Here is a 226,805-nt window from a genome sequence, read left to right as displayed (position 1 = left end):
CTGGTCAACAACACCGGACAGCAGGGCACCTTCGTGCTGCCGCTGGGCAACCCAGCCGCAGGACCGGGCGCACAATACGACGACTTCAACTTCGGTGCGGCGGCATGGACGCTGAGCGCGCATGAAGGCCGCCCCGGCCACGAGCTGCAGTTCACCGCCATGGTCGAACGTGGCGTGTCGCTGGCACGCACGATGTTCGCGTTCAATTCGGTGAACGTGGAAGGCTGGGCGCTGTATGCCGAGGCCGAGATGGTGCCGTACGAGCCGCTGGACGGTCAGATGATCGCCCTGCAGTTCCGCCTGCTGCGTGCCGCGCGCGCGATGCTGGACCCGATGCTCAACCTCGGCCTGACCGACCGCGCCAACGGCGAGCGTGTACTGATCGAGCAGGTTGGCCTGTCCAAGGCGATGGCCACCCAGGAACTGGACCGCTACATGGTGCGGATGCCGGGCCAGGCCGGCAGCTACTTCTACGGCTACACCCGCATCCTGGAGCTGCGCATGCAGACGGAGCTGGCACTGGGCGCGAAGTTTGACCGCCTGGCGTTCAACAACTTCCTGCTCGACCAGGGCCTGCTGCCGCCGGACCAGCTGGCCGATGCGGTGAACAAGGTGTTCGTGCCGAAGTACAAGCGCTGAGCATTACGGGTAATGCCGGCCGCTGGCCGGCACTACCCGCGGTGACGCTGCCGCGTCACCGCTGCGGGGTGATCACCTGTGTCGGCAATCGCGCCGGCGGTGCCGGATTCGGCACCCAGATCGCGACGCCGGCGGCGCGCTTCTGCGTCGTCGGAATACCGATGCCGACGCCGCCACCGACGTGCGAACCGAACGTGCCGGCGCCCACCGACATGCCCACCGGCGAGCCGCTGCTGCCCACGCCCATCAACACCACGCCATTGGCGCCGAGCGCGGCGGCCTCACGCTTCAGGCGTGCCACGGCGGCATCGGTCTGGCCCTGGGTGCCGAAGCCGACGGCGGACGCCGATTCCAGCTGGGCGATTTCCTGGGAACCGGCCGGCGGAGTCGAATAGATCTGCACCAGCGCCGGATCGATCGGTGCGCGGGCGTGGCCCAGCATCACCTTGGAGGTGCTGGCACAGCCAGCGGCGACCAGCAGGATGGCCGCCAACGCGGCCCAACGGATGTTCATGGCACGACCCCTGTAGGACTGGTTGCGATCATCGGCGGGCCACTCTGAATCGGCGCCAACACCCGGGCCAGGGCACGCACGGCAGCACGCTAGCACGGTGCGGGTGACAGCTCCGCCAATGGCAGTAGGCGGCGGCAGCGGGAACGTCTATGGTTGGAGCAGGAACCAACTGCGGGAGAGCGGCATGGGTGTGATCAGTCTGTTGTGGGGCGTACTGGCGCTGTTGTGGATGATCCTGGCGCTGATTCCACTGCTCGGCTGGGGCAACTGGTTCCTGATCCCGTTCGCTGCGGTGGGCGCGGTCATCGCCGCGCTGGGCATCCTGTTCACCCACCCGAGCAAGCGTGGCCGGGCCTGGGCCGGCCTGGTCCTGAACGGCATCGTGGTGGTGGTCGGCATCCTCCGCCTCGGCCTGGGTGGCGGCGTGATCTGAGCCTGCGCCCGGGTGCGACAGGGCGTCGCAGGCGCACGGCCGATGGCCGGGCAGGGGCGTACAATGAATGGCTGCGCGAGCCCCCCGCGTGCCTGTGAATCCGCGCCCGGCGCGGCTGCCCCATGATCATCCGACCCCGTCCCCACGGCTGGCAACTGCTGTACATCCTGCGCGGTTCGATCGTCAAAGCGATCGCGCCCAAGGTGCTGGCCATCCTGATCCTGTCCATCGCCGTGGCCGCGGTGGTCGAGCTGGCGCCGCCCACCGGCATCGAACGCGTGTCGGTCACGCCGTTCACCCTGCTTGGCCTGGTGCTGTCGATCTTCCTCAGTTTCCGCAACAGCGCCTGCTACGAGCGCTGGTGGGAAGGCCGCAAGCTGTGGGGCCAGCTGGTCTACGAATCGCGCTCGCTGGCCCGCCAGGTGAACCTGCTGCTGGTCGATGACACCGGCCGCCGTCGCCGCATCGCCTACCTCACCACCGCCTTCGCCCATGCCCTGGCCGGTCGCCTGCGCGGGCGCATCGTGGCGCTGATGGCCCTGCCGTGGCTGGACAAGCGCCAGCGCGAACAGCTGGGCCAGCGCGAGAACGTGCCCGACGCGCTGCTCTCGATGATCGCGGCCGAGCTGGCCCAGGCGCTGCGCAGCGGTGAGCTCGATCCGATCCTCTACACCCAGCTGGAAGAGCGCCTGCACGCGATGTCGTCGATCCAGGCTGGCTGCGAGCGCATCCTCACCACCCCGCTGCCGTTCGCCTACACCCTGCTGCTGCACCGTTGCGCGTGGATGTTCTGCGTGCTGCTGCCGTTCGGCCTGGCCAGTTCGCTGGGCTGGGGCACGCCGGTGCTGTCGGCGGTGCTGGCCTATGCCTTCTTCGGCCTGGACCAGCTGGGCGAAGAAATGGAAGACCCGTTCGGCCTGGAGCCGAACGACCTGCCGCTGGACGCGCTGGTGCGCACCATCGAGATCGACCAGCTCGACGCGCTCGGCGAACGCCCATTGCCCGAACCCCTGCTGCCGCAGGGTTACCTGTTGCAATAGCCACTCCTCGGAGCCTGCCATGTCCCACCCGCTTTACCGCCCGCGCCGCATGCGCCATGACGAGTTCTCACGCCGCCTGATGCGCGAGAACACGCTGACCACCGACGACCTGATCTACCCGGTGTTCGTGCACGAACTGGCCGGCCGCACCGCAGTACCGTCGATGCCGGGCGTGGAGCGGCTGTCGATCGAAGAACTGCTGAAGGTGGCCGAAGAGGCGCTGGAGCTGGGCATTCCGGTGATCGACCTGTTCCCGGTGATCGACCCGTCGCTGAAGTCGCTGGATGCATCGGCGGCGTGGGCCGAGGACGGCCTGGCGCAGCGTGCGATCCGCGCGCTGAAGTCGCGCTTCCCGGAGCTGGGGGTGATGACCGACGTGGCGCTGGACCCGTACACCACCCACGGCCAGGACGGCATCATCGATGACAAGGGCTATGTGCTGAACGACATCACGGTCGAAGCGCTGGTCAAGCAGTCGGTGTCGCACGCCGAGGCCGGTGTGGACATCGTCTCGCCGTCGGACATGATGGACGGCCGCATCGGCGCGATCCGTCGTGCGCTGGATGCCGACAATCACATCAACGTGCGCATCATGGCTTACTCGGCCAAGTACGCCTCGGCGTTCTACGGTCCGTTCCGTGATGCGGTGGGCAGCGCGGCCAGCCTCGGCAAGGCCGACAAGAAGACCTACCAGATGGACCCGGCCAACGGCGACGAGGCCCTGCGCGAGATCGCGCTGGATCTGGAAGAGGGCGCCGACATGGTGATGGTCAAGCCGGGCATGCCGTACCTGGACCTGGTGCGCCGGGTGAAGGAGAAATTCGGCGTGCCGACCTTCGCCTACCAGGTCAGTGGCGAGTACGCGATGATGAAGGCGGCCTTCGCCAACGGCTGGCTGGACGAGCGCGCCTGCGTACTGGAGTCGCTGCTGGGCTTCAAGCGGGCCGGTGCCGACGGCGTGCTGACCTATTTCGCGCCGCAGGTGGCGCGATGGCTGCGCGAGCGCTGACAATAGCGCCACGATAGACGGAGGAATACGCGATGGGACCCGAACTGGGATGGATGCAATGGTTGATCTGGGGCATCGGTACGCTGGTGTTCGGCGCCATCATCGTCGGTGTCTTCATCGCCGCCTGGCGGGCTGGCAAGCGCCCGCCGGAGCAGCTCTCCGCCGCCCGCCACGTGGCCCGTGAGCAGGCCCTGCCGGACAGCGTGCAGGCCGAGCTGGCCGCCTTGAACCAGCGCAAGGACAACGGCCAGCTGAGCGAACTGGAATACGAACAGTTGCGCGCCAAGGTGTTGTCGCGCTGACGGGTGGGTGCCAACCTTGGTTGGCACTTTCCTGCATGCCAACCAAGGTTGGCATCTACCGAGCGGCAGGCACGCACCCCGCAACCGCCGCCACTTTCGGCACCGCCAGCCGGTACACATCCACGCCACCGGCACGTGGCGCCTTCGCCGCGCTGCTGGCGACCATCATCTCGCCCGGCTTGGCGTTGTCGATCACCGGCGCGCCGGTCCAGCCGCCGGCCTGGTTGAATGACAGCCCCAATGGCTGCAGCGCCGCGCCGGTCCACGCACAGCCGCTGCTCCACACCTGCGCGGTCGCGCCGCTGCCACGACTGAACACCACGGCGCCATCCTGGCCCAGCCAGTCGCCGTCGGTCTCGTCGTCTGCACTGTTCAATGTGGTCAGTGCGATGGCCGGGCCACGCAGGCCCTGCGCATCCAACGTCGCGACGAACAGGTCCCAGCCCGTGCTACCGCCCTGCTGCCGAGCAAACAACAGCCGCTGGCCATCCGCGCTCAGGGCCGGCCCGCGCTCTTCCCGGCGCCCGCCATCGCCGGCCAGGGCCTGCGCGCTGCCCAGCCGGCCATCGGCGGCCAGCGCGGCCCGATACAGCGCCAGCTTGCCCTCGCGGCCGGCCGCGAACAGCAGCCAGCGGCCGTCACGGCTGAAGTAGGGATCACGGGCCTCACCGGCCACACCTACCGGCAAGGCCTGCGCCTGCTGCCAGCGGCCGTCGACCACGCGCGCCTCCCACAGGCCCCAGCCAGCTTCGCTGCGGCGGGCGAAGACGATGCGCTGGCCATCGGCGCTGATCGTGGCGCGGCCCTCGTCGGCACGGGTGGAGACCACGCCCATGCCTTCGATGCCGTACTCGTTCAACGCCATCGCCACGGGGGCAGAGAGTAGACTGGCGGCAAGCACCAGCAGGGGCGGGGTGATGCGCATCATCCGGGTCCGTGCACGAAAGAGCATCAGTCTAGCCAGCTTGAGGATTCCATGACCGACCGTTACGCCGTCTTCGGACACCCCGTTGCCCACTCGAAGTCGCCGCAGATCCACGCGACGTTCGGTCGCCAGGAAGGCATCGCGGTGGATTACCGCGCGATCGACCTGGCCCCGGATGCGTTCCTGGCCGGCCTGGAAGCCTTCGCCGCCGACGGCGGTGTCGGCGCCAACGTCACCTCGCCGCACAAGGAAGCCGCATTCTCGGTGTGCACCACCCTGACCGCACGTGCGCGCCGCGCCGGCTCGGTCAACACGCTGCTGCGCAAGGGCGACCGCTGGCATGGCGACACCACCGATGGTATCGGCCTGGTGCGTGACCTCACCGACCGTCATGGCCTGGACCTGCGTGGCCGCCGCATGCTGCTGATCGGTGCCGGTGGCTCCGCGCGCAGCGTCGCCCCGGCCTTCCTCGATGCCGGCATCACCGAGCTGATGGTGGTCAACCGCACGCCGGAACGCGCCGATGAACTGATCGACGCGATGGGCGAACCGGGCCGCGCGATCAGCCGCTACTGGGAAGACCTGCGTGACCTGGGCGACTTCGAACTGATCGTCAATGCCACCTCGGCCGGCCGCGACCGCGACGTCGAGTTCAAGCTGCCGCTGTCGCTGGTCAATTCGATGACCACCGCCGTCGACCTGAACTACGGCGAGGCCGCCATCGCCTTCCTGGCCTGGGCGCGTGCGGCGAACTGCCGCAATACCGTGGATGGCCTGGGCATGCTGGTCGAACAGGCGGCCGAGAGCTTCCTGCAGTGGCATGGCGTGCGCCCGCAGACCGACGAGATCTACCAGTCGCTGCGGCAGGGCTCGGCGGTGCTGGCCGGCGAGGACTGATCGATGGACAGCACAACGTTGATGGTGACCGTGCTGAGCATGGTCGGCGTGCGCCTGCCGGTACTGATCGCGCTGTGCATCGGCCTGGTCTGGGTGGTCGGCGCACCGCGCGATGCCACCCGCACCGGCGCCCTGGTCGGCCTGGTGCTGTTGCTGCTGTCCAGCCTGGGCGGCCTGGCGGCGGGCATCCTGCCGATGTGGCTGGTCAGCAGTGGCAACTTCAGCGCCATCTCGGGCATGGGCACCATCCTCGGCGTGCTGCATTTCGCGCTGGCGATGGTCGAGGCCATCGGCGTGGTGCTGCTGGTGTGGGCACTGGTGCGCCTGCTGCGTAGCCGTACGATCCCGGTGGCCTGACCGGTAGCGCCGGGCCATGCCCGGCGTATCTGGCCCTTGGGCGGTCCGGCTACCGGACCGTGACCGCCGCCAGACGTCGTCGCTGGCCCGTTCAGGGTGCCAGCGGCGGTGAACGTGGCTGGCCATGCGACAATGACCGGCCTGATCCAGCCACGGTACTTCCCGGCGTGACCGAAACCGTCGCCGCTCCGCGCACGCTTGATGACGCCTTGAAGGACGCGATCCGCAAGGCGTACACCACGCTGCAGGCCAATACTCCCGGCTTCTCCACCCGCCGCTCGCAGAGCCAGATGATCGGTGTGGTGTCGCGTGCGCTGTCGAAAAGTGGCGGCGTCGGCGTGGTCGAGGCGCCCACCGGCGTCGGCAAGAGCCTGGGCTACCTCACCGCAGGTGTACCGATCGCGCTGGCCAGCAAGAAAAAGCTGGTGATCAGCACCGGCACCGTGGCGCTGCAGTCGCAGCTGGTCGAGCGCGACATTCCGAATTTCCTCAAGGCCACCGGCCTGGAAGCGACCGTGGCGCTGGCCAAGGGCCGCACCCGCTATCTGTGCACGCGCAATGCTGCCGAGGCACAGGGTGAGGGCGCGCAGGGCGGCATGTTCGAGGACGACGCGCCCTTGTTCGACCGGCCGCTGGCGCCGATCGAGATGGACATCGCCAAGCGCCTGACCGATGCCTTCACCGACGGCAGCTGGGACGGCGACATCGACAACGCACCGGAGACCATCAGCCCCGGCCTGCGCAGCCGCATCACCACGCCGGCCTCGGGCTGCGCCGGGCGCCGCTGTGCCTATTCGGCGCAGTGTGCGGTGCTGCGTTCGCGCAACACCGTGCGTGATGCGCAGATCGTCGTTACCAACCACGCGCTGCTGCTGTCGGCGCTGTCGATCGGCGACAGCGACAACGGCCAGCCGTTGATCGCGCCGCCGTCGGACATGCTGCTGGTGCTGGACGAAGGCCATCACATCGGCAACGTGGCGATCGACCAGGGCGCGGCCAGCCTGGCGCTGGATGAAATGGCCAAGCGCACCGGCCGCCTGCAGATCCTGATCGCCGGTGCCTACCGCGCGGTCGACAAGGACCGCCTCGGCAACCTGCTGCCGAACGAAGCGATCGAAGTGGCCAGCAACGTGGCCAAGCAGTTGCGCGCGTTCCGCGATCATATCGAGCGCGTGTGGATGCCGGCGCCGGCGGACGAAGAGCCGATGTGGCGCGCGGCCAATGGGCGACTGCCCGAGGCCTGGCGCGAGCCGATCGAGGCGCTGGCTGACGATACCCGCAGCCTCTACAACTGGGCGCATGCCGCCACCGCGCAGGTCGCCAAGGGCAAGCCGGACGATGCCGCGCGCGAGCGCCTGCAGCGCAACCTGGGCATGGCGCTGGAAATGATCGAGCAGCAGTACAACCTGTGGCAGGCCTGGCGCCGCGAGGACAAGGACGGCGCGCCGCCGATGGCGCGCTGGGTCACCGCCACCCGCGACGGCGACCTGGTGCTGCACGGCTCGCCGGTGTCGGCCGCGCACGTGCTGCGCAAGCTGCTGTGGGATGAAGTGGATTCAGTGGTGATGACCTCGGCGACGCTGACCGGCGGCGGCGATTTCCAGTCGCTGGCGATCGACAACGGCATCCCCGAAGAGGCCGAGATGGTCTCGCTGTCGTCGCCGTTCGACCTGCCCAACCAGGCCGAACTGATCGTGCCCAGGTTCCCGGTCACCCCGGACGACCGCGAAGGCCATCCGCGCGAAGTGGCACGCTACCTCGACACCGAGCTGGATTGGGCCAAGGGCTCGATGGTGCTGTTCACCTCGCGCTGGAAGATGGAGAAGGTGGCCGGCCTGATGTCGGCCGCGCGCCGCAAGCAGGTGCTGGTGCAGGGCGAGATGTCCAAGACCCGGCTGATCGACGAACACCTGCGCCGTGTCGCGGCGGGCGAGGGCTCGGTGCTGTTCGGCCTGAACTCGTTCGGCGAAGGCCTCGACCTGCCGGGTGAGGCCTGCACCACGGTGGTGATCACCCAGGTGCCGTTCGCGGTGCCGACCGATCCGCAGACCGCCACGCTCAGCGAATGGTTCGAGGGACGCGGGCTCAATGCGTTCAACCTGATCGCCATTCCGCACGCGCTGCGCACGCTGACCCAGTTCGCCGGCCGCCTGATCCGCACCTCCACCGACACCGGCCGCGTGGTCATCCTCGATTCGCGGCTGCTGACCCGCCGCTACGGCAAGCGCATCATCGACGCGCTGCCGCCGTTCAAGCGCGTGATCGGCTGAGGCGCACGGGTAGCGCCGGGCCATGCCTGGCGGATACTAGGCTTCCGGGCAGGATTGGGAGGCAAGCGCGTAGGGTTGGTACATGCAGCGGATCAGTGAATCCACGATCTGCAGTCGCGGTGGCCATGCGGATCGCCGATCATCGCCCTGCTCACGCGCGCTGCCTGCGGGCATCGGGAGTTTCGCGAGCCGCGCACGTGCCCGTTTCAGTGCCGGCAGATCATCATCGAGGAAGGCGATGGTGGCATCGACATAGTGATTCCATCCCTCCGGATCGGCACCGTGGGGCTTGTAAGTCAAGCGCATCAGGGCAATGGCAGGATCGCGCTGTCCTGCATCGGCGCGCATCGTTGCCTCATGCCAGGCCAGCCCGCTATGCCCAGCCGCTTTCGCCTGCTGGCGATAGGCAGCGAACAACCCGGCGATTTCCAGCTGGCAGCCTGCACGCTCGGCCAGCGCATCCCAGCCCTCGCCTGGGCCATGGTTGAACGCCTCTGGCGACATCGCCAGCAGTCCGGCGCGATCGTCGAACCGGCAGTCGTCGGCCAGCGCGGGCGCGGAACTCACGGCGAGCGCCAGGGCCATCAGGTGGCGGAAATACATCGTCACGTCCTTGTGCGGAGCCACACATGGTGAAGGAAAAGGGGACGGAGGGGATTAAGTCGTTTGTGCCACAAACGACTTAATCCCCTCCGTCCCCTTTTTGATCAATCGCCGAGCAGGGCGGTGTTGCGAACGGCCCCCTTGTCGGCGCTGGTGGCGAGGAGGGCGTAGGCTTTCAATGCACTGGTGACCTTGCGTGGGCGCGGCGCGCGCGGCTTCCAACCACGCGCATCGGCGTCGCTGCGGCGCTGGGCCAGCACGGTCTCGTCCAGCAGCAGATCGATGCGGCGGGCAGGGATGTCGATGCGGATGCGGTCGCCATCTTCCACCAGGCCGATGACACCGCCGCTGGCGGCCTCCGGCGAGACGTGGCCGATCGACAGGCCCGAGGTGCCACCGGAGAAGCGGCCGTCGGTCAGCAACGCGCACTGTTTGCCCAGCCCCTTCGACTTCAGGTAGCTGGTCGGGTACAGCATTTCCTGCATGCCGGGACCGCCCTTCGGGCCTTCGTAGCGGATCACCACCACCTCGCCGGGTTGCACTTCGTCGGCGAGGATGCCGGCGACGGCCGCGTCCTGGCTTTCATAGACGCGCGCAGGGCCTTCGAACACGTGGATTGATTCGTCCACGCCTGCGGTTTTCACCACGCAGCCATCGACGGCCAGGTTGCCGCGCAGCACGGCGAGGCCGCCTTCCAGTGAGTACGCGTGCTGCAGCGAGCGGATGCAGCCTTCAGCGCGGTCGATGTCCAGCGTCGGCCAGCGCGTGGCCTGGCTGAAGGCCTCCTGGGTGGGAATGCCGGCCGGGCCGGCCTTGAAGAAGGTGTGCAGGGTGTCGTTGTCACTGCGCACCACGTCCCAGCGTTCCAGCGCGTCGGCCAGGCTGGTGCTGTGTACGGTCGGCACCGTGGTTTCGAGCAGGCCGGCGCGGTCCAGCTCACCCAGGATGCCGAACACGCCGCCGGCGCGATGCACGTCCTCGATGTGGTACTTCGGCGTATTCGGCGCCACCTTGCACAGCTGCGGTACGCGCCGCGACAGCGCGTCGATATGGGTCAGGTCGAAGTCGACCTCCGCTTCCTGCGCGGCGGCCAGCAGGTGCAGGATGGTGTTGGTGGAACCGCCCATGGCGATATCCAGGGTCATTGCATTGGCGAACGCGGCCTGGGTGGCGATGCCGCGCGGCAGCGCGCTCGGGTCTTCGCCGCCATACCAGCGATGGCAGAGTTCGACGATCAGGCGGCCGGCACGGCGGAACAGCGCCTCGCGGTCGGCGTGGGTGGCCAGCGTGGTGCCGTTGCCGGGCAGCGACAGGCCCAGTGCTTCGGTCAGGCAGTTCATCGAGTTGGCGGTGAACATGCCCGAACAGGATCCGCAGGTGGGGCAGGCGCTGCGCTCGAACGCCGCGACCTTCTCGTCGGAGGCGCTGTCATCGGCGGCCACCACCATCGCATCGACCAGGTCCAGCTTGTGCTCGGACAGTTTGGTCTTGCCCGCTTCCATCGGCCCGCCGGACACGAACACCACCGGGATGTTCAGGCGCAGCGCGGCCATCAGCATGCCGGGGGTGATCTTGTCGCAGTTGCTGATGCACACCAGTGCGTCGGCGCAATGCGCGTTGACCATGTACTCCACGGCGTCGGCGATGATCTCGCGGCTGGGCAGCGAATACAGCATGCCGTCGTGGCCCATCGCGATGCCGTCGTCCACGGCGATGGTGTTGAATTCCTTGGCGACGCCGCCGACCTGTTCGATCTCGCGCGCGACCAGCTGGCCGAGGTCCTTCAGGTGCACGTGGCCGGGCACGAACTGGGTGAAGGAGTTGGCGATGGCGATGATCGGCTTGTGGAAGTCGCCGTCCTTCATGCCGGTGGCACGCCACAGGGCGCGGGCGCCGGCCATGTTGCGGCCGGCGGTGGAGGTGCGGGAGCGGTATTCGGGCATGGCTGGCGGAACGGGCGGGCCGTACGACGTGGGGGTCAGCCGATCATGGCCAATTTTTTCGGTTGCTGCTGCAACCACCGGAGGTGGTCCGGCCGGGCTGCGCCCGGCACTCGCCGAAGCAACGTCAAGGTCAAGGGCGGGCGCTCCGTGGGATGGCGGGGTGGGTCCGGTTGCGGGGGACGGCGCAAGTACGTCCCTGTAGCCTCGGTCGCGCCTTGCTCGTGTGCGCTGTCCTGCGCACACGGCAAGACCGGTGTTGAGCGTCCTGCCCAACCCGCCCGAGGCATGCCTCGGGCCCATGGCGCTCACGCCCCCGCAACCGGACCCACCCCGCCTTCGACAGTTTCCTGCGATCTGTCGGGGCCGGCGCTCTGCTCTTGGTAGGTGTCGACCTTGGTCGACACGATGGATCCACGCGATGCGGGGATGATGGGGAACGACGAAAATGAAAGGCCGTTCATCTTTCCCACTTTGCCGATTACGGTTGCTGGCCCGGATTTGGCATCATTGGGGCATTGATCCGTCGACAGGGCATGAGGCCATGAAACGTTCCCGCACCACCGCGCTGCTGCTGATGAGTGCCGCGCCGCTGCTGTTCACCGCCTGCCAGAAGGAGCCGGAGGTGAAGGTGCAGGAAGGCCTGTACACCTCGGTGGAGGCCTGCACCGAGGCCACCGGCGATCCGTCGTCGTGCCGCAATGCCTTTGCTGAAGCGCAGAAGCAGGCCGCCGATGCCGCGCCGAAGTACGCCAGCAAGGAAGCCTGCGAGAAGGACTACAAGCCGGAACAGTGCGTGCAGCAGCACACCTCGGCCGGTACCTCGTTCATCGGCCCGATGATGATGGGCTTCTTCATGTCGCAGATGCTGAGCAACCGCGGTGGCCTGGCCCCGCAGGCGCCGGCGGCGTCGCCGGCCTACCAGGACAAGAGCGCCGGCTGGGCGCGCCCGGCTCCGGGCGGCAGCGGCGGCCTCAACACCGCCAGCGGCATCGGCGCCGGCAAGGCCGGCCTGGCCCCGGTCACCAGCGAGCCGAACCGTGCGGTCACTGCCAGCCGTGGTGGCTTCGGCAACACCAGCGCGCGCCGCAGCACCAGCGGCAGCTACGGCGGCTGATCGACCCATGCAGCGTATCCGGATTGCCGAGCGTGCCCAGTGGCGGGTACGCGCGGACGAAGCGGGTTTCCGCTTCCACACCCTCGACGGCCAGCCGTACTGGGATGAAAGCGCGTACTACGCGTTCACCCTGCGCCAGATCGAGCAGGACATCGAAGACCCCAGCGCCGAGCTGCACCAGATGGCGCTGGATCTGGTCGGGGATGTCATCGGCAGCGAGCGCCTGATGGACCAGCTGGCGATTCCGTCGCACTACCGTGACTGGATCGCCGACAGCTGGCGCCAGCGCCAGCCGCACCTCTATGGCCGCCTGGACCTGGCCTACGACGGCACCGGCCCGGCCAAGCTGTACGAACTGAACTACGACACGCCGACCTCGCTGTTCGAGGCCAGCTTCTTCCAGTGGCAGTGGCTGGAAGACCAGCGTAATGCCGGTCGCCTGCCGCAGCATGCCGACCAGTTCAACGCGATCCACGAGGCGCTGGTCGAGCGTTTCGGCGAACTGGCCACGCAGCTGCCGCCGCCGCTGTACTTCAGCGCGGTGGGCAGTTCCGAAGAAGACCGTGGCACGGTTGACTACCTGCGCGACTGCGCCTCGCAGGCCGGCCTGCATGGCCAGGCCATCGCCATCGAGGACATCGGTCTGTCCGAGGACGGCCGCTTCACCGCGTTGGATGATTCGGTGATCGGCACGCTGTTCAAGCTGTACCCGCTGGAAGACCTGATGGCCGAGGAATTCGGCCGCGCGCTGCCCGGTTCGGGCGTGCAGCTGCTGGAACCGGCCTGGAAGGCGGTGCTGAGCAACAAGGGCATCCTGCCGCTGCTGTGGCAGCGCAACGTGGGCCATCCGAACCTGCTGGAAGCGCATTTCGACGACGGCAGCACGCTGGCGTCGGGCTGGGTGCGCAAGCCGCTGTTCTCGCGCGAAGGTGCCAACATCGAGATGCACCTGGCCGATGGCAGCACCCAGCGCAGCGACGGTCCCTACGACGGCCCGGCAATCATCCAGCGCGCGCATCCGCTGACCCGCTTCGAAGGCGGCTACCCGCTTATCGGCAGCTGGGTGGTGGGTGACCACGCCTGCGGCATCGGTATCCGCGAGGACGACAGCGCGATCACCCGCGACAGTGCGCGCTTCGTGCCGCACGCAATCGTGGATGAGGCGCCGACGCGGATCTACGTCTGATGGCGGTGCGGCGCAATCGCGACCTGCGGCCTGCGCCACTGCCGGGTCGGCATCTGGATGACGGCCACGCCCTGTGGCGCTATTCGGACCGGATCGCGGTGCGCTGCCATCGCTGCGATACGCCCGGCTGGGTGGTGGGGATGTCGGAGTCGCGACGTTTCCGCTGCCTGGGCTGCAGCGCATCTCTCGACAGTGGATGCAGCTGTGGTTGCTGTGTTGCGGGCGACTGGGTCGGACCGGTGCGCTACAGCGGCTATCGTCCCTGCGGATACTGTGGGCACAAATGGGTCCGCGTCGAGCTGCACCGCGCGCGTGCAACGTCGCCATTGCGGACGCTGGCGGCGGACTGCAGTCAGTGCGGACGCAGCAGCGAGGTGGAGGTCACGCTGTCGCGGTGGCGTGGCAATGAGGCGATCGACCCGCACTTCGGCTTGCCGCTGCGGTTGATCGAAAAGACCGCGGCGGGCGTGCTGTGGGCCTACAACGAGGCCCATCTGCAGTCACTGCACGATTACGCTGCCGCGCCTCTGCGCGAGCGCGCGGGCGTCACCAATGGCTCGATGTTTTCGCGCCTGCCGCAGTGGATGAAGCTGGCCCGCAACCGGGTGCTGCTGCAGCGTGCGGTGGAGCGGTTGCAGCGTCGGTTGTTGCAGGGGTAGTGCCGGCCGCTGGCCGGCAGCCGGTGTTGGTATATGCCGGCCTTGGTCGGCGCTGTGGGGTTCGTGCCAACCAAGGTTGGCACCCACCAGAGCGATCACTGGTATCAGAGCAGCCCTTCGCGCTTCACTGCCAGGTAGCGCTCCACCAGCGCGCCGGGCAGTGCATCGGCGGTCACGTCCAGCACCATCACCTTCTCGCTGCGCAGTGCCTCGTGCGCCTTCGCGCGCTGCTGCAGGTACAGCGCCGCAGCGCCGGCCTGGGCGGCGTCTTCCAGCGACTGCACCTCGTCATCGAGGACAGCATCCAGTTCGCGCTCACGCAGGCTGGCCACGCACACCAGGTGGCGTTTCTGCAGCAGGCGCACCGCCGCCAGCAGATCCTCGATGTCTTCGTCGCGCACGTTGCTGACCAGCATCACCAGTGCGCGCCGGCGCTGGCGCAGCGACACCTCGGTGGCGGCGGCCAGGTAATCGGTGGCCACCGCACGCGGCTGCAGGTCGTAGCTGGCACGCAGCAGGTGCTCGACCGTGCCCATGCCACGCTGCGGCGCCACCCAGCGGCGCTCGCCACCGGCAGCGAACAGGCCGGCGGCATCGCCCTGGCGCAATGCCAGGTACGCCACCACCAGCGAGGCGTTCAAGGCGTGGTCGAAATGCGAGAGACCGCCTTCGCTGGCCAGCATGCGCCGGCCACTGTCGAGCATCAGCAGCAGCTGCTGGTTCTTCTCGTCCTGGTATTCGCGCGAGATCAGCTTGCGCGCACGTGCGGTGGCCTTCCAGTCGAGCTGGCGCAGGCTGTCGCCGATACGGTACTCGCGCATCTGGTGGAAGTCGGTACCTTCACCACGGCGGCGCTTCACGTGCGCACCGACCAGCCGCGAGGCCTGGTCGGCACTGAACAACGCGAAGCGGGTGAGCGGCACGAAGTTCGGATAGACACGCACGTCCAGCGCGGGGGGCAGCGTGCGTTGCTGCCACCACAGGCGCCACGGCGAGCGCATGCGCAGGTGCACGCCCTCGAAGCGGAAGTGCCCACGCTGCAGCGGCTGCAGGTGATAGTGCAGGGTGGAGGCGCTGCCGGCCTGCAGGCGCACGCGCTGCGGCAGCGATTCCAGCGGCCAGCCGCCGGGCACCAGGTCGAACACCTGCACCGTCATCGACGCGTCTGCCTGCAGCCGCAGCGCGGCCTCGCGGCGCACGCCCAGTGCCAGCGCTTCGGGCAGTTCGCGTTGCACCTGCGGCGACGGACGCCGCGACTGCCGCCACAGGTCCCACAGGGCGGGCAGCGCGATGGCCACGGCCGCCAGCGCCCAGCTCCAGCGCGGGAGCAACCCGCCCAGCACCAAGCCGCCCAGGGCAGCCCAGGCCAGCAGCAGCGCCAGCAGCAGCGGGGCCGGCCTCATCGGCGCGGCGCTTCCACCTTGGCCAACAGCGCGCCCAGTACATCGTCGGCGTCCTGGCCTTCGATCTGCAGTTCCGGGGCCAGCGCGATGCGGTGGCGCAGCGCCGGGCGCGCAATGTCGCGCACGTCGTCCGGCGTGACGAAGTCGCGGCCGGCCAGCACCGCCTGCGCGCGCGAGGCACGCACCAGCGCGATGCTGCCGCGCGGACCGGCACCGACCGCGATGCCCGGCCACTGCCGGGTGGCGGCAACGATGCGTACCGCGTAGTCGATCACTTCGTCATCGACGGTGATCGCCGCGGTGGCGCGCTGCAGCTCCAGCAGCTCACCGGCACCGAGCACGCGCGGCACCTGGCTCAGGTCGAAATCGCTGGCGGCACGACCACTGGTGATCGCGGTCACCATGCGCTTCTCGTCCTCCAGCTGCGGGTAATCGATCAGCACCTTCAGCAGGAAACGGTCCAGCTGTGCTTCCGGCAGCGGGTAGGTGCCTTCCTGCTCCAGCGGGTTCTGCGTGGCCAGCGCCATGAAAGGCGGTGCCAGGGTGAAGGCCTTGCCCTCGATGGTCACTTGGCCTTCCTGCATCACTTCCAGCAGCGCGGACTGGGTCTTGGCCGGGGCGCGGTTGATCTCGTCGGCCAGCAGCAGGTTGGTGAACACCGGGCCGCGGCGGATCTTGAAGCTTTCGCTCTTCGGGTCGTACACCGCGTGGCCGCTGACGTCGCTGGGCATCAGGTCGGGGGTGAACTGCACGCGGCCATAGTCCAGCTCCAAGGCCTGGGCCAGCGCGCGCACCAGCAGCGTCTTGCCCAGCCCGGGCACGCCCTCGATCAGCACGTGGCCACCGGCCAGCAGCGCCACCAGGATCTGGTCCAGCACATCGGCCTGGCCGATGAAGGCGTGTCCGACGGCGGTGCGGATGGCATCGACGCGTTCGATCAGGCGGGCGTTGGCGGCCGCCGGCAGCTCGGGGACTTCGGTCATAGCAGGGATCTCATCTGGAGCAGCAAGCGGATGCGCTCGCGCAGGGCGGAGGAATCGTGTGGCGGAGGGGGAGTGAGCGCGCTGGCGACGCGGGCCTGCGGCCATTTCAGCAGCTCGGCGATGGCCTGATCGCGTGGCGCACCATCCAGTGCGGCGGCAATCGGTGCGCGCAGGCGCAGGCGGTGCAGGAACAGGGCGAGCACGGCCTCGTACAGGCGTATGCCGTGACCGAAGCGCAGCAGCAGTTCGCCACTGGCGCGCACGTGCTCCAGCAGCGAACGGCGTTCCAGCACCGGTGACGGCAGCAGGCTGCCGAAGCGCTGCGAGCGACTCCACAGCCAACCCAGCAGAGCCAGCAGCAGCGGTGCCCACAGCGGCCAGCCCTGGTAGAACATGCGCGACCATAGCGACGGCGGGCGGCTGGCATAGACCAGCCAGACCGCACCCTTGCCGTAGTTCGGATCGAGCAGGTAGCGGGTCAGGTCGCGATGGGCAGGATCGTGCAGGCCGTCGCTGGCCTTGCCCGCGGCAGAGGCCAGGCGCGCTGCCGGTGAGTCCACTTCGCTGCGCATGAATTCCATGTCGGCCAGCACGCTCACCTTGCCCTGGCCATGGCGCAGGCGCGCGAACACCAGGTCGCGATCAGTGCCCCAGCGGCGTTCGGCCTGCGCACTGGCCGCAAACCCCAGGGTGAAGCGGCGGCCACCACAGAATTCGACGTGACCCGGATCGTCGTCGACATGGAAGGCCTGGCAGTCGCTGCGCTGGAACAGGCTGTCCACGCCCAACTGGTCCAGCAGGGGGCCCTGCGTGCTGCTGGCATCGTCCTCGGCCGGTGGCGGCGTACGCACCAGCAAGTGGCCGCCCTGGTCCACCCAGTCCAGCAGCTGTTTCATCGCCGGCACCGGCAGTTCGCTGCTGTCCTGCAGCAGCACCACCGTGTCATGGCGCCCCAGCGTCATCTGCCGCAGTTCCAGACGCGGCCGTGAGTGCACCTCGATGCCATCGGCGCGCAGGGCCTGGCTGAGTACATACAGCGGGTTGTAGGCGGCCTCGCCCTGTGGCGGCAGCCGGATCGTTTCGGTCACCCGCTCGTGCGTGCGCAGGTAGAGGATGGTCAGCGGTACGCCGAACAGCACCAGTGCACCGAGCAGCAGCGACCAGAACAGGCGCGGACTCATGCCTGCCACCCGAACTGCTGGCGCAGGGTATCGGCCAATGCATCGAAATCGGCACGACTGGGCAGGCGGCCACCGTAGGCGGCGTACTGCCACATGCGCACGATGCGTGCGAACAGGTCGCGGTCACTGGCCTCGGGCATGCGCCGCGACGCGCGCAGGCATTGCGCTTCGGTGGCACCGGGTGGAAGCGCGATGCCGCTGCGCTCGCCCACCGTGCGCACGCTGGCGCGGTACAGCAGGGCCAGCGCCTGCCGCGGCCGGCCCTGGTCCCACAGCAGGCCGGCCTGGGTGGCCACGTCCGGCGGCAGAACCACCGGCAGTTCCACCTGTTCCTCCAGCACCTGCGGTGCTGCCTCGGCCTTGCGCCGGCCACTGCCCCGCAGCCACGGCAGCCACAGCCGCGCGGTCAGCAGCAGCACCAGCAGCAGGATGCCGAGCAGGCCCCACAGGCCCCATTCGGCCAGTCGCGCCAGCCAGGCGATGCCGTCCTTGCGCGCTTTGCGTTCACTTTTGCTGTTGGTGTCACGCTGCAGCTGCTTGTCTTCCTTCTTCTCTTCCTCGGCCTGTTCGATCGGCTTCCAGCGGGTGACCTGGCGGGTCGGGCGCTGCAGCGGATCTTCATAGGCGCGGTTCACTGCCTGACGGAAACCGGCGGTGTCCACCGGCGTACCGCCGAAGATCGTTGCCGGGGTGTTGGCCGGGTCGATGGTCGGTGCTTCGTCGCCTTCCTCGGCGTCGATGCCACGGTCGTTGGGCTTGCCCATGGCTCGTTCGGGCTCGGCGCCTGTGTCCTGCGCATGCACCGGTGCGGAGACCAGCGGCAGTGCCAGGCACAGCAGCAGGGCCAGCGTCGATGCCGCCGGCAGCAGCCGCTCGCGCAGGCGGCGCAGGGCGATCTCCACATCCCAGGCTTCCATCTGCGTGCGCCGGTTCAAGTACAGGCCAAAGCCCGCACCGACGAAGAACGGGCCGATCAGCACCGAGGCCAGCCAGCACGCCAGGTTGAAGCCCAGCCGTGCCCATGCGGGTGTGTCCTGGCCGATCATGTCCCATGCGGCGCGCCAGGATTCGGACATCAGCTCCAGTGGCATGAACATGAACACCGCACCGATCGCGCCGGACACCAGCACGGCTTCGAACGCCATGCAGGTCACGGTCAGTACGAGTGCCGCGCCCGCTGCGCCGGCTGCCACCGCACGACGGCGTGGGCCGCGCTGGCCCGGTGTGTTGCCTTCCAGCAGGTTCACCGGCAGGCACAGGCTGCGCAGCACGCTGAAACGACGCCAGCCCAGGTAGCCCCAGAATCCACTGTTGCCCCAGTGACGTTGCGCACGCAGCGCGGCCAGCGTGCCGACCGGCTCACCGAAGATGCCGCGCGACAGCACATACAGCGGTGCGCGTTCGAACAGCGGCTTGCACCACCACATCGCCAGCCAGGCCCAGCCGAAGGCATCCAGCCACCAGCCAAGCGCGTTGAAGATCACGAACAGCGGTGCACTGGCCAGCAGCCAGCTGCCCCACAGCGCACGCGCGTGGCGGCGGGACAGCGCGGTGCCCAGCTCCATCGCTTCCCAGCCACTGCGGGCACGCAGCGCCACGTCCAGGTGGTCAATGCGCATGGCCAGCTCCACGTCCGCCGCGCCACAGCCACAGCAGCACGCCGGCCCACAACACACCGGCCACGCTGAACTTGCCCCATGCAGGTACTTCGGCGATCGATGACCAGAAGGCTTCGATGAAGGCGGCCACCAACAGCATGAAGGCGACGCCGAGGCACAGCCGCGCGCCGATGCGGCCGCCGTCGACCAGTGCATCCAGGCGGCTGCGCCGGCCCGGCGCCAGCAGCTTCATGCCCAGCTGCAGGCCGGCACCGCCAGCGATCACGATCGCAGTCAGCTCGAAGGCGCCGTGGCCGACCACGAAGCGCCAGAACGGGTCGCCATGGCCGATGTGCTGCAGGTGGCCTGCCACCGAACCGATGATTACGCCGTTGAACAGCAGCACCAGCAGCGTGCCCAGCCCGGCCAGCAGTCCGCTGGCGAAGGTGCGCAGGGCAATGCTGATGTTGTTCATGATGTAGTGGCCGAACATCATCCAGTCAGTGCCGCTGTCACGCCCCAGGCGCTCGGCGGCGGGATCGTACATGCGCTCCATCTCGGCGATCTGGCGGTTGTCCATCAGCATGTGGATCAGATCCGGATAGACCTGCACCAGCACGAAGCAGGCCACCGCCGGCAGCGCGAACATCGCCAGCGCTACCCACATGCTGCGCGCCTGGCTGCGCACCAGCAGCGGGAAGTCGGCCACCAGGAACTCCAGGGCACCCCGCCAGCGTGTCGGCGGCGTGCGGTACAGCACGCTGTGGCCCTGCTGCATCAGCTGCTGCAGGCGCTGCACCAGCTGCGGGCTGTAGCCGCGCTCGCGGGCCAGCGCCAGCTGCTGGCACAGCCGCCGGTAGCGCTGCGGGAAGGTCGTGTCGTCCAGTGCCAGGCCGCTGGCCTTGCGGCGCGTGCGGCGTGAGGCGCCGGCACGCAGCAGCAGCCACTGCTCCAGGTCCTGCCATTCCTGCTGGTAGCGGGCGACGAACTGCTCCTGTTTCATCGCCGCCCCAGCAGCCAGTTGGCCATCGCATACAGGCGCAGCACGCCGACCTGGCCGTGGGTGCCGGTCAGTGGTTCGGCAATACCGGCCAGCTCCTGCTGGCGCGCCGCCGACAAGCGGGGCGCGCGCTCGGCGAAGGCCATCAGCGCGGCCTGTTCCTCTGGTCGCAGGGGCTGCGGCGGGGCCAGCACGCTGTCGATGGTCGGTGGCGGTGGCAGGTACTGCGCGGGTGCATGCACCACCACGGTGCCGGCCACCAGGTCGCCCAGGCGGCGGCCATGCGGATCGAACAGGCTGCTGATCAGGCCCAGCGCATAGCCGAAGGGCAGCATGTCCACCGTGCGCAGCAGGTTGCGGGTGATCGCCGCCATCCAGCCCACCGGCGCGCCATCGCGGGACAGCACGCGCAGCCCCAGCGCACGCTTGCCCAGGGTGCGTCCCCACACTGCTTCGCAGACGATCGGGTAGGCCCAGTAGACCAGGAACATCAGCACCAGGTAGAGGCCGGAGCCGAACTTGTCCAGCAGCGCCAGCGGAATCGACACCAGCACCAGTGCCGCGATGCGCACGCCGAGATCGACCAGCCAGGCCATCGCCCGCGGTACCGGGCCGGCGGCAGGCAACTGCAGCGGCACACCCTCCGGCGTCACCACCTCGCGGTAGGTATCGAGCATCGGTGCGGCCATCAGCGCGATGGCCTTCGTTGTGGGCGCCGGAGTCCTCTCCGGCAGGCAGCCACAGGCATGGGGGGTCTCGACAGGTCCTGGTCGGGCCAAGACTTTAGCAGAGCCGCATGGCGGCGTCGGGGGCTCAGCCCCGGTATTCGTCCTTCAGCCGCACGTAGTGGTCAGCCGAGTAATGCAGCGCCTCGATCTCCTTGTCACTCAGCGTGCGTGCCGGCCGGGCCGGGTTGCCGACCCACAGCTCGCCTTCGCCCACCACCTTGCCGGGGCCGATCACCGCACCGGCGCCGACGAAGCCATGGCGCTCCACGCGGGCGCCGTCGAGGATGCAGGCGCCCATGCCGATCAGGCTGTAATCACCGATGGTGCAGGCGTGGATGATGCAGCCGTGGCCGACGGTCACGCCTTCGCCGATCAGGGTCGGGTGGCCGGCCTTGTTGTACGGGCTGTGGTGGCTGACATGGATGATGGTGCCGTCCTGCACGTTGGTGCGCGCACCGATGCGCACGTAATTGACATCGCCGCGGATGACCGTGCCCGGCCACACCGACACGTCGTCGGCCAGCTCCACGTCACCGATGACGGTGCAGGCCGGGTCGATGTACACGCGCTCGCCGAGGACGGGCATCTTGTCGCGGAAGGGGCGCAGCGGGTTCATCGAAGTCTCCGGAAATCAGGGCGTTCGCGACGATGATACCTGCGTGGTGCGTTGTAGAGCCGAGCCCATGCTCGGCTCCCAGCACAGCCGAGCATGGGCTCGGCTCTACAGGGAGCTCAGGGTTCGTAGCTGTAGCCCATGCCGTACACCGAACGGATCGGCTCGCCTTCCATGCCGGCGTCGGCCAGCTTGCGGCGCAGGTTGCGCACATGGCTGTCGACAGTGCGGTCGACCACCACGCGATGGTCCAGGTACAGCCGGTCGAGCAGTTCATCGCGCGCCCAGATCCGGCCTGGCGTGGCCAGCAGCGTGCGCAGCAGGCGGTATTCCACCGGAGTCAGGTCCAGGCCCTTGCCGTTCCAGGTGGCGCGTGCGGCCGGCTCGTCGATGTGCAGGCCGCCGTTGGCGCGCGCACCGGGGTCTGGGCGGTAGCGGCGCAGCACCGCCATTACCCGCGCGACCACTTCGCGCGGACTGAACGGCTTGCAGATGTAGTCGTCGGCACCGATCTCCAGGCCCAGCAGGCGGTCGATCTCTTCCACCCGTGCGGTGACCATGATGACCGGCACATCGCTGTTGGCGCGCAGTTCGCGGCACAGGTCCACGCCGTCGCGCTGCGGCAGCATCAGGTCCAGCAGCACCAGATCGGGCTGGTAGCGCGCGAACGCGTCGATCACCTGGCCACCGTCGTCCACCCACTCGCTGGCCATGCCGGCAGCGGCCAGGTAGTCGCGCAGTACCGAGGCCAGGCGTGGCTCGTCCTCGACGATCAGGATCTTCGCGGACGTGGCGGGCGACGTGCTCATGCAGGCTCCGGCAGGGTGATGACCACGCGCAGCCCGCCCAGTGGCGAGGGCTCGGCGTGGATGACGCCGTGGTGGGCGAGGATGATGTTGTGGCTGATGGCCAGGCCCAGCCCGCTGCCACCACTGGCACGATTGCGCGAACTCTCCACGCGGTAGAAGCGTTCGAACAGCAGCGCGCACTTGTCGGCCGGCACGCCCGGCGCGGTGTCTTCCACGATCAGCCGCACCCCTGCAGGCACGTGCGCTGCCTGCACGAGTACGCGGCCACCGGCCTGGGTGTAGCGCAGTGCATTCTCCAGCAGGTTGGCCAGCACCTGCTGCAGGCGCCGTTCGTCACCGGACACCTGCAACGGCATGGCGGGCAGATTTTCCTCCAGCGCCAGGCCTGCATTGGCGAAGCGCACGCGCATGCCGTTGAGTTCGCTGCGCAGCAGTGCCGCCAGGTCCAGTGGCGCGAAGCGGTACGCCAGGCCGCCAGACTGGGTCATCGACAAGTCGTGCAGGTCGTCGATCAGCTTGCCCAGCTGGCGGATCTCGCCCTGCAGGCCCACCAGGTTGGCGCGGTCCAGCGGACGGATGCCATCTTCGATCGCCTCCAGCTCGGCGCGCACCACCGCCAATGGCGTGCGCAGCTCATGCGAGATGTCGGCGATGAAGGCGCGGCGGTTGCGCTCGGTATCGTCCAGCGCCTGCGCCATCCGGTTGAAGTCGTTGACCAGTGCGTCCAGCTCATCGTCGCTGGTGCGCTCGATGCGGGTAGCGTAGTCACCGGCCGCCAGCCGGTGCGTGGCCGCGGCCAGCTTGGCCAGGCGCTGGCGCAGCGCCCGCGATACCAGCCAGGCCAGCAGTACCGTCACCAGCAGTAGGGCGATGCCGATCACCCACCAGGCGCGCACCTGGGTGTTGTAGAAATTCAGGTCGTTGGTGGCGATGACGGTCTGGAACGGCACCATGCCCAGCCAACCTACGGTCTGCCCGTCGACCTGCACCGCATGCGGCTCGTCATCGCTGGTGGCGTCGGGGTTGCCGGCCACGAAGTGGTGCTGCGCATCGAACAGGCCCAGACGCGACGGCACGCCGGTCTGGTCGGACAGCGGCGGCACCGGTCCTTCGTGCCGATGGGCCAGATCCGGGCGCAGCAACCGCGCCCAGCGGTCGCCATCACCGTGCAGATGTCCCCAGCCACCGTGCTCGCGGTACTCGCGTTGCAGGTGGGGCATCAGCCGCTGCATGCGCAGGTCGCCCTGGTCGTTGAGGTAGTCCAGGAATCCGGTCTGGAAGGCCACGCGGCTGGCAATACCGTTCACTGCCAGCACCAGCAGGCAGGCGGTGAAGATCGCGAGGAAGGTCTTCGCGGTCAGGCCGAATTTGAGTCGAATCTTCGCCATCGCGGAGGCCATTAGCGGCGCATGCGGCGCCGAAAGCAAGCGCCAGCTGAGCCGGTCGCACAATCTCCATATTCTCTGCACAGTTCCACGGCAGCGTGCACGGGTCAACGCAAGGCCCCCACGCCCCCCATGTCACTCCTGCGCCCGCTGTCCCGTTCCCCGCGTCCCCTGCTGCTGCCCCTGCTGCTGGCCCTGGCGGCCTGTTCGGCGGGCAGGACTGAAGCACCGGCCATGCCCGAAGTGGGCGTCATCACGGCCAGCGCGCAGCCGCTGGCACTCCAGCAGACCCTGCCCGGCCGCGCCGTGCCGTTCGAGATCTCCGAGGTGCGGCCGCAGATCGGCGGCCTGATCCGCCAGCGGTTGTTCACCGAAGGCCAGCAGGTCAAGGCGGGGCAGCTGCTGTACCAGGTCGATCCGGCGCCATACCAGGCGGCCTTCGATACCGCCCGCGGGCAGCTGGCGCAGGCCGAGGCCACCGTGTTGTCGGCACAGCCGAAGGCCGAGCGCACCCGCGCGCTGGTGAGCATGGATGCGGCCAGCAAGCAGGATGCCGACGACGCCACCTCGGCGCTGAAGCAGGCGCAGGCCAACGTGATTGCCGCGCGCGCTGCGTTGCAGGCCGCCCGCATCAACCTCGACTACACCCGGGTGACCGCGCCCATCGACGGTCGCATCGGCACCTCCAGCGTGACCGCTGGTGCGCTGGTCGCGGCCGGGCAGGACGCCGCGCTGACCACCATCCAGCGGCTGGACCCGGTGTACCTGGATGTCACCCAGTCCAGCACGCAGATGCTGGCGCTGCGCAAGCAGCTCGATGCCGGCCTGGTGAAGGCCATCGATGGCAAGGCACAGGTGAAGGTGCTGCTGGAGGACGGCAGCACCTATGCGCACGAAGGCACGCTGGAGTTCGTCGGCAGCGCGGTCGATCCGGGTACCGGCAATGTAGTGCTGCGTGCGGTCATCCCGAACCCGGACGGCCTGTTGCTGCCCGGCATGTACCTGAAGGCGGTGCTGCCGATGGCCACCGACGCGCGCGCGCTGCTGGTGCCGCAGAAGGCGGTGACGCGCAACGAACGCGGCGAGCCGCTGCTGCGCCTGCTCGACGCCAGGGATCATGTGGTCGAGCGTCGGGTCAGCACCGGCCAGGTGGTCGGCAACCAGTGGCAGATCACCGATGGTCTTAAGACCGGCGAACGGGTGATCGTCAGCAACGGCAGTGCGGTATCACTGGGCCAGCAGGTGAAGGCGGTGGCGGCCACGACGGCGCAGCTGGCGGCGATGCCGGCGATCGACCCGAACGGCAACACCGACGAAAAGTCGCACTGAGGCCTGCCGCGCATGGTTCGTTTCTTCATCGACCGGCCGATCTTCGCCTGGGTGATCGCCATTGCGGTCAGCCTGCTCGGCCTGCTTGCGATCCTGATCCTGCCGGTGGACCGCTACCCGCAGATCGCCCCGCCCACCATCACCATCCGTGCCACCTACACCGGTGCCTCGTCGCAGACCGTGGAAAATGCGGTCACCCAGGTCATCGAGCAGTCGCAGCAGAGCCTCGATCACCTGATGTACATGACCTCGACCAGTGCCTCCGACGGCTCGGCGCAGGTCAACCTGGTGTTCGCCACCGGCACCAATCCGGACACCGCGCAGGTACAGGTGCAGAACCAGCTGCAGGCGGCCATGGCCACGCTGCCGCAGGCGGTGCAGCAGAACGGCCTGACCATCACCAAGTCCAGTGGTTCGATCTTCGAGGTGCTGTCGTTCACCAGCGAAGACGGCAGCATGGACAACTTCGATGTCGCCAACTTCATGGAAGCGCGCATCGATGACCAGATCAGCCGCGTCAGTGGTGTCGGCAACATCCAGCCGATCGGCCAGGAGTACGCCATGCGCATCTGGCTGGACCCGGAGAAGATGCGCCAGTACGCGCTGATGCCGTCGGACATCGAGACCGCGCTGCAGGCGCAGAACACCGACGTATCGGCCGGTGAACTCGGCGGCCAGCCGGCGCTGAAGGGCCAGCAGCTCGACGCCACGGTGACCGCGCGCAGCCGCCTGCACACGCCCGAACAGTTCGCGCAGGTGGTGCTGAAGGCCGACGCCAACGGCAGCGTGGTGCACCTGGGCGACGTGGCGAAGATCGGCCTGGGGCCGGAGAGCTACGACAGCATCAGCACCTTCAACGGCAAGCCGTCTGCGTCGCTGGGTATCGAACTCAATGCCGGTGCCAACGCCATCGCCGTGTCAAAGGCCATCGATGCACGGCTTCAACAGCTGCAGAAGTATTGGCCGCATGGCTACACCGCCCACGTGGCGTTCACCACCACGCCGTTCGTGACCATCTCGCTGAAGGAAGTGGTGATCACCCTGATCGAGGCGATCATCCTGGTGGTGCTGGTGATGTACCTGTTCCTGCAGAACTGGCGCGCCACCCTGATCCCGACCATCGCAGTGCCGGTGGTGCTGCTGGGCACGTTCGGCGTGCTGGCCGCGTTCGGTTATTCGATCAACACGCTGACCATGTTCGCGCTGGTATTGGCCATCGGCCTGCTGGTGGACGATGCCATCGTGGTGGTGGAGAACGTGGAACGGGTGATGACCTTCGAAGGGCTGGCGCCGAAGCCGGCGACGCTGAAGGCGATGGGCCAGATCACCGGCGCGCTGGTCGGTATCGTGCTGGTGCTGACCGCAGTGTTCCTGCCGATGGCGTTCTTCAGCGGTGTCACCGGCGTGATCTACCGCCAGTTCTCGGTGACGATTGCGGCAGCGATGATCCTGTCGGTGCTGGTGGCGATGACCATCACCCCGGCGCTGTGCGGCAGCATCCTGCACCAGATTCCCAAGGGCGGCCATCCGCACGGCGGCCACGACGGCGAACCGAGCCTGCTGGGCAAGTTCTTCATCTGGTTCAACCACCGTTTCGAGCACACCTCCAACGGCCTGCGTCGTCGGGTGGATGGCTTCCTCGGTCGGCGCACGCTCGGCGTAGTGTTCTACCTGGTGCTGAGCGTGGTCACCGGCCTGCTGCTGTGGCACCTGCCCGGCGCGTTCCTGCCCGACGAGGACCAGGGCATGCTCAACGCGCTGGTGAAGCTGCCGGCCGGCGCCACGCTGGAACAGACCCGTGCTGTGATGGATCGCCTCAGTGCCGCCGCAGTAAAAGACGACAGCGTGCTGTCGATCCAGGCCACCGCCGGCTTCAGCGTGACCGGCAGCGGCCAGAATGTCGGCCAGGCCTTCATCCGCCTGAAGGACTGGGATGACCGCAAGGATGATGCCGATACCATCGCCGCACGGTTGACCAAGGCCATGGCCAGCGTGCCCGATGCGCAGGTGTTCATCACCTCGCCGCCGGCCATCCTCGGCCTGGGTGATGCGGGCGGATTCACCCTGGAACTGCAGGACGAAGGCGGTGCCGGCCATGCCGCCGCCGTGGCTGCACGCAACACATTGCTGAAGGAAGCTGCCAAGGATCCGAAGCTGGTCAACGTGCGCTATGCCAGCCTGGAAGATGCACCGGTGTATGCGGTGAAGGTGGACGACGCCAAGGCGCAGGCGATGGGCGTGAATCCGCAGGACATCAATGACACCTTGAACGCGGCGCTGGGCGGCGACTTCGTCAACAACTTCATCTACAAGGGCCGCATCAAGAAGGTGTTCATCCAGGGCACGGCCGAAGCGCGCATGCAGCCGCAGGACATCGAGCGCTGGAGCGTGCGCAACCAGGCCGGGCAGATGGTGCCGCTGTCATCGCTGGTCAGCGCGCACTGGTCCAGCGCACCGGCCGCGCTGCAGCGCTACAACGGCATCTCGGCGATGGAGATCACCGGCCAGCCGGCGCCAGGCGTCAGCTCCGGCGAGGCGATGGCCGAGATCGCGCGCCTGGCCGATACGCTGCCGGAAGGCTTCAGCCACGCGTGGTCGGACATGGCCTACCAGGAACAGCTGTCGGGCAACCAGGCGCCGATGCTGTACGCCATCTCGCTGCTGTTCGTGTTCCTGTGCCTGGCCGCGCTGTATGAAAGCTGGGCGGTGCCGTTCGCGGTGATGCTGGCGGTGCCGGTGGGCGTGTTCGGCGCGGTGCTGATGATGAACCTGCGCGGCCTCAACAACGACGTGTACTTCCAGGTCGGCCTGTTGACCACGATTGGCCTGGCGGCCAAGAACGGCATCCTGATCGTCGAGTTCGCGCGCATCCTCGAACAGCAGGGCAAGAGCACCCGCGAGGCGATCCTGCAGGCGGTCTACCTGCGGTTGCGGCCGATCGTGATGACCTCGCTGGCCTTCCTGATGGGTGTGCTGCCGCTGGTGTTCGCCACCGGCGCCGGTTCGGCCGCGCGCCGTTCGCTGGGTACCGGCGTGGCCGGCGGCACGGTTGCCTCGATGGTGCTGGGCATGTTCTTCGTGCCGTTGTTCTACCTGCTGGTGCGCCGCCTGTTCCCGGGGCGCGCAGCGACTCACGCCACTGCCCAGGAGGCAAGTCCATGAAGCCGATGCTGCTGCGCGTCCTGGCGGCCGCGACGATGACCGCTGTGCTCGGTGGCTGCGTGAGCATGGCGCCGCGTTACCAGCGCCCCGAGGCGCCGGTGCCGGTGCAGTTCGGCAATGCCGCCACTGGCGAGGCTGATCCTGCGCTGGCGATGCCGGCATGGCGTGAGGTGTTCCTCGAACCGCGCCTGCAGCAGGTGATCGCGCTGGCGCTGCAGAACAACCGCGACCTGCGCGTAGCGGTGCTGCAGGTGGAGAAGGAACGCGCGCAGTACCGCATCCAGCGTGCGGCGCTGCTGCCGCCGGTGGATGCCAGCGGCAGCGTCACCCGTTCGCGGGTCAGCGATGCGAACAGTGAGACCGGTGCCACCCAGGTGACCGAATCCGACGCGCTGCAGGTCGGCATCAGCAGCTGGGAGCTGGACCTGTTCGGGCGCATCCGCAGCCTGAAGAACGAGGCCCTGCAGAACTGGTTGGCCAGTGCCGAGAACCAGCGTGCGGCGCGCACCAGCCTGGTCGCCGAAGTGGCGACGGCGTGGCTGGCGCTGGCGGCCGATGGGCAGTCGCTGGCATTCACGCAACAGACCCTGGACAGCCAGCAGCAGACCCTGCAGCGCACCGAGGCCCGCCATGCGCAGGGGCTGGCCTCGGGGCTGGACCTGTCGCAGGTGCAGACCAGCGTGGAAGCCGCGCGCGGCGCGCTGGCCAAGCTGCAGACGCAGCAGGCGCAGGATCGCGATGCATTGCAGCTGTTGGTGGGGGCGCCGCTGGATCCGGCCCTGCTGCCGACCGCGCAGGCGCTGGAGGGCAGCGTGGCACTGGCGCCGTTGCCGGCCGACCTGCCCTCAAGCGTGCTGCTGCAGCGCCCGGACGTGTTGTCCGCCGAACACGCGCTGCAGGCGGCCAATGCCGATATAGGCGCCGCGCGCGCCGCGTTCTTCCCGACGCTGACATTGACTGCCAACTACGGCCACAGCTCCACCGCGTTGTCGACGCTGTTCTCGGCTGGTACCCGTGGCTGGTCGTTCGCGCCCAGTATCACCGCTCCGATCTTCCATGCCGGCGCACTGAAGGCGTCGCTGGATGCGTCGAAGATCGGCAAGGACATCGGCATCGCGCAGTACGAGAAGGCGATCCAGCAGGCTTTCAGCGAAGTGGCCGATGCGCTGGCCACGCGTGACCATCTGGCCGCGCAGATGGACGCGCAACGCGCGCTGGTTGCTGCCAGCCAGCGCAGCTACATGCTGGCCGATGCGCGTTACCGCACCGGGCTGGACGGCTACCTGCAGTCGCTGGACGCACAGCGCAACCTGTATGCCGCGCAGCAGGACCTGATCGCACTCCAGCAGCAGGAAGCGGGCAACCGGGTGACCTTGTTCAAGGTGCTGGGCGGCGGCGCCGACGCACGGTAACGCGATCTGCTCTGGTAGGTGCCGACCTTGGTCGGCACGAATCATCAGATCGCGACACTCCATGCTTCCGTGCCGACCAAGGTCGGCACCCACCAGGGCAGATTCATGTGCCGACCAAGGTCGGCACCCACCAGAAGCGGACGGTCCCGCGTTACGCCACGCGGCCCCGGCGTGCGCGCTCCAGATGCACCAGCAGCAGCGAGATCGCTGCCGGGGTCATGCCGGGAATGCGCTGTGCCTGGCCGATGGTCTGCGGTCGCACGCGTTCCAGCTTCTGCAGCGCTTCAGCCGACAACCCACGCACGATGGCGTAGTCGAAATCGCCGGCAATCGGCGTTGCTTCATGCCGCTGCTGGCGCTCGATCTCCTCGCGCTGGCGATCCAGGTAACCGGCGTACTTCACCCCGATCTCCACCTGCTCGGCCACCTTGCCATCGGCCACGGCCGGGCCGAGCGAGGGCACCTGCATCAGCTGCGCGTAATCCAGTTCCGGGCGCTTGATCAGGTCCAGCACGTTGGTTTCGCGGCTGACTGCCACGCCGAGCGTTTCCTGTACTTCGCGGCCCAGCGCATTGGCCGGCGTGGCCCACAGCGCGCCCAGGCGGGTGCGCTCGGCGGCCACGGCGGCCTGCTTGGTCTCGAAGGCACGCCAGCGGCGGTCATCCACCAGGCCCATGTCGCGGCCGGCCGGGGTCAGGCGCTGGTCGGCATTGTCTTCGCGCAGCTGCAGGCGGTATTCGGCGCGGCTGGTGAACATGCGGTACGGCTCGTTGGTGCCGTGGGTGATCAGGTCATCCACCAGCACGCCGAGGTAGGCTTCGTCGCGACGCGGGCACCAGCCCTCCAGGCCACGCACCTGGCGAGCGGCATTGAGGCCGGCCAGCAGGCCCTGTGCGGCAGCCTCTTCGTAACCGGTGGTGCCGTTGATCTGTCCGGCGAAGAACAGGCCGTTGACCAGCTTGGTTTCCAGCGAGGCCTTCAGCCCGCGCGGATCGAAGAAGTCGTATTCGATGGCATAACCGGGGCGGGTGATGTGCGCGTTGGCGAAACCGCGGATGCTGCGCACCATCTCCAGCTGCACGTCGAACGGCAGCGAGGTGGAAATACCGTTGGGATAGATCTCGACGATGCCCAGGCCTTCCGGCTCGACGAAGATCTGGTGGCTGGCCTTCTCGGCGAAGCGCACCACCTTGTCTTCGATGGACGGGCAGTAGCGCGGGCCGATGCCCTCGATCTGGCCGCTGTACAGCGGCGAGCGGTGCAGCGCGTCGCGGATGATCTGGTGGGTCTGTTCGGTGGTGTGGGTGATCCAGCAGCTGACCTGCTGCGGATGCTCGTCCACCGAGCCGAGGAAGGACATCACCGGGCGCGGCGTGTCGCCCGGCTGCTCGTCCATCACGCTGTAGTCCAGCGAGCGGCCATCGATGCGCGGCGGCGTGCCGGTCTTCAGGCGGTCGACCTGGAACGGGCGCTCGCGCAGGCGCGCGGCCAGCGTGGTGGCCGGCGGGTCGCCCATGCGGCCGGCGGCATACTGGGTCGGGCCGACATGGATCTTGCCGGCCAGGAAGGTGCCGGCGGTCAGCACCACGGCTTCCGCGTCGAAGCGCAGGCCGGTCTGGGTGATGACCCCGCGCACGGCGTCGCCTTCGATGACCAGGTCATCGACGGCGGCCTGGAACACGGTCAGGTTGGCCTGGCCTTCAACGATGGCGCGGATCGCCATGCGGTACAGGTTGCGGTCGGCCTGGCAGCGGGTGGCGCGCACGGCCGGGCCCTTGGAGGCATTGAGCGTGCGCCACTGGATGCCGGCGCGGTCGGCGGCATGCGCCATCGCACCGCCGAGGGCATCGATTTCCTTGACCAGGTGGCCCTTGCCGATGCCGCCGATGGCCGGGTTGCAGCTCATCGCGCCCACCGTTTCGATGTTGTGGGTCAGCAGCAGGGTGCGCACGCCGGTGCGGGCCGCGGCCAGCGCGGCTTCGGTGCCGGCGTGGCCACCGCCGATGACGATGACGTCGTAACGATGGAAGGACGGGTTCATGGGGGCTGTTCAGCTGGGGGCGGGCGCGGCCGGGGGGCGGCGCCGGGGTGGCGATTTTAGCGCCATTCGGGGCCGGGACGCCGGTGCAGGCCGGTTGGCGGCGAAATCAGCCCTAAAGTTGGCAGGATTTTTGCAGATAACCCAATAGCACCCACCGTGGCTGGCGCCGTAGGCGCCCGTGACCGGAATTGGAACAGGGGCCGGTACAGGCGCACGGTGGGGGAGCAGAGGGCCGGCAGTCGGGGGACTGTCCGGCCCTGTTTTTTTGGGCTGTCGGGAAGGCGCCATCCACGCATGGCGTGGATCTACTGAAGCTGGGGCCTTCGCCGGTCGGCGACCCGACAAAACAGACGGCCCCGCATTGCGGGGCCGTCTGCCTTCAGAGGTGCCGACATCCGACAGGGCCGGAACAGGGGGGATCCAGATGTTCCTGTCGGATATCGACGTAGAGCTTTTTGCGGCGGCCCGTGTCGTTTTTGTCACTTTGTGACGCGGGCCGTCACTGTCCGCGTAGATTGCGGCTTAGACCGTGTGAAATGCAAGACGGTTCAGCGCTCAACTGTGCGCTGCGTCGCACGATCCATGTTGCGCCAGGGGGAACCGTTCATCCTCGGCGCACTCGGTGCCGGTGCCGGACGGGCCTGCGGCGGGGGCGCCGACGGCTGCGCGTTCGACTGCGGCGGACGGCGCATCGAGTCCATGTTCCGCCACGGCGAACCACCGTTGTACGACGGTCGCGACGGCGGCGGACGGTGCTCGCCACCATTGCCCGGGCGCGGCGGCGGGCGATGGTTGTGCGGCGGGCGGTAGATCGGGCGCGAGTAATACGGATTGCCGTAGCCGCCGTAGTAGCCGCCATAGCCACCGTAGTAGGGGCCGTAGTTGTAGGGATAGCCGGCTGGGTAGCGGTACTCCACCGACGGCGCACCGTGGTAGTAGCTGCCGCTGCGGCCGCCGCCGACATAGTCGTAGGTGGTGCAGCCGGTCAGGGCCAGCAGCAGGCCACCGGCAAGCATCAGGCGCATTTTCATGGTGGGTCCCCCCAGAGGACGGGTGTGCAGTCAGCTTCGGGCGCCAGCGTTGAATCGGCCCTTAATTCCGCCGGCCAGGATGAATGGAGGCGTAGGGCTGCATGCTGGCATGACCTGTGTCCCGGTCGCCAGCGCGAAGCCATACGTTAATCTTGCGTCATGAGCGATTCACTGTTGCCCCGCGCCGATGACGTCCTGCTTGCTGCGGCGAGGATCGCCCCGCACGCCAGCGTGACGCCGGTGCTGCGCTCGCGCACGCTCGATGCGCTGGCCGGCGCGCAGCTGGCGTTCAAGGCCGAGCACCTGCAGCGCGGTGGCGCATTCAAGTTCCGTGGTGCCTGCAATGCGGTGTGGTCGCTCGATGCCGATCGCGCCAGTGCCGGTGTGGTGACCCATTCCTCCGGCAACCACGGTGCCGCGCTGGCCCTGGCCGCGCGCACCCGTGGCATTCCCTGCCATGTGGTGGTGCCGGAAGGGGCGGTGGCGGCCAAGCTGGCCAACATCGCCCGCCACGGCGCCACGCTCTGGCGCTGCCCGCCGACCATCGCCGACCGTGAGGCCACCTGCGCCAGGGTGCAGGCCGATACCGGCGCGACCCTGGTCCATCCGTATGCGGACCCGGCGGTGATGGCCGGGCAGGGCACGGCGGCCTTGGAACTGCTGCACAGCGACGGTCCGTTCGATGTGCTGGTGGTGCCGGTGGGCGGCGGTGGCCTGGCCAGCGGTACCGCGCTGGCCCTGCAGCACGCCAGTCCGCACACGCGGCTGGTGCTGGCCGAGCCGGCCGGTGCCGATGACACCGCGCGCTCGCTGGCCGCTGGCGTGCGCCAGGGCGCGTTCACCCCGGACACGGTCTGCGATGGCCTGCGCACCCTGATCGGTGCGCCCAATTTCGAACTGCTGAGTGCCGCCGGTGCCGAGGTGATCGTGGTCGATGACACCGCGACGCTGGCAGCGATGCGCCTGCTGTGGGAGGTGCTCAAGCAGGTGGTCGAGCCGTCCTCGGCCACCGTACTGGCCGCGGTGCTGGCACAGCCGCAGCGTTTTGCCGGCCTGCGCGTGGGTCTGGTGCTGTCCGGCGGCAACGTCGACCTGCCCGCGTTGCGCTGGGGGGCGCCATGAGCCGCGACCGGCATCGGCCTCGCACCGGCCTGCTGGGCTGGCTGTGGCGGCTGTTTGTCCTGCTGGTGATCTGGCTGCTGGGCGTGACTGCCTGGATTGTCTGGGTCGGCGAGCGCGACCAGGCCGCCAAGGCCGATGCCATCATCGTGCTGGGTGCGGCCGCCTATGACGCCAAGCCATCTCCGGTGTTCGAAGAACGTATCCGGCATGGACTGGACCTGTACGAGGCCCAGTACGCGCCGCTGCTGATCTTCACCGGCGGCTATGGCGGCAGTGGCGCGCGCTTTTCCGAATCACAGGTGGCGCGGCGTTATGCGCTCAAGCATGGCGTGCCGGACGACGCGATCCTGATCGAGACCGCGTCGCGCAATACCGTGCAGAACCTGGTGGAAGCCAAGCGCCTGATGGACCAGCGCGACCTGCACCGCGTGATCATCGTCAGCGACCCGTTGCACATGGCGCGCGCGCTGCGCCTGAGCAAGGCACTGGGCATCGATGCGCTGGCCTCGTCCACACCCAGCACGCGCTTCCGCAGCTTCCACACCAGCTGGCGCTTCCTGGTGCAGGAAATCTATTTCTTCCACCGCGACCTGGTGCGCCCGCCGCTGAGTTCGCCGGCCAATACCTGAGGCGGAAGCCTGCATTGGGTGGGTGCCGACCTTGGTCGGCACAATCTGTCAGATCGCGATGCCGCCGGCACTGTGCCGACCAAGGTCGGCGCCTACCAGAGCGGGTTCCGTGCATGAATCGGTAGTCGCCGACCGTGGTTGGCGCATGACCTGCGGTCGCTCGATCAGGTCTGCTTGCGCCGGATCGGAATCGCCGACACCGGCACCGAGGCCACGTCATGCCCGCCTTCGCGGATCGGTGCGCCCGGGTCCGGTGCCCAGGCGTGGGCGTAGATCACTTCCCAGCTGCTTGGCAGCTTGCCGTCGGCGCGCCGCATCGGTTCATACGCCGCTGCCGCCGCCGCGAAACGGCCACGCCCGGTCAGGGTATGGCGGCGGTCTACCCGCGCATTGGTCGCACCCATCGCGCGCAGCTCGCGCATCAGCGACGGCAGGTCGTCGTAGGTCAGGGTGAACAGATCGCGGTCCAGCACCGGGTCGCGGAAGCCGGCCATCATCAGTGCGTCGCCGAACTGCGCGATCTGCGCGAAGCGGCTCACGTGCGGGCGGTCGTCGGCGGCGGCAAACGCCTCATTGAGTTCGATCAGCGTTTCCGGGCCGAAGGTCGAGCACAGCAGCAGGCCACCTGGCTTGAGCACGCGGCGGAACCCGGCGAACACTGCCGGCAGGTCGTCCACCCACTGCAGGCACAGGTTGCTGAAGATCACGTCCACGCTGTTGTCGGCCAGCGGCAGTGCAACGGCATCGCCACACAGGCGCTGGAACGGCTTCCACCAGCCGGCCTGGCGCTTGGCCTGGTCCAGCATCGGCAGCGCCACGTCCAGCGCGATCACCTGCGCCTTCGGCCAGCGCTTCTTCATCAACGCGCTGGCGTGGCCGGTGCCGGCACCGATGTCCAGCACCACCTCGGGCTTGCGCGCCTCCAGGTAGTCCAGCGACTCGATCAGCCGCGACTGCACCTCGCGCTGCAGGGCGGCGGCAGCGTCGTAACTGGTGGCGGCACGCGCGAACGCGCGACGGACATGGCGGGCATCGAAGTGGGACGGCATTGCGAAAGTCTCTTAGAACGTACCGGGGTAGGCGCCGCCGTCGATCAGCAGGTTCTGCCCGGTGAGGTAACCGGCCTGTGCACTGCACAGGAAGGCGCAGGCGGCACCGAATTCGTCCGGCGTGCCGAAGCGGCCGGCGGGAATCTGCTGGCGGCGGCGTTCAGCGACTTCGCCGGCATCGCCGTCCTTGCCCGCGCTGTGGGCGAAGTTGGCGCGCAGGCGGTCGGTATCGAACTGGCCGGGCAGCAGGTTGTTGATGGTGACGTTGTGGGCCACCGTGCGGCGCGAGAGGCCAGCGACGAAGCCGGTCAGGCCGCTGCGCGCGCCGTTGGACAGCGCCAGGATGTCGATCGGGGCTTTCACCGCCGACGAGGTGATGTTGACGATGCGGCCGAAGCCGCGCTCGATCATCGCGTCGACGGTGGCGCGGATCAGCGCGATCGGCGCCAGCATGTTGGCATCCAGCGCGGCAATCCAGTCGTCGCGTTCGAAATTGCGGAAATCACCGGGCGGCGGACCACCGGCGTTGTTGACCAGGATGTCCACCTGCGGGCAGGCGGCCAGCGCCGCCGTACGGCCGGCCTCGGTGGTGACGTCGGCGGCGACGGCGCGTACCTCACCGGCACCGGGCAGTGCACGCAGTTCGTCGGCAGCTATCTGCAGTGCAGCCTCGCCACGCGCCACGATCACCACGTTGACGCCCTCGCGTACCAGCGCACGCGCGCAGCCCAGGCCCAGCCCCTTGCTTGCGCCGCAGACCAGTGCCCAGCGGCCGTTGATACCCAGATCCATGCGTCAATCCTGCGGAATTCGGAGGGGGCTCATTGTCCGCCATCGGCCGGTGACAGGCCGGCAACGAAGTGTTGCAGGGCGGCGGCCACTTCGTCGGCATGGCCGAGGAAGGGCGCATGTCCGCCGTGGGCGATGGTCAGTGCCTGCGCGCCCGGGGCCAGTGCCGCGGCGGCCTGCATCGCCGCCGGTGAGACCAGCCGGTCGCGCTGGCCGGCGATCCACAGGCTGGGTTTGCCCAGCGTGGGCAGTGCGCCGCGCAGATCGGTGCTTTCCAGCAGGCGCAGGCCTTCCAGCAGGGCGCGTTCGGTAGGCGCACCGCGCTCGACCAGCCGCTGCCGCAGCGTGCGCAGCTCCTCGCGGGCGTGTGCCGAGCCCATCACGTCCAGCGCCAGGAAGCGTTCCAGCGTGCCGCCGAAGTCGGTGGCCAGCTCTCGCCCGAACTGCTCGAACACGGCCGGCTCCACTGCGTGCGGCCAATCCTCGCCACGCACGAAGCGCGGCGTGGCGGCGATCATCGCCAGCCCGCGCACCTTCGGCAGCGTGGCCGCCGCGTGCAGTGCGAACAGGCCGCCCAGCGACCAGCCGCACCACACCGCTGGCGGCGTGGCGGCCGCGATGGCGCTGACCACGAACGGCAGGCGCAGTGGCGTGGTGTCCTCGCGGCTGTGCCCATGGCCGGGCAGGTCGACCAGGTGCAGGGTGAACTGGTCGGCCAAGCGCTGCACCAGCGGCACGAACACACCGCCCTGCAGGGCCCAGCCGTGGATCAGTACCAGGTCCGGCCCACGGCCGGTGACGTCAATATGCATGGGCAACGACACGGAACTCAGGCAAAAGCGGGCAGCGGCGGTGGTGCGGCTTCACGCACGGCCAGGGTCACGCGATCGCGCGCGCTGGCGATGGCGTCCACCAGATCGCGCACCTGTTCCGGCGTGTGCAGCGCGGACAGTGTCACGCGCAGGCGTGCCTTGCCTTCCGGTACCGTCGGCGGGCGGATTGCACCGACCAGCCAGCCGGCCTGTTCCAGCGCCGTGGACATCGCCATGGCGCTGTGATCATCGCCGCACAGCAGCGGCTGGATCGGTGTCTCCGAAGCCATCAGGTCCAGGCCATGGCGACGCGCTTCACTGCGGAACAGCGCGATCAGGTCGGTCAGCTTGGTGCGACGCCAGTGGTCGCGGCGCGCCAGGCGCACTGCTTCAAGCGCAGCGGCGGCCATCGCCGGTGGCACGGCGGTGGTGTAGATGTACGGGCGCGCGGTTTCGGCCAGATGCTCGATCAGGTCGTCGCGGCCCAGCACCAGCGCACCGGAACCGCCCAATGCCTTGCCCAGCGTGACCAGCTGCAGCGGCACGTCGTCCACGCCCAGCCCTGCGGCGGCCACGGCACCACGGCCATCACCGACCACGCCGACACCGTGCGCATCATCCACATAGAACAGCGCCTGCTGCAGGCGTGCCACAAGCGACAATGCACGCAGCGGTGCGATGTCGCCATCCATGCTGAAGACACCGTCGGTGGCCAGCATGGCCGCGCCATCGGGCGCGTGCTTGAGCTGGCGCATTGCGCCTTCCGCATCCAGGTGCGGATAGCGGCGCAGACGTGCACCGGCCAACCGGGTCGCATCAAGCAGGCTGGCGTGGTTGAGCTTGTCCTGCACGCACACGTCGTTCTCTTCACTCAGCAGCGCCTGCTGCACCGCCAGATTGGCGGCGAAGCCACTGCCGAACAGCAGCGCACGCGGGTAGCCCAGCCACTCCGCCACCTCGCGTTCCAGCGCCTCATGCAGCGCGTGGTGGCCGCAGACCAGGTGCGAGGCACCGGCGCCAGCACCTTCGCGTGCGGCGGCGTCCTGCAGCGCGTTGACCACGCTGAACTGCTGGCCCAGGCCAAGGTAGTCGTTGCTGCAGAAGCCGGTCAGCCACTGGCCGTCCACTTCCAGGCGCACGCCATCACGACGGCTGACCGTGCGTCGCGGGCGGCGACGGCCTTGGGCATCGCGCAGAGCGCGCTGGGCGTGGAGGCGGGCGGTCAGGTCGGGGCGGGCCATGGTGGCTGATTGCGTCGACGGGGCGGCTAGGGTAGCGCGTTGCCGCGGCGCCTGCTTGCGGCCCGTCTCAGGCCGCGTGAGCGCAGCCGCAGCCGGGCGTATCGGCACTGATATCGGCGTGAACGGTACCGCCGTGGTCGTGGCCTTCGGCATCCACCTGCACCGCCATCGGCTGCAGCCCCAGGCGCGCGAACAGGGCCAGGTCGCGCTCGCTCTCCGGGTTGCCGGTGGTCAGCAGCTTGTCGCCGTAGAAGATCGAGTTGGCACCGGCCACGAAGCACAGCGCCTGCAGTTCGTCACTCATGGCTTCGCGCCCGGCCGACAGCCGCACCATCGAACGCGGCATGGCGATGCGCGCCACCGCGATCATGCGCACGAACTCAAACGGGTCCAGCTCGGCACTGCCATGCAGCGGCGTGCCCGCCACCTGCACCAGCTTGTTGATCGGTACTGAATCGGGATGCGCCGGCAGCGTGGCCAGTGCCAGCAGCAGGCCGACGCGCTGCGCGCGCGTCTCGCCCATGCCGACGATGCCACCGCAACAGGTTTTCAGGCCTGCATCGCGGACGTGCTCCAGCGTATCCAGACGGTCCTGGTACTGGCGCGTGTGGATGATCGAATCGTAGTAGTCCGGCGCGGTGTCGAGGTTGTGGTTGTAGTAGTCCAGGCCGGCGTCCTTCAGCGCACGCGCCTGCTTGCCGCTGAGCATGCCCAGCGTGGCGCAGGTTTCCAGACCCAGCGCCTTCACCCCGGCGATCATCGCCGCCACCTTCGGGATATCGCGATCCTTCGGTGAACGCCATGCGGCGCCCATGCAGAAGCGCGATGCACCGGCGGCCTTGGCCTGGCGTGCCTTGGCCAGCACCGCATCGGTGTCCATCAGCTTCTGCGCGTTCACCCCGGTGCTGTAGCGCTGTGCCTGCGGGCAGTACGCGCAATCCTCCGGGCAGCCGCCGGTCTTCACCGACAGCAGCGTGGACACCTGCACCTGCGATGGGTCGAAGTGCTCGCGATGGACCGCTGCGGCGCGGAACAGCAGCTCGGGGAACGGCAGATCGAACAGCGCCTGCAGTTCGTCGTGTTGCCAGTCGTGGCGGATGGCAGCAGCCATGGCGGGACCTTGGGTACGAGTGGAGCGAGGGCGGCAGTGTGGGTGGCTCGGCGAAGGCTGTCAACCATATGTATTCTAATTTGGTTTACGGTCCGTTCGTGCAGTCGAGCATCGACCGAAGCGCCGCATTTCACCGCATGCTGCAAGGCGTCTAGCCACAGTGCCTGCTGCCCAACGCAAGCGCTGGCGCGCAGACTCTCTCCCATGATTGGTCTTCACCGACTCCGCGGCCGCATCACCGCGCTGGTTCTCAGCGAGGCCTGGCGCCGCCGCGCCGCGCTCTGGGGCGGCGCCGTGGCCGTGGCGCTGGTGGCGATCCTGTTCGCCAAGGCCAGCGACGCGGCGTTCCATCTGTTCCAGCGCATCACGTCGCACTCGCCGTGGTGGGCCCTGCTGCTCACGCCGGGCATCTTCGCGCTGCTGGCCTGGTTGACCGCCGGTGTGCTGAAGCCCACGCGCGGCAGCGGCATTCCGCAGGTCATCGCCGCGTTGGACAAGGCCGATGAGCCGTTCCGGAAGACCAACCTTTCACCCGCGGTTTCGGCCGGCAAGCTGCTGCTGACCTCGCTGTCACTGCTGGGTGGCGCCTCGGTGGGCCGCGAGGGCCCGACTGTGCACGTAGGCGCCAGCTTGATGTACCTGTTCGGCCGCTGGTTCGGTTTCAAGGATCCCCGCGAGCTCTCGCACTTCCTACTGGCCGGTGGTGCGGCGGGTATCGCGGCGGCGTTCAACACGCCGCTGGCCGGCATCGTCTTCGCCATCGAGGAGCTCAGCGGTCGTTTCGAGCATCGCTTCTCAGGCACCCTGCTGACCGCGGTGATCGTCGGTGGCGTGGTGTCGCTGGGCCTGTTGGGCAACTACACCTACTTCGGCCATGTGAGCGCACGCCTGCCGCTCGGCCAGGGCTGGCTGGCAATCCTGCTGTGCGGCGTGGTGGCGGGCCTGCTGGGAGGCCTGTTCGCGCGTGCGGTGCTGGCCAGTGCGGCGGGCCGCCCGCGATGGCTCGGGCAACTGCGGCAGCGGCATCCGGTTCTGTTGGCCGCAGGCTGCGGCCTGGTGGTGGTACTGCTCGCCCTGGTCTTCGGTGAAGGCGCGTTCGGCACCGGCTACGAGCAGGCGCGCAGCCTGGTGCAGGGGCAGGCGGTGGTCGGTCACGAGTTCGGGTTGATGAAGCTGCTGGCCAATCTGGCCTCGTACGTGGCCGGTATTCCTGGTGGCTTGTTCTCACCCGCGCTGGCGGTCGGCGCGGGACTGGGCCACAACCTGGCGGTGCTGATGCCGGGCGTGGACCCGCGCGCGTTCGTGCTGCTGGGCATGTGTGCTTACCTGACCGGCGTCACCCAGGCGCCACTGACCTCGGCGGTGATCTCGCTGGAGCTGACCGACAGTGGTGATCTGCTGCTGCCGATCCTGGCCACGGTGCTGATCGCCCGTGGCGTGTCCGGGCTGGTCTGCCGGGTGCCGATCTACCGTGGGTTGGCGGAGTTGTTGATGGCACCGAAAGCAGAGCCAGCTGATAGGCAACGCTGATTGCCTTGAGCAACAGGATCAATCATCTCGAATCTTCACTCCTGCAGTGAAGCTGATTCCCCGTTGCACCGTCTACCCGATGCCAGGTGCGCCGCTGAAGATGCGTCGCCCCCCGGGGCTGCACCCGGACCTGCATCGAGAGCAACCATGATCAACTGCCGTATCCGCAGCCTGGCGGCTGCTGTCCTGGCCCTGGCCAGTTCCCCCGCGCTGACGCTGGCCGGAACGCCCCTGCTGCCCAGCGAGCGCAGCATCGGCATCATCGAGCCGGTGGCGCGTTTCGAAGGTGCCATGCCCACCAGCGTGGCGGTGTCCGAGACCGGGCGGATCTTCGTCAACTTCCCGCGCTGGGGCGATGAAGTGGCCTTCAGCGTGGCCGAGTGGCGTGATGGCCGCGCCGTGCCCTATCCGGATGCGCGCATCAACCGCAAGGACGGTCCCGATCCGGCGGCCCACTTCATCAGCGTGCAGAGTGTGGTGGCCGATGGCCAGGGCCGGTTGTGGGTGCTGGACACCGCCGCGCCCGGGTTCTCTGCCCCGCAGGCCGGTGGCGCCAAGCTGGTGGCAATCGATCTGGCCACCAATACCGTGGCCAAGACCCTGGTGTTCCCGGCCAACGTCATCGACGCGCGTACCTACGTCAACGACGTGCGCTTCGATTTCCGTGTCGGCCGCGAGGGCGTGGCCTACGTGACCGACTCGTCACTGAGCGGCATTGGCGGCATCATCGTCATCGACCTCGCTACGGGGGCGGCATCCAAGCGTCTGATCGGTCATGTATCCACCTCGGCCGATCCCGCGTTCGTGTCGATCGTGGAGGGCCGGCAGATGCGGTTGCGCAAGGCCGACGGTTCGTCGGCACCGTTCACCGTTGCCGCCGATGGCATCGCGCTTTCGCCGGATGGAAGTACGCTGTTCTACACGCCACTGTCCAGCCGCCATCTGTACAGCGTGCCCACCGCACTGTTGCGCGATCCGAAGGTGAGCGAGGCGGCGCTGGCTGCTGCGGTCGTTGACCTGGGCGAGAAGGGCGCCTCCGATGGCATGGAGATGGACGCCAACGGGCGGCTGTACGCCAGCGACTACGAGCACAACGCCATTCATGCCCGCGATGCGCATCGGCGATGGACGACCGTGGTGCACGATCCGCGCATCCTGTGGCCGGATACCTTGTCGATGGGGCCGGATGGCTACCTGTACTTCACCGCCAACCAGCTGCATCGGCAGGCCGGATTCAATGGCGGCGTTGATCGCCGGCAGACGCCGTACATGATGTATCGCACCCGGGTGGATGCGAAGCCTGCGCCGACGCGGTGAGGTGATCGGGGCAAAAGCTGGGAGATGAAAATGCCTACGGGTCGTTGAGGGCCCCCCCGATGGCAACGCGCTGACGGCGGCGACATGCTGAAGCGCATGTCTGCCTTCTTCGACGTGGGCCGCCACGTGCAGGCCGCACTTCGTGTGCTGCTACCGCTCCGTTGCCTGGTCTGCGGTGACCCGGGCCACGATGGACTCGATCTCTGCGATGCCTGCCTGGCCGGACTGCCCTGGGCCGGCCGGGCCTGCCTGCGCTGCGCGCTGCCGTTGCCGGACACCGCATTGATCGTCTGCGGCACCTGCCGCGAGGAGGTACCGCCACAGGCCGCCACGCATGCGAGCCTGCTGTACCTGCCGCCGGTCGACCAGTTGCTGGTCCGCTACAAGTTCCATCAGGATCTGGCGGCGGGGCGCCTGCTGGCGCAGCTGATGCAGCGCGCGCCGCCGCCGTGGTGGTGTCCGCCGCTGGTGCCGGTGCCGCTTCACAACCGTCGGCTGCGGCAGCGCGGCTACAACCAGGCCGCAGAGCTGTGTCGCCTGCTGCCGATGCCGGTCTGGCAGGGCCTGTACCGGCGTCGCCACACCGCGCCGCAGTCCGAGCGCACGGCCGAACAGCGCAGGGAGAATCTGTTCGATGCGTTTACTGTCCGTGGTCCGGTGCCCTCGCGGCTGACCGTGGTCGATGACGTGATGACCACCGGCAGCACGGTGATGGAGGTCGCCGAGACGCTGCGCCTGGTCGGCGCTGGGGAGGTGCGCGTGTGGGTATGTGCGCGGGCGCCGTGATCGCCCTCTTCATCCACAGGGGCTAGGATGAGGCCGGTTCCGGATCGAAGGAGTGGTCATGAATTCCCCCTTGTCTCCCTTGTTGTCGGCGGTTGGGCGCAGCTGGTGGATCCTGCTGCTGTACGGGCTCGTCGCACTGGGTTTTGGCATCGTTGCCATTGGCTGGCCGCTGTCCGCAGCGATGGCACTGGCGTGGACACTGGGCGTGATGGCCATCGTTGAAGGCGTCATCAGCCTGTTCGCACTGGTCAGCGGCGGCAGTGGTGCCTCGCGTGGCTGGTTGGCGCTGTATGCCATCGCTTCGCTGGGCTTCGGCATCCTTGCGGTGATCAACCCGCTGGCCACCGCCAGCGTGCTGGTGCTGTTCCTGGCCGCGTGGCTGCTGGTGGCCGGCATCTATCGCATCGTGTTCGCGATCCGCGTGCGCAAGCAGATCCAGGGCGAGTGGCTGCTGATCCTCAGTGGCGTGCTGGCGGTGGTGCTGGGCCTGCTGTTTGCCGCAAATCCCTATGCGGGCGTGGCGGTGACCACGCTGTGGATCGGTATCGGCAGCTTGCTGTATGGGCTGCTGCAGGTACTGGTGGCCTTCAAGCTGCGGAAGCTGAAGTGAGGGCTGTGCTTCCCCTGTTGCTGGGCGTGGCGTTGACCCTGACCGGATGCATGCCGGGCGCCACACCCGGTGCCTTGGCAGGCAAGGATCATGCGCCACGCCCCGGCGTGGATGTGCGCCTGAGCGCGGTCGATGCAGCCGGCAAGGGCAGACCGGTGCAGTGGCAGGGCGAAACCCTGGCCCTGCGCGAGCCGCCGATTGCCGGCAGTGCCGACATCGCCGATGTGCGCTACGTACTGGACGAGGCCAAGCAGCCCGGCCTGCAGATCCGCTATCGGCCCGAAGCGCACCAGCGCATCCACGATGGCACGGCAGCACTGGTCGGTCAGCGTGCGGCGCTCAGCGTGGATGGCCGCGTGCTGATGGTGGCGACGGTGCAGGGACCGTTCGGCGAATCAATGATGCTGAGCGGGTTGCCCAGCGTTGCCGAGGCGCAGGCGCTGGCCAAGCACATCACTGGCGAGTGACGGGCGCGCCAACACCCCCCACGCTGCGCGCGGAGGTCGACCGCTACCGGGCGAACCGGGCTTCGATCTCTTCCAGTGACTTGCCCTTGGTCTCCGGCAGCCAGAACGCGGCCACCAGGAAGAACACGAAGGTGCACGCCGCCCAGAACACGAACATGCTGGCGTAGCCGTAGTGGCCCACCGTGGGCAGGAAGATGGCGGCGATGGTGGTGGACACGAACTGGTTGATCAGCAGCGCGATGCTCATGCCATTGGAGCGGATGCGGTTCGGCATCAGCTCCGACAATGCCAGCCACACGCATACGCCTGGGCCGACGGCGAAGAAGGCGACAAACACCAGGATGCAGGCGGCCACGGCCCAGCCGTGTGCCGGTGGCGGCACCGGGCCAATGCGGGCCTGCTCGATGCGCAATGGCGCCTGGCTGGCGCTGGCCGGGTCGGCAAATGGATTCAGGTGGAGTTTGCGGAAGAACGCACCGATCACGCTGTCCGGCTGCACGGTGCCGGTGCGCTCGATGCGCAGTTCGCGATCAATCAGGTTGTCGCTGCGCAGGGCGCGCACATTGGTGAAATCACCATAGGCGTACGACACGGTCAGCTGTATCGATCGGCCCTGGCTGTCGATGCCATTGCTCAGGCGCTGCCACTGCGCGTCATCCAGCACCAGCTGCAGGCCGTCGCCGCTGACCGCCGCCTGCAGTTGCGGCTGCACGTCGGCACGACCGCGCTCGGCCTGGAAGAACAGCGTGGCCGCCGCCAGCAGGGCCACACAGATACCGCCACTGCCCAGCATCAGCAGGAATTTGCGGCCCTTGCGGTCGACCAGCAGCAGCGCGACCACGGTCATCACCGCGTTGAGCAGCTTGATCGCCACGTCTGCACCGTTGGCCACTGAACCGGACAGGCCGGCCTGGTTGAGGATGTTGACCGCGTAGGCCAGCACCGAGTTGATGCCGGTGGCCTGGGTGCATGCCAGCACCACGCAGGCCAGCACGAACGGCACCACGTAGCGGCGGCTGAGCAGCGGGTCGCGCTTGCCGTCGCTGCTGCTCGATTCCGGCGCCTGGATCTGGGCCAGCGTAGGCTCGACGTCTGCGGCGGGAAGGACGCGCTGCAGGCTGCGGCGCGCTTCGTCGATGCGGCCGCGGCGCACCAGCCAGCGTGGCGATTCGGACAGCCAGAAGATGCCGGCGCAGAACAGCAGGCCTGGCGCCAGGCAGGTCCAGAAGATGGTGCGCCAGGCGTGGTCCTTCACCGTGAACAGTTCCTGCGCCTGCTGCGCGACCGGCAGCGAGCGCACGGCCTCGGCGGCGGCATCCACGGCATGGGCGTGGTACAGGCCGATCAGGGCTGCCAGCACCAGGCCAACGGTCAGCAGCAGCTGGAACATGGCCGCGCCGCGCCCGCGTCGTTCGGGGCTGAGCACTTCGGCCAGGTACAGCGGAATCACGACGCCGATCAAACCGCCACTGATGCCCTGCAGCAGGCGACCCAGCAGCAGCGGCGTGTAGCCGGAGGCCAGTGCCATGATCGGAATCGAGGCGGTGAACAGCAGGCCGGCCAGCAGCATCGCGCCGCGGCGGCCGATCAGGTCGGCAATCATGCCGGCGAACAGCGAGGACAACACGCTGCCCAGCAGCACCGCTGCCACCACGAAGCCGAGCTGCTGGCTGCTGAGCTGCCAGGCGTGGCTGGCGGTCGCTTCAAGATAGGGCAGGGCACCGGCGATGATGCCGATGTCGATGCCGTACAACAGGCCACCGAGGCCGCCGATGAAGAGCAGGTAACGTACGGGCCAGCGCGGGGCGGTGCTTGCGGTCATCGGCAGTTCCTGTGGTAGCGCCGGGCCACGCCCGGCGGCGGTTCGTCGCAGAGTGCTTTCTGTAGAGCCGAGCCATGCTCGGCTGCTTTCCGTTCCGATATCGAGGTCCCCCATGCCGCGCTTCGCGCGGTGAGCCGAGCATGGCTCGGCTCTACAGGGAGCCTGCGCGGCGTCCGGGCCGCATGGCGTGCGTCAGTTCAGATCGACCACCCGCCCGCCAATGACCACCTGCTGCAGGCGCAGTTCGGCGTCCAGCACCACCAGGTCGGCGCGGGCGTCGGGCGCGATGCGGCCGCGATCGCCCAGGCCCAGGTAGTCGGCCGGGAAGGTTGAAACGCGATGCGAGGCATCGGCCAGTTCCAATCCCACACGCACAAGGTTGCGCAGCGCCTGGTCCATGGTCAGTGCACTACCCGCCAGAGAACCGGTCGCCAGGCGCACGCAGCCGCCGCACTTGTGCACGCGCTGTTCGCCCAGCGCATACTCGCCATCGGGCATGCCGGTGGCGGCAGTCGCGTCGGTCACCGCGTACAGGCGCGGGATCGCGCGCGCGGCCAGGCGGATCACGCCGGGGTGGATGTGCTGCAGGTCGGGAATGATCTCGGCGTACTGCGCGTGCGCCAGTGCCGCCGCGGCGATGCCAGGCCGGTAGTGGTCGACGCCGGTCATGCCGTTGAACAGGTGAGTGAAGCCGGAGGCACCCGCCTGCAGGGCAGCAACACCCTCTTCGTAAGTGCCGGCGCTGTGGCCGAGCTGCACGCGAATGCCCATTGCCGCCAGCGCGGGAATCAGTGCGGTGTGCTCGCCGATTTCCGGCGCCAGCGTCATCACCCGGATCGGTGCCAGCGCGTGCAGCTGCTGCACCAGCGCCAGCGTCGCCTCGATGGTGCGGTTGGGTTGCGCGCCCAGGCGCTGCGGGCTGATGAACGGCCCTTCCAGATGTACGCCGGCAATGCAGGCGGCGTCGGCATCGGGCGCTGCCATGGTCGCGGCCACGCCGTGCAGCGCGTGCTCGATCTCATCCAGGCCGGCGGTCATGGTGGTCGCCAGCAGCGTGGTGGTACCGAAGCGCAGATGGGTGCGGGCAATGGTGCGGGCCACGTCGCCGCCCTGCATCAGGTCGACGCCGGCCGCACCATGCACGTGCAGGTCGATGAAGCCGGGCAGGATCACCGGCAGCTGCAGGTCGTCAGCGCCGCTGTGGTCGTCCACCTGCAGCTGGCGGATGTGCGAATCGAAGTGGACGTGGCCACGCCGCCAACCCAGCGGCGTGAGGATGCGGCCATGCAGGGTGCGGGTGTCGGTCATGCAGTGGGCTCGGCGATGATCACTTCGATGCCCAGCCGCTGCAGCCCTTCACGGGTTGCGTCGTCGATGCCGGCGTCGGTGATGATGGCGTGGATCTGATCGAGAAGTGCGATGCGGTGCAGGCTGACGCGGCCGAACTTGGAGGCGTCGGTCAGCACCACGATGCGGCGCGCGCGCTCGACCATGCGGTGGTTGAGGCGGGCTTCGGCTTCATCGTGGGTGGTCAGGCCGAACTGCAGGTCCAGGCCGTCCACGCCCAGGAACAGGGTGTCGAAGCTGTAGGAGTTGAGGCTGGCTTCGGCCTGGCTGCCCTGCAGCGACAGCGACTGCTGGCGCAGCAGCCCACCGGTCAGCAGCACGTTGATGCCGGGCGCGTTGGCCAGTTCCCAGGCGATGTTCAGCCCGTTGGTCATCACCGTCACGTCGCGCTGGCTACGCAGGTGGCGGGCCAGGGTCATCGTGGTCGAGCCAGAGTCGATGATGATGTTGTCACCGGGCCGCACCAGGCGCGCGGCACAGGCGCCGATCGATTCCTTCAGCGGCAGGTTCAGTGCGTCCTTTTCGTGGATGTCCTGTTCCTGCGGCGGCGTGCGTACCAGCGTCGCACCGCCGTGGGTACGGTTGGCCAGGCCCTGCGATTCGAAGTGGGTCAGGTCGGCACGGATGGTCACCGCCGACACGCCGAAGCGCTCGACCAGATCGGCCACCTGCACCGAGCCGTGCTCGATCAGCAGCTGCAGGATCTGTTGCCGGCGGGAGCGGGTGTTGCGCATGGCCATTCTCGGTGTCGCGGGGAAAGGTAGAGATTAGCCGTTCGCAGCAACGGCGGCAGCCGCGTCTGCGTGATGCGTGCGGGTTCCGGCCTGGTTGGCGCTGCACGCACGGGCGTACTCGCCCAGGCACAGGCCGACGCGATGCTGCGCCAGCGCGGTAGGCGTATTGGCCAAGGTGCCCTCGCGCACGGCGCGGTACTGCTCCGGCAGGTACTGGCTGAGCAGTACCAGCGGCGGCGCATGCTGTTCCAGGTTGGCGAACAGGGTCTGCACCGCCTTCACCAGCGCCGGCTCGCCCCAGTAGTAGCGGCAGCGGTCGCTGAAGGAATAGCTGCGCAGCAGGCGCAGCGCTGCCTCATCGCCCTGGTAGTAGGACTGCCAGTACTTCGGCTGCGCCACCATCACTTCATCCAGCACCTGCGGCAGGCGCGAGCACTGCGCCGCCGGCAGCAGTTCGGCCTCGATCGCGGCCAGCGCGAACAGCGCTTCGCGGTAGGCGAAGGTCGCCGCCGGGCCGACCTTGAGGATGGCGAAGTGGTCGCGCACCAAGGCGTGCAGGCCACTTTCGCGCTGGTAGTCGGTGGAATGCGCTTCGAACACGATGCGCGGCTGCTGTTCGAGGAAGTCGGCCAGCGTGCTGGCGGCGGCCGGGTCGTACTCGTGCACGCTGCTGTGATCGAAATCCACGCCCGGTTGCACCACCATGGCGATCACGCGCTGCCACGCATCGCGCAGCTGCGGCGTATCGAACGCCTGCTGATGAATCGCCAGTGTCTGCGCGGCAGCGGCGGGCGTGGTCACCTGCAGGCCTTCGGCCAGCGAGGCTTCGCCACCGGGAATCGGCACTTCGGTACCGATCACGTAGACCGGCGGCGGCAGGCCATGATCGGCGGCGGTGCGTTCGGCGATCTCGGCCAGCTCGGCCGAGCGCGCGGCGACGATGGCGTCGGGCAGCGGCACCGGGTCATCGGCGCAGGACATGCTGCAATCGAGGTGGATCTTGTGGAAACCGGCGGCGACGTAGGCTTCGATCAGCACGCGCGCGTGGGTCATCGCTTCGGCGGCCGGGCGCTTCTGCCAGGCATTCGGGCCGAGGTGGTCGCCACCCAGGATCAGCCGCTCGCGAGGGAAACCTTCTTCATCGGCCAGCGTGCCCACGTAATCGCGGTACTGCGGCGGGGTCATGCCGGTGTAGCCGCCGAACTGGTCGACCTGGTTGGAGGTGGCCTCGATCAGCAGCACGGTGCCGTGCGCCAGCGCCACGTGCATGGCCGCCCGCAGCACCTGCTCGTTGCTGCAGCAGACGCTGTACAGGCCGACGTTGGCACCGGCGCGGTGGGAGGCAAGCAGGGTCTGCAACGGGGACATGGTCAAGCTCCGGTCAATCAGGAAAACGAGGGTTGGCAGGCGAGCAGGGCGGCACCACGTGCGCCACCGGCATCACCGAAGCGCGGCGGCACGATCGGCGGAACCTGCACGCCGTTGAACAGATGTGCGGCGATGGCCGCCGGCAGCTGCTGGTACAGCGGCGCGTACTGCGACAGGCCACCGCCGAGCACGATCACGTGCGGGTCCAGCGCCAGCACCAGCGCGGCCAGGCTGTGGCCAAGCAGGTCGCGATGGATGTCCAGCGCCCTGCGCGCACGCACATCACCGGCTTCGGCCAGTGCGATCACTGCGCTGGCGTCGGTGGCGCTGCCACCGAGGTGACGCTCGATCATTGCCAGCCCGCTGCCGGACACGTAGCGCTCCACGCAGCCCTGCAGGCCGCAGGCGCAGTCGATGAGTGGCAGGCCGTGGCGCTGCAGCAGGTGGCCGGGCACGCTCCAGTGGCCCCATTCGCCGGCCAGGCCGTTGAAGCCGGACAGCAGGCGGCCCTGCAGGCAGAAGCCGCCACCGGCACCGGTGCCGAGGATGGCGCCGAACATGCTGGGGTAGCCGTCGGCGGCCCCGCCATGCGCTTCCGACAGGGCGAAGCACTGCAGGTCGTTGCCGAAGTGCAGGGGGCGTTGCAGGCGTGCCTGCAGATCCGCCGCCACGCTGTGGCCGGTCAGTGCAGGCACGTTCGCGCTGAGCTGGCGGCCGCTGCGACGATCACGCACACCGGGCAGGGCGATGCCGATGGCGGCATCACCGCGGCCCAGCGCGGCATCGGCCTCGGCGACCAGTGTCACCACCGCCTGCAGGAAGCCGTCGTAGTCGCCCTGCGGCGTGCTGACCCGGCGGCGCCAGGTGACCTGCGTCGCCGCATCGCACGCCACCAGCTCGATCTTGGTGCCGCCGATGTCGATGCCGTAGCAGGCATGGGCGATCAGCTCAGCCATGGTGGATGGTGACACCCTTGACGACGCGGTTGACGGTGCCGTCCGGGAACGGGTTGTCCGGGGTCAGGCCGAGTGCGGCCGAGCGCTGCAGCGCGAACAGCTGCGCGAAGCCCAGCCATACCGGCGCCAGCCACGGGTCGTCCAGGGCCGGCACGGTGAGGGTGTACTCGTCATCGGCACCGATGTCCGAATGCGGGCCGATCGCCAGTACCTGGCCGGCCACGCCATCGCGGCGCAGTTCTTCCAGCAGGTCCTGTTCGTAGCGGCGCGCCAGCGGCTGCACGCTGCGCAGCACCACCACCAGGGTGTTGCCATCCAGCGTCGACTTCGGGCCATGGCGGAAGCCCAGTGGTGTGTTGGCCAACGCCAGCACGCGGCCGGCGGTCAGCTCCAGCACCTTCAGCGCGGCTTCGCGTGCGAGTGCTTCCAGCGGGCCGCTGCCAAGGTAGATCACCCGGTTGAACGGGCGCTGCGCCAGCGCGGCTACCGGTGCGTCCCACTGCGCCTGGCCTTCGCGGGCGAGACCGGCAATCTGCTTCAGGCGCGCCACGCGCGCATCCCACGGCGAACGATCGAACACGGTCAGTGCGGCCAGCAGCATGCAGGTCAGGCTGCTGGTCATGGCGAAGGCGCGATCGCAGCTGGCCGACGGCATCAGCAGCGTGCAGGTATCGGCACGGCCGGCACCACGACGGGCGAGTTCGCCATCGGCGTTGCAGGTGATGTCGAGGAAGCGTGCCTCATCCACATCGGCGCGCACGCGGTCCACCGCGGCCACGCTTTCCGGACTGGAACCACTGCGGCCAAACGAGACCAGCAGGGTGGGGCGGTCGCGCTGCAGGTACAGCGCCGGATGGGTCAGCAGGCTGGTGGTGTGCACCACGCGCACCTCGGCCGGCCACTGCGCGTTGATCGCGTCGGCCACCATCTCGGCGATGAAGCCGGAGCTGCCGGCGCCGGTGAACAGCACGCGCTGGTTGGGATCGTTGAGGCTGTCGCCGAGGAAGGCCTGCAGGCGGTCGCGGGCACGCGACAGGTCCTGTGCGAGGGCTTCCCACAACGCGGGCTGCTGGGCGATTTCGGTAGCGGTATCGGCTCCGCCAAGGCGCTGCCAGGCGGACACATCGGAAAGCAGGGTGACGTCCATTCGGAGGTTCCAGTTGGGCCAGCGCACCATCAGCGTTTTCTTTCGAAATGTCAAATAGCGAAAGTAAAAAGAAAGAAAATGGGTGGATGACTTTCCAGTCGCGACGTGCATGGAAAAACGAAAGGATCGACGAAATGCCGTATCGCACAATGCTTAACAGGCGACTGCAAGCGCTTACACAAAGTATTGCAATGCACCAACTTTCGTTTCAATGGAATATATCTTCCTTTTTCCTTTCAATTTGTTGACATCTTTCGAATCGCTGCCCTAGAGTCGGCCCAACCGCTTTCGAAACGCCCGGTGAACGGGTTGGGAGTCCGTGTGGAAATCTGCGTTCGTCGCTCGCCGCTGATGCTGGCCCTGTTGCCGGCATTGATGTTGGCGTCCATGCCGGCCCAGGCCGAGCCGGTGGGCAACCTGCGTTCGGTTGCCGCCAGCGCCAGCCGCGACGGCGTGCAGGGCTGGGACCTGCAGACCGACAAGGGCGCGCGCCTCCGCATCGAACTGCCGGCCACCGACATCATCCGCGTGCAGGCCGGCCGCAACGGCACGCTGACCGGCGCCGGCGACAAGGCCGCGCCGATCGTACTGCCGCAGCCCAAGGCCAACGTGCAGGCGAAGCTGGAAGAAGACGCGCAGGAAATCCGCGTGCGGACCGAGTCCCTGGTGCTGCATGTACAGCGGCAGCCGCTGCGCATGCGCCTGGAACGGCTGGACAACGGCCAGCCCACCGCGCTGTGGCAGGAACTGCAGCCGCTGGACCTGGATGCCACGCAGAGCGTGCAGGTGCTGTCCTCGCAGGCCGATGAGGGCTACTTCGGTGGCGGCCAGCAGAACGGCCGCTACCAGTTCAAGGGCCGCGAGCTGGAGGTGTCCTATTCCGGCGGCTGGGAAGAGGGCGACCGCCCCAGCCCTGCACCGATGCTGCTGAGCAGCCGTGGCTGGGGCATGCTGCGCAATACCTGGAGCGATGGCAGCTACGATCTGCGCCAGAGCGACCAGTCCACGCTGCTGCATCGCGAAGACCGCTTCGATGCCTATTACTTCGTCGGCGCCGACCTGCCGAAACTGATCGAGCGCTACACCCAGCTGACTGGCCGCCCGAACATGGTCGCGCGCTGGGCGCTGTCCTACGGCGACGCCGATTGCTACAACGATGGCGACAACAGCAAGAAGCCCGGCACCGTGCCCGAAGGCTGGAGCGACGGCCCGACCGGCACCACCCCCGATGTGATCGACAGCGTGGCCAAGCAGTACCGCGCCCACGACATGCCCGGTGGCTGGATCCTGCCCAACGACGGTTACGGCTGCGGTTACAAGCAGTTGCCGGAAACCGTGAAGGGGCTGGCCGGCTACGGTTTCCACACCGGCCTGTGGACCGAGAACGGCGTCGACAAGATCGCCTGGGAAGTGGGCAAGGCCGGCAGTCGCGTGCAGAAGCTGGACGTGGCCTGGACCGGCAAGGGTTACCAGTTCGCGATGGATGCCAACCGCCAGGCCTTCAACGGCATCCTCGACAATTCCGATTCGCGCCCGTTCCTGTGGACGGTGATGGGCTGGGCCGGCATCCAGCGCTACGCCGTCGCGTGGACCGGCGACCAGAGCAGCAGCTGGGATTACATCCGCTGGCACGTGCCGACCCTGGTCGGGTCGGGCCTGTCCGGCATGGCCTACGCCAGCGGCGACGTCGATGCGATCTTCGGCGGCAGCGCCGAGACTTTCACCCGCGACCTGCAATGGAAGGCGTTCACCCCGGTGCTGATGGGCATGAGCGGCTGGTCGTCGAACGCACGCAAGCATCCGTGGTGGTACGACGAGCCCTACCGCAGCATCAACCGCGATTACCTGAAGTTGAAGATGCGCCTGACCCCGTACATGTACGGCCTGGTGCACGAGGCCGCGCAGACCGGCGCGCCGCCGGTGCGTGGCCTGATGTGGGACAACCCGCGCGATCCGCATGCGCAGGATGAAACCTACAAGTACCAGTTCCTGCTCGGCCGCGATCTGCTGGTGGCGCCGGTGTACCGCAGCCAGGCCGCCAGCCGTGGCTGGCGCCGCGAAATTCACCTGCCGGCCGGCGGCTGGATCGACTACTGGGATGGCCGCCGCGTGCAGGCTGGCGCCGACGGCCGCCAGCTCGACCGCCAGGTGGATCTGGCCACGCTGCCGGTATTCGTGCGTGCCGGTGCGATCCTGCCGATGTACCCGTCGATGCTGTTCGACGGCGAGAAGCCGCTGGATGAAGTGACGTTCGACCTGTATCCGCAGGGCGAGTCGCAGTACACGCTGTACGAAGACGATGGCAACACGCGCCGCTACCAGCAGGGCGAGTCGAGCACGCAGGTGATCCGCGTGCAGGCGCCGGCGCAGGGCAGTGGCCCGGTGCAGGTACAGATCGATCCGGTGCAGGGCCAGTACAACGGCCAGCTGCCGCAGCGCCGCTACGGCCTGCGCGTGCTCAGCCGCCAGGCGCCGCGTGCGGTGCAGGCCGCTGGCCGCGCGCTGCCGGCGCTGGCTGATGCCGCTGCGTTCAACGCTGCTGCTGAAGGATGGTACTTCGATGCCGCCGAACGCCGCGGCACGCTGCATGTGCGCACCGCCACCCAGGACATCCGCCAGCCGCTGCAGCTACAGCTGGACTTCGCGGTGGCTGCGGCGGTCGCCGACGATACCTATCCGGCCGCACCCGTACTCGGCCGCGAACTGCCGGCCGACAGCCTGCTGGTGGTCAACCGCCCGGCCGAAGAGCCTGGCCATGCGCTGGAAAATGCCTTCGACGACGATCCGGCTACCTGGTTCCGCAGTGTGCGCAACCAGGCCGTGCGCACCGGTGCCCACGAATGGGTGGTGGGCTTCGGCGAGCGGAAGATGATCGATGGCATCGACATCGCGCCACGCAACGACAAGAACTGGAAGCACGGCCAGGTACGCGACTACGAGGTCTACCTGGGCGACAGCAATGGCGAGTGGGGCGAGCCGATCGCCCGTGGCCGCCTGCAGCTGAAGGAAGGCGTGCAGCGCATCGACTTCCCGGCCCACGCCGGCCGCCTGCTGCGCTTCCGCGTGCTGAGCGTGCAGAACCCCGAAGGCGACGGTGCCAGCAGCACCGACCCGATGGTCACCGCCGCACAGGGCAGTGCCCGCGCCTTTGATGCGCTCCAGCCGCGCGACGTCGGCCCGATCGCACTGTCCACCTTCCACATTCTCGAACACCAGGAACCGGAGCGACCGGCCCGGCAGCGCTATCTCTCCGAGCTGCCGGTGCCGGCCGCGCTGGCCAGCCAGGTGCGCGCCGACCAGTCGTTCCGTGGCGATGCCGGCATGCGCATGAACGGCCTGCAGTTCCGCCGTGGCCTGGGCGTCGGCGCCAACAGCCGCATCGACCTGCGCCTGCAGGGCGGCTGGCACCTGCTGCGTGCCGACCTCGGCATCGACGACGCCTGCCGCAACGCCGTTGGCCTGCAGTTCCAGGTCTGGGGTGACAACCGCCTGCTGTACGACAGCGGCCTGGTGAAGGCACCCGGCGTGGTCAAGCCGGAGCTGGACATCCGTGGCCTTTCCAGCCTGAGCCTGCGCACGCTGGGTGCGCAGGGCAGCCAACCCGCCCAGGTCTGTGCCAACTGGGCCAACGCCGTGCTGATCGGCCAGGAGGGCGACTCCGCCAGCATCGTCGCCCCATGACCCCCTCGTAACACCGCTCCTCCCCCCGCCCATTCCGACTACGGCCCTCATGGCCGTGGCCCGGGAGCGTTTTGCCCGCCGAACGCCCACGCGCTCACCATTCGCGCCGCACCCCTGCCAGGAGAGAACCCCGATGTTGCCCGCCCGCCACCACCGCCCCCCCTGTCGTTCGATCGCTCCGCTGTCGCTGGCCATTGCCGGCGTGCTGCTGTCGGTCGCCGTTCCTGCCTTCGCCCAGGAGAGCAAGGACAAGGCCACCGACCTGGCCCGCATCGAGGTCACCGGCTCCAACATCCGCCGCACCGACGTGGAAACCGCGTCGCCGGTGCAGGTGATCAGCAAGCAGGACATCCAGAACATGGGTGCGCGCACGCTGCTGCAGGTGCTCGACAACCTGCCGGCCGCACGCCCGGCGCAGCAGGATGCGCGCTCGCTGTTCACCGGTTCCGACGGTGCTTCGCAGGCCAACCTGCGCGGGCTGGGCGCGCAGGGCACGCTGGTGCTGCTGAACGGTCGTCGCCTGTCGTACTACGGTGCACCGGCCGGCTTCCAGACCCAGTTCGTCAACATCGACGCGATTCCGGCTGCGGCCATCGAGCGCATGGAAGTGCTGACCGACGGCGCCTCGGCGGTGTACGGCACCGACGCGGTGGCCGGCGTGATCAACGTGATCACCAAGCGCAACTTCCAGGGTGCCGAGGTCAGCTTCACCAACGACACCTCCTCGCGCATCGACTCCTACGGCGAGCGCCAGGCCAGCATCACCGCCGGCTTCGGTGACCTGGCCGAGAACCGCTTCAACATCTACGGCGCGGTGAACATGTACCGGCGCGACGCGATTCCGTTGAGCGATTTCTACGACAAGCGGCCCGACCAGTACTACGTCAACAATCCGAACTACCTCAACAACCTGCGCCTGGGCGTGGGCAGCAAGCCGGGTGAATTCAATCCGGGCACTTACTTCGCCTTCGATCCGGTGACCGGCCGCCGCGTGCAGGAAGCTGCGCCCGGCTGCAAGAACGTGCTGACCAGTGAAGCGGCCGGCCCGCGTTGCGTCTGGGAAACCTGGATGAACAACGAGATCGATGCCGGCGCCAAGTCCGAGCGCAATACCGCCTACCTCAACGGCACCTTCCTGGTGGGTGACAGCACCGAGATCTTCGCCGAGGCGACCTACACCGACATCGACCTGCGCGCCAACGGCGGCACGCCGCGCACCTACGGCACCACCACCGGCAACCCGACCAGCTGGTTCTCGCGCAACACCGGCAACACCGTCAACCAGTTCCTGTACCCGTTCCTGGGCCCGAACAACGAGTACAACCACGCCAGCCCGCAGATGAAGGCAATGATGGGCGGCGTGGTCGGCCTGAACTACCTGCTGCAGGATGCCGGCCCGAACTACTTCGGCCAGCGCAATACCGACAAGAGCTACCGCGTGCTGGCCGGTGCGCGTGGCAACCGGGGTGACTGGAACTGGGAGACCGCCTTCGCCAGCGCCGGTACCCACTCCACCACGTACCAGACGATCAACGTCAACATCAAGGGCTTCGAGAAGGCGTTCGGCCCGTACTCGGTCGATCCGACCACCGGCCGCGTGATCATCTCTGACCACCCGGCATACAAGTTCGGTGAGATCAGCGAAGCCAACGCTGCGTTGATCCGTGAAGCGTTCCCGACCTTCGACATCCAGTCGTGGACCCGCCTGCACACCCTGGACGGCAAGATCGAAGGCCCGCTGTTCCAGCTGCCCGCCGGTGAAATGCGCGCCGCGTTCGGCTTCAACGCCAGCCGCGAGACCTTCTACACCCCGGGCAACGCCGATGCGGCCAACGGCCTGATCTCCCAGCAGGGCGGCTCCTGGTTCGACGGCAAGCGCAACACCTATGCGCTGTTCGCCGAGACCGTGGCACCGATCACCGACAAGCTGGAACTAGATGCGGCGGTGCGCGTGGACAAGTACCCGAACTTCAGCGCCAACGTCGCGCCGAAGATCGGCTTCAAGTACCAGGCGTTCGACCAGCTGATGCTGCGTGGCACCTACTCCACCGGTTTCCGTGCACCGAGCCTGGCCGAATCCGGTAACGGCGGCGTGTTCGCGCAGCTGGGTGGCTACCGCGACGAGCTGCGCTGCAACGAGACCAACGCCATCGCCAACCTGCTGCTGCGCTCGCAGCGTCCGGGCGATGTCGACCTGGGCAAGAACCTGCTGAACGTCGATTGCAGCCGCACTGTGGCCCGCATGACCCAGCCGAACAAGAACCTGAAGCCGGAGAAGGCGAAGATCGCCACCCTCGGCTTCGTCTACGAGCCGGCGACCTGGCTGTCGGTGTCGGCCGACTACTGGTTCATCTATCGCGACAATGAAATCGTCGCGCCGGACTACCGCCGCATGGAAGACATCATCTCCTCGTCGCGCTCGCCGATCACCGACAGTGACCGCGCCAACCTGGCACAGCTGGCGGCGATGTGTGCCGACCCGGCCAGTGGCGTGAGCTGCCCGTCGGTGCTGCCGGGCTACTCTGCCGGCAACGTGGCCAGCGTGGTGGGCCAGTACAAGAACCGTGGCAAGACCCTGATCGACGGCTTCGACATCGATGCGCGCAGCCGCTTCTCGCTGGGTGACTGGGGCAACCTGAACATCGGCCTGGCTGCCACCATCGCCAACCGCAACCGCTTCTACATGGATGAAGCCAACGGCTGGTACTACGGCGACGTGGTGGGCTACTACAACAACCCGCGCCTGCGTGCCACGCTCAATGCCGACTGGACCTACAAGCAGGTCACCACCAGCATGTTCGTCAACTACGTGGGCGGCACCAAGTGGGCCACCGACCAGGTTGATGAGGTGAGCAACAACAAGGAAACCTGCACCGGCGGCTACCTGGCCCTGCAGAAGAGCAAGTGCGACGGTGCGCCGTCGTGGTGGACCGCCAACATGAGTGTCACCTGGCGCCCGGATGATGCGTGGAACCTGAGCTTCACCGTCAAGAACCTGTTCGATCGCCTGCCGTTCTACGATCCGAACAGCTTCCTGGGTGACTCCAGTGACTACGCAACCATCTTTGGTCGTGGTTACAGTGTGACCATCGGCTACCGGTTCAAGTAATTCCGTTTGCGTGACCTGGCGTGCCGGCTGCGGCCGGCACGCTGCCAAGAGGAGAGATGTTTGCCATGAAGCGTAGGGAATTCATCGCGGCCAGTGCCGCTGTCGCCGCCAGCAGCCTGCTGCCGCAGACCCCGGCATGGGCACGCGGGCGCAAGGTGCGCCTGGCCATGATCGGTACCGGCATGCGTGGCCTGGTGCTGCTGAAGGAACTGGTGCGCCGCGACGACGTCGAGGTGGTCGCCGTCTGCGATATCGAGCCGATCATGCTCGGCCGCGCCGTGGAGATGGTGACCAAGGCCGGCAAGCCGGCCCCGAAGACCTACGGCCAGGATCGCGACACCAATGCCTGGAAGCGCCTGCTGGATCAGAAGGGCATCGATGGCGTGATCATCGCCACGCCGTGGGAATACCACGCGCCGATGGCGATTGCCGCGATGCAGGCCGGCGTGGCCGTGGGCTGTGAAGTGGTGGCCGGCATCACCCTGCAGGACCACTGGGACGTGCTGAAGACGCAGCTGTCCACCGGCACTCCGTACATGCTGCTGGAAAACGTCTGCTACCGCCGCGATGTGATGGCCGCCCTGCAGATGGTCCGGCATGGCCTGTTCGGCGAACTGGTACACCTGCAGGCCGGCTACCAGCACGACCTGCGTGGCGTGAAGTTCAATTCCGGCGACCCGAACCAGCCCTACGACAGCGGCGTGGAATTCGGGCCCAAGGGCTGGAGCGAAGCCCGCTGGCGCACCGAGCATTCGGTGGAGCGCAACGGCGAGCTGTACCCCAGCCACGGCATCGGCCCGTGCGCGATGTACACCGGCATCAACCGTGGCAACCGCTTCACCCACATCAACGCGTTCGCGACCAAGGCACGTGGCCTGCACGAATACACCGTGGCCAAGAGTGGTGGCACCACCCACCCCAGCACCAAGGTGAAGTTCAAGCTCGGCGATATCGTCACCACGACGCTGGCCTGCGAGAACGGCGAGACCATCCTGCTGCAGCACGACACCTCGCTACCGCGCCCGTACTCGATGGGCTTCCGCGTACAGGGCACCAAGGGTCTGTGGATGGACGTGAACCATTCGATCCACATCGAAGGCCGCAGCCCGCCGCACCAGTGGGAAGAGTTCAAGAAGTACCAGGACGAATACGAGCATCCGCTGTGGAAGCAGAATGCCGACACCGCCGCCAGCGCCGGCCACGGTGGCATGGACTGGTTCGTCATCCACGCGTTTGTGGAAGCGCTGAAGGCCAAGGCGCCGATGCCGATCGACATCTACGACGCGGTGACCTGGAGTGCGATCACGCCGCTGAGCGAGCAGTCGATCGCCAATAGTTTCCAGACGCTGGAGTTCCCGGACTTCACTGCCGGCGCGTGGAAGCAGCGCAAGCCGATCTTTGCGTTCGATGGTAAGTACTAATCTGCTTTTTGTAGAGTCAAGCCATGCTCGACTGATCTGAAAGCAACACCGGGCACTGCCCGGCGTTGCTGTTTGTGGCGCCCCCCCCTGCCAAGCGCATGCTAGGCTCGGCTTCGTGCCCGACAGTTGATGTCAATCGACAGAGAGGAGCTGCCTGATGCGCCTGCTGACCTTCACCTGTCCACTTTGCGGCGCAGCAGGGCAGCGGTTTCCACGGCGTTCCGCATGGAAACGCCAAGCGAGGGTGGCTTGCCGTGGGTGTGGCGTGGTGCTGCGCTCGGATCCCCGCTTGGGTCTGCACACGCTCTACCTGCTGTATACGCAGGTCATCGTAATGCTGGCTGCGTTGCCCATGATCTGGGCCTATGCCTCGGGCCGTTGGCTCTGGCTGGCTGCGATCTGGGCCGTGGTGTTCGCGTTGTCCTGGTTCCCCGGCGTGATCAGGCACGCACGAAGCCCGATCGTGCGCGCCTGGCGCGATCCCGATTACAGCTATGCGCGCAGGCCGGGCGCTACCGCTGCGTGCGCCGCTGCAGACCCTGGGCGGGGTAGCGATGTGCCAGGTGCCAGCCCATGATCCGGCCGAACATTCTGCTCCTGACCGCAAGCGTGGCCGCGTGTGCATCGCACCCGGCCGATGCGGTGCAGTGTCCCGAGGCCACGATCACCTACATCGGCAGTGAAACCGTGGATGCCGTGGTCCTTGGCAGGTTCCAGATCGCTACGGAGGGATCGCAGGCACTACGGCTGCCACTGGCCAGCGTGGATCGGCAGGCGCATGCACACGCGGTATCGACCGATATCCGCGACGAACACGGCCTGGCCTGGCGTCCCTTCAGTGTTGTTCTGGAAGAGCTCAAGCCGCCGGCTGCGGACCTGGTGGTTACACGTGGTGAGATTGAAACCTTCCTGTACGACGGCAAGGGCGCCTTCCTGCCCGGTGCCGTGCAGAAAGGGCAGACGCTTTCCATCGTCGTGCGCGATCTTCAAGGTTGCGCACATCGCTCGAAGCCGTTCGCTCCTGAACCGCGTTGACGTGGAAGCGCAAGCGAGAGGCCCGGAGTGACGGGTACGAGCAGGGGAAGATGGCGCGCCCGGAGGGATTCGAACCCCCGACCAATGGCTTCGGAAGCCACTACTCTATCCGGCTGAGCTACGGGCGCGTTGTATACCGCCTCGCCCTCGGAACCTGCCGGGACGGGCATCAAGACACCCGGAAGGGGCCGTGAGGAGGGCATTCTATCTGGTTTCCCCGGATAAATCTCAACCCACCCGTCATCAAGGCCGGCCTGACCCGAATGGGGTTGAGGCCGTCTGCTAAAATTTGACCCCTGACTCAGCAGTTGAACGGAAAGGGCATGGACAAGCACGATAAGATTTTTGTCGCAGGACACCGGGGGCTGGTCGGTGGTGCTGTGGTACGCCGTTTGCAGGCGTTGGGATATGACAACCTCTTGCTGGCAGGGCGCGAGCGCGTCGATCTCAGGGATCGCGCGTCGGTCGAAGCGCTCTTTGAGGCCGAGAAGCCGGCCATCGTCATCTTGGCTGCGGCCAAAGTAGGCGGCATCCATGCAAACGATGCGTACCCTGCCGAATTCTTGTTTGAGAACCTGCAGATCCAGAACAACGTGATCGACGCGGCATACCGCCATGGCGCCAAGAAGCTGACTTTCCTGGGTTCGTCGTGCATCTACCCCAAGTTCGCCGAGCAGCCCATCCGTGAGGACTCGTTGCTGACGGGGGGGCTGGAGCCTACGAACGAATGGTATGCGATTGCAAAGATTGCCGGCATCAAGATGTGCCAGGCGTATCGCAAGCAGTATGGGTTCAATGCAATCAGTCTGATGCCGACCAATCTTTATGGGCCGGGCGACAACTTTGATCTGCAGAACTCGCATGTGCTCCCGGCACTGCTGCGAAAGTTCCATGAAGCTGCCGAACGCAATGACAGCGAGGTTGTCATGTGGGGTACGGGAACACCCCGCCGCGAGTTCCTCCATGTCGACGACATGGCCGCTGCAACGGTCTATCTGACTGAGACCTACGAAGGCTCGGACATCGTCAATGTTGGTGTCGGTGATGACATCAGCATTCGCGAGCTTGCAGAGCTGGTGAAGGACATCACAGGTTTCAAGGGCGAGATCCGCAATGACACCAGCAAGCCGGATGGCACCCCGCGCAAACTGCTGGATGTCTCACGGTTGAATGGACTGGGCTGGAAGGCCTCGATCGAGCTTCGGGAAGGCGTCGAGCAGACGTATCGCTGGTTCCTCGACAATCAAGGCCGCCTGCGCGCCGCTTGAGATCGTAGACGAAAGGGCCAGCGTTCGCTGGCCCTTCTCATTTGCGAGCGTATGCTTGGGTATTGGGGTGGATCGAGGCATCGGACAGAGCCTCATCTGCCGTTACCCAGCGGTACTCTGTGTGCTGCTCCTCCGGCAGAGCCATTCTCGTCGGATCCACGCTGATGGAGTACGCCAACACTACGTAGTGCGTGCCTGCATCCGATGCGCCGGTAAAGTCTTCGGCGTAGAAGTGCTCATACGCTCCAACGAAGGTGGCTTCGCTGATATCCAGCGATTGCCCGAGCTCAGCCTCAGTCAGCCTGCGGAAGGCCTGGTTGAAGTTCTCGCCTTTGCGGATGCGACCACCCGGAGCAAACCAGAATCCGCGTGCAGGGTCATTGGTACGCAACCCCACAAGCATACGTTGCCGCTGATCCATGATCAGAAGATCGATCGACACGAGAGGCGTGTCCCGAACCACGGCCTTGAAGTCAGCTGCATTCAAGTGACGTGGTGGAAGCTCGGTCAAATGGGTCATTTCGACTGCGCCGTCATAAGCTGGCGCGCAGCGTGCCAAATGAAGAGGGTGTTGGTGACGAAGTAGCGCTTCCAGAGCCGACGAGGCTCGCTCGCAAGCCTGTGCAGCCATTCGAGGCCATTGTTCTGCATCCAGAGCGGGGCCCGGGAGATAACACCCGCATGGTAGTCGAATGCCGCCCCGACACCGATCATCACGCCATTGATGCGGCCACGGTGCGCCGCCATCCACTTCTCCTGCTTCGGACAGCCGAGGCTGACCCAGATTGTTCCGGCACCAGAGGCGTTGATGTCGCGCACGATGGCAGCATCCTCGTCCTCGCTGAGGGCGCGGAAGGGCGGTGAGTGGGAACCGGCAATGACCAGGCCAGGGAATCGCTTGGGCAGCTGGTCGCGAAGAATGCCCAAGGTCGTCTCAGCACCGCCATAGAGGTAGATGGATTCGCCACGCTTGGCGGCGGCCTCGCAGTACTTGAGCATCAGGTCGGGGCCATTGATGCGTTCCTGGCCGGAAGCCCCCAGGCGCCTCATCAACCAAGCGACTGGGGCGCCATCGGGTGTGGCCATATCGGCAGAGTTCACGGCTGCTGCGAACTCCCCGTCCTGACGTGCGGTTACGACGGAGTGGGCGTTGCAGATGCAGACCACGCGGCTTTCATGCTCGGACGCCCATGACTCGATGCGCTTCACTGCACAGGTCCAATCGAGGACGTCGATCGGAGAGCCCACGACCATTTTTAACTGTCTAGCGCTAGGATTCATTATTATCAGCCGCGTTCTCATTGATTGCCTGCTGGTATATTTCTTTCAGCATTGATTCGTTATGGTGCGGAGTATAGAGGTTCTCATATCGGGATCTTGCCTCTCTGCCCATGCGGACGAGCTCATCTGGATTGGCTTTTGCCCAAGCAATCTTCTCCGCAAGATCATCACTGTCGCCGGGCTCAAAGAAAATTCCTGTCACGCCCTCAATCACAATGTCGCGAAATGCACCCACACGACTCGCAATAACGGGTAGGCCGCATGCATATGCCTCTATTATGACGAGGCCGAAGGTTTCATGGCATTGGCTAGGGACAATAAGAGCCGCTGCGCGGCGCATCATGTCCTCGACACCCTGTGGAGATAGGGCGCCCACAGTGGTCAGCCCCGAGGATGCACATGAGGGGGCTTCTGGTCCCTCTCCGACAATTGTAAATTCACTCTTATGAGTGGCTTCGCAGGATACAAGCTTCTTGGCCGCAGCTAGAAGTGTATGGATGCCCTTTTCAGGGGAAAGTCTGCCGACAAATAGAAATCCACTTCGTGAACGTTCTGGCGAGAGAGGGATATCGACGAAATGGGGTTTTGTTGTAATTTTGTTCCCAGAGATTCCCGCTGCAACGAAGTGCTCGCGACCTGTTTCACTGGGTATGATGAATCGATCAACGAATCTCGCCCATGTGCCGATGCGCCTGTGCATCGATATCATGCTGCAGAGGACGAAAGTGCCAAGCAGTGATCCTTGAAAAACGCGGTGGCGCAATGCCCACCACGGGCCATTATATATACTTTTGGTTGACAGTTTTCCCGCGTGCTCCAGAGTGGAAGTGGGGCAAATAATCCTGTAGTTGTGCAGCGTCAGTACTACCGGCTTGCGCATTGAACGGCATGCATAGAACACTGACGGGGAAAGTATCGGGAAAAAATTGTGCACATGAACGACATCCGGATTGAACTCGGATATCATCCTTCGCAATTTTCTGTAGGAAGAAATGGAGAATAATGTGCCTATGGCTGTCTTTATCTTTCCCGCAGCGCCAGATATCGAGTCGTTCGCGGCGATGTATATCTCGACTTCATGCCCGGATTTCCTGAGCAGGTTGAGCTCGCGTTCAACGACTACGTCTTCTCCACCACGCTTTCTGTAGGAGTTGTGAAGAACTAGGATCTTCATTTCTGACTTCGTAGTGGTGCTGAATTTAGACAGCTGATGATGCCGTCCGCGAAGTTGGCTGCCATGTTCTCAACCGTGTAATGAAGGGCGCTCTTCTTGCATCCATTCACCAGGTGATTGCGATATTTCGCATCCTGAAGCACGCTTACTGCTTCACGGACGAAGGAATGGATGTCATCATTAGTCATGACTCCATTTTCTCCGTTTGCTAGATAGGAAATCTCAGGGCTGTGAATTCCGCAGTCAGTTGTTATCATCGGAGTCTGGCAGACGAAAGAATCTAATATTCCCAGGCCGACGAGACCGGGATTGAGCAACACCTTAGATTCAGCAAGTATCAAGGCTTTATTCTGGTCATCGACTGGTCCAACATAGCGAACCCAAGGATTGCGCCCGACAAAACTTTCGACTATCTCTTTGTCTGGACCCGCTCCTGCAACAATCAGTCTAAACTCAGGAATTATGTCTTTGATTCTTACGGCAGCTTCAAAGAGGAATTCCAGTCGTTTCTCTTTATAGAGCGATCCGATGTAGGCAGCGGTGGGTGCCTCACATGCCATCTCAGTTGAGATAGCATTGTTAAGCTTTGCATCCAAAGCAGCCGTGTACTCCGTCGCTAGCGCGAGCGAGTCGATGGAATTCTCAACTATACTGATTCGATCAGCAGGGTAGCCGGTGGACAGGATAAGGCCTCGGCTCATCTCTGTGTATCCAAACCACCAATCGGCGCGCAAGGCGGTGCGTCGTTTGAAGATCTCTCGTATGGAATTCTTGCTCCCCTGGAGATTAGCGCCATGCCCCCACAGGCCTACTCTCAGGTTGCTCATCGCATACTGTGCCCATAGATTTGCAATGAGCTTGTTCTCATGAGTGAGAATTACCAGATCAGCGTTCTTTGCCTGGGGCACAAACCACTGGAGGCAAAGTCGATCAGAGAGAAAATACTTGCACGGTACCTTTATTCCCCACGGAAGATCGGCGCCATCATCCTTGCTGGCTTCTCTGCGAGTGGGATTTCCGTAAACGAGAGTTAGCTTGATGTCACGAACAGCTAACGCTCTACGCAGCTCCTCAAAGAAGGGTACGCGATAGTGCGTTAGCCGTCTCTGTACAATAACGACGTGCTTTGCATTGTTGTCCGCGCTGGGCATGCCAAAATTCCTTTTCATGTGTTCCGGCTATATCGGTCGCGCAAAGAAATAATCAACAAATTCCCCGCCGAAATAGAATGGCGAGTTATCCATTCTGAGCGACACGTAGTAGAAACCCACTACGGATAGAATGGAAAGTACGATAAATGCTCTGTTTGCGGCCAGCCACAGGCAGATTAGAGTAACCCCGACCACGCGAATCAATTCGAAATAGAAATACATTCTCAGGAGCGCAAGGGGCTGCTGGGATGCACCAATGACGGTCAGGCTATACATTGCGACAAATGGGATGAAGAAGGATTTTACTAGCTTTCCCACCGACTTCGTGTTGAGAAGCGATGAGGCTCCTATGACGATCGCCGCGTCGAGTACATACGTGAGAAGGCCAATTGCGCCGTCGTTCTTGTCTCCAAATCTGTAAATCTCATCGCTGGTAGAGAAGTAATAGCCAAACCCAAGTAGTGCCAGTGAAGCTGCGCCGATCAAGCTTTTCCGTATAACGGAGTTTCGGATCAGCTTTACCTGGACGATGAATATAAGCACGAATGCGGGAATGATTGCGGAGTTGTGCGTCAGGACAGCCAGCATGGCCAGTGCCAGAGCGGGTCTCCGTCTCATTTTCATTTCCAGACATAGCGATCCAAGCAGGAACGCGATTGCGAGCTCTTGTCGGACGAGATGAGTGGTCAGGGTGAACGTGATGCCAATTGTCGAGGCACATATGATTGCAAGCGCAACATAGACGCCAGACAGTCGCGTGGCGGTTAAGGCGGCTGCAGTGCCGGTAACAAAATATGCAACTGATCCGTAGATGATCGCAGTGACAACAACAGCAAGTACCTCAGGCTGGGCACTGGTTGTAATGGATAAGATCCATGCAAGAACGTGGTAGACCGGCTCGGTTAAGCGAGCCGAGACTCCCATATGTACTTGGCCGAAGTAGTCATAGATTGGAATGTCCTGCAGCAGCTGAAAGTGATACAAGTACCAGGACCAGTCACCGTCGGGTACCTTGTTCGAATTGATCCAGCCGAATAGGAAGGTAAAGAAAGCAGCGCATGCAACTGCGGGTGCGCGGCCAGACTTGATTGTGCTTACCGCGACTGAGAATATCAAAAGAAATAGAACTGGTGCCCAAATGAATATGGAGCCCAGCACCGCAAGCGAAGCTACGATGACGTAACGCCAAATTTCCAAGGATTGGTTATGGGCTCGCATTCTATTGAGCTCCCGTATGTTTGCTAAGATCCATTGATTTTCTGATACTGCTCAATCTACGCGCATAGGTAAAGGTAACAAATATCTCTGCTGCGGCCATTGAATAAAGTGCTGCTGGTGGGCCGGCCAAATTTGACAATGCGAGCCAGGAAAGAGCCATGATAGCGAGGGACAGGCCGTTTCCTGATGCAATGGCGCGGAATTCATGCAAGGCCAGGAGAGTAGTTGAGAATGCTGCGCGTGCACCGATTGCGCAAGTTATCAATCCCCAGCCGGCCAGGTAGGGGAGCGCGCCTCTGTAATCTGATGGGATCCAATGCTCTGGCACCACTAGTGACGCAATGAGTATTGCCACGCCATAAAGAAGTAGCGGAACTACGGAGATGACTACGACCTTGTTTCCGGATTCGATTGCAGACTGCTTGCTCTCTTCTCGCTTCTTGCTGGTTGTGCTCAGCCCAACCTGCGATATTACTGGAATTATCTGGAATATCGGCATGAACAGCAATCGCGCTGCGTTAACGTCCGCGATCGTGCTCATTCCAAGTGGGGCTAGAATGAGGCTGTGGGCCTGGTTTCGGGCAGAGAAGAAGATGTTGCTCAAAATCCCCCATTTCCCGCCGCTCCACGAATCCCTCAGCGTGCGTACCAGTGCCGAGGGGGAAACTTGCGCTGCGTAAGCCAATTTGGTTGGCCTGCAGGCGAGCAGGCTTACGACTGTGGCGGCCGAGTATGTAAAGCCCGCCCACACCACTTTGCTGACTGAGGTTGGCGCGAGGACAATAAGTAGAATTGTCGTGAGCAGCAGAACTGCGCTCGATGCTGTAACTTTTGTGTTTTCTTCAGCAAAGACGAGGTATCGAACTACCAATTCCCTGCAACTCATTGCACACGCCATGCTCGCCGCGATCAGCACTGCAGGGACGTCCAGTTGCCAGTTGATTATGGAAAGGGCGGGTGCGGCAGTTGCACAGATGGCGGCAGCCCCCAGGGTTGCAGCGACAATTATGTAAATCAGAGAGAGGAGTTCAATTTCTCTCTCGGGAGTATTTCGACTCGGTAGGTTTACGACGAACTGGACGGTGAGGCCGGAGGAAATCATTCCGGCAGCTACCAATGCTATGGAAAAGCACAGGCTATAAAGCCCAAAGTTCTCCTTGGTCGCGGCAAGCAAGAGCCAAGCCGAGACAAGCAAGCTTGACAAGCTTGAGCTTGCTTGACCCAGGAGCGCCGCAAACACGGTCCGCGATCTTGAAAGTAGTTGGACTAATTTCTGCTTCATCTGCAGGCGGTCGTGAGCTCGGCGGCTAGGGTGAGGCTTGAGTATCCCCCAATGCTCCTCCATAGCCGCGAGCTATTGCGGAGATAAAGCGGATCGCTATGACGGCGGTGCCTTTAACTCCCCTTGCCGAGAGCAACCGGGAAGCCGTGACTCCGAAGGAGCGCGTGTTGCCTTGCTGCGGTGAGATCGGACTGAACCATCTCCTTGACCATATCCTGCAGAGTGATCTGAGGTGTCCAGCCCAACTCGGCCTTTGCCAAGGAGGGATCCCCCAGCAGTGACTCAACCTCTGCTGGTCTGTAGTAGCGCGGATCTATGCAGACGATTGCATCTCCGACCTTGACGGACGGAGCGGCATCGCCCGTGATGGATCGGACAATCGCTCGTTCATTGACGCCTGTTCCCTCGAAACTAAGTTCGATTCCGAGTTCTTTACATGCCATCACTATGAACTCGCGAACGCTGTACTGCACCCCAGTGGCGATCACGAAGTCTCGAGGTTCGTCCTGCTGAAGCATCATCCACTGCATTCGGACGTAGTCCTTTGCATGACCCCAGTCCCGAAGTGCATCGAGATTGCCCATGTACAAGCAGCTTTCAAGCCCTTGAGCGATATTGGCCAGTCCGCGCGTGATCTTTCTGGTTACGAAAGTCTCGCCCCGGCGCGGGCTCTCATGATTGAACAGGATCCCATTACAAGCGTACATTCCGTAGCTTTCACGGTAATTGACAGTAATCCAATACGCGTAGAGCTTCGCAACGCCGTAAGGGCTGCGCGGATAGAAGGGAGTGGTTTCGCGCTGCGGCGTTTCCTGAACCAGCCCGTACAGCTCAGAGGTAGAGGCTTGGTAGAAGCGCGTTCTGTCCGTCAATTTAAGGAATCGAATCGCTTCCAGGAGACGTAGTGTGCCGATGGCGTCTACGTCAGCCGTATATTCGGGTGCTTCGAAGCTCACCGCGACGTGACTTTGTGCGCCCAGATTATAGACTTCATCTGGCTGTACCTCGGCGAGAATTCTCGTCAGGTTGCTGGTGTCAGTGAGGTCGCCATAGTGGAGGTGGAATCTGGGGTTCGAATCATGAGGATCTTCATAGATGTGATCAACTCGCTGCGTATTGAAGAGGGACGCACGGCGCTTTATGCCATGAACCTCATAACCCTTATCGAGAAGCAGTTCCGCCAGATAAGAGCCATCCTGGCCAGTAACGCCGGTGATCAGTGCGCGTTTCGTCATTTATTTCTTTCCCTGCAGTATGCGGTTTCTTCAGTCGGCCCCAAACAGGTCCCGGCTGTACACCTTGTTGGATACGTCGGCGATCAGTTCGGAGGCTCTGTTCGCAAGAATCAGGTCCGCCTCCACTTTGAAGGCATCAAGATCCTTTACAACTCTGGATCCATAAAACGTTGAATCATCCAGCGTTGGCTCATAGACGATCACTTCAATTCCTTTTGCCTTAATGCGCTTCATTACACCCTGAATCGCGGAAGCTCTGAAGTTATCTGATCCTGATTTCATAACCAGGCGATAAATTCCTACAACCCTGGGTTTTAGAGAAATAACTTCATCGGCAATAAAATCTTTACGCGTGCCATTTGACTCGACAATCGCACGGATTAGGTTCTGGGGAACATTCTGGTAGTTTGCCAGCAGTTGCTTCGTGTCCTTGGGCAAGCAATAACCCCCGTACCCAAAGGAAGGGTTGTTGTAATGACTCCCAATGCGAGGATCGAGGCTGACGCCTGCAATGATCTGTCGAGTGTCCAATTCGTGAGTGGCAGCGTACGTATCCAGCTCATTGAAGTAAGCGACACGCATTGCCAAGTAGGTGTTCGCAAAAAGCTTTATCGCCTCTGCTTCAGTTGAATCAGTGAGCAGAGTGGGTGCGTCTTTGCTTATCGCTCCTTCTTTCAGCAAGTCTGCAAACACCCTCGCTCGATCAGATCGCTCACCCACGATAATCCGACTGGGATGGAGGTTGTCGTAAAGCGCCTTGCCTTCACGGAGGAACTCAGGGGAAAATATTATTCGATCCGTTTCAAAGCGTGTGCGAAGCTCTTTGGTGCATCCAACCGGAATGGTGGACTTGATCACCATGACGGCTTCAGGATTGATCCGCAGTACGTCTGCAATGACCGATTCCACCGAGCTTATGTCGAAGCAATGACTCTGCGTGTCGTAGTCGGTGGGGGTGGCGATCACAACATAATCGGCATTCGTGTATGCCTCTTGCTTGTCAATAGTTGCAGTAAGGCTTAGGGTTCCCCTTGCCAAATACTCGCCAATCTCCCTGTCTTCCAGTGGAGTGCGTCCACTATTGATGAGCGCTACGCGTGCCGCGTCAATGTCAAGTGCGAGAACCTGATGATTCTGTGCCATTAGAACGGCATTGGAGAGGCCCACATAGCCAGTTCCGACAACAGCGATCTTCATTGCAAGTCCTTTTGTACCAGTTCAAACACAGTGGGTGGTGCAAGCGAGTCAGGCATATCTACATTGTCAAATCATTCCGAAGCCCGCAGTAGACTGCCTCCCAGGGCGGTATCGTCACTGGGTGAGAATGTAGTCATCTAGCTGATCCGGCTCAGACTGCAACCCGCAGCTCATTCGCATCGCCAGCTACATAGCATAGCAATTCTGCCGCTGCTCGAAGAGAGATCGGATCTTGGTAGCTTGTGGTGCCAATCTCCGCTTTGGCTAATCCGGAGCCTGCAATCGCGGCCATCAGTTCGATTGGCGTTCAGAAATTGGTATGCTGAGAGGCTTGGTCGGGCGAGGGCGCTAGCGCGTTTGAACTTCGTGAGGCCGCCAGACCATCGTTCTCGAACGGAAGTGGAAGCTATGAGGAGTCAAATGGAGTCCCGGGTAAGCAAGGATGACGAGATTGATCTGCGGGAAGTACTAGGTGCGGTGCTTGACCGTAAATGGTTCATCTTCGCAACCACGGCTATCTTCATGGCTGCTGGGCTGCTGTATGCCTTGCTCGCTCGACCGATCTACCAAGCGCAGTCATTGGTTCAGGTTGAGTCAAAAGTGCCAAGCATCCCGGGTCTCGCTGATCTTGCCTCGTTGGGCGGCAGTGGCAGTACCGCTGCTACCACCGAAGTTGCGCTCCTGACTTCGCGTTCGGTGATTGGCGCTGCAGTTGATCAACTCAACCTGGAAATCCAGATTGAGCCGCGCCGTTTTCCCTTGCTAGGCAACTTCTTTGTGCGCCGTTACAAGCCACAGGAAGAGGGGGATGTATGCCCGCCGATGTTCGGCCTTGCCCGGTATGGCTGCGGCGGAGATGTGCTCGGTATCCATCGGTTGGACGTCCCTGCGTCTCTGATCGACTCTACCCTGATTCTAAAAGTTGGAAGCATGGGTAAGGACTTCACGCTTCTTGACGAAGACGGTGAGATGCTGCTTCGTGGTCAGGTCGGTGTACCTGCAGAGGGCCGTGGAGTGAGGTTGGAGGTGGATGAACTGCGTGCGAATCCTGGCATGCAGTTTGAAGTGACCCGGTTGCGCCGCCTTGACGTCCTAGCGTCCCTGCAAAAAGAGCTGAAGGCTACCGAACAGGGCAAGGAGTCCGGCATCCTGAGACTTGTCTATCAGGACACCGACCCATCTCGGGCTGAGTCGTTCGTGCAGCGTGTTGCTGACGCATATGTCCGTCAGAACGTCGACCGGAGCTCCGCCGAAGCCGCGTCGCAGCTCCAGTTCGTCAAGGACCAGCTACCGACGATCCGCCGCCAGGTGGAGCAGGCGCAGGCGGCGATGAGCGCGTACCAGTCGCAGTCTCGGTCGGTGGACATCACCATGCAGACCAAGGGTCTGCTGGAACAGGAAGTAGCCGTCGAAGCCAGCATCCAGCAGCTGCGCTTGAAGCAGGCCGAAATGGATCGGAGCTTCACGCGCGAGCACCCGGCCTACCGCGCGCTTATGCGTCAGATCGGCGATCTGGAAAGCCGCAAGGGCGGTTTCCAGAAGCAGGTCGGTGATCTCCCGGAAACCCAGCAGGAACTGCTTCGCCTCACCCGCGACCTTCAGGTCAGCAACGAGCTGTATACGGCGCTGTTGAATCAGGCACAGCAGCTCGACGTGGCCCGCGCGGGAGCGGTCGGCAATGTGCGTATCGTCGATCCGGCCATCGTTGACATCGCCAACCCGGTTGCACCCCGCAAGGCCTTGATCGTCGCCATCGCCACACTCCTTGGTGCCTTCCTTTCGATTGCCTTCGTCTTCCTCCAGCGCATGCTCAACCCGGGCATCGAAGACCCGGCAGACATCGAAGCCCTTGGCCTGCCGGTCTACGCCGCCATCCCGCTCAGCGTGTCCAACACGCTGCCCAAGCTGCGCAAGGGCAAGCACGGCACGCGCGTGGTGGCCGACGGTCGCCAGCACCTGCTGGCGGTATCCGCGCCAGCCGACCCGACTGTGGAGGCACTGCGCAGCCTGCGTACCAGCCTGCACTTCGCGATGCTGGAAGCGAAGAACAACATCCTGACCATCTCGGGCCCGCGCCCGCGCCCGGGCGTGGGCAAGACCTTCGTGTCCACCAACCTGGCCGCGGTCATCGCGCAGGCGGGCCAGCGCGTTTTGGTCATCGACGCCGACATGCGCAAGGGCACTTTGCACAAGATCCTGGGTGTTTCGCACCAGAAGGGCCTGTCGGACGTGTTGGGCGGCAAGCTCAGCGTCGATGACGTGATCCATCCGGTGTCCGGCCTGGACAACATGCACTACATGGTGCGTGGCGACATCCCGCCGAACCCGGCCGAATTGCTGATGCACCCGCGTTTCGCGCAGCTGCTGCAGGACATGTCCGGCAAGTACGACTTGGTGATCGTCGATACGCCGCCGATTCTGGCCGTGACCGACCCGGCGCTGGTCGCCACCCATGCCGGTTCGAGCCTGCTGGTCACCCGTTTCGGCGTAAACCAAGCCAAGGAAATCGAGCTGACCCTGCAGCGCTTCGAGCAGAACGGCGTGCAGATCAAGGGCGCGATCTTCAACGCAGTCGAGAAACGTGCCACCGGCTATTACAGCTACGGCTATTACGAGTACAAGTCCGACGAGAAGGCCTGACCACTTCGCATGGCAGGATATCGGGGCCCGGTGCGCGCAGGCGCATCGGGCCCTGTCGTTTCTGAGTCTCGCCCCCGGCGCAGGAGTATCCTATCGCCATGGCTGATACCCCCCTCACTTCGCCGCAGTCGCCGGCGACGCCGCGTTGGCGGCATTACTGGAGTCTGATGCGCGCCGATCGCCCGATCGGCACGCTGCTGCTGCTGTGGCCCACGTGGTGGGCGTTGTGGCTGGCCGCAGGTGGTCTGCCGCCGCTGTGGACGCTGTTCGTGTTCACCGCCGGAGTGTGGCTGACCCGCTCGGCCGGTTGCGTCATCAACGACTACGCCGACCGCTGGCTCGACCCGCACGTGGAGCGCACCAAGGCGCGCCCGTTGGCCACCGGTGCGATCAGTGGCCGCGCCGCGCTGGCGTTGTTCGCGGTGCTGATGCTGGTGGCGTTCGGCCTGGTACTGACCCTGAACGGGCTGACCATCGGCCTGAGCTTCATCGGCGTGTTCCTGGCCGCCAGCTACCCCTACCTGAAGCGCTACACCCATCTGCCGCAGGTCTACCTGGGCATGTCCTTCGGCTGGGGCATCCCGATGGCCTTCGCCGCCGTGCAGGGCGAGGTGCCGATGCTGGGCTGGCTGCTGTATGCCGGCAACATCCTGTGGTCCACCGCCTACGATACCTGGTACGCCATGGTCGACCGCGAGGACGACCTGAAGATGGGCTCGCACTCCACTGCAATCCTGTTCGGCGACCTGGACCTAGTCATCCAGGGCGTGCTGTACGCGCTGTTCCTGGCCACCATGGCGCTGGTTGGCGTGCGTGGCGGGCTGGGTGGCTACTACCTGGCCGGCGTGGCTGCGGCCACGGTGCTGGTGGTCTACGAATTCTGGATCTGCCGCAACCGCGAGCGCGGCCCGTGCTTCAAGGCGTTCCTGCACAACAACTGGGTGGGTGCCGCGCTGTTTGCCGGCATCGCCGTGGATCTGGCGCTGCGCTGAGACGCGCAGCCGAGCGTGGGCTCGGCTCTACAGGTGGCAACCCCGAAACCGGATATCCGTAGCGCCCGAGCCCATGCTCGGGCGGCGGTGCGTAGCGCCGGGTATCCCGTCGCCTACGACCAATAGGTGGCAGACAGCCCGCACCCCACCGCCCAGAATCGGGCCATCGAACCTGGGAGGGTAGGCGATGGCCTCGACGGCAGCAGTACAGGACGGCTGGATGGCGCGCGCGGCGCTGCGCTCGGCCGCCTGGGCGGAAAAGTGGTTCCCCGATGCGTACGTGTTCGCGGTGCTGGGCGTGGTCATCGTCGCGCTGGCGGCGATGGGCTTCGGCTCGACCCCGCAGGCCACCGCCAGCGCCTTCGGCGACGGCTTCTGGAGCCTGATTCCCTTCACCATGCAGATGGCCTTCGTGGTCATCGGTGGCTATGCCGTGGCGACTGCGCCGGTGGTCGCGCGCTTCATCGACTTCCTGGCCCGGGTGCCGCGCACCGGTCGTGGCGCGGTGGTGTACGTGGGCCTGGTCAGCATGCTGGCCTCGCTGCTCAGCTGGGGCTTCTCGCTGGTATTCGGCGGCCTGCTGGTGCGTGCGCTGGCACGCCGCACCGAGCTGCGCATGGACTACCGCGCGGCCGGTGCTTCGGCCTATCTGGGGCTGGGCGCGGTGTGGGCGATGGGGCTGAGTTCGTCGGCTGCACAGCTGCAGGCCAACCCGGCCAGCATGCCGCCGGGGCTGGTCGAGATCACCGGCGTACTGCCGTTCACCGAAACCATCTTCCTGTGGCAGTCGATCGCGCTGACCTCAGTGCTGATTCTGGTTTCGCTGCTGATCGCCTGGCTGACCGCACCGGCCGCCGGCAGCGCTCGCACCGCCGAAGACTTCCCCGGTGCCGCGCAGGCCGAGCCGGAGCCGCTGCAACGACGCACGCGCCCGGGCGAGTGGCTGGAATACAGCCCGCTGCTGACCGTGCTGCTCTCGTTGCTGGCGTTCGGTTGGCTGTTCAACGAATTCGCCAACAAGCCGGTGGTCACCGCCATCGCCAACCTCAACACCTACAACTTCCTGTTCATTTCGCTGGGCCTGCTGCTGCACTGGCGCCCGCGCAGCTTCCTCAACGCGGTGGCCAAGGCGGTACCGAGTACCACCGGCGTACTGATCCAGTTCCCGCTGTACGGTGGCATCGCGATGATCCTCACCCACGCTGTCGGTGGCGATGGGCAGACGTTGGCGCACCGGCTGTCGAGCCTGTTCGTGCACGTGGCCAGCACCGATACCTTCGCGCTGGTGATGGGCGTCTATTCGGCCGTGCTGGGCTTCTTCGTGCCCTCCGGTGGTGGCAAGTGGATCATCGAGGCGCCGTACGTGATGCAGGCCGCCAACGAACTGAAGGCGCACCTGGGCTGGGCGGTGCAGGTCTACAACGCGGCCGAAGCGCTGCCGAACCTGATCAATCCGTTCTGGATGCTGCCGCTGCTGGGCGTGCTGGGGCTGAAGGCACGCGACATCGTCGGCTTCACCTTCATCCAGCTGCTGGTGCACATTCCGCTGGTGCTGGGCCTGTTGTGGCTGCTGGGGATGACCCTGGCGTACGTGCCGCCGGTGATGCCCTGAATGCAGCGTTGGCTTCCCTGCGTGAGCCGGGAAGCCAGCCTCGTTCAGCGCGTGTTTCCGGCTGCGAGCGCCATGAATGCGTGCAACGCCGATGTCGGCATGAGCACATGCCGAACCCGCATGAATCCTTCAGCCGCTTGTGCCACAAGGGCTTCTGCGCGTTCATTCACAGGCGTACACACAGATGTAGCCGCCCACCCACGCGTGATTAACCATTCGCTGCAGACGATGGCCACGTCCACCGCATTCCGCGTGTGGCTTTGGAGATCGGACATGGCACAGCAGAACCAGAACCCGAACCAGAAGCAGCAGGGCCAGCAGAACCAGCAGGATCAGCAGCAGGGTCGTGGCCGCGACCAGCAGCAACAGCAGCAGGAACAGCAGAAGCGCAACCAGAACCAGCAGCAGGGCGGCCACGACGAAGAAGAATGATCGCGTTGCGCGTGCAACGTGACCGGCGAAGCCCCGCCCCGTGCGGGGCTTTGCTTATTCCAGCACGCCGATACGCTGCAGCACCGGCGCCGCCGACATGTCGTTCGGATTGGTGCCCGGCTGATCCTGCGGCACGTCCATGCCCATGCCGCGGTAAAGATCGACCCAGTGCTGGGCGATCTGCCCGGTCTGCGGGTTGCGGAAATTCATCGGCTGCAATGCGAACACGTGGTGCGCACGGAACGCACGCTCGATGAAGTCCGAACAGTAATAGCTGTCCTCGTTCAACACATACGACGTGTTGTAGGGCTTGCCCAGCATCGTGCGCGCGGTGGCGACCGCATCCTTGATGGCCGCCTGCTGCGGCGCGCGCAGGCGATAGACCACGATCTGCCGCTGCTTGGCGCGCGCCTCCTGGCGGAATTCGATCAGTGACTGCCGGCGCGACCCCTTCTCGTCGGCGTGCAGCACATCCCAGCCTTTCGGCGCCGAGGCGACCAGGGCGACGTGATCGAAGCTGGGTGCGCCCTGCGTGCCGGTAGCATCGTCGATGGCCGCGCTCAGGCCGCTGCGGCCGGCGGTGACGAACAGCAGGTCGCCTTCGTGGACATCGACGGCCAACGCCACGGCCGGCCACAGGGCGGGCAGCAGCAGGCCGATCAGGAGCAGGAGGCGATGCATGAGGACTCTCGGACAGGCGGAATGCCGGAATTGTAGGGTGCGCGGTAGCATGGAGCGACCGGACCGGATTCAGGATGAGCCCATGCGTCGATACCCTTCTCCTGCACTGCTGGTGCTTGCCTGCGGCGCGGTGCTGGTTGCCTGCACGCCAGCGCCGCAGCCACCACAGACAGCGGCCGAAGCCGTGACTGCCGCAGCGGCGCCGGCGACCAGCGCCACCGAGCCCACACCTGTGGCTGCAGCCAGTGAATGCCCCTACCCGGAATTCGATACGTTCCTGAAGCATTTCGGCAACGAGATCACGCTGCAGGAAAAGGCCACGGCCGATCCGCTGCTGGACAGCTACATCGATGCGGAGGCCGAGCCGGAACCGCGCAAGGTGGAAAGCCGGTTGGCGCTGGCCGATGTCGAGTGGCCGGTGATGCCCGATCCTGCCGCGTTGGCCGGGCAGGGCCGCGAAATGCAGGTCAGCCCCCTGGCCGATGGGCAACGGCAGGTGCAGATCCGTACGCCGGACAGCAGCGACCAGCAGACCTATACCTTCGCGCAGACGCCTTGCTGGACGCTGGTCAAGCGTGAAGACGAGTCGATCTGAGGCCTTATCCGGCACAGGCGCGGCGGGCCAGTGGCTGCTAGGCTCGATCCCTGGTCCAGGCAGGGAGACGCCGATGCAGGCTTTCAGGAAGCGCACCACCACCGCCGCCGTCGTCGCCGTATTGGCGATAGCTCCCTTCAGCGGCGCCCAGGCACAGTCGGTGCATGCCGATGACCGCGCCTACTTCGCCAATACCACCGCCGAACAGGCCGCGCGTGTCACCTTGGGCAAGCGCGTCGAGGCCCTGCAGCAGGCGTCCGCCCTTGCACCGGCGGAACGCTTCCAGCAGGCCGAGGTACTGGAAGCGCAGTGCCTGCGTCATCTCGGCTACCTGCACCTGCAGTCCGCCCGCAACGCACGCGATCTTCGCCCGGCACAGGCGATGGAGCAGGCAGCGGGGCTGTGCAGCCGTATCGCTCGCAGTGGTCGCGCCGCACTGCGCGAGGCACCCGCAGATGCAGCGTGGGCAGCACCGTATGGCTTCCTGCGCGCACGCGCGCTGAAGGAAGCTGCCACCCCGGCCAACGCCGCGCTGGATGAGGCCGTGGAGGCACTGGCCGATCCGGCGCTGGACAGCTTCGCGCGCCTGCGCGGGCAGATCCTGCGCAGCGCCGAGTACCCGCAGATCGAGCACGGCGGCCGGCACTGGGACACGGGGCGCGACAAGCAGGCGCTGGCCCAGCAGCCCGACCGTGCCCTGCGCGAGGCAGGCTGGAAGGGTTACTGGCAGGGGCTGCACTCGCGCCGTGAGCCGATGGCTTCGGTGCTGCTGGGGCTAGTGCAGGTGAATGACGCGGCCGCACGCCTGCAGGGCGATGGCTCGGCGCCGGCACACGGCTACCAGCGCATGGGTCTGGATACCGCCGTAGTGAATGCAACGCTGGTGGCGATCGAGCAGCACGCGGGGGACCGCCGCGCCTACCAGGACATGCTGCTACGCCACGCTGCGCGATCGGGCATCGACGCGCCGCAGATCTGGGATACCACCGTGCCCGATGCCGGCTACACGCCACCAGTGCTGACGCTGGCGCAGCTGCGCGACAACGCCGCCGATGCCATGCAGCATCTGGGGCCAGCGTACGTCGCCGAACTGCGCGCGCTGCTCGATCCAGCCAACCAGCGCATGGACCTGGCCACCGAACGCGGTGACCGCAGCCAGGACGCGTTCTCGGTGAGCGCTCCCGGTGTGCCGGCAATGCTGTTCGTTGGCGTGCGCCGTGGCGATCTGGAAAGCGATGTCGAAATCGCGCATGAAGCGGGTCATGCCGTGCATGGCGAGTGGATGCAGCGCGGTCATGCGTCGCCGCTGCAGCGCAATGGCAGCCAGTGGCTGACCGAGGCGTTCGCGATCTACAACGAGCTGCGCTTCCGCGACCAGCTGTACCAGCAGGCACAGGACCCGCGTGCCAAGGCCTATTACCTGAAATCGCTGCTGGACGACATGGTGCTGCAGCTGTTCACCTCCTCCGAGGAAGCGCAGCTCGAGCAGTCGATCTACCAGGGCGTTGCCGCCGGTACGCTGGGCACCGCCGATGATCTGGACGCGCTGACCGGGCAGGTGCTGGCGCGCTTCGGCCAGCAACCGGAGCGCTACCCGCAGCTGCGCAACACCTGGATCGGCAAGCGCCTGATGTATGAAGACCCGAACTATCTGGTGAACTACCTGTATGCGGGGCTGCTGGCCGTGCAGCTGTATGTGCAGGACCAGCGCGACCCCGACGGGTTCCGTGAGCGTTATCTTGCCGTGCTTGGCGAAGGCTTCGACCGCGCGCCGGACGAGCAGGTGGCGCAGCTGCTGGGGCACGCGCCAGACTGGGCGGCCCTGGTGGATGCCGATCTGCAGGTGTTCAACCAGGCGGTGGCACAGCTGCAGGCGCTGCATGCGCGGATCGAGGCAGGGCAGGGTACGTGAGCATGCTGCGGGCAGGACAGCGGACTGCAGCCATGAGGTGGCTGTTGTTGCTGCTGTGCCTGCTGCCGATGGCGGCGCTGGCGGCAATCCCGGTCCCGGCGCTGGACGATCCCGTGGTGGACACTGCCAACGCGCTGTCCGCTGAAACCCGCGCCACCCTGCGCAGGCAGGCGCTGCAGCTGCAGGTGCAGAAAGGTGCGCAGCTGCAGGTACTGGTGGTACCCAGCGTGGGCAACGAGGGCATCGAGGCCTACGCACAGCGGGTGTTCGATCAGTGGCAGCTGGGTCGCGCCGGTGTCGACGACGGTGTGCTGTTGCTGGTGGCGGTGCAGGACCGCCGCGTACGCATCCAGACCGGCTATGGCCTGGAAGGTGCGCTACCGGACGCGTACGCCGCTCGCATCATCGACAACGCGATCGTGCCGCGCTTCCGTGAGGGTGATTTCGACCAGGGCGTGCTTGATGGCACGACGATCATGGTGGCGCTGATCGAAGGCGAGGACCTGCCTGCATGGGAAGCGCCGTCGGCCAGCAATGTGCTGCCTGCGGACTGGCGCCGCGCAGACTCGGTGGTGGCGTTGACCCTGCTGGCCGGCTTCCTGGCCGGGCTGTGGCGCTCGCCGCCGCCCCTCCCGCCAGCGAAGACCGAGGACGATTTCAGCGGCAGCCGTCGGGAGCGGCGGCGCAAGGCACTGGCCGCCAATGCGTCGGCACCGAGGCCGAGCTGGCCGACCTTGCCGGCCTGGGGGCGTCCGATGCTGCTGACAGCGGTGGTTGCCGCAGGGGTGCTGTCCGTGGCGTTGCTGTTGCCACGCCACCTGCTGGCGGGCCTGTGCTTTGTGATGGTGCTGGGCGTGCCGGTGGCGGCCCTTCTCGGCTGGTGCTGGCGTCGCAGCCAGGGGGTGCGCATCGTCCTGTGCGGCATGCTGGCACTCAGCGCGGTCTTGCTGGTGCAGGCGCTGCTTCGTGGCCAGCTGCCACCGAGCCTGGCCCGGCACCTGCTGCTGCAGGCGGCCGCGGGCGTTGTCACCCTGATGGTGTTCCTGCTGGTGCAGGCCTGTCGCACACGCTGGAAGAAGAATCGCAGCAGCTTCGTCGTGCGCATGACGGTGCTGGTGCTGTTGACCCTCGGTTATGCCGCGGGCGCGTTGCTGGCGATCCATCGTGCCGAAGGTGACGATCCACGGCTGCTGGCGATGATTGTGTCAGGTGTGTGTGGCGTGCTGCTGTACTTCGTAGGGTTGTTCACCATGTTGCCGGGCGAGCGCGCACGTGGCCGGGTTTCGTCACGCCGCGAACGCAGCGCGTCCAGTTCGTCATCCGGCAGTTCGTCGTCGAGCAGCTCCAGCAGCTGGTCCGGAGGCGGTGGCCGCAGCGGCGGAGGCGGCGCGTCCGGCAGCTGGTAGCTCAGATCGCCTGTACCCGCCAGCCGAGTGCAGCGTCCTCCACAACGCCCGGGCCGGCCACGTCGCCGACCTGCAGCAGCAGGCCCTGTGCATTGGGCAGGTCCTTCTGCTCGGGGAACCAGCGTCGGTCCGCAGCGACCACGATCAGCAGGCCCTCGTCGTCGCCCATCGGCGCGAACTGCGGCGAAGGCGGGCTGATCGGTTGCAGGCCGAACCGCAGGCTGGACTGTTCGCGCACAGCGTCGACATCGTGGCTGGGCAGGCCGACCTCGCTCAGGCAGGTCAGCTCGCTGCCGTGGAAGGCGCCCTGATGCGCACTGGCCGGCAAGCGGCGGCGGCCGATCAGTTCCAGGATCAAGCCATCGGGGCCGGTGAAGTACACCGACTGCGACTGCCAGCTGCTCTCCAGCGCGAAGTAGTCCAGTCCCGCCGGATTGCGCTGCAGTGGCGTGCGTTCGCGCAACCAGGTCATCGCCTCGCCGAAGCGGTTGTCCGGCACGTTGAACGCCAGGTGCACGCCACCGAGCGGACGTCCTTCAGCGGGCTGCAGTTCAATCGTGCTCCAGCCGATGTGCACATGGGTACCGACCACGCGCTGCTGCAGCACATCGTGGAAGTAGCTGGCCACGGCACCCACGTCAGATACCGGCAGAGTGAGGTGCAGCAGGCGCATGATCGGTTCTCCGTGGACGCGTCCACTGTAGCGCCAGGCCATGCCCGGCGGCCACTAGCGCAGTGAATGGTCAAAGAACCGTATCGCTGCATCCACTGCCTGCGCGTGGGTCTGTGCCTTTGGCACCGACGTAGTGCACAGGTCCTGCAGCCGCTGCTGCCCGGTCGCGGTACACGCGGCCAGGAAATCATAGTGGCCCACATCGGCCAAGCGCTGCAGTTCCGCGCCCGGAATCAGGGCCCCGGCGGCCGCGCCATTGGTCTGTGGCGGCGCAACCGTGTCAGCCTCACCCAGCACGATCGACACGGGCAGCCGCAACGAGGACAGCTGCTCGGGCGCGAAGGCCTGGATGATCGCCGGAGCCAGCAGGAATGCCGCCCGCACGCCGGGAATCGCGCGCGCGTCGTTGGCCTGGGAGATCCATGGCGCCAGTGCTGGAGAGGCCGCAGCGGCAACGCGCGCTTCCATTGAGTGCGTTGCGGCCTCCTGTTGAGGCCGGCAGACGCCGTCATCCGGATGTGCGGTGCAGAAGGCCAGCAGTCGCTGCAGGTCCGGTCGTGCACCGGCTGCCAGCAGCGCCGTGTAGCCACCGGCCGAGAACCCGGCAACACCCAGGCGTTCAGGATCGACGTGCGGGCCCAGCACTGGATCGGCCCGCACGGCCGCCAGGGCGGCGCGCAGGTCATCCGCACGCAACCAGCTCAGGATGCTGCCGGGCAGGGTCATCGTGTCAATGCCGTTGTTGCCTGGATGATCGACCGCGATCACCAGATACCCGGCCCGCGCCAGCGCGGTGCCCAGCCAGCCCATCATGCGCGCACTGCCGCCGTTGCCATGCGAGAGCAGCAGCGTTGGCAGGCGATCACCTGCGACGGGAGCCTCCATCGCGGCACGTCCGACGTCGAACAGCGGCGCGTCGGGCGGGCCGATGGTCAGGGCGGTTTCCCGGCTGCCGGCCAGCGCTGGGTACCAGACCGTGTAGCGCAGCGCGTCGTGGTGCTGCGCATCGCGTACAGCCGCGCTGGCCACCGTAGTGGCGCCGTGGCGCTCGCCGGCTGCCTGCGTCTCGCTGGCATCGGCCACGACAGTGAAGACCATAAGGATCATTCCCAGCACAGCAACCGTCATGCGCATCTTCAGTTCCTTGTCAGTTGGGACGTTCGTCGACTGGCAGCCAGATCTCCACGCCGCCGTTGCCGGTGTGCTCATCGAATCGGGCGTCGTAGCATTCCAGATCCGGTGCATCGGCAAGGCTGAGGTTGGACGCAGGAAGATAATGATCCAGCAGCCAGAACCAGGTCGAGCGGATGGCCGAGATATGCCCACCATGCCAGGCCACCAGGTAGCGCCGCGCGGGTACACCCACGCGCTGCCAGTGCGCAGGCACATTGCGCAGCGAACTGACCGGCAGCGCGGCGACGTAGTCGAAGCCACCGTCGTCATCACTGTTGCAGCACACACCGAAACTGATCGGGGCCGGCGCCGGCCATTCGCGATTGAGCTGTGCCCACTGCCCGGGAATCGCACCGCCGCTGTCGCGCGTGTGGCGCATGCCGATCCCGGCCAGCTGGAACGCCGGGGTGTCGAGCAGGCGTGGTGCCTCACCGCAGGCCGCCGGTGCATCGTCCACGCGGATCGCCTGCACCAGTGCCAGTCCATCGGTGCCTTGCTCGCGCACCCGCTCGGGCGTCTGCCCGAACTGTTCACAGAAGGCGCGGGTGAACGCGGCATGGGTGGTATAGCCGGCCCCCAGCGCGACCTGCAGGATGTCGCCCGCACCGTTGGCCAATCGTTGCGCGGCAGCGGTCAGGCGCCGTCCCCGCAGGTAGCGCACCACCGAGGTACCGGTGCGGGCCTGGAACAGGCGTGAAAGATGGAAGGGTGACAGTCCCGCCGCAGCGGCGATATCGGCCAGTGCCAATGGCCGGTCCGCATGGGTTTCGATGTACCACAACGCCTTGCCCGCCGCGCTCATCTGCCTTTCCCCGAATCCAATGCCGGCACAGTAGCGGATCGGCAGGCGCGGCGCTTAGCAGTTCTTGCGCCTGTGCGCCATCAAGCTGTCGTACTGACGTCATGCCTCCTTCACACATCGGGCCGAGACTGCGCGCCTTGTCCAAGCCTGTTGTGTCCGCACAGGTGCTGGCCCTGTCGCGTCCTCCCGGAGTCCTGCTGTGCATCGTTCGAAGCTTTCGCGCTCCATCCTCCTTGCCCTTTCCATGGCCAGCGCAGGAGGCGCGATCGCAGCGGAGGCCGATGCGATCGACGCCGCAGGCGGTAGCCGTGCCGCGCCCACCCAGCTCGACGCGATGCTGGTCACCGGCACCCGCGCGTCCAACCGCACCCAGTTCGAAACGCTGGCGCCGGTGGACGTGTTCACCAAGGAAGACATCAGGTCCGTTGAATCCACCGACCTGAAGGACGTGCTGGCGCAGCTGGTGCCGTCGTTCGTGGTGCAGCGCCTGCCGATGGCCGACGGGCAGGTGTTCGTGCGTCCGGCCACCCTGCGTGGCCTGTCGCCGGACCAGACCCTGGTGCTGGTCAACGGTCGTCGCTTCCACCGCAGCGCGCTGCTCGGCAACCGTGGCGCGCAGGCCGCCGACCTGGCGCAGATTCCGACCAGTGCAATCAAGCGCATCGAGGTACTGCGTGATGGTGCGTCTGCGCAGTACGGCTCGGACGCCATCGCCGGTGTCATCAACATCATCCTCGAAGATGGTCCGGGCACCGAGATCACCGCCGGCTATTCGCAGTACGCGCAGGGCGACGGTGCCTCGCGCGACTTCAGTGCGCGCACCGGCTGGTCGCTGGGCGACTATGGCAGCCTGGTGCTGTTCGCCGAATCGTCCAACTCCGACGCCACCTCGCGCACCCGCCAGCGCCCCGATGCCATCGCCTTCCAGGCGGCCCATCCGGAGCTGGAGGTACCCAACCCAGTGCAGCGCTGGGGCCAACCGGAACTGGAGAGCCGCCGCGTCGGCTTCAACGTCAAGGCCAACGCCAGCGATACGCTGGAGATCTACGCCTTCGGCCTGTACAGCCACAGCGACGGTGTCAGCGATTTCAACTGGCGCAATCCCGATACCACCACCGGCGCTTATCGCACCACCGCGATCTTCCCCGGCTGGAACCTGCGTTCGATCTACCCGGTGGGTTTCAGCCCGCAGTACGGCAACGTCCAGAACGATCTGCAGCTGGTCGGCGGCCTGCGCGGTGAGATCACGCCCAAGCTGCGCTGGGATGTCAGCGCCTCGTACGGCCGCAATGCCATCGACTACAGCCTGAAGAACTCGATCAATGCTTCGCTGGGTCCGGCCAGCCCGACCGCGTTCGACCTCGGCCGCCTGACCCAGACCGAGAAGAACGCCAACGCCGACTTCAACTACGAGTGGGACGTGGGCGCGCTGTCCAAGCCGATCAACGTCGCCTTCGGTGGCGAGTTCCGCCAAGAGACCTACCAGGTGCGCGCTGGTGATCCGGCCTCGTACGCGGTGGGCCCGGGCGCGGCCGCAGGCCTGGAGGCCAACTCCAATGGCGCACCGGGCTTCTCGGCCAGCCAGGCCGGGCAGTGGAGCCAGCGTAGCAAGGCGGCCTATGTGGATATGGAAGTGCCTCTGGGCGAGCGTTGGAGCATCGGTGCGGCCAGCCGCTACGAGGATTTCTCCAGCTTCGGCAGCACGCTGGACGGCAAGCTCTCGGCGCGCTTCGCGATCACCCCGGACGTGGCCCTGCGCGGCACCGTGTCCACCGGCTTCCGTGCGCCGACACCCGCGCAGCTCAACACCACCAGCACCACCCAGGGGCTGGATACGCGCACGCTGCAGATCTTCACCAGTGGCCGCTTGTCGCCGAACGATCCGCTGGCGCAGCTGCTCGGTGCCAGGCCGCTGAAGCCGGAGGAATCGCGTACCGCGTCGCTGGGCCTGACCTGGCGCACCGACCTGGGCCTGTCCGGTTCGGTGGACGTCTACCAGATCAAGCTCACCGACCGCTTCAGCCAGTCGGCCAGCTTCGCCATTCCGGCCGGTACTCCCAACCCGCTGGGCTATACCTCGGTGAACTACTTCACCAACGACTTCGATACCACCACCACCGGCGTGGACGTGGTCGGCAATTACCTGCGCGATCTTGGCGCAGGCCGCATGACGTTGACCCTGGCCTACAACTACAACCGCACCCGCGTGGACAACGGCAGCACCTCGGTGGCCACCAACGAGACCCAGCGCGTGCTGTTCGAAGACCGCCTGCCCGAGCACAAGGGCAGCCTGACCGGCAGCTGGGATGTCGGCGCCTGGTCGCTGATGGCGCGCATGCGCTACTACGGTGCCTGGACTGATTCCAGCGGCAATGCGGTGGGCGACATCTACCAGCGCTTCGGTGCGATGAGTTTCCTCGACCTGGCCGTGGGCTATCGCATCAACGAGCATCACAGTCTGCGCGTGGGTGCGGACAACGTGTTCGACCGCTACCCGGATGAGGCCACCTTCCAGGCCAGCCGTGGCCTGGTCTACTCGCGTAATGCACCATATGACACCGACGGTGCCAACCTGTACGCACAGTACCGGTTGAGCTTCTGATGGACCCGGCCCGCCGCTCCCTGTTGCGTGCCGGCACCCTGCTGCCGGCCGCAGCCGCCCTGTCTTCACTGCCGGCCAAGGCGTCCGCGCGTTACGCTGCGCCCATGCAGATTCCCGCAACGACCGCGGCGCCGGACGTGCTGGCCCGCGATGAAGGCTACTGGGCCGCCGTGGCCAGCCACTTCGACATCACCGATGAAGTGAACCACCTGGAGAACGGCTACTGGGGCGCGATGGGCCGCGAGACGCTGGCCAGCTACCAGCGCCATACCGCTGAAGTGAACCGTGGCAACGCTTGGTACGGCCGTCGTGAGTTCCCGGCGCAGTACATGGCGGTGCAGCGGCAGGTAGCCGAACTGCTGGGCGTGGGTGCGGATGAGATCGCACTGACTCGGGGGGCCACGGAGGCGATGCTGGCGTTGATTGGCGGCTACAACCGCCTGCAGCCCGGCGACCAGGTGCTGTATGCCGACATCGACTACGACAGCATGATCGGCGCGATGCGCTGGCTGCAGCAGCGTCGCGGCGTGCAAGTCGAGCGTATCGCGCTGCCGGCGGTGCCGGACCACGCGCAGATCCTGCAGGCCTACGAGGCCGCATTCGCGCGGTTGCCGCGCCTGAAGCTGGTGCTGCTGACCCAGGTCAGCCATCGCCATGGGCTGGTGCTGCCGGTGGCGGAGATCGCCGAGCGTGCGCGCGCACGCGGTATCGATGTGATCGTCGATGCTGCGCATGGGTTTGGCCAGATCGACTACGCGGTGCCACAGCTGAAGGCCGATTTCGTTGGAATCAACCTGCACAAATGGATCGGTGCGCCGGTCAGCGTCGGCGCGATGTATGTGCGCAGGGGCCGCGTTGCGGACCTCGACCCGTACATGGGCGAGACCGACGACGGCCGCGTGGGCAGCCGCGTACACACCGGCACGGTCAACTTCGCCGCCTACCTGGCACTGCCGGAAGCGATCGCGCTGCACCAGCGCATCGGCGTGGCCAACAAGCAGGCGCGCCTGCGCTACCTGCGCGAGCGCTGGACGCTGCCGGCACGGCAGATGGCGCATATCGAAGTGCTGTCTTCGCCGGATCCGGCGCTGGCCAGCGCATTGGCCAGCTTCCGTTTGCGTGGGCGCACCAGCGTGGCAGACAACATGGCGCTGCAGAAGCGCCTGCTGGACGAGCATGGCGTGTTCACCACGCATCGCGACGGGTTGGACTCCGGCGCCTGCGTGCGGGTGACGCCGTCGGTGTTCACCCGGCCGCAGCAGATGGATGCGCTGGTGCAGGCGCTCTCCGCCCTGGCCTGACCCTGCTTTGGTAGGTGCCAACCTTGGTTGGCACATTCCAACCGTGCCGGGGAATCTTCCGCCGGCCAGCGGCCGGCACTACCGATCCTCCTCCAGCCTGGTGGGTGCCGACCGTTGGTCGGCACATTCCATCCACGCGTGGCGTGCACGGGCATTGCCAACCAAAGTTGGCATCTACCGAAGCGGGTCCCGTAGATCCACGCCCTGCGTGGATGCTCTTCGCCTACCGATCAATCGCTGGCAACGCATCCGACAACAACAACCGGTCAATCCGCCGCAGCGCACTTTCCAGCTGCCGTCGGTCCGCGGCCAGCCCCAGCGACAACCGCACGCCGCACTGGTGCGAGACCCCCGGCGGGCAGAACGCCGATGACGGCGCAATCGCCAGCCCCTGTAGCTGTGCGGTACGCACCAGCGTGGCGTCGGTCCACGGCGCCGGTATCCGGCACCACGCATGCAGGCCTTCCGCGCGCTGCAGCAGCGACGGTGCCAGCAGGTAGCGCGCCATGCGCGTGCGCTCGCGTGCCTCGGTGCGCACCTGGGCCAGCAGCGACTGGGCCGAACCATCCAGCAGCAGTTGGCTGGCCAACGCCGAGACCAGCGGATGCCCCATCAGTCGCGTCGCCCGCAACGCCGCCGTCATCGCCTCGGCATGCGCCGCGCTCGGGCAGCGCACGAACGCGGTGCGCAGGCCGGGGCTGATCACCTTGGACAGCGTCGCCACGTAGAACACATGACGCGGTGCCAGTGCCGCCAGCGGTGTAGGTGCATCTTCGGCAAGGTGCCAGTACGGATCATCCTCGATCGCCAGCAGGCCTTCGCTCTCCAGTACACGCGCCAGCGCCTCGCGCCGCTGCAGCGGCAGGGTCAGCGCGGTCGGGTTCTGGCAGGTGGGATTGAGATAGACCAGGCGCGCGCCGCTTTCGCGTGCCTGCCGCAGCAGCGCTTCAGGACACATGCCGTGTTCGTCGCCGTCCACCGGCAGCAGCCGCCGACCCAGTGCGGCGGCGGCCTGCAGCAGGCCCGGGTAGACCAGCGCATCGCAGAGGATCGTATCGCCATCGCGGCCCTGGCTGACCAGGATCGCGGCCAGCGCCACCTGTGCGCCTTCGGTCAGCAGCAGGCAGTTGTCAGCCACGACGCCCAGCATCGGCTGCAGCCAGCGCGCCGCGGCATGGCGATCAGTGGGGTTGCCACCCCCCAGGTGATAGGTCATCAGGTTCGGTGCGTTGCTGCGCGCAAGCACGGCGGCGGCACCACGGCGCAGCGTCTCCGCCAGCGCGTCGGCATCAGGCACCGGCGGCACGTTCATGCTCAGGTCCACCACCTGGTCGAAGCCGGCCTTGGGCGGTGCGATGAAACTGCCTTGTGGCCCGCGCGCTTCGATCAGGCCGCGCTTGCGTGCTTCATCGAAGGCGCGGGTGACCGTGGTCAGGTCGACGCCGAGCTGCTGCGCCAACGCGCGCTGCGAGGGCAGGCGCTGTCCGGGTGCGAGGCCGCCACGACGCACCGTGCGTTCCAGCGAATTGACGATGCGCAGGTAGATCGGCCCGTTGTGCGCGAGCACGTCCTGCACCCATTCGCGGGCTGCGACATCCGGTCGCGGCATGTACGGAGCATGTCGGGGCGTATCGTTGCTTCCAACGGCGGGAGCCTGTCCATAACCATCGGTCGGTTCGGACAGGTGACCGCCGTTGTTGTTTGCGGCGGCTACGTCGGCCAGCGTCAGTGATGTCATTGCGCGTCCTCAGCGCTTGGCCTGCCAGGGGCAGTAGCAGCCCACGGCAAGCAGTCCTTTCGGGCGTACGGTCTCACCACGTACCAGCTTGTCCAGCAGCGGTTCGACGAAACTGTTGGCCGAGTTGCAGACCATGCCGATGCTGTACGGGCCGGCGTACGCCAGATGGCCGTGCCGGTCCCAGATGGCTACGGCAGGGCTGGCCGGGATGTGGTCGATGCCATCGATGGTCGGCAGGTTGATCACCTTGTTGCGCAGCGGCTCGGGCAGCTCGCCCTGTGTACCCGGGCGGCGGATCGCATAGAAGTCGATGCCGGCGCGGCGATACATGCTGATCAGGTAGCTCAGGTGCGCACCGGTCTCGCGGTTGCACACGCCGCAGGCCGGGTCCCAGAAATGCACCACGCGGATGCGGCCGGTATCTCCGGCCAGATCGGCCGGCAGGCGCAGCTGCGAGTCGTCGAAGACGATGGCCTGTTCGGTGAACGTGGACTGCGCGCTGTAGCCGAAGTATTGCCACAGCGCAGCCGCCACGCCGGCCATGAACAGGCAGGCGAGGGCGATCATCGTCGGCAGCAGCCAGCGGCGACGCGGCGCGGCTGCGCCCATCAGGACGCGTCCCCGCCAAACTTGTGCACGTACTGCTTGCGCATCTCGCGGCAGGAGTCGGCCTGGGCGCGACGCTGGATCTCGCTACGCGACGGATCCTCGCTGCGCTGCAGGCACTGCTTGATGGCATGGCGTTCGGCGGCCTGTACGTCCACGGTCTGCGGCTGCAGGCAGACCCAGGCCAGCGCGGCCAGCATCAGCACAACAAAGCCACCGCACCCGGCCATCACCAGGTGGAACTTCAGTTTCTCGGCGCGCATCGATGCACGTCCCTTCATCCATACATTGCATACAAAATATCATCTTGTATGGATGTCGTGCCACGTGGATGGCTCAAACGATGGCGTTATGCCGGGCCTCGGGGGCTTCAGACAGGATCTCGTTCAGCTTGGCCAGCGCCCCGGCCAGCGCGCCCTGGTCGACCGCGCCGCCTAGCGACAGGCGGATCGCGTTGCCCGGCGGCGGTTCTTCCACGCTGAAGGCGTCGGAACTGGCGATGCCCAGCCCCTGCTCCTGTGCGGCCTGGATCAGCCGGTACTGGTCCAGCCGCGGCGGCAGCGGCAGCCACACGTGCAGGCCGGCCGGGTGCGCCCGCGCGCGGGACGGCAGGTACCGGGCAGCAATGGCCTGGCGCTCGCGCAGCTCCTGCTGGAAGCGCAGCACCATGTCCTGGGCCTGGCCGCTGCGGATCCACTGCGAGGCCACCGCCACCATCGACTGGGTCGGCATCAGCGCGATGGCGCGCAGCGCGTCCAGCACCGGTTCCATCGGCTCGCCGGCCGGTACCACCAAGTAGGCGGTGCGCAGGCCCGGTGCCAGGCACTTGGACAGGGTGGAGATGTAGTAGACCGGGCAGCCAGCGTGGCGGTGGGCGGCCAGCGGCGGCGCGGCGTCCCCAGCCAGCAACCAGTAGGGATCGTCTTCGATCACGGTCAGATCGTGTCGCTTCGCGACCTCCAGCAGGGTCTGCCGGCGTTGTGCCGACATTGTCGCGGTGGTCGGGTTCTGGATGGTCGGCACCAGGTACAGCAGGCGCGGGCGCCGCAGTTGGCAGGCCTCTTCCAATGCATCGGGCAGCATGCCTTCGGCGTCCATCGCCACCGGCACCACGCCCCGCTGCAGCACGCGCGCGGCCGCCAGCAGGCCCGGGTAGGTCAGCTGCTCGGCGGCGATCAGCTCGCCTGGCTGGGTACGGGCCAGGATCAGCGCGCACAGCGCGGTCTGCGCGCCGGGGCAGATCACTACCTGGTCGGCACCCACCGTGCCCAGCATCGGCGCCAGCCACTGCACCGCGGCGGCGCGGTCCTCGCGGGTGCCGGCGCCGACGTGGTAGCTCATCAGTTCACCCTGGCCCAGCTGCTGGCCCACGTGCTGGAAACCGGCCTCCATGCCCTGTGCAAAGGGCGCGCTGCCCAGCAGCGGCGGGATGTTCATGCTCAGGTCGACCGAGGTGCTGCGGTTGCCGGCCGACAGTGCGATGAAGGTGCCGCCGGCGCCCTGGGCGTCGAGCAGACCGGCCTGGCGCAGCTCGGCGAAGGCACGGGTGACCGTGGTCAGGTCCACGCCCACCTGCTGGGCCAGGTCGCGTTGTGGCGGAAGGCGGTCGCCCGGGCGCAGCACGCCGTCATCCACCGCCTCGCGCACCTGCTGGGCAATCTGCAGGTACAGCGGGCCGGCGCCCTCGCGGAAGGGGCGGACCCAGGTGCGATTGGGATGTTTCAGGCGGCGGCCGGCGGCAGGTGGCGTCATCGGTCAGATTTTTCCATACGTGCAGATGCACAAGTCCATACAATGATGTATCTTGTATGGGCTTGATTGGAGTGGTTCGCCTTCTTGTAGGCGGCCTCGTACCCACAGTGTAGCCGCTCCACGCCCGGGCGCTGCGCAGGCGAGCCGGTCAAGCGCGCTTCTTCAACAGGGTTGACCTCCAATGAATATCTGCTGGAACCGCATCCGCCTGGCGCTGGTCGCCCTGGCCTGCGTCGGCCTGTCGGGCTGTGACTGGGTGCTGCTGGATTCGAAGGGCATGGTCGGGCTCGCCCAGCGCGACCTGATCCTGATCTGCATCGGCCTGATGCTGATCGTGGTGATACCGGCCATCGTGCTGACCTTCGTGTTCGCGTGGCGCTACCGCGCCGGCAACACCAAAGCGAAATACATGCCTGACTGGTCGCACTCCACCAAGGTGGAGATCGTGGTCTGGGGCGTGCCGCTGATCATCATCGCGGTGCTGGCGGTGATCGTGTGGAAGTCGACCCACGAGCTGGACCCCTACAAGCCGCTGGACGTGGCTGGCGAACCGCTGCACGTGGACGTGATCGCCACCGACTGGAAGTGGGTGTTCGTGTACCCGGACCTGGGCATCGCCACGGTCAACCAGCTCAACTTCCCGGCCAATCGTCCGCTGGCATTCAACATCACCTCCAATTCGACGATGAATACCTTCTTCATCCCGCAGCTGGGTGGGCAGATCTACGCGATGGCCGGCATGCGCACGCAGCTGCACCTGATCGCCAACGAACCCGGCCAGTTCCGTGGCATGTCCGGCAACTACAGCGGGCATGGCTTCTCGAACATGAAGTTCATTGCCACTGCCAGCAGCAACGAAGACTTCGAGCGCTGGGTGGCCGAAGTGCGCAGCGCGCCCGACGCGCTCAGCTTCACGCAGTTCAAGGCGCTGGCCGCGCCGTCGAAGAACGCACCGGTGCAGCACTTCTCCAGTGTTGAACCGCTGCTGTTCAAGAAGGTCATCGACCAGTTCATCGGCGTCGGTGAGAACACCGCTGCTGCTACCCCGGCGGGCGCTGCCGGCGGTGCCCAGGTTTCCCAGGAGTAACGAACATGTTGGGTAAATTGACGTGGGAGGCCGTGCCGCTGCACGAGCCGATCGTCGTGGTCACATTGGCGGCCATGGTGCTGGGTGGCCTCGCGCTGCTCGGTGCGGTGACGTACTTCAAGCTGTGGGGCCCGCTGTGGCGTGACTGGTTCACCACCGTGGACCACAAGAAGATCGGCATCATGTACGTGGTGGTGGCGCTGGTCATGCTGGTGCGCGGCTTCGCCGATGCACTGATGATGCGCGCGCAGCTGGCCGCGGCCGGGCCGGGCAGTGACGGCTTCCTGCCACCGGAGCACTACGACCAGATCTTCACCGCGCACGGCGTGATCATGATCTTCTTCGTGGCCACCCCGTTCGTGGTCGGCCTGATGAACATCATCGTGCCGCTGCAGATCGGCGCACGCGACATGGCGTTCCCGTTCCTCAACGCCTTCAGCTTCTGGATCTTCGTGGTCGGCGCAGCGCTGATGATGATCTCGCTGGGCGTCGGCGAATTCGCCATGACCGGCTGGGTCGCCTATCCGCCGCTGTCGGGCATCGAGTTCAGTCCAGGCGTGGGTGTCGACTACTACATCTGGGCCTTGCAGGCGTCCGGCATCGGTACGTTGCTGACCGGCGTCAACCTGTTCATCACCATCCTGCGCATGCGTGCGCCGGGCATGACCCTGATGAAGATGCCGGTGTTCACCTGGACCGTGCTGGTCACCAGCGTGATCATCATCGCCGCCTTCCCGATCCTGACCGTGGCGCTGGGTGCGCTCACCCTGGACCGTTACCTGGACTTCAACTTCTACACCAACACGTTGGGTGGCAACCCGATGATGTACGTGAACCTGGTGTGGGCCTGGGGCCATCCGGAGGTGTACATCCTGGTGCTGCCGGCGTTCGGCATCTTCTCTGAAGTGACCGCCACGTTCTCGCGCAAGAAGCTGTTCGGCTACAAGTCGATGGTGGGCGCCACGCTGGCGATCGGCATCCTGTCGTTCATCGTCTGGCTGCACCACTTCTTCACCATGGGCTCCGGTGCCAGCGTCAATGCCTTCTTCGGCATCATGACGATGATCATCGCCATTCCCACCGGCGTGAAGATCTTCACCTGGCTGTTCACCATGTATGGTGGCCGCGTCGAGTTCAGCGTGCCGATGCTGTGGACCATCGCCTTCCTGGTCACCTTCACCATCGGTGGCATGACCGGCGTGCTGCTGGCCATCCCGGGCGCGGACTTCCTGCTGCACAACAGCCTGTTCCTGGTCGCGCACTTCCATAACACCATCATCGGCGGCGCGCTGTTCGGCTACCTGGCCGGCTTCGCCTACTGGTTCCCGAAGGTGTTCGGCTTCACCCTCAACGAGCGCCTGGGCAAGTGGTCGTTCGCCTGCTGGGTGATCGGCTTCTACCTGGCCTTCATGCCGCTGTACATGCTGGGCTTCATGGGCATGACCCGTCGCATGAACCAGTACGACAACCCGGCGTGGACGCCGTACCTGATCGCCGCCTTCATCGGCGCGCTGTTCGTGTTCGCGGGCATCATCCTGATGCTGGTGCAGATCTACGTGAGCGTTCGCGACCGCAAGCGCAACCTGGACCTGACCGGCGACCCGTGGAATGCGCGCACGCTGGAATGGGCCACGCCGTCGCCGCCGCCGTTCTACAACTTCGCGGTGGTGCCCAAGGCCGATGAGCTGGACGCCTTCCACGAAGCGAAGAAGCGCGGCCTGCCGCCGCCGCCGAAGACGTACGCGCCGATCCACATGCCGAAGAACACCGGCGTGCCGCTGATCCTCAACATCTGGATCCTGGTGCTGTGCTTCGCCCTGGTCTGGCACATCTGGTGGATGGCCGCGGCCAGCTTCATCGCGATGATCGTCACCCTGATCGTGCGGTCCTACGACGAGGACGTGGACTACTACGTCAGTTCCGAAGAGGTGGCGCGCACTGAAGCGGCCAACCTTGCCAAGCTGAAGGAGGTACGCGCATGAACCTGTTGACCCGCCCCGAGCTGGCCACCGGCACGCAGGCACACGAGGACCACCACGAACACGACCACAGCCACGAGCAGGGCGGCATGAAGGTGTTCGGCATGTGGGTCTACCTCATGTCCGACCTGGTGCTGTTCGGTTCGCTGTTCGCCTCGTACGCGGTGCTCAGCACCGCCTACGCCGGCGGCCCCACCGGCAAGGAGCTGTTCTCGCTGCCGTTCGTGATGGCGGAGACCTTCCTGCTGCTGGTCTCCAGCATCACCTACGGCCAGGCCGTACTGGCGATGCACCGCCACGACACCTCGGCGGTGCTGCGCTGGCTGGGCGTGACCTTCGTGCTCGGTGCCTCGTTCATCGGCATGGAGATCTATGAGTTCTCGCACCTGATCCACGAAGGCGCAGGCCCCAGCACCAGTGCCTACCTGTCGGCGTTCTTCGCGCTGGTCGCTACCCACGGCCTGCACGTGGCCAGCGGCCTGATCTGGATGGCCGTGGTGATGCACCAGGTCTACCGCCGTGGCCTGACCCCGACCAACATCACCCGCGTGTCGTGCCTGAGCCTGTTCTGGCACTTCCTGGACCTGGTGTGGATCTGCGTCTTCACCTTCGTCTACCTGATCGGAGCCTTCTGACATGGCCCACGTCGAAACCTCGCGCGCCGGCAATGCGCACGGCTCCACCAAGTCCTACCTGATCGGCTTCGTGCTGTGTGCGCTGCTGACCGTGGTGCCGTTCGCGCTGGTGATGAACCCGGTGCTGTCGCGGCCGCTTACGCTGTTCCTGCTGGTCGGCTTCGCGGTGGCGCAGATCCTGGTGCAGCTGGTCTATTTCCTGCACATGGACCGCAAGTCCGAAGGTGGCTGGAACCTGGCCAGCTTCGTGTTCACCCTGGTGATCCTGTTCATCATCGTCGCGCTGTCGGTGTGGATCATCTGGAGCATGCACTACCACATGATGATCAACTGACCGTGGCCGGGGTGATCGGCACGGATCGCGCGATCACCCCGGCACCTCAGCCCTCTTTTCCCCCAAGGGCAGGCCTGACCGAGACCCCGCCCGCATCTGCGTTGGTGGTACCCGTGAAGCGTCCTGCTGCTGTTGTCCGTTCGTTGTTCTCTCCCCGTTTCCGCCTGCCGCTGCTGGCAGGCCTGGCCATCGGCCTGCTGGCCGGCTGCAGTGCGCAGTCGCGCATGGACTTCTATTCCAAGGACATCGCCTGTGAAGAACTTGGCCAGCAGTGGTCGATGCCCGACAGCCACGGCACCGTGCGCGGCCCGAAGGACCTGCAGGGGCAGGTGACCTACCTGTTCTTCGGTTTCACCAGCTGCCCGGATGTGTGCCCGACCACCATGGTCGAGTTGAGCCAGGTGAAGCACCTGATGGGCAAGGATGCCGACCAGCTGCAGGTGGTGTTCGTCAGCGTCGATCCGGCGCGTGATACGCCGGAGGTTGCGCGCACCTATGTGGAAGCCTTCGACCCCAAGGCGATCGCACTGGTCGGCAACGAAGCGCAGTTGGCCGCGATGGCCAGCGACTTCAAGGCGTTCTACGAGAAGGAACCCGGCCAGGTGCCGGAGACCTACACCATGAGCCACATCGCCGGTGGCTACGTGTTCGACCGCCAGGGCCGCCTGCGCCTGTTCGCGCCCTATGGCATGCCGGTGGACAAGCTGTTCTCCGACGTGCAGCGCCTGCTGCTGGAACCGGCACATCCGGCGGCAGGCAATGACGCGCTGGCCAGCTGCAGCCGCAAGCACAGCGACACACTCGCCGCGCGCTGACGTCACCTCCACCGCTGTGGGTGCCGACCGTTGGTCGACACGTGATGCATGAATCCGGTGGGTGCCGACCGTTGGTCGGCACACCCTGACACCAATCCCCCGGCCGGCCAGGAGAGCCAACCGGCCGGGGGCACCACTCAACGCCTTACTTGGTTTCTTCCCACTGCACCACGTCCGGTTCGGCCGCCTTGATGCCGGCGGTCGACAGCAGCTTGGTGGTCGCATCCAGCGCCGCGTTCACCGACGGGTACTCCACAATCGCGCGGCCCGAGGCCTTGGATACCTTCACCACGGTGCCGCCGGTGGCGGTGGCCGCACGCTGGGCCGAGGCCGCATCGGTGAAGAACACCTTGACCCGCGAGGTCGCCACTACCGGCGCGCCATCGTTGGAGACAGCGGCCGCAAACTTGCTGGCACCGGCATCCGCACGTGCGGCCACACCGGTAGACGCATCGGTGGACCGCTTGCTGCGGGTGCCGACGGCCGCCGCGCTGGCATCAGCCCCGGTGGTGATCCGGAACTGACCGCCGCTGGCCGGCTGCACGGTTGCCGACGGCGCCAGCTGGAAGCGCGCGCCGCCCACATTGAACGAACGGCCGGTGGCCTCCGCCTTCAACTGCTGCGTGTCTACGGTCGACAAGGTCTTCGCCGGAGGTGTCTGGCCCGAACTCTGTGCCCAGGCGGTGGTGGTCATCGCCGCGAGGGCGAGGGTGCTCAACAGAATGGTCGTCTTCATCATCAGTGCCCCAGAACGCGGATCTTGAAGAATTCGAGGTTGCCACGCGATGCAGCGTTCGCGGCCTGCCCCAGGTCGGTGACTTCCAGCGTCCAGGTGCCCGTGGCGTTCTCATCCAGGAAGGCATTGCTGGACAGCAGGTCCCAGTTGGTGAAGTTGCGCTGGACACCATTGAGGCCAGAGCCGATCGCGGTGAATGCCGGCTGCACCACGCTGCGCGTGCCACTGGGCGAGACCAGCACGAACTGCAGCTGGCGGGTGTTGCTGTGATTGACCCGGAAGCCCAGCTGCACGCTTTCGATGTTGCGCGCGCCATTGGCCAGCTGGAAGGTCAGACGTGCAGCAGCGGCCGAGGTATTGCCGATGGCCACGGTGCGCGTCGTGTTGCGCCAGCCGCTGTCCACCAATGCACCCAGCGACTGGAAGTTCTCGGCGACCTCGACTGCACGGGCGGCGTTGACCACGCCGAAGCCGTACCAGTTGCTGTAGGCGCGGCCGGCGGCATTCACCGTCCAACCCGGCACCAGCACGCGGCCATCGGAGTGCGTGACCGCCGCCCGGTTCGGGTCATTGCGGGTGGCGGTGGTGGCCAGGATGTACTTCACATCGCGGTAGGACAGGTTTGGATTGGTTTCCAGCAGCAGTGCCGCCACGCCCGACACCATCGGCGTGGCCGCCGAGGTACCGTTCATCTTGCCGGTGTAGTTGCAGGTGCTGTCGATGGCGGACTGGTCGCCGTCCAATGTGTTGCGCAGGCTCGTATTCTTGTTGCTGCCCTGCGCGCAGCCGGTGACGTCGGTGGTGAGAATGGCCGGATCGTAGCGGATCGCCAGCTGCCCCGGCACGACCTGCCGCTGCCAGCCGTTCTCGCCGCCGAAGCCGGACACCCACAGCGCCGAGCCGGTGGACGAGTAGGACGAGCGCACGCCATCGGCGCGCACGGCGGCAACGGTGATCACGTTGAACAGGTTGTTGCGCGGATCGCGGCCGGCCGGAATGCAACCGGTGTTGCGGTTCTTGGTGTCTGCAGAGCAGATGTCGGTGCCATCCGAGCGTGCGCCGTTGTTGTGGTTGTTGCCGGCGGCTTTCACGTAGATGCCACCGCGCCCGCCACGGGTGCCGGACATGGCCTGCTCATAGGCGGTGATGTCGTTCTGGCTGTAGGCCAACGGCAGGTTGGGGTTGCCCGGGCTGGAGCCCCAGCTGTTGTTGAAGACCCCCACGTCGGCCACTTCGGCGCCGTCCCACCACGAGTACTCGATGTTGGAATTCGAGTTGCCCTGGGCATTGGATGCCAGGAAATTGAAGCCCTTGAGTGTGGCGGCCGAGGCCACGCCGCGCACGCCCAGGTTGTTGGCACCCACCGCACCGGCGATGCCGCCGACCATGGTGCCGTGATTGTCGCGGTCGGGATTGGACGGTGAAGGGTTGTTGCTCTGGTTGGCGAAATTCTTGCCCGCGACTGCCGCGACGTTGGCAGCCAGGTCCGGGTGCGCGATCTGCAGGCCGTCATCGACGATAGCGATGGTGACGCCCTGGCCACGGATGCCATTGCGGAACAGGCCATCCACGTTGAGATCGTTGCCGGCCACCGGCAGGGTATCGCCCAGTACGGCCTGCCCGGTGTTGAGCAGATGCCACTGACGCCCGGCCAGCGGATCGGCCTGCTGGGCCTGGGCGGTGACGGCCAGGCTGCCCAGCACCAGGGCAGTGGCAAGGGCCAGGCGCGCGGAGCGCGGTGGCGCGGAGCGTTGCGTGTGTCGCTTCATACACGAATCCTTCTGTTGTGAATCGGCATGGCAGGACGGCGGGGCGGAACTGCCCCATCGCAACGAGCCAAACGCGACACAACGAACAACCCCCTACCTCTTCACACACCCAATCTGCAGATGTGCCGATTGCGTCACAAACGCTTATGCCGCGGGGTAATGACGACTGCGCGTTCCTGTAGAGCCGAGCCCATGCTCGGCTGATCGGACGGTCCCGTGTGTAAAGCAGCCGAGCATGGGCTCGGCTCTACACAAGCAGTGTCATCGCGCGCCCTCACATCCGGCTGTGCTACTACAGCCCGTGCACCCTTCCGCGTCGGAGCACGATGATGGTCAATCCGCTCGCCCAGGCCCATCGCGGCCTTGGCACCACGCTGTTCAGCCTGTTGAACCCGATACCTTTCGGCTTCTTCGTCGGCGCACTGATCTTCGACGCGATCTATCTCAACAGCGCCGAGGTGATGTGGGGCAAGGCCGCCGCCTGGCTGATCACCTTCGGCCTGCTGATCGCCATCCTTCCGCGCCTGATCAACCTGTTCACGGTCTGGCGCCGCAACGGCACGGCCACCCGCATCGATCGCATCGACTTCTTCCTCAATCTGGTCGCAGTGGTGCTGGCCATCTGGAACGCCTTCGTGCACAGCCGCGACGCCTATGCCGTTGCGGTGCCAGGCACGATCCTGTCGGCGCTGACCGTGGCCCTGATCGCACTGGGCCTGATCCTGCTGTCACTGCAGCCGCCGGTGCTGCAGGGAGGTCGTCATGGTTAAGCACATCCTGCCCACCGTGGCCGCGCTGGCTCTGGCCGTCACCCTGTCGGCGTGCGCGGGCAAGGCCGAATACCACCCCACCGACCAGTCGGGTGCGAAGCCACCGCTGCCGGCACCGAAGAACTTCCTGATGCCGCCGATGCAGGTGCCACGCGGCGTGGGCTGGGCCGATGGCCAGTCGCCCACGGTAGCCGAAGGCCTGAAGATCGAGCGCATCGCCGCCAACCTGCAACATCCGCGGCGCCTGCTGACCCTGCCCAACGGCGATGTGCTGGTGGTGGAGGGCAATGGCCCCGGTGAGGAACCGGTGACCACACCCAAGCAATGGATCGCTGGCAAGGTGAAGGCGCGCTCGGGCAAGGCCGGCAAGGGTGGCAACCGGGTCACCCTGCTGCGCCGCACGCCGGGAACGAACACCTGGACCCAGCACGTCTACATCGAGGGCCTGAACTCGCCGTTCGGCATCCAGTTGATTGGTGACACGCTGTACGTGGCCAACACCGGCAACATCATGCAGTACCACTACGTGCCCGGCGAAACCCGCATGTCTGACAAGGGCCGCGAGTTCACCGACCTGCCCAGCACCATCAACCATCACTGGACCAAGGAGCTGCTGGCCAGCCGCGACGGCCGCAAGCTGTACGTAGGCGTGGGCTCCAACAGCAACATCACCGAGAACGGCCTGGCCGTGGAATACCGTCGCGCGGTGGTGCTGGAAGTGGACGTGGCCACCCGTGGCAGCCGCATTTTCGCCTCGGGCATCCGCAATCCCACCGGCCTGGATTGGGAGCCGAGTACCGGGAAGCTGTGGGCGGTGGCGAACGAGCGCGACGAGATCGGTGCCGACCTGGTGCCTGATTACTTGACCTCGGTGAAGGAAGACGGCTTCTACGGCTGGCCCTACAGCTACTACGGCCAGCACGTGGACGAGCGCGTGCAGCCGCAGCGACCGGATCTGGTAGCCAAGGCCATCACGCCCGACTACGCCATCGGCTCGCACGTGGCACCGCTGGGCCTGCTGTTCTACACCGGCCAGGCACTGCCGGCGCAGTACCACGGCGGCGCCTTCATCGGCGAGCACGGCAGCTGGGACCGTTCGCCACTGAGTGGCTACGAAGTGGTCTACGTAGCGTTCAAGGACGGCAAGCCGACCGGGCGGCCGCAGACCGTGGTCAGCGGTTTCGCCTCGAAGGACGAGAAGACCCTGATGGGCGCACCGGTGGGCATGGCCATGGATGCAGAGGGCGCGCTGCTGGTCGCCGACGACGTGGGCGACGTGGTGTGGCGGGTGTCAGCCAAGTAGTTCTGTAGAGCCGAGCCCATGCTCGGCTTACGCGCGCAGCGCGGGGATTTCCGTGCACCGAACGAATGGCAGCCGAGCATGGGCTCGGCTCTACAGTTCCGCGGTACTGCTGCGGAACCCGCTGAACACCGATTCGGCGGCAAACCCCACGCCGCCCAGCAGCACGCCGAAATACACCATCGTGGCCACCACGAAGCCGTAACCGGCGGCCACCGCCGCGCCATCGCGCTGGATGAAGCCAATCGCAAAGGACATCAGCGCCAACGCCGGCAGCGTGTTGCTGAAGGGAATCGGCCCGGCCGGCGCCATCAGCAGCAGGGTCGCGAACACCAGCATCAGGTTGTTCAGGCGCATCATCTTCTTCGAGCGCACCATCACCGCCAGCCGCATCGGCCGCGACAGCCGCTCCATGCGGTGCACCCACTTCAGCGCACGGCCCAGGTTGGCCTTCAGCTTGTCGGTGGCGATCTCGCGGCCCGCCAGCTTCTGTGGCACCCACAGCGGGCGGTTGCGCACGCGACTCAGGCCGATCAGCAGGATCGAGGCGCCAAACACGGTACTCAGCCCGGGAATCGACACCGGAATGATGAAGATGGCCGAGAGCAGGATCACGATCAGCAGCAGGCCCTCATCGCCCAGCGCGCTGAGCAGGGTGCCGACGCTCACCTGGTCGCCGGGCAGCTCGTCGATCATCTGCTCGATCTGCTGGGCCAGGGGCGCGCTGTCATTGGTTTCGGGGGCACGGTAGGTCATGCGTCGCAAGGTTCTCCAGGGAAGGGCGGTCAGCGGGCCGTCCTGCGGTGGGGGACGCACAGGCTCCCGCAGTATCCCGGCCAACGTGGGCAAAGAGGTGAACCGGGCATGAGGGGTTAAACTGGCGTGCCCCGCACGAGTTGAACGCAATGGACATGGGCCGCAGGCAATCGACCATCGAACTGGTCGCCATCGATATGGATGGCACCCTGCTGGACCCCACCCACACGCTCACCGCACGGGCCAAGCAGGCGATCGCACAGGCGCGCGCGTTGGGCGTGCACATCGTGCTGACCAGTGGTCGCCCGGTTCCGGGCCTGGTGCCGTTCCTGCACGAGCTGGGCATCACCGGCGACGACGACTACTGCATCGCCTGCAATGGCGGCCTGGTGCAACGCATCGGCACGCGCGAAACCGTGGTCGAGTATCCGCTCAGCTTCGACGATTTCCTGTTCTGCGAGCAGGTGGCCCGCGAAGTGGGCGTGCATTTCCAGGCGCTGGACAGCCAGCGCATGTACACGCCCAACCAGGACATCAGCTACTACACCGTGGCCGATTCGCATCTTTCGCGGATGCCGCTGTCCTACCGCCGGGTGGCAGACATGGACCCGTCGATGTCCTTCATCAAGCTGATGATGATCGACGCGCCGGACGTGCTGGATGCCGCCATCGCGCGCCTGCCCAGCGAGCTGACCGAGCGCTTCGCGGTACTGAAGAGTGCACCGTTCTTCCTGGAAGTGTTCGACCGCCGCGCCGGCAAGGGCCCGAGCCTGCAGAAGCTGGTCGAGCACCTGGGCATCGACCGCGCCAACGTGATGGCCATCGGCGACCAGGAAAACGACCTGACCATGCTGCAGTACGCCGGTACCAGCGTGGCGATGGGTAACGCCATTGATGCAGTGAAGGCGGTTGCCCGGTTTGAAACCACCAGCAATGCCGATGAAGGCGTGGCGCGCGCCATTGAGCGTTTCGTCCTGCAGTAACCACGCGTCCAGCTGCCCCGGTAGATGCCAACCTTGGTTGGCACACGCAGACCGTAAGCACCGACCAAGGTCGGCCTCTACCAGACCCCATTCGCCCCGGTAGGTGCCAACCTTGGTTGGCACACGTAGACCGTAGGCGCCGACCGAGGTCGGCCTCTACCACGCCTCATCCGCCCCGGTAGATGCCAACCTTGGTTGGCACACGCAGACCGTAAGCACCGGTCAAGGTTGGCCTCCACCACGCCGGGGCTATACCCACGTATAACCCACCCATCCCTATCGCCATTCGCGCTGTACCACCGCGCAATGGCGAATGCGGCAGTGCGATGCAAGAATTTCGCACGTCGAAATCACCCCACCGAATCCCACGGCAGATGATCGTCTTCGTCTGCTGACCGGCGCGCACTGCGTCGTCGCTCCCTCAACGCAATCGCATCGCCAGCCAGGGCGCCGACACCGGCGCTGCAACGCGCTGGGCGTGCGCCTGCGCCGCTCTCTCCCTGCACCCTGGATCTGCCCATGAACACCCCACCCACGACGCGCCTCGCCTTGGCCATCATCGCGGCCATCACCGCACCTGCGTACGCCGCAGAAACGCACGACGCTGCGCTCGACACGCCCACCACGCTCAATGCCCTGCAGGTCATCGCCACGCCGCGCGGTGCGGCCGTGGCACCGACCCAGGTGGTCGGTCCCAACCGCTACATCATCAAGGCCGAAGACCTCGACGCGATGGTCACCGGCAACAACGGCCTGGCCATGCTGAAGCAGGTACCGGGCGCCAGCTACACCGCCACCGACGGGCTGGGCCTGGATATCTCCGCCACCAGCTTGTTCGTGCGCGGCTTCCGCATGAATGAAATGGGCATCACCTTCGAAGGCGTGCCGCTGAACGACAACGGCTTCCTCTCGCTCACCGGCACCAGCGTGGTGAACGTGGGCGTGCCTGATGGCATCGGCGCGATCACGGTCAGTCCCGGTGGCGCACCGGTCAGCGTGTTCTCCAGCAGCGTCAACGGCGGCAGCCTGGAATACCGCCTGCGCAACCTGCAGGACACGCCCAGCCTGCGCGTGAAGCAGGGTTTGGGCAGCAACAACACGCTGGTCACCACCGTGTCCGGGCAGAGCGGCCAGCTCGGTGAGCACGGCCCGAAAGTACTGGTCGACCTGCAGCGTGTATCGGCCGACAAGTACCAGGGGGAGGGCACCCAGAACTTCCTGCGCGGCGACCTGAAGCTGCAGCAGGACGTCGCCTGGGGTGACTTCACCGTGTTCCTGTCCGACAGCAAGGCCAAGGTCTGGGGCTACAACAACATCTCCTTCGACATGATCCGCAAGCTGGGCTGGAAGGCCGACATCTTCTATCCGGACTACGCCTGGGCCTGGTACGTGGCTTCGCCGGAGAATGCGGACAAGTCCTGCGGCGCCTACACCTGCGGTGAGCTGTCCGAACTGATTCCGTACGACACCGGCCAGACCACCCGCGACCGCGTGTCCTCGATCAACCATCGCTTCCAGATCACACCCGCACTGCGCGGCAACGTGCAGCTGTACAACGCCAACAGCCACACCCAGGCCACGCTGACCGACCCGACCGTACCGTCGCCCAACGGCGCGCCATTCTCCGAACAGGTGCAGACGCCGCGCCTCAACCGGCTGGGCGGCATGCTCAACCTGCAGTTCGAGACCGGCGCGCACACCTTCACCGCCGGCTTCTGGCAGGAGAAGAGCAAGGCTGCGGCCAAGACCGAGTGGTACCAGCAGCCACTGCTGGGCGAGGGCCCGCCGCTGAAGGCCACCGGTCCGTTCGATGTGTACGGTCCGGCGTTCAAGACCGACAACGCATCGAGCTGGGTGACCCGCTCGCGCCAGTTCTACCTGCAGGACGACATCGTGTTGAACGACACACTGAAGCTGGGTGTCGGCTTCAAGGCTGTGGACTTCCGCACCCGCGGTGGCGGCCTCGGCAATGCCGAGGATCGGCCGGTGAACGGTACGCTGCGCGCGAAGAGCAACTTCCTGCCGCATGTCTCGCTGTTCTGGAGCCCGACTGAATCCACCGACGCCTTCATCGACCTGGCCAACACCATGAACGGCTACCGCGTCGCCCAGCGCGGCAACATCGGCTACACCGCCTCGGCGTGGACCATCACCGACCAGGAGGAGTTCGACCGCGTGGCCGGCACGCTGCGCCCGGAAAAGAACTGGAACCTGACCGTGGGTGCATCGCACCGCTTCGATCGGCTGACGATCACCGGCGACGTGTTCTACAACGACATCCGCAACCGCCTGCTGTCGGCCGCCATCGGCACCCAGTTCGCGCAGATCAACACCGTGCGGTTGATGCCGAAGATGCATGTGATCGGCGCAGACCTTGGCATCACCGCCGACCTGACCGACCACCTGCAGTTCTACCAAGGCGTGGCCGTGGCCCGTTCGTACTACGACAGCGATTTCGTAGTGGGCGAGACCGTGTACCCGATCAAGGGCAATGCCCAGCCGGGCTACCCGCAGATCTCGCTGGTGAGTGACCTGTCCGCGCACTTCGGTGACTGGCGCTTCGGTGCCACCAGCACCTCGTACCTGCGCCAGCCCTTCACCTACGAGAATGACATCCGCGTGCCGACCTTCTGGCAGGTCAACACCTATGCCGCGTATCGGTTTGGTGCGGACAGCGTAGTGCCAGGGCTGGAACTGCGGCTGGACGTGAGCAACCTGTTCAACCGCCACAACATCGGCACCGCCACCATCGCCGGCTCGTCGTTCTCTGGGGATTACCAGACCCTGCAGCGCAGCGCGCCACGGCAGCTGATGTTCAGTACCTCGATGACCTTCTGAGTAGATCCACGCCATGCGTGGATAGCTGACCCCTGCCAGAAACACGCCTTGCGCAATCAACAGGGATTTTCTGGCGGCGACGCAAGGTTCCCACAATGTTGCTGGGTCATGCTGTCGGCATGGCTCAGTACAACCCGCGATCACCGTTGTTCGACATCCGGAGCCCGGGACGGCCCCGGCAGGCGCCGTCCGTGACGCCTGTGATCGACCTGCAGGCCGAGTACCAGTTCTGGCACGTGTACGAGCGCGTGGTCCGTCCGTTGCCCGGTGGGGGGCTGCGGCTGGCCTGGCTGGTGTGCCAGAAGGTGTACCGGGACCGGTGGCAGCACCCGTACGACAGCGACGAGGCGGCGTTGTCGCGGGTGCTGTTTGGCGGGAACATGACGGCTGACCGGGCGTCGGAGCTGGCGGAGCTGCACGCGCTGGTCAGCCGTCGGGTGGCGTTGCTGGCGAAGCGGGGTGTACTGTTCGGACGCGGCCACTGAGCCGCGAATCTGCCGAGAGTTCCGATGGTTCTTCTTCCGGGGCAGTACCGCATCCTGGCGTATCGCGGATTCCATGACCTGCCGCGAATGATGCTGGTAACCGATAGCGCATCAAAGCGCTGGGTGCTTGACTGTCCGTTCGAGGACGAACGGGATGACTACGCGCGGGTGTATCGCATTCACGCCGTGGATACTGATATCGCGGGGCCTTCGGAGGTATGGGAGCGTCACACTCTTGGGCTACTGCCCGACATTGGCGCCCTTTCAGTGAATAGCCTGCAGTTTGACGAGACGAGGCGCGCCTTCTTCATCCTGATGTGATCTTTCGTCATACCCCCGGCTTTCCCCGATCCAACTGCCGGTAGCCGATCGCCTCAGCCAGATGCGCGGTCTGGATACCCTCGCAACCCGCCAGATCAGCAATCGTGCGCGCGACCCGCAGAATCCGGTGCATGGCCCGCGCGGAAAGTTGGAGGCGTTCAATCGCCTGCTCCAGCAGATCCTGGTCGGCCTCACTCAGTTTCGTGCACGCACGCAGCACTGCCGGCGGCAGATGGGCATTCAGCCCACCACGTGCGTGCTGCCGGCCATGCGCGGCTTCCACCCGCTCACGTACCGATGCACTGGGCTCACCCAGCGGCGTGCTCTCCCGCAGCTCCACCGCGTCCATACGCGCCACGCTGATATGCAGATCGATGCGGTCCAGCAACGGGCCGGACACTCGCGCACGATAGCGGTTGATGCGCTCGTCGCTGCACAGGCAGCGATTGCTGCGGTCACCGGCCCAGCCGCACGGGCAGGGATTCATGGCCGCCACCAGCTGGAAGCGAGCGGGATACTGCACGCTGCGCGCCGCGCGGGCGATGCGGATGTGGCCGGACTCCAGTGGCTCGCGCAGGGTTTCCAGCGCGCTGCGGTTCCACTCTGGAAGCTCGTCGAGGAAAAGGACGCCATGATGAGCCAGCGAGATTTCGCCGGGGCAGGGTGGGTTGCCGCCCCCCACCAGCGCCGCCGCACTGGCACTGTGATGCGGCGCCCGAAAGGGCCGCTGCCGCCATCGTCTTGGGTCAAGCCCTTCGCCACTCACCGACGCAATCGCGGCAAGCTGCAGCGCCTCAGTCTCTTCGGTATCCGGCAACAGGCTGGGCAGGCGCGAGGCCAACAGAGTCTTGCCGCAGCCAGGACTACCGATCAACAACAGATGGTGCCCACCGGCAGCGGCCACTTCCAACGCGCGCCGTGCATGCGCCTGCCCGCGCACATCGGCCAGATCCGGCAGCGGCAACTGCGTCGTGTCCACGCGCTCCACGGGCGGCAACAGGCGCGGGTTGCCCAACCCGGCGCAGCACTCCAGCAGCGTGCGCGCCACACGCACATCCGCGTGCTCGGCCAACGCAGCCTCTGCGGCATTCCCTGGCGGCACCACCAGGATGCGCCCGGCTTCAGCGGCCGCGATCGCGGCCGGCAGTGCACCGGCCACCGGCCGCAGTTCGCCGGTCAGGCCAAGCTCGCCCAGAAACTCGTACTGCAGCAGCGACTGAGGATCGACCTGGCCGCTGGCCGCGAGAATGCCCAAGGCAATCGCCAGATCGTAACGCCCACCTTCCTTGGGCAAGTCAGCGGGCGCGAGGTTCAACGTGATGCGTCGCTGCGGGAAGTCGAAGCGCGCGCAGAGCAGGGCGGCCCGTACACGCTCGCGCGATTCGCGCACGCTGGTCTCGGCCAGGCCGACGATCTGGGTGACCGGCAGACCGCCAGAGAGATGCACTTCCACCCGCACCAGCGGGGCATCGACCCCGGCGCGGGCACGGCTGTGGACCAGCGCCAGGCTCATGTGTGGTTTCCTGCAGAGGGGCGCTTGATGGTGCGGCGGGCGGTCCGCGCGGGCTATCGGGAATTGCTGGTGAAGCGGCTAGGGGGATTCCGGCAGACCCTTGGAGTGTGCCTGCGTGCTTCGTAGCGGCCGGTGTCCACGATCGAGTGTCGGAACTTAACCGGTATGGCGTGGAACAATGCCGGGGGATGGGCTGTTGCCGATCGCCCGGACCGGTCTTTCACCTCGTTGGATCTGCGCCCGGGAGACTGCGGAAACTCAATAAAATTCTCCACAAAGTGCTTTTCGTACAGGCATTTACGATTCACCGGAACTACACAGATTTACTTGAAAGTAAGCAGAAGGGGCGCTAAAATTCATCCAACACACCCGCCAAGCCTCTGACGCGCTAGTTCGCGACATGCTCAAATTGGCGGGTTTTTTTTGCCTACTGATTGGAGTCAGGATGACTCGCTACCGCAAACCGCCCTTGTCGATTCAGGAGCAGTTGGATCTACTCCAGCAACGCGGGCTTGCCATTGGCGATGCCGCTAATGCCAATCGATATCTGCAGCGTGTCGGCTACTATCGTCTCATGGGCTATCTCTACACACAGCGTGTGCCCGGTAGCGACAACTTCTGCGATCAAGCGACACTCGAAGAAGCGATAAGCCTCTATGAGTTCGATAGAGGGCTTAGACAACTGGTGATGGAGGCCGTCGGCCATATCGAGGTAGCAACGCGGACCGTTCTCACGTACCACTTCGCGCATGCGAACGGCGCTTTCGGCCATCTGGAAGCGCGTAATCTGGCCTTCGCTGGGCAGGAGCATGCAGATTGGCTGGATGGCGTCGAGAGTGAAGTGACGCGCTCCAGGGAGACGTTCATTCGGCACTACCGGGACAAGTACACCGCACCGGCGTTTCCCAAAGTACCGGTTTGGATGGCAACGGAAGTCATGTCGCTGGGGTCGCTCTCCCGCCTCTACAAGGCGCTTCGCACCCGTGAGCAGAAGGCTGTTGCGGGAGAGATGGGCCTGGCAGCCCCCGTCTTCGCGAACTGGCTGCACGTCACCAGCGTGGCGCGAAACGTCGTTGCACACCACAGCAGGCTTTGGAACAAGGAGCTCGGTGTTTCGGCGGTTCGTCCTCGGTCGGCGGGATGGTCTGAACATGAGGCACCCTATGCACCGAACCGCTCCTTCTTTCTGTTGCTCCTGCTTCGCAAACTTCTTGAAGCGACAACCGCTGATTCCAAGGATTGGCGTGAACGTGTCGATGCCCACCTCGCGGCTGGCCTGACGAACGAAGTTCGAGTGAAAAGCCTCGGGGCTGCGGCAGGGTGGCAGGGGCACCGCCTGTGGCGCGGGTGAGACCAGGAGTCGCCTTGGCTGTCGAGAGAGCTTTCGGTGGCTTCGTGTTATGGACGGCCGGTCAGGGGGATTCTCGTCAATCGCGGTGCGGCGCCCCAGGTAGACACCGCTGGTCATCAGGCACCGACCTGTCAAGGCGCCCAAACCGCGCCTCAACCCACGAAGGCCCCGCACTTTCCACCAGCAACCTTCCCCGGCTCTGGTGCAGATCCAGCCAACGCTCGAAGCTGATGCGCAGACGCTCGATGTCCGGCGCCCGCCACCGCGCATCGGCAGGCATGCGGATCAGTACGCGGGAGGGCGCGTTCTCCACGTCCAGCACCAGAACGCCCTTGCAGCGGATCTCGAAGGACGTCACCCCGGCATAGCGCGTGTGCAGTTCAAAGCCTTCCTGCGCCTTCGCAGTGACGAAGCCCAGCGCATCACTGTGCAGCAACCGGTAATCGGCCGGTTGCAGCTTCTGGTAGGCCCACACCTGATCGCCCGCGGGCTCGGGCCATGCTGCCCATACTGCGCCGATCACCGCGATGCACGCCGCCACAGCGGCAAGACCGTACCGCTTCATTCGTCACCCCGCACATAGGTAGAAGGGCATGCGTTGCTGGCGGGGCGCTCAGTCCCTTGGCCGAACTCGCTCGTGGATGAAAGCGGTAAGTGCCAGGTCGGCCATCACCAGCCCCTCCATCACCCGGTCGCCCACGTACTGCTCGGGCTCGCCGTTCTGGCGCGTGCGTTCTGCGGCCAGCAGGATTTCCTGCACGATGCGCTGGCCGGTGAGCGCGCAGTCGGCGTCGGACAACTGCATCTGTCGGCTGCGCAGGTGATGCCGCTCGGGCCAGGGCTGTCCGTCGGCCGCAGCGCCCGCGCCGATGGCGTGCAGGATGGCGATGAGGCTGTTGGGGTCCAGGGCCGGGGCGGCCGAGGGCGCTTCCTGGATGGGGCGCGGGGGAGGGGAGTGCGGTGTGGTCATGGCTGGCTCCGTGCATGCAGGCGGAAGCCGCCACCGATAAAGGTGGCGGGCAGAGCGTGGCTCGAAAACCGGGCTACTAGGAAGAAACCGGCGGGCACGAGGCCCCCACGCCCCGCCCGCCATAGCCGGCAGACGGAATGCCAGCCGGCACCACGCAAGGTGATGCCGGCTGGCAAGTGCAAACAACATCCTAATAGCTCGGGTTTTCGAGGCCCGGCCACCCGTTTTCGGTGGCGATACCAGAGTTGCCTGACGTAGTTGGGAATGCCAAGGGGTAGGGGTCAATGCCGCCAAAACCCGAGACGCTTTTGGCATTGTCGCATAGCACCGGAAGCGGCGAGAGCCTTGGCGTGCTTGGCGCAGCGGCACTTCTGGAACGGAGTCGTCAGAAACTTCCGTCAGAGATGTAAAGCGCGGCAAATGCGACAGCACTCGCCCATCGGACATGTGTGATCGCTCATGCAACCAAACCGCTGCGACACCCGCTAGATGGTTTAAATGACTTCCTGCCTATTGAACCTACCGAGTGCCGCGCGCAATCTGACTACCGCTGTAGTCACTCAAGGCCATCCTGCCCGCAGCAGCAAGGTTCTGCAGCGTTTGAACGGATTCCCTCCACTGGCTCAGGCCAATACAAGGATCACTGCACGTGCAACGCCGCAGCCGACTGCTTCTCTGCGCGGGTCTGGTCCCGCTTCCGTGGTTCCTGTTCTGGACCAGTGTTGCCGCCGTGTTCGCGCCGGGCTACAACCCGCTAGCGCAGCACGCCAGCGAACTGCTGCAGGCGCCCACGCTTGCAAGCATCTGCGGCAGGATCGCCGCCATCGGCTCCGGTGTGGGCTTCGTGGCGTTCTCCATCGGGGTATGGCGGGATTCCGGCCGCCGGATTGCCGTAGGCGCGATCTGCTGGATGATCTTTGGCATCTCCATGCTGACCAACGGGCTCTGGCCCATGGGCCATCCGATGCACGGCTTCTACACCATCGGTATCGCAAACATCATTGCACCGGCGATGTCGCACATTGAATTGAGCGCGTGGTCTGCCAACCGAAGGGCGTACGCCGTGACCGCGTTGGTGAGCATCGCGAGCATCGTCTATCTCTGGTTGAACGTGGTGGGAGCGGATCCGGAAGGGTACCGGGGGCTGACCCAGCGCGTGTTCTCGTCGATCAACTCGCTGTGGCCATTCCTGGTTGCGCTGTACCTGCTGCGAAGGGGTTCAAGCGCGCTGAAGGCGGAGCCTGCGCATTGATGGATAGGCATGCAGTTGCATGGATGGCTGTTGAGCGCGTGGCTTTGAGATGGGGATGAAGATCTTTCGCCGTCAGCTGATCTACGTTCGAGTGCACCAGGACCACTTCATTGCGCGCGTGGTGGGTGGAGACAGGACCATCCGTCGTCAGTGTCATGCCCTTGGCAATCGCGCGGGCCCGATCAAGGACTTTTCGAGTATCCGGCCCCTGCTCAAGGCGATCTTCTCGGAACTCCTGCCTGGGTTCTCTCTCGTCAAGCCGTGGGGGATTCTGCACTTTGATCCGGTTGAGTACCCGGTCACGAAGGAAGAACTGGCCGGGTTCCAGAAGGCTGCCATGCGAAGTGGTGTGAGCTTCTGTTTTCTCTCCACGTGGGAGCAGCGGCATGAAGACAAGGATCTGTTGGAGATGTTCAAGTAGGGCCGGCCAACTGTTCATTTGCAGCCAAGCCGATTCGATGCTTGGCTCGATTTTCAGATTGCGAGCGCCAAGCCGCGGCTGGGGGCGGACATTGCTACTGGGTCCCTAATCAACTTCCTTGATGAGTTCTCTCACGACATGCAACAGCGCACCTGATCGCTCTGCAATCATGCGAGGAAGATCTGCGTGCAAGTTGAAGGTCGGCTAGCGGACCGGTTCGAACGCCTCGTTGAGGCGATCGAATCCCCGTTCTTGATCGTCAGCTGGCTACATCAACAGACTACGCTGCTGAGTATCATCACCATCCAGCTATCCAGCTATCCAGCTATCCAGCTATCCAGCTATCCAGCTATCCAGCTATCCAGTCATTCAGCCATCAGCGTGATGGTTTCGCCATTCTGGTCCCGATGCTGAGCCCCGGTTCTGGCTTCGCATTGATCCTGAGAGCATCAGGCAGACCCGAGCAGGTAACATCATGATCCACAGGTGTAGTGCTGATGCCGGAAGCATCGGTCAATGTGGTACGCAATCTGACCAGAGTAGGAGGAGGGGGTTGGGTGTTCCAGGCGCAGGTCCAGCTGTAGTTCAACGGCGTTGGCGCTTTCTCGTGAAACACCACTTCCCACTTTCCGCAGGGGGAGATTGGGCAGACAATAGTTTCAACCGTCAGTGTTATCGGGAACTTTGGGATGCCGCTGTAGTGCACGTCAATGGGGAGCGGGACATAGTAGTTTCCTTGTATGTCTGCAACTTCCGTCGTCTCGAAGGGCTCGGTCAGCACCGAGATCCCGAGACTCGAGATTCTCTCGATGGGCATGAAATAGAGATCATTCGGATACGGGCCAGTAGAGTCTCCGTGACCATGATTGATGCCCACGGCAATATCGCCGATGAATATAGGCCCACCGCTGTCTCCTGCGACTGACATCAAGGCACCGCTGTCACTTCGTACGCGGACATAGCTCCCCACTGTCCCGTTCCACTCCGTCTGGGCGTTCTTGTCCTGTATCGTCCCGCACATGTAGTGGCCGGCCGTGCCGCTCTTGCAAACGGCTGCATTGATCGGCAGCGTAGACGCGGCCCTCACGCTCTTTATCTCCTGTTTAGGGACAGGGCCGCCAATCAGAGTGATCTCATTCGGCTGCGCCTGTCTTGCTCCAGAAGCCGCCTCTTTGTTCCATTGAACGTCAAACCCCCCCGAGTTGAGCTCGCCCTGAAAGGTAAGATGGGTTCCCGAGCTAGTGATCAGGGCGTTGTCGCAGTGACCTGCGGTAACGATTCCAAGCTCAAGGTTCGCGTCTTTGACGTTGAACCCGGTGGTGCAGTTCTGCGAAACGCCTGGTATTACCGGATGGCCGTTGACGTGGCTGCCACCAAGAAGGGCGGTTGGGGTAATTCGACCTTGGACTTTTATAAGATTTATGAAATTGGTACTTCTGATTAGTTTGGCCAGGGCTGATGATGCCGCCTGTGGATCGTCCGTTAGAAGATTTACTTCCGACTTTCTGATGTCTATGCCGGTCTCGAAGTTGATCTTCCGTGCGCTTAGCTGCGCGGCAATCTCATCTTGAACCGCGAGCAAAAGCTCGAGAGACCGTGGCGCTTGCTCGGCGACGTAGATGGGGTCATTGGTGAATCGTGATAGCTGAGTTTCCGCATTCCCCGTGAACCGAACAACCACCCTGAACCTTGGTGAGTGCTGGATATAGAGCCCCGCGAAGGTATCGGGACTCTTTGACTCGATAACGCGTTCAAGCGTGCCTGCTTCAAGGGTGCGTGCCTGTCTTGCCTCTGCCTCCCGAGCGTCTACGCCATATGTCCTAGCATATGTGATGGTTTGGGCTGAAAGCCCTTCTTGGCCGTCTGCAGCCATGGCGGTTGGCGGCAGCGACGTGAGGAATGTGACGACTAGGACTCTATGCACAATTGATCGAATCATGATCCTTGTCCTTGAGTGGTGCCGGTTTTCAGGTCGAAGTTTGTCCCTTGACTTCTACTGCATTAGATGTTCATTGATTCCGCTGCATTCTGGTTCCTTCCATAAACCACAGTCGGCCGGTCATTGGCTCCAAACGGTTGGTTGCTCGGTGCTCGTTCGTATCCTTTCTGGAGTCAGATCGATAGCAGACGGACATTCTCAGTCGGGTTCGGAAACGTCAATAGGAGCATTTCCGGTAGTAATGTGGGCATTTACCTACGTGGCCATTGGGGCCATTGCAGGATGCTGTGTCCAGATAGCACAGCCAGATGTCACGTCCCGGAAGCGGGGCCTGTCCTTCGTCGATCGCGAAATAGCGAGCGCCTGACGTGACATTTTAGTGATGGCAGAGCGTGTCCACCCTTCGAGGGGAGGCCGCCGTCGATTGTCATGAGGGGATTTCAAGCAGCAGATGAGGGAACGCTATCGTGGGAAGCGCGTGCGTCTGCTTCTAGACGGAAGTGGAGGTTAAGTACGGCAGTGGGCCAAGGCGATTGCTGGTCGATGGAGATGCCCACTATCGAACGCGGATATAGTTCGAAAGCCTGCTCTATTGCTCTTCCGTCAGCCAAAGTAGGTACGTTCTCTTCATCAATTGATGATCTCCCCACTCCCCGAAGCAACAAACGCCCTCAACTGCCGAACGAACTCCGCGTCATACAGCTCCCACTCCACAATCTCCCCAACCACCCGCAACGGCTGCGCACTCCGATACGACCGCGTCGGGTTCCCGGGAAACTTCTTGTTGGTCACGTTCGGGTCGTCCTCGAACGGCCCGGTTGGCTCCACCACATACACGCGCGGCCGCCCTTCACCGCGAGCCATCTCCGCAGCCAGCCCGGCGCCCTTGGCAATCGTGGTGAAGTAGATGTGGTTCATCACCACGCTGTCGCGATAGTTGGAGCGGAAGCCCGCGCTCAGTAGCTCGCCCACCGCAATATCAGCGCGGGTGCCGTGATAGAACGGCCCGGCGATCTGGTCGCAGGTGTCATGCGAAACGGGTGTCCATTCGGTGTCCTGCGCCATCGGCACTGCCCCTGCGTGTCCTGCCGGATCGACAGGCCGGCGAGTCTAGGGCGCCGGCAGGGCCTTGCTGCAAGGCCCCATCCGGGAAATACTCTGTAGTGGGAGGCGCGATGCGCCTTTTTTCATTCTGCCTTGCTGCGGCTTTCCAGCTCGCGCACCGCTGTTTCCAGCGCATCCAGCTTCTCGCGGGTCTTCAACAACACCGCGCGCTGCACTTCGAACTCCTCGCGGGTGACCAGGTCGAGCTTGGCCAGGCCGGCCTGCAGCGCGCTCTTGAAGGTGGCCTGCAGTTCCTCACGCGATTCGCGCAGGCCCGGCGGCACCAGGTCGCTCAAGCGACGGGCAAGGTCATCCAGTTGGTTCAGGTCGATCATGGGAGTACTCCGTGGTGCGGGCGGGCCGTGCAGGCCACAAGGATACTGCTGGGCCGGTCGCCCGCACAGGCATGGGCTGTTTCGCACCGGGCGCGTTCAGGCGCTATCCTCCACGCCGGAAGACAGGAGATAGACGATGAAGATGGTCATGGCGGTGATCAAGCCGTTCAAGCTCGACGACGTGCGCGAAGCGCTGGCCGAGCGTGGGGTCACCGGCATCACGGTGACGGAAGTGAAGGGCTTTGGTCGCCAGAAGGGCCATACCGAGCTGTACCGTGGTGCGGAGTATGTGGTCGATTTCCTGCCGAAGGTGAAGCTGGAAGTGGCGGTGACCGATGACCAGGTTGAGGCCGTGGTTGAGGCCATCGTGAAGGCGGCGGGCACCGGCAAGATTGGCGACGGCAAGGTGTTCGTGTACGACCTGGGCAGCGTGGTGCGTATCCGCACCGGTGAGCTGGACGCGGACGCGTTGTAACCCGTTCGGCGGGATGTTGTAGAGCCGAGCCGATGCTCGGCTGCATTTCGCGCGATGCAGGAACAGCAGCCGAGCGCGGGCTCGGCTCTACAAAGAGCGGTAAAGCGGTCGAGCGAGCTCGACCCCTACCGGCGCTTGGCCCACTTGTAGAACCGCTTCCAGCCCTGGCGCACGGCAGCGACCCAGCCGGGGTCGGCCACCAGTGCGGCCTGCGCGGCACTCGGGGCCTGGCCGGTCATGCGCTGGCGGATCTTCAGCAGGTTCTTCATGTCGCTGCGGCGCATCTGCCGGCTGAGCGGGTTGCGGCGCAGCCAGCGCGGGGCGCGCCAGGCGGAGGTGAAGTCCAGCAGCACCGGCACGCCGCCGCTGACCACCACGTTGGTGCCATGCAGGTCGTTGTGGGTGATGCCGGCGGCATGCAAACGGCTGAGCGCGTGCTGCAGCTGCTCGAACACTTCATTGCCCACGGCCTGCGCGGTGCTCAGGGTCTGGCCGGGAATGAACTCCATGCCCAGTGCCAGGCCACCCAGGGTGCCAAGCAGCGCGGGGGCATGCTTCCAGCCGCCCAGGCGCTGCAGCATGCGGGCCTCACGGCGCACCATCAGCCGCGCGATCAGTGAAACGGGGGTGCCGCGGTAGCGGGAGTAGTCCTTGATGACCGCCTCGCGCCCGTCCAGGCAGGTGCGATAGACGTCGGGGGCCAGGAAGCGTTCGCCGCGCTTGAGCAGCAGCGGGGAGGCGGCGTCATTGCCGCAGGAGGAGGGGGGGAGAGCAGGAAGATACATGTCGGGGTCTCGGACGACCCGGTGGGTGGCGCAAAGCGTCAAGCGAACCGGTGTTACAGGGAGTTACTAAGTTTTCGTTAATTTTAGTACTCGCCAGTTCGCTATTCCACGATTTGTCGGAGAAATGTCGGGGCCGTGGCTGGAACAGTTCGTCACGCAGAATCGGACAATTCCGTCTCACTTATAAGGGTTGCCCTTCTGGATCAATGAGTTGGGCGCGATTCCAGCCCAGTCATCGGCGCCGCGCTGAACGCCACGCACGTCCGGCTTGACCCCGGCGCACGCCCTGCCGACCATAAGCTGTTAACCCGCGACATCGGCGGCCGCCCCCTCCGGCACGTCCCCGTCCCCTGCCGCGTTCCCAATCGGTGCTGGCCGCCAGGCCGTGCATCGCCCCGTTTCCCATTCCGGCTGCGGCTGGAGGAAAGTGTTTTGATCATCAAAATCGTCATTGCAGCGCTGTTCGTCGCCTGCGTGCTGTACATCCACTTCCGTGGCAAGGTTCGCGCGCGCTGGTCGCGCCAGCTGCTGGACCACTCCAGTTTCATGGCCCCGATCAACGTGGTCATGTACATGTTCTCGAAGGTGCCGACTACGCCGTTCCTGGACCCGGCCAAGGAGTTCCCGCAGCTGGAGCCGCTGCGCCAGAACTGGCAGATGATCCGCGACGAGGCGCTGGCGCTGCGCGATGCGCAGAAGATCGCCGCCTCCAGCACGTTCAACGATGCCGGCTTCAATTCGTTCTTCCGTCGTGGCTGGAAGCGCTTCTACCTGAAGTGGTATGGCCCGTCGCACCCGTCGGCGAAGGCGATGTGCCCGAAGACCACCGCGCTGCTGGAGTCGCTGCCGGACGTGCGTGCGGCGATGTTCGCGCAGCTGCCGTCGGGCAGCGAACTGCGCCCGCACCGCGATCCGTTCGCCGGTTCGCTGCGCCTGCACCTGGGCCTGGCCACGCCGAACAACGACGGCTGCTACATCGAAGTGGACGGCATCAAGAAGAGCTGGCGCGATGGCGAGTGGATGATGTTCGACGAGACCTACATCCACCACGCGCACAACGAGACGCCCGATGACCGCGTGATCCTGTTCTGCGACATCGCCCGCCCGCTGCGCTTCGGCCTGCCGAGCCTGTTCAATCGTGCGGTGGCGGCCACGCTGCTGGCCGGCGGTGCCTCGCCGAACCTGCCGGGTGACCCGACCGGTGGCGTCAACAAGGCGTTTGGCAGTGTCTACAAGGTGCGCCTGAAGGCCAAGGCACTGCGCGAGCGCAGCGTGGTGGCCTACCAGGTGATCAAGTGGGGCCTGGTGGTGGCGGTGATTGCCGGTATCTGGGCGCTCTGAGCGAACCGCCGCCGGGTCGTGCGCGGGGGATGTTGTAGAGCCGAGCCCATGCTCGGCTGCTTCTGCGCGAAATGCAGCCGAGCATGGGCTCGGCTCTACAGAAAGCAAAAACCCGCGCTGTCGCCAGCGCGGGTTTTTCATTGGGTGGGTGCCGACCGTTGGTCGGCACGCCTTACTTCAGTGCCGCCTGCACAAATGGCGGGGTCACCAGCACGCCGGTGTGCAGCGCGGCGGTGTAGTACAGGGTGTTGAAGGTCTTGGCGGCCGAGTCGGCCTGGCGGAAGTCGAAGCTGCTGTCGCCCTTGCGCGCCATGGTCACGCTCCACCAGCCGGTGGGGTAGCACGGCTGCGGGAACGGCAGGGTCTTGAACGAACCGAAGCCGGCCTTGCCCATCTCGGTGCGCATTTCGTTGATCAGCTCCAGCTGCATCAGCGGCGACTCGGACTGCTGCACCAGGATGCCGTCGTCCTTCAGGGCCTTGAAGCAGCTCTCGTAGAAGGCCTTGTTGAACAGGCCTTCGCCGGGGCCGACCGGGTCGGTCGAATCGACGATCACCACGTCCACGCTGCCGGCCGGGCAGTTGGCCATGTAGGCCACGCCGTCGTCGAACAGCAGTTCGGCGCGGGCGTCGTCGTTGGAGTCGCACAGTTCCGGGAAGTGCTTGCGCGCCATCACGGTGACCTGCTCGTCGATATCGCACTGGGTCACGCTCTCCACGCCGGTGTGCTTGAGCACTTCGCGCAGGGTGCCGCAGTCGCCGCCACCGATGATCACCACGCGCTTGGGCGCGGCGTGGGTGAACAGCACCGGGTGGCTGATCATCTCGTGGTAGAAGAAGTTGTCCTTGCTGGTCAGCATGATGGCCCCGTCGATGGTCATCAGGTTGCCCCAGTCGGTGGTCTGGAAGATCTCGATCTTCTGGAACGGCGACTGCACCTTGTCCAGCTTGCCGGTGATGCGGTAGCCGATGGCCGAGCCGGTGCGCTCGAAGTGTTCGATGTACCAGTTGTTGCTGTCAGTCATTGGAAAACAGTCCTGTTCGGAGGGGTGGAGCCGGGCTGGCGGGCGGGGCCGCGTGGCACAGATGCCACATCCGGACGGATCGGCCCGTTCAGGTTGAAACCTGTCACGGGCGCGGGCGCGCATGATAACGAACCTGTGGGCATATAGGCGTTATCATGCCCCCCCTTTTATTGCCAACAAGGCCGACTGAAATGACCGATTGGTCCCTCGACCAAGCCCGCAAGACCTACTCGATCCCGCATTGGGCGGACGGTTACTTCGACGTGGATCAGGCCGGGCACATGGTGGTGAGACCGACCGGGGCGGACGGCCCGGTGGTGTCGCTGCCCAAGGTGGTCGACGCTGCGCGCGCGGCGGGCGCCAAGCTGCCGCTGCTGGTGCGCTTCCCGGACATCCTCGGCCAGCGCCTGGGCAAGCTGCAGGCGGCCTTCGGCCAGGCCCAGCAGGACTGGGAATACAGCGGCGGCTACACCGCCGTGTACCCGATCAAGGTCAACCAGACCCGCGGCGTGGCCGGTACCCTGGCCAGCCACCACGGCGAAGGCTTCGGCCTGGAAGCGGGCAGCAAGCCGGAGCTGATGGCCGTGCTGGCACTGTCGCGCCCGGGTGGCCTGATCGTCTGCAATGGCTACAAGGACCGCGAGTACATCCGCCTGGCCCTGATCGGCCGCAAGCTGGGCCTGCAGACCTTCATCGTCATCGAGAAGCCGTCCGAGCTGAAGCTGGTGCTGGAAGAGTCCAAGGCGCTGGACGTGAAGCCGGGCCTGGGCGTGCGCATGCGCCTGGCCTCGCTGGGCGCCGGCAAGTGGCAGAACAGCGGTGGCGACAAGGCCAAGTTCGGCCTGTCGCCGCGCCAGCTGCTGGACCTGTGGAAGTCGCTGCGTGACACCGAGTACGCCGACTGCCTGAACCTGCTGCACTTCCATATGGGCTCGCAGATCTCCAACGTGCGCGACATCGCCAACGGCATGCGCGAAGCCACCCGCTACTTCGTGGAGCTGTCGCGCCTGGGCGCGAAGATCACCCACGTCGACGTGGGCGGTGGCCTGGGCGTGGATTACGAAGGCACCCGTTCGCGCAGCTTCTGCTCGATCAACTACGGCCTGCATTCCTACGCCAGCAACATTGTGCAGCCGCTGGCCAATGCCTGCGAAGAGTTCGGCCTGACCCCGCCGCGCATCGTGACCGAGTGCGGCCGCGCGATGACCGCGCACCACGCGGTGCTGATCGCCAACGTGTCGGAAGTGGAAGAGGCGCAGGAAGGCCGCGTGCCGGACCAGCACGACGACGAGCCGGCGGCGATCCGCCACCTGCGCGAGATCCACGACGAACTGGACGTGCGCCCGGCGGTGGAGCTGTTCCAGGAAGCGCAGCATTTCCATGCCGAAGGCCTGGCCAGCTACGCGCTGGGCCAGATCGACCTGCCGCAGCGTGCGCGCATCGACGATCTGTTCTACGCCATTGCCCACGGCGTGCGCGCGCGCCTGAGCTACGACGAGAAGAGCCATCGCCCGGTGCTGGACGAACTGAACGAGCGCCTGGTCGACAAGTACTTCGTCAACTTCAGCGTGTTCGAATCGATCCCGGACGTGTGGGCGATTGACCAGGTGTTCCCGATCGTGCCGATCGAGCGCCTGGACGAGACCCCGGACCGTCGCGGCATCATCGCCGACATGACCTGCGACTCGGACGGCATGGTGGAAACCTATGTCGAGAACGAGAGCCTGGACAGCTCGCTGCCGCTGCACAAGATGAAGCCCGGTGAGAGCTACCGCATCGGCTTCTTCATGGTGGGCGCCTACCAGGAAATCCTGGGTGACATCCATAACCTGTTCGGCGACACCGACGCGGTGGAAGTGCTGGCCGATGCCGATGGCTATGCCATCACCCAGCAGCGCCGTGGCGATACCACCGATGTGATGCTGGATTACGTGGGTTACCGCCTGGACGAACTGCGTGCGACCTATGCGCAGCGCGTGGCCGAGGCGCAGCTGTCGCCGGAACGCGCACAGGAGCTGTCGGAGGCGCTGGAAGCTGGCCTGACCGGTTACACCTACCTGTCCGACGAACCGCTGGTCTGAGGTAAACGGGAACGCCGGGCATAGGCCCGGCGCTACCGGTCCCGATGAGCGCGCGCGCGATCTTCCACCTGTTCCTGCATGCCGCCGTGCCAGCGTTGCTGGCATGGCTGTTCTGGCGTAAGCGCTTTGCCTCGGCGTGGCTGCTGATGCTGCTGGGCTGGATCATCGATCTGGATCACCTGCTGGCCGATCCGATCTACGCGCCGAACCGCTGCAGCATCGGTTTCCACCCGCTGCACACCGCACCGGCCATCGCGGTCTATGCAGGGCTGTGCGTGCCGAAGAGAACGCGGTTGTTCGGCATCGGTTTGATCATCCACATCGTGCTGGACGCGATTGACTGCTGGTGGATGCACCACCGTTGATGCTTGATCGATGCTCTTGATGCGTGTCGACCAAGGTCGACACCTACCGGGTGCACGATGGCCGACGGAACCGATGCACTGCTTTGGTAGATGCCGACCTTGGTCGGCGCTTTTGATGCGTGTCGGCCAAGGTCGACACCGGGTGCACGATAGTCGGCGGAACCGATGCACTGCTTTGGTAGATGCCGACCTTGGTCGGCGCTTTTGGTGCATGTCGACCAAGGTCGACACCTACCGGAAGCGCGTGAACCGGTAGCGGTGCGTCACCCCAGCGGCAACCACACCGTCGCACGCAGTCCGGGCTGCGCATTTTCCAGCGCCAAACGCCCGCCATAACTGGCGGCGATATCGCCCACGATTGCCAGGCCCAGCCCGCTGCTGCCCTCGCGCTCATCCAGCCGCACACCGCGCTGGGTTACCCGTTCCAGGGCGTCTGCAGCCAGGCCAGGTCCGTCGTCACGTACTTCGATGCGCAACTGGCCTTCGTCGGCCTCCGCGCTGACGTGGACCTGCTGTTGCGCCCACCGCCCGGCGTTGTCCAGCAGGTTGCCCAGCATCTCTTCCAGATCCGCACTGGCACCGGCGAACTGCAGCACCGGATCGATACCCACCGCCGTGAACGCAATGCCGCGTTCGCCATGCACGCGTGCCATCAACCGGCATAGCGCTTGCGCGACAGTGGCCACGTCGGTGCGCTGGCGATGGTCTGCGGCCAACCCTGCAGCCAGGTAGCGGTCGACGCTGGCCTGCATGCGCGCACTTTGTTCGCGCACAGTGGCACGCCAATGCGTACCGTCGCCGTCGGCCTCGGTGGCCAGCACGCTCAATGGGGTCTTCAGCGCATGCGCTAGGTCCTGTGCACTGGTGCGTGCCCGCGCGACCATGCGTTGCTGGTGCTCCAGCAGTGCGTTGAGTTCTTCACCCAGGGGCGCGACCTCCGCGCCCAAACCGCGCGTCTCGATGCGCTGCGCATCACCGCGCCGCACCCGTTCCAGCTGTGCACCGAGGCGGTGTAGCGGACGCAGGCCGAAGTGCACCTGGCTGGCCAGCACCGCCAGCCACGCTACGACCAGCACACCCAACGCGATGGCGGTGCGCTGCCGGAACGCGGCAACATCGGCATCCAGCGCGCTGCGGTCGGTGGCAACCACCGCCACGAACGGTTCACTGGCGCGCGGCAGGCGCACCTGCTGCACGCGTGCGCGCAGCGATTGCTGCAACGGACCGGTCAGGTTGCGCGTGGCCGGACCGGTGACCGCAGCGGGAAGCGTTTCATCCCACAGCGAACGCGACTGCAGCAGCACGCGGCCATCGGCACCGGCGATCTGCCAGTACGCACCGGAGAACACGCGCTGGAAGCGCGCATCGTTCGGTTCCTGGCGCAGCTGCAGCTGGTGGTCGGGGGTGACTTCCATCTGCGCGACCAGGGTCAGCATGTCCTGCTGCAGTTCGTGGTCCAGCCGATCACGCGCGCTGCGCTTGAACAGTTCGCCCAGCAATGCACTGGCCAGCAGCGAGACCAGCAGCAGGCCAACGCCGCCGGCCAGCAGCAGCCGCCGCCGCAGCGAGGGCTGGCGCGTCACGGTGCCGCCAGCCGCCAACCCTGGCCGCGCACGGTCTGGATCAGATCGATGCCGAGCTTGCGGCGCACGCGCCCCAGCAGCACATCCAGCGCGTTGGAGTCGGGATCCAACCCGCCCTCGAACACCTGTTCGCCCAAGCGGTCGCGGCCGATCACCTGGCCGCTGTGGTGGATGAAGTAACTGAGCAGGCGGAACTCCTGCGGGCTTAGTGCCAGCGGCTGTCCGTCCAGTTCGAAGCGGCCGGCGTTGACGTCCAGCTGCAGCGGCCCGCAGTGCAGGCGCGGGCTGGCATGGCCATGGCTGCGGCGGATCAGGGCGCGCAGGCGCAGCACCAGTTCGTCGGCCTGGAACGGCTTGGTCAGGTAGTCATCGGCGCCGGCATCGAAGCCGGCCAGCTTGTCGTGCCAGCGCCCGCGTGCGGTCAGCACCAGCACCGGAAAGCTGCGGCCATTGCCGCGCCAGCGCTCAATCACGCTCAATCCGTCCAGGCCGGGCAGGCCGAGGTCAACGATGGCCGCCTGCAGGTCCTCGATCTGGCCGATCTCCTCGGCCTGGCGGCCATCGGCAACCACGTGCACCACGTAGCCGGCCTGTTCCAGCAGGGGCACCAGGCGCTGTGCCAGTGCGGCATCATCTTCGGCCAACAGGATGCGCATCAGTCGTCGAGCTCCGTCTTCAGCAGCTTTCCGCTGCGCGCATCATAGTCCAGCTCTACCACTACGCCGTCGCCGCGCAGGATCTCCACTTCGTAGACGCCATCGTCCAGCTCCACTTCCAGCAGTTGCCCCGGAAAGCGCTTGAGCGCATCGCGCACCACGCTTTCCAATGGCACGTAGCGGCCCTGCTGCACCGCGCGGCGCGCGACCTGCTGCGCCGGGTCCTGAGCGGGCGCGGCGGCGGTCGGGGCGCTGGCCAGGGCCAGCAGCAGGGGCAGGGTGGAGAGCATCGGGGCGCAGGGAGGGCTGTAGGAACAGGCGTGAGTGTGCCGGGGGTGACTAACAGCTGGCTAACAGTGCCGGCTAAGGCGCTGTTAACCACGGGGTGCATTGTGGCGTTGCCGGGATGGTCCGGCCACGAACACGAACAGGAGAACCCCCATGTTGAAGTCGCTCACCCTTGCCACTGTTGCTTTGCTGGCCATCGCACCGGCCGTACAGGCCGCGCCGCTGGGCATGGCCCAGGTCGAACAGACCCTGCGCAAGGCCGGTTACACCCAGATCCACGAGATCGAACGCGATGATGGCCTGTGGGAGGCCGACGTGAGCCGCGCCGATGGCCGCTTCAGCGAGGTCTACGTGGACCCGAAGACCGGCGAGATCTTCGACGAGCACAGCAGCCGCGCGCTGTTGACCACCGAGCAGGTGCTGGTACGAGCACAGGCGAATGGCCTGCGCGAGATCCATTCGCTGGAACGCGATGGTGCGACCTGGTCGCTGGAAGCCCGCAATGCACGCAATCAGAAGGTGGACGTGCGCCTGAGCGGTTATGACGGCCGCATCCTGCACAGCGAGCGCGATGGCTGGCTGGATTGACGTTGGCCCATGTAGAGCCGAGCCCATGCTCGGCTTTGCGGCCAACCGTAGCCGAGCATGGGCTTGGCTCTACAGGAGCTGGCTTACCAGCCGTACGGCGGCGGGTAGTCCCAATAGCCCGGGCCGCGGCCGTAGTACCCGCCATACGGACCGAAGAAGCCCGGGCCCTTGCCTTCGCTCACGTGGATGTTGACGTTGACCCCGTGGGTCTTGCCTTCATCGGTGGTGTAGTTCTTGCTCAGGTTCAGCGTGGCGGCGTTGTAGTGGCTGTTGCCACCGTTCTTGGAATAGCCGATGCCGGTGGTGAAGCTGCCGGATACCTTGACCTTGTCGTCGGTGACGTCGGCGATCTTCGCGTCGTCGTGCACGCGCGGACCGCTCTTGTCACCGTAGTACGTGCCCGGCGGGTCCCGCTGCAGAGCCGGGTCGTTGAGGTAGCGCATCGGCGCCTGCGGCAGCGTCAGGTCCAGGCCGGCGGCCTGCGGCGCAGTGGCGCCAGCAGCGGACTGGGCCAGCACGGTTCCCGGCAGGGCCAGGCACAGCAGCAGGGTCAGGGGGCGGATCATGACGGCGCTCCAGCGGACAGGTGGCCACGCAACACGCGGCGGTACAGGCCGACGCTAGCAGGGGTTGCTTGAATGATGCCTGTCGGCGCCCCGTGGAGTCGAGCCATGCTCGGCCGCGGGTGGCAGATGCAGTCGAGCGTGGCTCGACTCTACAAGAGGCGGGCGCTACGGCAACCGCCCGAACCCGAACAGCCCCGTCAGCGGATGCCCGCAGCGCTCGATCCGGGCCCGCAGCAGCTGCGCGCCGATCATTGAATAGGTGATGCCGTTGCCGCCGTAGGCCATGGCGAAGTGCACCCGCGGGCCCCACTGATCGTGCGGGCCGAAGAAAGGCAGGCCGTCCGCCGTTTCGGCGAAGGTGCCGGCCCAGGAAAACGCCGGTACCGGGTCCAGCCGTGGGAACCAGTGCTGCAGCTGCTTCATCAGCTGGTCGGCCTTGCGCTGCACGCGCCGGTCGCGGCGGGCCGGGATGTCGATGGCATCGTCCAGTCCACCCACCAGCAGGCGCCGGTCGCCGGTGGCGCGCAGATACAGGTAGGGGCGTGCGCTCTCCCAGACCATCGTGTTGCGCAGCCGGCCCAGCACGTCCGCATCGATGGGGTCGGTGATGAAGGCATAGCTGCTGCGGTTGCGGGCGACGCGTTGATCGAGCCAGCGCTGGTTGGCATAGCCCATGGCCAGCACGACGTGGCGTGCGCGGACCGTGGCACCGGCTTCGGTACGGGCGGTCACCCCGCGCGCGGTGGCATCGAGGCTGTGCAGTACGGTGCGGTCATGCACGTGGCCGCCGCGCCGGCGCACGCGCTGCAGCAGCGCATAGGTCAGCCGATACGGATCGACCCGCGCCGCCTGCCGGGTCAGCAGGGCGCCGCCGGCCTCAACGTCGAAACGTTCCCGCAGTGCCTCCGGGCCCAGCCAGCGGGCATCCAGGCCGATGCTGCGCCGCGCCCCACCTTCGGCCATCAGGCGCGGCACGTCGCGATGGCGGCTGGCCAGATACAGGCTGTCCATGCGCTGGAAATCAACGTCTTTCAGGCCGCGAGCGACCTCGCCCAGCGCCGGGATTGCCTCGGCACAGGCAAGGTAGGCCCGTGCGGCGGCGTCATGGCCGTAACGCTGTGCCAGCTCCAGCAGATGGGTATCGATCTCGTACTGCAGCAGCGCGGTGCTGGCGGCGGTACTGCCCCAGCCGATGTCGCGCTGCTCGATGACCGCGACTTCTTGGCCGTGGGCGGACAGTTCATCGGCGATGAGCGCACCGGTGATGCCACCGCCGACCACCAGCACGTCGCTGTGCAGGTCCATTTCCAGCGGTGGGAAGGCGTGGATCAGGCCGTTGCGCACCGCCCACCACGGATAGCCACTTTTCAGGTCCATGCGCAGCTGCTCAGGCGGTCGGGTGGCCGGTATGTGGGGTCTGGATCAGTTCGGACAGATCGAAGCCCTGCAGCCGGGCGGTGGCCAGATAATGGTCCTGCACGGTGGCGTCCAGCTGCGGTTCGCGGGCCAGCAGCCACAGGTACTTGCGGTCCGGGCTGCCGACCAGCGCCACGCTGTAGTCCGGAGCGACCTGGATCACCCAGTAGTCGCCCTTGGCGAACGGCAACCAGCGCAGGCCCTTGGGCAGGAAGCTCACCTCCAGGCGCGCGCTGTCGTTGTCGACGGCACAGGCCTCGCCGGTGGCTTCCTCGACCTCGCCGTCCATACGGCAGCGGTTGGTGACGCCGACGTTGCCGTTGTCGAGCAGGGTGTAGTGCGCCGACACGTCGGTGCAGCCTTCCGGTTCATGGCGCATCGGCAGGCGTGTGATCTCGTACCAGGTGCCCAGGTAGCGGGGCAGCTTGAGGTCGGCAACGGTCTTCAGCGGCGGGTGCTCGGTCATCGGCGGTCGTGGCAGGGGTGGGCCTCCACGATGCCGATGGCCTTGCCATGGGCGGGTGAAGCCGGGGCGATGGCCGTGTCCAGAACGTTCCGTCGCCGCTGCGGCGTGCCCGTTGTCACCGGTGCGGCGGTATGCTACCGCCAGCGCCGTGTTTTCCTGATCCAACCGAGGTGGAGGTGCCGATGTACCAGGTGATCCTGTTGAAGAGTGAATCCGCGTTCGCACGCGAACAGTGGCCGCAGGTCGATGACCTGGTGGACTACGAAGGCGTTGCCTACAGCTTGCGTGCCGGCCCGCGCCAGCCGCTGCCGACCGACCACGACTGGCACCCGGTGGCGGTGTACGCGCCCGATGAGATCACCGAGGAAGAGTTCCAGGACTGGTACGCGCTGCAGCAGCCGGCCGTGGAAGAGCTGCGCCTGAAGTACTGAGTACCGCCCATCCGCCCTTTACCGCCTGTGCCGTATAGTCGCGCGCAGGCGCGGTGGTCCGCGCGAACCGGTGTGGCTGGCGTGTCTTCTTTCCTGCGAACGATCCGTGCACGTGGGCCCTGGTGGGTCCTGACGCTGTGCACCGCCCTCCTGCTGTCCGCGCCGGTGCTGGCACAGGATGAGGACCCGACGCCAAAGCAGCAGCTGGCGGATATCGATTCCAGGCTGAAGGAGATCGATCGCAAGCGTGGCGATGCTGAAGCCATCGAGACGCTGGCGATGCTGTCGGAGAATGCCTCGCAGGCACGGCGTGATGCTGAGGCGCTGGAAAAGGCGCTGCAGCCCCAGCTGGTTCGCCTCGACGAACAACTGGCGCAGCTGGGCACGCCTGTCGAGGGCACCACCGAGCCGCCCGAACTGGCGGCGCAACGGCGCACGATCAACAAGCAGCGCGACGGACTGGCCGCGTCGGTGGCGCAGGCCAAGACCAGCGCCGTGCGTGCCCAGCAGCTGGCAGCCGACATCGACCAGCAGCGCACTGCGCAGCGCGCCGAAGACATGGGGAAGAAGGTCGCCTCGCCGTTGTCTCCGGCACTGTGGAGCAAGGTGGCCGAGCGCCTGCCGATCGATATCGCACGCGTCGCGCCGTTGGCCGAGCAGGGGCGCGATACGTTCGTTGCCGGCATCCGGGCCAATGGCTGGGGCACGCCGTTGCTGGGCCTGATCGCCGCGCTGGTGATGATGTTCCCGCTGCGGTTGTGGCTGCGTAGGCTGGGGCGGCGCTTTGCGGCGTCGGAGCGTGCGCCCGATGGTCGCCTGCGCCGTTCCGGCCTGGCCATGTGGTTGTTGCTGGTCGGCACGTTGCTGCCCGGCTATGCCGTAGTGGTGCTGATGGCGGCGCTGGACGCCGTTGATGCGATCGCACCGCGCCTGCAGGTGGTGGCCGACGGTCTGGAAACCGCCACCTTCCGTGCGGCCTTCATTGCCGCGCTCAGCGCCTGCCTGCTGGTGCCCAAGCGCCCCTCATGGCGATTGTTGAATCTGGACGACACCGCCGCACTCAAGCTGCGCAAGTACGCGTGGGGCGCGGCGGCACTGGCCTGGCTGAGTACGGTGCTGGTCGCCCTCGATCAGGCTACGCGTACCAGCGACGTCACCACGGTAGCGCTGGATGGCCTGATTGCCCTGACCTACCTGGGCCTGATCATGGCCATGCTGGTCACCCTGGCACGCCTGCATCGCCGGCAGACCGCCGAGGCCGAGGCCAAGCTGGAGGCACAGGCCGATGGCGTGGGCGCGGCCACGCCGGTGCGCCGCAGCAGCTGGCTGGTATTGGCACGCGTGGCGGGCAACGTCGCGGTGGTGGCCGCCATCGTCGCGACGTTGCTGGGCTACCTGAATTTCGCCAAGTTCGTGAACCAGCAGTTGATTGGCGGCAGCATCGTGGTGCTGGCGGCGACCCTGCTGTTCAAGTTCGTCGATGACTTCAGCACGTGGATGCTCAATGCCGACAGCAAGGTGGGCCAGACCATCCTGCTCAGCACCGGCCTGAGCGTGTCGCGGCTGGAACAGGCCGGCGTGCTGCTCTCTGCAGCCCTGCGCACCATCGTCGTGCTGATCACATTGCTGGCGCTGGTGGCACCTTTTGGCAACATCGGCGCGGTGGTGGAACGCTTCTCTTCGCTGCTCACCACGGGCATTCCGTTGGGTGGAACCACTCTGAAGCCGATGCAGATCGTGCTGGCGATTGTGGTGCTGCTGGCCGGCCTGGCGATCACCCAGCTGGTGCAGCGCTGGCTGACCGACACCTACCTGCCCAAGACCGAACTGGACCTGGGTGCACGCAACTCGGTCAGTACGGTTACCCGCTATGTGGGCATCATCCTCGCGGTGATCTGGGCGCTGACGGCGATGGGCCTGGAGCTGAGCAAGCTCGCGTTGCTGGTCAGCGCGCTGTCAGTGGGTATTGGTTTCGGCCTGCAGGTGATCACCCAGAACTTCGTTTCCGGCCTGATCCTGCTGGCCGAGCGCCCGGTGAAGATCGGTGACTGGGTGAAGCTGGGTGATCAGGAAGGCGACATCCGCCGCATCAGCCTGCGTTCGACCGAGATCCAGGTGGGGGACAAATCGACCCTGATCGTGCCCAACTCCGAGCTGGTCACCAAGACCGTACGCAACATGACAATGGGCAACAACCAGGGTCGCATCCAGATCCAGTTCGCGGTGCCGCCCAGCACCGATGTCGGCAACCTGCGGCAGGCGCTGCTGGATGCGTACACCGCGCATACCAACGTGCTGAAGCAGCCGGCACCGACGGTCTACATCGACAGCATTGCCGGTGGCCAGATCACCATCAACAGCTTTGCGTATGTAGCCAGCCCGCGGCAGGTGTATGCCACCCGCAGCGATCTGTATTTCAGCCTGCTGCAGATCCTGGCGGAGCGGAACATCCCGCTGTCGACCCCGACCGACATCCACATCACCCGCGATCCGCAGGAGTAGGGGGTGTTCTGCAGGGCTGCGCCCTGCACCCGCCGAAGCAACGTCAACCGCAAGAGCAACAGCAAAAGCTGGCATTCCGAGGATTGGCGGGGTGGGTCCGGTTGCGGGAGACGCCGTAAACCCATCCTTGGGGGCTTGGCCGCGGCATCCATGCCGCGGACACTCCCGCAACCGGCCCCACCCCGCCTTCGACAGATTTCCGTGATCTGTTGGAATTGCTTTTGGGGTCAGATCCGTTTTCCGTAGGAAAACGGATCTGACCCCATTTTGATTTTCGATATCTGACAGATTGTGTCGACCAAGGTCGACACCTACCGACAGCCGCAGGAATCTGTCAGAGGTGGGGCGGTGTCGGAGTGCGGGGTGTCAGCCGCATGGATGCGGCTGCCAAGCCTCCAAGGACGGATTCACGGCGTCCCCGCACTCCGACACCGCCCCACCCAACCACGGAATGCACGCTGTTGCCGTTGCTGTTTCTCCGGCTTGTAGCGGGTGGCAGGGCGCAGCCCTGCAAAGAAACCCCTACCCTCGCGGTCGGCTGCGCGAGGGCACCAGTGCGAACGTATCCACCGCCAGTTTCTCGGCATGATTCAACCACGCGCGGATCTCCAGATCATCCACTTCGTGGTCCAGCCCGAACGACACGTTGATCTTGCCGTTGGCATCGGGCTGCACCCACTGCTGGGCCAGCACCACCTTGCGCTGCGAGGACACCGCCTCGATCCAGAAGCCGCGATCCGGGCGCGTGCTCGCCACCAGCTGCAGCATGTACTGGCCGGCGCGGGTACGGCGGCCCTTCTGGGTGATCATGTGTGCCTGGCGCACGCTCGGGCGCGGGCCCTGGAATGCATCCAGCGGTGCATCCACCGCGATGCCGCCACGCAGGTCGTTGTCGCGGTACAGCTTGATGCCGTTGTCGCGGTTGACCAGCAGGGCGCACCAGTCACCGTCGGCCGAGCCGTCCTCGAACGCGGTGCAGCGGTCGACATAGGCCAGGGTGTTGTCCGGGTTGGCATCATCGAACTGGCGCGAAGTGTTTTCCAGATACACGGACTTCAAACCCCAGTCCTTGTCGTACTCCAGCAACACCGGTGGCTGCACATGCTGCAGGCCGACCACCACCTGGTCATCGCCATCGATCTTCAGTTCGCGGGTCGGTTCGCCCAGCCACAGCGAGCGGGCGAAGGCGAGGTACTGCGGGTAATCGCGGCCGCCATCGCGCTGGGTGGCCACGCTGGCGCTGGGCGCGCGCTGGGTATCGATCAGCGAACGGCCAAAGCCCATCGTCTTCAGGTTCGGGTCCAGCAGGCTGAGCAGGGTCGCACCCGAATCCAGGGTGGTGCCGGCGTCGGCGCTGAGCTGCTGCGGGGCAATGCCATCGCCCAGGAACAGCAGCAGGTTCTCGCGCTTCTGCCGGGTCAGGATGTGGGTCAGATCGTTGGGCATCGCCAGGTGATCGGAGGCGATCACGATCAGTGTGTCCTTGCCGTACGGGCTGGCCTGGATGCGCTGCACCAGCTGCGAGATCAGCCGGTCGCTGCACTTGAGCGCGTTGAGCATGTTGATGTTGCCGTACTGGCTCTGGTAGCGCTCGCCCTTGCACGACACCGGCAGATGGCCGGCTGGGTGATGGGTATCCATGGTCAGCGTGGTCAGCATGAACGGCGAGCCGGCGCGCGAGAGCTGCTCGAAGCGCTGGTAGGCGGTGTCCAGCAGCACATCGTCATGCACGCCCCAGGCCGAGTAGTGGATGCGGCCGATCTTCTTCTGCTGCTTGAACCAGGCCAGGTCATGCACTTCATCGAAACCGTGGCTGGCCAGGAACTGGCCCTTGCCGGCGAACTGGCCGTTGGCACCGCCCAGGTAATGGTTGGTATAGCCCTGCTGTTTCAGGTAGTCGCCCAGGCACACCGCCTTGGGCAGGAAGCTGCCCATGCGGTCCATGCTGTTCTCATCGCCCTGCGAGGTGGTCAGCGGTACGCCGCACATCGACGACACCAGGCCGGCGATGGTCCAACCGCTGCCTTCGGCCGAGGCCAGCCCGCGCACGTCCAGCGACTTTGTGGCCAGGCGGTTGAGATTGGGCATCAGGCCCGGGAACACGTTCTCATCCAGGTAAGTGCGCTCCAGGCTTTCGCCGTAGATCCAGACGATGTTGCGCGGGCGCTGCAGCCGCTGCGTCGGCACCTGGTACTCGGGGGCGATGCGCGCGAAGTCGACCGGGCGCAGCTGCTGGTACAGGCGCTGGCCGTCGCGGGCCAGCGGGCTGATCATGATCGTGGCCACCCACACGGCCGCGAAACCGGCGAACAACGCGCCACCGTGGCCGGGCCGGCGCCAGCGCTTGACCCGCGTGGCGAACAGCGGCAGCAGCGAGACCAGCGCCAGCACGATGAAGCCGGCGATATAGCCCTTGAAGTCGGAGACACCGGCGCCTTCCATGTCGGCGCCCAGGTGGTACAGGGTGGCGGCATTGAGCCCATCACCGGACAGCTTGTCGATCAGCCACCACGCGCTGAGCGTGAGCAGCAGCAGCGAGAACGCACCGGCCTTCCACCACACCCACTTGTCGGACGCGAGGAACAACCAGCACAACAGCAACAACGACAGCAGCAGTATCCAGAGCATAGGCAGCTTCGGCAGTGACGGGGTGGTGGTGATGGACGTCGTACCGACGCGTGTCCATCCGACCAGCGCTGCCGCAAGCACATGCATGTGACAGGCCGATGACCCGATAGTGCATGCACGAACCTGACTGAAATGTTTGTTGAAATGACGCGCGCGCAATCGCGCTCAGAAGGTAAAACGAGCGTGAAAGGCTGCGTTGGATTGCATTAAAAACCGCATGAATACGGCGTTTTCGTTGATGCGCTAGCGATGCCCGCGTTCCTCGCGTGCCCGTGCGCGACGATCAAACAGCAGTGCACTGGTTACGATGCCAAGGCCGAGCACCACGCCGATGAACAATAGGATCAGCGCAATCAGCGGGTAGCCGAACAGATGCCAGCCGGTGTCGATCTTCATCATCATCGCGGCGGCCATGATCAACGCGGCGCTGATGATGCCGGCCGCTACGCGGTTGGCGATCTTCTGCAGGTTCTCCATTAACCGCGATTCTTCCAGGCCGGTCACCTTCATCTGCAGGCGGTTCTCGGCCAGCAGCGCCATGATGTCCGACAGCTTGCGCGGCCCATCGCGCAGCAGCTGCTGCAGCTCCATCGCCTCGCTGGCGAGGTTGGCGGCAGACAGCGATTTCTTCAGGCGTGCGCGCATCACGTGCTGCAGCTGGCGCTCGACGATGCGACGTGTTTCCAGCTCGGGTGCCAGCAGCCGGCACACGGTTTCCAGGTTGAGCAGTGCCTTGCCCAGCAGGCTCAGTTCCGGCGGCGTGCGCAGCCCGCAGGCGGTGGCGATGCGCACCATGTCCAGCACCACGCGGCCCTCGGAGAAACTGCCACTGGCGGCGTAGCGCGCGATCAGCTGGCCAGTTTCGCGCAGGTAGCGCTCCTCGTCGAAGGCCTCCAGCCGCGTGCTGATGCTGATCAGGTCGTCGGCCACTTCCTCGCCACGGCCATCGACCGCGGCGAACAGGATCTTCAGCAGGCGCTCGCGCAGGCGCGGTGGCATATGCGCGACCATGCCCAGGTCGAAGATCGCCAAGCGGCCATCAGGCATCACCCGCAGGTTGCCCGGATGCGGATCGGCGTGGATCTCGCCATGCACGAAGATCTGGTCCAGGTAGCCGCGGATCAGTGCCGCCGCCAGCGGATCCATCGATTGCTCGGTGCGGCGCACATCGGGAATTGCATCCACGCGCACGCCGGTGGCCAGTTCCATGGTCAGCACGCGCTGGCTGCTGTAATCCCACAGCGGCTGCGGAATCCACAGGCGGCGGAATGGCTTGAGGTGGCGGCCGAAACGGGCCAGGTTCTCGGCCTCGGCGTGGTAGTCCAGCTCCTGCATCAGGGTCTTGGCGAACTCGTTGAGCCAGTCGCGCAGGCGCACGCGGCGGCCGACCTGGGTCAGGTGGTCGGCGGCCAGCGCGAAGCTGCGCAGCGCCTCCAGGTCCGAGCGCAGCTGTGCGGCGACTTCAGGCTTCTGCACCTTCACTGCTACCTGGCGGCCATCGTGCAGCACCGCGCGGTGCACCTGCGCGATTGACGCGCAGCCCAGTGGCTCGGGATCGAACGCAGCGAACAGCTTGTTCACCGGGGCGCCCAGTTCCTGCTCGACGATGGCATGGATGCGCTCGACCGGAATCTCGGCCACCTTCTCCTGCATGCGCTCCAGCGCCGTGGCGAACTCCACCGGCACCATGTCCGGGCGGGTAGAGAGCATCTGGCCCAGCTTGACGAAGGTGGGCCCCAAGGCTTCCAGGTCACTGACGAACTGTTCCGGGTTGCCATCTGCCGGTACGTCGGCCGGATTGCCCGCGGCATCCAGGTTCATGCCGGAAAACACGCCTGAATGGCGGTAGCGCATCAACAGGCGCAGGATCTGGCTGCGCCGGTTCATGCCTTTGACCAGCGGGGGATTGCCATTGGCGGTGGGCGGATTGCTCAAGCGGAACTCCCATGCGGCAAAGACGGTCGTGCCGGCCCCTGGCCAGCAATGTCCGGATTCCGCAGTGTCGCCGGGGGGCGGTAGGCACGCAGTGAACCCGACCGCTTCCGCAGCCGCCCCGGTATCGGTCAGAATCCGCTCATTCCCTCTCTGGACTTCCCATGGCCGGTGCCAGCCTGTTCGCCCTGCTCGACGATATCGCCACCCTCCTCGACGATGTCTCGGTGCTGACCAAGGTCGCGGCGAAGAAGACCGCTGGTGTACTCGGCGACGACCTGGCGCTGAACGCGCAGCAGGTGACCGGGGTCAACGCCAACCGCGAGCTGCCGGTGGTGTGGGCGGTGGCCAAGGGCTCGCTGGTCAACAAGGTGATCCTGGTGCCGGCGGCTCTGGCGATCAGCGCGCTGGAGGCCTGGCTGCACAGCCGCGGCTGGAACGTGCCGCTGATCGTGCCGCTGATGATGATCGGCGGTGCCTTCCTGTGCTTCGAGGGTGTGGAGAAGCTGGCGCACCGCTACCTGCATTCCTCCGACGACGATGCCGAGCGCCAGACCGAGCGTCGCAAGGCGCTGGCCGATACGCAGGTGGACATGGTGGCGTGGGAGAAGGACAAGGTGAAGGGCGCGATCCGCACCGACTTCATCCTCTCGGCCGAGATCATCGTGCTGACCTTGGGCGTGGTCGCCACCGCGCCGTTCACCAACCAGGTGGTCACCCTGGCCGTGGTTGCCTTGGCGATGACGGTGTTCGTCTATGGGCTGGTGGCGGGCATCGTGAAGCTTGATGACGTCGGCCTGTACCTGTCGCGCAAGGGCGGTGCCATTGCCGCCTTCGGTCGCGGCCTGGTGGCCTCGGCGCCGTGGCTGATGAAGTTCCTGTCGGTGGCCGGCACCATCGCCATGTTCCTGGTGGGCGGCGGCATCCTGGTGCACAACGTGCCGGCGCTGCACCATGCGGTGCAGGCATTGGGCGGCGAAGGGCAGTGGGGCTGGCTGATCAGTGCTGCGGCCAACATGGTGGTCGGCATCATCGCTGGCGCCATCGTGCTGGCGGCGGTGACCGGGTTCCAGAAGCTGCGCGGGAAGTAAGCGAAGGGCGTGCCGACCAACGGTCGGCACCCACCAACCGCCGCCGCCGGGCCATGCCCGGCGGAGCGGACTACCCCGTCTGCACCCGGTTCTTGCCCTGCCGCTTGGCTGCATACAGCGCGTCATCGGCGCGGCGCAGCAGGGTCTCGGTATCGTCACCGGGCTGCCATTGCGCCAGCCCGGCGCTGAAATGCACCGGCACGCGTCGGTCCTGCACGGTCAGCACGCGGTGCGCCAGTGAACGTTGCAGGCGCTGCACGGTGGCCATGCTGTCGGCACCCTGGGTTTCCGGCAGCACCAGCACGAACTCGTCGCCGCCCAGCCGCGCGATGCCGTCGGTGGCGCGCAGCAGCAGCTTGCACACGGCCACCAGGTGCTGCAGCAGCGCATCGCCACCGGCGTGACCGTGCGCCTCGTTGGTCAGGTGGAAATCATCCAGGTCGATCACCGCCACGCCCAGCGGCGAGTTGTTGCGCATGGCACGCGCCAGCTCACGCTGCAGCAGTTCGTCCAGGCCGCGGCGGTTCAGTGCCTGGGTCAGCGGATCGATACGCGCCAGGTCACCAGCAGCACGCAGTTCCTGCTCCAGCTCGGCAATGCGCTGCTCTGCGCGTTCTACTTCCTGTCGCGCGCTGGCCAGATGATCGCGGGCCTGCGCGGCCTGCTGCTGCACCTTGCCGGTATCGCGCATCACCTCCTGCAGCAGCTGGTTGAGGTCGGCGATGCTGCGCGCCTCACGCAGCTGCAGCGCGTAGCTGCCGATGCGGTCGTGGTACTCACCGGTGCTGGTGGCCATGCCATCCATGCGCTCGATGAACTCGCCCATCAACCCGCGCATCGCCGCCTTCGAATCGTCGATGCCCTGGCGCAGCAGGCCCTGCTTGTAGATCACTTCGCGCAACTCGGCGCGGGTGCGCTCGACCGCTTCGGCTTCCAACGGACCGTCCAGCAACTGGCGCACCGCCGCGATCTGGCCCTGCAGCCAGCTGCGGTCATCCAGCAGCTCGCTCACGTTCTCCAGCAGCAACGCGAACAGCTCCAGCAGCAGCGCCTGCTGCTCCTGCCAGCTCTCGGCACGCACACCGACCTGGTGGCCGAGTTCGCGCACGCCCTGTTCGATCGGCTCCAGTGCGGTACCCGGTTGCCACTGGCGGAGGCGCGTGGCCAGGGTCTGCGCTTGTTCGCGCAGATCCGGGTCGTGCTGCAGCAGGGCCACCACCGCACCGCCCAGCAGCAGCCGCAGCTGCTCGGACAGGCGCAGGCTTTCCGGCTGCCCGTCCGGGGAATGCTGCTCGATGGTGCGGATGTACTTGTCGATCAACTGCCGCATCGCGCGGCCGTAGCGCGGCCAATCGGCGCTGGCCTGCGCCGATTGCAGGCGGTCGCCCATGTCGCCCAGTTCGCCGGGCAGGGTGGCCATGCCGTTGGCGAACGCCGCCAGCAGCGGTTCCGGCGCGTCGGCGCCTGCGAACAGCTGCTGCAGGGCCACGCCACCGCCGCCCTGCAGCACCACGCGGTCGCCCAGGCCATCGTCCACCACCGCGCGCACGCGTGCCGGCGGCCCAAGGGCGGTACCGGGGGCAGGGCGGTGGTCGGGCTGGTCCGTCATGGAGCGAATCCTGGGGCTGGCAGGGACTGGTTCCAGCATATCGGCGCGGCTGCCGATGGCTTGAACGGCTACGATGGGCGACAGAATGCCGCAGTGGAGGTGGTGATGCGCGTGATGTTGCTGGGGGCGACCGGGCTGGTCGGCGGGCTGACCCTGTCCAGGCTGCTGGACGACCCACGCTGCAGCGCCGTCGTGGCGCCCACTCGCCGCCCGTTGGGCGTAACTCTCGGGAAGCTGGAGAACCCGGTGCTGGCCTTCGATGCGTTGCCGGCCGCACCGGAGTGGGCGCGAGTGGATGCGGTCATCTGCGCACTGGGCAGCACCATTGCCCAGGCTGGCAGCCGCGAGGCCTTCCATCGGATCGACCATGACTACCCGCTGGCGTTCGCCCGCTTGGCGCAGGGACAAGGTGCTCAGACGTATGTGCTGAATTCCGCAGCCGGTGCCAACCCGCAGTCGTCGATCTTCTACAGCCGGGTGAAGGGCGAGCTGGAGCGCGACCTTCGCACGTTGGGCTTCAATTCGTTGACCCTGGTCCGCCCAGGGCTGATCGGGGGCGAGCGCAGCGAGGTCCGCCGCGGTGAGCGCCTCGCATTGAAGGTGCTGGGCGTGCTGGGGCCGGTGCTGCCGCGGGCGTGGCGGATCAATCCGGCCGCTGAAATTGCCAAAGCGCTGGTCGAGGCCGCGTTGACCCCGCAGCCGGGCGAGCACGTGGTGGCATCGAGCGCACTGGTCGGCTGATGTCACGTGCGCTGCGCCTGACCCAGTTGCTGCAGCTGCTGCGCCGTCATCGACGTCCGGTGGCGGGGCAGGCGCTGGCCGACGCGCTGGGCATCAGCTTGCGCACGCTGTACCGCGATATCGAGACCCTGCGCGAGCAGGGCGCTGACCTGCGTGGCGAGGCCGGCGTCGGCTACCTGCTGGCACCGAGCGATACCTTGCCTCCCATGACCCTGCCACCGGCCGAGATCGATGCGCTGGTGCTGGGCCTGCGCTGGGTTGCCGCGCGCACCGAGCCGGCGCTGGCCGAGGCTGCGCGTGACGCCCTGGCGCGTATCGCGCATGTGTTGCCTGCGGCGCGCCGCGAAGCGCTGCGTGACAGTGGTCTGCGCGTGGGCCCTTCGCGCGCTGGGAGCAAGGTTCCCCCCGCGCGCCTGCAGGCCGTGCGTGAAGCCGTGGGTTCGCAGCAGCGATTGAAGTTCGGCTACGAAGACGCGCAGGGCCAGCGCAGCGAGCGCATCGTCTGGCCGTTCGCGCTGGGCTATTTCGACGAAGTGCCGATGCTGGCGGCGTGGTGCGAAGGCCGCGAGGACTTCCGGCATTTCAGGCTGGACCGGATCCGTCAGGTGCGCGTGCTGGAGGATCACTACCTCGTGCCACGCGCCACCCTGCTGCGGCGCTGGCAGAAGGCGCAGGGCATTGCGCCGGATTGGCTGGATCGTTCGTAGCGTCGGGTTTTCCCGCCTGCTTCCGCACTTCGCTTTCTGCTGCTGGTGGGATGGAGTGGTGGCCTTTGCTCTTTGCTCTTTGCTGATTGCTCTTGGTAGATGTCGAGCTTGCTCGACCGCCTTGGATCTTCGCGAACAGCAGTCGAGCAAGCTCGACCTCTACCAGGGCAATGGCAACAGCAGTCGAGCAAGCTCGACGCTGCTGACAGAATCTGTCAGCAGGTCCGTACCACCATGGACGCTCCCAACAACGGAGCTTCCCTATGTTCAAGCCCAGCACCCTGCTGCAGTACGTGCGCGACGTCGCCGCCAGCGCCACCTTCTACAGCGGCATCCTCGGCAAACCGCCGGTCGAGCAGTCGCCCGGCTTTGCGCTGTTCCTGCTCGGCGATGGCGCCGCACTGGGCCTGTGGCAGCGCGATGACGTGCAACCGGCGGTGTCCGCGCAGGCCGGCGCTGCGGAACTGGCGATGTTGGTCGCCAAACCCGAGACGGTGCAGCAGACGCACGATGCGTGGCGCGCGCTCGGCGTGCAGATTCTGCAGGCGCCGGTGACGCTGGAGTTCGGCCACACCTTCGTTGGAGTGGATCCTGACGGGCACCGCCTGCGTGTCTACAGCCGCGCCGAGGGCATGGTGGCGCGCGATTGATCGCCCGCGTTATGTAGATCCACGCCATGCGTGGATGCGGGCACAAAAAAACGCCGGGCAGTGCCCGGCGTTTCTCCAACTCATGTGCCAACCAAGGTTGGCACCCACCGATCAGCTGGCCAGCGCCAGATCGTCCATCATCGCGCGCAGGAAGCGGGCGGCTTCACCACCCGTAGCCGCGCGGTGGTCGAAGGTGACCGACAACGGGATCACCTTGTGCGCTTCCACGCCGCCCATCACCGGGGTCATCTGGTGGCGGGCACGGCCGGCACCAACGATCGCCACGCACGGCGGCACCACGACCGGGGTCGCGTAGCGGCCGGCGAACATGCCGAAGTTGGACAGCGAGATGGTGTAGCCGCTCAGTTCCGAGGCGGCGATCGAACGCGATTCCACCTGCTCGCGCAGGCGGTTGACGCCTTCGCGGATGCCACGTGCATCAAGCATGTCAGCATTGCGCAGGGCCGGCACGAACAGGCCGTCGTCGGTGTCCACGGCGATGCCGATGTCCACCTGCGCATGCAGGGTGCGGGTCAGTGCTTCGCCGTCGAACCAGGCGTTCATCGCCGGCACCTTCTGCGCGGCGACCACGATCGAACGCACCAGGCGCGCGGTGACGTCGTTGCCCGGCAGCCAGGCATGGATGTCGGCGTCGTCGTTCAGCGTGGTCGGCACGACCTTGCTGTGCGCATCGGCCATCACGCGGGCCATGTTGCGGCGCACGCCCTTCAGCGGTTCCGGCTGGCCCTTGGCGATCACGCCCGGCGGCTGGGTGCGCATCGGCTTGCCGGCGGCAGACAGCGGGGTGCGGGCTTCGCTCTGCACCGGGGCAGACACCTGCGCCGGGGCCGGCGCGGCATACGCGGCGGCAGCGACCGGCGCCGGAGCAGCGCCCAGCTTGGCGCTGCCGTTGGCGGCGGCCTGCTTGACGTCGGCCATGGTCACGGCGCCATCGGTGCCGGTGGCCGGCACGCGGCTCAGGTCCACGCCCAGCTTGCGCGCCATCGCACGCACGGCCGGCACGGCCTTGACGCCACCGACGGCCAGCGCCTGCTCCGCGTGCACGGCATTGGAGCTCTGCATCGCGCCGACCACGGTACCGGCGTCATCACGCTCGGCCGCGGCGGGCTTGGCTTCTTCCACGGCGACCGGTGCGGCAGCGGCCGGCAGCGGCGGCGGCGTCGGTGCAGCGGCAGGTGCGGCGTGACCATGGCTGTGGCCGGTGTCCTGGCCATCGGCACGCTGCGGCAGGTTCGGGTCCAGTTCGAAGCTGGCCAGCACCGAGCCGGTCGGGATGATGTCGCCGGCGCCGCCGGACAGCTTCAGCACCTTGCCGGAGAACGGCGAGGGCACTTCCACCACGGCCTTGGCGGTCTCCATCGAGACCAGCGGCTCGTCCAGCTTGATCACATCGCCTTCCTTGACGAACCACTCGACGATGGTCGCGTCCGGCAGGCCTTCGCCCAGGTCGGGCAGGTTGAAGTTCTTGGTCTGGCTCATTTGCAGTTCTCTTCCAGCAGTTCCAGTTCGCGGGCCGGCAGCCAGCCCGTCGCGCCATTGGCGCGCTCGGACCACCACCACCCACCGTGTTCGTGATGAAGCTTCACCATCTCGCCGCTTTCCACATCCAGCTCGCGGGCGTCGTAGTCGCACAGGGCTTCGGCGCGACCCTCGTCCAGCAGCTGCAACCAGGCGATGGGCGCCCATCCAGCGCGCCCATCGTTGGTGCGTACCCAGGCAAACGCCGGCCATTCCTCGTCACGGACACCTACTTCGACGATCTGGCCGGTGTGGAACCGGAGCGGGTTGGGATACTGGCTGCGGTAAGCCCCCAGAAGGCGGGCCCGCATGTCAGCCGGCCGCCACCGCGCGCTTGGCTGCCGCCACGATCCGCTCAACGCTCGGCAGGTACTTCATTTCCAGGCGGAACAGCGGAATGTGGGTGTCGTAGCCAGTAACGCGCTCGACCGGGGCCAGCAGGTCGTAGATCGATTCCTCGGCCAGGCGCGCGGCGATCTCGGCGCCGAAGCCCGCGGTCTTCGGGGCCTCCTGCACGATCACGCAGCGGCCGGTCTTGGCCACCGATTCGGCGATGGTGGCGAAGTCCAGCGGACGCAGCGTGGCCACGTCGATGACTTCGGCGCTGATGCCTTCGCCGGCCAGCTTGTCGGCCGCTTCCAGCGCTTCCTTCACCTGCGCGCCCCAGGTCACCAGGGTCACGTCGGTGCCGTCGCGCAGCACGAAGCAGACGTCCAGCGGCAAGGCCTCGCCGTCGTTGACGACCACTTCCTTGTACTGGCGATAGATGCGCTTGGGCTCCATGTAGATCACCGGATCCGGCTCGCGGATCGCGGCCAGCAGCAGGCCGTACGCACGCTGCGGCGAGGACGGCAGCACCACGCGCAGGCCCGGCACGTTGGTGAAGATCGCCTCGTTGGCTTCGCTGTGGTGTTCCGGCGCGCGGATGCCACCGCCCCACGGCACGCGCAGCACCATCGGGCAGTGCAGGCGGCCACGCGTGCGGTAACGCAGGCGTGCGGCGTGGCAGACGATATGGTCGACCATCGGGTACATGAAGCCGTCGAACTGGGCTTCTGCCACCGGCTTCATGCCCTGTGCGGCCAGGCCGATGGTCAGGCCGGCGATGGTGGTTTCGTCCAGCGGGGTGTCGAGGATGCGGTCCGAGCCGAAGCGCTGCTGCAGACCGGCAGTGGCGCGGAACACGCCGCCGTTGACGCCCACGTCTTCGCCCAGCACCAGCACCGACGGGTCGTGCTCCAGCTCCCAGGCCAGCGCCTGGGTGATGGCTTCGATGAGGGTGATCGGCGTGGTGGTCATGCTCTCTTCTCCGCGCGCGACAGCAGCGCTGTCGGCGGCGTTGGTGTGCGCGCCGGGCGCGCCGTTCTTGATCTCATCCATGGCGCTTCTCCAGGGCGATCGCCTGGGCACGCTGGGCCAGCAGGTCCGGCGGCGGATCGGCATACAGGAAGTCGAACATCGCCTCGACCGGCTGCACCGGCGTGTTGAGGTACAGGTTCACTTCCTCGTCCACGCGCGTGCCGCACTCGGCAACCCAGGCGTTTTCCTCTTCTTCGCTCCACACACCGGCGTTGATCAGGTACTTGCGCAGGCGCAGCATCGGCTCGCGCTGCCAGGCATCCTTCACCTCGGCGTCGTCGCGGTAGCGGCGCGCGTCATCGGCGGTGGTGTGGTCGGACAGGCGGTAGGTCATCAGTTCCAGCACGGTGCCACCGTCGCCGGCCAGCGCACGTTCGCGCGCCTGCTCCATTGCCGCCAGCACCGCGATCAGGTCGTTGCCGTCCACCTGCAGGCAATGCAGGCCGCCGGCCAGGCCCTTCTGCGCCAGCGTTTCGGCACCGGTCTGGGCCGAACGCGGAACCGAGATGGCCCAACCGTTGTTGACGATGCACAGGATCAGCGGCAGCTTGTAGGCGCCGGCCGAATTCAGTGCCGCGTAGAAGTCGGTCTTGGAGCTGCCGCCGTCGCCGCACACGGCCACCGCGATCTGCGGTTCCTTGTTGAGCTTGAACTTCAGCGCGGCACCTGCGGCGTGCAGGCACTGGGTGGAGATCGGCACGCAGAACGGGAAGTCCTTGGCCGCGTTGCCGCCGTAATCGTTGCCGCGTTCGTCGCCGCCCCAGTACATCAGCACGTCGTGCGGGCGCACGCCGCGCATGAACATCGCGCCATACTCGCGGTACGACGGTGCGAACACGTCGTCCTTCTGCATCGCAGCACCGATGCCCACGTGCGCAGCCTCGTGGCCCAGGCAGGCGGCATAGGTGCCGAGCTTGCCGGTGCGCTGCAGCGCGATGGATTTGCTGTCGAACGTACGTACGAACAGCATCTGCTTGAACAGCGGTACCAGGACCTTGGGGTCGCGCAGCGACGCGGGCAGGTCATCGCGGACGAGCGTGCCGTCCGTATCCAGGTACTGCAGGTATTCGATCTTGAATTCAGCGGCAACCGTCATTGCGTACTGCACCTTCGACAGAGAAGTTACAAATGATATGAATCGCCATGTTAAGGAACGCGTACGGAATAGCCTTCCTGCGCCGCAACACGGCGATTCCCCGTTTTACCCCTGCCGGCGGGTGGGGGGCCAATAACAACAACGTATTCAGTCGTTGCTGCAAAGCATCAGAATACGCCTCTGGCTGACCGCCAGTACAACGGCCTGGACGGTTCCACGCGCAGGCCCGGGATCGGCCGATGCTCCACGGCCAACCGCACGCCCGGGTATGGGCCCGGCGGCTGCCAGCGCGGCGGCAACGCGCTACCCTTGCCGCCCCCGATCTGGTCCCGCCCATGTCCGTCGACAACAACCAACGCGATCTCGAAGCCGGCATCCACACCGACCTGCAGGGGCGCCTGACCTACGGCGGCTACCTGCGGCTGGACCAGCTGCTCAGCGCGCAGCAGCCGCTGTCCAACCCGCCGCACCATGACGAGATGCTCTTCATCATCCAGCACCAGACCTCGGAGCTGTGGCTGAAGCTGCTGGGCCATGAGCTGCGCGCCGCAATCGGCTTCCTGCAGCGCGATGAAGTCTGGCAGTGCCGCAAGGTGCTGGCGCGCAGCAAGCAGGTGCTGCGCCAGCTGACCGAGCAGTGGTCGGTGCTGGAAACGCTGACCCCGTCCGAGTACATGGGCTTCCGCGACGTGCTGGGCCCGTCGTCGGGTTTCCAGTCGCTGCAGTACCGCTACATCGAGTTCCTGCTGGGCAACAAGAACGCGCAGATGCTGCAGGTGTTCGAGCACGATGCGGCCGGACAGGCGCAGCTGCGCACCGTGCTGGAGGCGCCCAGCCTGTACGAGGAATTCCTGAAGTACCTGGCCCGCTTCGGCCACGCCGTACCGGCCGTGTATGAAAACCACGACTGGACCCAGCCGCATGTGGCCGACGACGCACTGCAGCCGGTCTTCGAACGCATCTACCAGGACACCGACCGCTACTGGCGCGAATACGCGCTGTGCGAGGACCTGGTGGACCTGGAGACCGCCTTCCAGCTGTGGCGATTCCGACACATGCGCACCGTGATGCGGGTGATCGGCTTCAAGCGCGGCACCGGCGGCTCGTCCGGGGTGGGCTTCCTGGCCAAGGCGCTGGAACTGACCTTCTTCCCCGAGCTGTTCCAGGTGCGCACCAGCCTGCAGGCCGGGCCCCCGTCAGCACAGGGCTGATCCGTATTCAGCTTGGATCCCGGCCACTGGCTGGATCGTTTCAGATGCAAGTTCAGCGAGCAGGCTGGCACCTGCCTCAAACGGCGTGTATTTGACGTGAACGCCAGAAGTCGGTGATCCTCGCGCGTTGCTCCAACTGCACAGCGGACGTGCTCGTCATCCACCGAACCAGGAAACCCGCATGAGCGTAAACGCCACTGCGAACACCCCAGAGCCGGCGCTGCCGGACTTCAAGACCACGCTGGGCCACCCGCGCCCGTTGTGGATGCTGTTCATGACCGAGTTCTGGGAGCGCTTTGCGTTCTATGGCATCCGCTGGGCCTTGGTGCTGTACATCGTTGCCCAGTTCTACAACGGCAGCGCTGCCGGTGAAGGCGACGCCAGCCGCATCTACGGCGCCTACCTGGCCCTGGTGTATGCCGCAGCCATCTTCGGTGGCTACGTGGCTGACCGGGTACTGGGCTATCAGCGATCGATCCTGACCGGCGCGATCATCATGGCCGCCGGCCTGTTCATGATCTCGCTGCCGCAGGAGCACATCTTCAAGCTCGGCCTGGCCACGATCATCGTCGGCAACGGCCTGTTCAAGCCCAACATCTCGACCATGGTCGGCAAGCTGTACGGCCTGAAGGACGAGCGCCGCGATTCGGGCTTCACCATCTTCTACATGGGCATCAACATCGGCGCGATGATCGCCCCGGTGCTGACCGAGTACCTGGCCCGCAAGGTGTTCGGTACCGATGCCATGCCGTCCTACAAGGTCGTGTTCATCGCTTCGGGCGTGGGCATGCTGATCTCGCTGGTGTGGTTCTACATCGGTCGCGCCGGCCTGAAGGGCATCGGTGCACCGCCGGCCGGCGCTGAAGGCTTCGGCCGCATCATCATGGTGCTGGCCGGTGCCGTGGTCGCCATTCCGGTCGCGTACTTCCTGCTGGCCACCGGCGCCACCGCGCTGGCCTGGATCCTGGGTGCGATGTTCACCGCCCTGGCCATCCTGCTGCTGGTCGAGGGCATCCGCGAGGGCAAGGTGCAGCGCGATCGCGTGATCGCCATGCTGATCATCTTCGCGTTCAACGTGATGTTCTGGATGTTCTTCGAACAGGCCGGCAGCTCGTTCACCTTCCTGGCCGAGAACATCGTCAACCGCCAGTTCGGCGACTGGACGTTCCCGACCGCGTGGTTCCAGTCGGTCAACTCGGTGGCGATCATCACCCTGGCCCCGATCATCGCCTGGATCTGGGTGGCCATGGGCCGCGCCAATCCGTCCATCCCGCGCAAGTTCGGCCTGGGCCTGCTGTTCAACGGTGCCGCCTTCGCGCTGCTGATGTTCGCCCTGTCGCAGATGGTCGTGGACGGCAAGATCCCGTTCTGGACCCTGTTCATGGTCTACGTCATCCAGTCGGTGGGTGAGCTGTGCCTGTCGCCGATCGGCCTGTCGATGGTGACCAAGCTGGCCCCGGTGCGCCTGGTCGGCTTCGGCATGGGTGGCTGGTTCCTGTCCACCGGCATCGGCAACAACCTGTCGGGCATCTTCGCTGGCGTTGTCAGTGGTGAAGGCGGCATGACGGTCGAGTCGGCCCTGAAGGGGTATACCTTCGGGTTCTGGGCCTTGATCGGCTCCGGCGTGGTGCTGTTCCTGGTCGCCCCGCTGATCAACAAGCTGATGCACGGCGTCAAATGATGATGAGAGGGTAGAAGGCATGCGCAGCAAGCTCGGTGGTGCAATGGTGGTGGTCTGTGCGGCGCTGATCGGCGCCTGTTCCGAACCGCAAGCGCCTGCCGCCGCCGAGCCTACGCAGCCCCTGGATACCCGACCCACCGAGCCACCGGTCGCTGACCCCAGCGAACCGGTGGCCTCGGGCAACACCCCGGTGGCGGCGGACATCGCCGCCATCGCCGGGCTTGGCGCGCAGTTCGACCCGGCCCGCAACCCCGCCGACGATCTGGCCACCGCCAAGGTGGAAGCCCAGCGCGGCAAGAAGCGCATCCTGCTCGAGGTCGGCAACGCCGCCTGCGATCGCTGCCGGGCGCTGGACGAAGTGGTGGAAGGCAACGGCGACCTGCGCCGCTTCCGCGATGCCCACTACGTGTGGGTGAAGGTCAACGCCAGCGACGAACAACCCAACGCCGCCTTCTTCGCCCACTACCCGGTGATGGAGCGCGACTACCCGTACCTGCTGGTGCTCGACGCCGATGGCGGCCTGCTGGTATCGCAGGCGACGGGTGAACTGCGCAAGGGCGAAACCTTCCAGCCCGCGCGCGTGACCGCGTTCCTCAAGCAGTGGGCACCTGACAAACCGGAATAGGGTAGTGCCGGCCGCTGGCCGGCATGCTCTGGTGGATGCCATCTGCTGGCCACCAACCCGGTGGGTGCCGACCGTTGGTCGGCACTGTGGCGCATCCACGCCCCGCGCGGATCTACTGCGCGCGCCGTCACACTCTTCGAATCGGCATCTCAACTTCACCGCACGTACGCCGTTACCGGCAAGGACCTCAGTCGACGCCCCGTCGATGCAACCTACCGGAACGCCCATGCACAGCGACCACGCCGAACGACTGCCCGAACCTGCCAGTACTCTGGCCGAAGGCGAAGCAGGCGAGGGTGTGACCCTGCCGCCGCAGGAGGTGCTGCTGGATGACGCCGGTACCGGCGAGGACAGTGTTGAACTGGCCCCGCCGCGCCATCGCCTGCCGCAGATCGCGCTGCCCGACAACGTGGTGTTGAAGGGTGCGGTGCAGAAACTGGTCGAGCAGAAATCACGGCTCGATGCATTGGCCGCCGACGGCCAGCTGGCCGGGTTGCTGCCGCCGGAATGGCAGGGCCATGGCGTGCGTGCGATCGAACTGTCCACCTTCATCCAGGGCGTGTTGCCGTTCCTGCAGCCGGGCGAGCGTGGCGAGACCGCGCCCGCGCGCCTGCCAGTGCGCCATGTGCTGGGGGACGACAGCCGCTGGGGCCTGGACGATGTGTCCGAACCGAAATCTCTGGCCTGGTACCTGGCTAGCGACGAACGCGCCACCGCCGGCAGCAAGGACGTGGCCGAGGCCTATCTGGTGGGTGCACTCGGCCTGGCGTGGATGCAGGAGGGGCGCAGCCGCCCCGGTTTCCTGCGCGCGATGGGCCAGGACAGCCTGGCGGCGCGAGTGACCATGCTCGGCTATCCGCCGGCCAACGAACTGGCGCTGTACAGCGTCACGGCGCACGGCCAGCCGCAGATCTGGTGCGTGCACGGTCGCCGCCGCATGCGCCCGCTGGTGGCGCCGTGGCTGAGTGTGCCGCTGCTGACCGCCTACGGCGTGCCGGCCCCCGTCGCGTGGCCGTCCAGCTTCCCGCCGGTGGAGGCCGTGGCCGAGCTGCTGGCCACCGCACGGCAGGGGCGCGCGCTGCCGGAAGTAGATCTGGCCAAGGCCGTGGCGAAGATCGCCGAAGATGCCGCATCCGATGCTTGGCAGCCGGTCAGCCTGCTGCAGCTCAACACCTGGTCGCCGCGTTGGCACTTCTTCCTGGGCACCTTCGTCGGCCTGCCGTCGCTGCTGTTGGTGGCTGCGGCGCTGGCGTTGCCGGGGGCAGTCGAAGCGGCCACGGTTGCCGCCTCGCTCGGCTTCGCCGGCGGTGCCATTGCCGCGCTGGCGGTGCCGTGGATCCATGCGCGCCGCAAGCATCTGAGCTGAGGCGTGGGCGCCATCCACGCACGGCGTGGATCTACAGGGAGCTGGGTGCCGCGGTCTGCAGCTGTTGCCTGGCCCGCTCCATGGCGGTCTGCAATCTTTGCTTGAGGACCTCACGAGAGGGCAAGGTGGTCAGGTATTCCGCAACATGGATGCCTGAGCGGTCCAGCTCCAGCAATTCGATCTGGCCGGCCTTCTTCCCTGTGCAGAGGATGATGCCCAACGGCGCCTGCTCGCCGTCCTCACGTTCGTAGCGGTCCAGCCATCGCAGATAGAGTTCCATCTGCCCTTTGTAGGCGGGCTTGAACTCGCCGATCTTCAGTTCGATGGCGATCAGCCTGCGCAGGCGGCGGTTGTAGAACAGCAGGTCCAGGTGGAAGTCATCACCGTCGATCTGGATGCGTTTCTGGCGGGCGACGAAACTGAAACCCGTGCCAAGTTCGAGCAGGAAGCCCTGCATCTCGCGAAGGATCGCGCTTTCAAGGTCCTGCTCATCCCAGCTGTCCTTCAGGCCAAGAAAATCCAGTACGTAGGGATCACGCAGTACCAGCCCCGGAGACAGCTGCTGGTTGCCACGCAGTGCTGCCAACTCATCGGCGATGGTCTGCTCGGGTTGACTGGAAAGCGCCGTGCGCTCGTACAGCATCGAATCGATGCGTTGGCGCAATGTGCGCACACTCCAGCCCTCGGTGGCGGCCATCTGCGCATAGAAGTCGCGCTTGAGCGGATCCGCCAGTGGGATCAGCGCGATGAAGTGGGTCCAGCTCAATTGTCGTATCAGCGATACGACAATCTGCTCATCTGCAAATGCAGTGGAGAACTGCACCATCCTGCGCAAGCTTTTCTCACCGAAGGAGGTACCGAACTCGGCGGACAGCGCCTTGGCTATCCGGGGGAAGAGGACCTCTCCGTAGCGCGCACGTCGCCCAGCCATCTGGTCCACATGGATGCGACGCCCGATTCGCCAGTACAACAGAGTGAGCTCGGTGTTGATGGTCCTGTGCATCCTGCTGCGCGCCGCGCAGATCAGCTCTCTGAGATCGGCCAGCAATTCCTGGCCATGCGGCAGCGTTGAACGCGAGTCATCCATGAGGGAGCCCGTCCGATGTGGATCCATGGCCGGGCTGATACCCGTTGAACGCTTACCGTCAGGCCGTACACACGGACAGTCCAATAGGAGAACTCACTGGAACAGCCCGTTTCGATACACCAGCCTCGCGGAAACGGGCCGTATCAGGCCAATGCGGAAATGCCGCCGGGCGAGGGCGACACTTCAGGACGGGTTCTGCGGGAAGTGAATGTGTCCGATGGCCTTGTTTGTGGCCGGCCCACAGCCCGCCAAAGAGCGGGTCCCGTCAGATCAAAGGTGGCGGACGACAATCGCCCAGCCGCTGTTCCGCTACCGGCCAGGGTCGGCTCCCGCGACTTGGGGCCCAAAACGGCTTGATCCCCACCGTCCCCTTTTTCTTTCAGACCCCTTCGCCCATCCGCTCCAGGCCGTCACCGGCCAGGCGAAGGATCAGCTTTTCCAGCACCTGCTCCTCCTCCTCGCTCAGCACCGACATCAGCTTGCGGGTGATCTCGATCACCATCGGCGCGATGGTCTCGTAGACCTCGAAGCCGGCTGCCGACAGCGCCAGCACCGAGCGGCGGCGGTCGTCGCCGTGGGTCTCGCGCTTGATGAAGCCGCGTTCCAGCAGGCGGGCCACAGCGCGGCTGACCGCCACCTTGTCCATCGCCGTGCGGTCGGAGACCTCGCTGGCCGAGGAGCCCGGGTACAACGCCAGGATGGTGATGACCCGCCATTCGGGAATCGCCAGACCGTAACGATCGCCGTATAGCTTGGCGATGTTGCCGCTGACCCGGTTGGACAGCACGCTCAGCCGGTACGGCAGGAACTGTTCCAGGTCGAGCAGGACGTGCGAAGAACGCAGGCGGGTCGAAACGGGGTCGGCGGGGCTCATGTTGCGGTGCACCTTGCTGGTGGTTTCAAGTGTAACTATAAGGGGTAGGTCCAGACCCTGCATTCTCGCCGGGTCCCTACCTGCCCGCACCTGGTTTGTACCGATGCGGTACCGATTCGGAGCCACGCCATGAATACCGCAGTCCCGACCGCCTCGCACCCCAACCCCGGCATGCAGGTCACCACCTTCGAGAACCCGATGGGCATCGACGGCTTCGAGTTCGTCGAATTCGCCGCCCCGGCCGGCCGTGGCCAGGAGCTGCACGAGTACTTCCGGAAGATGGGCTTCAGCGCGGTGCTCAAGCACAAGCAGCGTCCGATTACCGTCTATCGCCAGGGCGACGTCAACTTCCTGGTCAATGAAGACCCCGATTCGTTCGCCGCCGACTTCGCCGAGAAGCACGGTCCGTGCGCCTGCGGCTTCGCCATCCGCTTCAAGAAGCCGGGCCAGGAGGTCTACCAGACCGCGCTGGGCAACGGCGCTGAAGCCATCGCCTTCAAGCCGGCCAGCAAGGCGGTCAGCGCCCCGGTCATCAAGGGCATCGGCGATTGCATGCTGTACCTGGTCGACCGCTACGGTGCGGCCGGCAGCATCTTCGACGGCGACTACGAGCCGATCGCCGGCGCCGACCTGCGTCCGTTCGGCTTCGGCCTGACCTTCATCGACCACCTGACCCACAACCTGTACTTCGGCAACATGCAGCAGTGGTCGGATTACTACGAGCGTCTGTTCAACTTCCGCGAGATCCGCTACTTCGACATCAAGGGCCTGAAGACCGGCCTGGTGTCCAAGGCGATGACCGCGCCGGACGGCATCGTGCGCATCCCACTGAACGAATCGTCGGACCCGAAGAGCCAGATCAACGAGTACCTGGACGCGTACAAGGGCGAGGGCATCCAGCACATTGCCTGCTTCACCGAGAACATCTACGAGACCGTTGAAGCCATGCGCGCGCAGGGCGTGGATTTCCTCGACACGCCGGAGACCTACTTCGATGTGATCGACCAGCGCGTGCCGAACCACGGTGAAGACGTGCCGCGCCTGGCGAAGAACAAGATCCTGATCGACGCCGATCCGGAAACCCACCAGCGCAAGCTGCTGCAGATCTTCACCCAGAACTGCATCGGCCCGATCTTCTTCGAGATCATCCAGCGCAAGGGCAACGAAGGCTTCGGCGAAGGCAACTTCACCGCGCTGTTCGAGAGCATCGAGCGCGACCAGATCCGCCGCGGCGTGCTGTAAGGTCATCGGTAGCGCCGGGCCAGTCCCGGCGCCTGCCCCTCTGTAGAGCCGGGCCATGCTCGGCTGCTTTCCGTTCCGGTCTCGCCGTACCCAGGAGCCCCCATGTCCCCCGCCATCACCGCCCGCGGCTACCAGTCCGGCTTCGGCAACGAATTCGCCACCGAGGCCGTCGCCGGCGCGCTGCCGGTCGGGCAGAATTCGCCGCAGAAGGTGGCCCACGGCCTGTATGCCGAGCAGCTGACCGGCACCGCCTTCACCGCGCCGCGTGGCAGCAACCGCCGCAGCTGGCTGTACCGGATCCGCCCGGCGGTGACCCATGGCGAGTTCACTCCATTTGCGCAGTCGCAGCTGCAGTGTGATTTCGGCGCACAGCCGGCCTCGCCGAACCAGCTGCGCTGGAGCCCGCTGCCGCTGCCGGAGCTGCCGACCGACTTTGTCGAGGGCCTGTACACGATGGGTGGCAACGGCTCACCCGACGCGCATGCCGGTGTCGGCATCCATCTGTATGCGGCCAACCGCGACATGGTCGGCCGCTACTTCTACGACGCCGACGGTGAACTGCTGATCGTGCCGCAGCTGGGCGCGCTGCGCCTGCTGACCGAGCTGGGCGTGATCGAGATCGAGCCGCAGCAGATCGCGGTGATTCCGCGCGGCGTGCGTTTCCGCGTCGAACTGCCCGATGGCCCGAGCCGCGGCTACATCTGCGAGAACTACGGTGCGTTGCTGAAGCTGCCCGACCTCGGCCCGATCGGTTCCAACGGCCTGGCCAACCCGCGCGACTTCGAAACCCCGCACGCGGCGTTCGAGGATATTGATGGTGATTTCGAACTGATCGCCAAGTTCGAAGGCCGACTGTGGCGTGCGCCGATCGACCATTCGCCACTGGACGTGGTGGCCTGGCACGGCAACTACGCGCCTTACCGCTACGACCTGCGTCGCTTCAACACCATCGGATCGATCAGCTACGACCACCCGGATCCGTCGATCTTCCTGGTGCTGCATTCGCCCAGCGACACACCGGGCACCAGCAACATGGACTTCGCGATCTTCCCGCCGCGTTGGCTGGTGGCGCAGAACACGTTCCGCCCGCCGTGGTTCCACCGCAACATCGCCAGCGAGTTCATGGGTCTGGTGCATGGCGCCTACGACGCCAAGGCCGAAGGCTTCGTGCCCGGCGGTGCCTCGCTGCACAACTGCATGAGTGGCCACGGTCCGGATGCACCGACCTTCGACAAGGCCTCCAACGCCGATCTGTCCAAGGCCGATGTGATCAAGGACACGATGGCCTTCATGTTCGAGACCCGTGCGGTGATCCGCCCGACCGCACAGGCGCTGGCCGCCGGCCACCGCCAGGGCGATTACCAGCAGTGCTGGAACGGCCTGCGTAACAACTTCCGTTGATCAAAAAAGGGGACGGAGGGGATTAAGTCGTTTGTGCCACAAACGACTTAATCCCCTCCGTCCCCTTTTTTCAGGCCGTGGCCGCGAACGCGTCGCAATGCTCCAGCGGCAACGCCTCCAGCAGGCGCTGCCGCACGCGTTGGCAATAGCCCTCCGAGGTCAGCCCGGGCAGCATCTGCATCGCTGACTGCAGCCGCTGCAGCACCTCTTCATCCGCACGCGCCTGCTGCAGGTCGCGGAACAGTGCTGCCGCCTGCGGGTGGCGCTGCATCTCCAATATGCCCAGCACGTAGATGCGCGCGGCCACCAGCGAACGGCGACGTTCGATCGCGGGTGCAGCAGGCGCCGCTGCCGGTGCTGTGGGCACCGACGCTACCGCGGCTGCGGGCGACGGTGCCGGGGCTGTGGCGCCAGTGCCGGTGCTCAGGTATCCCGCCTGCACCAGCTGGATGACCATCGCCGGTGCTTCCTGGCCGAGCAGGCCGGTCAGGTCGGCAACGGTGCGCTGGCCGTCGCACAGGATCAGCAGCCGGCGCTGGCGCATGTCCAGCGGCGCGCGGTGGGCCTGCAGCGCGGTTCGGGCGAGATCGGTCTTGCGCGGTTGCATGGAAGGGACAGCCAGGTCGGTGCTCGCCGAGCCTGAACGAAGGCGATGAAACCGCGATGACAATGCAGCATCTGCACGTGTGCTGCGCTAGCGTGCAGCTACCTTCGTGCCAGGGAACCGCACCGATGAAGCACCTTCCGATTGCCGGTCTGTTGTTGCTGTCACTTGCCGCTTGCAACCGCACGCCTGAGACACCTGCTGATGCCCCGGCCAAGGGCGCTACGCCGGCTGCTGCCACAGCTGATGCCGATCTGGCGACCCAGTCGCCGGCCGATCCTCGCACCGACAGCCCGGCGCAGCTGGATGGCTTCGCCGGCGTAAAGCTGGGCGCTGGCATTGCCGAAGTCCGCAGCGGTTTCGGGAAGCCCCTGCAGGGGCTGGGCACCGATGCCGCCGGCAAGCCGCTGCCGGCTGACGATGGCAACGATGGCTGTTACTTCCTGCGCCCGCAGGATGCCGAGGACCCGCGCCTGATGATCGAAGGCCGCAAGCTGGTGCGTTACGACGTGCGCAGCGCCGCCATCACCGCACCAGGCAGCGGCAAGGTCGGCATGACCCTGGGTGAGCTGCAGGTGCTGTACCCGGAGCGGGCCGATGTCGGCCCTGACAAGTACGACGAGAAGGCCCAGCACCTGCGCGTTCGCCCGGCGCAGGAGGGCGGGGCGGTGATCGACTTCGCGCTCGGTGCCGATGGCCGGGTGGGTGCCTGGCGCGTCGGGCAGACCCCGCAGGTCGATTATGCGGAAGGGTGTGGCTGATCCTTGATCCACGGCCCAGCCGCGCGTGCGGGCCAAGCGTAGAATCGCGCCACCACTGCTGGGGGGAGTGCTCGATGATCGCCATTGCCATTGCCTGGTTCCTGCTCGGCCTGCTGCTGCTGGCGCTGGGCGGGGACTCCATCGTCAAGGCCGTGTCCGGCCTGGCCCAACGTTTCGGGGCCAGCCCGTTCACTGCCGGGCTGCTGCTGCTCGGGGTAACCACCTCGTTGCCGGAACTGGCGGTCAATGCGCGCGCGCTGGCGGTGGGCCAACCGGAGCTGGCCCTGGGCAACGCGGTGGGCAGCAGCATCGTCAACCTGGGCCTGACCCTGGCCGCGGCGGCCATGGCTGCGCCACTGCTGCTGCGCGCGCGCCTGCAGACGGTGCTGTGGTGGTCGCTGCTGGCGGCCGGCGTGCTGCTGATCCTGTTCGGTCTTGATGGCGGCCTGGCACGCTGGGAGGGCGGCGTACTGCTGGCCGGCTTCATCGTGGTGCAGGTGCTGCTGCTGCGCCGTGGCCGCGGCGAGAGCGCCGAGGTGCAGGCGGCCATTGCCGAATCCGCACTGAGCCGCACCAGCCTGCCGTTGAACGTGTTGCGGGTGCTGATCGCCGCGCTGGCCCTGTACTGGGGCGCACGCCTGGTGGTCGGGGCCGCGGCGGACTTCGGCGTAGCCCTGGGTTGGACGCCGCTGCTGGTCGGCCTGCTGCCGGTAGCGATCGGCACCGCACTGCCGGAGGTGGCCACCGCCATCGCCGCCGCCCGTCGCGGGCATGGCGACATGGTGCTGGGCCACGTGCTGGGTTCCAGCGTGGTCAATCTGCTGCTGGTGATCGGTGCGATGGCGGTGCTGCAGCCGCTGGCGCTGCCGGCCTCGTTCGTGCGCCTGGAACTGCCGGCGCTGCTGGCGTTCGCGCTGGTGCTGTACCCGATGCTGCGTGGCGACCTGAAGATCAGCCGCGGCGAGGGCGCAATCCTGCTGGTCGCGTTCATCGGCTGGTTCGTGCTGGAGCTGCTGCTGGTCGGCGCCCCGTCGTTGTAGATCCACGCCATGCGTGGATGCGGTTGTTTCCGTGCCGACCAACGGTCGGCACCCACCACCGATCTCCCGGTGGGGGCCAACCACTGATCACCTGGTGGGTGCCAACCTTGGTTGGCACTCGCGAAAACAATGCGCCGACCAAGGTCGGCCGCTACCGGATTTACCGGCTCTGCGAACCTTCTTCCTCGCGCACCGGTTCCGGCGGCGGCAGCTGCTCTTCAGCGGCCGGCTCGTTGCCGGGCAGGCTGGGGCGGGTCTCCATCAGCAGCGACAGCGCGGCCTTGGCCATCATGTGCGCGCTGATCGGCGCGGTGATGAACAGGAACACGGTGATCAGCAGCTCGCGCGGCTGCGGGTCCTGGCCGAGGAAGATGTGGTAGCAGACCGAGCACACCAGCACGCAGCCCACGCCCAGCGTGCTGGCCTTGGTCGGTGCGTGCAGGCGCTTGAAGAAGGTGGACAGCTTCACCAGGCCCAGTGCGCCGACCAGGATGAAGAAGCAGCCGAACAGCAGCAGGATCGACAGGCCGATCTGGATCGCGGTGATCATTCGACGATGTCCCGGCGCAGCACGAACTTGCTCAGCACCACGGTGCTGCCGAAGCCGAGCATGGCGATGATCAGCGCGGCCTCGAAGTAGATCGGCGAGTTGAGGTACATGCCGAACAGCATCAGCTCGGCGATCGCGGTCACCGACAGCGTGTCCAGCGCGAGGATGCGGTCGGGCACGGTCGGCCCGCGCAGCAGGCGCCAGGTGGCCAGCAGCATGGCCAGGCCGACCACGTGCATGCACACCACCAGGGTGGTCTGGATGACTTCAAAACCGGTCATGGGAAGATCTCCATCAACGGCGCCTCGTAACGGCGCTTGATCGTATCGATCAGGTCCTGTGGGTCCTCCAGGTGCAGCACGTGCACCAGCAGGTACTTGCGGTCGTCACTGAGCGCGGCCGAGACCGTGCCCGGGGTCAGGGTGATCATGCTGGTCAGCGCGGCGATGCCGTGGATGTTGGCGATGTCCAGCGGCAACCAGATGAAACCGGGGTGGATGTTCTTCTCCGGGCCGAGCACCTGGATGGCGACGCGGATGTTGGACATCAGGATGTCCCACAGGGTCACGCACAGCAGTTTCGGCAACGGGCGCAGGGTGCCGATGCGCGCGAACTCGCGGTCCAGGCGTGCAGCGAACAGCGGCACCACCACGCCCAGCACCAGCCCCAGCACGATCTGGCCGAGGGTGAAGCTGTCGGACATCAGCAGCCAGAACGCCACCACCATGATGCTGAGCATCGGCGAGGGAATGACGCGGCGGAACAGGGAGCGCTGGGCGGTCATGGCTGGCGGATCTCCGGCGTGGTCGCACGCAGCTGCTGCACGTACTCACTGGGGTGCAGCAGCTGTGCGGCGGTGGCCTCGGTGTAGCGCATCAGTGGGGCGGCGCCCAGGGTCATGCCGATGCCGTAGCCCAGCAGGATGCAGGCGGCGTAGAGCTCGACCCGGCGCAGGCGTGCCTTGCGCGGCTTCGGTGCCTCGGGATCGACCGGTGGCACGCGCCAGAACAGGCGGATGCCGCCGCGGGTCAGGCCCATGATCACCAGCAGGCTGCTGACCAGCACCGCGGTCCAGACGGGGGCGGTGTACTGTGCCGGCATGCCAGCCAGCAGCGCGGCCTTGGCCAGGAAGCCGGACAGCGGCGGCAGGCCGGCCACCGATACCGCGCCGATCAGGAACAGCACCGCTGGGGTTTCCTTGCCCGGCATCGGTGCCACCACTTCCTTGCGGTCGCTGGCGCCACCACGTCGGCGGCGGATCAGGTCGGCAATCAGGAACAGCGCGGCGGCGACGAAGCTGCTGTGTGGCAAGTAGTACAGGCCGGCTGACAGCACCTGCGGCGTGCCTACCGAGAAGGCGATGAACAGCGTGGCTGCCGACACGATCACCAGGTAGGAGATCAGCACGCGCAGGCGGGTTGCGGCCAGCGCACCCAGGCCACCGAGCACCAGCGTTGCCACGCCGGCCCACAGCAGCCAGTCGCGGCCATAGCCGGTCATCGCGCCGGCATCGTCGCCGAACCACAGCATCTGGATGCGCAGCACCGAGTACAGGCCGACCTTGGTCATGATCGCGAACAGCGCAGCCACGGCGGCCGGCGCGCGCGAATAGGCTTCCGGCAGCCACAGGTACAGCGGCATCAGTGCGGCCTTGGCGCAGAACACCAGCAGCAACAGGCCCATCGTCGCCTTCACCAGGGTCAGCTGCGCCGCTGGCACCTCGGCGATGCGCTGCGACAGCTCGGCCATGTTCAGCGAACCCAGCGAGGCGTACAGCAGGCCCAGCGCGATCAGGAACAGGGTCGAGGCGGTGACGTTGAACACCACGTAGTGCAGGCCGATGCGCATGCGCAGGCCGCGGCCACCGCTGAGCAGCAGGCCGTAGGAGGCGATCAGCATCACCTCGAAGAACACGAACAGGTTGAAGATGTCGCCGGTCAGGAACGCACCGTTGAGGCCCACCAGCTGGAACTGGAACAGTGCATGGAAGTGCGGTGCGCGGCGGTCCCAGCCCGAGCAGGCATGCAGCAGGCAGGGAATGGCCAGCAGCAGGGTGGTCAGCAGCATCCACGCCGACAGCCGGTCGGCCACCAGCGCGATGCCCAGCCGCGATGGCCAGTCTCCCAGCAGGTAGACGTTGATGTCACCGCTGGCCGTGCTGGCAAACAGCAGGCCCACCGCCAGGGCCAGCGCCGACAGCGCGGTCCAGGCCACCGCGCGCTGCACCCTCGGGCCGTAGCGACGGTGTTCGACGAACAGCGACAGCGCAGCGCCCAGCAGGGGAATCAGGATCGGCAGGATCACCAGGTGGTTCATGCGCGGTCCTCGCCCTGGCGCGGCGGCACGCGCTCATCCTGCAGGTCGTCGTCGGGCTCGTGGGCGTCCACGTGGTCGCTGTGGTTGTCGCTGCGGCTGCGCATGGCCAGCACGATGCTCACCGCAGTCATCGCGAAGGCGATCACGATCGCGGTCAGCACCAGTGCCTGCGGTAACGGGTCGGTGTAGTTGCCGAGATGGCTGTCCACGCCTTCCTGCAGCACCGGCGCCTTGCCCAGCACCACGCGGCCACCGGCAAAGATCAGCAGGTTGGTGGCGTAGGACAGGAAGGTCATGCCGAGGATCACATCGAAGCTGCGCGCACGCAGCAGCAGGTAGATGCCGATGGCGGTCAGCACGCCGATCGCGGTAGCCAGGGCCAGTTCCATCAGTGCATCTCCCCGGTGCGGGCCGAACGGCGTTGCAGGTCGATCTCACCCTTGCGGGCAGTGCGGGTACGCGACGGCTTGATCGTGCCCATCATCGACAGCATCAGCATGGCGCCGCCGAACACCACCAGGTAGACGCCGATGTCGAAACCGATCGCGCTTGCCAGCGGCACGTCGCCGATCAGCGGCAGGTGCAGGTCGAGGTGGCCGCTGGTCAGGAACGGCACGCCGAACAGCATCGAGGCGCAGCCACTGAGCAGGGCGATCAGCAGGCCCATGCCGATGCAGCGGATGTAGTCGAAGCCGAAACGCGATTCCACCGACGCGGTGCCCTGGATCACGTACTGGATCAGCAGCGGCACCGCCAGCACCAGGCCGGCGATGAAGCCACCGCCCGGCGCGTTGTGGCCGCGCAGGAACAGGAAGATCGAGACGGTCAGGGTGAGCGGGAACATGATCTGCGCCAGGTCGGCCGGCACCGGCAGCTTGATCGGCGGGCCGGGCATGATCTGCTCAGGTGCCATCCGCGTACGCCGCAGCAGCGCGTGCACCACCAGCGCAGCGATGCCGAACACGGTGATCTCGCCAAAGGTATCGAAGCCGCGGAAGTCGACCAGGATCACGTTGACCACGTTCTGGCCATATGCCTCGGGCAGGGCACGGGCGAGCAGCTCGCCGGCCATGGTGTTGGGCGGCAGGGTCATCGCGGAATAGGCCAGCGCGCCAAGCCCGGCACCGGCGATGATGGCGATCACCGCATCGCGGCGCTTGCGCCAGCGCGGCCGCTCCGGCCCGGACTGCGCGGGCAGGTAGTTCATGCCCAGCAGCATCAGCACCAGGGTCACCATCTCCACCAGCAGCTGGGTCAGGGCCAGATCGGGTGCGGACAGGAACACGAAGGTCAGTGCCACCATCAGGCCGACACCGCCCACCAGCAGCACCGCCAGCAGGCGCTGCTTGTAGACGCGCAGGGTGGCAACGGCGCAGGCCATCATCACCAGCCACAGCACCCAGCCCAGCAGCGGGATCGGCTGCGGCGCGGTCCAGTTCGGCGAGGCCGGGTTGGCCACGAACGGCGCGGCGGCGACCACGATCGCCACCAGCACCAGGCCCAGCAGCATGCGCTGCAGGCTGCCATTGGCGATGCCATTGGTCAGGCGCATGGCCAGCGCGGAAAGGGCATCCAGCTGCGCATGGAACACGTTGCGGCCGGTGGTGCGGGTTTCCACGCCGTGCAGGTTGATCAGCTTGCGCAGGCCGAAGTACAGCGCCACGCCACCGACTACGCCGATCGCGCTCATCGCCAGCGGCAGGTTGAAGCCGTGCCAGACCGCCAGGCTGTACTCGGGCATGGCGTTGCCGAGGATCGACGCCGCAGCGGCATGCAGCACCGGCGCCACGGTCAGTGCCGGGGCGATGCCTACCGCCACGCAGATGACCACCAGCAGTTCCACCGGCACCTTCATCCAGCGCGGCGGTTCATGCGGCACGCGGTCCAGGTCGTGCGGGCCAGGGCCGAAGAAAGTGTCGTGCACGAAGCGCAGGCTGTAGGCCACGCCCAGTACGCCGGCCAGCAGCGCGGCGACCGACACCGCCGTGCGCATCGCACCCGGGCCGCCACCGGCGGTCAGCGCTTCGGCGAACAGCATTTCCTTGGACAGGAAGCCGTTGAGCAGCGGGATGCCGGCCATCGCCAGCGAGGCGATGATCGCCAGCGCGCTGGTGAACGGCATCAGCTTACGCAGGCCGCCGAGCTTGCGCATGTCACGGGTGCCGGTTTCGTGGTCGATGATGCCGGCGGCCATGAACAGCGAGGCCTTGAAGGTGGCGTGGTTGAGGATGTGGAACACGCCGGCCACCACCGCCATCGGCGTGGACAGGCCGAACAGCAGGGTGATCAGGCCCAGGTGCGAGATCGTTGAATAGGCCAGCAGGCCCTTCAGGTCGTGCTGGAAGATTGCGTTCCAGGCGCCGATCAACAGGGTGATCGCGCCGATGCCGCTGACCGTGTAGAAGAACAGGTCGCTGCCGGCCAGCGCCGGATGCAGGCGCGCCAGCAGGAACACACCGGCCTTCACCATGGTGGCCGAGTGCAGGTAGGCCGAGACCGGGGTGGGCGCCGCCATCGCGTGCGGCAGCCAGAAGTGGAACGGGAACTGCGCGCTCTTGGTGAAGATGCCGGCCAGCACCAGGAACAGGGCATACGGGTACAGCGCGCTGGCGCGGATCTGCTCGCCGGCGGCCAGTACCACGTCCAGGTCGAAGCTGCCGACGATGCGGCCGATCAGCAGCACGCCGCCGAGCAGGGCTAGGCCGCCACCGCCGGTGATCACCAGCGCCATGCGCGCGCCTTCGCGGGCGTCCTGGCGGTGCGACCAGAAGCCGATCAGCAGGAACGAGCTGATGCTGGTCATTTCCCAGAAGATCATCAGCAACAGCAGGTTGCCCGACAGCACCATGCCCAGCATGGCGCCCATGAACAGCAGCAGGTAGCAGTAGAAGCGGTGCGCGTTGTCCTGCTGGCTCAGGTAGTAGCGCGCATACAGCACCACCAGCGCGCCGATCCCCAGCACCAGCCCGGCGAACATCCAGGCCAGCCCGTCCAGGCGCAGGGTGAAGTCCAGGCCGATCTGTGGCAGCCAAGGGACCATCGTCCGCACCACCTGGCCGTCGAGTACGGACGGGGTCAGCCAGCCGAGGATGGCCAGTCCGCCCAACGGCGCCAGCGCCGCCAGCCAGGCAGCAGTCGAGCGCGAACTACGGGGGAAGGCCGCAACAGCCGCTGCCATCAGGAACGGCAGGGCCAGCAGCAGGGGCAGGCTGGGGAGCATGCAGGGAATCCATGATTCACGAGCAGGTCAGGGAGGATAACAGGCTGCGAAATGTCGCCGAAACCCATCGAACAGCGATCAATTGCATGTAACGTTCGCTGATTCATTTTTTCTGCGGTGCAGCATCGCGTTCCTGCATCTCTTCCCCGCTAGCCCTGGGAGGACACCCTACGCCCACGCAGGGAGACCGCAGGCCCTGTCGCACAGGGGCTGCCGTCGACGGGCGGGAAGTGGGGAGCGAGTCACCGGGGCAGGCTGGCAGGGCCGTCGTGGAGTGCGGGTGACGGAATCTGCCCGTTCAGGAAACGACGGTCGCCGTCGGCCGGCCGCAGTTCAATAGCGCCAGTCGAGCTTGCGGTAGAACTTGGCCATCACCCAGGCCGGGCCGATCAGCAGGTAGGTCAGGTCGGTCAGGAAGCTGGGCTTGCGGCCCTCGAACGTGTGGCCGATGAACTGCGCGATCCAGGCCACCACGAACACGCCCACCGCCAGCCAGCGCAGGGCCTGCAGGCCGATCTCGGCCTCCAGCAGGCGGCACAGGCAGCCGAACACGAAGAACTGGATGAGCATGCCGATGCCCAGCGGGCGCGACAGCTTGTTGTAGAAACACCACGCGCTGAACATCGCGAACGCCGACCAGATGCCGTACTGGAACCAGGTGATCAGCGGCGGCAGGCACCACAGCAGGGCCACCACCGACCACAGGATCGCCGGTACCGCCACCACGTGGATGCGCTGGTTGATCACATTGCGGTGGTCGTCGGAGTAGCTGGCGAAATAGCGGTCGATCGGCCGCGCAAGCTCGGTGGATGTCTGCATGCGGCCAGCATACTCCCGCCAGGGCCGACAGTAGAGCCAGGCCATGTCTGGCTGCGGATTCGCCGAGGTTGCCGGCCAGCGGCCGGCACTACCACCAAAATGAAACGCCCCCGGCGGGCCGGGGGCGCAGGCGGATCAGTCGACGCTGATCCCGGCCAGGCGCTGCAGCGCCTCGGCGTACTTGGCGCGGGTGCGCTCGATGATCTCGGCCGGGATGCTCGGGCCCGGGGCGGTCTTGCCCCAGTCCAGCGTCTCCAGGTAATCGCGCACGAACTGCTTGTCGTAGCTCGGCGGGCTGGTGCCCACTTCGTACTCGTCGGCCGGCCAGTAACGCGAGGAATCCGGCGTCAGCATCTCGTCCATGATGTACAGGCGGCCATCGGCGTCGGTACCGAACTCGAACTTGGTATCGGCCAGGATGATGCCACGCTCGCGGGCGTAGTCGGCGGCGAACTTGTAGATGCGCAGGGTGGCATCGCGCACGCGCTCGGCCAGGTCCGCACCGACCTGCTTCACCATCGCATCGAAATCGATGTTCTCGTCATGGTCGCCGACGGCGGCCTTGGTCGAGGGGGTAAAGATCGGCTCGGGCAGCTGCTCGGCCTGGCGCAGGCCGTCGGGCAGGTCGATGCCGCTGACCTTGCCGGTGCGCTGGTAATCCTTCCAGCCGCTGCCGATCAGGTAGCCGCGGGCGATCGCTTCCACCGGCACCGGCTTCAGCTTGCGGGTGACCACCGCGCGCTTTGCATACAGGGCCGGGTCCACGCCCTCGGGCAGCACGCTGGCCACGTCGATGCCGGTCAGGTGGTTGGGCATCAGGTGCGCGGTCTTGGCGAACCAGAAGTTGGACACCTGGCAGAGCATCTCGCCCTTGCCCGGAATCGGGTCGGGCAGGACCACGTCGAACGCCGACAGGCGATCGGTGGCCACCATCAGCAGGTAGTCGCCCGGTGGGGTCCCTGCGGGCAGCCGCTCGCGCGGGATATCGAACACATCACGCACCTTGCCGCGATGGCGCAAGGGCAGGCCGGGGAGATCGGATTGCAACAGCGTGGTTGGCACGGGCACTCCTGGGGCGTTGTCGATACGGCTGCCCAACGGACCCGGCGGGCCCGCTGACCAGCGGGCGGCCTAGTGTAAAGCCGTCCGGGCCCGCTGTGACGTAAAATGAGCGTCCATTTCGTCGGTCGCCCCCGGAGCGCCATGCGCTGGTACGGAAAACTGCTCGGATTCATCGCCGGCGCCCTGCTGTTCCGGCCCAATCCGCTGTTTGGCGCGGTGGTCGGCCTGTTGATCGGCCATGCCTTCGACTCGGACTGGTTCCGCCTGAACAAGGAGAATCCGTACCGGGAGCTGGGGCTGACCTCCGAGGCCACCGATGCCGAGGTCGAGCGCGCCTATCGCAAGCTGATCTCGCAGTACCACCCCGACAAGCTTGGCGGCGCCGCCCCCGAGCTGCAGCAGCAGGCCGAGCAGAAGTCGCGGCGGATCAACGCCGCCTACGATCGCATCAAGACCCTGCGCAAGCGCTGACCCACTTTCCCCTCGTTGCAAGGCCCGGCCATGTCCCACTGCCTCATTGCCCCCTCCATCCTGTCCGCCAACTTCGCCCGCCTCGGCGAGGAAGTCGACAACGTCCTCGCCGCCGGTGCGGACTGGGTCCACTTCGACGTGATGGACAACCACTACGTGCCGAACCTGACCATCGGCCCGATGGTCTGCCAGGCCCTGCGCAAGCACGGCGTCACCGCGCCGATCGACGTGCACCTGATGGTTGAGCCGGTGGACCGCATCATCCCGGACTTCGCCGAAGCCGGTGCCACCTACATCAGCTTCCACCCGGAGGCCAGTCGCCACGTGCACCGCACCATCCAGCTGATCCGCTCGCTGGGCTGCAAGCCGGGCATCGTGCTGAACCCGGCCACCCCGGTGGACATCCTCGACTGGGTGCTGGATGACCTGGACCTGGTGCTGCTGATGTCGGTCAACCCGGGCTTCGGCGGCCAGGCCTTCATCCCGTCGGCGCTGGACAAGCTGCGCGTGGTGCGCAAGATGATCGACGCCAGCGGCAAGGACATCCGCCTGGAGATCGACGGCGGTGTGAAGGCCGACAATATCGGTGAGATCGCCGCCGCCGGTGCGGACACCTTCGTCGCCGGCTCGGCCATCTTCAACGCCAAGACCAGCTACCAGGACGTGATCGCGCAGATGCGCGCCAACGTCGCTGCGGCGCGCTGACAAAAAGGGGACGGAGGGGATTAAGCTCGCCTGATCCCCTCCGTCCCCTTTTCCGCCCATGGCACTGTTGAACATCCGCGCGGCCACCGTGGCCGACGCCGGCCTGATCCTGCACTTCATCCGTGAGCTGGCCATCTACGAGAAGGCCGAGCATTCGGTGCAGACCGATGAGATCGGCATCGCCGAGAGCCTGTTCGGTGCCGACGCCACGGCGCGCGCGCTGATCTGCGAAGCCGACGGCGAGGCCATCGGCTATGCGGTGTACTTCTACAACTACTCCACCTGGCTGGGCCGCAAGGGCATCTACCTGGAAGACCTGTACGTCAGCCAGGAAAAGCGCGGGGCAGGCGCCGGCAAAGCGCTGCTGAAGTACATCGCACGCCAGGCCGTAGCCGAGGGCTGCGGACGTTTCGAATGGTCGGTGCTGGACTGGAATACTCCGGCCATCGAGTTCTACACCGCCGCTGGTGCCAAGCCCCAGGACGAGTGGACCGTGTACCGGCTGCAGGGCCAGGCATTGCACGACTTCGCCAACGGTTGAAGTGAAGTGCATCCACGCATGGCGTGGATCTACCAACCAGCTGGGAGAAGAACCAAAAAAAAAGACCACGCCAATCACTGGCGTGGCCTCGCTGCATGCGTGGGAGGCTGATCCTGCCTCCATCCGTCGTCCCTGCTATGGCCTTCCATTCTCCGGTTGCTGAATGACATCTGCGTGACATTCACCGCGGACAAACAGCGCATTGCTAGCCTGTGCGCCCCCGTCCTGGAAGCACCACATGGCCGCACCGCGCTGGCGCCTGATCCTCAATGGCAAATCCGCTGGCAACGATGAGTTGCGCGACGCCGTCGGCCATTGGCGCGGGCAGGGCGTGCAGCTGGAAGTGCGGGTGACCTGGGAGGACGGCGACGCCGAACGCTACGTGGCCGAGGCGATTGATCATGGCGTGGACGTGATCGTGGCTGCTGGTGGCGATGGCACGCTCAGTGCGGTGGCCGAGACCCTGGCCCACCGTGAGGAACCGGCGGATGCGCTGCCATCACTGGCGCTGATTCCGATGGGGACCGCCAACGACTTCGCCACGGCTGCCGGCATTCCCACCGAGCCGAAGGAGGCCTTCGGATTGATCGGGCAGGCAACGCCGCATGCGATTGATCTCCTGCGCGTGGACGCCGATGGCACCCACTGGTGGTGCGCCAACCTTGCCAGCGGTGGTTTCGGCACACAGGTGACGGTGGAGACCGATGCCGGCTTGAAGAAGATGCTGGGCGGGCTGGCCTACGTGATCACCGGCATCGCCAAGCTGGGTCGCATCGAGCCGATCACCGCACGGTTGACCGGCCCGGATTTCACGTGGGAAGGCGACTTCATCGCGCTCGGCATCGGCAATGGCCGCCAGGCCGGCGGAGGCCAGCAATTGTGCCCGCAGGCACTGATCGATGATGGGCAGCTGGACGTGACGGTGCTTCCGGAGCTGGAGGGGGAAGTCACCGCCACGCTCGGCCAGATGCTGAAGTCCGGCACCCAGGCCGCACTGGAACAGCTGGCAACGCGCGCGCGGCTGCCATGGCTGCAGGTGGAGTCCGAGCGCCCGCTGACGCTCAACCTGGACGGTGAACCGGTACAGGCGCGCCAGTTCCGCATCGCGTGCGTGCCGGGCCGGGTGCGGATGCACCTGCCCGTGGGCTGTGCACTGTTGTCCGAGCCGCGCTGAGCCGGACCGGAACTCCTACAACGGCGGTATGTCCTGCTCCTTCGCCGGGAACCCGAATGCTTCACGCTTCTCGCGGATGTACTGCGGCAGCGGCGGCCGGGCAATGCCGTGATCGATCAGCCACTGCTGGCACTTCTTCTGCCACGGCAGCAGGTCCGGTGTGGTGATTTCCCAGTAGATCGCTTCGACCATGGCCATCCGATCGGGCGCGCCCGGTTGCGCCGATGACGGCGATGCAATCGTGGGGTCCGCACCATGTTCAAGCAGCCAGTAGGCCTGCTCGAAGCCGCCACGGCCGGTGTACCAGCTGAGAACGGTATCGGCCTGGCCGATGTTGGATTCGTTGACGTGTGCGCCTCGCTCCACCAGCAGCTGGATGTTCTTCCACAGGTTGCCGGAAATGAAGGCCTGGAACAGCAGCGTTTCGGTATTGGAGGTGCGCGTGTCCGGGTCGCCGCCATGATCCAGCAGCAGGGCCAGGTAGCGCGGATCGTCCATCTTCGCGGCATAGACCATGGCGTTGTTGTGGCGGAACGTCTCGCCGTCCAGCGTTTCAATACGCCGTGCATTCGGGTCGGCGCCGTTGTCGAGCATCGCGCGCAGGCCTTCCAGGTTCTGCGCGCGCAACGGCCACGCGATGAGCGGAATGCCATCCTGCTTCGAGAACTCCTTGTCGGGGTTCACGCCTTCGGTCTTGATCAGGCGCGTGATCGTCGCCGCATCACCCTGTTCGGCAGCGATGGCCAGCTCCAGGGCCTTGCCCTCGAAATAGCGCTCCGCGCCATGTGAAGACGTGCGCGCGCAGGCACTCAGCAGCATCAGCAGCATCAGCGCCAGGCAGGAAAATGGCGTAAAGGAACTGTGAGGGTGACGGTGCATGTGATTCCTTGACATGGACGCGTTCGGGGGATGATAGCGTTGGCCGTGGTCATTCCAGCAGGTCCTGGATGACCGCGTCTTCACTGATGAGCAATGGAGTCTGCCATGAGCGGTCACGATCCCGAGCAGCAGGAACGCCTGCTGCAGGCCCGCGCCAGGAGCGTCCAGGCGCAGCAGCACCTGGTCGAGCAACTGCAGGGCGGTGGACACGCCACCGAAGCGGCGCGCTTGCGCGAGACCTATCACGCCCGCGAGCTGGGTTCGCTTGCTGATGATGTGTATGCCTCGGCAAAGGGCAAAGGAGAACCGCCGGTCGGGTGGACGCGAGCCAGTGCCGTGACCGACCCGGACACGCTCAAAGCGGCGGGCATCAGCCTGGGTGCAGCCGACCTGAAGAAGCTGATGCGGCCGAACGACTCGGGTTTCCGCGCAGAGATCTACATTCCGGACAAAAGAGTGTTCGGTGATGACGCCAAGCCGGTGCTGGTGTTCAAGGGATCCACGGGCGAAATCATCGATCCCCGGGCGAAAGGCGGGCGGCGTGAGTCCGGAGGCGAGGATTTCCTCAACAACGGACGCCAGGGCGTGGGCATGCAGAGCGACTACTACGATCGGGCCATGGCACTGGCGAGTCGCTTGAAGACCTCCGGTACCCACTTTGAACTCGCCGGTCATTCGCTTGGCGGCGGCATGGCCTCTGCCGCTTCGGCGGTGACCGGTGTACGTGCGACCACCTTCAATTCGGCGGGCCTGCATCCGGCCACCGCCGATCGCTACGCGAAATCCCACGGATTGCCGGTGTTCAACACGCGCGACACGGTGCACACCTACCAGACCTCGGGTGAAGTGCTCAACGATGTGCAGAACGGATTGAAGCGACTCAACGAGCATCACCGGCAGGGCTTTGGCCTGCTGGCCAGCGAGACCAGCCAGCTGCTGCGCCAGCCGGGCGTGCAGCAAATGGTTACCCGCAAGCTGCAGGAGATGATGCCGGCCGGTGCGCAGACGGCCACCGCCCAGCTGGTTGACCAGCTGGCGTCGAAATCCGGGGCAGAGGCATTGCGCAATGTTCCGGTGGCCGCGGGCAGGATGGAACTGTTGCTGGACGCCAAGACCGAAGTGAACGGAAAGGTGGTGGACCGCCGCCATCGAGAAGCGCCAAGCCAGCTTGCCGAATACGGTGGCCCACTGGCCGAGGTGCTGATCGCAGGCGCGCGCGGCATGCGTGCCGGACGGGTTGCCGGTGAGCATGTCGAGCAGGTCGGCGCGCTGGCGGGCCGGGGCATGAGCCTGTCCGGCGTTGCCGTCGAGCGTGCGTCGACCCTGCAGGGAAATGCGATCGGCACCGTGGTCGACTACGGTGGAAAGAGCATGCGGGTGGGCATCGAAGGCGGCGCGACGGTCATTGCCAAGGGTCGCGAGCTGCAGGGTCTGGTCGAATCGGTCAGCCACCGCGTGCAGGCCAAGGGCAGTTACGGCTGGAACATCGGGGCCAGCGTGCTGGGTGCGCTCGGTGCCGACGACATGGCCAGGCAGATGCGCGAGCACGGTGACGCGGCCCGCAATCAACACGAAACCAAGGCCCGTGAAGCCACCCGTGAAGCGGCCGCCGATGCCGGCCGCATCCGCGCCGGCGGCCATCATCTGGGCGGCCAGCTGCAGCAGGGTGTGCATGGCGTGGCCAATGTGCTGCGCAACGGCTATACCGTGTACGGCGCGACTTTCCACATGGGCATGAACTGGAGCAGCCATCAGATCACCGGGCTGACCTCGCAGGCGCCGGCCGTGCTGGCCGGTACCGTGGGGCTGGGCGCGATGGCCAACAAGGGCATTGCCACGCACCTGCCCACGCCGGCATTGCCGCAGAACCTGGTCAACCTGGCCAAGACGTCGTGGGTGGTTGGGCGCGGCAGTGCGACCCTGGGGGAGTCAGTGGACCGGCATGGCATGAGCGAGACGATGAACCCCAGTCTCGACGCGGCAATCGCGAGCCAGGAGGCGGCCGCGCGCAAGCTGCTTGGACGGCCGCATGCGCAGCTGCAGGAGGGGGCCGCGAAGATACCCGCGCTGAACGATCCGGGGCATATCGACTTCCATCTGTTCAAGGGCGCGCAGACCGGCGTGCACGGCCTCGATGTGGCACATGGCCGCATCCCGAACCTGCAGAGCGACCAGCTGGCCGGGGCGTTGGCTGCGCAGGCCAAGCGCGATGGGCTGCAGGCCATCTCCCATGTGCTGCTCAGTGACGACCGCACGCGGGCATTCGCGGTCGACACCCCGGATCTGCAGGCGGCCCATCGCCGACATGCGCACGTGGACGTGGCGGCCGGCATGGCCCAGCCGCTGGCCGTGAGCACGGCGCAGGTTGACGCCCTGAACACGGGTCGCGAACAGGCGACGGCGGCTGGACTGGCCCAGCAACAGGGGCTGGAGGCCCAGGAGAACGCCCGGCGGATGGGCTAATGGCCGAATGAACCGCGACGCCGCGGCGGGGTTCCCCTCCCGCCCCGGCTGCGATACAGTCAAGGGGTGTCCAGCCTGACGACCCCGCATACCCTTTCTTCCGCACGCCGTTGGTGGCGATGGTGGCCCGTTGCCGTCGTCCGCCCCCATAACGCTGTGTCCCGGAAGGAAAGTCGTCTTGAACTCGCACGCTCAGTTTCAGCAGCAGGCCGCTGAAGGCCACACTCATATTCCCGTCGTCCGCGAAGTGCTGTCCGACCTGGACACGCCGCTTTCGGTCTATCTGAAGCTCGCCGACGGCCCCAATACCTACCTGTTTGAATCCGTCGAAGGCGGCGAGCGCTTTGGTCGTTACTCGATCATCGGCCTGCCGGCGCGACGCGTGTACGCCTTCCACGGCCATACGCTGACCGTGCGCGAAGACGGCCAGGTGGTGGAAACCCGCGAGGTGGCCGACCCGTTCGCCGAGGTCGAGGCGCTGCGCAGCGCCCACTCGGTGCCGAAGCTGGACGGCCTGCCGGGCTTCACCGGTGGCTTGGTCGGCTGGTTCGGCTTCGAGTGCATCGGCTACATCGAACCGCGCCTGGCCCCGCCGGCCGGCCGCGATGAGCTGGGCACGCCAGACATCCTGCTGCTGGACTCCAACGAGCTGGCGGTGTTCGACAACCTCAAGGGCCGCCTGTACCTGATCGTGCATGCCGACCCCCGGGTCGAGGGCGCCTTCGAGCAGGCCCAGGCCCGCCTGGATGCACTGACTGCCAAGCTGCGCGCACCGGGCGCCGGTTATCCCGCACCGCTCAACAGCGATGTGCTGGACGAGTCCGATTTCGTCTCCGGTTTCACCCGCGAAGGCTTCGTCGATGCGGTCCAGCGCAGCAAGGAATACATCCGCGCCGGTGACATCTTCCAGGTGGTGCTTAGCCAGCGCCTGAGCGTGCCGTTCAAGGCGCGCCCGGTGGACGTGTACCGCGCGCTGCGTGCACTGAACCCGTCGCCGTACATGTACTTCCTGGATGTCGGCGACCTGCAGGTGGTCGGTTCGTCGCCGGAAATCCTGGTGCGTCTGCAGGACGGCGAAGTGACTGTGCGCCCGATCGCAGGCACCCGTCCGCGCGGTGCCACCGTCGAGCAGGACCTGGCGCTGGAAACCGAACTGCTGGCCGATCCGAAGGAACGCGCCGAGCACCTGATGCTGATCGACCTCGGCCGCAACGATGCCGGTCGCGTGTCCAAGGCCGGCACCGTGGAAGTGGGCGAGCAGTTCGTGATCGAGCGCTACAGCCACGTCATGCACATCGTCAGCGAAGTGACCGGACAGCTGCAGCCGGGCCTGAGCTACGCCGACGTGCTGCGCGCCACCTTCCCGGCCGGTACGGTCAGCGGTGCGCCGAAGATCCGCGCGCTGGAAGTGATCCGCGAGCTGGAACCGATCAAGCGCAATGTCTACGCCGGCAGCATCGGCTACATCGGCTGGCATGGCGATGCCGATACCGCGATCGCGATCCGCACCGCGGTGATCAAGGACGGCCGCCTGTACGTGCAGGCCGGCGCCGGCATCGTCTACGACTCGGACCCGGACAAGGAATGGGACGAGACGATGAACAAGGGCCGCGCGCTGTTCCGCGCCGTCGCCCAGGCTGCCAAGGGCCTGTGAGCCTTTCCGTGCCGTGGCCTGCGCCGCGGCACCTCCTGCTGTTCCCATTCAAGACAAGGAGTACCGCATGAAGCTGCTGAGCGCATTGCTGTGGTCGTCACTGCTGGCCACGATGGCCCCGTCTGCGTGGGCGCAGGCCAATACCATTCCTTCGCAGCCGCACCTGCTGGTGAAGGGCGAGGCGCGCCGCGTGGTGATGCCGGACCGGTTCGGCCTGCAGTTGAACATCGAAGAGACCGACATGGATGCCGACGCCGCGCGCCACCGCGTGCAGGACAACGTCGCGCGCGTGCTGGCGCTGTTCAAGCAGCACAAGGCGGTGGAAGGCAGCGTGCGCGCGGACAACCTGCGTATCGGTCCGGCGACGCGCTATGAGCAGAACCGGCAGGTCTTCATCGGCACCCGCGTGTCGCGCCAGCTGCGTGCCAGCTTCGCCAGCGTGAAGGCGATGCAGGACGTGCTGGGTGCGCTGAAGGCCAACGAGAACGTGCAGGTCAGCAGCGTGGCCCCGACCTACTCGGGCGAAGTGGCGCTGCGACGCGAACTCAAGGGCGAAGCAGCGGCCAAGACCCGCGAGTCCGCGCAGGGCCTGGCCAAGGCCTATGGAACGAAAGTGCGTGGCCTGTACAGCATCTCCGACGTGGCGCCGGACTTCGCCTACGGCATCCAGGCCGGGCAATGGCCGCAGCCGGGCGAGGATGGTGAGTATCTGGACAGGATCTCGGTGACCGGCAGCTATGCACCGGCCTCGGCACCTGCGCCCGGTGCACCGGAGTCCATTGAAGCCGGCCCCATCACCTACACCGAAAACGTATACGCCATTTTCCTGATAAGCGACGGAACCTGACCATGTTGTGGATGATCGACAACTACGACAGCTTCACCTACAACCTCGTGCAGTACCTGCAGACGCTGGGCGCCGAAGTGAAGGTGGTGCGCAACGATGCGATGAGCGTGGACGAGATCGCCGCGCAGAAACCCGAGCGCATCGTCATCTCGCCCGGCCCGTGCACGCCCAACGAGGCGGGCGTGTCGCTGGAACTGATCGAGCGCCTCGGCCCGACCACGCCCATCCTCGGCGTCTGCCTGGGCCACCAGGGCATCGGCCAGGTCTACGGTGGCACGGTCATCCGCGCGGGCAACATCATGCACGGCAAGACCTCGCCCATCCGCCATGAAGGCAAGGGCGTGTTCGCCGGTCTGCCGGATCGTTACCAGGCCACCCGCTACCACTCGCTGGTGGTGGACAAGCACAGCCTGCCCGATGTGCTGGAAGTGACCGCCTGGACCGAGAACGAGGACGGCTCGATCGAAGAGATCATGGGCCTGCGCCATCGCCAGTTCCCGGTGGAAGGCGTGCAGTTCCACCCCGAATCCATCCTCACCGAACACGGCCACGCCCTGCTGCGCAATTTCCTGCAGCGCCCGGCGGCCTGATCCAAGGAGCATTCCCATGAGCTTCTCCCCCCAGGAAGCCCTGCAACGCACCATCGAGCACCGCGAAATCTTCTTCGACGAAATGGTCGACCTGATGCGGCAGATCATGCGCGGCGATGTCTCGCCGATGATGACCGCCGCCATCCTCACCGGCCTGCGGGTGAAGAAGGAAACCATCGACGAGATCGCGGCCGCGGCCACGGTCATGCGCGAATTCGCGCTGGCGGTGCCGGTGGCCGATACCACCCATCTGGTCGACATCGTCGGTACCGGTGGCGATGGCTCGCATACCTTCAACATCTCCACCTGCGCGATGTTCGTGGCGGCCGCAGCCGGTGCGCGCGTGGCCAAGCATGGCAACCGCAGCGTGTCGTCCAAGTCCGGCAGCGCCGATGCGGTCGAAGCACTGGGTGCCGCCATCGAACTGCAGCCGGCCCAGGTGGCAGCGGCCATCGAACAGACCGGCATCGGCTTCATGTTCGCGCCGATCCATCATCCGTCGATGAAGGTGGTCGCGCCGGTCCGCCGCGAGATGGGCGTGCGCACCATCTTCAACATCCTCGGTCCGCTGACCAACCCGGCCAGCGCACCGTCGGTGCTGATGGGCGTGTTCCATCCTGATTTAGTGGGTATCCAGGCACGCGTGCTGCGCGAGCTGGGCACCGAGCACGCCATGGTGGTCTGGGGCCGCGACAACATGGACGAGATCTCGCTGGGTGCCGGCACCCTGGTGGGCGAGCTGCGCGACGGCAAGGTGCGCGAGTACGAGATCCACCCGGAGGACTTCGGCATCGCCATGTCGGCCAGTCGCAACCTGCGCGTGGATGGCCCGGAGCAGTCCATTGCCATGCTGCGCGCCGTGCTGGACAACCAGCAGGGCCCGGCACTGGACATCGTGGCGCTGAATGCCGGCGCCGCCCTGTACGTGGCAGGTGTGGCCAGCGACATCGGCGACGGCCTGGCCCGCGCCCGTGCAGCCATCGCCAACGGCAGCGCCCGCCAGCGCCTGCAGCAGTATGTGGAGACCACCCGCGCGCTGGTTGCCTGAGCGCGCGGTTCAGCCTGACCCTCTTGATGGCCGATAATGGCCGTCCTCACCGCCCCCGCACCGAACCGACGACGATGAGCGACATCCTGCAGACGATCCTGGCCCGCAAGGCCGAAGAAGTGGCCCAGCGCCGCGCCCAGCGCCCGCTCGAGGCGCTTCAGGCCGCCGTGGCCAGCGCCCCGCCGGTACGTGGCTTCGTGCGCGCGCTGCAGGCGGCGGTGGCCAACGGCGACCCGGCGGTGATCGCCGAGGTGAAGAAGGCCAGCCCGTCCAAGGGCGTGATCCGCCCGGACTTCCGCCCGGCCGACATCGCCGTCAGCTACGAGTTCGGTGGCGCCAGTTGCCTGTCGGTGCTGACCGACGTGGATTTCTTCCAGGGTGCCGACGCCTACCTGCAGCAGGCCCGCGAGGCCTGCACGCTGCCGGTGCTGCGCAAGGACTTCGTGATCGATGCCTACCAGGTGTACGAGGCGCGCGTGCTGGGCGCCGATTGCATCCTGCTGATCGTCGCCGCGCTGGACGACACCCAGCTGGCCACCCTGTCCGAACTGGCGCTGTCGCTGGGCATGGACGTGCTGGTGGAAGTGCACGACATCGACGAACTGGAGCGCGCGCTGCAGGTGCCGGCGCCGATGATCGGCATCAACAACCGCAACCTGCGCACCTTCGATGTGTCGCTGCAGACCACGCTGGACATGCAGAAGGCGGTGCCGCGTGACCGCCTGCTGGTGACCGAGAGCGGCATCCTCGGCCCGCAGGACGTGGCGCTGATGCGCGATGCCGGCATCCATGCGTTCCTGGTCGGCGAGGCCTTCATGCGTGTGGAAGAGCCGGGCGAGGGCCTGCGTCAGCTATTCTTCGCGGCATGAAAACGCACTATCCGACGCCGCGTGACGATGCGCCGCTGGTGGTCTTCGATTTCGACCACACCCTCTACGACGGCGATTCGGGCACCCATCTGTTCGCCTCGCTGATCAAGCGCAACCCGCTGCGGATGCTGGCCGCGCTGCTGGTCACGCCGATCGCCGGGCCGCTGGTGGCGATGCTGCCGACCCGTCGTACCGGTATTTCAGTCTATGTGTGGATCGGCAGCTTCGGCCTGCACCGCGCGCGTGATTTCAACAAGGTGATCGACGCCTATGTGCTGCGCAATGAGGCGCAGATGCGCGCCAAGCTGCTGCCGCAGGCGCTGGAGGTGTTCGCCGCGCACCGCGCCAAGGGCGACCGCGTGGTGGTCGCCACCGGCGCGCCGCCGGAGCTGGCACGGGCGATCCTGGCCTTCGTCGCCCACCAGGACGTGCCGGTGATCGGCACCGAGGTTGGCCCACGGCTGGGCGGCGTCGGCCCGACCCGCCACTGCCACAACGAAGAGAAGATGCGCATGCTGCGCGAGCGCGGCTATGGCGACATCGATATCGCCTACTCCGACAGCACCGCCGACCTGCCGTTGCTGCTGGCGGCCAAGGCGCCGGTGGTGGTGAACCCGAAGCCGGGCCGGGTGGACTTCTTCCGCCGCGTGCTGCCGGCCGGCACCCGCATCCTCAACTGGGGCTGCGTGGACCGTGGTGGCGACAAGGCCTGATCCGAGCCTGCTGTAGAGCCGAGCCATGCTCGGCTCTACAGGTCCTGCGCTCAGCGATACAGGTGCCCGTACACCGCGTGGCCGATCTGGAACAGGCTGATGCCCAGCACCAGCACGCCAACGGCCACCAGCACCCAGCGCTCCTTCACCCGCTTGACCAGGATCGCCGCCACCGGCGCGGCCATCATGCCGCCGATCAGCAGGCCGGCGACGATCTGCAGGTGCTGCACCCCCATCGACAGCAGGAAGGTCGCCGACACCGTCAGCGTGACCACGAACTCCGCCGCATTGACCGTACCGATGGTGGTGCGCGCCTGGCCACCACGAGCGAGCAGGGTGGACGTGGCGATCGGCCCCCAGCCGCCACCGCCGCTGGCGTCGAGCAGGCCCGCGAAGAAGCCCAGCACCGGTACCCGGCGGATTTCGCCCTTGGGCATCCAGCGTCCGGCCGCGCGAGCCAGGATGATGATCGCCAGCACCAGCAGGTACAGGTAGATCAGTGGCCGGATGATCTCGCCCGGGATCTGGGTGAGCACGTAGGCGCCCACCGCGCCGCCCACCGCGCCGGGCAGGGCCAGGCGCAGGAACAGGCGTTTATCGACATTCCCGGCGGCGAGGTGCGACACACCCGAGGCGCCGGTGGTGAACACTTCCGCGGTGTGGATGCTGGCGCTGACCTGCGCCGGCGGCAGGCCCATGCTCAGCATCACCGACGATGAGACCAGGCCGAAAGCCATGCCCAGCGCGCCGTCGACCAGCTGCGCGCCGAGGCCGATGAGGATGAACCACCAGAATTCGCTGCTCAGCTCCATGCCCCGAGCCTAGCGCGCGAAGGAGTGCGGACCAAGGTCCGCACCCACCGGGTGCTCAACGGTCAACGGGTGCCGTACAGCACCACGGTCTTGCCGCGCGCATGCAGCAGGCCGTCGGTCTGCAGCTTCTTCAGTACGCGGCCGGCCATTTCGCGCGAGCAACCCACCAGGCGTGCCAGTTCCTGGCGCGAGACGCGCAGCTGGCTGCCCTGCGGATGGCTCATGGCCTCCGGCTCCTGCGCCAGGTCGTGCAGGGTGCGCACGATCCGGTCGGTAACGTCCAGGAATGCCAGTCGGCTGGCCTTGCGGCTGGTGTCGAGCAGGCGCTTGGAGATCTGCTGGCCCAGCGCGTACAGCAGGCGCGGGGCATCGGCCGACAGCGGGCCGAGGAACAGCTGGTGCAGGCGCTCGTAGCTGATTTCGGCCAGCTCACAGGCGGTGCGGGTCCGCAGGATCACCTCGCGGCGGTCCGATTCAACGAACAGGCCCATCTCGCCGACGAACTCGCCGGCACCGAAGTAGCCCAGCACGAGCTCGCGATCGTCATCTTCCTCGGCCATGATCGAAACCGAGCCGCTGATGACGTAATACAGGGTTCCCGCCGGGTCACCGGGTCGGAAGACGTCGGTACGGGTGGGGTATCGACGCCTGTGGCTGTGCGCCAGGAAACGATCGATGGTGGCGATATCCAGGGCCAGTGGACTGCTAGCTAGGCGCACGGTTGACACGATAGGAGCGCTCCCTCTGCGCATGAACGGATTCACGGGGTCGATAGCGGAGCTTAACCAGCGCAATTGTTAAGGGCAAACAGTGTGCCAGATGTGAGCGATCTTCACGTTCCCCCCGGGGACAGTTTGCCCCATAATTCCCCCTTTCCCTTCTTACACAGGAATCGACCGCCGTGGTCAAGCCGTTGCCTCGCCTGAGGCTGCAGGGTTTCAACAACCTCACCAAGGCGCTGAGCTTCAACATCTATGACGTGTGTTACGCGCGCACCGAAGAGGAGCGTCAGCGTTACATTGAATACATCGATGAAGAGTACAACGCCGACAGGCTGACTCAAATCTTGACCGATGTCGCCGAGATCATCGGCGCCAACATCCTGAACGTGGCCCGCCAGGACTACGACCCGCAGGGTGCCTCGGTGACCATCCTGATCTCCGAAGAACCGGTGATCGACAAGAAGCAGGCCGGCAAGGAGCTGATCTCCGACGCCGTGGTCGCGCACATGGACAAGTCGCACATCACCGTGCACACCTATCCGGAAACGCACCCGCAGGAAGGTATCGCCACCTTCCGCGCCGACATCGACGTGGCCACCTGCGGCGTCATTTCGCCGTTGAAGGCGTTGAACTACCTGATCGAAAGCCTCGAGTCGGACATCGTGATCATGGACTACCGCGTCCGTGGCTTCACCCGCGATGTGAAGGGCAAGAAGCACTACATCGATCACAAGATCAACTCGATCCAGAACTTCCTGGCCAAGAACATCAAGTCGCGTTACGAGATGTTCGACGTCAACGTCTACCAGGAGAACATCTTCCACACGAAGATGCACCTGAAGGACTTCGACCTGGACCAGTACCTGTTCGAGGAAAAGGCCAAGAACCTGTCGTTCAAGGAACGCATGAAGATCGAAGCGCTGCTCAAGCGCGAGATCGAAGAGCTGTTCCACGGCCGGAACCTGTCCGAGTAAGCCCCGTGTGCGATGCCCGCAGGCATCGCCACCCAGGCGGGACGACCCGCCCCGTGGAACTGGTGTCGCGCAAGCGACATGGTTCCACGGTGATGTACCGACCCACGGCCCGGTGTGAAAACACCGGGCCGTTTCGTTTTTCTCAAAAAAGGTAAGGAGCCCCCACCCATGCCCTGGATCTACCTGCTGCTGGCCGGCCTGTTCGAGATCGGTTTCGCCCTCGGAATGAAGTACTCCGAAGGCTTCAGCAAACCCCTTCCCACTGCTGCCACGGTCGTGTCCGCGCTGATCAGCCTGTACCTGATGAGCCAGGCGATGAAGAGCATCCCGGTCGGCACGGCCTACGCGATCTGGACCGGTATCGGCGCCCTGGGCGTGGCGGTGCTGGGCATCTACCTGTTCAACGACAGCGCATCGCCGGCCCGCCTGGCCTGCGTGGGTCTGATCGTGGCCGGTGTGATCGGCCTGAAGCTGGTGTCGCCGAACTGATTGATGGCCCGACCAACGGTCGGGCCCCACCGTCAGGCCCCGCCGCACCTCTTGGTAGGCCCACGCCGTTGGTGCGGGCAAACCCTTCAGATGCGGTAGGCGATGGTCTTCATCACCCTGGAGGCCAGCGCCATCACGCCCGGGATCGGGAACGGCAGGCGGCGTGCGCCGGCCTGCTCGGCGTGCTCCGCATGGCGGGCCTCGTCTTCCTTCATCACCTGGATGACCGCGCGGCTGCGCAGGTCGCTGGCCGGCAGGTCGACCAGGTGCTCGTCCAGATGGGCTTCCACCTGGCGCTCGGTCTCGACCACGAAGCCCAGGTTCCAGCCATCGCCACGCAGCCCGGCCAGGGTGCCGATGGTGTAGCTGCCGGCATACCAGAGCGGGTTGAACAGGCTCGGACGGCTGTCCAGTTCGCCCAGGCGGGTGGCGCACCAGGCCAGGTGGTCGGTTTCTTCCTGAGCCGCTTCCAGCAGGTGTTCACGCGTGGCCGGGTCGCGCGCCACGGCGGCTTGGCCGAAGTACAGGCCCTGCGCGCAGACCTCGCCGACATGGTTGATCCGCATCAGCCCGGCCGCATGGCGGCGTTCGGTGCGGGCCATGCCCGGCTCGTCGGTGTCCGCAGCCGGGTAGGGACGGGCCGCCGGCGGGTTGCCGAACACCGTGTCCAGGGCGCGCTGCGCCTCGGTCAGCAGGTGGTCCATCGGGGTGATCTGGCGGAGCACGGTCATGGCGGTACACGGTGGGGCGGAAGACCCCGCGATTCTCGCCCGGCCCCGTCCCCCTGCCAACCCGGTCAGGGGCTGGCTTGCAACGGGGGTCTGACCTGCGTACAATCCCGCCTCTTACGCTTCACCTTTTCACAACGCGTGGCAGAGTTCCGGTGAGCCTTTCGCCGCAATGAGCCCGACCTAACCTAGAGTTCTTCATGAGCACTTTCACTGCCAAGAACGAGACCGTCCAGCGCGACTGGTACCTCGTCGACGCCGAGGGCAAGACCCTGGGCCGTCTCGCCACCGAGCTGGCCCGCCGTCTGCGCGGCAAGCACAAGCCGGTCTACACCCCGCACGTTGATACCGGCGACTACCTGGTCGTCATCAATGCAGAAAAGATTGCCGTCACCGGCAAGAAGCTGCAGGACAAGATGTATCACCGTTTCACCGGTTACATCGGCAACCTGAAGACCGAATCCCTGGCACAGGCGCTGGAGCGCCACCCGGAGCGCGTGATCGAGATCGCCGTGAAGGGCATGCTGCCGAAGGGCCCGCTGGGTCGCCAGATGTACCGCAAGCTCAAGGTCTACGCCGGCACTGAGCATCCGCACGCCGCACAGCAGCCGCAGGTTCTGGATATCTAATCATGGCTATCACTCAAAACTACGGCACTGGCCGCCGCAAGTCCTCCACCGCTCGCGTGTTCCTGCGCAAGGGTTCGGGCAACATCACCGTCAACGGCCGTCCGCTGGACGAGTTCTTCGGTCGTGAGACTGCGCGCATGATCGTGCGCCAGCCGCTCGAGCTGACCAAGAACACCGAAAGCTTCGACATCCTGGTCACCGCCGCTGGCGGCGGCACCACCGGCCAGGCCGGTGCGATCCGTCTGGGCATCGCCCGTGCTCTGGTCGAGTACGACGAAACCCTGAAGTCCGAGCTGCGCAAGGCCGGCTTCATGACCCGTGACGCCCGTGAAGTCGAGCGTAAGAAGGTCGGTCTGCACAAGGCCCGCCGCGCCACCCAGTTCTCCAAGCGCTGATCTACCGCGCCTGGTTGGGCTCCTTTGGGAGCCCGCTGGATGGAAAAGCAAAAGCCCGGCTTCGGCCGGGCTTTTGTCGTTCTGGGGTGTGCATTTCCAGGGTGCCGGCCAGCGGCTGGCACTACCCGGGGCGTCGCATGTCAGCAGGGGGGGGGGGGGGGGGGGGGCGGAGCCCTTTTCTCTGAAAAAGGATCCGGCCCCGGACCTCTTTCTGGAGAAGAGCCCCCTTGTTGTTCAAGGGGGTGCGCCGACAGGCGCGGGGATAAGGTGGAATGCGTGACCAAGCAAAAAAGAAAAAAGCCTGATCTTTCGATCAGGCTTTTTTCTTTTTTGTTTGGCTGCCCCGGATGGATTCGAACCACCGAATGCCTGAGTCAGAGTCAGGTGCCTTACCGCTTGGCGACGGGGCAAAACGTGCAACTATTTTCTCACTTTTCACACTGAAAAACAACTTGATTTTCAGTGTGGTGGCTATGGGTGGACTCGAACCACCGACCCCAGCATTATGAGTGCTGTGCTCTAACCGGCTGAGCTACATAGCCTTGGTGAGCCCGCTATTCTGCGGATGTGTATCGACCCTGTCAACACTTTTGTGTCGTGCTTGTGGGCCGACAGAGGGCATGGGATAGTCCCGACCAGTAGATTTTCTTAGGAGTCCGCATCGTGATCGATCCGGACGGCTATCGACCGAACGTCGGCATTGTGCTGATGCGGCAGGACGGCCAGGTGTTCTGGGCACGACGTGTGCGCCGGGACGGCTGGCAGTTCCCGCAGGGTGGCATGAACACCGACGAGACGCCTGTCGAGGCCATGTATCGTGAACTGCAGGAAGAGACCGGCCTGCTGCCTGAGCACGTGGAAGTGCTCGGGGCGACGCCCGGTTGGCTGCGCTACAAGCTGCCGGCGCGGGCCATCCGCCGCAATGAGCGGCAGGTCTGCATCGGCCAGAAGCAGGTCTGGTTCCTGCTGCGCCTGACCGGCGACGAATCGCATGTGCAGCTGGACCATACCGATTCGCCCGAGTTCGACCACTGGCGCTGGGTGGACTTCTGGTACCCGGTGGAGCACGTGGTGATGTTCAAGCGTGGCGTCTATGCGCGTGCTCTGCGACATCTGGCGCCGTTGGCGCGCGGGGTGGCCGGGCAGGGCGTCACCGCCATGCCCAAGAGCGCTGCGGAAGCCTGGATGCCGGGCCATACCGCCGGGCATGACCGCCCACGCAAGCGCCCGCGCACCCGCGGCTACTGGCCGAAGAAGGCCACCGGCGATGGTCCGGCCACCTGACCGGCTGAACGGTATCGAGAATGGTTCAGGTCTCTGATTGACAACCATTCTCGTTTCCATTGGAATAGCCAACAGGCCACTCTTGGCCTGTCAGCCCGGTTCACGCCTGTGTACGTCTGCATCTGCAACGGAGTCACCGACCACCAGATCCGCGAAGCCGCCAGCCATGGCGTCAGCACGGTGGCCGAACTGACCATGCGTACCGGTTGTGGTGCCACCTGCGGTTCCTGCCTGGACATGGCCGGCGACCTGCTGGCCAAGGCACGTGCGACCCACGATCTGCCGCTGCCGGTATTGGGCCTGGCCCAGGTCGCCTGATCGTCTCTTTCGCGGCGCGTTGACGCCGCGCTTTCGCATCCTTCACGCGTGGCCGCACAGGCCAATGCGCACGATTCGCGTTCCTTCACGACCGCACGCAAGGCGTTAAAGTGCCTGCGTTTTCAGCGTGCAGGAGCATCCCCATGAAGGGCGACACCAAGGTCATCGAATTCCTCAACAAGGTCCTCTACAACGAGCTGACCGCGATCAACCAGTACTTCCTGCACGCCAAGATGCTGAAGAACTGGGGCATCAAGGAACTGGCCGAACATGAGTACAAGGAATCGATCGACGAGATGAAGCATGCCGACATGCTCGCCGACCGCATCCTGTTCCTTGAAGGCCTGCCGAACTTCCAGGCGCTGGGTAAGCAGCGCATCGGCGAGAACCCGACCGAGATCCTGCAGTGCGACCTGTCGCTGGAACGCGACGGCGTGGTCACCCTGCGCGAGGCCGTGGCCTATTCCGATTCGGTGGGTGACTACGTCAGCCGCCAGCTGTTCGTGAAGATCCTCGACTCGGAAGAAGAGCACATCGACTGGCTGGAAACCCAGCTCGACCTGATCGAGCGCATCGGCGAGCCGAAGTACCTGCTGAGCAAGCTGGAAGAGTGACTCAACCGGCCTGGCCGGCGCGATGCTGTGCCAGGTAGCCCGTCAGTGCCACGCGCGCACGGGCGAATTCGGCAACCAGCAGCGCCACTGCCACCGCGGGGCGCTGCAGGCTGCCACTGCGGGCTTCGTGTTCGATCCGCTGCGCCACCGCCGACAGCGACAAAGCCCCCACGTTCGCGCTTGATGATTTCAGGCTGTGCGCGACCGCCTGCAGGCGGGGTTCGTCGCCGTTCTGCGCGGCCTGCTGCAGCTGCTGCACCATCGCCGGCGCATCCTCCAGGAACACCGAGACGATCTGGAGGGTGGTATCGCCGATCACCGCGTGCAGTTCGTCCAGCACATCACGGTCGAGCACCGGTTGCGGTGCTGGCGCCACCTGCTTTTCCGGATTCTGTAGAGCCGAGCCATGCTCGGCTGATGGCGTGCGACTGCAATTGGCCGTCAGCCGAGCATGGCTCGGTTCTACAGAAGGCTGTCCAGGTGATGCAGCTTTCCCGCCACCCCAGCGCTGCAACAGCGCATGCAGCGTGGCACGTGCGATCGGCTTGGACAGATAGTCGTCCATGCCGGCCTGCAGGCAGCGCTCGCGATCACCGGCCATGGCGTTGGCCGTCATCGCGATGATCGGCAACCGCGTGCGCCCGGTTTCCGCTTCTTCCGCACGCCAGTGGCGCGTGGCGGCGTAGCCGTCCAGCACCGGCATCTGGCAATCCATCAGCACCACATCCACGCCGCCTTCGCGAAGGGCGGCCAGCGCCTGCTCGCCATCGGCGGCGTTGCGCACCTCGCACTGGAATACGCGCAGCAGATGCTCGGCCACCATCCGGTTGACCGTGTTGTCTTCCACCAACAGTACGCGCAGGTGCAACGGCGGCAGCGTGGGCGTGGGCTGTCCCTGTTCGGCGTTGGCCAGCAGCGCGGCAGGGCGCGCATGCGCGACCGGTGCAGCCAGCAGTGCATGCAGCGCAGCGTCGTCGAAATGCGAGGGTAGCTGCCGCTGGCGCGGGCGTGCCGGAAGGGTATCGTCCTGCAGCCACAGCACCTGCAGGGCATCGTCCTCGCCACGTTCGGCCAACGCCTGTTGCAGCGTCGCTTCACCGATGCGGCGCGCACGTGCATCGACCAGCAGCCAGGTCGGTGCCGGTTGCCCGGGCCTCGGCACCGCGCGCAGGCGCTCGACCACGGCATCGAGCTGCGCCATGGCGTGTACCAGCAGGCCATGATGGGCCGCGATGCGCTCGATGCGTGCCTGCAGCGTTGCATCGGCACTGAACAGCAGCAGCGGTGCCGGCGCACGCGCCATCGCCGGCAGGTCGCCAGGAACCTTCAGCAGCGGGATCTCGAACCAGAACGTAGCGCCCTGGCCAGGCGTGGACTGCACGCCGATCTGCCCGTGCATCAGGTCGATGATGCGCTTGCAGATGGCCAGGCCCAGGCCGGTGCCGCCGTAGATGCGGGTGGTGGATGCATCGGCCTGGCTGAAGGACTGGAACAGGCGTGCCTGCAGGGCTTCATCGATACCGATGCCGGTGTCGATGATCTCGAAGCGCAGCTGGTGCTGCGCGGGGCCTTCACCCAGCCGTTGCACGCGCAGCTGCACCTGCCCACGCGCAGTGAACTTGATCGCGTTGGCCAGCAGGTTGCTCAGCACCTGGCGCAGGCGCACGGGGTCGCCGCGCACCGGCAGGCGCACCGATGGGTCAAGCTGCAGGCCCAGGACCAGGCCCTTGGCGTCGGCGGCCCGCTGCATCAGCTGCACCACGCCATCGAGCAGGTCGCGCAGGTTGAAGCTGGTGATCTCCAGTTCCAGCGCCTGTGCTTCCAGCCGGGAGTAGTCGAGGATGTCGTCGACGATGCGCAGCAGCTGCTGTGAACTGGCAGAAGCGGTGGCCAGCATCTGCCGCTGGTCCTCGCCCAGCGGCCCGCGCGCGATCAGCTCCAGCATCGGCAGGATGCCGTTGAGCGGGGTGCGGATCTCGTGGCTCATCGTGGCCAGGAACTCGCCCTTGGCCAGCACGGCCGCTTCGGCGGCCTGCTTGGCCTGCAGCAGCTGCTGTTCCAGCTGGCCCTGGCGTTCGGTGGTATGGCGCAGCTGGTCGCGGTCGGCGGCCAACGCGCTGTGCTCGCGCTGCAGCTGGGCCAGTGCCCGGCCGCGCGTGCGCAGGCGCAGGCCCAACAGCATCGCCATGGCGGCCGCGGTCAGGGCAACCAGCAGCACGCCCCACAGCGGCACGTCAGAGCACCGCGTTGTGGAAGTCGAAGTTCAGGTCGCTGCCGGCCGACTGCACCATGTTGCCCTGGATGTAATCGACGCCGCCGACCCACATCGCGGCCGCGGCCTGCGGGTCTTCGATCTGCTGGCCGATGATCTGCAGCCCGGCCGCATGCGCCTGTTCGATCGCCTTGCGCAGTTCCTCGCGCGTGGCCGGGTTGGAATGGCCGCTGGAGAAGCGCGCGGCCATGCGCACGAACGACAGCGGCAGCTGGGTCAGCAGTGCATCGGCTTCGCCGCTGGGCTCGAACTGGCTCAGGCAGAAGCGCACGCCGGCGCCGGCCATGCGCTGGCAGAACTGCTGCAGCGGCACGGTGTGGATCAGCGCGTCGGGCAGGCGCACGTCGATCACCAGCGCACTGCCGGGCAGGTCACGCTGCTGCAGTGATTCCAGCAGCCAGTCGCCAAAGGCATCGCGCTGCAGAGTGCGCAGCGACTGCGAGACGAACAGGTTCAGCGGCTGCGTTGCGTGCCGGTACAGGTCCAGCAGGCCCAGCGCATGGTCCATCACCTGCTGGTCGAGGTCGGCGATGCGGCCTGCCGCCTCGGCGGCGGGAATTACCTGGCCGGCCGCCAGCACCGTGCCATCGGCCTGGCGCAGGCGCAGCAGCAGCTGGTACTGCGCGGTGTTGCCACCGGCGACGGCGACGATCGGCTGATAGGCCAGCTCCAGCTGGCCTTCCAGCAGTGCCAGGTGTTCCTGTTCGGTGACGGCCTGGCGGTGCACGTGGCCCGCCACGCCGGCGCTGAGCAGGCGTGCCTGCAGGGTGGTGCGCTCGACCGCTTCCAGTGCAGCGTTGGCATCGTCGAAGCCCGGCGACAGCGGCGCGTAACCTACCACGCCGCGCAGGTGCACCGATTCATCGTCGCGGATCACGAAGGCGCGCGCCGAGAGCTGCTCACGCAGGGTCGCGGCGATGCTTTCCAGGCTGTCTTCATCGGTATTGCGGGCCAGCAGCAGGAAGCTGTTGTCGTTCAGGCGTGCCAGCAGGTGTGGATGGCCGGCCTCGGCCAGGCGCTGCCCGGCCTGCACCATCAGGCGCTCGAAGGCGGCGTAGCCATAGCGTTCGCGCAGGCCCAGCGCGCTGGCCACTTCAACGAAGAACACGCCACCCCGGTCGCGATGGGCGAGGGCGGCATTGAGCTGCTGCAGCACGTGGTGACGCGTCGGCAGGCCGGTTTCCGGATTGCTGGTGGCCGGTGCGCCGGTTGCACCGGGCAGGGTTGCCGCCTGCGCACGTGCGCGACGGATGCGGTTGGCCACGGCGGCGATCAGGTGGCGCGGCCGGATCGGCTTGCTCAGGTAATCGTCGGCGCCGCTGTCGAGCACTTCGAACTGGCGCTCCGGATCCGGATCGCCGCTCAGGAACACGATCGGCAGCAACTGCAGGCCAGGCTGCTGGCGGATCAGCGCGGTCAGGCGCATGCCGTCCAGGCCGGGCAGGTGCAGGTCCATCAGGATCAGGTCGGGGCGATGCTCCTTGATCGCCTGCAACGCACCGTCGGCATCGCTGTGCACGATGGCCTGCATGCCGGCGCCATGCAGCACGCTCTGTGCGAACAGGGCCTGCGCGCGGTCGTCCTCGACGATCAGCACGCGGTAGGGCGAATCGGAGGGCGGCGGCGCCTGGTCGTTGTTGCCAGCCTCGGCCAGCACGGCCGGGCCCGGCAGCGGCGGTGGTGCGCTGCCGATCGATGCAGGTGCGTCGGAGGCTGCCAGCGGCGGAACTGCTGCCGGCGCTGCGGCGACGGCGTTCGCCGGTTCAGCAGTCCAGCGTTGCCAATGATCGGCCGGAGGGGTTTCAGCGCGTCCCGGGCGGGCGCCCGCGGGGGATTCGTTTGCGGCCATCGGTGCTCCTGGTGTTCGCGTCCATTATGCGACAAGCCCGGCGATCAACCGGTACCGGGCTGGCGTGGACTGTCGGGCGACGCACCGCGTGCCAGCCAGCGCACACCCTTCCACAGGGCGCGCCAGACCAGCCACACCAGCAGCGCACCGGCCAGGCTGCAGGCCAGCACCACGATCAGCGCGATCCACGGGTGTGCCAGGGCGAGGGCCAGGCCACCGACCACCACGGTGTCCTCGGCGGCGGAGGCCACCCAGTTGCTGGCAGGCTCGGGCGAGGTATTGAGCAGGGCGCGGGTGCCGGCCTTCAGGCCATGACTGGCCAGTGCCACACCGGCACCGGCGGCAAGCGCACCGGTGCCCAGCTGCCCATCCGGCGACAGCGTGGCGGCGGCGAGGAAAGCCCCCGCTGGCACGCGTGCCAGGGTCTGCACCAGATCCCACGCCGAGTCGACGCCGGGAATCTTGTCGGCGAAGAATTCGGTCACCGCCAGCGCCGCCGAGGTGCCCAGCACCCACCACGATTCAGTGGCCTGCAGGGCCGGCGGCAGGTCGACCCAGCCGAGCAGGCCGGCCAGGCCGACACCGAACACGGTGAGGTAGACGCGGATGCCGGCCAGCCAGGCCAGCAGGATGCCGATCACGAACAGGTGGGCTTCGGTCATGGCGATGCTCCGGCGACGGAACTGTGCAGGGGACCACACTATCAACGATGGCATGCCTGAACGCCACAGACCGTGGCTCGCCACTGCGCAGGAAACCCACCCGTCCTGTCATACACTAGCCCGTCGTTTGCCACAGGGGCCGTACCGGTGTCGCCCTCGCGATGCCCCGGAATCCACCCATGACCAACCGTCCTCCCATGCGCGTGCAGGTCCGCCTGCCCGGCGCACCACAACCGCCGGCCGACCGTCGCCGCCTGCTGGTGATCGGCGGCATCTGGCTGCTCAGCCTGGTGCTGGCGGTGCTGGGTGGCTGCTGGATGGCAACGCCGCGCGACGCCCAGGGCCAGCGCTTGCAGGCTGCCGAGAAGCGTGCCGAGACGTTGCAGGCGCAGCTGACCGAACTGCGCCAGAAGCAGGCCACGCTGGAAGCCTCCGACCGCATCAGCCGCGCCGCCAACACCGAGGTGCAGTCCTCGCTGGCCGAGCGCGATGAAGAGATCGCCGGCCTGCGTGCCGACGTCGCCTTCTATGAGCGACTGGTGGGTTCCACCAGCCAGCGCAAGGGCCTGAACACCCATTCGATCGAGTTCAGCCCGGAAGCGGCCGGCACCTGGCAGTACACCGCCGTGCTGACCCAGAACCTCAACCGTGGCGCCATCAGCCAGGGGCAGATGCGTTTCACCGTGGAAGGCGTCAAGAACGGCAAGCTGGCCACGATCAGCTGGGATGATCTGCACCAGCGCAGCAAAGTGCCGGGACAGGATTACTCGTTCCGGTACTTCCAGCAGCTCACCGGCAGCGTGATGCTGCCGGCTGACTTCACCCCGCAACGCGTGCGGGTGACATTGGGGAGTGGTACGGGGGGTACCACCCAGGTATTCGACTGGAAACAGGCCGGTGCGCCGGCCAGCAAAGGGGAGTAGGCAGATGTTCGGAAGCAGCAAATCCAACCGTGAAGGCCAGCTGGTGGTGGATGCCCTGATCGGCAACCAGGTGGTGATCCGCGGTGATGTGGAATTCAGTGGGGGCCTGTATGTGGAAGGCCGCATCCATGGCAAGGTGATCGCCGCCGAAGGCGCCAGTGGCGCGACCCTGACGGTCGCCGAGCATGGCGTGATCGAGGGCGAGATCCGTGCCCAGGTGGTGGTCATCAGTGGCCGCCTGGACGGCGACGTGCATGCCACCGAGAAGGTCGAACTGACCCCGAGCGCACGGGTCAATGGCAACGTCCATTACCAGGTGGTGGAGATGAATGCGGGCGCCCAGCTGAACGGTCGCCTGATCCATGCCAGCGCCCCGATGGCCGCCCTGCCGGCTCCGGAAGGCGAAGAGGCCAATGGTGGCAAGGGTGACACCGCCGCACGCCGCAAGCTGGCCGAGGCGATGGCTTGAAAGCCATCCTCGGCACCCCCATGCTGACGGCATGAGCACGCTAGTCTCCCTGCCCGGCACCACCCCGGTTGCCGCGCCCGATTACCAGTCGCTGGAGCGCCCGCTGAACTTCACCGAGTCGGCGGCCGCCAAGGTCAAATCCCTGATCCAGGAAGAGGGCAACCCCGACCTGGCCCTGCGCGTGTACATCGAAGGCGGTGGCTGTTCGGGCTTCCAGTACGGGTTCGAGTTCGACGAGAACCGTGCCGAGGACGACCTGGCGGTACAGACCAGCGGGGTGACCCTGCTGGTCGACCCGCTGAGCCTGCAGTACCTGATGGGCGCCGAGGTGGATTACACCGAGAGCCTGACCGGTGCGCAGTTCGTGATTCGCAACCCGAACGCGAAGACCACCTGCGGCTGCGGCAGCAGCTTCAGCATGTAAGCAGGCGCGGGGCCTGCGTCCCGCGCGACAAGGTGTGTGGAGCAAGCTCCACACCCACAGCTGGTTTGCGCAAAGCCTGCGGCTTGCCACCCGCATCGATTGGCGGCACGCTTGCCGGATGCCCAATACTTCTTCGCCGCTTTCCGGTTTCGCCTTCGTTGGCGAACCGCTGGAGCGCGCCGATGCCCTGCGCGACGATGCCGATGCACTGGCGCGCCTGTGGCCGGGTGCGCGCATTCTCGTGCTCGATCAGGACGGCAGCGCCTTCACCGGCGATGACGACCAGCCGCTGGCGCTGACCGGCGCCGACATCGGTGGTGGTCCCGGCTCCGCGATCTTCCTCGGCCTGCGCGGGGAACAAGCGTGGTTCTCGGTTGAAGCCGCCGGCGTCACGGTCACCGCACCACGTCGCCTCGACCTGCGCCAGGCCGCTCTGCTGTGGTCGATGGCCGATGCGACCGCCTTCAGCTATGCCCGCGGCATGTCCTACTGGCATTCGCGCACCCGCTTCTGCGGTGTGTGCGGCGGCGCCGTGGCGTTTGCCCGTGGGGGTTTCGTCGGTCGTTGCGCGCAGTGTTCCACCGAGCACTACCCGCGTGTCGATCCCGCCGTGATCGTCGCCGTGGAAAACCAGGGCCGGCTGCTGCTGGGCCGGCAGTCCAACTGGGCACCGCGGCGTTACTCGGTGCTGGCCGGCTTCGTCGAACCCGGCGAGACCTTCGAGCAGACCGTGGTGCGCGAAGTGCACGAGGAGAGCAAGGTGCGGGTGACCGCCTGCCAGTACCTCGGCTCGCAGCCGTGGCCGTTCCCGGGTGCGCTGATGATCGGTTTCCGTGCACAGGCGCAGGATGACCTGCCGACCGTGGATGGCGAGCTGGAAGACGCGCGCTGGTTCAGCGCCGACGAGGTGGGCGCGGCACTGGCACGCGATGTGGAGGACGATGGCCAGGGCATCCGCCTGTCGCCGCCGATCTCGATTTCGCGCGGCCTGATCGAACACTGGTACCGCCAGCAGTAAGGGCTGAACCCGAACCGCTGCCGGTCCGTTCGTGGCAGCTGTATTGCCGCCACCTGAACACGGCCCGGGTTACAGTCCGGTTCACCGCTGAGGGCGCCGCTGCGACAGGTAAGGTAGCGGCGCCGAGCGTTCTGTTTCGTAGGGAGACCTGCCATGTTCACCACTCTGGCCGCCGTGCTGGTGGCACTGGCCCTGGGCCATGTTGCCCCGGCCGCTGCCGCCTCGCTGCGCCGTTTCGACGGCTTCCGGCGCTGGCTGGGCTGGCTGGACGCGCGCGGCGGCAAGGCCTGGCAGGGTCCGGCAGGCGTGGCCCTGGCATTGCTGCCGCCGCTGCTGCTGATGGCGCTGCTGGCGTGGCTGCTGCGCGGGGTGCTGTTCGGTCTGCCGTCGCTGTTGCTGGGCGTGGGCGTGCTGGCCTGGTGCTGGGGGCCACGCGACCTGGACCGCGATATCGAGGCCATCATCGATGCCGATGACGCGGCGACGCGACAGGCGGCCGTGCGCAACCTGCAGTCGGCCGGGGGCAGCCTGCGCGAGGACGTGCCCTCGCTGGTCGAGGCGACCGTGCTCAATGCACTGCGGCGCTGGTTTGCGGTGCTGTTCTGGTTCCTGCTGCTGGGCCCGGCCGGTGCGCTGGGCTATCGCCTGCTGGCATTGATGGCGGAAAGCCCGATGCGTGCCCGTGTGCCGGTGGAGCCGCTGGCGCTGGCACAGCGGCTGCTGGGCTGGATCGAGTGGCCGGTGGCACAGCTGATGGCATTCTCGATGGCGCTGGTGGGCAACTTCGATACGGCGTGGAAGGCCTGGCGCCAGGCCCATGGCGAGCGCTTGGCCGGCAACATCGGGTTCCTGGGCGCGGTGGCGCGGGCCAGCGTCAACGCCGAACTGCGCGAGGACGCGCACGATTACACCGAGGCGGGGCTGTTGCCGGTGTGGCAGCGGTTGCCGGACCTGCGTGATGCGATGAGCCTGGTGTGGCGGATGCTGCTGCTGTGGCTGGCGATCCTCGCCCTGCTGGTGATTGCAGGCTGGGTGACGTAGTGGTTTTTGCAGGGCTTGCAGCCCTGCACCTGCAGAGGCAACAGCAACAGCAACAGCAACAGCAACAGCGGCTCTGGGTTGCTGAGGGTTGGGCGGGGCGGTGTGGGGCTGCAGGACACGCCGTAAACCCGTCCCTGGGGGCTCGATGGCGCCATCCATGGCGCCAACGGTCCTGCAGCCCCACACCGCCCCACCCCCGATGGTTTCCCGGTGGCGGTGGGTGACCTGCGATTGCGGGTAGGTGCCGACCTTGGTCGACACGGTAGATCCACGCCATGCGTGGATGCAGAGCGAAGCGATCCGCTTCCGCTTTTGATCTTCTCTTTCTTTTCCGTGGTGGACGCACACGGAAACTGTCCGTGGCCGGGCGGGTGGGCTGCGCAGGGGCGTGAGCCGCATGGATGCGGCGACCGAGCTTACATGGACGTACTTGCAGCGGCCCCTGCGCAGCCCACCCGCCCGGCCAACCCCGGCGCTTTTGCCTTCAGATACCGGCCCACCACGAGGGGCTGCGCCGTTGGCTGGAAACCTAGATCGGCGCCAGCGCGGTAAACGGTGCCCACGGCAGGTTGCGCAGCAGCGCATACCCGGGCAGCACCCAGAGCCAGAACACGGGATTGGCCAGTACCCGCATCAGCGGGTCGAGCACGCGCGGGCGGATGCCGGCGATGTTCAGCAGCATCAGCAGCAGGAACGGCAGGCTGATGACCAGCAGCGGGTTCATCGCCATCGCGCCGGGCAGGTCGAAGTGGACCAGGGAATACAGGCAGCGCGTGCTGCCACAGCCCGGGCAGTACAGGCCGGTCAGGGCGTACAGCGGGCAGCTCGGCAACGGATTGCCGGCGACATACGGATTGACGTTGCGCAGGACCACTGTGGCACCCACGGCCAGGCCGGCGGAAACCAGCAGCGGTGCCCAGCGGGCGAGTCGGGAAGGAGCGGGAAGCGCGGACATGCAACAACGGATCCGGCGCAGGCGCCGGATCCGTCCAGGCGCATCAGTAGCTGCTGTTGCTCATCGCGCCCATGCCGCCGAGCACAACGAAGAACAGCACGTACAGCACGACCACGACGACCCAGGCGATGGCCGACCAGATGGCCCACTTCTTGGCCTTGGCAGCCGAATCCTGGGCGCCGGCGATGTCGCCAGCGGCCAGCTTGCCGTTGACCTGGGCGGCGTAGACGATCGACACGATGCCGGCCGGCAGGCAGCAGAACAGGGTGGTCAGGATCGCCCAGACCAGGTTGTTCGGGACCTGCGGAGTAGCGGTGTTCATGGGTTCAAGCTCCTTGATGGGTGGTGGTGGTGAATCATTGGTCGGAAAGAGCGCCCAGTACGGCCAAGCCGCCGAACAGCCCGAACCACAACAGCAACAGGACCGGCAGGGCCACGGCCGAAGCCACTGCCCACCAGCCCGCCTTGCGCGACGCGCTGTAGGCCCCCGGCAGGTCGCCGGCCGCGCGGCGGCCATCGACCTGGGAGGCATAGACGATCGACACCACGCCCAACGGCAGGCAGCAGAACAGCGTCGTCAGGATCGCCCAGACCAGATGGTTGGGGATGTAGACCGGACGGCTGAGCGGTGGCGGTTGATTCAAAGCGAGACTCCATTCCTTGGTGGCCGGCCGTGATGTATCGGCCGGACCTCCCCCCTGTGGGTGCGTAATCTACCGCAACCGACGTTGCATGTATGCGTTTACAGTCACGACATGTCGCGTACGCCACTGGACGGTGACGTATGTGGGGGAGGTTGCCGGGCCCGCCTGGCGGGCCGGTACCGTCAGGCGTGATCGCCGCGCAAGGCCCGCACCTGGGCCTCCAGCACCGGAGCGCTGGTGCTGTGGCCATCCACGGCCGGTGCGGCCACCACCTCGACGGTGGCACGGAAACGGCGTGGCACGCGCATCCGGCCAAGGCGGCTGTCGCGACGGCTCCACATGCTCGACCACATGCCGCGCAGCGCCATCGGCACCACCGGCACCGGCCGCCGTTCCAGGATCTTCTCGACGCCGGACTTGAACGGTGCCATCGCACCATCCCTGGTCAGCGCACCTTCCGGGAAGATGCAGACCAGCTCACCTTCGGCCAGTGCGGCGTCGATCTCATCGAACGCGCGCTGCATCAGCGCCGGGTCCTCGCGTGCACCGGCAATCGGGATCGCCTTGGCGGTGCGGAAGATCCAGCGCATCACCGGAATGTTGAAGATCCTGTAGTACATGACGAAGCGCACCGGGCGCGGAATCGTCGCCGACAGGATCAGCGCGTCCATGTAGCTGACATGGTTGCAGACCAGCAGCGCGGCGCCTTCGTCGGGCACGTTCGCTTCGATGCCGTGCGGGCGCAGCCGGTACAGGGTGCGCACCATCAGCCAGCTGAGGAAGCGCATCAGGAATTCGGGGACGATGGTGAAGATGTAGATCGCCACCAGCGCGTTGGCGATGGCCAGCGCCAGGAACTGCTGCGGAATGGTCCAGTGCAGCAGCTTGTGCGCGGCCAGCGACAGCAGGGCTGCGCCGACGATGAAACCGGAATTCTGTATGTTCAGCGCGGCGAACACGCGCGACATCTGGGCCTTCGGTGTGCGGCTCTGGATCAGCGCGAACAGTGGCACCACGAAGATGCCGGTGAACAGGCCGATGCCGATCAGGTCGATGACGATGCGGATGCTGCCCGGCTGCTGCAGGAACGCGCCGATGGTCAGCCCGTGCACCGTTGCTTCGCCACTGCGGGCGAAGTACAGGTCGAGCAGGAACGCGGTCATGCCGAACGCACCCAGCGGCACCAGGCCGATTTCCACCGTGCGTGCCGACAGCTTCTCGCACAGCAGCGAGCCGATGCCGGTGCCGACCGAGAACAGGGCCAGCGCGAAGATGTACAGGGTCGGCTCACCGCCGAGGTTGGTCACGGCATAGGCTGGCAGCTGCGAGGTCAGCACGGTGCCGACGAACCAGAACCAGGACACACCCAGGATCGAATTGCGCACCGCCTTCTGCTGGCGCGCCATGCGCAGCACCGCAAGCGACTCCGGCAGCGGGTTCCAGTTGATCTTCAGGTTCGGGTCGCCGGCATCGACCTTGGGAATCAGGCGCGCGGCGATGTTGCCGCAGATGGCCAGCGCGATGATCGCGCACGCTGCCACTACGGTGCCGTGGCTGCCGGCCACGGTGAACACCAGGCCGCCGACGATCATGCCGGACAGGATCGACATCGAGGTGCCCATTTCAACCAGACCGTTGCCACCGGTCAACTCTTCGGGCTTGAGTACCGAGGGCAGTACCGAGTACTTCACCGGTCCGAACAGGGTTGACTGCATGCCGGTACAGAACAGCGCGACCAGCAGTACCGGCAGGCTCTGGGTGAGGAAGCCCGTGGCCGCCAGCGACATGATCACGATCTCCATGGTGGTGGTGATCACGATCAGTCGCGATTTTTCCAGTTTGTCGGCGATCTGCCCGGCCAGTGCCGAGAACAGGAAGTACGGCAGGATGAAGATGGCAGGTGCCAGCGTGGCATACAGCCCCAGTTCTTCCTCCGGTACGGCCATGAACAGCAACATGCTGATGATCGCCTGCCGGTACACGTTGTCGTTGAACGCTCCAAGTGCCTGGACGACGAAGAACGGCAGGAAACGGCGCTGGCGCAGCAGGGCGAACTGGTTGTGACCGGACATGGAGCCTCCTTGACCGGCGCAGCCTAGCATTCCTGCCCATCCGCTGTGGGTGCGGACCTGTGGGTGCGGACCGTTGGTCCGCACACTTTGAAAGATCTCAGACGATATCGTCGACCACGCCGCCATCCACGCGCAGTGCCGCACCGGAGGTGGCGGAGGCCTGCGGCGAGGCCAGGTACACCACCATGTTGGCTACTTCCTCGACCGTGGCGGTGCGCTGGATCACCGAAGACGGCCGGTGTGCCATCACGAACTCGCGGCCGATCTGCTCCAGTGGCTTGCCACTGCGCTGGCGTTCATCTTCGAACATCGCCGCAAAGCCGTCGGACAGGGTCGGGCCGGGCAGCACCGCGTTGACGGTGACGCCGCTGCCGGCCACGCGCTTGGCCAGGCCGCGCGACAGCGACAGCTGCGCGGTCTTGCTGACTCCGTAATGGATCATGTCGGCCGGAATGTTGCGTGCCGATTCGGAGGAAATGAACAACACGCGGCCCCAACCGGCTGCCACCATCGCCGGCAGCAACGCACGCGACAGGCGCACGCCGGACATTACGTTGGTCTGCCAGTAACGCTCCCAGGTGGCGTCTTCGGTCTCGAAGAAGTCCTCGGGGCCGAAAATGCCGGCGTTGTTGACCAGGATGTCGACCTTGGGCAGGCCCGCCAGCAGCGTGTCGACGCCGGCCGCATCGGAGAGGTCGGCGGCCACGCCGAGCACGTCGGCACCCGGAACGGCGGCGAGCAGGCGCTGGCGGGCGCGTTCGACGCTGTCGGTGCTGCGGCCGTTGAGAATGACCCGCGCACCCGCTGCGGCAAGACCCTGGGCGATCGCCAGGCCGATGCCGGCGGTGGAGGCGGTGATCAGCGCGGTGCGGCCACTGAGTTCGATTTTCATGACGATGATCCGGAGCGGGGGATTGCCCAGTATCCGCGTGGCGGCGTGATCGAACTGCAGCGCCAGGCGCAACGCGCCGTTGCACACGGCGCAGTAGATCCACGCCGTGCGTGGATGAAATGCCTGATTCAGCGGTGAGGGATCAGGTCAGGCTGGTCACCGCCTCATTCGCTGCCGCCCGCACCTTCGGCAGCATCCGCAGCACCAGCGCCATCTGCGTGCGGATCAGCTGCAGCTTCGGCGGCATCGCCTCATCGATCTGCTCCAGCTCGGCGGCCACCGCGCGGTCGGCGTCATTGTCGTCCTCGCTGACCGGCTGCCGTGCGGCCAGGGCCGAGGACAGCTGCTGCAGCGCCTTTCGCACGCGCTCACCGGCGGCCAGCGCCAGCGGATCACCGGCGTAGCTGTCCACCTGGTCGCGGTGCGCACCCAGCGCCGAGAGATGGCCGAGCAGCATGTTGGACAACGCCAGGAAATGGAAACCGGCATCGAGGTTGCGGCGCACGTGGCCCGGCTCGCGCAGCATGTTCGACAGCGCGGTGGACAGCGCGGCATCGGCGTTGTGCATGTCGCGGCGGGCGATGCGGTAGGCCAGGTCATCGCGCATGCCGCTGCGATACTGGCCCAGTACCGAATCCAGGTAGCGTGCGGCGGTGTCCAGCACGCGCGCCAGCACGAGGTGCAGCTGGCGGCCCTGCCAGTCGGGCAGGATCAGGAACGCAGCCGCGGCGGCGATTGCGCAGCCCAGCAGCGTATCGACCATGCGCGGCACGATCAGCACGAAGCCATCGCCGATCAGGTTGAAGCAGGTCAGGGCCATCACCGTGATCGCCGCCGATGCCACCAGGTAGCGGTCGGTGCGGGTGAAGAAGAACAACAGCGCCGACAGCAGCGCGATCAGCAGCTGCACGTGCAGCTGCGGGAACAGCTGCAGCAGCGCCCAGGTCAGTACCAGGCCGGCCACGGTGCCGACGATGCGTTGCGCCAGGCGCTGGCGGGTGGCACCGAAGTTGGGGCGGCAAACGAACACGATGGTCAGCAGCACCCATGAGCCGTTCTGGGCATTGAACAGGCGGATTGCCGCGAAACCGGCGATCAGCGCCAATGCCATGCGCAGGCCGTGGCGGAACAGGACCGAACCGGGCGTGAGCTGCTGGCGCACGCGCACGCCCATCTCGCGCAGAGTGTGCGGGTTGCTGTCGCGCAGGCGCGTATCGACGTTGTCCAGGCTGGCCTCGGAACGCTCCGCATCCAGCAGGCGACGCTCGATGCTGCGCAGGTTGTGCACCAGCAGGTCGAGCGAGCCGAGCAGTCGCTGCCACTGCGGCCGCTGCTGGTCGCGCAGGTAGGCCAGCGCATCGGCCAGATCGCGTCCGGCCTGCTGGTTGCTTTCGCCATACACGAATGGACGGCGCAGGCGGATCGCCTCGCCCAGCCGCGCGCAGGCCTGGCCCTGCAGGTCGAGCAGGCGCTGGCAGCGGTACAGCACATCGCTATGGAAGAAAGCATCGACCAGCGCACCGTACGGGTAGTGCGAGGAGCTGGCGCGCTCGTGGAAATCCTGTGCCATGTAATAGAGGCGCAGGTACAGGCCGGAGTTCACGCCTGGCCGCCCGGAACGGCCGAAGCGGGCCAGGATCGCGGTCTTGGCCTCGTTCAACGCACCGACCACGCGCCGGTTCTGCTCGGCCAGGTCGAGCTGGCGACGTTGCAGGTCAGCCTCGCGCACCGGCTCGAACAGTGTTGCCTTCAACTGCAGGTAGCGGCCCAGTTCAACGTACAGGCGCGCCACGCGTTCGCGGACCGGGCGGTTGGCGAACAGCGCGGTCCACAGGATCGACAGCAGGCCGTACCAGACCGCACCGGCCAGCAGGTGGCTGACCGCTTCCAGCGCGCTGTGCAGGTCGCTGGCGCCATGCTGCTCCAGCCCGATCATGGTGTAGATCGCCAGCGTTACCGTGGCCTGGGCGATCGACGCGTAGCGTTCGCCGAGCGCACCCAGCAGGGTCAGCCCGAACGTGGACAGCGCCAGCGCACCGATGAAGATCCATGGCCAGGGGAACAGCCAGATCACCGAGGCGGCGGCGAGGCAGAAGCACAGCAGCGACAGCAGTACCGCCTTGGTACGCCCCCACCAGTTGTCATCGGTCTCGGCGATGGCGCTGGCGATGATGCCGAGGAACACGCCGGGCAGGGCGGTGAGCGCATCCAGTTGCCAGCACACGGCAAGCGCTGCGGTCAGGGCGATGAACACGCGCAGGCCGTAGCTGGCCTTTTCGTGGGCCCACAGGCGGCTGAGGCGGGATTCGCGGGCGGACATGCAGGCTCGGTGGAAGGATCGAGCTTCATTATTGCGGGGTGCGCGTGAAATATGGAGTGCGGACCGACGGTCCGCACCCGCCGGGCATGGCCCGGCGCTACCGTTTCAGTCGATCCGCGCCATGCGCGGATGGGCCCTTCTACGCCCGCTGTGCGCGCTTGAGCAGCTTCGCTTCGCGCCTGCGTGCGCGACGTGCCCGCCAGCGCTCGGCCAGGCAGGAGAAGATCACGTACAGCGCCGGCGTGCTGAGCAGGGTCAGGCTCTGCGAGAACAGCAGGCCGCCGATCATCGCGATACCCAGCGGACGACGCAGCTCGGACCCTTCGCCCAGGCCGATCGCCAGCGGAACCGCCGCCAGGATCGCCACCATCGTGGTCATCATGATCGGGCGGAAGCGCACGATGCTGGCCTCGCGTGCCGCCTCGCGCGGTGCCAGTCCATGCTCGCGCTGCGCCACCAGCGCGAAGTCGATCATCATGATCGCGTTCTTCTTGACGATGCCGATCAACAGCACCAGCGCGATCATCGAGATCACCGACAGCTCGGTGTTGGTGGCGAACAACGCCAGCAGCGCACCTACGCCCGCCGCCGGCAGCGTGGACAGGATGGTGACCGGATGGATCAGGCTCTCGTAGAGCATGCCCAGCACCAGGTACACGGTCAGGATCGCGGCAAACACCAGGATCAGCATGTCGCTGGGATCGGAGTTGAACCCGAACCCCGCATCATCGGCCAGGCGGATGTCGCCGGGCATGCGCATGCCGGCCACGGTGGCGTCGATGATCGCCTTGGCTTCGCCCATGCTCACGTTCGGCGCCAGGTTGTAGCTGAGGTCCATCGTCGTGTACTGGTTTTCATGGGTGATCTGCGAAGGCGCCAGCCCCGGCACCTGCTTGGCCACCGCAGTGAGCGGCACCATGTCGCCGTTGCGCGCACGCACATGCACCTCGTCGAGCGCCGCCGGCGTAGCGGTCTGCGAGGGCAGGGCGTTGACCACCACGCTGTACTGGTTGATGTCCGAATAGATGGTCGAGATCTGGCGCTGGCCGAACGCGCCGTACAGGGCGCCGTCGATGGCGCCGACCGAAACACCCAGGCGGGCTGCCTTGGCACGGTCGATCTCGATGTTCTGGCGCAGGCCGGCATTGTCCACGTCGGTGCCGACGTCGCGCAGCTTCGGGTTCTTCTTCAGCTCCGCCTGCAGCTTGGGCAGCCATTCCTGTAGCGACGCCAGGTCATTGCCCTGCAGCGAAATGCGGTACTGCGCGCCCTGGCTGGAGCCACCGCCATCGTTGCTGGGCAGATCCTGGATCGCGCGCAGGCGCAGTTGCAGGTCGGGGTAGCGGTCGGCCTTCGCACTCAGTCGCGCCAGGGCATGCGCGGTGGTTTCGCGGCGGCCTTCCTTGCGCGACTTCAGCTCGACGTTGAACTGTGCGCTGGAGCCCTGGCGGCCGCTGCCCAGGCGCACGCCCACTGTCTTCACCGCCGGGTCGGCCATCAGCATGTCGGTGATGCGGCGCTGGCGGCTGACCATGTCCTCGAAGGAGACCGTAGCGCTGGAGTTGGCGCGGCCCCAGATCAGGCCGGTGTCCTGCGGCGGGAACGCGCCCTTCTTCACTGCACCGAACAGGAAGATGGTTGCACCGATCAGCAGCAGCGGTGTCAGCGACAGCAGCAGCGCGTGGCGCAGCGAGAAGTCCAGGAACACGGTGTAGATGCGCAGCATGCGCTCGTGGCCGGCATCCAGCCAGCGGCCGAAGCGTGACGGCGGCGCCGTGTGGTCGTGGGCGCTGAGGAAGCGGCTGCACAGCGCCGGGGTCAGCGTCAGCGAGACGATCATCGAGACCACGATCGCTGCCACCAGGGTGACGGTGAACTCGCGGAAGAACGCGCCCATCATGCCGCTGGCGAACAGCAGCGGGATGAACACCGCCACCAGCGAGGCGGTGATCGAGACGATGGTGAAGCCGATCTCGCGGGCACCGGTCAGTGCCGCCTGCATCCGCGGCATGCCCTCGTCGAGGTGACGCATGATGTTCTCGATCACCACGATCGCATCGTCGACCACGAAGCCGATCGCGATCACCAGCGCCAGCAGGCTCAGGTTGTTCAGGGTGAAGCCCATCACGTACATCACCAGCGCGGCACCGGCCAGCGACAGCGGCACGGTTACGGCGGCGATCAGCGTCGGCGCCAGCCGGCGCAGGAACAGCGCCATGGTCAGCACCACCATCGCCAGGCTGATCAGCAGGGTGATCTGCACCTCATGCAGCGACGAGCGGATGGTCGGCGTACGGTCGAAGTACGGCGTCATCGTGGTGCCGGGCTGCAGGTAGTCGCGCAGGGTCGGAATCTGCGCCTTGACCCGGTCCACGGTCTCCACGATGTTGGCGCCGGCACGGGTGAACACGTACATCACCACCGCCGGCTTGTGGTCGAACCACGCGGCCTGGTAGGCATCCTGCTGGCCGTCGTAGACGTTGGCGATGTCCTTCAGGCGGATCACCCGGCCGTCACCCTGGGTCTTGACCACCAGGTCGGCGAAGTCGGCCGCACGCGCGACCGAATCGTTGGCGATGATCGCGGTGGTGGTATTGCCATCGCTGAGGAAGCCGGTGGGCGAGGTGACATTGGCTGCGCGTACGGCGTTGCGCAGATCATCGGCAGTCAGGCCGAGGGCGTTCATCAGGCGCAGGTTGACGTCCACGCGTACCGCCGGCGTCGAGGCACCGGCGATGTCGACCGAGGCAACGCCGCTGATCTGGCGGATGCGCTGCGCCAGCAGCGAGTCGGCGACGTTGTACAGCTCATCGGCCGACTGCGTCTGCGAGGTCAGCGCGATGGCGATGACCGGGTCGTCGTTCGGGTTCGCCTTCTGGTACATCGGCGAGCCCATGCCCGAAGGCAGGTCGGCCTGCGCCGAGTTGATCGCGGTCTGCACGTCCAGCGCGGCCGAATCGATGTTGTGGCCGCTCTGGAAGATCATGAACACCAGCGAGCTGCCTTCCGAGCTCGACGAGCGCATGCGGTCGATGCCCGGCAGCTGGCCGAGGTGGCGTTCCAGCGGCGCGGTGACCGTAGAGGCCATGGTCGCCGCATCGGCGCCGGACTGGCTGGCGTGCACGAAGATCACCGGGATCTCGATGTTCGGCAGCGCCGACACGCCCAGCCGCAGGTAGCAGATCAGGCCGACCATGAACAGGCCGATGGCCAGCAACGCGGTACCGATCGGACGGCGGATGAAGGGGCCGGACAGGTTCATCGTGCGGCCCCCCGCAGCAGCGGGGCGTGGATCATGCCTGCGGCTCCTGCAGCGAACCGTTGCGCAGTGCGCGCTGCTCGCGGCGGCGGGCAAGCCATTCGGAGAAGCGCTCCATGTACAGGTAGATCACCGGCGTGGTGTACAGGGTCACCAGCTGCGACAGCAGCAGGCCGCCGACGATGGCGATGCCCAGCGGGCGGCGCAGCTCCGAGCCGATGCCGGTACCCAGTGCCAGCGGCAGCGCGCCGAGCATCGCCGCAGCCGTCGTCATCATGATCGGGCGGAAGCGCAGCAGGCAGGCGCGGCGGATCGCTTCGTGTGCGTTGGCACCGGCGCGGCGGGCCTCGATGGCGAAGTCCACCATCATGATGCCGTTCTTCTTGACGATGCCGATCAGCAGCACGATGCCGACGATGCCATCCACCGACAGGCTCAGCCCGCACAGCATCAGCGCCAGCAGCGCGCCGACACCGGCCGGCGGCAGCGTGGAGATGATCGTGATCGGGTGGATGTAGCTCTCGTAGAGCACACCCAGCACGATGTAGATCACCACCAGCGAGGCCAGCAGCAGCCACACCACATCGGTCTGGCTGCCGGTGAATTCGGCGGCCTTGCCGATGAATTCGGCATGCAGGTGTGCCGGCATGTCCAGGCTATCCTTGGTCTCCTGGATCGCACGCACGGCGTCGGACAGCGAATAGCCCGGCGCCACGTTGAACGAGACCGTCACCGCTGGCAGCTGCTGCTGGTGGCTGACCACCAGCGGCGCACTGCTGACCTTGCCTTCGGCCAGTGCCGACAGCGGAATGATGCTGCCGGCGCCGACGGTGATGCCGGTGTTCTGCGCGCCGATGCCGGTAGCCGTCGATGAATTCGACGAGGTCACCTGGCCGAAGCTGGTGGCATTGGTGCCGGTCAGCGCACCGGCACCATTGGAGGCAACGGCCAGCTGTTCCATCAGCGCGGTGCTGGTGCGGAACTCCGGCGCCACTTCCAGCACAACCCGATACTGGTTGAGTTCGGTGAAGATGGTCGAGATCTGGCGCTGGCCAAACGCATCGTAGAGCGTGTCGTCGATGGTCTGCATCGGCACGCCCAGCACGCTGGCCTTGTCGCGGTCGATGTTCAGCTCGAGGGCGCGGCCCTGGTTGGACAGGTTGTTGTCGACGTCAGCCAGTTCCGGGCGATTGCGCAGCGCTTCGGTCAGGCGCGTGGCCTGGGTGGCCACCGTCGCCGGATCGACGTCCGACAACGAGTACTGGTACTCAGTGGCGGCCACGCGGGTGTCCAGGGTCACGTCCTGTACCGGCTTCAGGTACAGCGCCACGCCCGGAATACCGGCTACCGCCTTCTGCAGGCGCGGCAGGATCTCATCCAGGCCATCGCGCTCGCCGCGCTCCTTCAGCACGATCGACAGCTGGCCCTGGTTGAGCGTGGGATTCATGCTGCCCGCGCCAATGAAGGCCGACACGCCGGTCACATCCGGATCCTGGCGCAGCGCTTCGGCGACCTGCTTGGTGCGCTGCTCCATCTGCGGGAAGGCGATGTTCTGGTCGGCCTGCACCACGCCGGTGATCAGGCCGGTGTCCTGTTCGGGCAGCAGGCCCTTGGGAATCAGCACGTACAGCAGCACGGTCAGCACCAGTGCGCCGCCGGCCACGGCCAGGGTCAGGCGCTGGTGGTCCAGCACCCAGTCCAGGCTGCGCTCGTACAGGCCGACGGTGCGCGTCCACAGGTTCTGCGTGCCGGCCGCCGCCGCACGCTCATGCGCGTCCTCGCCCTCGGGCAAGGCGTCGGGCTTGAGCAGGTAGGCGCACATCATCGGGGTCAGCGTCAGCGAGATCAGCATCGACAGCACCACGGCGATGCTCAGCACCCACGCGAACTCGTGGAACAGGCGGCCGGTGACGCCGGGCATCAGCAGCAGCGGCAGGAATACCGCCACCAGTGACACGGTCAGCGACAGCACGGTGAAGCCGATCTGGCGCGCACCGATCTCGGCCGCTTCCTTGCCACTCTTGCCTTGCTCGATGTAACGCACGATGTTCTCGATCATCACGATCGCATCGTCGACCACGAAGCCGGTGGCCACCACCAGCGCCATCAGCGAGAGGTTGTCCAGCGACATGCCGGTGAAGGCCATCACCGCGAAAGTGCCCGCCAATGACAGTGGCACTGCCACCGAGGGAATGATCGTGGCCCACAGCCGGCGCAGGAACACGAAGATCACTGCGACCACCAGGCCGATGGTCAGGATCAGGGTGAACTGCACTTCATGCACCGAGGCGCGGATGGTCTCGGTACGGTCGTTGAAGATCTCCAGGTGCACGTCGGCTGGCAGCACGCCCTGCAACTGCGGCAGGATCGCGCGGATGCGCTCGACGGTCTGCACGATGTTGGCGCCGGGCTGGCGCCGCACTTCCAGCAGCACCGCCGGCTTGCCATCGGCCCAGGCGGCCAGCTGGTCGTTCTCCACGCCATCGACCACTTCGGCCACGTCGGACAAACGCACCGGACGGCCGTTCTTGTAGCTGATGATGGTGTCGCGGTACTCGGCGGCACTGGTGAGCTGGTCGTTGGTACCGATGCTGTAGGACTGGGTCTTGCCGTTCAGTGAACCCTTGGGTGCATTGACGTTGGCCTGGGTCAGCGCGCTGCGCAGCTCTTCCAGGGTCAGGCCCATGTTCGAAAGCTGCGCCGGATTGACCTGGATGCGCACGGCTGGGCGCACGTTGCCGGCGATCGAGACCAGGCCGACGCCCTGCACCTGCGACAGGCGCTGGGCCAGGATCGAGTCGGCGTAGTTGTTGACGTCGCGCAGCGGGCGCGTGTCAGAGGTCAGTTTCAGGGTGACGATGGCTGCGTCGGCTGGATTCACCCGGTTGTAGACCGGCTGGTAGGGCAGCGACGAGGGCAGGGTGGCCTGGCGGATCGCCGCCTGCACGTCCTGCGCGGCGATGTCGATGTCGCGGTCCATCGAGAACTGCAGGATGATCGTCGACAGGCCCGCCGACGAATCCGAGGTCATCAACTCCAGCCCGGAAATCTGCCCGAACTGGCGCTCCAGCGGGGTGGTGACCAGCGAAGCCATGGTGGTGGCATTGGCACCGGGGTACTGGGTGGTGACCACCAGGCTGGGTGCATCGATTTCCGGCAGCGCCGACACCGGCAGCTTGCGGTAGCCCAGGATGCCGAGCAGCAACAGGCCCGCCATCAACAGCGAGGTGGCGATCGGGCGGCGGATGAAGATCGTCGAAAAGCCCACGGACTGATCCTTGCTGGCACTTCAATGTCGGCGCCGGCAGGTGTGCCGGCGCGAGGGAGAACTGTGGCCTGCGCTCAGCGCGGGCCACCACCGCGACGGCCACTGCCGCCACCGTTCTTCTGCTCGGCCGCCTTCAGTTCGGCCTCGGTCGGTGCGACCGGAGTCTCGCCCGGCTTCAGCGCGGTGACCTTGCTGCCCGGCTTCAGGCGGAACTGGCCTTCGCTGACCACGCGCTCGCCGCCCTTCAGGCCTTCGGCGATCTGCACCTGGCTGTCGCCTACTTCCACTCCGCTGCGCACGGTCTGCATCTTCACCGTGCTGTCGCCCTGCACCACATAGACGTACTCGCCATCCGGCCCGCGCAGCACCGCCTGGGTCGGGATGACCACGCCGCCGGCAATCGTGCGCAGCTGCATGCGCACGTTGACGAACTGGCCCGGCCACAGGCCGTTGTCGGTGTTGTCGAAGATCGCGCGTGCCTTGAACGTGCCGCTGTCGGCACTGATCAGGTTGTCGACCACGTCCAGCTTGCCGTCACCGGACAGCACGTGCGAATCGGCGCGGTCCAGTGCCGCGACGGGTACCGCACCGGCGGCCTGCGCCTGGCGCACATCGCCGAGCTGGCGCTCGGGCAGGTTGAACAGCACGTGGATCGGATGGATCTGGGTCAGCGTGACCAGCGCGGTGCCGGCGTTGACCACGTTGCCGGCGTCGACCGCGCGGATGCCGGCGATGCCGGTGATCGGCGCGGTGACCTTGGTGTACTGCAGCTGCACCTGCGCCGAGCGCATGCTGGCCTCGTTCGCCGCGACTGCGCTTTCGTACTGTGCCACTTGGTTTCGCTGTGTATCCAGATCGGTCTTGGCGACGAACTGGCGATACTCCGGCGCGTTCGAGCGCTGGTAGTTGGAGCGCGCGGTGGCCAGCAGCGCCTCGTTCTGGCGCTTGGATGCCACCGCCTGGTCATAGCTGGCCTGGGCGGTGCGCGGGTCGATCACCGCCAGCACATCGCCCTTCTTCACTTCCTGGCCTTCGCGGAAGTTCAGGCTCATCAGCTGTCCGCCCACCTGCGGGCTGACGGTGACGGTGTTCATTGCCGTCACCGTGCCCAGCGCGCTGGCAAAGACCGGCACGTCCTGACGTGCCGCATCCACCACGGTTACCGGTACCGGGCCGGCATCCGGGTCTTCACCGCCCTGGCGCGCAGCTGCTGCCGCGCCACCGGCCTTGTCCTTGCCCCCGCCGAGTACGCGCAGGCCGACCACGGCCAGCACCAGTACCGCCACGACCAGCAGCACGATCTTCCAAACACGTGACATTCAAGGACTCCAAGAGGACTGGACGGGGCGCGGCCCCGGTTGGCAATGCGCAAAGCATACCTGCGCCACATCACGTTTCCTGCATGACGGATGGGACGGGCGCTATGACCGGATCTGGCCGCGGAGGTTCCCGTGGCGGCGGCGTTGCCCTACATTCAGCTGGAACCCCCTTTGCCGTGGAGATTGCGATGCGCCGTTCGCTGCTGCTGTCCGCCCTGCTGCTGGCCCTGCCGGTCCTTGCCCATGCCCAGGACGGGCAACGTCCCGAAGTGACCGCCGCCGCCCAGCGCCTGCAGGCCAAGGTGGTCGAATGGCGCCGTGACTTCCACCAGCACCCGGAGTTGTCCAACCGCGAGGTGCGAACCTCGGCCGAGGTCGCCAAGCGCCTGCGTGCGATGGGCCTGAAGCCGAAGACCGGCATCGCCCACCACGGCGTGGTGGCGATCATCGAAGGCGGCAAGCCGGGCCCGAAGATCGCCCTGCGCGCGGACATGGACGCGCTGCCGGTGACCGAACAGACCGGCCTGCCGTTCGCCTCCAAGGCCACCGACCAGTACCGCGGGCAGACCGTGGGCGTGATGCATGCCTGCGGCCATGACGCGCACACCGCCACCCTGCTGGGCGTGGCCGAAGCATTGGTGGCGATGAAGAAGGACCTGCCGGGCCAGGTGATGCTGATCTTCCAGCCGGCCGAGGAAGGTGCACCGCCGCCGGAAGAGGGCGGTGCCGCACTGATGCTGAAGGAAGGCCTGTTCGCCGACTTCAAGCCGGAGGCGGTATTCGGCCTGCACGTGTTCTCCAGTGTGCAGGCCGGGCAGATCGCCGTGCGCGGTGGCCCGCTGATGGCAGCGTCGGACCGCTTCGGGATCAAGGTGATCGGTCGCCAGACGCATGGCTCGGCCCCCTGGAACGGCATTGACCCGATCGTCGCCACCGCCGATCTGGTCGGTACCGCGCAGACCATCGTCAGCCGCCGCGCCAACCTGTCCAAGCAACCGGCGGTGCTGACCTTCGGCGCGATCAACGGCGGCATCCGCTACAACATCATTCCCGATGAAGTGGAGATGGTTGGCACCATCCGCACCTTCGACGAAGGCATGCGCCAGCAGATCTTTGCCGACCTGCGCAACGTGGCCGAGCACACCGCCGCCGCGCATGGCGCCAAGGCGGTGACCGAGATCTACGAGGCCGATGGCAACCCGGCCACGGTGAACGACCCGGCACTGACCGCGAAGATGCTGCCGAGCCTGCAGGCGGTGGTGGGCAAGGACAACGTGTACGAGCCGCCGCTGCAGATGGGTGCGGAGGATTTCTCGCTGTACGCGAAGGAAGTGCCGGGCATGTTCTTCTTCGTGGGTTCCACCAGCGTGGGCATCGACCCGGCGACGGCACCGGCCAATCATTCGCCGAAGTTCCTGCTGGATGAGAAGGCGCTGGATGTGGGATTGCGCGCGTTGCTGCAGGTGAGCCTGGATTACCTGCACGGTGCCGGCACCCCGGCGGGGTGAGGGTTACCGGCAGGGCTTGCAGCCCTGCACCCGCCGAGGCAACGGCAACAGCCGGAGCAACGGCAAAAGCTGGCTATCCGTGGGATGGCGGGGTGGGTCCGGTGGCAGGGGACGGCGCAAGTACGTCCCTGTAGCCTCGGTCGCGCCATCCATGGCGCTCACGCCCCTGCCACCGGACCCACCCCGCCTTCGACAGTTTCCCGCGGCTGTCGGAACGACATCCTGCTTTGGTAGGTGTCGACCTTGGTCGACACGGCGGACGTCATGAACGTCTGAAGGATCGGCTTTTGATTTTGATTTTTCTGATCCTTCCCGTGGTGGCGCAGGAAACTGTCCGTGGCCGGGAGGGTGGGTTGGCTGGGGGCGTGAGCCGCATGGGCCCGAGGCATGCCTCGGGCGGGTTGGGCAGGACGCCCAACCCTGGCCTTGCCGTGCGTGCAGGACTGCGCGCACGAGCAAGCGGCGACCGAGCTTACATGGACGTACTTGCAGCGGCCCCCAGCCAACCCACCCTCCCGGCCGACACCGAGATCCTGCCCTGAACCACCACGGAGGGGCTCCGCCGTTGGCCGGCCCGCCCGAAGGCCCGCCCTCCGCGCGATACAATGACCCCCATGAACACCCCACAGGATTCCAGCCTCGGTCGCGAGGTCAGTTACCCGTCGCAGTACGATCCCGGCCTGCTGTTTCCCATCCCGCGCAGCGGCGCCCGCGCCGAGATCGGCCTCGACGATGCCGCGCTGCCGTTCGTCGGCCACGACCGCTGGCACGCCTTCGAGCTGAGCTGGCTCGACCCGCGTGGCAAGCCGCAAGTCGCCGTCGCCACCGTGCAGGTGCCATGCACTTCGCCGCGGTTGATCGAATCGAAGTCGTTCAAGCTGTACCTCAACTCCCTCAACAGCACCCGCATCGACAGCGCCGAGGCACTGCGCGAGCGCCTGGTGGCCGACCTGTCGGCCTGCGCCGGTGCGCCGGTCCAGGTCGAGTTCGGCCTGCCGGGCCTGCGTGAGACGCCGCTCGGTGAATCCATCGACGGGCTGGACGTGGAGATCGACTGTTACGGCCCGCCGCAGGCGGGCTTCCTCGCCGCCGATGCGGGCGAGGTGGTGGAGGAGACTCTGGTCTCGTCGCTGCTGAAGTCCAACTGCCCGGTCACCGGCCAGCCGGACTGGGCCACGGTCAGCCTGCGTTACCGCGGGCCGAAGATCGACCGTGCCGGCCTGCTGCGCTATCTGGTCAGCTACCGCGAGCACGCCGAGTTCCACGAGCAGTGCGTTGAGCGGATCTTCAGCGAGGTGACTTCGCGTTGCCAGCCGCAGTGGCTGGAAGTGGAGGCCCGCTATACCCGCCGTGGTGGCCTGGATATCAATCCCTGGCGTGCCAGCGCCGGCATCACCGCCCCGGCTGCGACCTACCGCGAACTGCGGCAGTAACCCAGCAGGCGGTTACCGGTCGTGCCGGCCGCTGGCCGGCAACCACGTGGAACCGGTGTCCAGGGCAAGCCGGCCAGCGGCCGGCACGACCGGATACCTTCTCTCCCGATTGTTCAGCCGCCCCCGGGGGCGGCTTCACATCTGCACCATCCCCATTTAACAACCTCCATGGCACCGTGCGAACCACGTAGTCATGCAGACGGGAGTTGTGGATGAGTACCGAGAAGAAAGCCGATTTCTCCGGTGTCAGTGGCAGTGTCGACAGTACCGCCGAGCAGGTGCCGAAGGCGGACTTCTCCGGCGTCAGCGCCTCGGTGGACAGCACCGCAGACGTTGTCAGCGGCGGCACCTACACCGTGCAGAAGGGTGACTCGCTGTCGAAGATCGCCAAGCAGCATCTGGGCGACGCCAACGCCTGGAAAAAGATCTTCGAAGCCAACCGCGATGTGCTTGATGACCCGGACAAGATCTTCCCGGGCCAGACCCTGAAGCTGCCGCCGAAGTAAGCCGGCCATCGAACGCCGTCCGACAATCCCTGGGAGGAACCCCGAATGATCAAGACCACCCCGCTCCAGACCGCCCTGATCGCCGCCCTGCTGGGCAGCGTCGCCTTGGTCGGTTGCAAGAAGAAAGAAGAGTCGACCGACACCAACGCCGCTCCGGCAGCGACCGCCCCGGCCGAACCGGCTGCACCTGCACCGATGACCGGCGCACCGCCGCCGATGGCCGAAGCTGCTGCAGTGAGCGTCTCGGCGGTCACCGTCGGCAAGACCGCAGCCGCCGACAAGTCGGTTGCGACCACGGCATTGTTCGCACCGAAGGACGACGTCATCGTCTCGGTCAAGACCGACGGTGCCGCCAACAATGTCACCGTTGGCGCGAAGCTGACCTACCAGGACGGCCAGGTGGCCGGCGAACAGAACGCCACCCTGAACACCAGCGGTGCGGAAACCACCAACGTCACGTTCAAGAATGCAAAGGGCTGGCCGGCCGGCAAGTACCGCGCCGAGGTCACCGTCGATGGCAAGGCGGCCGGAACGCCGCAGGAGTTCGAGGTCAAGTAAGTCCTGCCGACTCTCTCCCGGCAGGGCTCACGATGGACGCAGCCGCGAGGCTGCGTCCTTTTTTATTGCGCGATGCCCGCTTTGGGGGGCTAGCGGGATACGCTGAACGGAACACGGACAGGTCGGGGGACAGGATGCTCAGCTGGATTGCGCTCACGCTCGCAATGGGACCTGCGAATCTCTGGAGCTACAGTTGCGACCACTTCCTATACGGCGCCTGTGTGCGCGTGCCGACAGGCATGTCCGTGACCTACGAGGCACCTGTTGACTTTGGTCTGCACCGCATCAGGCATGATAGTAGGGAAGTCGCCCTGATCTACGAGGGCGACGCCCCCGAAAAGCCTGCGTCAGGAAGCACGCCGGATCTGCGTTTCACGGACGGCGGATATGCCGTGTCGGGATACGTAAGGTCGGAAGGACGTTCCACCCGGTACGATGTCTACGTTCGGCCCGGATCGTCTGGCGCCGGTTCGCTGCACATCCGAGGTGCTGCAGCGACGGCTGATGAACTCGCCAGCCTGGCCGCCGTCGTTGGGGGATTCCGTGTCTGCAACTTCCAGCAAAGCAAGCGCGCGCAGACGTTGACCTGTCCGAGGCGTGCCGAGTGGGGGCAGCGATTGTCGGAGTGGGTCATGCGTGCCTCCACGAGCGGGAAGTCGAACTAGCCATCAAGCCTCAGCTTCCAGACCGGAAGCGAGCCAACGACGAAACACAGCGGTCCAGTACCGCCGCGTATGGCGCGGCTTTGCCCCGCGCGGCTGAAAACGCGACAATGCAGGGGTTTCCCCGCCGCGCGCGCGCCCTGACGGCGACGGGGGAAAGCGACACGGTTGCACGTGGCCCGGCGCTGGCGCCGGCCTTCCCCTGAGCATTGCTACAGAGTCCAAGTCCCCCATGTCCAAGATCCTCTACACGCTGACCGACGAAGCCCCGTTCCTGGCGACCCAGTCGCTGCTGCCGATCGTCGGCGCCTACACCGCCACCGCCGGCATCGTGGTGGAAACCCGTGACATCTCGCTGTCCGGCCGCATCCTGTCGCTGTTCCCGGAACTGCTCAGTGACGCGCAGAAGGTCAGCGACGACCTGGCCGAGCTGGGCCAGCTGGCGACCACCCCGGACGCCAACATCATCAAGCTGCCGAACATCTCCGCCTCGGTGCCGCAGCTGAAGGCGGCCATCAAGGAACTGCAGGACCAGGGCTATCCGCTGCCGGATTACCCGGAAACCCCGGCCGACGACCAGCAGCGCGACTACAAGGCGCGCTACGACAAGGTCAAGGGCAGTGCGGTGAACCCGGTGCTGCGCGAAGGCAACTCCGACCGCCGCGCACCGCTGTCGGTGAAGAACTACGCGCGCAAGCACCCGCACCGCATGGGCGCCTGGGCGTCGGATTCGAAGTCGCACGTCGCGCACATGGCCGCCGGTGATTTCTACGGCAGCGAGAAGTCGGCCACCCTGGCCAACGCCGGTGCGCTGAAGATCACCTTCCACGGCAAGGACGGCAGCACCGTCGTGCTGAAGGAAAAGACCGCGGTCAAGGCGGGCGAGATCGTCGATGCCGCCGTGATGAGCCGCAAGGCGCTGGCCGCGTTCATCGCTGAGCAGATCGCCGATGCCAAGGCCCAGGGCGTGCTGTTCTCGCTGCACCTGAAGGCGACCATGATGAAGGTCTCCGACCCGATCATGTTCGGCGTGGCCGTCAACGAGTTCTACAAGGACGTGCTGGCCAAGCATGCCGACGTGCTGAAGCAGGCCGGTTTCGATGCCAACAACGGCATCGGTGACCTGGCTGCGCGCCTGCCGTCGCTGCCCGAAGCCACCCGCGCTGCGATCGAAGCCGACCTGGCTGCCGAGTACGCACAGCGCCCGGGCGTGGCCATGGTCAACTCGGACAAGGGCATCACCAACCTGCACGTGCCGAGCGACGTGATCGTCGACGCCTCGATGCCGGCGATGATCCGCGACTCCGGCAAGATGTGGAATGCCGAAGGCAAGCTGCAGGACACCAAGGCGGTCATTCCGGACCGCTGCTACGCCGGCGTGTACCAGGCCGTCATCGACGACTGCAAGGCGCACGGGGCCTTCGACCCGGCCACTATGGGCTCGGTGCCGAACGTCGGCCTGATGGCGCAGAAAGCCGAAGAATACGGCTCGCACGACAAGACCTTCCAGATCGCTGCCGATGGCGTGGTCAAGGTCACCGACGATGCCGGTACCGTGGTGTTCGAGCACGCTGTGGAAGCCGGTGACATCTGGCGCATGTGCCAGACCAAGGACGCGCCGATCCAGGACTGGGTCAAGCTGGCCGTCGAGCGCGCCCGCCTGAGCAGCACCCCGGCCGTGTTCTGGCTGGATGCCGCCCGCGCCCACGACGCGCAGGTCATCGCCAAGGTCGAGCAGTACCTGAAGAACCACGACACCAACGGCCTGGACATCCGCATCCTGCCGCCGGTGGAAGCGACCGCGTTCTCGCTGGACCGCATCCGCAAGGGCGAGGACACCATCTCGGTGACCGGCAACGTGCTGCGCGACTACCTCACCGACCTGTTCCCGATCATGGAGCTGGGCACCAGCGCCAAGATGCTGTCGATCGTGCCGCTGATGGCCGGTGGTGGCCTGTTCGAGACCGGTGCCGGTGGTTCGGCCCCGAAGCACGTGCAGCAGTTCGTCGAAGAAGACTACCTGCGCTGGGATTCGCTGGGTGAGTTCCTGGCCTTGGCCGCCTCGCTGGAACACCTGGGCAACCGCTACGACAACGCCGCCGCCCGCGTGCTGGCCAAGGCGCTGGACGAAGCCAACGGCCAGTTCCTGGACAACGACAAGTCGCCGTCGCGCAAGCTGGGTGGCATCGACAACCGTGGCAGCCACTTCTATATCGCGCTGTACTGGGCCCAGGCCCTGGCCGCGCAGGACGAAGATGCTGCACTGAAGGCGCGCTTCGCTCCGCTGGCCAAGGCACTGACCGACAACGAGCAGAAGATTGTTGAAGAGCTGATCGCGGTGCAGGGCAAGGCCGTGGACATCGGCGGCTACTACCGCCCGGACGTGGCCAAGGCCAGCAAGGCGATGCGCCCGAGCGCGACCTTCAACGCCGCGCTGGAGCAGCTGCGCGGCTGATCCATCGCCGTTCGGTCGTGACCCCGGAACCCGCGCTTCGGCGCGGGTTTCTTTTTGGGCGGCCCCATTCGACCCGCGTCCAGAACCGTGACACCCGTCGGCTGTCGGAATGCCGTCAACGAGGCATGAAACTTGCCCGCGATGTCCGTCGCAGAACCGATCGGACACCGTCTGCAACCGCTCCCGATCTGAGCAGTCGATCACGACGGCTGCCGCTGGCGATGTCCTAGCCTTGGCGACGCGAGGCCACCGGGGAGGTGGCCGCACGGGGAACACGGATGGCACGCGTGCTGGTAGTGGGAACCGACATCCAGGGCGAGCAGGCCCTGCTGCAGCGGCTGCGCGTGGCATCGGCGCTGCCGGACGGCCAGATCCGCCGCAGCCAGGATCTGGACGACTGCGACCTGCTGGTCATCCGCGATACGCCGGCGCTGCGCAACGCGGCCCTGCGCATGCGCCAGCAGCGCCCGCGACTGCAGTGCTGGATCGAGGATCTGGGGGGCCAGCTGCGCGACGGCGATGGCCATCAGGACATACTTGATGACGGTGCCATCGGCCGCGCCCTGCGCGGGATGCAGTTGGCAGTGGAGCCCCTGGCCATGCACGCACCTGCACCGATCCGCCTGGCCGATGGTGCACATGCCATTACCCGCCTGCTGCGCGAGCGGCTGCCGCTGCGCCAGGGGCAGGCACTGCTGAGTGACGCGGGTGACCCCGTCCTGCTGATGGACCTTGAGCATGATCAGGCCGTGCTGCTGCAGGAGCCGGCGAGCGCGCTGGTGGAGCGCCTGGCCGATGCCTTCGAACGCCTGCAGCTGGATGCGCTGACACCCGCACGCCTGCAGGCGCTGGCCGGTGAGCGGCCCCGCCAACCACTGCGGCCGCTGCTGTGGCAATGGGCGCAACGCAGCCGCCATTGGCAGGCACTGGACGAACGCCTGCGTGGCGCCTCGGTGAAGCTGCTGCGCTGGCCGGACTTCCGCGTGCTGGGCCACGACCACGATGGCTTCCGCCTGTGCTCGCTGCTGCTCAAGCGCGCGTGCACGGTTGAAGAATGCGCGATGCTGCTCGAGTTGCCGGCTGCGGCGGTGCGCGATTTCATCCATGCCGCCTATCTCTGCGGTTACGCGCAGTTGCAGAGCGCCCCGGCGGCACCGATGACGGCGCTACGCGGCAGCGGCACCGACAACGGCCTGCTTGCCCGCCTGTGGCGCCACCTGCGCGGGAGCGAGCGCAATGCGTGAGCACAAGGTGGTCGTGCTGGGTGGCATGGGCAGCGGCAAGTCGACCCTCGTGCGCAGCATCGCGGCCGGCGCGGTGATCGACACCGATGTGGCCAACAGTGATCGCCTCGGTGCCGACAAGGCCTCCACCACCGTCGCGCTGGACTACGCAGACATCGACCTGCCCAACGGCGAACGCCTGCGGCTCTACGGAACGCCCGGCCAGCAGCGCTTTGATTTCCTGTGGCCGATCCTGCTGCAGGGCGCACGTGGCGCGGTGCTGCTGCTGGACGCGCGCCGTGCCGGGTTGGCCACCGAACTGCAGGGCTACCTGCAGGTGCTGCAGCCGTTCGCAGCGTCATTGGCGCTGGTGGTGGCGGTCACCCATCTCGACCAGGCGCCGCACGCTGCGCTGGACGACTGGGCTGCACGCGCCAGCCTGAATGATCAACCGCTGCCTTTGCTGGCGGTGGATGTCCGCGACCGCGAACAGGGATTGCTGCTGATGGATGTACTGATGAGCGAAATGGAAGCGCACGCACTGGTGGCCGCGCATGGCTGACGGGCAGATGGCGGTGCTGCCCGATGCCGGCCAGCGTGCGCGCCTGCAGCCGCTGCTGCAGGACCTGCAGCAGCGGGTGGAAGGCGTGCGCACGGTAGTGCTGGCCAGTGTCGATGGCTTCGCCCTGGTCAGCGCTGGTGCCGAAGGGCGCGGCGAACGGCTGGCGGCGATGACCAGCGCGATGCTGGCGCTGGCCGCAGCGGTCGGGCGCGAACTGGTGCTTGGGGATCTCCAGACGCTGATGCTGGAGGCCGCAGGCGGCAAGGTGCTGATGCTGGCGATCCAGGCCGAGGGACGTGCACCGCTGCTGCTGATGGCGGCCTGCGACCAGCGCAGCGTGATCGGCCAGGTGCTGTGGCAGAGCAGGGAATGTGGCCAGGCGATCCTGGCCGAACTCGGCGGATCGTGAGCCCGGCCGCAGGGGAACGAGGGGCTCGAACCAACATCGACAAGGGGTGCGACGTGGCTGGATTGAATGAATCGTTGAACGCACTGATGGGCATCGACGGCGCGCAGGCAGTGGCGCTGGTCGACTACGAAAGCGGCATGCTGCTGGGCGAGGCCGGTGCCGGCATGGACATGGAAGTGGCCGCCGCCGGCAACACCGAAGTGATCCGCGCCAAGATGAAGACCGCCGCGTCGCTGAACCTCAACGACAGCATCGAGGACATCCTGATCTCGCTGGGCAAGGCGTACCACATCATGCGCCCGGTGGCGAAGAAGAAGGGCTTGTTCTTCTACATCGTGCTGGACCGTACCAAGTCCAACCTGGCGCTGGCCCGGCGCAAGGTGCAGGACGTGGAGTCCGAACTGGCGATCTGAGCCATTGGCTTCGGTAGAGTCGAGCCCGCCCGACTGCTCTTTGCAACTGTAGAGCCGAGATCCTATGTTCGCGGTCAAGCCTGCTGGAAGCAGGCTTGACCCATTTTCAGCATGGCTGGGTCAAAGTCCCGGCCGCTCTTGAAGACGCCCCAGGCGATCTTGGCTAGTTTTCTCGCCAGAATGTTGAAAGTGGCAGTACTGCTGTGGCCGCGCTCGCGGATGGCGTTGTAGAGAGGCTTGCCACCCTTTGAGCGGGTCAGGCCCATGGCTGCCATGTAGAGGATCTGACGCAAACCGGCGCTGCCGCGTTTGGACAGGCGACGCCGACCGATCCGTGCGCCGGATTCGTTGGGTCGCGGATCCAGGCCGGTGCAGGCAATCCAGGCGTCCGAGCTGGCCAAGGGCCAGCGCGTGATGTGATGGGTAATGAACGCCGCCACCGTCGGTCCGATCCCCGGAATGGTCATGATTCGTCGATACAGATCGTGCTGTTCACCACTGCGGCACAACCGTTGGATCTCTTGATCCAGCAGGGCGATGGCCTCTTTCAGGCTACTGAAAACCCCTCCGAAGAGTGCGGATTCTGATGCTCCCGACCCCAGCGAGAGATTGAGCTTCGTCTTGCTCCTGACCAAGCTGTCACGTTGCTGGAGCAGTACATGCAGCCGCTCCTGCGCAGGCGAACGGGCGACATGCTCGTGCAGATTGTCGGCCTCCTTGGCGATGTAGCGCGCGATAACCTGTGCGTCGCCAGAGTCGGTCTTGCCGCGGCAAGCCACCCCCTTGGCGTAATGCTTGATGTCGCGCGGATTGAGCACAAAGACCGCGTGGCCGGCCTTCTGGGCAGATTGAGCCACAAGCTCGTGGTAGCGATTGGTCGCCTCCACCCCAATGCGAGTCCTGGTCGGCAGGCCGGACAGCCACTTACCGATGGCCGACGCTGAATTGGGGATTCGAGTGCTGCCCTTGGTGCCATGGCGCGCCACCACAAGGCTCTTTGAGTCGGCATCGATGCCGACGGCCAAACGATCTGACATCTGCGTAACTCCCAGCTATTGTTGAGGGGCTGGGGTGGTACCGCACCACGTTGGCTTGCCTACATCGGCGGTCCTCAAAGGCCGCTAGATCCTTTATCGACGTTAAGGTGCGGGATGGGGATCGCTCGGCTCGTCTGTCGGCTGCTACCCGCAGATATCATGTTGACGGTCCCTCCACCCTGGCTCCTACATACCGCGTAGGAGCCGGGAGGAACATACAAGCCATGCTCGGCTGCTTCCGCCTGGATCAGCCGAGCCTGGCTCGACTCTACACAAGCCACCCCACGCCAGCGTATGGTAAAGCCGGTCCTCCCGGGTGAGTCATGCATGTCCAAGCCTGACATCGCTGCCGAGCTGGCGCCGCGTATCGCCGGTGCCATCCGCGATGGTTTCGAGCAGTACCATGCCCGCTTCGCGGCGATCACCGCGCGGGCGCGGCAGCGCTTCGAGCAGCGCGACTGGGCCGGTGCGCGACAGGATGCGGTTGAGCGCATCGCCCTCTACGACCTGTGCATCGCCGAGCAGATGGATGCGTTGCGCCGCCTCGCCGGTGACGCGATCGGCGAGCGCGCGTTGTGGTTGCAGGTGCACGCCGGCTACAGCGCGCTGCTGCAGGGCCTGATCGACGCAGAGCTGTACAAGACCTTCTACAACACGCTGTCGCGGCGCCTGTTCGCTACCCGCGGCGTGGACCCGGCGCTGGAATTCATTGCTTTCGACGTCGAGCCCTCCGATGCCATCACCCATCCCGTCGCGCGGCATACCTATGCCGTCTCGCCGACGCGGCCGGTGGAGGCCCTGCAACGCGTGTTGGCCGACTATCGCTTCGACATTCCTTACGCGCACCAGCTGCGCTGCGCGGCGGCCATCGCCGTGCGTCTGCAGGACGACCTCGCCCATTGGGGTGACACGCCGGTACGCAGCATCGAACTACTCGACACCGTGTTCTACCGCGAGCGCCGCGCCTACCTGGTCGGCCGCGTGTTCGGCGAGCACCGCTTCTCGCCCTGCGTGATTGCCCTGGTCAACGACGCGCGCGGCCTGCGTGCCGATGCGGTGCTGACCCGGCGCCGTGATGTTGCCCATCTGTTTGGCGTGTCGCGCAGCTACTTCCAGGCCGATCTGGGTACGGTGGGCGATGCCGTGGTGTTCCTGCGCAGCCTGCTGCCGGGCAAGCCCATCGATGAGATCTACACGGTGCTGGGACGTGCCAAGCAGGGCAAGACCGAGCGCTACCGCACGTTCTTCCGCCACTTCAACGAGCACCCGCAGGAGCGGCTGGTGCATGCCGAAGGCACGCCGGGCATGGTCATGGCGGTGTTCACCCTGCCCAGCTATCCGCTGGTGTTCAAGCTGATCCGCGACCGTTTCGCGTGGCCCAAGGCGATGTCGCGGCAGCAGGTGGAAGAGAAGTACGCGCTGGTGTTCAATCTCGATCGTGTCGGCCGCCTGCTCGATGCGCAGCCCTATCGTCACCTGCGCTTTCCGCGCGCGCGTTTCGCGCCGGCCCTGCTGGACGAACTGCTGCAGCAGTGCGCGCAGAGCGTACGCGTCGATGGCGATGAGGTGGAGATCGCACTGTGCTACGTGCAGCGCCGTTTCCGTCCATTGAACCTGTACCTGCGCGAGCAGGGCGGGGAGGCGGTACGTGCAGCGGTGCTCGACTACGCGCAGGCGATTACCGACATGGCGCGCAACAACATCTTCCCCGGTGACATGCTGCCGAAGAACTTCGGTGTATCACGGCACGGCCGGGCCGTGTTCTACGACTATGATGAGCTGTGCCTGGTCAGCGACTGCGCGTTCCGTGCGTGGCCGCAGCCGCGTACGCCGGAGGAGGCCATGGCCGACGAGCCCTGGTTCCATGTTGGCCCGCGCGATGTGTTTCCCGAGCGCTTCGGTCCGTTCATGGGCCTGCCGGCTGCGGAGCTGGCAGCCGTGCGCGAGCACTACCGGCACCTGTTCGACCCGGACTGGTGGCAGGGCCTGCAGGAACGCTTCGCACGAGGGGACTATCCGGATACGCCGCCCTATGCGGGCGCACACCGGCTGGCCTGAGCCGGCTGTCATGGGTGTTGGGACTGAGGTACGCTCGCTGTTCATCACCAAGGATCCGGCAATGATGCGTTCCCCACTGTTTCTCGCCCTCGCGCTGGCCGTCGGTGCCGGCGCCCCCCTGCTTGCAGGCGATGCCACTGCGCAGACCGCACGTGCTGTACGTGCGACTGCGGAAATGAGCATGGTGCTGTCCGGTCATATCGAGGTCACGCCGGAGGGCGCGGTCAGTTCGCTGGTGCTGGACCAGAAAGCCATGGTCGCCCCGAGCATTGCCTCCTTCGTGGAAGGCACCATCGGTGGCTGGCGCTTCGAGCCCACGCTGCGCGATGGCCAGGCGGTGGCCACGAGGGCCCCTTTGCGCGTTCGCCTGCGCGGCAAGGCTGCGGCCGACGGCGGTTATGAAATCAGCATGACCAGTGTCGACTTCAGCGAGTACGATCCGAAGGCCACTGATTCGGTGACCCAGCTGCACATGACACCGCCGCGCTACCCGGAGGCGGCCTACCGAAACGGTGGCCAGGGTGAGGTGCTGCTGCTGGTCAAGGTGGCGCGCGACGGAACAGTGGCCGACGTGGCCGCCGAGCAGGTGAACATGGCCGTGGTCGCATCCGAGCGGACCCTGGCCAAGATGCGCGACATCCTGGCCAGAGCCAGCGTCAGCACCGCCCGCACGTGGACCTTCAAGCCGCCGACCACCGGCGAGGACAGCACCCGGGACAGCTGGACGGTTCGCATCCCGGTGAACTTCGCCCTGAACCATGATTCCAATGCAGAGGCGGAACGTTATGGCCGCTGGCGCGCTTTCATTCCGGGGCCGCGGCAGAGCGTGCCGTGGCACGAGGCGGACCCGGTCGAGCAGGCCGGCAGCGATCTGCTGCCGGAAGGCGGCGTCTACATGGTGGACGCCGCCAAGCGCGGCCTGCGCCTGTTGACCCCGCTGCAACAGAGTTGAGACCCGCTGCGGAGCCGGGCAGCCCGGCTCCGCGTCAATCGGCGTACGGGTAGACCACCACCCGGTTGCGGCCCTGCTCCTTGGCCAGGTACAGCGCCTTGTCGGCCAGCCGCAGCGCCTGCTCGGCGTCGATGTGGAAGCTTGGGAAATGGGCCACGCCCAGCGAGACGGTGATGGTGCCGACCGGTTCAAACGGATGGTCGGCAATGTGCTGGCGCAGGCGCTCACCGGCCTGTCGCGCCGACTCGGCGCTGATGCCCGGCAACAGCAGCAGGAACTCCTCGCCACCGGCGCGGCAGAGGATGTCGCTGTCGCGGGAGTAGCGGCGCATCTGGTCGGCGATATGGACGATGGCGGCGTCGCCGACATCATGGCCGTGGTTGTCGTTGATCGACTTGAAGCGGTCGATGTCCAGCGCCAGGATCGCGAAGGGGATGCCCTGTACCTGCAGGGCGTCCAGCGCCTGCTGCAGGCCGCGGCGGTTGAGCAGGCCGGTCAGCGGGTCGGTGCGGCTGGCGCGGTTGAGCGTGCCGATGCGGTCCTGCAGCGCATTGAAGCTGTGCAGCACCGCCTGCTTCAGCTGCGCGACCTCGAAGTACCACGCGCGGATGCCGCTGACGTGGTTGATTGCGTTGCCGGTATCCTCGCCGCCCTGCACGTTGCGTGCGAGCTGCCACAGCGGCATCGAGATGCGACGGGCGAACCACCAGGTGATCAGCAGCGACAGCAGGCCCAGCGGGATCGCGTTCCAGATCACGGCGGTCATCAACCGCGACAGTGGCTGCAGCGTGGCCTCGGTCGGCCGCTGGGCGATGATGCCCCAGCCGGTGGCCGCCACCGGTGCATAGCCGGCCAGCATCGATACGCCCAGGTTGTTGCGCACCTGCTGCGCGCCGCGCTCACCACGCACCACAGCCTTCACTGCAGGGTTGCCGACCACGTAGTCGCCCACCCGTTTGCCATCGGCGTGGTACAGCAGCCGGCCATGACGGTCGACCACGTACAGGTAAGAGCCGTCGCGGTAATAGTGCTTGCCCAGCAGCGTGTGCAGCGCGCTGCGCTGGCGCAGGTACAGGGTGCCGCTGACGTAACCGCGGTAGTGGCCGCTGCGGTCGAAGATCGGATGCGACAGCGAGACCAGCAGCTTGCCGGTGGCCGACTGGTACGGGTCGCTGATCATCGGCTGGCGCGCGGCCAGCGCGGCGTTGTTGCCCACGCTGTGCAGCACCTCGCCCTGCAGCTGCAGGGTCTGCGGCGAGGTGGCGATCACCAGGCCATCGGCATCCACCACCAGCGAGGAATTGAAGCTGTTGGTCTGCAGCTGCAGGCGGCTGGCCTCGTCCTGGGCCTGCGCCGGATCGAGGTTGCCCTGGCCGAGCCGGGTGGCGGCGTAGGCCAGTTCCTGCTGGGCGGCCAGCAGGAAGTTCTGGGTGGTCTCGGCCAGCTTGGTGGCATAGACGCGGTTCGCTTCCAGGGTGTTTCCAACCAGCTGGTCGCGCTGTACCCGGTAGCTGGCCAGCAGGGTGTTGGCCAGCGCGATGATGGCACTGAGCAGGGCCAGGGCGAGGATCAGCTTGCCCAGGTTGAGGCGGGGCGAAATCAGGCGCATGCGGAGCAGAGTCGGGCGGAGGGCGCGCAGCGCGCGCGGGCGCCGCCGGGTGCGGGGCTGCATTATCGCCACAAACCGGGCCGCTGCGGGTGAAGCGCGCCGCCGCTGCGAGGGTCAGCGCTGCAGGCGGCGCTGCAGGGTCTGGCGGATCTGTTCGGCGCTCTCGGCCTGCAACGGGGCCAGCACGCCACGCACCTGGGGCGGAATATGTGCGCTGGTCGACAGATCGGCGTCGAACACGTAGTGATTGAACAGTGCATGCCAGTGCGCGCGCTGCGCTTCGGGCAGATCACGCAGCGCGAGGATCGACAGCATCAGCGCGTTCATCGGCGAATCCATCCAGGCCGGCACCGGGCGCCACCAGCTGTTGACCAGCACGTTGAATGCCTCCAGCCCTTCCATGTGGTGCCACCACAGCGAGGGAATGTAGATCGCATCACCGGGTGCCAGCTCGGCCACCTGTGCGTGCGCCAGCGCCTCGCGGAAGCGTGGGAAGCGCTCGAAATCCGGTGCATCGAAGTCAACCAGGCTGATCGCCTGTCCTGCCGGAGTGAAATCGAGCGGACCGATATACAGATTGCGCACCTGTTCGGGCGCAAACAGGGTGACGCGGCGGCGTCCGGCGGCCACGCAGGCCAGGTTGTCGGGCACATCCTGATGCGCGGCAATGCGCGAGCGGTTGCCGATCCAGATGCTGGTGAGTGGATCGGCAACGCCCAGCGGCAGCGGGTTGTGCGCGCTGAAGCCGGGCAGGAAGCTGTCCAGGGTGGTCGAGGCCACGTAGATCGACGGCGGCGACGGATGGCCGGCGTACTTCAGCAACGTGGCCAGCACCACTTTCAGCGGCACCTGTTCGCGGCGGAAATTGAAGCCGCTCATGTCCTCGTTGTAGAACAGCCGGCCGCCGGATCCGGGCGCCGCCGTGGTGGCGGTGACCGGCATCTGGCCCGGGTCGAAGCCCGCCAGATGGGCGGCCACCGCGGCAGGCGATACGTGTGCGGCGGAGACCACAGGCCAGTGCGACACCAACCCTCGGATCACCTTGGGCGTGGTCCAGCCGGGCAGGTGCGCGGCCAGGTCTGCCGGTTCCAGGCCGTGGATTTCTTCGATGGGGCGGGGCAGGGGCAGCATGCGTGGGTGTCCGGGGCGGCGTGGCGACAGGCAGGGGCCCGGCGCCACCGAAGTGCACGTGCCGGCCCTGTGCAGCCAAGCCCGTGCTTGGCTGCACAGTACCGCAGCCGGTCAGAACTTGTAGCGCACCCCGAACATGTAGCGCGGCCCGGTCTGGGTCGCATAGCGCAGCATGTTGGTGTGGCGCGCGTAGGTGCGCATGGTCTCGTCGGTCAGGTTGATCGCTTCCAGGCTCAGCGTCAGCTGGTCGCTGACCGCATAGCTGATGTTGAGATCGACCTGGCCGTAGGCCGCGGTGTAGTTCGGGTTCGGGCCCTGGCCGCCGATGCCGTTGAGGAACTTGTCACGCCAGTTGTAGGCCGCACGGATCTGCCACTTGTACTTCTCGTAGAACGCCACGACGTTGGCCGAGTCGCTCAGGCCGATCATCGGGTACTGGTCGCCCAGGCTCAGATTGTCAAAGGTCAGGCCGGACTTCACCTTGGTGTAGTTGGCGGCCACGCCGAAGCCGGACTGGCCGAACAGGTGCTGCACCGCCACTTCCCAGCCCTGCAGGTGGTCGGAGTGCTGGTTGGCCGGCACGGTGGTATCGAAGCCGGCCACCGGATCGCCGGGCTGGCCGGTGATTGTGCCGGTCATCTGTCCGGCCGAATTGCGGCCGGTGTAGTTCACGCCCGGTGCGCCGGCATGGTTGGTGAAGATGTAGTCGCGGATGCAGGGCATGTCGGTGGCGCCGCAGCCCGAGGCCAGCGCTTCGTTCCAGTAGGCGCCGCCTACCGGCGTGTGCAGGGTGCCGGTGTTCTCGCGCACGATGGTGTTGCTGATGAAGTTCTTGATGTTCTTGCGGAAGAAGCCGACCGAGGCATAGCTGGATTCGCCGTAGTACCACTCCAGCGACAGGTCGAAGTTGTCCGATACCAGCGGCTCCAGTGCGGGATTGCCGCGCGAGCCGGTACCGCCCTGGGTACGCACGATGTCATCCACGCGCGACCCGCTCTGGATCTGCGTCCAGCCCGGCCGGCCAATGCTGCGGCTGTAGCTGCCGCGCAGTGCCAGTGCATCGTTGATGTCCAGCTTCAGGTCCAGGTTCGGCAGCACGTAGTCATACTTGCCCTTGCCACCGACGAACGTTCCGCTGGGCGCGTAGGTGATGTTGAACTCGTTGGCCGAGCCCCAGCTGATGCCGGTGGGAACGCGGACCAGTGCCAGCGATTCCACCTCGGTCTGTTCGTAGCGCACGCCGGCCGCCACGTGCAGCGGCATCGACCAGTCGAAGCTGGTGCGGTACTGCATGTAGGCACTCTTGGACTTCTCGGTGGTGCGGATGTCTTCGGAATATTCGGTCGGCGCCACATAGCAGGTCGGGCAGGCCGGATCGGCTTCGGTGCCGACCTGCGCCGCGCGCTCGCGCAGGCGGTCGAAGTCGAACACCAGGAAGCGGCCGGTCATGCGCGGATCGTTGTGCCCGGAGAACGACTTGAAGTAGCGGCTCATGTCGTCGGCATACCAGATGCTGTCATCGTAGTCCGCCGGCGTCCCCAGCCCACCCCAGCTGTTGCGCTGCATGATGGCCGAGGCCGAGCGGTTCTCGACCTTGGCGAAGCCGGCGCCGAAATCCAGCGCGGAGTAGTCGGCGAAGCGGAACGTACCGCGGCCCTGGTATTGCTGCACCTTGGATTTGTTGTAGCTGTTCTGGAACACCGAGCCGGTCACCAGCGCCTGCGAGGGCTGTACGCCACCGGGCGGCAGCTCCATGTGGATGATCGGCAGGTCGCCGCTGTAGTCCACGGTGGTCTTGCCACGCACGAACGCGGCCACACCGAGCACGCCGGCCGAGCCGTAGGGGCCATCCGGCTGCGATTCAGCGGTGGAGTTGTGCGCGTCGAAGGACAGGTCCAGCGCGTCGTTGACTTCCCAGTCGACGTTGAAGCCCAGCGAGTGCATGGTGTTCTTGGTGGCCAGTTTCATCCCGCCCATCGACACGTCCGAACCGGTCATGTCCTCGCTGTAGATGATCGGCGCCGACACCGGGCCGCTGGTCCAGGTGCTGTCGCCGGGACCGTAGTTGAACCACACCGACAGCTCGCTGCGCTGCTGCTGCACCTTGTTCTCGACATAGGTGTAGTCCAGCGTGGTGGTCACGTTGTCCGCCGGCTTCCACTGGAAGGTGGCCTGGCCGTTGGTGCGCTGGCGCTGCACGGCGTTGACGTTGTACGCGGTGTTCTGCGGGCGGCCGTACACATCGTTCGGGCCGGGGCGATTGGTGATGCGGTCCGAATAGCCCTGGCCCGGCAGCGGCAGGGCGCGGCCATCGCTGGCGTCGTTGCCGCGGAAGGTGGCCCAGCCCTCGGCCACGGTGGCCTGGTTGAAGCCCGAATCGCGTTCCTGGTGGCTGGCGCTGAGGGCGACGCCGAAGCGGTCGTCGGCGTAGCGCTGGCTGAAGATGCCGGACAGTTCACCGGTCACGCTGGAGCCCTGCAGCGTGCGCGGCAGGTTGTCGTTGGACGAATCGTTGACCGCCTTCATGCCCAGGCTGATCACCGGCTCGGCTTCCAGCGGGCGCAGCGTCTTGATGTTGATCGTGGCGCCGATGCCACCGGCCGGATTGTCAGCGCGGCCGGTCTTGTAGACCTCCACCGCCGACACCGATTCGGAGGCCAGGTTGGCGAAGTCGAACGAGCGCGAACTGGACAGGCCGGCACCGCCGATGCCGAGGTTGGACGCCGGCATCTGCCGGCCGTTCAACAGCACCAGGTTGTAGTCCGGGCCGATGCCGCGCACGGTCACCTTGGAGCCTTCGCCGCTGGAGGTGCGGTCGATCGACACGCCGCTGATGCGCTGCAGCGATTCGGCCAGGTTGGTATCAGGGAACTTGCCGATGTCCTCGGCGACGATGCCGTCGACCACACCCTGGCTGTCGCGCTTGAGGTTCATCGAAGAGGTGAGGCTGCCGCGGATGCCGGTGACCTGTACCGTATCGAGCGTGGCCGGGTCGGCCGGAGCAGCACTGGCTGCGGGTGTCTCCTGTGCCCAGGCGGGCGCGGCCAGGGCTGCGAGCAGCGCGGACGTGAGCATCGTCTTGCGAGGTACGGCCGTGTACGTCTTCATGGAAGCTCCCTCCCCAGGGAATTCGGTGGTGGCGATCCTGCGTCGTCTCAATCACGGGTTGGTGCGTGTGGCCGGATTGGAGCCACGGTTGACAGCGTTGTCAACAAACTGCCATCAAGAGCGCCGCGCGAGCTGCCTTCCTGGCGTACATGTAACCGTTGCCAGGACGACGCACGCATCGACGAATTGGCTTGTATGCAGGCATCCGCAGCGTTTTTTCAGGGATGACAGCGCTGCCAATGCACGTGCGCAGAAGTGTTGTGCGCTGCAAAACAAAACTGCGCGGAGGAGGCTGCGCGGAAGAACGGGTAGGGGAACTGTCGAACTGACAGCGCTGGACAAACTGGATCGCGCGTCACATGTCGCGCATGACCGCTCGATGGCTTCAATCACTGACCTGGAGGACAGACTTTGGACATGGCAACGACCGTTCGTGGACACCACGTGCAGGGCTCGACCCGTGCACTGATGGTGGTGACTGCGATCTTCTTCATGTGGGGATTTCTCACCTGCCTCAACGACATCCTGATTCCGCACCTGAAGGCGTCCTTCGCCCTCAGCTGGGTGCAGGCGATGCTGATCCAGTTCACGTTCTTCGGTGCCTATTTCCTGATGTCGCTGCCGGCCGGCTGGTGGCTGCGGTCGGCTACAAGCGCGGCATCGTCGCCGGCCTGGCCATTGCCGGTGTGGGCGCGTTGCTGTTCTGGCCGGCGGCAGCTGCGCATGTGTATGGCCTGTTCCTGGCGGCGCTGTTCGTGCTGGCCACCGGCATCACCGTGCTGCAGGTCGCGGCCAATCCGTACGTCGCCCTGCTGGGCGACGAACGCACCAGCTCCAGCCGGCTGACCCTGGCGCAATCAATGAACTCGCTGGGCACGACGCTGGCGCCGCTGTTCGGCGGGCTTCTGATCCTGTCGGCGCAGCCGCGCAGCGAAGCGCAGCTGGCGTTGCTGTCGCCGGCCGAGGCACTGGCGTATCGGGCTGCGGAGGCGCACTCGGTGCAGCTGCCGTACTTCGGTCTGGCCGTGGTGCTGTTCCTGCTGGCCGCGGCGATCTGGATGTTCCGCCTGCCCGCCATCGCCGGCGTGGAGGGCCGCGGCAGTGCGCAGGGAAGCGTGTGGGAGGCACTGCGCCATCGCCATGTGCGGCTGGGGGTGCTGGCCATCTTCTTCTACGTGGGGGCGGAGGTATCGATCGGCAGCGTGCTGGTCAACTTCCTGTCCTCGCCCGGCATTGGCCACGGCATGACCGAGCAGGACGCCACCGGCTACGTGTCGCTGTACTGGGGCGGCGCGCTGGTCGGTCGCCTGCTGGGTGCTGCGTTGCTGGCGCGGTTGGATGCACGCCATCTGCTGGGCGGATTCGCACTGGTCGTGGTCGTTCTGCTCGGCATCACCGTCACCACCCGTGGCGGCGTGGCCACGTGGGCCGTGGTCAGCATCGGCCTGTTCAATTCGATCATGTTCCCCACCATCTTCGCGCTGGCCATCGCCCGCCTCGGGGCGCTCACCGGGCAGGCGTCCAGCCTGCTGGTGATGGCCATTGTCGGAGGTGCGGTCATTCCGCTGGCGATGGGCTGGCTGGCCGACCAACACGGCCTGCAGCTTTCCTTCCTGCTGCCGGTGCTGTGCTACGCGTACATCGCCTTCTACGCATGGAAGGGCTCACGGCTGCCGGCGCCATGAGCCATCGGCCATGCAGGTCAGCGCTTGCGCGGTGGCGCGGTGGATTCACGTTCCAGCACCGTGTGCTCGACGGTGATCATGCGTCCGGCGCGGTCGGCACGGATGCGCTCGATCAGCTGTTCGGTGGCCAGCCGGCCCATGTGCGAGGTCGGCTGCCGCACGGTGGTCAATGCCGGGTAGATGTGGCCGGCGATCGGCGTGTCATCGAAACCGCATACCGACAGATCGCGTGGGACACGCAGCCCGCGTTCCCCGGCGACGCGATACACGGCGGCCGCCATGTCGTCGTTGGCAGCGAAGATCGCCGTCGGCGGGTCACGCAGGTCCAGCAGCACGTTGGCGGCGTC

Annotated in this window: 200 protein-coding genes, 3 tRNA genes and 2 pseudogenes (2 of these 205 cut by a window edge); 104 read left to right on the top strand and 101 right to left on the bottom strand. The window is 66.1% G+C overall.

Annotation, left to right across the window (positions count from 1 at the left end):
- Positions 1–639, top strand: the 3' end of a protein-coding gene (locus ACW5IY_RS20900; protein WP_049435817.1) for a DUF885 domain-containing protein. The gene continues 1,161 nt to the left of window position 1, outside the view; 639 of the gene's 1,800 nt are visible here — the last part of the coding sequence; its start codon lies beyond the left edge, outside the window; its stop codon occupies positions 637–639.
- A 55-nt stretch (positions 640–694) separates the two neighbouring features.
- Here ACW5IY_RS20900 and ACW5IY_RS20895 read toward each other — a convergent pair whose 3' ends face one another.
- Positions 695–1,153 (bottom strand): hypothetical protein, encoded by a 459-nt coding sequence (locus ACW5IY_RS20895; RefSeq protein ID WP_049435816.1) that lies wholly within the window; start codon positions 1,151–1,153, stop codon positions 695–697.
- A gap of 184 nt (positions 1,154–1,337) precedes the next feature.
- Between ACW5IY_RS20895 and ACW5IY_RS20890 the strand changes: the two genes are divergently transcribed.
- From ACW5IY_RS20890 to ACW5IY_RS20875, 4 genes are all read left to right on the top strand, one after another.
- Positions 1,338–1,586, top strand: coding sequence for a hypothetical protein (locus ACW5IY_RS20890; protein ID WP_006475755.1), 249 nt, complete (start codon positions 1,338–1,340; stop codon positions 1,584–1,586).
- 122 nt (positions 1,587–1,708) lie between these two features.
- Positions 1,709–2,626: a bestrophin family protein gene (locus ACW5IY_RS20885; protein ID WP_049435814.1), complete on the top strand. Its 918-nt coding sequence runs from the start codon at positions 1,709–1,711 to the stop codon at positions 2,624–2,626.
- A gap of 19 nt (positions 2,627–2,645) precedes the next feature.
- Positions 2,646–3,635, top strand: a complete 990-nt coding sequence (gene hemB, locus ACW5IY_RS20880) for a porphobilinogen synthase (RefSeq protein ID WP_032129123.1) — start codon at positions 2,646–2,648, stop codon at positions 3,633–3,635.
- 32 nt (positions 3,636–3,667) lie between these two features.
- Positions 3,668–3,937 carry a hypothetical protein gene (locus ACW5IY_RS20875; RefSeq protein WP_043399449.1) on the top strand — a complete coding sequence of 90 codons (270 nt, stop codon included), beginning with the start codon at positions 3,668–3,670 and terminating at the stop codon, positions 3,935–3,937.
- A gap of 55 nt (positions 3,938–3,992) precedes the next feature.
- On the opposite strand, the gene ACW5IY_RS20870 is transcribed toward ACW5IY_RS20875, so the two are convergent.
- Entirely contained in the window at positions 3,993–4,865 is an 873-nt protein-coding gene (locus ACW5IY_RS20870) for a TolB family protein (RefSeq protein ID WP_049435813.1), read from the bottom strand.
- Positions 4,866–4,913: 48 nt separating this feature from the next.
- Between ACW5IY_RS20870 and aroE the strand changes: the two genes are divergently transcribed.
- The 3 genes from aroE (at position 4,914) to dinG (ending at position 8,386) form a co-directional block, all read left to right on the top strand.
- On the top strand, positions 4,914–5,759 hold the full coding sequence (gene aroE / locus ACW5IY_RS20865; RefSeq protein WP_049435812.1) for a shikimate dehydrogenase: 846 nt from the start codon (positions 4,914–4,916) through the stop codon (positions 5,757–5,759).
- Positions 5,760–5,762: 3 nt separating this feature from the next.
- Positions 5,763–6,116 carry a hypothetical protein gene (locus ACW5IY_RS20860; protein WP_049435811.1) on the top strand — a complete coding sequence of 118 codons (354 nt, stop codon included), beginning with the start codon at positions 5,763–5,765 and terminating at the stop codon, positions 6,114–6,116.
- A gap of 167 nt (positions 6,117–6,283) precedes the next feature.
- Positions 6,284–8,386: an ATP-dependent DNA helicase DinG gene (gene dinG / locus ACW5IY_RS20855; protein ID WP_049435808.1), complete on the top strand. Its 2,103-nt coding sequence runs from the start codon at positions 6,284–6,286 to the stop codon at positions 8,384–8,386.
- Between the two features lie 36 nt (positions 8,387–8,422).
- Here the strand turns inward: dinG and ACW5IY_RS20850 are convergent, their stop codons facing one another.
- Both ACW5IY_RS20850 and ilvD read right to left on the bottom strand, forming a co-directional pair.
- Positions 8,423–8,989 (bottom strand): hypothetical protein, encoded by a 567-nt coding sequence (locus tag ACW5IY_RS20850; protein ID WP_049435806.1) that lies wholly within the window; start codon positions 8,987–8,989, stop codon positions 8,423–8,425.
- Between the two features lie 104 nt (positions 8,990–9,093).
- Positions 9,094–10,932: a dihydroxy-acid dehydratase gene (gene ilvD / locus ACW5IY_RS20845; protein ID WP_049435804.1), complete on the bottom strand. Its 1,839-nt coding sequence runs from the start codon at positions 10,930–10,932 to the stop codon at positions 9,094–9,096.
- A gap of 541 nt (positions 10,933–11,473) precedes the next feature.
- Here ilvD and ACW5IY_RS20840 point away from each other — a divergent pair.
- The 3 genes from ACW5IY_RS20840 to ACW5IY_RS20830 are packed head-to-tail and all read left to right on the top strand — an operon-like array spanning position 11,474 to position 13,891.
- Positions 11,474–12,046 carry a DUF1190 domain-containing protein gene (locus ACW5IY_RS20840; protein ID WP_014038869.1) on the top strand — a complete coding sequence of 191 codons (573 nt, stop codon included), beginning with the start codon at positions 11,474–11,476 and terminating at the stop codon, positions 12,044–12,046.
- A 7-nt stretch (positions 12,047–12,053) separates the two neighbouring features.
- Positions 12,054–13,232 carry a glutathionylspermidine synthase family protein gene (locus tag ACW5IY_RS20835; protein ID WP_049486849.1) on the top strand — a complete coding sequence of 393 codons (1,179 nt, stop codon included), beginning with the start codon at positions 12,054–12,056 and terminating at the stop codon, positions 13,230–13,232.
- The gene (locus tag ACW5IY_RS20830) at positions 13,232–13,891 is read left to right on the top strand and encodes a hypothetical protein (RefSeq protein ID WP_049435803.1); all 660 of its coding nucleotides are present in this window, start codon (positions 13,232–13,234) and stop codon (positions 13,889–13,891) included. Before ACW5IY_RS20835 ends, ACW5IY_RS20830 begins: the two co-directional genes overlap by 1 nt.
- Before the next feature lie 104 nt (positions 13,892–13,995).
- Here the strand turns inward: ACW5IY_RS20830 and ACW5IY_RS20825 are convergent, their stop codons facing one another.
- The 9 genes from ACW5IY_RS20825 to baeS form a co-directional block, all read right to left on the bottom strand.
- Positions 13,996–15,294, bottom strand: a complete 1,299-nt coding sequence (locus tag ACW5IY_RS20825) for a DUF58 domain-containing protein (protein WP_049435802.1) — start codon at positions 15,292–15,294, stop codon at positions 13,996–13,998.
- On the bottom strand, positions 15,291–16,277 hold the full coding sequence (locus tag ACW5IY_RS20820) for an AAA family ATPase (protein WP_014648782.1): 987 nt from the start codon (positions 16,275–16,277) through the stop codon (positions 15,291–15,293). The genes ACW5IY_RS20825 and ACW5IY_RS20820 overlap by 4 nt, the downstream gene beginning before the upstream one ends.
- The gene (locus tag ACW5IY_RS20815; protein ID WP_049435800.1) at positions 16,274–17,458 is read right to left on the bottom strand and encodes a DUF4350 domain-containing protein; all 1,185 of its coding nucleotides are present in this window, start codon (positions 17,456–17,458) and stop codon (positions 16,274–16,276) included. Before ACW5IY_RS20815 ends, ACW5IY_RS20820 begins: the two co-directional genes overlap by 4 nt.
- A complete protein-coding gene (locus ACW5IY_RS20810) occupies positions 17,455–19,077 on the bottom strand; it encodes a DUF4129 domain-containing protein (protein ID WP_049435799.1) in 1,623 nt (540 codons plus the stop codon). The genes ACW5IY_RS20815 and ACW5IY_RS20810 overlap by 4 nt, the downstream gene beginning before the upstream one ends.
- Complete coding sequence (locus ACW5IY_RS20805; protein WP_019337015.1) at positions 19,067–20,059, bottom strand: stage II sporulation protein M; 993 nt, start codon at positions 20,057–20,059, stop codon at positions 19,067–19,069. The genes ACW5IY_RS20810 and ACW5IY_RS20805 overlap by 11 nt, the downstream gene beginning before the upstream one ends.
- Positions 20,056–20,745, bottom strand: a complete 690-nt coding sequence (locus ACW5IY_RS20800) for an RDD family protein (RefSeq protein ID WP_049435798.1) — start codon at positions 20,743–20,745, stop codon at positions 20,056–20,058. Before ACW5IY_RS20800 ends, ACW5IY_RS20805 begins: the two co-directional genes overlap by 4 nt.
- A gap of 124 nt (positions 20,746–20,869) precedes the next feature.
- A complete protein-coding gene (locus tag ACW5IY_RS20795) occupies positions 20,870–21,400 on the bottom strand; it encodes a gamma carbonic anhydrase family protein (protein WP_049435797.1) in 531 nt (176 codons plus the stop codon).
- A 116-nt stretch (positions 21,401–21,516) separates the two neighbouring features.
- Positions 21,517–22,206 carry a response regulator gene (locus ACW5IY_RS20790; protein WP_043402768.1) on the bottom strand — a complete coding sequence of 230 codons (690 nt, stop codon included), beginning with the start codon at positions 22,204–22,206 and terminating at the stop codon, positions 21,517–21,519.
- On the bottom strand, positions 22,203–23,606 hold the full coding sequence (gene baeS, locus ACW5IY_RS20785; RefSeq protein WP_049435795.1) for a sensor histidine kinase efflux regulator BaeS: 1,404 nt from the start codon (positions 23,604–23,606) through the stop codon (positions 22,203–22,205). Before baeS ends, ACW5IY_RS20790 begins: the two co-directional genes overlap by 4 nt.
- Positions 23,607–23,723: 117 nt before the next feature.
- Here baeS and smeA point away from each other — a divergent pair, with 117 nt between their 5' ends.
- Genes smeA through smeC form a run of 3 tightly spaced genes read left to right on the top strand, consistent with a single transcriptional unit; the run spans position 23,724 to position 29,494 of the window.
- The gene (gene smeA, locus ACW5IY_RS20780) at positions 23,724–24,920 is read left to right on the top strand and encodes a multidrug efflux RND transporter periplasmic adaptor subunit SmeA (protein WP_049412402.1); all 1,197 of its coding nucleotides are present in this window, start codon (positions 23,724–23,726) and stop codon (positions 24,918–24,920) included.
- 12 nt (positions 24,921–24,932) lie between these two features.
- Positions 24,933–28,082 (top strand): multidrug efflux RND transporter permease subunit SmeB, encoded by a 3,150-nt coding sequence (gene smeB / locus ACW5IY_RS20775; protein ID WP_049435794.1) that lies wholly within the window; start codon positions 24,933–24,935, stop codon positions 28,080–28,082.
- Positions 28,079–29,494, top strand: coding sequence for a multidrug efflux transporter outer membrane subunit SmeC (gene smeC / locus ACW5IY_RS20770; RefSeq protein ID WP_049435793.1), 1,416 nt, complete (start codon positions 28,079–28,081; stop codon positions 29,492–29,494). Before smeB ends, smeC begins: the two co-directional genes overlap by 4 nt.
- A gap of 151 nt (positions 29,495–29,645) precedes the next feature.
- On the opposite strand, the gene mnmG is transcribed toward smeC, so the two are convergent.
- Both mnmG and ACW5IY_RS20760 read right to left on the bottom strand, forming a co-directional pair.
- Positions 29,646–31,535, bottom strand: a complete 1,890-nt coding sequence (gene mnmG / locus ACW5IY_RS20765; protein WP_049435792.1) for a tRNA uridine-5-carboxymethylaminomethyl(34) synthesis enzyme MnmG — start codon at positions 31,533–31,535, stop codon at positions 29,646–29,648.
- A gap of 548 nt (positions 31,536–32,083) precedes the next feature.
- A complete protein-coding gene (locus ACW5IY_RS20760; protein WP_049435791.1) occupies positions 32,084–32,566 on the bottom strand; it encodes a hypothetical protein in 483 nt (160 codons plus the stop codon).
- Between the two features lie 159 nt (positions 32,567–32,725).
- Between ACW5IY_RS20760 and ACW5IY_RS20755 the strand changes: the two genes are divergently transcribed.
- Both ACW5IY_RS20755 and ACW5IY_RS20750 read left to right on the top strand, forming a co-directional pair.
- Entirely contained in the window at positions 32,726–33,688 is a 963-nt protein-coding gene (locus ACW5IY_RS20755) for a pyridoxal-phosphate dependent enzyme (protein WP_049435790.1), read from the top strand.
- A complete protein-coding gene (locus tag ACW5IY_RS20750) occupies positions 33,673–34,317 on the top strand; it encodes a YdcF family protein (protein WP_049435841.1) in 645 nt (214 codons plus the stop codon). Before ACW5IY_RS20755 ends, ACW5IY_RS20750 begins: the two co-directional genes overlap by 16 nt.
- Before the next feature lie 164 nt (positions 34,318–34,481).
- Here ACW5IY_RS20750 and bioC read toward each other — a convergent pair whose 3' ends face one another.
- The 5 genes from bioC to bioB form a co-directional block, all read right to left on the bottom strand.
- Positions 34,482–35,366, bottom strand: a complete 885-nt coding sequence (gene bioC, locus ACW5IY_RS20745) for a malonyl-ACP O-methyltransferase BioC (protein ID WP_049435789.1) — start codon at positions 35,364–35,366, stop codon at positions 34,482–34,484.
- Between the two features lie 12 nt (positions 35,367–35,378).
- The gene (locus ACW5IY_RS20740; RefSeq protein WP_049435787.1) at positions 35,379–36,158 is read right to left on the bottom strand and encodes an SDR family oxidoreductase; all 780 of its coding nucleotides are present in this window, start codon (positions 36,156–36,158) and stop codon (positions 35,379–35,381) included.
- Between the two features lie 29 nt (positions 36,159–36,187).
- Positions 36,188–36,967, bottom strand: coding sequence for a pimeloyl-ACP methyl ester esterase BioH (gene bioH, locus ACW5IY_RS20735; protein WP_049435785.1), 780 nt, complete (start codon positions 36,965–36,967; stop codon positions 36,188–36,190).
- 17 nt (positions 36,968–36,984) lie between these two features.
- Positions 36,985–38,208 carry an 8-amino-7-oxononanoate synthase gene (gene bioF / locus ACW5IY_RS20730; RefSeq protein ID WP_049435784.1) on the bottom strand — a complete coding sequence of 408 codons (1,224 nt, stop codon included), beginning with the start codon at positions 38,206–38,208 and terminating at the stop codon, positions 36,985–36,987.
- 67 nt (positions 38,209–38,275) lie between these two features.
- Positions 38,276–39,319 carry a biotin synthase BioB gene (gene bioB / locus ACW5IY_RS20725; protein ID WP_049435783.1) on the bottom strand — a complete coding sequence of 348 codons (1,044 nt, stop codon included), beginning with the start codon at positions 39,317–39,319 and terminating at the stop codon, positions 38,276–38,278.
- A 204-nt stretch (positions 39,320–39,523) separates the two neighbouring features.
- Between bioB and ACW5IY_RS20720 the strand changes: the two genes are divergently transcribed.
- From ACW5IY_RS20720 to ACW5IY_RS20700, 5 genes are all read left to right on the top strand, one after another.
- On the top strand, positions 39,524–40,849 hold the full coding sequence (locus ACW5IY_RS20720; protein ID WP_049435782.1) for a chloride channel protein: 1,326 nt from the start codon (positions 39,524–39,526) through the stop codon (positions 40,847–40,849).
- Positions 40,850–40,996: 147 nt separating this feature from the next.
- Positions 40,997–42,166, top strand: a complete 1,170-nt coding sequence (locus tag ACW5IY_RS20715) for an L-dopachrome tautomerase-related protein (RefSeq protein WP_049435781.1) — start codon at positions 40,997–40,999, stop codon at positions 42,164–42,166.
- 96 nt (positions 42,167–42,262) lie between these two features.
- On the top strand, positions 42,263–42,952 hold the full coding sequence (locus ACW5IY_RS20710; RefSeq protein ID WP_197638394.1) for a double zinc ribbon domain-containing protein: 690 nt from the start codon (positions 42,263–42,265) through the stop codon (positions 42,950–42,952).
- Between the two features lie 58 nt (positions 42,953–43,010).
- Positions 43,011–43,562, top strand: a complete 552-nt coding sequence (locus ACW5IY_RS20705) for an HdeD family acid-resistance protein (protein WP_006399985.1) — start codon at positions 43,011–43,013, stop codon at positions 43,560–43,562.
- A gap of 50 nt (positions 43,563–43,612) precedes the next feature.
- Positions 43,613–44,029, top strand: coding sequence for a SecDF P1 head subdomain-containing protein (locus ACW5IY_RS20700; protein WP_425604570.1), 417 nt, complete (start codon positions 43,613–43,615; stop codon positions 44,027–44,029).
- 43 nt (positions 44,030–44,072) lie between these two features.
- On the opposite strand, the gene ACW5IY_RS20695 is transcribed toward ACW5IY_RS20700, so the two are convergent.
- The 6 genes from ACW5IY_RS20695 to ACW5IY_RS20670 all read right to left on the bottom strand — a co-directional run bounded on the left by ACW5IY_RS20695 (position 44,073) and on the right by ACW5IY_RS20670 (position 51,403).
- Positions 44,073–45,851 (bottom strand): MFS transporter, encoded by a 1,779-nt coding sequence (locus ACW5IY_RS20695; RefSeq protein WP_049435779.1) that lies wholly within the window; start codon positions 45,849–45,851, stop codon positions 44,073–44,075.
- Between the two features lie 192 nt (positions 45,852–46,043).
- Positions 46,044–47,159 carry an N-acetylglucosamine-6-phosphate deacetylase gene (locus tag ACW5IY_RS20690; protein WP_049435778.1) on the bottom strand — a complete coding sequence of 372 codons (1,116 nt, stop codon included), beginning with the start codon at positions 47,157–47,159 and terminating at the stop codon, positions 46,044–46,046.
- On the bottom strand, positions 47,156–47,932 hold the full coding sequence (locus tag ACW5IY_RS20685; protein WP_043399720.1) for a DeoR family transcriptional regulator: 777 nt from the start codon (positions 47,930–47,932) through the stop codon (positions 47,156–47,158). Before ACW5IY_RS20685 ends, ACW5IY_RS20690 begins: the two co-directional genes overlap by 4 nt.
- A gap of 33 nt (positions 47,933–47,965) precedes the next feature.
- Positions 47,966–49,300 (bottom strand): D-tagatose-bisphosphate aldolase, class II, non-catalytic subunit, encoded by a 1,335-nt coding sequence (locus ACW5IY_RS20680; RefSeq protein WP_049435777.1) that lies wholly within the window; start codon positions 49,298–49,300, stop codon positions 47,966–47,968.
- 17 nt (positions 49,301–49,317) lie between these two features.
- On the bottom strand, positions 49,318–50,256 hold the full coding sequence (locus ACW5IY_RS20675) for an ROK family protein (protein WP_049435776.1): 939 nt from the start codon (positions 50,254–50,256) through the stop codon (positions 49,318–49,320).
- Positions 50,249–51,403 carry an SIS domain-containing protein gene (locus tag ACW5IY_RS20670; RefSeq protein ID WP_049435775.1) on the bottom strand — a complete coding sequence of 385 codons (1,155 nt, stop codon included), beginning with the start codon at positions 51,401–51,403 and terminating at the stop codon, positions 50,249–50,251. The genes ACW5IY_RS20675 and ACW5IY_RS20670 overlap by 8 nt, the downstream gene beginning before the upstream one ends.
- Before the next feature lie 321 nt (positions 51,404–51,724).
- On the opposite strand from ACW5IY_RS20670, the gene ACW5IY_RS20665 reads away from it, so the two are divergent.
- The 5 genes from ACW5IY_RS20665 (at position 51,725) to ACW5IY_RS20645 (ending at position 60,649) form a co-directional block, all read left to right on the top strand.
- Positions 51,725–55,084, top strand: coding sequence for a TIM-barrel domain-containing protein (locus ACW5IY_RS20665; protein WP_457326857.1), 3,360 nt, complete (start codon positions 51,725–51,727; stop codon positions 55,082–55,084).
- Between the two features lie 133 nt (positions 55,085–55,217).
- Positions 55,218–58,193: a TonB-dependent receptor domain-containing protein gene (locus ACW5IY_RS20660; RefSeq protein WP_049435773.1), complete on the top strand. Its 2,976-nt coding sequence runs from the start codon at positions 55,218–55,220 to the stop codon at positions 58,191–58,193.
- A 65-nt stretch (positions 58,194–58,258) separates the two neighbouring features.
- On the top strand, positions 58,259–59,614 hold the full coding sequence (locus ACW5IY_RS20655; RefSeq protein WP_049435838.1) for a Gfo/Idh/MocA family oxidoreductase: 1,356 nt from the start codon (positions 58,259–58,261) through the stop codon (positions 59,612–59,614).
- A 157-nt stretch (positions 59,615–59,771) separates the two neighbouring features.
- Complete coding sequence (locus tag ACW5IY_RS20650) at positions 59,772–60,191, top strand: hypothetical protein (RefSeq protein ID WP_049435772.1); 420 nt, start codon at positions 59,772–59,774, stop codon at positions 60,189–60,191.
- Entirely contained in the window at positions 60,188–60,649 is a 462-nt protein-coding gene (locus ACW5IY_RS20645; protein ID WP_049435771.1) for a hypothetical protein, read from the top strand. The genes ACW5IY_RS20650 and ACW5IY_RS20645 overlap by 4 nt, the downstream gene beginning before the upstream one ends.
- 51 nt (positions 60,650–60,700) lie before the next feature.
- On the opposite strand, the gene ACW5IY_RS20640 is transcribed toward ACW5IY_RS20645, so the two are convergent.
- Positions 60,701–60,777, bottom strand: a tRNA-Arg gene (locus ACW5IY_RS20640).
- A gap of 195 nt (positions 60,778–60,972) precedes the next feature.
- Here ACW5IY_RS20640 and fcl point away from each other — a divergent pair.
- Positions 60,973–61,917: a GDP-L-fucose synthase gene (fcl, locus tag ACW5IY_RS20635; RefSeq protein ID WP_049435770.1), complete on the top strand. Its 945-nt coding sequence runs from the start codon at positions 60,973–60,975 to the stop codon at positions 61,915–61,917.
- 37 nt (positions 61,918–61,954) lie between these two features.
- On the opposite strand, the gene ACW5IY_RS20630 is transcribed toward fcl, so the two are convergent.
- The 8 genes from ACW5IY_RS20630 to ACW5IY_RS20595 all read right to left on the bottom strand — a co-directional run bounded on the left by ACW5IY_RS20630 (position 61,955) and on the right by ACW5IY_RS20595 (position 70,455).
- Positions 61,955–62,437, bottom strand: a complete 483-nt coding sequence (locus ACW5IY_RS20630) for a GDP-mannose mannosyl hydrolase (RefSeq protein ID WP_049435769.1) — start codon at positions 62,435–62,437, stop codon at positions 61,955–61,957.
- On the bottom strand, positions 62,434–63,126 hold the full coding sequence (locus ACW5IY_RS20625) for a WecB/TagA/CpsF family glycosyltransferase (protein WP_197638395.1): 693 nt from the start codon (positions 63,124–63,126) through the stop codon (positions 62,434–62,436). The genes ACW5IY_RS20630 and ACW5IY_RS20625 overlap by 4 nt, the downstream gene beginning before the upstream one ends.
- A 61-nt stretch (positions 63,127–63,187) precedes the next feature.
- A complete protein-coding gene (locus ACW5IY_RS20620; RefSeq protein WP_100049957.1) occupies positions 63,188–64,372 on the bottom strand; it encodes a glycosyltransferase family 4 protein in 1,185 nt (394 codons plus the stop codon).
- Positions 64,369–65,541, bottom strand: a complete 1,173-nt coding sequence (locus tag ACW5IY_RS20615) for a glycosyltransferase family 4 protein (RefSeq protein WP_100049958.1) — start codon at positions 65,539–65,541, stop codon at positions 64,369–64,371. Before ACW5IY_RS20615 ends, ACW5IY_RS20620 begins: the two co-directional genes overlap by 4 nt.
- Positions 65,542–65,550: 9 nt before the next feature.
- Complete coding sequence (locus ACW5IY_RS20610) at positions 65,551–66,741, bottom strand: EpsG family protein (protein WP_049435768.1); 1,191 nt, start codon at positions 66,739–66,741, stop codon at positions 65,551–65,553.
- A 1-nt stretch (position 66,742) separates the two neighbouring features.
- Positions 66,743–67,945: a polysaccharide biosynthesis protein gene (locus tag ACW5IY_RS20605; RefSeq protein ID WP_152906246.1), complete on the bottom strand. Its 1,203-nt coding sequence runs from the start codon at positions 67,943–67,945 to the stop codon at positions 66,743–66,745.
- A gap of 191 nt (positions 67,946–68,136) precedes the next feature.
- A complete protein-coding gene (gene gmd / locus ACW5IY_RS20600) occupies positions 68,137–69,258 on the bottom strand; it encodes a GDP-mannose 4,6-dehydratase (RefSeq protein WP_049435765.1) in 1,122 nt (373 codons plus the stop codon).
- A gap of 30 nt (positions 69,259–69,288) precedes the next feature.
- The gene (locus ACW5IY_RS20595; RefSeq protein ID WP_049435764.1) at positions 69,289–70,455 is read right to left on the bottom strand and encodes a nucleotide sugar dehydrogenase; all 1,167 of its coding nucleotides are present in this window, start codon (positions 70,453–70,455) and stop codon (positions 69,289–69,291) included.
- A gap of 408 nt (positions 70,456–70,863) precedes the next feature.
- Here ACW5IY_RS20595 and ACW5IY_RS20590 point away from each other — a divergent pair, with 408 nt between their 5' ends.
- The 4 genes from ACW5IY_RS20590 to ACW5IY_RS20575 all read left to right on the top strand — a co-directional run bounded on the left by ACW5IY_RS20590 (position 70,864) and on the right by ACW5IY_RS20575 (position 76,131).
- Complete coding sequence (locus ACW5IY_RS20590; RefSeq protein ID WP_457326856.1) at positions 70,864–73,095, top strand: polysaccharide biosynthesis tyrosine autokinase; 2,232 nt, start codon at positions 70,864–70,866, stop codon at positions 73,093–73,095.
- Positions 73,096–73,193: 98 nt separating this feature from the next.
- A complete protein-coding gene (ubiA, locus tag ACW5IY_RS20585; protein WP_049435762.1) occupies positions 73,194–74,087 on the top strand; it encodes a 4-hydroxybenzoate octaprenyltransferase in 894 nt (297 codons plus the stop codon).
- Between the two features lie 187 nt (positions 74,088–74,274).
- On the top strand, positions 74,275–75,699 hold the full coding sequence (locus ACW5IY_RS20580) for a short-chain fatty acid transporter (protein WP_192840211.1): 1,425 nt from the start codon (positions 74,275–74,277) through the stop codon (positions 75,697–75,699).
- Positions 75,700–75,972: 273 nt separating this feature from the next.
- Positions 75,973–76,131, top strand: coding sequence for a hypothetical protein (locus ACW5IY_RS20575; RefSeq protein ID WP_162838410.1), 159 nt, complete (start codon positions 75,973–75,975; stop codon positions 76,129–76,131).
- A 54-nt stretch (positions 76,132–76,185) separates the two neighbouring features.
- Here ACW5IY_RS20575 and ACW5IY_RS20570 read toward each other — a convergent pair whose 3' ends face one another.
- On the bottom strand, positions 76,186–76,812 hold the full coding sequence (locus ACW5IY_RS20570; RefSeq protein WP_049435760.1) for a YiiX/YebB-like N1pC/P60 family cysteine hydrolase: 627 nt from the start codon (positions 76,810–76,812) through the stop codon (positions 76,186–76,188).
- Positions 76,813–76,894: 82 nt separating this feature from the next.
- Here ACW5IY_RS20570 and ACW5IY_RS20565 point away from each other — a divergent pair, with 82 nt between their 5' ends.
- The 3 genes from ACW5IY_RS20565 (at position 76,895) to ACW5IY_RS20555 (ending at position 80,725) form a co-directional block, all read left to right on the top strand.
- Positions 76,895–77,407 (top strand): hypothetical protein, encoded by a 513-nt coding sequence (locus ACW5IY_RS20565; RefSeq protein ID WP_049435759.1) that lies wholly within the window; start codon positions 76,895–76,897, stop codon positions 77,405–77,407.
- Positions 77,408–77,480: 73 nt separating this feature from the next.
- Positions 77,481–79,319 carry a M3 family metallopeptidase gene (locus ACW5IY_RS20560; protein WP_049435758.1) on the top strand — a complete coding sequence of 613 codons (1,839 nt, stop codon included), beginning with the start codon at positions 77,481–77,483 and terminating at the stop codon, positions 79,317–79,319.
- A gap of 2 nt (positions 79,320–79,321) precedes the next feature.
- On the top strand, positions 79,322–80,725 hold the full coding sequence (locus ACW5IY_RS20555) for a TPM domain-containing protein (RefSeq protein WP_049435757.1): 1,404 nt from the start codon (positions 79,322–79,324) through the stop codon (positions 80,723–80,725).
- A 1-nt stretch (position 80,726) separates the two neighbouring features.
- On the opposite strand, the gene ACW5IY_RS20550 is transcribed toward ACW5IY_RS20555, so the two are convergent.
- The 3 genes from ACW5IY_RS20550 to ACW5IY_RS20540 are packed head-to-tail and all read right to left on the bottom strand — an operon-like array spanning position 80,727 to position 83,373.
- A complete protein-coding gene (locus ACW5IY_RS20550; RefSeq protein ID WP_049435756.1) occupies positions 80,727–81,398 on the bottom strand; it encodes a VOC family protein in 672 nt (223 codons plus the stop codon).
- A 54-nt stretch (positions 81,399–81,452) separates the two neighbouring features.
- Positions 81,453–82,532, bottom strand: a complete 1,080-nt coding sequence (locus ACW5IY_RS20545; RefSeq protein WP_049435755.1) for a poly(ethylene terephthalate) hydrolase family protein — start codon at positions 82,530–82,532, stop codon at positions 81,453–81,455.
- Positions 82,533–82,545: 13 nt separating this feature from the next.
- Entirely contained in the window at positions 82,546–83,373 is an 828-nt protein-coding gene (locus ACW5IY_RS20540; RefSeq protein WP_049435754.1) for an AraC family transcriptional regulator, read from the bottom strand.
- A gap of 199 nt (positions 83,374–83,572) precedes the next feature.
- On the opposite strand from ACW5IY_RS20540, the gene ACW5IY_RS20535 reads away from it, so the two are divergent.
- Both ACW5IY_RS20535 and ACW5IY_RS20530 read left to right on the top strand, forming a co-directional pair.
- The gene (locus ACW5IY_RS20535; protein ID WP_100049959.1) at positions 83,573–85,975 is read left to right on the top strand and encodes a TonB-dependent receptor; all 2,403 of its coding nucleotides are present in this window, start codon (positions 83,573–83,575) and stop codon (positions 85,973–85,975) included.
- On the top strand, positions 85,975–87,276 hold the full coding sequence (locus ACW5IY_RS20530; protein ID WP_049435752.1) for an aminotransferase class V-fold PLP-dependent enzyme: 1,302 nt from the start codon (positions 85,975–85,977) through the stop codon (positions 87,274–87,276). Before ACW5IY_RS20535 ends, ACW5IY_RS20530 begins: the two co-directional genes overlap by 1 nt.
- A 223-nt stretch (positions 87,277–87,499) precedes the next feature.
- Here ACW5IY_RS20530 and ACW5IY_RS20525 read toward each other — a convergent pair whose 3' ends face one another.
- Genes ACW5IY_RS20525 through ACW5IY_RS20510 form a run of 4 tightly spaced genes read right to left on the bottom strand, consistent with a single transcriptional unit; the run spans position 87,500 to position 91,372 of the window.
- Positions 87,500–89,014 (bottom strand): aminotransferase-like domain-containing protein, encoded by a 1,515-nt coding sequence (locus ACW5IY_RS20525; RefSeq protein WP_049435750.1) that lies wholly within the window; start codon positions 89,012–89,014, stop codon positions 87,500–87,502.
- Between the two features lie 9 nt (positions 89,015–89,023).
- The gene (locus ACW5IY_RS20520) at positions 89,024–89,623 is read right to left on the bottom strand and encodes a DUF6436 domain-containing protein (RefSeq protein WP_049435748.1); all 600 of its coding nucleotides are present in this window, start codon (positions 89,621–89,623) and stop codon (positions 89,024–89,026) included.
- A complete protein-coding gene (locus ACW5IY_RS20515) occupies positions 89,623–89,901 on the bottom strand; it encodes a hypothetical protein (protein ID WP_239682895.1) in 279 nt (92 codons plus the stop codon). Before ACW5IY_RS20515 ends, ACW5IY_RS20520 begins: the two co-directional genes overlap by 1 nt.
- Before the next feature lie 55 nt (positions 89,902–89,956).
- Entirely contained in the window at positions 89,957–91,372 is a 1,416-nt protein-coding gene (locus ACW5IY_RS20510) for an aminotransferase-like domain-containing protein (protein ID WP_049435747.1), read from the bottom strand.
- A gap of 181 nt (positions 91,373–91,553) precedes the next feature.
- On the opposite strand from ACW5IY_RS20510, the gene cyoA reads away from it, so the two are divergent.
- The 5 genes from cyoA (at position 91,554) to ACW5IY_RS20485 (ending at position 96,222) form a co-directional block, all read left to right on the top strand.
- A complete protein-coding gene (gene cyoA, locus ACW5IY_RS20505) occupies positions 91,554–92,459 on the top strand; it encodes a ubiquinol oxidase subunit II (RefSeq protein ID WP_049435746.1) in 906 nt (301 codons plus the stop codon).
- Between the two features lie 5 nt (positions 92,460–92,464).
- Entirely contained in the window at positions 92,465–94,441 is a 1,977-nt protein-coding gene (cyoB, locus tag ACW5IY_RS20500) for a cytochrome o ubiquinol oxidase subunit I (protein WP_049435745.1), read from the top strand.
- Positions 94,438–95,073, top strand: coding sequence for a cytochrome o ubiquinol oxidase subunit III (gene cyoC, locus ACW5IY_RS20495; RefSeq protein WP_010482111.1), 636 nt, complete (start codon positions 94,438–94,440; stop codon positions 95,071–95,073). The genes cyoB and cyoC overlap by 4 nt, the downstream gene beginning before the upstream one ends.
- 1 nt (position 95,074) lies before the next feature.
- Entirely contained in the window at positions 95,075–95,407 is a 333-nt protein-coding gene (cyoD, locus tag ACW5IY_RS20490; RefSeq protein WP_005411473.1) for a cytochrome o ubiquinol oxidase subunit IV, read from the top strand.
- 143 nt (positions 95,408–95,550) lie between these two features.
- Entirely contained in the window at positions 95,551–96,222 is a 672-nt protein-coding gene (locus tag ACW5IY_RS20485; RefSeq protein ID WP_010482109.1) for an SCO family protein, read from the top strand.
- A gap of 145 nt (positions 96,223–96,367) precedes the next feature.
- Here the strand turns inward: ACW5IY_RS20485 and ACW5IY_RS20480 are convergent, their stop codons facing one another.
- Complete coding sequence (locus ACW5IY_RS20480) at positions 96,368–96,961, bottom strand: S8 family serine peptidase (RefSeq protein ID WP_043401240.1); 594 nt, start codon at positions 96,959–96,961, stop codon at positions 96,368–96,370.
- Complete coding sequence (locus ACW5IY_RS20475) at positions 96,961–98,727, bottom strand: S8 family serine peptidase (protein ID WP_010482107.1); 1,767 nt, start codon at positions 98,725–98,727, stop codon at positions 96,961–96,963. The genes ACW5IY_RS20480 and ACW5IY_RS20475 overlap by 1 nt, the downstream gene beginning before the upstream one ends.
- 329 nt (positions 98,728–99,056) lie before the next feature.
- On the opposite strand from ACW5IY_RS20475, the gene ACW5IY_RS20470 reads away from it, so the two are divergent.
- Both ACW5IY_RS20470 and ACW5IY_RS20465 read left to right on the top strand, forming a co-directional pair.
- Entirely contained in the window at positions 99,057–99,497 is a 441-nt protein-coding gene (locus ACW5IY_RS20470; RefSeq protein WP_049435744.1) for a DUF2231 domain-containing protein, read from the top strand.
- On the top strand, positions 99,490–100,800 hold the full coding sequence (locus tag ACW5IY_RS20465; RefSeq protein ID WP_049435742.1) for a PQQ-dependent sugar dehydrogenase: 1,311 nt from the start codon (positions 99,490–99,492) through the stop codon (positions 100,798–100,800). The genes ACW5IY_RS20470 and ACW5IY_RS20465 overlap by 8 nt, the downstream gene beginning before the upstream one ends.
- A 90-nt stretch (positions 100,801–100,890) precedes the next feature.
- On the opposite strand, the gene ACW5IY_RS20460 is transcribed toward ACW5IY_RS20465, so the two are convergent.
- The gene (locus ACW5IY_RS20460) at positions 100,891–101,553 is read right to left on the bottom strand and encodes an exopolysaccharide biosynthesis protein (protein WP_049435740.1); all 663 of its coding nucleotides are present in this window, start codon (positions 101,551–101,553) and stop codon (positions 100,891–100,893) included.
- A gap of 149 nt (positions 101,554–101,702) precedes the next feature.
- On the opposite strand from ACW5IY_RS20460, the gene yidA reads away from it, so the two are divergent.
- The 4 genes from yidA (at position 101,703) to ACW5IY_RS20440 (ending at position 106,180) form a co-directional block, all read left to right on the top strand.
- Positions 101,703–102,536: a sugar-phosphatase gene (gene yidA / locus ACW5IY_RS20455; RefSeq protein ID WP_049435739.1), complete on the top strand. Its 834-nt coding sequence runs from the start codon at positions 101,703–101,705 to the stop codon at positions 102,534–102,536.
- Between the two features lie 519 nt (positions 102,537–103,055).
- Complete coding sequence (locus ACW5IY_RS20450; RefSeq protein ID WP_049435738.1) at positions 103,056–105,374, top strand: TonB-dependent receptor; 2,319 nt, start codon at positions 103,056–103,058, stop codon at positions 105,372–105,374.
- A 95-nt stretch (positions 105,375–105,469) separates the two neighbouring features.
- Complete coding sequence (locus ACW5IY_RS20445; protein ID WP_049435737.1) at positions 105,470–105,859, top strand: hypothetical protein; 390 nt, start codon at positions 105,470–105,472, stop codon at positions 105,857–105,859.
- Between the two features lie 24 nt (positions 105,860–105,883).
- Positions 105,884–106,180 (top strand): hypothetical protein, encoded by a 297-nt coding sequence (locus tag ACW5IY_RS20440; RefSeq protein WP_049435735.1) that lies wholly within the window; start codon positions 105,884–105,886, stop codon positions 106,178–106,180.
- 7 nt (positions 106,181–106,187) lie between these two features.
- Here ACW5IY_RS20440 and ACW5IY_RS20435 read toward each other — a convergent pair whose 3' ends face one another.
- Complete coding sequence (locus tag ACW5IY_RS20435; protein ID WP_049435734.1) at positions 106,188–107,693, bottom strand: YifB family Mg chelatase-like AAA ATPase; 1,506 nt, start codon at positions 107,691–107,693, stop codon at positions 106,188–106,190.
- A gap of 445 nt (positions 107,694–108,138) precedes the next feature.
- On the opposite strand from ACW5IY_RS20435, the gene ACW5IY_RS20430 reads away from it, so the two are divergent.
- Positions 108,139–109,044 (top strand): Abi family protein, encoded by a 906-nt coding sequence (locus ACW5IY_RS20430; RefSeq protein ID WP_049435733.1) that lies wholly within the window; start codon positions 108,139–108,141, stop codon positions 109,042–109,044.
- A gap of 76 nt (positions 109,045–109,120) precedes the next feature.
- Here ACW5IY_RS20430 and ACW5IY_RS20425 read toward each other — a convergent pair whose 3' ends face one another.
- Both ACW5IY_RS20425 and ACW5IY_RS20420 read right to left on the bottom strand, forming a co-directional pair.
- A complete protein-coding gene (locus tag ACW5IY_RS20425) occupies positions 109,121–109,609 on the bottom strand; it encodes a hypothetical protein (protein ID WP_049435732.1) in 489 nt (162 codons plus the stop codon).
- A 48-nt stretch (positions 109,610–109,657) separates the two neighbouring features.
- Positions 109,658–110,014: a hypothetical protein gene (locus tag ACW5IY_RS20420; protein WP_019661554.1), complete on the bottom strand. Its 357-nt coding sequence runs from the start codon at positions 110,012–110,014 to the stop codon at positions 109,658–109,660.
- Positions 110,015–110,663: 649 nt separating this feature from the next.
- Here ACW5IY_RS20420 and ACW5IY_RS20415 point away from each other — a divergent pair.
- A complete protein-coding gene (locus ACW5IY_RS20415; protein WP_049435731.1) occupies positions 110,664–111,266 on the top strand; it encodes a DUF998 domain-containing protein in 603 nt (200 codons plus the stop codon).
- Positions 111,267–111,321: 55 nt separating this feature from the next.
- A complete protein-coding gene (locus tag ACW5IY_RS20410; protein ID WP_049435835.1) occupies positions 111,322–111,687 on the top strand; it encodes a hypothetical protein in 366 nt (121 codons plus the stop codon).
- A 376-nt stretch (positions 111,688–112,063) separates the two neighbouring features.
- Here the strand turns inward: ACW5IY_RS20410 and ACW5IY_RS20405 are convergent, their stop codons facing one another.
- The 3 genes from ACW5IY_RS20405 to ubiK all read right to left on the bottom strand — a co-directional run bounded on the left by ACW5IY_RS20405 (position 112,064) and on the right by ubiK (position 115,065).
- Positions 112,064–113,626 (bottom strand): S1 family peptidase, encoded by a 1,563-nt coding sequence (locus ACW5IY_RS20405; protein ID WP_049435730.1) that lies wholly within the window; start codon positions 113,624–113,626, stop codon positions 112,064–112,066.
- Between the two features lie 630 nt (positions 113,627–114,256).
- Positions 114,257–114,691, bottom strand: a complete 435-nt coding sequence (arr, locus tag ACW5IY_RS20400; protein WP_049435729.1) for an NAD(+)--rifampin ADP-ribosyltransferase — start codon at positions 114,689–114,691, stop codon at positions 114,257–114,259.
- Positions 114,692–114,813: 122 nt separating this feature from the next.
- Positions 114,814–115,065, bottom strand: a complete 252-nt coding sequence (ubiK, locus tag ACW5IY_RS20395) for a ubiquinone biosynthesis accessory factor UbiK (protein WP_049435728.1) — start codon at positions 115,063–115,065, stop codon at positions 114,814–114,816.
- A 136-nt stretch (positions 115,066–115,201) separates the two neighbouring features.
- Here ubiK and ACW5IY_RS20390 point away from each other — a divergent pair, with 136 nt between their 5' ends.
- The gene (locus tag ACW5IY_RS20390) at positions 115,202–115,540 is read left to right on the top strand and encodes a P-II family nitrogen regulator (RefSeq protein ID WP_005411374.1); all 339 of its coding nucleotides are present in this window, start codon (positions 115,202–115,204) and stop codon (positions 115,538–115,540) included.
- A 125-nt stretch (positions 115,541–115,665) separates the two neighbouring features.
- Here ACW5IY_RS20390 and ACW5IY_RS20385 read toward each other — a convergent pair whose 3' ends face one another.
- Complete coding sequence (locus ACW5IY_RS20385; RefSeq protein ID WP_019661549.1) at positions 115,666–116,325, bottom strand: RIO1 family regulatory kinase/ATPase domain-containing protein; 660 nt, start codon at positions 116,323–116,325, stop codon at positions 115,666–115,668.
- A 435-nt stretch (positions 116,326–116,760) separates the two neighbouring features.
- On the opposite strand from ACW5IY_RS20385, the gene ACW5IY_RS20380 reads away from it, so the two are divergent.
- Positions 116,761–117,666 (top strand): aspartyl/asparaginyl beta-hydroxylase domain-containing protein, encoded by a 906-nt coding sequence (locus ACW5IY_RS20380; protein WP_049435834.1) that lies wholly within the window; start codon positions 116,761–116,763, stop codon positions 117,664–117,666.
- Positions 117,667–117,838: 172 nt separating this feature from the next.
- Here ACW5IY_RS20380 and speE read toward each other — a convergent pair whose 3' ends face one another.
- The gene (gene speE / locus ACW5IY_RS20375; protein WP_049435727.1) at positions 117,839–118,690 is read right to left on the bottom strand and encodes a polyamine aminopropyltransferase; all 852 of its coding nucleotides are present in this window, start codon (positions 118,688–118,690) and stop codon (positions 117,839–117,841) included.
- Between the two features lie 191 nt (positions 118,691–118,881).
- On the opposite strand from speE, the gene speA reads away from it, so the two are divergent.
- Both speA and ACW5IY_RS20365 read left to right on the top strand, forming a co-directional pair.
- A complete protein-coding gene (gene speA / locus ACW5IY_RS20370) occupies positions 118,882–120,771 on the top strand; it encodes an arginine decarboxylase (protein ID WP_012512349.1) in 1,890 nt (629 codons plus the stop codon).
- 44 nt (positions 120,772–120,815) lie between these two features.
- Positions 120,816–121,136, top strand: coding sequence for a DUF6122 family protein (locus ACW5IY_RS20365; RefSeq protein WP_019661547.1), 321 nt, complete (start codon positions 120,816–120,818; stop codon positions 121,134–121,136).
- Between the two features lie 263 nt (positions 121,137–121,399).
- On the opposite strand, the gene ACW5IY_RS20360 is transcribed toward ACW5IY_RS20365, so the two are convergent.
- From ACW5IY_RS20360 to ACW5IY_RS20350, 3 genes are read right to left on the bottom strand one after another with little or no spacing between them, the layout of a single operon-like run.
- On the bottom strand, positions 121,400–122,719 hold the full coding sequence (locus ACW5IY_RS20360; protein ID WP_049435833.1) for a sensor histidine kinase: 1,320 nt from the start codon (positions 122,717–122,719) through the stop codon (positions 121,400–121,402).
- Positions 122,716–123,375 carry a response regulator transcription factor gene (locus ACW5IY_RS20355; RefSeq protein ID WP_049435726.1) on the bottom strand — a complete coding sequence of 220 codons (660 nt, stop codon included), beginning with the start codon at positions 123,373–123,375 and terminating at the stop codon, positions 122,716–122,718. Before ACW5IY_RS20355 ends, ACW5IY_RS20360 begins: the two co-directional genes overlap by 4 nt.
- Positions 123,375–123,665: a PepSY domain-containing protein gene (locus ACW5IY_RS20350; RefSeq protein WP_005411366.1), complete on the bottom strand. Its 291-nt coding sequence runs from the start codon at positions 123,663–123,665 to the stop codon at positions 123,375–123,377. The genes ACW5IY_RS20355 and ACW5IY_RS20350 overlap by 1 nt, the downstream gene beginning before the upstream one ends.
- Before the next feature lie 151 nt (positions 123,666–123,816).
- Between ACW5IY_RS20350 and ACW5IY_RS20345 the strand changes: the two genes are divergently transcribed.
- A complete protein-coding gene (locus tag ACW5IY_RS20345) occupies positions 123,817–124,251 on the top strand; it encodes a PepSY domain-containing protein (protein WP_049435725.1) in 435 nt (144 codons plus the stop codon).
- Positions 124,252–124,334: 83 nt separating this feature from the next.
- Here the strand turns inward: ACW5IY_RS20345 and ACW5IY_RS20340 are convergent, their stop codons facing one another.
- The 3 genes from ACW5IY_RS20340 to ACW5IY_RS20330 form a co-directional block, all read right to left on the bottom strand.
- The gene (locus tag ACW5IY_RS20340; protein WP_049435724.1) at positions 124,335–124,817 is read right to left on the bottom strand and encodes a hypothetical protein; all 483 of its coding nucleotides are present in this window, start codon (positions 124,815–124,817) and stop codon (positions 124,335–124,337) included.
- Positions 124,818–124,982: 165 nt separating this feature from the next.
- On the bottom strand, positions 124,983–126,194 hold the full coding sequence (locus ACW5IY_RS20335) for an NAD(P)/FAD-dependent oxidoreductase (protein ID WP_049435723.1): 1,212 nt from the start codon (positions 126,192–126,194) through the stop codon (positions 124,983–124,985).
- A 10-nt stretch (positions 126,195–126,204) separates the two neighbouring features.
- Entirely contained in the window at positions 126,205–126,699 is a 495-nt protein-coding gene (locus tag ACW5IY_RS20330) for a lipocalin family protein (RefSeq protein WP_049435722.1), read from the bottom strand.
- Between the two features lie 182 nt (positions 126,700–126,881).
- On the opposite strand from ACW5IY_RS20330, the gene ACW5IY_RS20325 reads away from it, so the two are divergent.
- Positions 126,882–127,130, top strand: a complete 249-nt coding sequence (locus ACW5IY_RS20325; RefSeq protein WP_049422925.1) for a hypothetical protein — start codon at positions 126,882–126,884, stop codon at positions 127,128–127,130.
- A gap of 81 nt (positions 127,131–127,211) precedes the next feature.
- Entirely contained in the window at positions 127,212–129,632 is a 2,421-nt protein-coding gene (locus ACW5IY_RS20320) for a DUF3772 domain-containing protein (protein WP_049435832.1), read from the top strand.
- 522 nt (positions 129,633–130,154) lie between these two features.
- Here the strand turns inward: ACW5IY_RS20320 and ACW5IY_RS20315 are convergent.
- On the bottom strand, positions 130,155–132,260 hold the full coding sequence (locus tag ACW5IY_RS20315; RefSeq protein WP_049435831.1) for a phosphoglycerol transferase I: 2,106 nt from the start codon (positions 132,258–132,260) through the stop codon (positions 130,155–130,157).
- 243 nt (positions 132,261–132,503) lie between these two features.
- Positions 132,504–134,150 (bottom strand): annotated as a pseudogene (locus ACW5IY_RS20310) (ABC1 kinase family protein); the annotation flags it as partial.
- Positions 134,151–134,356: 206 nt separating this feature from the next.
- On the opposite strand from ACW5IY_RS20310, the gene ACW5IY_RS20305 reads away from it, so the two are divergent.
- Positions 134,357–135,283 (top strand): DUF808 domain-containing protein, encoded by a 927-nt coding sequence (locus ACW5IY_RS20305; RefSeq protein WP_049435720.1) that lies wholly within the window; start codon positions 134,357–134,359, stop codon positions 135,281–135,283.
- Positions 135,284–135,353: 70 nt separating this feature from the next.
- Here ACW5IY_RS20305 and ACW5IY_RS20300 read toward each other — a convergent pair whose 3' ends face one another.
- A complete protein-coding gene (locus ACW5IY_RS20300) occupies positions 135,354–136,892 on the bottom strand; it encodes a GGDEF domain-containing protein (protein WP_049435718.1) in 1,539 nt (512 codons plus the stop codon).
- A 105-nt stretch (positions 136,893–136,997) separates the two neighbouring features.
- On the opposite strand from ACW5IY_RS20300, the gene ACW5IY_RS20295 reads away from it, so the two are divergent.
- The 3 genes from ACW5IY_RS20295 to ACW5IY_RS20285 all read left to right on the top strand — a co-directional run bounded on the left by ACW5IY_RS20295 (position 136,998) and on the right by ACW5IY_RS20285 (position 138,990).
- Positions 136,998–137,633 (top strand): Rossmann-fold NAD(P)-binding domain-containing protein, encoded by a 636-nt coding sequence (locus ACW5IY_RS20295; RefSeq protein WP_192840209.1) that lies wholly within the window; start codon positions 136,998–137,000, stop codon positions 137,631–137,633.
- Entirely contained in the window at positions 137,633–138,340 is a 708-nt protein-coding gene (locus ACW5IY_RS20290) for a helix-turn-helix transcriptional regulator (RefSeq protein ID WP_049435716.1), read from the top strand. Before ACW5IY_RS20295 ends, ACW5IY_RS20290 begins: the two co-directional genes overlap by 1 nt.
- Before the next feature lie 263 nt (positions 138,341–138,603).
- On the top strand, positions 138,604–138,990 hold the full coding sequence (locus tag ACW5IY_RS20285; RefSeq protein ID WP_049435714.1) for a VOC family protein: 387 nt from the start codon (positions 138,604–138,606) through the stop codon (positions 138,988–138,990).
- A 111-nt stretch (positions 138,991–139,101) separates the two neighbouring features.
- Here the strand turns inward: ACW5IY_RS20285 and ACW5IY_RS20280 are convergent, their stop codons facing one another.
- The 4 genes from ACW5IY_RS20280 to pdhA are packed head-to-tail and all read right to left on the bottom strand — an operon-like array spanning position 139,102 to position 142,984.
- Positions 139,102–140,490, bottom strand: a complete 1,389-nt coding sequence (locus tag ACW5IY_RS20280; RefSeq protein ID WP_049435712.1) for a dihydrolipoamide acetyltransferase family protein — start codon at positions 140,488–140,490, stop codon at positions 139,102–139,104.
- A complete protein-coding gene (locus ACW5IY_RS20275; protein ID WP_005411349.1) occupies positions 140,487–140,840 on the bottom strand; it encodes an SH3 domain-containing protein in 354 nt (117 codons plus the stop codon). Before ACW5IY_RS20275 ends, ACW5IY_RS20280 begins: the two co-directional genes overlap by 4 nt.
- A 1-nt stretch (position 140,841) precedes the next feature.
- Entirely contained in the window at positions 140,842–141,909 is a 1,068-nt protein-coding gene (locus tag ACW5IY_RS20270) for an alpha-ketoacid dehydrogenase subunit beta (protein WP_005414714.1), read from the bottom strand.
- Positions 141,902–142,984 carry a pyruvate dehydrogenase (acetyl-transferring) E1 component subunit alpha gene (gene pdhA / locus ACW5IY_RS20265; RefSeq protein ID WP_049435711.1) on the bottom strand — a complete coding sequence of 361 codons (1,083 nt, stop codon included), beginning with the start codon at positions 142,982–142,984 and terminating at the stop codon, positions 141,902–141,904. Before pdhA ends, ACW5IY_RS20270 begins: the two co-directional genes overlap by 8 nt.
- Before the next feature lie 335 nt (positions 142,985–143,319).
- Here pdhA and ACW5IY_RS20260 point away from each other — a divergent pair, with 335 nt between their 5' ends.
- The 4 genes from ACW5IY_RS20260 (at position 143,320) to ACW5IY_RS20245 (ending at position 147,867) form a co-directional block, all read left to right on the top strand.
- Positions 143,320–144,195: a tryptophan 2,3-dioxygenase gene (locus ACW5IY_RS20260; RefSeq protein WP_019338596.1), complete on the top strand. Its 876-nt coding sequence runs from the start codon at positions 143,320–143,322 to the stop codon at positions 144,193–144,195.
- Positions 144,196–144,376: 181 nt separating this feature from the next.
- A complete protein-coding gene (locus ACW5IY_RS20255; protein ID WP_014038761.1) occupies positions 144,377–145,876 on the top strand; it encodes a peptide MFS transporter in 1,500 nt (499 codons plus the stop codon).
- Positions 145,877–145,895: 19 nt separating this feature from the next.
- Positions 145,896–146,501 (top strand): thioredoxin family protein, encoded by a 606-nt coding sequence (locus tag ACW5IY_RS20250; RefSeq protein ID WP_049435710.1) that lies wholly within the window; start codon positions 145,896–145,898, stop codon positions 146,499–146,501.
- Positions 146,502–146,727: 226 nt separating this feature from the next.
- Positions 146,728–147,867: a hypothetical protein gene (locus tag ACW5IY_RS20245; RefSeq protein ID WP_049435709.1), complete on the top strand. Its 1,140-nt coding sequence runs from the start codon at positions 146,728–146,730 to the stop codon at positions 147,865–147,867.
- Positions 147,868–147,898: 31 nt separating this feature from the next.
- Here the strand turns inward: ACW5IY_RS20245 and ACW5IY_RS20240 are convergent, their stop codons facing one another.
- Both ACW5IY_RS20240 and ACW5IY_RS20235 read right to left on the bottom strand, forming a co-directional pair.
- Entirely contained in the window at positions 147,899–148,954 is a 1,056-nt protein-coding gene (locus ACW5IY_RS20240; protein ID WP_049435707.1) for a PDDEXK nuclease domain-containing protein, read from the bottom strand.
- Between the two features lie 379 nt (positions 148,955–149,333).
- Positions 149,334–149,891, bottom strand: a complete 558-nt coding sequence (locus ACW5IY_RS20235; RefSeq protein ID WP_081307605.1) for a MarR family winged helix-turn-helix transcriptional regulator — start codon at positions 149,889–149,891, stop codon at positions 149,334–149,336.
- Positions 149,892–149,957: 66 nt separating this feature from the next.
- Between ACW5IY_RS20235 and hppD the strand changes: the two genes are divergently transcribed.
- Together hppD and hmgA are read left to right on the top strand one after the other, a co-directional pair.
- A complete protein-coding gene (gene hppD, locus ACW5IY_RS20230) occupies positions 149,958–151,070 on the top strand; it encodes a 4-hydroxyphenylpyruvate dioxygenase (protein WP_192840208.1) in 1,113 nt (370 codons plus the stop codon).
- A gap of 102 nt (positions 151,071–151,172) precedes the next feature.
- Positions 151,173–152,471, top strand: a complete 1,299-nt coding sequence (gene hmgA, locus ACW5IY_RS20225; RefSeq protein WP_049435702.1) for a homogentisate 1,2-dioxygenase — start codon at positions 151,173–151,175, stop codon at positions 152,469–152,471.
- A gap of 70 nt (positions 152,472–152,541) precedes the next feature.
- On the opposite strand, the gene ACW5IY_RS20220 is transcribed toward hmgA, so the two are convergent.
- A complete protein-coding gene (locus tag ACW5IY_RS20220; RefSeq protein ID WP_049435701.1) occupies positions 152,542–153,078 on the bottom strand; it encodes a hypothetical protein in 537 nt (178 codons plus the stop codon).
- Positions 153,079–153,203: 125 nt separating this feature from the next.
- Between ACW5IY_RS20220 and ACW5IY_RS20215 the strand changes: the two genes are divergently transcribed.
- Complete coding sequence (locus ACW5IY_RS20215; protein WP_049435700.1) at positions 153,204–153,836, top strand: hypothetical protein; 633 nt, start codon at positions 153,204–153,206, stop codon at positions 153,834–153,836.
- A 74-nt stretch (positions 153,837–153,910) separates the two neighbouring features.
- Positions 153,911–154,876: a sodium:calcium antiporter gene (locus tag ACW5IY_RS20210; RefSeq protein ID WP_049435699.1), complete on the top strand. Its 966-nt coding sequence runs from the start codon at positions 153,911–153,913 to the stop codon at positions 154,874–154,876.
- Between the two features lie 160 nt (positions 154,877–155,036).
- On the opposite strand, the gene ACW5IY_RS20205 is transcribed toward ACW5IY_RS20210, so the two are convergent.
- From ACW5IY_RS20205 to ACW5IY_RS20170, 8 genes are all read right to left on the bottom strand, one after another.
- Positions 155,037–155,426, bottom strand: a complete 390-nt coding sequence (locus tag ACW5IY_RS20205; RefSeq protein WP_019338586.1) for a Na+/H+ antiporter subunit G — start codon at positions 155,424–155,426, stop codon at positions 155,037–155,039.
- A complete protein-coding gene (locus ACW5IY_RS20200; RefSeq protein WP_005411334.1) occupies positions 155,423–155,707 on the bottom strand; it encodes a K+/H+ antiporter subunit F in 285 nt (94 codons plus the stop codon). Before ACW5IY_RS20200 ends, ACW5IY_RS20205 begins: the two co-directional genes overlap by 4 nt.
- Positions 155,704–156,210, bottom strand: coding sequence for a Na+/H+ antiporter subunit E (locus ACW5IY_RS20195; RefSeq protein ID WP_049435698.1), 507 nt, complete (start codon positions 156,208–156,210; stop codon positions 155,704–155,706). The genes ACW5IY_RS20200 and ACW5IY_RS20195 overlap by 4 nt, the downstream gene beginning before the upstream one ends.
- Positions 156,207–157,742 carry a monovalent cation/H+ antiporter subunit D gene (locus ACW5IY_RS20190; RefSeq protein ID WP_049435697.1) on the bottom strand — a complete coding sequence of 512 codons (1,536 nt, stop codon included), beginning with the start codon at positions 157,740–157,742 and terminating at the stop codon, positions 156,207–156,209. Before ACW5IY_RS20190 ends, ACW5IY_RS20195 begins: the two co-directional genes overlap by 4 nt.
- The gene (locus tag ACW5IY_RS20185) at positions 157,739–158,131 is read right to left on the bottom strand and encodes a Na+/H+ antiporter subunit C (RefSeq protein WP_005419863.1); all 393 of its coding nucleotides are present in this window, start codon (positions 158,129–158,131) and stop codon (positions 157,739–157,741) included. The genes ACW5IY_RS20190 and ACW5IY_RS20185 overlap by 4 nt, the downstream gene beginning before the upstream one ends.
- Positions 158,131–160,962, bottom strand: a complete 2,832-nt coding sequence (locus ACW5IY_RS20180; protein WP_049435696.1) for a monovalent cation/H+ antiporter subunit A — start codon at positions 160,960–160,962, stop codon at positions 158,131–158,133. Before ACW5IY_RS20180 ends, ACW5IY_RS20185 begins: the two co-directional genes overlap by 1 nt.
- Before the next feature lie 333 nt (positions 160,963–161,295).
- On the bottom strand, positions 161,296–161,781 hold the full coding sequence (locus ACW5IY_RS20175) for an Mpo1 family 2-hydroxy fatty acid dioxygenase (RefSeq protein ID WP_010482667.1): 486 nt from the start codon (positions 161,779–161,781) through the stop codon (positions 161,296–161,298).
- A 135-nt stretch (positions 161,782–161,916) separates the two neighbouring features.
- Positions 161,917–162,843: a phosphoribosylaminoimidazolesuccinocarboxamide synthase gene (locus ACW5IY_RS20170; protein ID WP_008266180.1), complete on the bottom strand. Its 927-nt coding sequence runs from the start codon at positions 162,841–162,843 to the stop codon at positions 161,917–161,919.
- Positions 162,844–162,984: 141 nt separating this feature from the next.
- Between ACW5IY_RS20170 and ACW5IY_RS20165 the strand changes: the two genes are divergently transcribed.
- From ACW5IY_RS20165 to yegS, 4 genes are all read left to right on the top strand, one after another.
- Entirely contained in the window at positions 162,985–163,314 is a 330-nt protein-coding gene (locus tag ACW5IY_RS20165) for a J domain-containing protein (RefSeq protein WP_005411327.1), read from the top strand.
- Between the two features lie 30 nt (positions 163,315–163,344).
- Positions 163,345–164,019, top strand: a complete 675-nt coding sequence (rpe, locus tag ACW5IY_RS20160; RefSeq protein ID WP_049435695.1) for a ribulose-phosphate 3-epimerase — start codon at positions 163,345–163,347, stop codon at positions 164,017–164,019.
- Positions 164,020–164,077: 58 nt separating this feature from the next.
- Positions 164,078–164,560, top strand: a complete 483-nt coding sequence (locus ACW5IY_RS20155) for a GNAT family N-acetyltransferase (protein ID WP_043399382.1) — start codon at positions 164,078–164,080, stop codon at positions 164,558–164,560.
- 238 nt (positions 164,561–164,798) lie between these two features.
- Complete coding sequence (gene yegS, locus ACW5IY_RS20150) at positions 164,799–165,734, top strand: lipid kinase YegS (protein WP_049435694.1); 936 nt, start codon at positions 164,799–164,801, stop codon at positions 165,732–165,734.
- A gap of 15 nt (positions 165,735–165,749) precedes the next feature.
- Here yegS and ACW5IY_RS20145 read toward each other — a convergent pair whose 3' ends face one another.
- A complete protein-coding gene (locus ACW5IY_RS20145; RefSeq protein ID WP_230080636.1) occupies positions 165,750–166,613 on the bottom strand; it encodes an ankyrin repeat domain-containing protein in 864 nt (287 codons plus the stop codon).
- A 105-nt stretch (positions 166,614–166,718) separates the two neighbouring features.
- Here ACW5IY_RS20145 and ACW5IY_RS20140 point away from each other — a divergent pair, with 105 nt between their 5' ends.
- From ACW5IY_RS20140 to ACW5IY_RS20110, 7 genes are all read left to right on the top strand, one after another.
- Entirely contained in the window at positions 166,719–169,076 is a 2,358-nt protein-coding gene (locus ACW5IY_RS20140; RefSeq protein WP_049435693.1) for an XVIPCD domain-containing protein, read from the top strand.
- A gap of 178 nt (positions 169,077–169,254) precedes the next feature.
- Positions 169,255–170,730 carry an anthranilate synthase component I gene (gene trpE / locus ACW5IY_RS20135; protein ID WP_049435692.1) on the top strand — a complete coding sequence of 492 codons (1,476 nt, stop codon included), beginning with the start codon at positions 169,255–169,257 and terminating at the stop codon, positions 170,728–170,730.
- A 67-nt stretch (positions 170,731–170,797) separates the two neighbouring features.
- Positions 170,798–171,577 (top strand): SIMPL domain-containing protein, encoded by a 780-nt coding sequence (locus ACW5IY_RS20130; RefSeq protein WP_010482656.1) that lies wholly within the window; start codon positions 170,798–170,800, stop codon positions 171,575–171,577.
- Between the two features lie 2 nt (positions 171,578–171,579).
- Complete coding sequence (locus ACW5IY_RS20125) at positions 171,580–172,167, top strand: anthranilate synthase component II (RefSeq protein WP_010482655.1); 588 nt, start codon at positions 171,580–171,582, stop codon at positions 172,165–172,167.
- A gap of 16 nt (positions 172,168–172,183) precedes the next feature.
- Complete coding sequence (gene trpD, locus ACW5IY_RS20120; RefSeq protein WP_049435691.1) at positions 172,184–173,215, top strand: anthranilate phosphoribosyltransferase; 1,032 nt, start codon at positions 172,184–172,186, stop codon at positions 173,213–173,215.
- A 74-nt stretch (positions 173,216–173,289) separates the two neighbouring features.
- A complete protein-coding gene (trpC, locus tag ACW5IY_RS20115; protein WP_049435690.1) occupies positions 173,290–174,084 on the top strand; it encodes an indole-3-glycerol phosphate synthase TrpC in 795 nt (264 codons plus the stop codon).
- Complete coding sequence (locus ACW5IY_RS20110; protein WP_049435689.1) at positions 174,081–174,797, top strand: haloacid dehalogenase-like hydrolase; 717 nt, start codon at positions 174,081–174,083, stop codon at positions 174,795–174,797. Before trpC ends, ACW5IY_RS20110 begins: the two co-directional genes overlap by 4 nt.
- Positions 174,798–174,847: 50 nt before the next feature.
- Here ACW5IY_RS20110 and ACW5IY_RS20105 read toward each other — a convergent pair whose 3' ends face one another.
- Positions 174,848–175,609, bottom strand: a complete 762-nt coding sequence (locus ACW5IY_RS20105) for a sulfite exporter TauE/SafE family protein (RefSeq protein WP_010482650.1) — start codon at positions 175,607–175,609, stop codon at positions 174,848–174,850.
- A gap of 62 nt (positions 175,610–175,671) precedes the next feature.
- A complete protein-coding gene (gene crp, locus ACW5IY_RS20100; protein WP_010482649.1) occupies positions 175,672–176,361 on the bottom strand; it encodes a cAMP-activated global transcriptional regulator CRP in 690 nt (229 codons plus the stop codon).
- Positions 176,362–176,510: 149 nt separating this feature from the next.
- Here crp and speD point away from each other — a divergent pair, with 149 nt between their 5' ends.
- On the top strand, positions 176,511–177,305 hold the full coding sequence (speD, locus tag ACW5IY_RS20095) for an adenosylmethionine decarboxylase (RefSeq protein ID WP_006473908.1): 795 nt from the start codon (positions 176,511–176,513) through the stop codon (positions 177,303–177,305).
- 168 nt (positions 177,306–177,473) lie between these two features.
- Positions 177,474–177,794, top strand: a complete 321-nt coding sequence (locus tag ACW5IY_RS20090) for a DMT family transporter (protein ID WP_049435688.1) — start codon at positions 177,474–177,476, stop codon at positions 177,792–177,794.
- A gap of 86 nt (positions 177,795–177,880) precedes the next feature.
- Here the strand turns inward: ACW5IY_RS20090 and coq7 are convergent, their stop codons facing one another.
- Positions 177,881–178,525 (bottom strand): 2-polyprenyl-3-methyl-6-methoxy-1,4-benzoquinone monooxygenase, encoded by a 645-nt coding sequence (coq7, locus tag ACW5IY_RS20085; RefSeq protein WP_049435687.1) that lies wholly within the window; start codon positions 178,523–178,525, stop codon positions 177,881–177,883.
- 197 nt (positions 178,526–178,722) lie between these two features.
- On the opposite strand from coq7, the gene rplM reads away from it, so the two are divergent.
- Positions 178,723–179,151, top strand: a complete 429-nt coding sequence (gene rplM / locus ACW5IY_RS20080) for a 50S ribosomal protein L13 (RefSeq protein WP_005414692.1) — start codon at positions 178,723–178,725, stop codon at positions 179,149–179,151.
- A 2-nt stretch (positions 179,152–179,153) separates the two neighbouring features.
- Complete coding sequence (gene rpsI, locus ACW5IY_RS20075) at positions 179,154–179,546, top strand: 30S ribosomal protein S9 (protein ID WP_005411311.1); 393 nt, start codon at positions 179,154–179,156, stop codon at positions 179,544–179,546.
- Between the two features lie 335 nt (positions 179,547–179,881).
- On the opposite strand, the gene ACW5IY_RS20070 is transcribed toward rpsI, so the two are convergent.
- Positions 179,882–179,956, bottom strand: a tRNA-Gln gene (locus ACW5IY_RS20070).
- A gap of 55 nt (positions 179,957–180,011) precedes the next feature.
- Positions 180,012–180,088: transfer RNA gene (locus tag ACW5IY_RS20065), tRNA-Met, on the bottom strand.
- 121 nt (positions 180,089–180,209) lie between these two features.
- On the opposite strand from ACW5IY_RS20065, the gene ACW5IY_RS20060 reads away from it, so the two are divergent.
- The 3 genes from ACW5IY_RS20060 to bfr all read left to right on the top strand — a co-directional run bounded on the left by ACW5IY_RS20060 (position 180,210) and on the right by bfr (position 181,762).
- Positions 180,210–180,830 (top strand): RNA pyrophosphohydrolase, encoded by a 621-nt coding sequence (locus tag ACW5IY_RS20060; protein ID WP_043399361.1) that lies wholly within the window; start codon positions 180,210–180,212, stop codon positions 180,828–180,830.
- 108 nt (positions 180,831–180,938) lie between these two features.
- Complete coding sequence (locus ACW5IY_RS20055) at positions 180,939–181,148, top strand: (2Fe-2S)-binding protein (RefSeq protein WP_005411309.1); 210 nt, start codon at positions 180,939–180,941, stop codon at positions 181,146–181,148.
- A 143-nt stretch (positions 181,149–181,291) separates the two neighbouring features.
- Complete coding sequence (gene bfr, locus ACW5IY_RS20050; RefSeq protein WP_457326852.1) at positions 181,292–181,762, top strand: bacterioferritin; 471 nt, start codon at positions 181,292–181,294, stop codon at positions 181,760–181,762.
- Position 181,763: 1 nt separating this feature from the next.
- Here bfr and ACW5IY_RS20045 read toward each other — a convergent pair whose 3' ends face one another.
- The 3 genes from ACW5IY_RS20045 to ACW5IY_RS20035 are packed head-to-tail and all read right to left on the bottom strand — an operon-like array spanning position 181,764 to position 186,545.
- Entirely contained in the window at positions 181,764–183,995 is a 2,232-nt protein-coding gene (locus ACW5IY_RS20045; RefSeq protein WP_049435686.1) for an ATP-binding protein, read from the bottom strand.
- Between the two features lies 1 nt (position 183,996).
- Positions 183,997–185,883 (bottom strand): EAL domain-containing protein, encoded by a 1,887-nt coding sequence (locus tag ACW5IY_RS20040; RefSeq protein WP_049435685.1) that lies wholly within the window; start codon positions 185,881–185,883, stop codon positions 183,997–183,999.
- 44 nt (positions 185,884–185,927) lie between these two features.
- Positions 185,928–186,545 carry a DUF4126 domain-containing protein gene (locus ACW5IY_RS20035; protein WP_010482636.1) on the bottom strand — a complete coding sequence of 206 codons (618 nt, stop codon included), beginning with the start codon at positions 186,543–186,545 and terminating at the stop codon, positions 185,928–185,930.
- Positions 186,546–186,724: 179 nt separating this feature from the next.
- Here ACW5IY_RS20035 and ACW5IY_RS20030 point away from each other — a divergent pair, with 179 nt between their 5' ends.
- The 5 genes from ACW5IY_RS20030 (at position 186,725) to ampE (ending at position 190,420) form a co-directional block, all read left to right on the top strand.
- A complete protein-coding gene (locus ACW5IY_RS20030) occupies positions 186,725–187,468 on the top strand; it encodes a DUF6776 family protein (protein ID WP_005411304.1) in 744 nt (247 codons plus the stop codon).
- Between the two features lie 4 nt (positions 187,469–187,472).
- Positions 187,473–187,937: a bactofilin family protein gene (locus ACW5IY_RS20025; protein WP_010482635.1), complete on the top strand. Its 465-nt coding sequence runs from the start codon at positions 187,473–187,475 to the stop codon at positions 187,935–187,937.
- A gap of 31 nt (positions 187,938–187,968) precedes the next feature.
- Positions 187,969–188,361, top strand: coding sequence for an iron-sulfur cluster insertion protein ErpA (gene erpA, locus ACW5IY_RS20020; protein ID WP_010482634.1), 393 nt, complete (start codon positions 187,969–187,971; stop codon positions 188,359–188,361).
- Between the two features lie 118 nt (positions 188,362–188,479).
- On the top strand, positions 188,480–189,379 hold the full coding sequence (nudC, locus tag ACW5IY_RS20015; protein ID WP_010482633.1) for an NAD(+) diphosphatase: 900 nt from the start codon (positions 188,480–188,482) through the stop codon (positions 189,377–189,379).
- A 153-nt stretch (positions 189,380–189,532) separates the two neighbouring features.
- A complete protein-coding gene (ampE, locus tag ACW5IY_RS20010; protein WP_010482632.1) occupies positions 189,533–190,420 on the top strand; it encodes a regulatory signaling modulator protein AmpE in 888 nt (295 codons plus the stop codon).
- 529 nt (positions 190,421–190,949) lie between these two features.
- Here the strand turns inward: ampE and ACW5IY_RS20005 are convergent.
- The 9 genes from ACW5IY_RS20005 to ACW5IY_RS19965 all read right to left on the bottom strand — a co-directional run bounded on the left by ACW5IY_RS20005 (position 190,950) and on the right by ACW5IY_RS19965 (position 205,149).
- Entirely contained in the window at positions 190,950–191,375 is a 426-nt protein-coding gene (locus ACW5IY_RS20005) for a DUF2752 domain-containing protein (RefSeq protein ID WP_049433668.1), read from the bottom strand.
- A 43-nt stretch (positions 191,376–191,418) separates the two neighbouring features.
- Positions 191,419–191,697 carry a CD225/dispanin family protein gene (locus ACW5IY_RS20000; protein ID WP_010481000.1) on the bottom strand — a complete coding sequence of 93 codons (279 nt, stop codon included), beginning with the start codon at positions 191,695–191,697 and terminating at the stop codon, positions 191,419–191,421.
- A 34-nt stretch (positions 191,698–191,731) separates the two neighbouring features.
- Positions 191,732–192,019 carry a CD225/dispanin family protein gene (locus ACW5IY_RS19995; RefSeq protein WP_005419784.1) on the bottom strand — a complete coding sequence of 96 codons (288 nt, stop codon included), beginning with the start codon at positions 192,017–192,019 and terminating at the stop codon, positions 191,732–191,734.
- A gap of 182 nt (positions 192,020–192,201) precedes the next feature.
- Positions 192,202–194,091, bottom strand: coding sequence for an MFS transporter (locus ACW5IY_RS19990; RefSeq protein ID WP_049433669.1), 1,890 nt, complete (start codon positions 194,089–194,091; stop codon positions 192,202–192,204).
- A 97-nt stretch (positions 194,092–194,188) separates the two neighbouring features.
- Entirely contained in the window at positions 194,189–194,983 is a 795-nt protein-coding gene (locus tag ACW5IY_RS19985; protein ID WP_049433674.1) for an SDR family NAD(P)-dependent oxidoreductase, read from the bottom strand.
- A 142-nt stretch (positions 194,984–195,125) separates the two neighbouring features.
- Positions 195,126–197,303, bottom strand: a complete 2,178-nt coding sequence (yccS, locus tag ACW5IY_RS19980) for a YccS family putative transporter (protein WP_043397338.1) — start codon at positions 197,301–197,303, stop codon at positions 195,126–195,128.
- A gap of 139 nt (positions 197,304–197,442) precedes the next feature.
- The gene (locus ACW5IY_RS19975; protein ID WP_049433670.1) at positions 197,443–200,565 is read right to left on the bottom strand and encodes an efflux RND transporter permease subunit; all 3,123 of its coding nucleotides are present in this window, start codon (positions 200,563–200,565) and stop codon (positions 197,443–197,445) included.
- Positions 200,566–200,596: 31 nt separating this feature from the next.
- Positions 200,597–203,830, bottom strand: coding sequence for an efflux RND transporter permease subunit (locus tag ACW5IY_RS19970; RefSeq protein ID WP_049433671.1), 3,234 nt, complete (start codon positions 203,828–203,830; stop codon positions 200,597–200,599).
- 74 nt (positions 203,831–203,904) lie between these two features.
- Positions 203,905–205,149, bottom strand: coding sequence for an efflux RND transporter periplasmic adaptor subunit (locus ACW5IY_RS19965; protein WP_049433672.1), 1,245 nt, complete (start codon positions 205,147–205,149; stop codon positions 203,905–203,907).
- A 188-nt stretch (positions 205,150–205,337) separates the two neighbouring features.
- On the opposite strand from ACW5IY_RS19965, the gene ACW5IY_RS19960 reads away from it, so the two are divergent.
- The 9 genes from ACW5IY_RS19960 (at position 205,338) to ACW5IY_RS19920 (ending at position 214,878) form a co-directional block, all read left to right on the top strand.
- The gene (locus ACW5IY_RS19960) at positions 205,338–206,657 is read left to right on the top strand and encodes a M20 family metallopeptidase (protein WP_049433673.1); all 1,320 of its coding nucleotides are present in this window, start codon (positions 205,338–205,340) and stop codon (positions 206,655–206,657) included.
- A 614-nt stretch (positions 206,658–207,271) separates the two neighbouring features.
- Positions 207,272–208,090 (top strand): NADPH-dependent 7-cyano-7-deazaguanine reductase QueF, encoded by an 819-nt coding sequence (gene queF, locus ACW5IY_RS19955; protein WP_049436827.1) that lies wholly within the window; start codon positions 207,272–207,274, stop codon positions 208,088–208,090.
- A 212-nt stretch (positions 208,091–208,302) separates the two neighbouring features.
- A complete protein-coding gene (locus tag ACW5IY_RS19950) occupies positions 208,303–208,596 on the top strand; it encodes a LysM peptidoglycan-binding domain-containing protein (protein WP_005419771.1) in 294 nt (97 codons plus the stop codon).
- Positions 208,597–208,641: 45 nt separating this feature from the next.
- A complete protein-coding gene (locus ACW5IY_RS19945) occupies positions 208,642–209,154 on the top strand; it encodes a hypothetical protein (protein ID WP_049436828.1) in 513 nt (170 codons plus the stop codon).
- 894 nt (positions 209,155–210,048) lie between these two features.
- Entirely contained in the window at positions 210,049–212,271 is a 2,223-nt protein-coding gene (locus tag ACW5IY_RS19940) for an NADP-dependent isocitrate dehydrogenase (protein ID WP_049436829.1), read from the top strand.
- A 278-nt stretch (positions 212,272–212,549) separates the two neighbouring features.
- Positions 212,550–213,515 carry a hypothetical protein gene (locus tag ACW5IY_RS19935; RefSeq protein WP_049436830.1) on the top strand — a complete coding sequence of 322 codons (966 nt, stop codon included), beginning with the start codon at positions 212,550–212,552 and terminating at the stop codon, positions 213,513–213,515.
- Positions 213,508–214,056 (top strand): ATP/GTP-binding protein, encoded by a 549-nt coding sequence (locus ACW5IY_RS19930; protein ID WP_049436831.1) that lies wholly within the window; start codon positions 213,508–213,510, stop codon positions 214,054–214,056. Before ACW5IY_RS19935 ends, ACW5IY_RS19930 begins: the two co-directional genes overlap by 8 nt.
- Positions 214,049–214,465 (top strand): roadblock/LC7 domain-containing protein, encoded by a 417-nt coding sequence (locus ACW5IY_RS19925; protein WP_049436832.1) that lies wholly within the window; start codon positions 214,049–214,051, stop codon positions 214,463–214,465. Before ACW5IY_RS19930 ends, ACW5IY_RS19925 begins: the two co-directional genes overlap by 8 nt.
- A 53-nt stretch (positions 214,466–214,518) precedes the next feature.
- Positions 214,519–214,878, top strand: coding sequence for a hypothetical protein (locus tag ACW5IY_RS19920; protein ID WP_043397376.1), 360 nt, complete (start codon positions 214,519–214,521; stop codon positions 214,876–214,878).
- A 74-nt stretch (positions 214,879–214,952) separates the two neighbouring features.
- On the opposite strand, the gene ACW5IY_RS19915 is transcribed toward ACW5IY_RS19920, so the two are convergent.
- Positions 214,953–215,915 (bottom strand): IS110 family transposase, encoded by a 963-nt coding sequence (locus ACW5IY_RS19915; protein ID WP_049435254.1) that lies wholly within the window; start codon positions 215,913–215,915, stop codon positions 214,953–214,955.
- A 327-nt stretch (positions 215,916–216,242) separates the two neighbouring features.
- On the opposite strand from ACW5IY_RS19915, the gene aceK reads away from it, so the two are divergent.
- Together aceK and ACW5IY_RS19905 are read left to right on the top strand one after the other, a co-directional pair.
- A complete protein-coding gene (gene aceK, locus ACW5IY_RS19910; protein ID WP_049436833.1) occupies positions 216,243–217,973 on the top strand; it encodes a bifunctional isocitrate dehydrogenase kinase/phosphatase in 1,731 nt (576 codons plus the stop codon).
- Positions 217,974–218,034: 61 nt separating this feature from the next.
- A complete protein-coding gene (locus ACW5IY_RS19905; RefSeq protein WP_049436948.1) occupies positions 218,035–218,925 on the top strand; it encodes an energy transducer TonB in 891 nt (296 codons plus the stop codon).
- A gap of 34 nt (positions 218,926–218,959) precedes the next feature.
- Here the strand turns inward: ACW5IY_RS19905 and ACW5IY_RS19900 are convergent, their stop codons facing one another.
- From ACW5IY_RS19900 to ACW5IY_RS19890, 3 genes are all read right to left on the bottom strand, one after another.
- Positions 218,960–220,534 carry a sensor domain-containing diguanylate cyclase gene (locus ACW5IY_RS19900; protein WP_049436949.1) on the bottom strand — a complete coding sequence of 525 codons (1,575 nt, stop codon included), beginning with the start codon at positions 220,532–220,534 and terminating at the stop codon, positions 218,960–218,962.
- 114 nt (positions 220,535–220,648) lie between these two features.
- Positions 220,649–221,665, bottom strand: coding sequence for a cupin-like domain-containing protein (locus ACW5IY_RS19895; protein ID WP_049436834.1), 1,017 nt, complete (start codon positions 221,663–221,665; stop codon positions 220,649–220,651).
- Between the two features lie 111 nt (positions 221,666–221,776).
- On the bottom strand, positions 221,777–224,773 hold the full coding sequence (locus ACW5IY_RS19890; RefSeq protein WP_049436835.1) for a TonB-dependent receptor: 2,997 nt from the start codon (positions 224,771–224,773) through the stop codon (positions 221,777–221,779).
- Between the two features lie 417 nt (positions 224,774–225,190).
- Between ACW5IY_RS19890 and ACW5IY_RS19885 the strand changes: the two are divergent.
- Positions 225,191–226,458, top strand: a pseudogene (locus ACW5IY_RS19885) (sugar MFS transporter).
- Positions 226,459–226,475: 17 nt separating this feature from the next.
- On the opposite strand, the gene ACW5IY_RS19880 reads toward ACW5IY_RS19885, so the two are convergent.
- Positions 226,476–226,805, bottom strand: the 3' portion of a protein-coding gene (locus ACW5IY_RS19880; RefSeq protein WP_049436836.1) for a LacI family DNA-binding transcriptional regulator. The gene runs 678 nt beyond the window's last position; the window shows 330 of its 1,008 coding nt (coding positions 679–1,008); its start codon lies off the right edge, out of view; the stop codon is at positions 226,476–226,478.

The organism is Stenotrophomonas sp. C-A (assembly GCF_054030835.1).
The sequence above is the reverse complement of the archived record's forward strand: the minus strand, read 5'-3'. Positions and strand labels throughout refer to the sequence as shown.

Excerpts from the sequence above, each read along its gene's own strand:
- speE (WP_049435727.1), bottom strand. The coding sequence starts at position 118,690 with ATGACTGACAGCAACAACTGGTACATCGAACACTTCGAGCGCACCGGC.
- bfr (WP_457326852.1), top strand. The coding sequence starts at position 181,292 with ATGAAGGGCGACACCAAGGTCATCGAATTCCTCAACAAGGTCCTCTAC.
- ACW5IY_RS20340 (WP_049435724.1), bottom strand. The coding sequence starts at position 124,817 with ATGATCCGCCCCCTGACCCTGCTGCTGTGCCTGGCCCTGCCGGGAACC.
- ACW5IY_RS19985 (WP_049433674.1), bottom strand. The coding sequence starts at position 194,983 with ATGAAAATCGAACTCAGTGGCCGCACCGCGCTGATCACCGCCTCCACC.
- ACW5IY_RS20560 (WP_049435758.1), top strand. The coding sequence starts at position 77,481 with ATGCAGGCTTTCAGGAAGCGCACCACCACCGCCGCCGTCGTCGCCGTA.
- ACW5IY_RS20250 (WP_049435710.1), top strand. The coding sequence starts at position 145,896 with ATGCGCAGCAAGCTCGGTGGTGCAATGGTGGTGGTCTGTGCGGCGCTG.
- ACW5IY_RS20275 (WP_005411349.1), bottom strand. The coding sequence starts at position 140,840 with ATGCGGGCCCGCCTTCTGGGGGCTTACCGCAGCCAGTATCCCAACCCG.
- ACW5IY_RS20895 (WP_049435816.1), bottom strand. The coding sequence starts at position 1,153 with ATGAACATCCGTTGGGCCGCGTTGGCGGCCATCCTGCTGGTCGCCGCT.
- ACW5IY_RS20525 (WP_049435750.1), bottom strand. The coding sequence starts at position 89,014 with ATGACATCACTGACGCTGGCCGACGTAGCCGCCGCAAACAACAACGGC.
- baeS (WP_049435795.1), bottom strand. The coding sequence starts at position 23,606 with ATGGCCTCCGCGATGGCGAAGATTCGACTCAAATTCGGCCTGACCGCG.
- ACW5IY_RS20545 (WP_049435755.1), bottom strand. The coding sequence starts at position 82,532 with ATGCGCATGACGGTTGCTGTGCTGGGAATGATCCTTATGGTCTTCACT.
- ACW5IY_RS19905 (WP_049436948.1), top strand. The coding sequence starts at position 218,035 with ATGATGCGTTCCCCACTGTTTCTCGCCCTCGCGCTGGCCGTCGGTGCC.
- ACW5IY_RS20290 (WP_049435716.1), top strand. The coding sequence starts at position 137,633 with ATGTCACGTGCGCTGCGCCTGACCCAGTTGCTGCAGCTGCTGCGCCGT.
- ACW5IY_RS20130 (WP_010482656.1), top strand. The coding sequence starts at position 170,798 with ATGAAGCTGCTGAGCGCATTGCTGTGGTCGTCACTGCTGGCCACGATG.
- ACW5IY_RS20700 (WP_425604570.1), top strand. The coding sequence starts at position 43,613 with ATGCCGGGCGCCACACCCGGTGCCTTGGCAGGCAAGGATCATGCGCCA.
- erpA (WP_010482634.1), top strand. The coding sequence starts at position 187,969 with ATGAGCACGCTAGTCTCCCTGCCCGGCACCACCCCGGTTGCCGCGCCC.
- ACW5IY_RS20215 (WP_049435700.1), top strand. The coding sequence starts at position 153,204 with ATGAAGCACCTTCCGATTGCCGGTCTGTTGTTGCTGTCACTTGCCGCT.
- ilvD (WP_049435804.1), bottom strand. The coding sequence starts at position 10,932 with ATGCCCGAATACCGCTCCCGCACCTCCACCGCCGGCCGCAACATGGCC.
- ACW5IY_RS20595 (WP_049435764.1), bottom strand. The coding sequence starts at position 70,455 with ATGAAGATCGCTGTTGTCGGAACTGGCTATGTGGGCCTCTCCAATGCC.
- ACW5IY_RS20315 (WP_049435831.1), bottom strand. The coding sequence starts at position 132,260 with ATGCTCTGGATACTGCTGCTGTCGTTGTTGCTGTTGTGCTGGTTGTTC.
- yccS (WP_043397338.1), bottom strand. The coding sequence starts at position 197,303 with ATGTCCGCCCGCGAATCCCGCCTCAGCCGCCTGTGGGCCCACGAAAAG.
- ACW5IY_RS20870 (WP_049435813.1), bottom strand. The coding sequence starts at position 4,865 with ATGATGCGCATCACCCCGCCCCTGCTGGTGCTTGCCGCCAGTCTACTC.
- coq7 (WP_049435687.1), bottom strand. The coding sequence starts at position 178,525 with ATGACCGTGCTCCGCCAGATCACCCCGATGGACCACCTGCTGACCGAG.
- ACW5IY_RS20680 (WP_049435777.1), bottom strand. The coding sequence starts at position 49,300 with ATGTCCCCGTTGCAGACCCTGCTTGCCTCCCACCGCGCCGGTGCCAAC.
- ACW5IY_RS20110 (WP_049435689.1), top strand. The coding sequence starts at position 174,081 with ATGAAAACGCACTATCCGACGCCGCGTGACGATGCGCCGCTGGTGGTC.
- hppD (WP_192840208.1), top strand. The coding sequence starts at position 149,958 with ATGAATACCGCAGTCCCGACCGCCTCGCACCCCAACCCCGGCATGCAG.
- ACW5IY_RS20270 (WP_005414714.1), bottom strand. The coding sequence starts at position 141,909 with ATGGATGAGATCAAGAACGGCGCGCCCGGCGCGCACACCAACGCCGCC.
- rpe (WP_049435695.1), top strand. The coding sequence starts at position 163,345 with ATGTCCCACTGCCTCATTGCCCCCTCCATCCTGTCCGCCAACTTCGCC.
- ACW5IY_RS20520 (WP_049435748.1), bottom strand. The coding sequence starts at position 89,623 with ATGGGCGCAGCCGCGCCGCGTCGCCGCTGGCTGCTGCCGACGATGATC.
- ACW5IY_RS19935 (WP_049436830.1), top strand. The coding sequence starts at position 212,550 with ATGGCACGCGTGCTGGTAGTGGGAACCGACATCCAGGGCGAGCAGGCC.
- bioF (WP_049435784.1), bottom strand. The coding sequence starts at position 38,208 with ATGGCCCGCCCCGACCTGACCGCCCGCCTCCACGCCCAGCGCGCTCTG.
- ACW5IY_RS20890 (WP_006475755.1), top strand. The coding sequence starts at position 1,338 with ATGGGTGTGATCAGTCTGTTGTGGGGCGTACTGGCGCTGTTGTGGATG.
- ACW5IY_RS20435 (WP_049435734.1), bottom strand. The coding sequence starts at position 107,693 with ATGAGCCTGGCGCTGGTCCACAGCCGTGCCCGCGCCGGGGTCGATGCC.
- ACW5IY_RS20430 (WP_049435733.1), top strand. The coding sequence starts at position 108,139 with ATGACTCGCTACCGCAAACCGCCCTTGTCGATTCAGGAGCAGTTGGAT.
- ACW5IY_RS19915 (WP_049435254.1), bottom strand. The coding sequence starts at position 215,915 with ATGTCAGATCGTTTGGCCGTCGGCATCGATGCCGACTCAAAGAGCCTT.
- ACW5IY_RS20145 (WP_230080636.1), bottom strand. The coding sequence starts at position 166,613 with ATGCACCGTCACCCTCACAGTTCCTTTACGCCATTTTCCTGCCTGGCG.
- arr (WP_049435729.1), bottom strand. The coding sequence starts at position 114,691 with ATGGCGCAGGACACCGAATGGACACCCGTTTCGCATGACACCTGCGAC.
- ACW5IY_RS20190 (WP_049435697.1), bottom strand. The coding sequence starts at position 157,742 with ATGAACCACCTGGTGATCCTGCCGATCCTGATTCCCCTGCTGGGCGCT.
- smeA (WP_049412402.1), top strand. The coding sequence starts at position 23,724 with ATGTCACTCCTGCGCCCGCTGTCCCGTTCCCCGCGTCCCCTGCTGCTG.
- ACW5IY_RS20755 (WP_049435790.1), top strand. The coding sequence starts at position 32,726 with ATGAGCGATTCACTGTTGCCCCGCGCCGATGACGTCCTGCTTGCTGCG.
- cyoA (WP_049435746.1), top strand. The coding sequence starts at position 91,554 with ATGAATATCTGCTGGAACCGCATCCGCCTGGCGCTGGTCGCCCTGGCC.
- ACW5IY_RS20030 (WP_005411304.1), top strand. The coding sequence starts at position 186,725 with ATGACCAACCGTCCTCCCATGCGCGTGCAGGTCCGCCTGCCCGGCGCA.
- ACW5IY_RS20355 (WP_049435726.1), bottom strand. The coding sequence starts at position 123,375 with ATGCGCATCCTGTTGGCCGAAGATGATGCCGCACTGGCACAGCGCCTG.
- ACW5IY_RS20445 (WP_049435737.1), top strand. The coding sequence starts at position 105,470 with ATGTTGCTGGGTCATGCTGTCGGCATGGCTCAGTACAACCCGCGATCA.
- ACW5IY_RS20715 (WP_049435781.1), top strand. The coding sequence starts at position 40,997 with ATGATCAACTGCCGTATCCGCAGCCTGGCGGCTGCTGTCCTGGCCCTG.
- ACW5IY_RS19930 (WP_049436831.1), top strand. The coding sequence starts at position 213,508 with ATGCGTGAGCACAAGGTGGTCGTGCTGGGTGGCATGGGCAGCGGCAAG.
- ACW5IY_RS19890 (WP_049436835.1), bottom strand. The coding sequence starts at position 224,773 with ATGAAGACGTACACGGCCGTACCTCGCAAGACGATGCTCACGTCCGCG.
- ACW5IY_RS20195 (WP_049435698.1), bottom strand. The coding sequence starts at position 156,210 with ATGACCGCCCAGCGCTCCCTGTTCCGCCGCGTCATTCCCTCGCCGATG.
- ACW5IY_RS20175 (WP_010482667.1), bottom strand. The coding sequence starts at position 161,781 with ATGCAGACATCCACCGAGCTTGCGCGGCCGATCGACCGCTATTTCGCC.
- ACW5IY_RS20610 (WP_049435768.1), bottom strand. The coding sequence starts at position 66,741 with ATGCGAGCCCATAACCAATCCTTGGAAATTTGGCGTTACGTCATCGTA.
- yidA (WP_049435739.1), top strand. The coding sequence starts at position 101,703 with ATGGACATGGGCCGCAGGCAATCGACCATCGAACTGGTCGCCATCGAT.
- ubiA (WP_049435762.1), top strand. The coding sequence starts at position 73,194 with ATGGCTGATACCCCCCTCACTTCGCCGCAGTCGCCGGCGACGCCGCGT.
- rpsI (WP_005411311.1), top strand. The coding sequence starts at position 179,154 with ATGGCTATCACTCAAAACTACGGCACTGGCCGCCGCAAGTCCTCCACC.
- cyoC (WP_010482111.1), top strand. The coding sequence starts at position 94,438 with ATGAACCTGTTGACCCGCCCCGAGCTGGCCACCGGCACGCAGGCACAC.
- ACW5IY_RS20615 (WP_100049958.1), bottom strand. The coding sequence starts at position 65,541 with ATGAAAAGGAATTTTGGCATGCCCAGCGCGGACAACAATGCAAAGCAC.
- ACW5IY_RS20720 (WP_049435782.1), top strand. The coding sequence starts at position 39,524 with ATGATTGGTCTTCACCGACTCCGCGGCCGCATCACCGCGCTGGTTCTC.
- ACW5IY_RS20820 (WP_014648782.1), bottom strand. The coding sequence starts at position 16,277 with ATGACCGAAGTCCCCGAGCTGCCGGCGGCCGCCAACGCCCGCCTGATC.
- ACW5IY_RS20440 (WP_049435735.1), top strand. The coding sequence starts at position 105,884 with ATGGTTCTTCTTCCGGGGCAGTACCGCATCCTGGCGTATCGCGGATTC.
- smeC (WP_049435793.1), top strand. The coding sequence starts at position 28,079 with ATGAAGCCGATGCTGCTGCGCGTCCTGGCGGCCGCGACGATGACCGCT.
- queF (WP_049436827.1), top strand. The coding sequence starts at position 207,272 with ATGAACACCCCACAGGATTCCAGCCTCGGTCGCGAGGTCAGTTACCCG.
- ACW5IY_RS20570 (WP_049435760.1), bottom strand. The coding sequence starts at position 76,812 with ATGCATCGCCTCCTGCTCCTGATCGGCCTGCTGCTGCCCGCCCTGTGG.
- ACW5IY_RS20550 (WP_049435756.1), bottom strand. The coding sequence starts at position 81,398 with ATGCGCCTGCTGCACCTCACTCTGCCGGTATCTGACGTGGGTGCCGTG.
- ACW5IY_RS20795 (WP_049435797.1), bottom strand. The coding sequence starts at position 21,400 with ATGAACCCGCTGCGCCCCTTCCGCGACAAGATGCCCGTCCTCGGCGAG.
- ACW5IY_RS20155 (WP_043399382.1), top strand. The coding sequence starts at position 164,078 with ATGGCACTGTTGAACATCCGCGCGGCCACCGTGGCCGACGCCGGCCTG.
- ACW5IY_RS20255 (WP_014038761.1), top strand. The coding sequence starts at position 144,377 with ATGAGCGTAAACGCCACTGCGAACACCCCAGAGCCGGCGCTGCCGGAC.
- ACW5IY_RS20235 (WP_081307605.1), bottom strand. The coding sequence starts at position 149,891 with ATGCAGGGTCTGGACCTACCCCTTATAGTTACACTTGAAACCACCAGC.
- ACW5IY_RS20480 (WP_043401240.1), bottom strand. The coding sequence starts at position 96,961 with ATGATGAAGACGACCATTCTGTTGAGCACCCTCGCCCTCGCGGCGATG.
- ACW5IY_RS20180 (WP_049435696.1), bottom strand. The coding sequence starts at position 160,962 with ATGCTCCCCAGCCTGCCCCTGCTGCTGGCCCTGCCGTTCCTGATGGCA.
- mnmG (WP_049435792.1), bottom strand. The coding sequence starts at position 31,535 with ATGAACCCGTCCTTCCATCGTTACGACGTCATCGTCATCGGCGGTGGC.
- ACW5IY_RS20695 (WP_049435779.1), bottom strand. The coding sequence starts at position 45,851 with ATGACCGCAAGCACCGCCCCGCGCTGGCCCGTACGTTACCTGCTCTTC.
- ACW5IY_RS20690 (WP_049435778.1), bottom strand. The coding sequence starts at position 47,159 with ATGACCGACACCCGCACCCTGCATGGCCGCATCCTCACGCCGCTGGGT.
- ACW5IY_RS20810 (WP_049435799.1), bottom strand. The coding sequence starts at position 19,077 with ATGCGCATTGACCACCTGGACGTGGCGCTGCGTGCCCGCAGTGGCTGG.
- yegS (WP_049435694.1), top strand. The coding sequence starts at position 164,799 with ATGGCCGCACCGCGCTGGCGCCTGATCCTCAATGGCAAATCCGCTGGC.
- ACW5IY_RS20565 (WP_049435759.1), top strand. The coding sequence starts at position 76,895 with ATGCGTCGATACCCTTCTCCTGCACTGCTGGTGCTTGCCTGCGGCGCG.
- ACW5IY_RS20205 (WP_019338586.1), bottom strand. The coding sequence starts at position 155,426 with ATGATCACCGCGATCCAGATCGGCCTGTCGATCCTGCTGCTGTTCGGC.
- ACW5IY_RS20465 (WP_049435742.1), top strand. The coding sequence starts at position 99,490 with ATGGTTAAGCACATCCTGCCCACCGTGGCCGCGCTGGCTCTGGCCGTC.
- ACW5IY_RS19925 (WP_049436832.1), top strand. The coding sequence starts at position 214,049 with ATGGCTGACGGGCAGATGGCGGTGCTGCCCGATGCCGGCCAGCGTGCG.
- ACW5IY_RS19940 (WP_049436829.1), top strand. The coding sequence starts at position 210,049 with ATGTCCAAGATCCTCTACACGCTGACCGACGAAGCCCCGTTCCTGGCG.
- trpC (WP_049435690.1), top strand. The coding sequence starts at position 173,290 with ATGAGCGACATCCTGCAGACGATCCTGGCCCGCAAGGCCGAAGAAGTG.
- ACW5IY_RS20575 (WP_162838410.1), top strand. The coding sequence starts at position 75,973 with ATGGCACAGCAGAACCAGAACCCGAACCAGAAGCAGCAGGGCCAGCAG.
- ACW5IY_RS20475 (WP_010482107.1), bottom strand. The coding sequence starts at position 98,727 with ATGAAGCGACACACGCAACGCTCCGCGCCACCGCGCTCCGCGCGCCTG.
- ACW5IY_RS20410 (WP_049435835.1), top strand. The coding sequence starts at position 111,322 with ATGAAGATCTTTCGCCGTCAGCTGATCTACGTTCGAGTGCACCAGGAC.
- ACW5IY_RS20240 (WP_049435707.1), bottom strand. The coding sequence starts at position 148,954 with ATGGATGACTCGCGTTCAACGCTGCCGCATGGCCAGGAATTGCTGGCC.
- ACW5IY_RS20655 (WP_049435838.1), top strand. The coding sequence starts at position 58,259 with ATGAAGCGTAGGGAATTCATCGCGGCCAGTGCCGCTGTCGCCGCCAGC.
- ACW5IY_RS20860 (WP_049435811.1), top strand. The coding sequence starts at position 5,763 with ATGGACAGCACAACGTTGATGGTGACCGTGCTGAGCATGGTCGGCGTG.
- ACW5IY_RS20260 (WP_019338596.1), top strand. The coding sequence starts at position 143,320 with ATGTCCGTCGACAACAACCAACGCGATCTCGAAGCCGGCATCCACACC.
- ACW5IY_RS20305 (WP_049435720.1), top strand. The coding sequence starts at position 134,357 with ATGGCCGGTGCCAGCCTGTTCGCCCTGCTCGACGATATCGCCACCCTC.
- gmd (WP_049435765.1), bottom strand. The coding sequence starts at position 69,258 with ATGACGAAACGCGCACTGATCACCGGCGTTACTGGCCAGGATGGCTCT.
- ACW5IY_RS20450 (WP_049435738.1), top strand. The coding sequence starts at position 103,056 with ATGAACACCCCACCCACGACGCGCCTCGCCTTGGCCATCATCGCGGCC.
- ACW5IY_RS20790 (WP_043402768.1), bottom strand. The coding sequence starts at position 22,206 with ATGAGCACGTCGCCCGCCACGTCCGCGAAGATCCTGATCGTCGAGGAC.
- ACW5IY_RS20710 (WP_197638394.1), top strand. The coding sequence starts at position 42,263 with ATGTCTGCCTTCTTCGACGTGGGCCGCCACGTGCAGGCCGCACTTCGT.
- ACW5IY_RS20425 (WP_049435732.1), bottom strand. The coding sequence starts at position 109,609 with ATGAAGCGGTACGGTCTTGCCGCTGTGGCGGCGTGCATCGCGGTGATC.
- ACW5IY_RS20580 (WP_192840211.1), top strand. The coding sequence starts at position 74,275 with ATGGCCTCGACGGCAGCAGTACAGGACGGCTGGATGGCGCGCGCGGCG.
- ACW5IY_RS20805 (WP_019337015.1), bottom strand. The coding sequence starts at position 20,059 with ATGAAACAGGAGCAGTTCGTCGCCCGCTACCAGCAGGAATGGCAGGAC.
- ACW5IY_RS20420 (WP_019661554.1), bottom strand. The coding sequence starts at position 110,014 with ATGACCACACCGCACTCCCCTCCCCCGCGCCCCATCCAGGAAGCGCCC.
- crp (WP_010482649.1), bottom strand. The coding sequence starts at position 176,361 with ATGCGCAGAGGGAGCGCTCCTATCGTGTCAACCGTGCGCCTAGCTAGC.
- ACW5IY_RS20245 (WP_049435709.1), top strand. The coding sequence starts at position 146,728 with ATGCACAGCGACCACGCCGAACGACTGCCCGAACCTGCCAGTACTCTG.
- ampE (WP_010482632.1), top strand. The coding sequence starts at position 189,533 with ATGTTCACCACTCTGGCCGCCGTGCTGGTGGCACTGGCCCTGGGCCAT.
- ACW5IY_RS20885 (WP_049435814.1), top strand. The coding sequence starts at position 1,709 with ATGATCATCCGACCCCGTCCCCACGGCTGGCAACTGCTGTACATCCTG.
- aroE (WP_049435812.1), top strand. The coding sequence starts at position 4,914 with ATGACCGACCGTTACGCCGTCTTCGGACACCCCGTTGCCCACTCGAAG.
- ACW5IY_RS20840 (WP_014038869.1), top strand. The coding sequence starts at position 11,474 with ATGAAACGTTCCCGCACCACCGCGCTGCTGCTGATGAGTGCCGCGCCG.
- ACW5IY_RS20705 (WP_006399985.1), top strand. The coding sequence starts at position 43,011 with ATGAATTCCCCCTTGTCTCCCTTGTTGTCGGCGGTTGGGCGCAGCTGG.
- ACW5IY_RS20540 (WP_049435754.1), bottom strand. The coding sequence starts at position 83,373 with ATGAGCGCGGCGGGCAAGGCGTTGTGGTACATCGAAACCCATGCGGAC.
- ACW5IY_RS20385 (WP_019661549.1), bottom strand. The coding sequence starts at position 116,325 with ATGTATCTTCCTGCTCTCCCCCCCTCCTCCTGCGGCAATGACGCCGCC.
- ACW5IY_RS20460 (WP_049435740.1), bottom strand. The coding sequence starts at position 101,553 with ATGACCTACCGTGCCCCCGAAACCAATGACAGCGCGCCCCTGGCCCAG.
- ACW5IY_RS19945 (WP_049436828.1), top strand. The coding sequence starts at position 208,642 with ATGATCAAGACCACCCCGCTCCAGACCGCCCTGATCGCCGCCCTGCTG.
- fcl (WP_049435770.1), top strand. The coding sequence starts at position 60,973 with ATGGACAAGCACGATAAGATTTTTGTCGCAGGACACCGGGGGCTGGTC.
- ACW5IY_RS19965 (WP_049433672.1), bottom strand. The coding sequence starts at position 205,149 with ATGTCACGTGTTTGGAAGATCGTGCTGCTGGTCGTGGCGGTACTGGTG.
- ACW5IY_RS20350 (WP_005411366.1), bottom strand. The coding sequence starts at position 123,665 with ATGCTCTCCACCCTGCCCCTGCTGCTGGCCCTGGCCAGCGCCCCGACC.
- ACW5IY_RS20555 (WP_049435757.1), top strand. The coding sequence starts at position 79,322 with ATGCTGCGGGCAGGACAGCGGACTGCAGCCATGAGGTGGCTGTTGTTG.
- ACW5IY_RS20280 (WP_049435712.1), bottom strand. The coding sequence starts at position 140,490 with ATGAGCCAGACCAAGAACTTCAACCTGCCCGACCTGGGCGAAGGCCTG.
- ACW5IY_RS20510 (WP_049435747.1), bottom strand. The coding sequence starts at position 91,372 with ATGACGCCACCTGCCGCCGGCCGCCGCCTGAAACATCCCAATCGCACC.
- cyoD (WP_005411473.1), top strand. The coding sequence starts at position 95,075 with ATGGCCCACGTCGAAACCTCGCGCGCCGGCAATGCGCACGGCTCCACC.
- ACW5IY_RS20185 (WP_005419863.1), bottom strand. The coding sequence starts at position 158,131 with ATGGAACTGGCCCTGGCTACCGCGATCGGCGTGCTGACCGCCATCGGC.
- ACW5IY_RS20200 (WP_005411334.1), bottom strand. The coding sequence starts at position 155,707 with ATGACCGGTTTTGAAGTCATCCAGACCACCCTGGTGGTGTGCATGCAC.
- bioH (WP_049435785.1), bottom strand. The coding sequence starts at position 36,967 with ATGCATATTGACGTCACCGGCCGTGGGCCGGACCTGGTACTGATCCAC.
- ACW5IY_RS20620 (WP_100049957.1), bottom strand. The coding sequence starts at position 64,372 with ATGAAGATCCTAGTTCTTCACAACTCCTACAGAAAGCGTGGTGGAGAA.
- aceK (WP_049436833.1), top strand. The coding sequence starts at position 216,243 with ATGTCCAAGCCTGACATCGCTGCCGAGCTGGCGCCGCGTATCGCCGGT.
- ACW5IY_RS20035 (WP_010482636.1), bottom strand. The coding sequence starts at position 186,545 with ATGACCGAAGCCCACCTGTTCGTGATCGGCATCCTGCTGGCCTGGCTG.
- rplM (WP_005414692.1), top strand. The coding sequence starts at position 178,723 with ATGAGCACTTTCACTGCCAAGAACGAGACCGTCCAGCGCGACTGGTAC.
- cyoB (WP_049435745.1), top strand. The coding sequence starts at position 92,465 with ATGTTGGGTAAATTGACGTGGGAGGCCGTGCCGCTGCACGAGCCGATC.
- ACW5IY_RS20800 (WP_049435798.1), bottom strand. The coding sequence starts at position 20,745 with ATGGCCGCACCGATGCTCGATACCTACCGCGAGGTGGTGACGCCGGAG.
- ACW5IY_RS20390 (WP_005411374.1), top strand. The coding sequence starts at position 115,202 with ATGAAGATGGTCATGGCGGTGATCAAGCCGTTCAAGCTCGACGACGTG.
- ACW5IY_RS20125 (WP_010482655.1), top strand. The coding sequence starts at position 171,580 with ATGTTGTGGATGATCGACAACTACGACAGCTTCACCTACAACCTCGTG.
- ACW5IY_RS20825 (WP_049435802.1), bottom strand. The coding sequence starts at position 15,294 with ATGAGGCCGGCCCCGCTGCTGCTGGCGCTGCTGCTGGCCTGGGCTGCC.
- ACW5IY_RS20140 (WP_049435693.1), top strand. The coding sequence starts at position 166,719 with ATGAGCGGTCACGATCCCGAGCAGCAGGAACGCCTGCTGCAGGCCCGC.
- ACW5IY_RS20850 (WP_049435806.1), bottom strand. The coding sequence starts at position 8,989 with ATGTATTTCCGCCACCTGATGGCCCTGGCGCTCGCCGTGAGTTCCGCG.
- ACW5IY_RS20210 (WP_049435699.1), top strand. The coding sequence starts at position 153,911 with ATGATCGCCATTGCCATTGCCTGGTTCCTGCTCGGCCTGCTGCTGCTG.
- ACW5IY_RS20105 (WP_010482650.1), bottom strand. The coding sequence starts at position 175,609 with ATGGAGCTGAGCAGCGAATTCTGGTGGTTCATCCTCATCGGCCTCGGC.
- ACW5IY_RS20365 (WP_019661547.1), top strand. The coding sequence starts at position 120,816 with ATGAGCGCGCGCGCGATCTTCCACCTGTTCCTGCATGCCGCCGTGCCA.
- ubiK (WP_049435728.1), bottom strand. The coding sequence starts at position 115,065 with ATGATCGACCTGAACCAACTGGATGACCTTGCCCGTCGCTTGAGCGAC.
- ACW5IY_RS20670 (WP_049435775.1), bottom strand. The coding sequence starts at position 51,403 with ATGGACGTCACCCTGCTTTCCGATGTGTCCGCCTGGCAGCGCCTTGGC.
- ACW5IY_RS20025 (WP_010482635.1), top strand. The coding sequence starts at position 187,473 with ATGTTCGGAAGCAGCAAATCCAACCGTGAAGGCCAGCTGGTGGTGGAT.
- ACW5IY_RS20345 (WP_049435725.1), top strand. The coding sequence starts at position 123,817 with ATGTTGAAGTCGCTCACCCTTGCCACTGTTGCTTTGCTGGCCATCGCA.
- ACW5IY_RS20470 (WP_049435744.1), top strand. The coding sequence starts at position 99,057 with ATGGTCAATCCGCTCGCCCAGGCCCATCGCGGCCTTGGCACCACGCTG.
- ACW5IY_RS20530 (WP_049435752.1), top strand. The coding sequence starts at position 85,975 with ATGGACCCGGCCCGCCGCTCCCTGTTGCGTGCCGGCACCCTGCTGCCG.
- hmgA (WP_049435702.1), top strand. The coding sequence starts at position 151,173 with ATGTCCCCCGCCATCACCGCCCGCGGCTACCAGTCCGGCTTCGGCAAC.
- bioC (WP_049435789.1), bottom strand. The coding sequence starts at position 35,366 with ATGCCGTCCCACTTCGATGCCCGCCATGTCCGTCGCGCGTTCGCGCGT.
- ACW5IY_RS20815 (WP_049435800.1), bottom strand. The coding sequence starts at position 17,458 with ATGAGTCCGCGCCTGTTCTGGTCGCTGCTGCTCGGTGCACTGGTGCTG.
- ACW5IY_RS20405 (WP_049435730.1), bottom strand. The coding sequence starts at position 113,626 with ATGATTCGATCAATTGTGCATAGAGTCCTAGTCGTCACATTCCTCACG.
- ACW5IY_RS20325 (WP_049422925.1), top strand. The coding sequence starts at position 126,882 with ATGTACCAGGTGATCCTGTTGAAGAGTGAATCCGCGTTCGCACGCGAA.
- ACW5IY_RS20165 (WP_005411327.1), top strand. The coding sequence starts at position 162,985 with ATGCGCTGGTACGGAAAACTGCTCGGATTCATCGCCGGCGCCCTGCTG.
- ACW5IY_RS20330 (WP_049435722.1), bottom strand. The coding sequence starts at position 126,699 with ATGACCGAGCACCCGCCGCTGAAGACCGTTGCCGACCTCAAGCTGCCC.
- ACW5IY_RS19900 (WP_049436949.1), bottom strand. The coding sequence starts at position 220,534 with ATGCGCCTGATTTCGCCCCGCCTCAACCTGGGCAAGCTGATCCTCGCC.
- ACW5IY_RS20685 (WP_043399720.1), bottom strand. The coding sequence starts at position 47,932 with ATGCGCAACACCCGCTCCCGCCGGCAACAGATCCTGCAGCTGCTGATC.
- ACW5IY_RS20835 (WP_049486849.1), top strand. The coding sequence starts at position 12,054 with ATGCAGCGTATCCGGATTGCCGAGCGTGCCCAGTGGCGGGTACGCGCG.
- ACW5IY_RS19960 (WP_049433673.1), top strand. The coding sequence starts at position 205,338 with ATGCGCCGTTCGCTGCTGCTGTCCGCCCTGCTGCTGGCCCTGCCGGTC.
- ACW5IY_RS20830 (WP_049435803.1), top strand. The coding sequence starts at position 13,232 with ATGGCGGTGCGGCGCAATCGCGACCTGCGGCCTGCGCCACTGCCGGGT.
- ACW5IY_RS20295 (WP_192840209.1), top strand. The coding sequence starts at position 136,998 with ATGCGCGTGATGTTGCTGGGGGCGACCGGGCTGGTCGGCGGGCTGACC.
- ACW5IY_RS20650 (WP_049435772.1), top strand. The coding sequence starts at position 59,772 with ATGCGCCTGCTGACCTTCACCTGTCCACTTTGCGGCGCAGCAGGGCAG.
- ACW5IY_RS20630 (WP_049435769.1), bottom strand. The coding sequence starts at position 62,437 with ATGACCCATTTGACCGAGCTTCCACCACGTCACTTGAATGCAGCTGAC.
- ACW5IY_RS20220 (WP_049435701.1), bottom strand. The coding sequence starts at position 153,078 with ATGCAACCGCGCAAGACCGATCTCGCCCGAACCGCGCTGCAGGCCCAC.
- ACW5IY_RS20660 (WP_049435773.1), top strand. The coding sequence starts at position 55,218 with ATGTTGCCCGCCCGCCACCACCGCCCCCCCTGTCGTTCGATCGCTCCG.
- trpD (WP_049435691.1), top strand. The coding sequence starts at position 172,184 with ATGAGCTTCTCCCCCCAGGAAGCCCTGCAACGCACCATCGAGCACCGC.
- pdhA (WP_049435711.1), bottom strand. The coding sequence starts at position 142,984 with ATGACGGTTGCCGCTGAATTCAAGATCGAATACCTGCAGTACCTGGAT.
- ACW5IY_RS20040 (WP_049435685.1), bottom strand. The coding sequence starts at position 185,883 with ATGGCCGCAAACGAATCCCCCGCGGGCGCCCGCCCGGGACGCGCTGAA.
- ACW5IY_RS20090 (WP_049435688.1), top strand. The coding sequence starts at position 177,474 with ATGCCCTGGATCTACCTGCTGCTGGCCGGCCTGTTCGAGATCGGTTTC.
- ACW5IY_RS20285 (WP_049435714.1), top strand. The coding sequence starts at position 138,604 with ATGTTCAAGCCCAGCACCCTGCTGCAGTACGTGCGCGACGTCGCCGCC.
- ACW5IY_RS19990 (WP_049433669.1), bottom strand. The coding sequence starts at position 194,091 with ATGTCCGGTCACAACCAGTTCGCCCTGCTGCGCCAGCGCCGTTTCCTG.
- ACW5IY_RS20300 (WP_049435718.1), bottom strand. The coding sequence starts at position 136,892 with ATGACGGACCAGCCCGACCACCGCCCTGCCCCCGGTACCGCCCTTGGG.
- smeB (WP_049435794.1), top strand. The coding sequence starts at position 24,933 with ATGGTTCGTTTCTTCATCGACCGGCCGATCTTCGCCTGGGTGATCGCC.
- ACW5IY_RS20875 (WP_043399449.1), top strand. The coding sequence starts at position 3,668 with ATGGGACCCGAACTGGGATGGATGCAATGGTTGATCTGGGGCATCGGT.
- ACW5IY_RS19895 (WP_049436834.1), bottom strand. The coding sequence starts at position 221,665 with ATGCTGCCCCTGCCCCGCCCCATCGAAGAAATCCACGGCCTGGAACCG.
- ACW5IY_RS20005 (WP_049433668.1), bottom strand. The coding sequence starts at position 191,375 with ATGTCCGCGCTTCCCGCTCCTTCCCGACTCGCCCGCTGGGCACCGCTG.
- bioB (WP_049435783.1), bottom strand. The coding sequence starts at position 39,319 with ATGGCTGCTGCCATCCGCCACGACTGGCAACACGACGAACTGCAGGCG.
- hemB (WP_032129123.1), top strand. The coding sequence starts at position 2,646 with ATGTCCCACCCGCTTTACCGCCCGCGCCGCATGCGCCATGACGAGTTC.
- ACW5IY_RS20675 (WP_049435776.1), bottom strand. The coding sequence starts at position 50,256 with ATGGCTGAGCTGATCGCCCATGCCTGCTACGGCATCGACATCGGCGGC.
- ACW5IY_RS20740 (WP_049435787.1), bottom strand. The coding sequence starts at position 36,158 with ATGGATCTGGGTATCAACGGCCGCTGGGCACTGGTCTGCGGCGCAAGC.
- ACW5IY_RS20335 (WP_049435723.1), bottom strand. The coding sequence starts at position 126,194 with ATGGACCTGAAAAGTGGCTATCCGTGGTGGGCGGTGCGCAACGGCCTG.
- ACW5IY_RS20590 (WP_457326856.1), top strand. The coding sequence starts at position 70,864 with ATGAGGAGTCAAATGGAGTCCCGGGTAAGCAAGGATGACGAGATTGAT.
- nudC (WP_010482633.1), top strand. The coding sequence starts at position 188,480 with ATGCCCAATACTTCTTCGCCGCTTTCCGGTTTCGCCTTCGTTGGCGAA.
- ACW5IY_RS20515 (WP_239682895.1), bottom strand. The coding sequence starts at position 89,901 with ATGAAGGGACGTGCATCGATGCGCGCCGAGAAACTGAAGTTCCACCTG.
- ACW5IY_RS20645 (WP_049435771.1), top strand. The coding sequence starts at position 60,188 with ATGATCCGGCCGAACATTCTGCTCCTGACCGCAAGCGTGGCCGCGTGT.
- ACW5IY_RS20760 (WP_049435791.1), bottom strand. The coding sequence starts at position 32,566 with ATGAAAATGCGCCTGATGCTTGCCGGTGGCCTGCTGCTGGCCCTGACC.
- ACW5IY_RS20000 (WP_010481000.1), bottom strand. The coding sequence starts at position 191,697 with ATGAACACCGCTACTCCGCAGGTCCCGAACAACCTGGTCTGGGCGATC.
- ACW5IY_RS19975 (WP_049433670.1), bottom strand. The coding sequence starts at position 200,565 with ATGAACCTGTCCGGCCCCTTCATCCGCCGTCCGATCGGTACCGCGTTG.
- speA (WP_012512349.1), top strand. The coding sequence starts at position 118,882 with ATGACCGATTGGTCCCTCGACCAAGCCCGCAAGACCTACTCGATCCCG.
- ACW5IY_RS19950 (WP_005419771.1), top strand. The coding sequence starts at position 208,303 with ATGAGTACCGAGAAGAAAGCCGATTTCTCCGGTGTCAGTGGCAGTGTC.